General features: G+C 72.3%; 204 protein-coding genes, 4 pseudogenes and 1 riboswitch (1 of these 209 cut by a window edge). Of the genes and pseudogenes, 113 read left to right on the top strand and 95 right to left on the bottom strand.

The window, feature by feature from the left end; genetic code table 11:
• Positions 1-56 precede the first annotated feature (56 nt).
• Together ACIPPS_RS27975 and ACIPPS_RS27970 are read left to right on the top strand one after the other, a co-directional pair.
• Entirely contained in the window at positions 57-599 is a 543-nt protein-coding gene (locus ACIPPS_RS27975; protein WP_401437443.1) for a heme-binding protein, read from the top strand.
• A 96-nt stretch (positions 600-695) separates the two neighbouring features.
• Positions 696-2123 carry a M1 family metallopeptidase gene (locus tag ACIPPS_RS27970; protein WP_401437440.1) on the top strand — a complete coding sequence of 476 codons (1428 nt, stop codon included), beginning with the start codon at positions 696-698 and terminating at the stop codon, positions 2121-2123.
• 311 nt (positions 2124-2434) lie between these two features.
• Here the strand turns inward: ACIPPS_RS27970 and ACIPPS_RS27965 are convergent, their stop codons facing one another.
• Positions 2435-3010, bottom strand: a complete 576-nt coding sequence (locus tag ACIPPS_RS27965; protein ID WP_361960491.1) for a TerD family protein — start codon at positions 3008-3010, stop codon at positions 2435-2437.
• A gap of 162 nt (positions 3011-3172) precedes the next feature.
• Here ACIPPS_RS27965 and arfB point away from each other — a divergent pair, with 162 nt between their 5' ends.
• On the top strand, positions 3173-3601 hold the full coding sequence (gene arfB, locus ACIPPS_RS27960) for an alternative ribosome rescue aminoacyl-tRNA hydrolase ArfB (protein ID WP_401437436.1): 429 nt from the start codon (positions 3173-3175) through the stop codon (positions 3599-3601).
• Between the two features lie 63 nt (positions 3602-3664).
• Here arfB and ACIPPS_RS27955 read toward each other — a convergent pair whose 3' ends face one another.
• Positions 3665-4231, bottom strand: coding sequence for a flavin reductase family protein (locus ACIPPS_RS27955; protein WP_401437433.1), 567 nt, complete (start codon positions 4229-4231; stop codon positions 3665-3667).
• A 317-nt stretch (positions 4232-4548) separates the two neighbouring features.
• Between ACIPPS_RS27955 and cdgB the strand changes: the two genes are divergently transcribed.
• Both cdgB and ACIPPS_RS27945 read left to right on the top strand, forming a co-directional pair.
• Complete coding sequence (cdgB, locus tag ACIPPS_RS27950; protein WP_401437430.1) at positions 4549-6171, top strand: diguanylate cyclase CdgB; 1623 nt, start codon at positions 4549-4551, stop codon at positions 6169-6171.
• A 108-nt stretch (positions 6172-6279) separates the two neighbouring features.
• Positions 6280-7275 (top strand): CBM35 domain-containing protein, encoded by a 996-nt coding sequence (locus tag ACIPPS_RS27945; RefSeq protein ID WP_401437427.1) that lies wholly within the window; start codon positions 6280-6282, stop codon positions 7273-7275.
• Positions 7276-7338: 63 nt separating this feature from the next.
• Here the strand turns inward: ACIPPS_RS27945 and ACIPPS_RS27940 are convergent, their stop codons facing one another.
• From ACIPPS_RS27940 to ACIPPS_RS27920, 5 genes are all read right to left on the bottom strand, one after another.
• Positions 7339-9144 (bottom strand): glycosyltransferase, encoded by a 1806-nt coding sequence (locus ACIPPS_RS27940; RefSeq protein ID WP_401437425.1) that lies wholly within the window; start codon positions 9142-9144, stop codon positions 7339-7341.
• 68 nt (positions 9145-9212) lie between these two features.
• Positions 9213-10358 (bottom strand): hypothetical protein, encoded by a 1146-nt coding sequence (locus tag ACIPPS_RS27935; RefSeq protein WP_401437422.1) that lies wholly within the window; start codon positions 10356-10358, stop codon positions 9213-9215.
• A 126-nt stretch (positions 10359-10484) separates the two neighbouring features.
• Positions 10485-11411: a 1-phosphofructokinase family hexose kinase gene (locus ACIPPS_RS27930; RefSeq protein ID WP_401437419.1), complete on the bottom strand. Its 927-nt coding sequence runs from the start codon at positions 11409-11411 to the stop codon at positions 10485-10487.
• Positions 11412-11560: 149 nt separating this feature from the next.
• Positions 11561-12706 (bottom strand): N-acetylglucosamine-6-phosphate deacetylase, encoded by a 1146-nt coding sequence (gene nagA / locus ACIPPS_RS27925; RefSeq protein WP_401437416.1) that lies wholly within the window; start codon positions 12704-12706, stop codon positions 11561-11563.
• Positions 12706-13644: an ROK family protein gene (locus tag ACIPPS_RS27920; RefSeq protein WP_401437414.1), complete on the bottom strand. Its 939-nt coding sequence runs from the start codon at positions 13642-13644 to the stop codon at positions 12706-12708. Before ACIPPS_RS27920 ends, nagA begins: the two co-directional genes overlap by 1 nt.
• Positions 13645-13861: 217 nt before the next feature.
• Between ACIPPS_RS27920 and ACIPPS_RS27915 the strand changes: the two genes are divergently transcribed.
• The 3 genes from ACIPPS_RS27915 to otsB are packed head-to-tail and all read left to right on the top strand — an operon-like array spanning position 13862 to position 16257.
• The gene (locus tag ACIPPS_RS27915; RefSeq protein ID WP_401437411.1) at positions 13862-15133 is read left to right on the top strand and encodes an ABC transporter substrate-binding protein; all 1272 of its coding nucleotides are present in this window, start codon (positions 13862-13864) and stop codon (positions 15131-15133) included.
• 12 nt (positions 15134-15145) lie between these two features.
• Positions 15146-15388, top strand: coding sequence for a DUF3263 domain-containing protein (locus ACIPPS_RS27910; RefSeq protein ID WP_401437408.1), 243 nt, complete (start codon positions 15146-15148; stop codon positions 15386-15388).
• A gap of 23 nt (positions 15389-15411) precedes the next feature.
• Positions 15412-16257 carry a trehalose-phosphatase gene (otsB, locus tag ACIPPS_RS27905; protein ID WP_401437406.1) on the top strand — a complete coding sequence of 282 codons (846 nt, stop codon included), beginning with the start codon at positions 15412-15414 and terminating at the stop codon, positions 16255-16257.
• Positions 16258-16329: 72 nt separating this feature from the next.
• Here the strand turns inward: otsB and ACIPPS_RS27900 are convergent, their stop codons facing one another.
• From ACIPPS_RS27900 to ACIPPS_RS27890, 3 genes are all read right to left on the bottom strand, one after another.
• Entirely contained in the window at positions 16330-17781 is a 1452-nt protein-coding gene (locus ACIPPS_RS27900) for a trehalose-6-phosphate synthase (protein WP_401437403.1), read from the bottom strand.
• A 65-nt stretch (positions 17782-17846) separates the two neighbouring features.
• Entirely contained in the window at positions 17847-19784 is a 1938-nt protein-coding gene (locus ACIPPS_RS27895; protein ID WP_401437400.1) for a hypothetical protein, read from the bottom strand.
• A 38-nt stretch (positions 19785-19822) separates the two neighbouring features.
• Entirely contained in the window at positions 19823-20764 is a 942-nt protein-coding gene (locus tag ACIPPS_RS27890) for a glucosyl-3-phosphoglycerate synthase (protein ID WP_401437744.1), read from the bottom strand.
• A gap of 121 nt (positions 20765-20885) precedes the next feature.
• Positions 20886-21037: riboswitch (SAM riboswitch) on the top strand.
• Positions 21038-21054: 17 nt separating this feature from the next.
• Here ACIPPS_RS27890 and thrC point away from each other — a divergent pair.
• The 7 genes from thrC (at position 21055) to ACIPPS_RS27855 (ending at position 27747) form a co-directional block, all read left to right on the top strand.
• Positions 21055-22350 carry a threonine synthase gene (gene thrC / locus ACIPPS_RS27885; protein WP_401437397.1) on the top strand — a complete coding sequence of 432 codons (1296 nt, stop codon included), beginning with the start codon at positions 21055-21057 and terminating at the stop codon, positions 22348-22350.
• 28 nt (positions 22351-22378) lie between these two features.
• Entirely contained in the window at positions 22379-22657 is a 279-nt protein-coding gene (locus ACIPPS_RS27880) for a MoaD/ThiS family protein (protein WP_401437394.1), read from the top strand.
• Positions 22658-23179: 522 nt separating this feature from the next.
• Entirely contained in the window at positions 23180-23383 is a 204-nt protein-coding gene (locus ACIPPS_RS27875; protein WP_005315736.1) for a cold-shock protein, read from the top strand.
• A gap of 374 nt (positions 23384-23757) precedes the next feature.
• Complete coding sequence (gene groL / locus ACIPPS_RS27870) at positions 23758-25386, top strand: chaperonin GroEL (protein WP_401437392.1); 1629 nt, start codon at positions 23758-23760, stop codon at positions 25384-25386.
• 212 nt (positions 25387-25598) lie between these two features.
• Positions 25599-26066, top strand: coding sequence for an SRPBCC family protein (locus ACIPPS_RS27865; protein ID WP_401437389.1), 468 nt, complete (start codon positions 25599-25601; stop codon positions 26064-26066).
• The gene (locus ACIPPS_RS27860) at positions 26063-26632 is read left to right on the top strand and encodes a GNAT family N-acetyltransferase (RefSeq protein WP_401437386.1); all 570 of its coding nucleotides are present in this window, start codon (positions 26063-26065) and stop codon (positions 26630-26632) included. The genes ACIPPS_RS27865 and ACIPPS_RS27860 overlap by 4 nt, the downstream gene beginning before the upstream one ends.
• 134 nt (positions 26633-26766) lie before the next feature.
• Positions 26767-27747 (top strand): hypothetical protein, encoded by a 981-nt coding sequence (locus ACIPPS_RS27855; RefSeq protein WP_401437383.1) that lies wholly within the window; start codon positions 26767-26769, stop codon positions 27745-27747.
• A gap of 86 nt (positions 27748-27833) precedes the next feature.
• Here ACIPPS_RS27855 and ACIPPS_RS27850 read toward each other — a convergent pair whose 3' ends face one another.
• Entirely contained in the window at positions 27834-28661 is an 828-nt protein-coding gene (locus ACIPPS_RS27850; protein WP_401437381.1) for an AraC family transcriptional regulator, read from the bottom strand.
• A 49-nt stretch (positions 28662-28710) separates the two neighbouring features.
• Here ACIPPS_RS27850 and ACIPPS_RS27845 point away from each other — a divergent pair, with 49 nt between their 5' ends.
• On the top strand, positions 28711-29199 hold the full coding sequence (locus ACIPPS_RS27845; protein WP_401437378.1) for a DUF2000 family protein: 489 nt from the start codon (positions 28711-28713) through the stop codon (positions 29197-29199).
• Here ACIPPS_RS27845 and ACIPPS_RS27840 read toward each other — a convergent pair.
• Positions 29196-30215 (bottom strand): GlxA family transcriptional regulator, encoded by a 1020-nt coding sequence (locus ACIPPS_RS27840; protein WP_401437376.1) that lies wholly within the window; start codon positions 30213-30215, stop codon positions 29196-29198. The two genes, ACIPPS_RS27845 and ACIPPS_RS27840, sit on opposite strands and share 4 nt — an antisense overlap.
• A gap of 103 nt (positions 30216-30318) precedes the next feature.
• Between ACIPPS_RS27840 and ACIPPS_RS27835 the strand changes: the two genes are divergently transcribed.
• Positions 30319-30924, top strand: coding sequence for an isochorismatase family protein (locus ACIPPS_RS27835; RefSeq protein WP_401437373.1), 606 nt, complete (start codon positions 30319-30321; stop codon positions 30922-30924).
• A 19-nt stretch (positions 30925-30943) separates the two neighbouring features.
• Here the strand turns inward: ACIPPS_RS27835 and ACIPPS_RS27830 are convergent, their stop codons facing one another.
• The 6 genes from ACIPPS_RS27830 to ACIPPS_RS27805 form a co-directional block, all read right to left on the bottom strand.
• The gene (locus ACIPPS_RS27830) at positions 30944-31774 is read right to left on the bottom strand and encodes a hypothetical protein (protein WP_401437371.1); all 831 of its coding nucleotides are present in this window, start codon (positions 31772-31774) and stop codon (positions 30944-30946) included.
• A 332-nt stretch (positions 31775-32106) separates the two neighbouring features.
• Complete coding sequence (locus ACIPPS_RS27825; protein WP_401437369.1) at positions 32107-32523, bottom strand: RNHCP domain-containing protein; 417 nt, start codon at positions 32521-32523, stop codon at positions 32107-32109.
• Positions 32524-32549: 26 nt separating this feature from the next.
• Positions 32550-32912, bottom strand: a complete 363-nt coding sequence (locus ACIPPS_RS27820; RefSeq protein WP_401437366.1) for an RNHCP domain-containing protein — start codon at positions 32910-32912, stop codon at positions 32550-32552.
• Between the two features lie 450 nt (positions 32913-33362).
• Entirely contained in the window at positions 33363-33956 is a 594-nt protein-coding gene (locus tag ACIPPS_RS27815) for a hypothetical protein (RefSeq protein WP_401437364.1), read from the bottom strand.
• 444 nt (positions 33957-34400) lie between these two features.
• On the bottom strand, positions 34401-34670 hold the full coding sequence (locus ACIPPS_RS27810; RefSeq protein WP_401437362.1) for a DUF397 domain-containing protein: 270 nt from the start codon (positions 34668-34670) through the stop codon (positions 34401-34403).
• Positions 34651-35448: a DUF5753 domain-containing protein gene (locus ACIPPS_RS27805; protein ID WP_401437742.1), complete on the bottom strand. Its 798-nt coding sequence runs from the start codon at positions 35446-35448 to the stop codon at positions 34651-34653. The genes ACIPPS_RS27810 and ACIPPS_RS27805 overlap by 20 nt, the downstream gene beginning before the upstream one ends.
• 11 nt (positions 35449-35459) lie before the next feature.
• On the opposite strand from ACIPPS_RS27805, the gene ACIPPS_RS27800 reads away from it, so the two are divergent.
• Positions 35460-35675 (top strand): hypothetical protein, encoded by a 216-nt coding sequence (locus ACIPPS_RS27800; RefSeq protein WP_401437759.1) that lies wholly within the window; start codon positions 35460-35462, stop codon positions 35673-35675.
• 90 nt (positions 35676-35765) lie between these two features.
• On the top strand, positions 35766-37250 hold the full coding sequence (locus ACIPPS_RS27795; RefSeq protein ID WP_401437360.1) for an alpha/beta hydrolase: 1485 nt from the start codon (positions 35766-35768) through the stop codon (positions 37248-37250).
• An 86-nt stretch (positions 37251-37336) separates the two neighbouring features.
• On the opposite strand, the gene ACIPPS_RS27790 is transcribed toward ACIPPS_RS27795, so the two are convergent.
• Complete coding sequence (locus ACIPPS_RS27790; protein WP_401437357.1) at positions 37337-40510, bottom strand: hypothetical protein; 3174 nt, start codon at positions 40508-40510, stop codon at positions 37337-37339.
• Between the two features lie 614 nt (positions 40511-41124).
• Between ACIPPS_RS27790 and ACIPPS_RS27785 the strand changes: the two genes are divergently transcribed.
• Entirely contained in the window at positions 41125-48912 is a 7788-nt protein-coding gene (locus tag ACIPPS_RS27785; protein ID WP_401437740.1) for a ricin-type beta-trefoil lectin domain protein, read from the top strand.
• Between the two features lie 56 nt (positions 48913-48968).
• Positions 48969-49427, top strand: coding sequence for an SUKH-4 family immunity protein (locus tag ACIPPS_RS27780; RefSeq protein ID WP_401437354.1), 459 nt, complete (start codon positions 48969-48971; stop codon positions 49425-49427).
• Positions 49428-49641: 214 nt separating this feature from the next.
• Here ACIPPS_RS27780 and ACIPPS_RS27775 read toward each other — a convergent pair whose 3' ends face one another.
• The 5 genes from ACIPPS_RS27775 to ACIPPS_RS27755 all read right to left on the bottom strand — a co-directional run bounded on the left by ACIPPS_RS27775 (position 49642) and on the right by ACIPPS_RS27755 (position 54222).
• Entirely contained in the window at positions 49642-50910 is a 1269-nt protein-coding gene (locus ACIPPS_RS27775) for a tyrosine-type recombinase/integrase (protein ID WP_401437352.1), read from the bottom strand.
• Positions 50910-51092, bottom strand: a complete 183-nt coding sequence (locus ACIPPS_RS27770) for a helix-turn-helix domain-containing protein (protein WP_376628963.1) — start codon at positions 51090-51092, stop codon at positions 50910-50912. The genes ACIPPS_RS27775 and ACIPPS_RS27770 overlap by 1 nt, the downstream gene beginning before the upstream one ends.
• Entirely contained in the window at positions 51085-52431 is a 1347-nt protein-coding gene (locus ACIPPS_RS27765) for a replication initiator (protein ID WP_401437349.1), read from the bottom strand. Before ACIPPS_RS27765 ends, ACIPPS_RS27770 begins: the two co-directional genes overlap by 8 nt.
• A 136-nt stretch (positions 52432-52567) precedes the next feature.
• On the bottom strand, positions 52568-53896 hold the full coding sequence (locus ACIPPS_RS27760) for an FtsK/SpoIIIE domain-containing protein (RefSeq protein ID WP_401437347.1): 1329 nt from the start codon (positions 53894-53896) through the stop codon (positions 52568-52570).
• Positions 53896-54222, bottom strand: a complete 327-nt coding sequence (locus tag ACIPPS_RS27755) for a hypothetical protein (protein ID WP_401437737.1) — start codon at positions 54220-54222, stop codon at positions 53896-53898. The genes ACIPPS_RS27760 and ACIPPS_RS27755 overlap by 1 nt, the downstream gene beginning before the upstream one ends.
• A gap of 236 nt (positions 54223-54458) precedes the next feature.
• On the opposite strand from ACIPPS_RS27755, the gene ACIPPS_RS27750 reads away from it, so the two are divergent.
• On the top strand, positions 54459-55328 hold the full coding sequence (locus tag ACIPPS_RS27750) for a GntR family transcriptional regulator (protein WP_401437344.1): 870 nt from the start codon (positions 54459-54461) through the stop codon (positions 55326-55328).
• Positions 55329-55398: 70 nt separating this feature from the next.
• On the opposite strand, the gene ACIPPS_RS27745 is transcribed toward ACIPPS_RS27750, so the two are convergent.
• Positions 55399-56121 (bottom strand): GntR family transcriptional regulator, encoded by a 723-nt coding sequence (locus ACIPPS_RS27745; protein ID WP_401437341.1) that lies wholly within the window; start codon positions 56119-56121, stop codon positions 55399-55401.
• Between the two features lie 155 nt (positions 56122-56276).
• On the opposite strand from ACIPPS_RS27745, the gene ACIPPS_RS27740 reads away from it, so the two are divergent.
• Both ACIPPS_RS27740 and ACIPPS_RS27735 read left to right on the top strand, forming a co-directional pair.
• Positions 56277-56474 carry a hypothetical protein gene (locus tag ACIPPS_RS27740; RefSeq protein WP_401437338.1) on the top strand — a complete coding sequence of 66 codons (198 nt, stop codon included), beginning with the start codon at positions 56277-56279 and terminating at the stop codon, positions 56472-56474.
• 1339 nt (positions 56475-57813) lie between these two features.
• Complete coding sequence (locus ACIPPS_RS27735) at positions 57814-58386, top strand: suppressor of fused domain protein (protein WP_401437336.1); 573 nt, start codon at positions 57814-57816, stop codon at positions 58384-58386.
• A gap of 170 nt (positions 58387-58556) precedes the next feature.
• Here ACIPPS_RS27735 and ACIPPS_RS27730 read toward each other — a convergent pair whose 3' ends face one another.
• The 3 genes and pseudogenes from ACIPPS_RS27730 to ACIPPS_RS27720 form a co-directional block, all read right to left on the bottom strand.
• Positions 58557-59825, bottom strand: a complete 1269-nt coding sequence (locus tag ACIPPS_RS27730) for a tyrosine-type recombinase/integrase (RefSeq protein WP_401437334.1) — start codon at positions 59823-59825, stop codon at positions 58557-58559.
• Complete coding sequence (locus ACIPPS_RS27725) at positions 59822-60007, bottom strand: helix-turn-helix domain-containing protein (RefSeq protein ID WP_382542785.1); 186 nt, start codon at positions 60005-60007, stop codon at positions 59822-59824. Before ACIPPS_RS27725 ends, ACIPPS_RS27730 begins: the two co-directional genes overlap by 4 nt.
• A pseudogene (locus ACIPPS_RS27720) lies at positions 60000-60260 on the bottom strand (replication initiator); the annotation flags it as partial. The gene ACIPPS_RS27725 and the pseudogene ACIPPS_RS27720, both read right to left, overlap by 8 nt.
• A 73-nt stretch (positions 60261-60333) precedes the next feature.
• Here ACIPPS_RS27720 and ACIPPS_RS27715 point away from each other — a divergent pair.
• The 3 genes from ACIPPS_RS27715 (at position 60334) to ACIPPS_RS27705 (ending at position 62140) form a co-directional block, all read left to right on the top strand.
• Entirely contained in the window at positions 60334-60564 is a 231-nt protein-coding gene (locus ACIPPS_RS27715) for a hypothetical protein (RefSeq protein WP_401437331.1), read from the top strand.
• Between the two features lie 678 nt (positions 60565-61242).
• Positions 61243-61701, top strand: a complete 459-nt coding sequence (locus tag ACIPPS_RS27710; RefSeq protein WP_401437328.1) for a nucleic acid/nucleotide deaminase domain-containing protein — start codon at positions 61243-61245, stop codon at positions 61699-61701.
• A gap of 82 nt (positions 61702-61783) precedes the next feature.
• Positions 61784-62140 (top strand): hypothetical protein, encoded by a 357-nt coding sequence (locus tag ACIPPS_RS27705; RefSeq protein WP_401437325.1) that lies wholly within the window; start codon positions 61784-61786, stop codon positions 62138-62140.
• 93 nt (positions 62141-62233) lie between these two features.
• Here ACIPPS_RS27705 and ACIPPS_RS27700 read toward each other — a convergent pair whose 3' ends face one another.
• From ACIPPS_RS27700 to ACIPPS_RS27685, 4 genes are all read right to left on the bottom strand, one after another.
• Positions 62234-62524: a deoxyxylulose-5-phosphate synthase gene (locus tag ACIPPS_RS27700; RefSeq protein ID WP_401437322.1), complete on the bottom strand. Its 291-nt coding sequence runs from the start codon at positions 62522-62524 to the stop codon at positions 62234-62236.
• A gap of 497 nt (positions 62525-63021) precedes the next feature.
• A complete protein-coding gene (locus ACIPPS_RS27695; protein WP_401437319.1) occupies positions 63022-64515 on the bottom strand; it encodes a PTS transporter subunit EIIC in 1494 nt (497 codons plus the stop codon).
• 122 nt (positions 64516-64637) lie between these two features.
• Positions 64638-65558, bottom strand: coding sequence for an N-acetylmuramic acid 6-phosphate etherase (gene murQ / locus ACIPPS_RS27690; protein ID WP_401437316.1), 921 nt, complete (start codon positions 65556-65558; stop codon positions 64638-64640).
• Positions 65559-65620: 62 nt separating this feature from the next.
• The gene (locus ACIPPS_RS27685) at positions 65621-66469 is read right to left on the bottom strand and encodes a MurR/RpiR family transcriptional regulator (RefSeq protein ID WP_315894721.1); all 849 of its coding nucleotides are present in this window, start codon (positions 66467-66469) and stop codon (positions 65621-65623) included.
• A gap of 365 nt (positions 66470-66834) precedes the next feature.
• Between ACIPPS_RS27685 and ACIPPS_RS27680 the strand changes: the two genes are divergently transcribed.
• Together ACIPPS_RS27680 and ACIPPS_RS27675 are read left to right on the top strand one after the other, a co-directional pair.
• Positions 66835-67191 (top strand): hypothetical protein, encoded by a 357-nt coding sequence (locus ACIPPS_RS27680; RefSeq protein WP_401437313.1) that lies wholly within the window; start codon positions 66835-66837, stop codon positions 67189-67191.
• Positions 67188-67460: a DUF4031 domain-containing protein gene (locus ACIPPS_RS27675; RefSeq protein ID WP_401437310.1), complete on the top strand. Its 273-nt coding sequence runs from the start codon at positions 67188-67190 to the stop codon at positions 67458-67460. The genes ACIPPS_RS27680 and ACIPPS_RS27675 overlap by 4 nt, the downstream gene beginning before the upstream one ends.
• A gap of 85 nt (positions 67461-67545) precedes the next feature.
• Here the strand turns inward: ACIPPS_RS27675 and ACIPPS_RS27670 are convergent, their stop codons facing one another.
• From ACIPPS_RS27670 to ACIPPS_RS27660, 3 genes are all read right to left on the bottom strand, one after another.
• Positions 67546-68757 (bottom strand): Cmx/CmrA family chloramphenicol efflux MFS transporter, encoded by a 1212-nt coding sequence (locus ACIPPS_RS27670; protein ID WP_401437735.1) that lies wholly within the window; start codon positions 68755-68757, stop codon positions 67546-67548.
• Between the two features lie 285 nt (positions 68758-69042).
• Positions 69043-71238, bottom strand: a complete 2196-nt coding sequence (locus ACIPPS_RS27665) for an FG-GAP repeat domain-containing protein (protein ID WP_401437308.1) — start codon at positions 71236-71238, stop codon at positions 69043-69045.
• Positions 71239-71336: 98 nt separating this feature from the next.
• On the bottom strand, positions 71337-72014 hold the full coding sequence (locus ACIPPS_RS27660; protein ID WP_401437306.1) for a hypothetical protein: 678 nt from the start codon (positions 72012-72014) through the stop codon (positions 71337-71339).
• Between the two features lie 99 nt (positions 72015-72113).
• Between ACIPPS_RS27660 and ACIPPS_RS27655 the strand changes: the two genes are divergently transcribed.
• From ACIPPS_RS27655 to ACIPPS_RS27565, 19 genes are all read left to right on the top strand, one after another.
• Positions 72114-73550 (top strand): MFS transporter, encoded by a 1437-nt coding sequence (locus tag ACIPPS_RS27655; RefSeq protein WP_401437303.1) that lies wholly within the window; start codon positions 72114-72116, stop codon positions 73548-73550.
• An 84-nt stretch (positions 73551-73634) separates the two neighbouring features.
• Entirely contained in the window at positions 73635-74834 is a 1200-nt protein-coding gene (locus tag ACIPPS_RS27650) for a trans-sulfuration enzyme family protein (protein WP_401437300.1), read from the top strand.
• A gap of 174 nt (positions 74835-75008) precedes the next feature.
• Positions 75009-75524: a MaoC family dehydratase gene (locus ACIPPS_RS27645; protein ID WP_401437297.1), complete on the top strand. Its 516-nt coding sequence runs from the start codon at positions 75009-75011 to the stop codon at positions 75522-75524.
• A 50-nt stretch (positions 75525-75574) separates the two neighbouring features.
• Complete coding sequence (locus ACIPPS_RS27640; RefSeq protein WP_401437295.1) at positions 75575-76453, top strand: class I SAM-dependent methyltransferase; 879 nt, start codon at positions 75575-75577, stop codon at positions 76451-76453.
• A complete protein-coding gene (locus tag ACIPPS_RS27635; RefSeq protein ID WP_401437293.1) occupies positions 76450-77493 on the top strand; it encodes a methyltransferase domain-containing protein in 1044 nt (347 codons plus the stop codon). Before ACIPPS_RS27640 ends, ACIPPS_RS27635 begins: the two co-directional genes overlap by 4 nt.
• A gap of 47 nt (positions 77494-77540) precedes the next feature.
• Complete coding sequence (locus ACIPPS_RS27630) at positions 77541-78434, top strand: diiron oxygenase (protein WP_401437291.1); 894 nt, start codon at positions 77541-77543, stop codon at positions 78432-78434.
• Positions 78435-78478: 44 nt separating this feature from the next.
• Positions 78479-79339 carry a hypothetical protein gene (locus ACIPPS_RS27625; protein ID WP_401437288.1) on the top strand — a complete coding sequence of 287 codons (861 nt, stop codon included), beginning with the start codon at positions 78479-78481 and terminating at the stop codon, positions 79337-79339.
• A 1-nt stretch (position 79340) separates the two neighbouring features.
• Positions 79341-79775, top strand: a complete 435-nt coding sequence (acpS, locus tag ACIPPS_RS27620) for a holo-ACP synthase (protein WP_401437285.1) — start codon at positions 79341-79343, stop codon at positions 79773-79775.
• A 31-nt stretch (positions 79776-79806) separates the two neighbouring features.
• Positions 79807-80058, top strand: a complete 252-nt coding sequence (locus ACIPPS_RS27615; RefSeq protein ID WP_401437283.1) for a phosphopantetheine-binding protein — start codon at positions 79807-79809, stop codon at positions 80056-80058.
• Positions 80055-81221 (top strand): methionine adenosyltransferase, encoded by a 1167-nt coding sequence (gene metK / locus ACIPPS_RS27610; RefSeq protein ID WP_401437281.1) that lies wholly within the window; start codon positions 80055-80057, stop codon positions 81219-81221. Before ACIPPS_RS27615 ends, metK begins: the two co-directional genes overlap by 4 nt.
• Positions 81222-81223: 2 nt before the next feature.
• Positions 81224-82207, top strand: coding sequence for a carbohydrate kinase family protein (locus ACIPPS_RS27605; protein ID WP_401437278.1), 984 nt, complete (start codon positions 81224-81226; stop codon positions 82205-82207).
• Positions 82204-85806, top strand: coding sequence for a methionine synthase (gene metH / locus ACIPPS_RS27600; RefSeq protein ID WP_401437276.1), 3603 nt, complete (start codon positions 82204-82206; stop codon positions 85804-85806). Before ACIPPS_RS27605 ends, metH begins: the two co-directional genes overlap by 4 nt.
• A gap of 29 nt (positions 85807-85835) precedes the next feature.
• Positions 85836-87230 (top strand): adenosylhomocysteinase, encoded by a 1395-nt coding sequence (gene ahcY / locus ACIPPS_RS27595; RefSeq protein WP_401437274.1) that lies wholly within the window; start codon positions 85836-85838, stop codon positions 87228-87230.
• Positions 87230-87901, top strand: coding sequence for a maleylpyruvate isomerase family mycothiol-dependent enzyme (locus ACIPPS_RS27590; protein ID WP_401437271.1), 672 nt, complete (start codon positions 87230-87232; stop codon positions 87899-87901). Before ahcY ends, ACIPPS_RS27590 begins: the two co-directional genes overlap by 1 nt.
• Positions 87902-88015: 114 nt before the next feature.
• The gene (locus ACIPPS_RS27585; RefSeq protein WP_401437268.1) at positions 88016-88294 is read left to right on the top strand and encodes a hypothetical protein; all 279 of its coding nucleotides are present in this window, start codon (positions 88016-88018) and stop codon (positions 88292-88294) included.
• 239 nt (positions 88295-88533) lie between these two features.
• Positions 88534-88911, top strand: a complete 378-nt coding sequence (locus tag ACIPPS_RS27580) for a DUF2087 domain-containing protein (protein WP_401437265.1) — start codon at positions 88534-88536, stop codon at positions 88909-88911.
• Positions 88908-89537 (top strand): LysE family transporter, encoded by a 630-nt coding sequence (locus tag ACIPPS_RS27575; protein ID WP_401437262.1) that lies wholly within the window; start codon positions 88908-88910, stop codon positions 89535-89537. Before ACIPPS_RS27580 ends, ACIPPS_RS27575 begins: the two co-directional genes overlap by 4 nt.
• Positions 89538-89609: 72 nt before the next feature.
• Positions 89610-90305 carry a response regulator transcription factor gene (locus ACIPPS_RS27570; RefSeq protein ID WP_401437259.1) on the top strand — a complete coding sequence of 232 codons (696 nt, stop codon included), beginning with the start codon at positions 89610-89612 and terminating at the stop codon, positions 90303-90305.
• A complete protein-coding gene (locus tag ACIPPS_RS27565; RefSeq protein WP_401437256.1) occupies positions 90298-91389 on the top strand; it encodes a sensor histidine kinase in 1092 nt (363 codons plus the stop codon). Before ACIPPS_RS27570 ends, ACIPPS_RS27565 begins: the two co-directional genes overlap by 8 nt.
• On the opposite strand, the gene ACIPPS_RS27560 is transcribed toward ACIPPS_RS27565, so the two are convergent.
• The 3 genes from ACIPPS_RS27560 to ACIPPS_RS27550 all read right to left on the bottom strand — a co-directional run bounded on the left by ACIPPS_RS27560 (position 91364) and on the right by ACIPPS_RS27550 (position 93309).
• The gene (locus ACIPPS_RS27560) at positions 91364-91930 is read right to left on the bottom strand and encodes a VanZ family protein (protein ID WP_401437733.1); all 567 of its coding nucleotides are present in this window, start codon (positions 91928-91930) and stop codon (positions 91364-91366) included. The two genes, ACIPPS_RS27565 and ACIPPS_RS27560, sit on opposite strands and share 26 nt — an antisense overlap.
• 251 nt (positions 91931-92181) lie before the next feature.
• The gene (locus tag ACIPPS_RS27555; RefSeq protein ID WP_401437253.1) at positions 92182-92466 is read right to left on the bottom strand and encodes a hypothetical protein; all 285 of its coding nucleotides are present in this window, start codon (positions 92464-92466) and stop codon (positions 92182-92184) included.
• Positions 92467-92583: 117 nt separating this feature from the next.
• Positions 92584-93309 carry a PIG-L deacetylase family protein gene (locus ACIPPS_RS27550; RefSeq protein ID WP_401437250.1) on the bottom strand — a complete coding sequence of 242 codons (726 nt, stop codon included), beginning with the start codon at positions 93307-93309 and terminating at the stop codon, positions 92584-92586.
• Positions 93310-93439: 130 nt separating this feature from the next.
• Here ACIPPS_RS27550 and asnB point away from each other — a divergent pair, with 130 nt between their 5' ends.
• From asnB to ACIPPS_RS27520, 6 genes are all read left to right on the top strand, one after another.
• Positions 93440-95275, top strand: a complete 1836-nt coding sequence (gene asnB / locus ACIPPS_RS27545) for an asparagine synthase (glutamine-hydrolyzing) (protein WP_401437247.1) — start codon at positions 93440-93442, stop codon at positions 95273-95275.
• Between the two features lie 146 nt (positions 95276-95421).
• Positions 95422-96375 (top strand): PrpF domain-containing protein, encoded by a 954-nt coding sequence (locus ACIPPS_RS27540; RefSeq protein WP_401437245.1) that lies wholly within the window; start codon positions 95422-95424, stop codon positions 96373-96375.
• Positions 96376-96467: 92 nt separating this feature from the next.
• Positions 96468-97214 (top strand): SDR family oxidoreductase, encoded by a 747-nt coding sequence (locus tag ACIPPS_RS27535; RefSeq protein WP_401437242.1) that lies wholly within the window; start codon positions 96468-96470, stop codon positions 97212-97214.
• Between the two features lie 40 nt (positions 97215-97254).
• Complete coding sequence (locus ACIPPS_RS27530; protein WP_401437239.1) at positions 97255-98820, top strand: class I tRNA ligase family protein; 1566 nt, start codon at positions 97255-97257, stop codon at positions 98818-98820.
• A 224-nt stretch (positions 98821-99044) separates the two neighbouring features.
• Positions 99045-100334 carry a D-inositol-3-phosphate glycosyltransferase gene (mshA, locus tag ACIPPS_RS27525; protein WP_401437236.1) on the top strand — a complete coding sequence of 430 codons (1290 nt, stop codon included), beginning with the start codon at positions 99045-99047 and terminating at the stop codon, positions 100332-100334.
• 224 nt (positions 100335-100558) lie between these two features.
• On the top strand, positions 100559-100762 hold the full coding sequence (locus ACIPPS_RS27520; RefSeq protein WP_401437233.1) for a hypothetical protein: 204 nt from the start codon (positions 100559-100561) through the stop codon (positions 100760-100762).
• An 84-nt stretch (positions 100763-100846) separates the two neighbouring features.
• On the opposite strand, the gene ACIPPS_RS27515 is transcribed toward ACIPPS_RS27520, so the two are convergent.
• The 10 genes and pseudogenes from ACIPPS_RS27515 to ACIPPS_RS27470 form a co-directional block, all read right to left on the bottom strand.
• Positions 100847-101932 carry a LuxR C-terminal-related transcriptional regulator gene (locus ACIPPS_RS27515; RefSeq protein WP_401437230.1) on the bottom strand — a complete coding sequence of 362 codons (1086 nt, stop codon included), beginning with the start codon at positions 101930-101932 and terminating at the stop codon, positions 100847-100849.
• 111 nt (positions 101933-102043) lie between these two features.
• Positions 102044-103045, bottom strand: a complete 1002-nt coding sequence (locus ACIPPS_RS27510) for a LuxR C-terminal-related transcriptional regulator (protein ID WP_401437227.1) — start codon at positions 103043-103045, stop codon at positions 102044-102046.
• Positions 103046-103133: 88 nt separating this feature from the next.
• Positions 103134-103553 (bottom strand): Fur family transcriptional regulator, encoded by a 420-nt coding sequence (locus ACIPPS_RS27505; protein WP_401437224.1) that lies wholly within the window; start codon positions 103551-103553, stop codon positions 103134-103136.
• Positions 103554-103594: 41 nt separating this feature from the next.
• The gene (locus ACIPPS_RS27500; protein WP_401437221.1) at positions 103595-104467 is read right to left on the bottom strand and encodes an SAM-dependent methyltransferase; all 873 of its coding nucleotides are present in this window, start codon (positions 104465-104467) and stop codon (positions 103595-103597) included.
• Between the two features lie 171 nt (positions 104468-104638).
• Positions 104639-105133, bottom strand: a complete 495-nt coding sequence (locus tag ACIPPS_RS27495; RefSeq protein ID WP_401437218.1) for a GNAT family N-acetyltransferase — start codon at positions 105131-105133, stop codon at positions 104639-104641.
• 126 nt (positions 105134-105259) lie between these two features.
• Positions 105260-106171 carry a M56 family metallopeptidase gene (locus ACIPPS_RS27490; RefSeq protein ID WP_401437215.1) on the bottom strand — a complete coding sequence of 304 codons (912 nt, stop codon included), beginning with the start codon at positions 106169-106171 and terminating at the stop codon, positions 105260-105262.
• A gap of 212 nt (positions 106172-106383) precedes the next feature.
• Positions 106384-106740: pseudogene (locus ACIPPS_RS27485) on the bottom strand (BlaI/MecI/CopY family transcriptional regulator); the annotation flags it as partial.
• Positions 106741-107047: 307 nt separating this feature from the next.
• Positions 107048-107329, bottom strand: coding sequence for a metal-sensitive transcriptional regulator (locus ACIPPS_RS27480; protein ID WP_015035316.1), 282 nt, complete (start codon positions 107327-107329; stop codon positions 107048-107050).
• 13 nt (positions 107330-107342) lie between these two features.
• Positions 107343-109607: a heavy metal translocating P-type ATPase gene (locus ACIPPS_RS27475; protein ID WP_401437213.1), complete on the bottom strand. Its 2265-nt coding sequence runs from the start codon at positions 109605-109607 to the stop codon at positions 107343-107345.
• Positions 109608-109693: 86 nt separating this feature from the next.
• Positions 109694-109990 (bottom strand): heavy-metal-associated domain-containing protein, encoded by a 297-nt coding sequence (locus ACIPPS_RS27470; protein WP_401437210.1) that lies wholly within the window; start codon positions 109988-109990, stop codon positions 109694-109696.
• Positions 109991-110182: 192 nt separating this feature from the next.
• Between ACIPPS_RS27470 and ACIPPS_RS27465 the strand changes: the two genes are divergently transcribed.
• Together ACIPPS_RS27465 and ACIPPS_RS27460 are read left to right on the top strand one after the other, a co-directional pair.
• Positions 110183-111184 carry a hypothetical protein gene (locus ACIPPS_RS27465; RefSeq protein WP_401437207.1) on the top strand — a complete coding sequence of 334 codons (1002 nt, stop codon included), beginning with the start codon at positions 110183-110185 and terminating at the stop codon, positions 111182-111184.
• A 51-nt stretch (positions 111185-111235) separates the two neighbouring features.
• Complete coding sequence (locus tag ACIPPS_RS27460; RefSeq protein WP_401437205.1) at positions 111236-111925, top strand: copper homeostasis protein CutC; 690 nt, start codon at positions 111236-111238, stop codon at positions 111923-111925.
• 223 nt (positions 111926-112148) lie between these two features.
• On the opposite strand, the gene ACIPPS_RS27455 is transcribed toward ACIPPS_RS27460, so the two are convergent.
• Positions 112149-112916, bottom strand: a complete 768-nt coding sequence (locus ACIPPS_RS27455) for an SDR family NAD(P)-dependent oxidoreductase (RefSeq protein WP_401437203.1) — start codon at positions 112914-112916, stop codon at positions 112149-112151.
• Positions 112917-113005: 89 nt separating this feature from the next.
• Here ACIPPS_RS27455 and ACIPPS_RS27450 point away from each other — a divergent pair, with 89 nt between their 5' ends.
• Positions 113006-113869: an aminoglycoside phosphotransferase family protein gene (locus tag ACIPPS_RS27450; protein ID WP_401437200.1), complete on the top strand. Its 864-nt coding sequence runs from the start codon at positions 113006-113008 to the stop codon at positions 113867-113869.
• Between the two features lie 126 nt (positions 113870-113995).
• The gene (locus ACIPPS_RS27445) at positions 113996-114697 is read left to right on the top strand and encodes an esterase/lipase family protein (protein WP_401437198.1); all 702 of its coding nucleotides are present in this window, start codon (positions 113996-113998) and stop codon (positions 114695-114697) included.
• A gap of 1 nt (position 114698) precedes the next feature.
• Here ACIPPS_RS27445 and ACIPPS_RS27440 read toward each other — a convergent pair whose 3' ends face one another.
• Positions 114699-116717 carry a HelD family protein gene (locus tag ACIPPS_RS27440; protein ID WP_401437196.1) on the bottom strand — a complete coding sequence of 673 codons (2019 nt, stop codon included), beginning with the start codon at positions 116715-116717 and terminating at the stop codon, positions 114699-114701.
• Positions 116718-116972: 255 nt separating this feature from the next.
• Here ACIPPS_RS27440 and ACIPPS_RS27435 point away from each other — a divergent pair, with 255 nt between their 5' ends.
• A complete protein-coding gene (locus ACIPPS_RS27435) occupies positions 116973-117152 on the top strand; it encodes a hypothetical protein (RefSeq protein WP_401437193.1) in 180 nt (59 codons plus the stop codon).
• 13 nt (positions 117153-117165) lie between these two features.
• Here ACIPPS_RS27435 and ACIPPS_RS27430 read toward each other — a convergent pair whose 3' ends face one another.
• Positions 117166-118827, bottom strand: coding sequence for a DNA repair helicase XPB (locus ACIPPS_RS27430; protein WP_401437191.1), 1662 nt, complete (start codon positions 118825-118827; stop codon positions 117166-117168).
• Positions 118828-118914: 87 nt separating this feature from the next.
• On the bottom strand, positions 118915-121608 hold the full coding sequence (locus ACIPPS_RS27425; protein WP_401437188.1) for a helicase-associated domain-containing protein: 2694 nt from the start codon (positions 121606-121608) through the stop codon (positions 118915-118917).
• A gap of 62 nt (positions 121609-121670) precedes the next feature.
• Here ACIPPS_RS27425 and ACIPPS_RS27420 point away from each other — a divergent pair, with 62 nt between their 5' ends.
• Both ACIPPS_RS27420 and ACIPPS_RS27415 read left to right on the top strand, forming a co-directional pair.
• The gene (locus tag ACIPPS_RS27420) at positions 121671-122822 is read left to right on the top strand and encodes a hypothetical protein (RefSeq protein ID WP_401437186.1); all 1152 of its coding nucleotides are present in this window, start codon (positions 121671-121673) and stop codon (positions 122820-122822) included.
• A 205-nt stretch (positions 122823-123027) separates the two neighbouring features.
• The gene (locus ACIPPS_RS27415) at positions 123028-123654 is read left to right on the top strand and encodes an HAD family hydrolase (RefSeq protein WP_401437183.1); all 627 of its coding nucleotides are present in this window, start codon (positions 123028-123030) and stop codon (positions 123652-123654) included.
• Here the strand turns inward: ACIPPS_RS27415 and ACIPPS_RS27410 are convergent.
• Positions 123651-123920 carry a hypothetical protein gene (locus ACIPPS_RS27410; RefSeq protein ID WP_401437180.1) on the bottom strand — a complete coding sequence of 90 codons (270 nt, stop codon included), beginning with the start codon at positions 123918-123920 and terminating at the stop codon, positions 123651-123653. The two genes, ACIPPS_RS27415 and ACIPPS_RS27410, sit on opposite strands and share 4 nt — an antisense overlap.
• A 197-nt stretch (positions 123921-124117) precedes the next feature.
• Between ACIPPS_RS27410 and ACIPPS_RS27405 the strand changes: the two genes are divergently transcribed.
• The gene (locus tag ACIPPS_RS27405) at positions 124118-124501 is read left to right on the top strand and encodes a cold-shock protein (RefSeq protein ID WP_308354918.1); all 384 of its coding nucleotides are present in this window, start codon (positions 124118-124120) and stop codon (positions 124499-124501) included.
• A 6-nt stretch (positions 124502-124507) separates the two neighbouring features.
• Here ACIPPS_RS27405 and ACIPPS_RS27400 read toward each other — a convergent pair whose 3' ends face one another.
• The 4 genes from ACIPPS_RS27400 to ACIPPS_RS27385 form a co-directional block, all read right to left on the bottom strand.
• Entirely contained in the window at positions 124508-125362 is an 855-nt protein-coding gene (locus tag ACIPPS_RS27400) for a 1,4-dihydroxy-6-naphthoate synthase (protein WP_401437177.1), read from the bottom strand.
• On the bottom strand, positions 125359-126201 hold the full coding sequence (locus ACIPPS_RS27395) for a futalosine hydrolase (RefSeq protein WP_401437175.1): 843 nt from the start codon (positions 126199-126201) through the stop codon (positions 125359-125361). Before ACIPPS_RS27395 ends, ACIPPS_RS27400 begins: the two co-directional genes overlap by 4 nt.
• A 7-nt stretch (positions 126202-126208) precedes the next feature.
• The gene (locus ACIPPS_RS27390) at positions 126209-126688 is read right to left on the bottom strand and encodes a DUF2771 domain-containing protein (protein ID WP_401437172.1); all 480 of its coding nucleotides are present in this window, start codon (positions 126686-126688) and stop codon (positions 126209-126211) included.
• Positions 126689-126765: 77 nt separating this feature from the next.
• On the bottom strand, positions 126766-128160 hold the full coding sequence (locus ACIPPS_RS27385; RefSeq protein ID WP_401437170.1) for an MFS transporter: 1395 nt from the start codon (positions 128158-128160) through the stop codon (positions 126766-126768).
• Positions 128161-128462: 302 nt separating this feature from the next.
• Here ACIPPS_RS27385 and ACIPPS_RS27380 point away from each other — a divergent pair, with 302 nt between their 5' ends.
• Together ACIPPS_RS27380 and ACIPPS_RS27375 are read left to right on the top strand one after the other, a co-directional pair.
• A complete protein-coding gene (locus tag ACIPPS_RS27380) occupies positions 128463-129383 on the top strand; it encodes a DUF3027 domain-containing protein (RefSeq protein ID WP_401437168.1) in 921 nt (306 codons plus the stop codon).
• A 176-nt stretch (positions 129384-129559) separates the two neighbouring features.
• Positions 129560-132937, top strand: coding sequence for a sacsin N-terminal ATP-binding-like domain-containing protein (locus ACIPPS_RS27375; RefSeq protein ID WP_401437166.1), 3378 nt, complete (start codon positions 129560-129562; stop codon positions 132935-132937).
• A gap of 49 nt (positions 132938-132986) precedes the next feature.
• On the opposite strand, the gene ACIPPS_RS27370 is transcribed toward ACIPPS_RS27375, so the two are convergent.
• Together ACIPPS_RS27370 and ACIPPS_RS27365 are read right to left on the bottom strand one after the other, a co-directional pair.
• Entirely contained in the window at positions 132987-135395 is a 2409-nt protein-coding gene (locus ACIPPS_RS27370) for an HAD-IC family P-type ATPase (RefSeq protein WP_401437163.1), read from the bottom strand.
• Between the two features lie 235 nt (positions 135396-135630).
• On the bottom strand, positions 135631-135918 hold the full coding sequence (locus ACIPPS_RS27365; RefSeq protein WP_401437160.1) for a DUF2530 domain-containing protein: 288 nt from the start codon (positions 135916-135918) through the stop codon (positions 135631-135633).
• Positions 135919-136084: 166 nt separating this feature from the next.
• On the opposite strand from ACIPPS_RS27365, the gene ACIPPS_RS27360 reads away from it, so the two are divergent.
• The gene (locus ACIPPS_RS27360; RefSeq protein ID WP_401437157.1) at positions 136085-137533 is read left to right on the top strand and encodes an NCS2 family permease; all 1449 of its coding nucleotides are present in this window, start codon (positions 136085-136087) and stop codon (positions 137531-137533) included.
• 4 nt (positions 137534-137537) lie between these two features.
• Here the strand turns inward: ACIPPS_RS27360 and ACIPPS_RS27355 are convergent, their stop codons facing one another.
• Entirely contained in the window at positions 137538-137732 is a 195-nt protein-coding gene (locus tag ACIPPS_RS27355) for a ribbon-helix-helix protein, CopG family (RefSeq protein WP_401437154.1), read from the bottom strand.
• Positions 137733-137864: 132 nt separating this feature from the next.
• On the opposite strand from ACIPPS_RS27355, the gene ACIPPS_RS27350 reads away from it, so the two are divergent.
• Together ACIPPS_RS27350 and ACIPPS_RS27345 are read left to right on the top strand one after the other, a co-directional pair.
• Positions 137865-138308, top strand: a complete 444-nt coding sequence (locus ACIPPS_RS27350) for a MarR family winged helix-turn-helix transcriptional regulator (protein WP_401437152.1) — start codon at positions 137865-137867, stop codon at positions 138306-138308.
• Between the two features lie 27 nt (positions 138309-138335).
• Positions 138336-139673 (top strand): MFS transporter, encoded by a 1338-nt coding sequence (locus tag ACIPPS_RS27345; RefSeq protein ID WP_401437149.1) that lies wholly within the window; start codon positions 138336-138338, stop codon positions 139671-139673.
• Between the two features lie 104 nt (positions 139674-139777).
• Here ACIPPS_RS27345 and ACIPPS_RS27340 read toward each other — a convergent pair whose 3' ends face one another.
• Positions 139778-140284 carry a GNAT family N-acetyltransferase gene (locus tag ACIPPS_RS27340; RefSeq protein WP_401437147.1) on the bottom strand — a complete coding sequence of 169 codons (507 nt, stop codon included), beginning with the start codon at positions 140282-140284 and terminating at the stop codon, positions 139778-139780.
• Positions 140285-140317: 33 nt separating this feature from the next.
• Here ACIPPS_RS27340 and thpR point away from each other — a divergent pair, with 33 nt between their 5' ends.
• On the top strand, positions 140318-140899 hold the full coding sequence (gene thpR, locus ACIPPS_RS27335; RefSeq protein WP_401437144.1) for an RNA 2',3'-cyclic phosphodiesterase: 582 nt from the start codon (positions 140318-140320) through the stop codon (positions 140897-140899).
• Positions 140900-141099: 200 nt separating this feature from the next.
• Here thpR and ACIPPS_RS27330 read toward each other — a convergent pair whose 3' ends face one another.
• Together ACIPPS_RS27330 and ACIPPS_RS27325 are read right to left on the bottom strand one after the other, a co-directional pair.
• On the bottom strand, positions 141100-142089 hold the full coding sequence (locus tag ACIPPS_RS27330; RefSeq protein WP_401437142.1) for an aldo/keto reductase: 990 nt from the start codon (positions 142087-142089) through the stop codon (positions 141100-141102).
• 64 nt (positions 142090-142153) lie between these two features.
• A complete protein-coding gene (locus tag ACIPPS_RS27325) occupies positions 142154-142765 on the bottom strand; it encodes a MarR family winged helix-turn-helix transcriptional regulator (protein WP_401437731.1) in 612 nt (203 codons plus the stop codon).
• 26 nt (positions 142766-142791) lie between these two features.
• On the opposite strand from ACIPPS_RS27325, the gene ACIPPS_RS27320 reads away from it, so the two are divergent.
• The gene (locus tag ACIPPS_RS27320) at positions 142792-143262 is read left to right on the top strand and encodes a carboxymuconolactone decarboxylase family protein (RefSeq protein ID WP_401437139.1); all 471 of its coding nucleotides are present in this window, start codon (positions 142792-142794) and stop codon (positions 143260-143262) included.
• A gap of 46 nt (positions 143263-143308) precedes the next feature.
• On the opposite strand, the gene ACIPPS_RS27315 is transcribed toward ACIPPS_RS27320, so the two are convergent.
• The gene (locus tag ACIPPS_RS27315) at positions 143309-144016 is read right to left on the bottom strand and encodes a GDSL-type esterase/lipase family protein (RefSeq protein WP_401437137.1); all 708 of its coding nucleotides are present in this window, start codon (positions 144014-144016) and stop codon (positions 143309-143311) included.
• 116 nt (positions 144017-144132) lie between these two features.
• Between ACIPPS_RS27315 and ACIPPS_RS27310 the strand changes: the two genes are divergently transcribed.
• Together ACIPPS_RS27310 and ACIPPS_RS27305 are read left to right on the top strand one after the other, a co-directional pair.
• Positions 144133-145116 carry a WD40 repeat domain-containing protein gene (locus ACIPPS_RS27310; protein WP_401437134.1) on the top strand — a complete coding sequence of 328 codons (984 nt, stop codon included), beginning with the start codon at positions 144133-144135 and terminating at the stop codon, positions 145114-145116.
• 86 nt (positions 145117-145202) lie between these two features.
• Positions 145203-145568 carry a hypothetical protein gene (locus ACIPPS_RS27305; RefSeq protein WP_401437131.1) on the top strand — a complete coding sequence of 122 codons (366 nt, stop codon included), beginning with the start codon at positions 145203-145205 and terminating at the stop codon, positions 145566-145568.
• 114 nt (positions 145569-145682) lie between these two features.
• On the opposite strand, the gene serC is transcribed toward ACIPPS_RS27305, so the two are convergent.
• Positions 145683-146801, bottom strand: coding sequence for a phosphoserine transaminase (gene serC / locus ACIPPS_RS27300; protein ID WP_401437128.1), 1119 nt, complete (start codon positions 146799-146801; stop codon positions 145683-145685).
• 50 nt (positions 146802-146851) lie between these two features.
• Here serC and ACIPPS_RS27295 point away from each other — a divergent pair, with 50 nt between their 5' ends.
• A complete protein-coding gene (locus ACIPPS_RS27295; RefSeq protein WP_401437125.1) occupies positions 146852-149755 on the top strand; it encodes an FAD-binding and (Fe-S)-binding domain-containing protein in 2904 nt (967 codons plus the stop codon).
• A gap of 64 nt (positions 149756-149819) precedes the next feature.
• On the opposite strand, the pseudogene ACIPPS_RS27290 reads toward ACIPPS_RS27295, so the two are convergent.
• A pseudogene (locus tag ACIPPS_RS27290) lies at positions 149820-149978 on the bottom strand (helix-turn-helix domain-containing protein); the annotation flags it as partial.
• Positions 149979-150150: 172 nt separating this feature from the next.
• Here ACIPPS_RS27290 and ACIPPS_RS27285 point away from each other — a divergent pair.
• Entirely contained in the window at positions 150151-150720 is a 570-nt protein-coding gene (locus ACIPPS_RS27285) for an MBL fold metallo-hydrolase (RefSeq protein ID WP_401437122.1), read from the top strand.
• A 7-nt stretch (positions 150721-150727) separates the two neighbouring features.
• Here the strand turns inward: ACIPPS_RS27285 and ACIPPS_RS27280 are convergent, their stop codons facing one another.
• Both ACIPPS_RS27280 and ACIPPS_RS27275 read right to left on the bottom strand, forming a co-directional pair.
• Positions 150728-151606, bottom strand: a complete 879-nt coding sequence (locus tag ACIPPS_RS27280) for a hypothetical protein (RefSeq protein ID WP_401437119.1) — start codon at positions 151604-151606, stop codon at positions 150728-150730.
• Positions 151607-151768: 162 nt separating this feature from the next.
• Positions 151769-152644, bottom strand: coding sequence for a LysR family transcriptional regulator (locus ACIPPS_RS27275; RefSeq protein WP_401437116.1), 876 nt, complete (start codon positions 152642-152644; stop codon positions 151769-151771).
• Positions 152645-152810: 166 nt separating this feature from the next.
• On the opposite strand from ACIPPS_RS27275, the gene ACIPPS_RS27270 reads away from it, so the two are divergent.
• The 9 genes from ACIPPS_RS27270 to ACIPPS_RS27230 all read left to right on the top strand — a co-directional run bounded on the left by ACIPPS_RS27270 (position 152811) and on the right by ACIPPS_RS27230 (position 164193).
• Positions 152811-153737 (top strand): EamA family transporter, encoded by a 927-nt coding sequence (locus ACIPPS_RS27270; protein ID WP_401437729.1) that lies wholly within the window; start codon positions 152811-152813, stop codon positions 153735-153737.
• A 134-nt stretch (positions 153738-153871) separates the two neighbouring features.
• Complete coding sequence (locus ACIPPS_RS27265; protein ID WP_401437114.1) at positions 153872-154663, top strand: TIGR03084 family metal-binding protein; 792 nt, start codon at positions 153872-153874, stop codon at positions 154661-154663.
• A complete protein-coding gene (locus ACIPPS_RS27260; protein WP_401437111.1) occupies positions 154660-156417 on the top strand; it encodes an acyclic terpene utilization AtuA family protein in 1758 nt (585 codons plus the stop codon). The genes ACIPPS_RS27265 and ACIPPS_RS27260 overlap by 4 nt, the downstream gene beginning before the upstream one ends.
• Complete coding sequence (locus tag ACIPPS_RS27255; protein WP_401437108.1) at positions 156414-158012, top strand: acyl-CoA carboxylase subunit beta; 1599 nt, start codon at positions 156414-156416, stop codon at positions 158010-158012. The genes ACIPPS_RS27260 and ACIPPS_RS27255 overlap by 4 nt, the downstream gene beginning before the upstream one ends.
• 11 nt (positions 158013-158023) lie before the next feature.
• Positions 158024-160066 carry an acetyl/propionyl/methylcrotonyl-CoA carboxylase subunit alpha gene (locus ACIPPS_RS27250; RefSeq protein WP_401437105.1) on the top strand — a complete coding sequence of 681 codons (2043 nt, stop codon included), beginning with the start codon at positions 158024-158026 and terminating at the stop codon, positions 160064-160066.
• Positions 160063-161196: an acyl-CoA dehydrogenase family protein gene (locus ACIPPS_RS27245; protein WP_401437102.1), complete on the top strand. Its 1134-nt coding sequence runs from the start codon at positions 160063-160065 to the stop codon at positions 161194-161196. Before ACIPPS_RS27250 ends, ACIPPS_RS27245 begins: the two co-directional genes overlap by 4 nt.
• 79 nt (positions 161197-161275) lie before the next feature.
• Positions 161276-162847 carry a 4-coumarate--CoA ligase family protein gene (locus ACIPPS_RS27240; RefSeq protein WP_401437099.1) on the top strand — a complete coding sequence of 524 codons (1572 nt, stop codon included), beginning with the start codon at positions 161276-161278 and terminating at the stop codon, positions 162845-162847.
• A 27-nt stretch (positions 162848-162874) separates the two neighbouring features.
• On the top strand, positions 162875-163582 hold the full coding sequence (locus ACIPPS_RS27235; RefSeq protein WP_401437096.1) for an enoyl-CoA hydratase family protein: 708 nt from the start codon (positions 162875-162877) through the stop codon (positions 163580-163582).
• Positions 163570-164193, top strand: coding sequence for a TetR/AcrR family transcriptional regulator (locus ACIPPS_RS27230; RefSeq protein WP_401437093.1), 624 nt, complete (start codon positions 163570-163572; stop codon positions 164191-164193). Before ACIPPS_RS27235 ends, ACIPPS_RS27230 begins: the two co-directional genes overlap by 13 nt.
• Here ACIPPS_RS27230 and ACIPPS_RS27225 read toward each other — a convergent pair.
• Positions 164160-165815: an FAD-dependent monooxygenase gene (locus ACIPPS_RS27225; protein WP_401437090.1), complete on the bottom strand. Its 1656-nt coding sequence runs from the start codon at positions 165813-165815 to the stop codon at positions 164160-164162. The two genes, ACIPPS_RS27230 and ACIPPS_RS27225, sit on opposite strands and share 34 nt — an antisense overlap.
• Before the next feature lie 279 nt (positions 165816-166094).
• Between ACIPPS_RS27225 and ACIPPS_RS27220 the strand changes: the two genes are divergently transcribed.
• Entirely contained in the window at positions 166095-167222 is a 1128-nt protein-coding gene (locus ACIPPS_RS27220; RefSeq protein ID WP_401437087.1) for an isopenicillin N synthase family dioxygenase, read from the top strand.
• 484 nt (positions 167223-167706) lie between these two features.
• Here the strand turns inward: ACIPPS_RS27220 and ACIPPS_RS27215 are convergent, their stop codons facing one another.
• On the bottom strand, positions 167707-168816 hold the full coding sequence (locus ACIPPS_RS27215; protein ID WP_401437084.1) for a citrate synthase 2: 1110 nt from the start codon (positions 168814-168816) through the stop codon (positions 167707-167709).
• 291 nt (positions 168817-169107) lie between these two features.
• Between ACIPPS_RS27215 and pdxH the strand changes: the two genes are divergently transcribed.
• On the top strand, positions 169108-169770 hold the full coding sequence (gene pdxH / locus ACIPPS_RS27210) for a pyridoxamine 5'-phosphate oxidase (protein ID WP_401437727.1): 663 nt from the start codon (positions 169108-169110) through the stop codon (positions 169768-169770).
• 74 nt (positions 169771-169844) lie between these two features.
• Here the strand turns inward: pdxH and ACIPPS_RS27205 are convergent, their stop codons facing one another.
• Positions 169845-170723: a winged helix-turn-helix transcriptional regulator gene (locus tag ACIPPS_RS27205; RefSeq protein ID WP_401437081.1), complete on the bottom strand. Its 879-nt coding sequence runs from the start codon at positions 170721-170723 to the stop codon at positions 169845-169847.
• A gap of 191 nt (positions 170724-170914) precedes the next feature.
• Between ACIPPS_RS27205 and ACIPPS_RS27200 the strand changes: the two genes are divergently transcribed.
• The 4 genes from ACIPPS_RS27200 (at position 170915) to ACIPPS_RS27185 (ending at position 175434) form a co-directional block, all read left to right on the top strand.
• Complete coding sequence (locus ACIPPS_RS27200) at positions 170915-171721, top strand: ABC transporter permease (protein WP_401437078.1); 807 nt, start codon at positions 170915-170917, stop codon at positions 171719-171721.
• A gap of 1 nt (position 171722) precedes the next feature.
• A complete protein-coding gene (locus ACIPPS_RS27195; protein ID WP_401437075.1) occupies positions 171723-172697 on the top strand; it encodes an ABC transporter ATP-binding protein in 975 nt (324 codons plus the stop codon).
• Complete coding sequence (locus tag ACIPPS_RS27190) at positions 172694-173611, top strand: ABC transporter permease (RefSeq protein ID WP_401437072.1); 918 nt, start codon at positions 172694-172696, stop codon at positions 173609-173611. The genes ACIPPS_RS27195 and ACIPPS_RS27190 overlap by 4 nt, the downstream gene beginning before the upstream one ends.
• A gap of 455 nt (positions 173612-174066) precedes the next feature.
• Positions 174067-175434: a PAS domain-containing protein gene (locus ACIPPS_RS27185; protein WP_401437069.1), complete on the top strand. Its 1368-nt coding sequence runs from the start codon at positions 174067-174069 to the stop codon at positions 175432-175434.
• 265 nt (positions 175435-175699) lie between these two features.
• Here the strand turns inward: ACIPPS_RS27185 and ACIPPS_RS27180 are convergent, their stop codons facing one another.
• Genes ACIPPS_RS27180 through ACIPPS_RS27165 form a run of 4 tightly spaced genes read right to left on the bottom strand, consistent with a single transcriptional unit; the run spans position 175700 to position 179212 of the window.
• On the bottom strand, positions 175700-176932 hold the full coding sequence (locus ACIPPS_RS27180; protein ID WP_401437066.1) for an ABC transporter permease: 1233 nt from the start codon (positions 176930-176932) through the stop codon (positions 175700-175702).
• Positions 176929-177618, bottom strand: a complete 690-nt coding sequence (locus tag ACIPPS_RS27175; RefSeq protein WP_401437063.1) for an ABC transporter ATP-binding protein — start codon at positions 177616-177618, stop codon at positions 176929-176931. Before ACIPPS_RS27175 ends, ACIPPS_RS27180 begins: the two co-directional genes overlap by 4 nt.
• Positions 177615-178679, bottom strand: coding sequence for an efflux RND transporter periplasmic adaptor subunit (locus tag ACIPPS_RS27170; RefSeq protein ID WP_401437060.1), 1065 nt, complete (start codon positions 178677-178679; stop codon positions 177615-177617). The genes ACIPPS_RS27175 and ACIPPS_RS27170 overlap by 4 nt, the downstream gene beginning before the upstream one ends.
• Positions 178676-179212 carry a hypothetical protein gene (locus ACIPPS_RS27165; protein WP_401437057.1) on the bottom strand — a complete coding sequence of 179 codons (537 nt, stop codon included), beginning with the start codon at positions 179210-179212 and terminating at the stop codon, positions 178676-178678. The genes ACIPPS_RS27170 and ACIPPS_RS27165 overlap by 4 nt, the downstream gene beginning before the upstream one ends.
• A gap of 88 nt (positions 179213-179300) precedes the next feature.
• On the opposite strand from ACIPPS_RS27165, the gene ACIPPS_RS27160 reads away from it, so the two are divergent.
• Both ACIPPS_RS27160 and ACIPPS_RS27155 read left to right on the top strand, forming a co-directional pair.
• Positions 179301-179960, top strand: a complete 660-nt coding sequence (locus ACIPPS_RS27160; RefSeq protein ID WP_401437055.1) for a response regulator transcription factor — start codon at positions 179301-179303, stop codon at positions 179958-179960.
• Between the two features lie 68 nt (positions 179961-180028).
• Positions 180029-181210, top strand: coding sequence for an ATP-binding protein (locus ACIPPS_RS27155; protein WP_401437725.1), 1182 nt, complete (start codon positions 180029-180031; stop codon positions 181208-181210).
• A 101-nt stretch (positions 181211-181311) separates the two neighbouring features.
• Here the strand turns inward: ACIPPS_RS27155 and ACIPPS_RS27150 are convergent, their stop codons facing one another.
• Positions 181312-182079, bottom strand: coding sequence for an SIS domain-containing protein (locus ACIPPS_RS27150; protein ID WP_401437052.1), 768 nt, complete (start codon positions 182077-182079; stop codon positions 181312-181314).
• Positions 182080-182239: 160 nt separating this feature from the next.
• Between ACIPPS_RS27150 and ACIPPS_RS27145 the strand changes: the two genes are divergently transcribed.
• Both ACIPPS_RS27145 and ACIPPS_RS27140 read left to right on the top strand, forming a co-directional pair.
• Positions 182240-182932: a metal-dependent transcriptional regulator gene (locus ACIPPS_RS27145; RefSeq protein WP_401437050.1), complete on the top strand. Its 693-nt coding sequence runs from the start codon at positions 182240-182242 to the stop codon at positions 182930-182932.
• A gap of 560 nt (positions 182933-183492) precedes the next feature.
• Complete coding sequence (locus tag ACIPPS_RS27140) at positions 183493-184353, top strand: alpha/beta fold hydrolase (RefSeq protein ID WP_401437047.1); 861 nt, start codon at positions 183493-183495, stop codon at positions 184351-184353.
• A gap of 126 nt (positions 184354-184479) precedes the next feature.
• On the opposite strand, the gene ACIPPS_RS27135 is transcribed toward ACIPPS_RS27140, so the two are convergent.
• Positions 184480-185751 carry a serine hydrolase domain-containing protein gene (locus ACIPPS_RS27135; RefSeq protein ID WP_401437044.1) on the bottom strand — a complete coding sequence of 424 codons (1272 nt, stop codon included), beginning with the start codon at positions 185749-185751 and terminating at the stop codon, positions 184480-184482.
• 270 nt (positions 185752-186021) lie between these two features.
• On the opposite strand from ACIPPS_RS27135, the gene ACIPPS_RS27130 reads away from it, so the two are divergent.
• Positions 186022-186549, top strand: coding sequence for an NUDIX hydrolase family protein (locus ACIPPS_RS27130; protein WP_401437723.1), 528 nt, complete (start codon positions 186022-186024; stop codon positions 186547-186549).
• Here the strand turns inward: ACIPPS_RS27130 and ACIPPS_RS27125 are convergent.
• Genes ACIPPS_RS27125 through ACIPPS_RS27115 form a run of 3 tightly spaced genes read right to left on the bottom strand, consistent with a single transcriptional unit; the run spans position 186546 to position 188623 of the window.
• Positions 186546-187517 (bottom strand): arginase family protein, encoded by a 972-nt coding sequence (locus ACIPPS_RS27125; protein WP_401437041.1) that lies wholly within the window; start codon positions 187515-187517, stop codon positions 186546-186548. The two genes, ACIPPS_RS27130 and ACIPPS_RS27125, sit on opposite strands and share 4 nt — an antisense overlap.
• Before the next feature lie 51 nt (positions 187518-187568).
• On the bottom strand, positions 187569-187808 hold the full coding sequence (locus tag ACIPPS_RS27120) for a DUF397 domain-containing protein (protein ID WP_401437038.1): 240 nt from the start codon (positions 187806-187808) through the stop codon (positions 187569-187571).
• The gene (locus ACIPPS_RS27115; protein WP_401437036.1) at positions 187805-188623 is read right to left on the bottom strand and encodes a helix-turn-helix domain-containing protein; all 819 of its coding nucleotides are present in this window, start codon (positions 188621-188623) and stop codon (positions 187805-187807) included. Before ACIPPS_RS27115 ends, ACIPPS_RS27120 begins: the two co-directional genes overlap by 4 nt.
• Before the next feature lie 81 nt (positions 188624-188704).
• Here ACIPPS_RS27115 and ACIPPS_RS27110 point away from each other — a divergent pair, with 81 nt between their 5' ends.
• From ACIPPS_RS27110 to ACIPPS_RS27095, 4 genes are all read left to right on the top strand, one after another.
• Positions 188705-189115: a hypothetical protein gene (locus tag ACIPPS_RS27110; RefSeq protein ID WP_401437034.1), complete on the top strand. Its 411-nt coding sequence runs from the start codon at positions 188705-188707 to the stop codon at positions 189113-189115.
• 157 nt (positions 189116-189272) lie between these two features.
• Positions 189273-190550: a hypothetical protein gene (locus tag ACIPPS_RS27105; RefSeq protein ID WP_401437031.1), complete on the top strand. Its 1278-nt coding sequence runs from the start codon at positions 189273-189275 to the stop codon at positions 190548-190550.
• Between the two features lie 17 nt (positions 190551-190567).
• The gene (locus ACIPPS_RS27100; RefSeq protein ID WP_401437029.1) at positions 190568-191086 is read left to right on the top strand and encodes a DUF6328 family protein; all 519 of its coding nucleotides are present in this window, start codon (positions 190568-190570) and stop codon (positions 191084-191086) included.
• Positions 191087-191117: 31 nt separating this feature from the next.
• Positions 191118-192308 (top strand): phosphatidylserine/phosphatidylglycerophosphate/cardiolipin synthase family protein, encoded by a 1191-nt coding sequence (locus tag ACIPPS_RS27095; protein WP_401437027.1) that lies wholly within the window; start codon positions 191118-191120, stop codon positions 192306-192308.
• Between the two features lie 111 nt (positions 192309-192419).
• Here ACIPPS_RS27095 and ACIPPS_RS27090 read toward each other — a convergent pair whose 3' ends face one another.
• From ACIPPS_RS27090 to ACIPPS_RS27075, 4 genes are all read right to left on the bottom strand, one after another.
• Positions 192420-192857: a subtilase-type protease inhibitor gene (locus ACIPPS_RS27090; protein ID WP_401437025.1), complete on the bottom strand. Its 438-nt coding sequence runs from the start codon at positions 192855-192857 to the stop codon at positions 192420-192422.
• Between the two features lie 341 nt (positions 192858-193198).
• On the bottom strand, positions 193199-194836 hold the full coding sequence (locus ACIPPS_RS27085) for a transporter (protein ID WP_401437022.1): 1638 nt from the start codon (positions 194834-194836) through the stop codon (positions 193199-193201).
• Positions 194833-195681, bottom strand: coding sequence for an ABC transporter ATP-binding protein (locus ACIPPS_RS27080; protein ID WP_401437020.1), 849 nt, complete (start codon positions 195679-195681; stop codon positions 194833-194835). The genes ACIPPS_RS27085 and ACIPPS_RS27080 overlap by 4 nt, the downstream gene beginning before the upstream one ends.
• A 61-nt stretch (positions 195682-195742) precedes the next feature.
• Complete coding sequence (locus ACIPPS_RS27075; RefSeq protein WP_401437018.1) at positions 195743-196420, bottom strand: bifunctional DNA primase/polymerase; 678 nt, start codon at positions 196418-196420, stop codon at positions 195743-195745.
• 283 nt (positions 196421-196703) lie between these two features.
• On the opposite strand from ACIPPS_RS27075, the gene ACIPPS_RS27070 reads away from it, so the two are divergent.
• Positions 196704-198086, top strand: a complete 1383-nt coding sequence (locus ACIPPS_RS27070; protein WP_401437015.1) for a transcriptional regulator — start codon at positions 196704-196706, stop codon at positions 198084-198086.
• A 49-nt stretch (positions 198087-198135) separates the two neighbouring features.
• Here ACIPPS_RS27070 and ACIPPS_RS27065 read toward each other — a convergent pair whose 3' ends face one another.
• A complete protein-coding gene (locus ACIPPS_RS27065; protein WP_401437720.1) occupies positions 198136-198858 on the bottom strand; it encodes a helix-turn-helix domain-containing protein in 723 nt (240 codons plus the stop codon).
• A 230-nt stretch (positions 198859-199088) separates the two neighbouring features.
• Here ACIPPS_RS27065 and ACIPPS_RS27060 point away from each other — a divergent pair, with 230 nt between their 5' ends.
• On the top strand, positions 199089-199760 hold the full coding sequence (locus ACIPPS_RS27060; protein ID WP_401437718.1) for a DUF4097 family beta strand repeat-containing protein: 672 nt from the start codon (positions 199089-199091) through the stop codon (positions 199758-199760).
• A 159-nt stretch (positions 199761-199919) separates the two neighbouring features.
• Positions 199920-201455 carry a hypothetical protein gene (locus tag ACIPPS_RS27055; protein ID WP_401437013.1) on the top strand — a complete coding sequence of 512 codons (1536 nt, stop codon included), beginning with the start codon at positions 199920-199922 and terminating at the stop codon, positions 201453-201455.
• Positions 201456-201514: 59 nt separating this feature from the next.
• Here the strand turns inward: ACIPPS_RS27055 and ACIPPS_RS27050 are convergent, their stop codons facing one another.
• Positions 201515-202879 (bottom strand): ABC transporter substrate-binding protein, encoded by a 1365-nt coding sequence (locus ACIPPS_RS27050; RefSeq protein WP_401437010.1) that lies wholly within the window; start codon positions 202877-202879, stop codon positions 201515-201517.
• A gap of 203 nt (positions 202880-203082) precedes the next feature.
• Between ACIPPS_RS27050 and ACIPPS_RS27045 the strand changes: the two genes are divergently transcribed.
• On the top strand, positions 203083-203529 hold the full coding sequence (locus ACIPPS_RS27045) for a hypothetical protein (protein ID WP_401437716.1): 447 nt from the start codon (positions 203083-203085) through the stop codon (positions 203527-203529).
• Between the two features lie 46 nt (positions 203530-203575).
• A complete protein-coding gene (gene purU / locus ACIPPS_RS27040) occupies positions 203576-204427 on the top strand; it encodes a formyltetrahydrofolate deformylase (RefSeq protein ID WP_401437008.1) in 852 nt (283 codons plus the stop codon).
• 65 nt (positions 204428-204492) lie between these two features.
• Here the strand turns inward: purU and ACIPPS_RS27035 are convergent.
• Positions 204493-205854, bottom strand: a pseudogene (locus ACIPPS_RS27035) (zf-HC2 domain-containing protein).
• A complete protein-coding gene (locus ACIPPS_RS27030) occupies positions 205851-206432 on the bottom strand; it encodes a sigma-70 family RNA polymerase sigma factor (RefSeq protein WP_401437005.1) in 582 nt (193 codons plus the stop codon). The pseudogene ACIPPS_RS27035 and the gene ACIPPS_RS27030 overlap by 4 nt, the downstream one beginning before the upstream one ends.
• A 219-nt stretch (positions 206433-206651) precedes the next feature.
• On the opposite strand from ACIPPS_RS27030, the gene ACIPPS_RS27025 reads away from it, so the two are divergent.
• Positions 206652-207026 carry an STAS domain-containing protein gene (locus ACIPPS_RS27025; protein WP_401437002.1) on the top strand — a complete coding sequence of 125 codons (375 nt, stop codon included), beginning with the start codon at positions 206652-206654 and terminating at the stop codon, positions 207024-207026.
• A gap of 76 nt (positions 207027-207102) precedes the next feature.
• Positions 207103-207615, top strand: coding sequence for an EF-hand domain-containing protein (locus ACIPPS_RS27020; protein ID WP_401437000.1), 513 nt, complete (start codon positions 207103-207105; stop codon positions 207613-207615).
• 69 nt (positions 207616-207684) lie between these two features.
• On the opposite strand, the gene ACIPPS_RS27015 is transcribed toward ACIPPS_RS27020, so the two are convergent.
• Complete coding sequence (locus ACIPPS_RS27015; protein WP_401436998.1) at positions 207685-209217, bottom strand: class I adenylate-forming enzyme family protein; 1533 nt, start codon at positions 209215-209217, stop codon at positions 207685-207687.
• Positions 209218-209366: 149 nt separating this feature from the next.
• Here ACIPPS_RS27015 and ACIPPS_RS27010 point away from each other — a divergent pair, with 149 nt between their 5' ends.
• From ACIPPS_RS27010 to ACIPPS_RS26995, 4 genes are all read left to right on the top strand, one after another.
• The gene (locus tag ACIPPS_RS27010; protein WP_401436996.1) at positions 209367-210557 is read left to right on the top strand and encodes an amidohydrolase family protein; all 1191 of its coding nucleotides are present in this window, start codon (positions 209367-209369) and stop codon (positions 210555-210557) included.
• A complete protein-coding gene (locus tag ACIPPS_RS27005) occupies positions 210557-211690 on the top strand; it encodes an acyl-CoA dehydrogenase family protein (RefSeq protein ID WP_401436994.1) in 1134 nt (377 codons plus the stop codon). The genes ACIPPS_RS27010 and ACIPPS_RS27005 overlap by 1 nt, the downstream gene beginning before the upstream one ends.
• A 17-nt stretch (positions 211691-211707) precedes the next feature.
• Positions 211708-212574: an acyl-CoA dehydrogenase family protein gene (locus tag ACIPPS_RS27000; RefSeq protein ID WP_401436992.1), complete on the top strand. Its 867-nt coding sequence runs from the start codon at positions 211708-211710 to the stop codon at positions 212572-212574.
• 401 nt (positions 212575-212975) lie between these two features.
• Positions 212976-213554: an ATP-binding protein gene (locus ACIPPS_RS26995; RefSeq protein ID WP_401436989.1), complete on the top strand. Its 579-nt coding sequence runs from the start codon at positions 212976-212978 to the stop codon at positions 213552-213554.
• A 187-nt stretch (positions 213555-213741) separates the two neighbouring features.
• Here ACIPPS_RS26995 and ACIPPS_RS26990 read toward each other — a convergent pair whose 3' ends face one another.
• Positions 213742-214800 (bottom strand): cyclase family protein, encoded by a 1059-nt coding sequence (locus ACIPPS_RS26990; protein ID WP_401436987.1) that lies wholly within the window; start codon positions 214798-214800, stop codon positions 213742-213744.
• Between the two features lie 102 nt (positions 214801-214902).
• Between ACIPPS_RS26990 and ACIPPS_RS26985 the strand changes: the two genes are divergently transcribed.
• Together ACIPPS_RS26985 and ACIPPS_RS26980 are read left to right on the top strand one after the other, a co-directional pair.
• Positions 214903-215817, top strand: a complete 915-nt coding sequence (locus ACIPPS_RS26985) for an SDR family oxidoreductase (RefSeq protein ID WP_401436984.1) — start codon at positions 214903-214905, stop codon at positions 215815-215817.
• A 130-nt stretch (positions 215818-215947) separates the two neighbouring features.
• Complete coding sequence (locus tag ACIPPS_RS26980) at positions 215948-217003, top strand: Zn-dependent alcohol dehydrogenase (protein ID WP_401436982.1); 1056 nt, start codon at positions 215948-215950, stop codon at positions 217001-217003.
• Between the two features lie 54 nt (positions 217004-217057).
• Here ACIPPS_RS26980 and ACIPPS_RS26975 read toward each other — a convergent pair whose 3' ends face one another.
• Positions 217058-218026, bottom strand: coding sequence for a GlxA family transcriptional regulator (locus ACIPPS_RS26975; protein ID WP_401436979.1), 969 nt, complete (start codon positions 218024-218026; stop codon positions 217058-217060).
• A 149-nt stretch (positions 218027-218175) separates the two neighbouring features.
• Between ACIPPS_RS26975 and ACIPPS_RS26970 the strand changes: the two genes are divergently transcribed.
• The gene (locus ACIPPS_RS26970; protein ID WP_401437714.1) at positions 218176-219393 is read left to right on the top strand and encodes an MFS transporter; all 1218 of its coding nucleotides are present in this window, start codon (positions 218176-218178) and stop codon (positions 219391-219393) included.
• Positions 219394-219521: 128 nt separating this feature from the next.
• Positions 219522-220817 (top strand): MFS transporter, encoded by a 1296-nt coding sequence (locus tag ACIPPS_RS26965; protein ID WP_401436976.1) that lies wholly within the window; start codon positions 219522-219524, stop codon positions 220815-220817.
• A 27-nt stretch (positions 220818-220844) separates the two neighbouring features.
• Here the strand turns inward: ACIPPS_RS26965 and ACIPPS_RS26960 are convergent, their stop codons facing one another.
• The 4 genes from ACIPPS_RS26960 to ACIPPS_RS26945 form a co-directional block, all read right to left on the bottom strand.
• A complete protein-coding gene (locus ACIPPS_RS26960) occupies positions 220845-221438 on the bottom strand; it encodes a flavin reductase family protein (RefSeq protein ID WP_401437712.1) in 594 nt (197 codons plus the stop codon).
• A gap of 108 nt (positions 221439-221546) precedes the next feature.
• On the bottom strand, positions 221547-222305 hold the full coding sequence (locus tag ACIPPS_RS26955; RefSeq protein WP_401437710.1) for an enoyl-CoA hydratase/isomerase family protein: 759 nt from the start codon (positions 222303-222305) through the stop codon (positions 221547-221549).
• Between the two features lie 74 nt (positions 222306-222379).
• Positions 222380-224611 (bottom strand): acetate--CoA ligase family protein, encoded by a 2232-nt coding sequence (locus ACIPPS_RS26950; RefSeq protein ID WP_401436973.1) that lies wholly within the window; start codon positions 224609-224611, stop codon positions 222380-222382.
• 341 nt (positions 224612-224952) lie between these two features.
• Positions 224953-226107: a flavin-containing monooxygenase gene (locus tag ACIPPS_RS26945; RefSeq protein WP_401436970.1), complete on the bottom strand. Its 1155-nt coding sequence runs from the start codon at positions 226105-226107 to the stop codon at positions 224953-224955.
• 193 nt (positions 226108-226300) lie between these two features.
• Here ACIPPS_RS26945 and ACIPPS_RS26940 point away from each other — a divergent pair, with 193 nt between their 5' ends.
• On the top strand, positions 226301-226464 hold the 5' end (the start) of the coding sequence (locus tag ACIPPS_RS26940; RefSeq protein ID WP_401436968.1) for a DoxX family membrane protein. 289 nt of this gene lie beyond the right edge of the window; 164 of the gene's 453 nt are visible here — the first part of the coding sequence; its start codon is at positions 226301-226303; its stop codon lies off the right edge, out of view.

Here is a 226464-nt window from a genome sequence, read left to right as displayed (position 1 = left end):
CTGCCCCCGCCCGAATACGCCCCGCCCCCACCACGCCCCGCTTCAAGGAGCCCGCCATGAACAAGAAGATCGTCTTCGGTGCCGCCACCGCCGCCGTCCTCGCCGCCGGTACCTTCGGCGCCGTCTCCGCGAACGCCTCCGCCCCGGCCGCCGCGCCCGCCGCCGCCGTCAAGGCCGACGCGTCGAACAAGAACCTCCAGCAGACCACGCACCTCACCGTCGAGGCCGCCACCAAGGCCGCCAGGGCCACCCTGGACGCCGCCGAGGACGAGAACCAGCGGGTCTCGGTCGCCGTCGTCGACCGCAACGGCAACACCATCGTCACCCTCCGCGGCGACGGCGCCGGCCCGCAGTCCTACGAGTCGGCCGAGCGCAAGGCGTACACCGCCGTCTCCTGGAACGCCCCGACCTCCGAGCTGGCCAAGCGCCTCGCCCAGGCCCCGAACCTGAAGGACATCCCCGGCACGCTCTTCCTCGCCGGTGGCGCCCCGGTGACCGTCAAGGGCGCCCCGGTCGCCGGTATCGGTGTCGCCGGTGCCCCGAGCGGCGACCTGGACGAGAAGTTCGCGCAGGCGGGCGTGGCGGCGCTCAACAAGTAGGCCCGCCGCCGCCGCACCAGCTCCCGCAGCCACCAGAGGTGCCGCCCGGACCCCGTCGGGCGGCACCTTTGCCGTACCCCCGCCTAAGATCGAACGGTGGACGTACGCAGCCGAAGCGCCCTGGCGGCAGCCCTCGCGACGCTGCTCGTGCTCGCCGGGTGCGCCGGTGCCGGCACGGACGGCGGGAGCGGGAGCGGCGGCCTGGACATCGGCGGGGTGCACGGCACGCCCGGCGCGGCCGGGCTGCGCGACCCGTACTTCCCCAAGCTCGGCAACGGCGGCTACGACGTCAGTGCCTACGCGCTCGACCTCCGCTACGACCCGAAGCGCGGCCGGCTCGACGCCACCGCCATGATCACGGCCCGCGCGACCCAGGACCTCAGCGCCTTCAACCTCGACCTCGCCGGTCTCACCGTCGACTCCGCCTCCGTCGACGACACCCCGGCCGCCGTCAACCGCGCCGGGAACGAGCTGACGCTCCGGCCCCGCGAGGACATCGACAAGGGCGAGGTCTTCCGTACGAAGATCACGTACTCCGGGGTGCCGAAGGCCATCACCGACGCGGACGGTTCGCGGGAGGGCTGGCTGCGGACGGCGGACGGCGCGCTCGCGCTGGGCCAGCCGGCCGGCTCGATGACCTGGTTCCCCGGCAACCACCACCCCGCCGACAAGGCGACGTACGACATCACGCTCACCGTCCCGGCCGGGACGCAGGGCGTCTCCAACGGTGTCCGGACCTCCGAGCGGACCGCGAACGGCCGGACCACGACCGTCTGGCACGTCGCCGAGCCGATGGCGAGCTACCTCGCGACCGTGGGGATCGGCCGCTACGAGACGAAGGTGTCGGCGACGCCGTCCGGTCTGCCCGTCCTGACGGCCGCCGACTCGACCGTCGCCGCGAAGAGCGCGCGACTGCTGGAACGTGTCCCCGAGCTCGTCGCCTGGCAGGAGAAGAACTTCGGCCCCTATCCCTTCTCCGCCACCGGCGCGGTCGTGGAGCGGGCCGGCGACGCGGGCTACGCGCTGGAGACCCAGACCCGGCCGGTCCTCCCGCTGGACGCGTTCACGCCGGAGATCCTCGCGCACGAGCTGGCCCACCAGTGGTTCGGCAACTCGGTCACGCCCGAGACCTGGCAGGACATCTGGCTGAGCGAGGGCTTCGCGGTCTACGCGGAGTGGCTGTACGCGGAGGACTTCGAGGACTTCCCCGCGCGCCGCAGCTTCGAGGCGGCGTTCGCCGTCGACGCCAACTGGGCCTTCCCGCCCGCCGAACCGCCCTCGGCGGAGAACCTCTTTGACCCGCCCGTGTACCAGCGGGGCGCGATGGTGGTCCACAAGATCCGGGAGCGGGTCGGCGACGAGACGTTCTCCGAGATCCTGGCCGGCTGGCCGGCTGCCCACCGCCACGGCAACGCCTCCACCGCCGACTTCACCGCCTATGTCGAGGACGTGGCGGGTGAGGACCTGGACGACGTGTGGGACGTGTGGTTGTACGGGGACGAGCGGCCGACGCGGCCGGACTAGCGTCCGCTGCCGACGGCCCGGGCCGGCCGTGCCGGGTGACCGGTCGTCAGGAACGGGAGAGCCCCGGCACGACGAACGTGCCGGGGCCCACCTGATGGTCCGTACGGCCGTTGATCGTCCGCACGTCCGCACGTCCGCACGTCCGCACGTCCGCACGTCCGCACGTCCGCACGTCCGCACGTCCGCACGTCCGCACGTCCGCACGTCCGCACTTCCGCACGTCCGCACTTCCGTACATCCGCACTTCCGTACGTCCGCACGTCCGCACGTCCGTTGATCGTCCGAACGCCGTGCGTCCGTCGGTCAGGCCGTCAGAGGTTGACGCCGAAGTCGCGGGCGATGCCCTCCAGGCCGGAGGCGTAGCCCTGGCCGACCGCGCGGAACTTCCACTCCGCGCCGTTGCGGTACAGCTCGCCGAAGACCATCGCGGTCTCGACGGCGGCGTCCTCGGAGAGGTCGTAGCGGGCGATCTCGGCGCCGCCGGCCTGGTTGATGATGCGGATGTAGGCGTTCCGCACCTGGCCGAAGTTCTGCGAGCGGTTGACCGCGTCGTAGATGGAGACCGGGAAGACGATCTTGTCGACGTTCGGCGGGAGCGCCGCGAGGTTGACGTTGATCTGCTCGTCGTCGCCACCGCCCTCGCCGGTGCGGTTGTCGCCGGTGTGGACGATGGTCTGGTCCGGGGTCGCCTTGTTGTTGAAGAAGACGAAGTGCGCGTCGGAAGCGACCTTGCCCGCGCCGTCGACGCCGATGGCGGACGCGTCGAGGTCGAAGTCGGTGCCGGTGGTGGTACGGACGTCCCAGCCGAGGCCCACGGTGACGGCGGTCAGGCCCGGTGCCTCCTTGGTCAGGGAGACGTTGCCGCCCTTGGACAGGCTTACAGCCATGGGAAGTCCCTTTCTTCGTGCCTTCGTGATGTCGCGATGTCGTGCGTCGTCACCCGGGATAACGCGGACGGTGCCCCGCCGGTTCCAGGGGGCCGATCCATGGTGCGAAACCCGTGCGAAAACAGGATGACGCGCGGGAGCCCGTCCGGGGAACATGGACGTATGTCCGGTCCCTATCTCATCCGTGGCTCCGTCTCGCTTCCCGAGGCCGAGCTCCTGTGGCGTTTCTCGCGGTCGTCGGGGCCGGGCGGGCAGCACGTCAACACCAGCGACTCGCAGGTGGAACTCCGCTTCGACCTGGCGTCGACGGACGCGCTGCCCGAGGTCTGGAAGGCGCGCGCGCTCGAACGGCTGGCCTCGCGGCTGGTGGGCGGGGTGGTGACGGTCCGCGCGTCGGAGCACCGCTCGCAGTGGCGCAACCGCGAGACGGCGGCGGTGCGGCTGGCCGCACTGCTCGCGGAGGCGACGGCTCCACCGCCGAAGGCGCGACGGGCGACGAAGATCCCCCGGGGGATCAACGAGCGGCGGCTGCGGGTGAAGAAGCAGCGCTCGGAGACCAAGCGGGGCAGGCAGGGCCGCGGCTGGTCCTGACGGCCGGCTCCGCGGGTGCGGCTGGACCCGGACCGGGCCCCTCGCTCCCCGTCGGTCCGGGCGTCACGACAAGCGGCGGTACTTGCCCCGGAAGTACGTCAGAGGGGTGTCCTCCGTCGCCGACGGGACCGTGGCCGTCAGGACGCGGGCCACCACCAGGGTGTGGTCGCCCGCCACCACCCGGTTCTCCGTGCGGCATTCGAGCGTCGCCAGCGCGCCCGTCAGCAGCGGTGCGCCGCTCTCGCCGCCCCGGGTGTACGGGACGTCCGCGAAGAGCAGGCGGTCGCTCACCCGGCCCTTCATCGCGAAGCGGCCCGCGATGTGGCGCTGCTGCTCGGAGAGGACCGAGACCGCCCACACCGGGACCTCCGCGAGCAGGTCGTCCATCCGGGAGCCGTTGCGCAGGCTCACCAGGACCAGCGGCGGGTCCAGGGAGACCGACATGAACGCGGTCGCCGTCATCCCGACGTCCTCGCCGCGCGGGCCGTCGTCCGGGTCGTGTGCCGTCACCAGGACCACGCCCGCCGCGAGGCGGGACATCGCCGCCCGGAACTCGTCGTTGCTCACCCCCTCAGCATGAGGGATCGCCAGATCCGAGGTGGGGGGCGGGGAAGGCGTCGTCGTCAGCACGTTCCGCACGCTAGTCCCGGGCCCCACCCCGTCACATCGGGCCCCGGGACCAGGTCGAGCACCCCCGCCGGTCCTAGGACCACCGGCCCCCGGGGCCTTGACGAGGTGTTCACTTCGCGTTCAGGGGGACGACAGGAGGCCGTCACCGGCACCTGTGCACCCTTTCTCCCCCTTGTGACTTGAGTCACAGAGCGCAGTATTTGTTGACCCTGTGTACCGGGTGCACAGCTCGCTGTGATTCAGTGGCGGAGACAATGCAGCACGAGAGCCGATGAGAACCCCTGGAGTTGCTGTCGAGGTCTCGGGGAGAGCGAGCGATGGAGACCGAGTCGGAGCCGTACGTCCGTCTTGCGACCCTGCGGCAGCTGCATCAGGTCGTGGCCGACCTCAATACAGCCCGCAGTCTGGCGGACACCCTGCAGACCGTGGCCGACGGCATCGTCGCCGGTCTCAACTACGAGCTGGCCTGCGTCAACCTCGTCCGCCCCGACGGTGACCTCGTCGTCGCCGCCTTCGCCGGCAGCTCCGCCGCCGAAGCCCTGATCACCGGCCGCGTCGGCTCCCGCGCCTCCTGGGAACGCCGGCTGTCCATGGGCGTCGCCTGGGGCGAGCTGCGGTTCATCCCGCACACCGAGGGCTGGGTCCTCATCGAGGACGACGTCCCGCAGTGGCACACCGACGGCCCCGCCCCCCGCTTCGAGGACGAGTGGCACCCCCACGACCGCCTCTACGCCCCGATGTACGCCTCCGGCTCCGCCCGCGAGCTGCTCGGCGTGATCTCCGTCGACCGGCCGCGCAACGGCCGGCACCCCGGCCCCTGGGGTCAGGAAGCGCTCCAGATGTACGCCTCCCAGTCGGCGATCGCCATCAGCAACGCCCGACTCCGTGCGAACATGCAGCGCGCCCTCGTCCGCCTGGAACGCGAGCAGCAGGCCCTGCGCGCCAGCGAAGAGTCGTTCCGGCAGGCCTTCGAGTACGCCCCCTCCGGCATGGCCATCGCCGAGATGGGCGGCGACCAGCACGGCCGGCTGCTGCGCACCAACGACGCCCTCTGCCGCCTCCTCGGCCGACCCGCCTCCGTGATGCGCCGCTACTCCTTCGCCGACCTGGTCCACCCCGAGGACATAGGGACCCTGCTGCGCACCTCCGCCGAGGGCGGCCGCGCCGAACTGCGCCTCGGCCGCCGCGACGGCACGTACCTCTGGGTCTCCCTCCGTAACTCCGTCGTCGCCGACACCGCCGACGGGCCCCGCTTCCTCCTCACCCACGTCGAGGACATCGAGGAGCGCAAGCGCCACGAGCTGCAGCTCGCCCACCGCGCCTCGCACGACGCACTCACCGGCCTGCCCAACAGCGCCGAGCTCCGCTCCCGGCTCAGCGCCCGGATCTGCGAGCGGCCGCACGCCACGCCGGAAGCCGACTACGACACCCCGTACGGCCACGAGCACGGCTTCGGTTTCGACGCCGGGCCCGGCGCCGGCGGGCCGTACGACCACCACGTCCACAGCGTGGCCCCGGCCGGCGGTGACGTCGACGACGGTACGAAGGGGCTCGCGGTCCTCTTCTGCGACCTGGACGGCTTCAAGTCCATCAACGACCGCTTCGGGCACCACACCGGTGACGCCGTCCTCATCGAGGTCGCCCGGCGGCTCACCACCGGCGTGCGCGACGGGGACACCGTCGCCCGGCTCGGTGGTGACGAATTCGTCGTCCTCGCCGACGGCCTCGGCGCCGCCGACGCCGCCGACCTGGCCGTACGGCTGCGCAACGCGATCATTCCGCCGATCAGGGTCGACGGGCGGGCGGTCCGGGTCGGGGCCAGTTTCGGCATCGGCTGGGCCGAGTGCGGGATGAGCGTCGAAGAGGTCCTGAACTCCGCCGACCAGCGGATGTACATCGAGAAGCGGTCCCGGGCCAAGGTCCACCGCCGCGCCGGATAGAGGCGCGCGGGCCGCTCGTCTGTCAAGGTCCGGACCGCCGGGTTCCCCGTTCGGGGTAGGCTCGGCCGGTCGGCGACGGCTGGCGAGCATGGATAGGAGTGACCAGGGATGGCTGCCGGTAACGACGGCGCGAACACGCCCGAGGACGACGATCCGTTCGGCTACCTGTACGCGGACGGCCAGGCGGCAGGCGCCCAGCCGCCGGGTCAGGCCGGTGGCTACGGCTACCCCGGACCGGCCGCGCAGCCGGGTGTGCCCCGGACCTCGTACAACCAGGTCAGAACGGTCGGCGAGCGCCAGTACGGCGGTCAGCAGAGTTACGGCCAGGGTGCGCAGGGCGCCCCCGGTGGCTACCCGCCGCCCGGGCAGGTCCCGCACCAGCCCGCGTACGGCCAGCCGCACCCGCAGTACGCCGCGCCTGAGACGTACCCCGGTGGTTCGCAGACCCGGCAGTCGCCGATCCCGCACCAGCGCGGAGGCGGCGGCGGTCGCGGACCGAACACCAAGGGGCTGCTGATCGGCGCGATCGCGGTCGTCGTGGTCGTCGTGATCGGAATCACGGCCGCCGTGATCACCAACACGGGCGACGACAGCGACGGCGGCCAGGCCGGCGGCAAGCCGACCGGCGGCGTCAGCCAGTCCCAGGAGACCCCGTCCGACGCGCCCAGCGACCAGCCCTCCCAGGCCCCGCTGCCGCAGCAGGACGCGGCGACCCTCAAGCTGGGCGGCTCGGCCGCGCTCGCCAAGGACATCAAGGGCGCGGAGGGTGCCGACGGCGCGTACGTCACCAACTTCAACGCGATCGGTTCGTCCGTCACCTGGGAGACCGAGGTGCCGTCGGCCGGCGCGTACAAGATGTCGGTGCGCTACGCGATCCCGGCCAAGGACGCCAACGCGACGGTGACCGTCAACGGCAAGGCCAACACCAACCCGATGAACCTGAAGAACTTCATCGGCTCGTCGGACCCGAACCTGGAGAAGAACTGGCAGACCACCTGGTCACAGGTGACGCTCCAGGAGGGAAAGAACACGATCATGCTCTCCTGCGGGCAGGGGAACCAGTGTGACGTGATCTTCGACTGGGTGAAGATCAGCAACCTCTGAGGTCGTGACGCGCGCGGATCGGGCGCCGGGGTGGACGAGCTGTACGTCCACCCCGGCGCCCTTTCACATGCCGACCCCGTCCTTGCCGCGGGGAGTCGGCGGCTGCGGAGGCTGCGGCGGCTGCTGCTCGGGCCCGGACCGTCCCGGCCCGCCGCTTGCGGCACCGGGCCCCGGTGCCGGGGTGGCGCGCCGACCTGCGGCACCGGGCTGGTTGTGGGTGAAGCCCGCCTGCCAGGAGGGCGCCGGGCTCTCCGGCGCGGCGGGCCGAGGACCACCGCCGGGGGCGGGCTGGGCCTGCCCGTGCGTGAAGCCTGCCTGCCAGGCCGGGCGAGGCTTCTCGGGGGCCGGGGCGGCGGGGGCGGGGGCCTCCTGCGTGGGCGCCTGGGTGGCGGGGGCCGGGCTGGCGGGGGCCTCTTGCGTGGGCGCCGGGGTCGCGGGGGCCTCCCGCGCGGGGGACTGCGGCGCCGGGGGCTGCGGTGTCGGGGACTGCGGTGCCGGCGTCTCTGGCGCGGCGACCTGTGGTGCCGGGTTCTCCTGCCCCGGCCCCTGCCGCTGTTGTCCGATCACCGCCTGTGCCTGCGCCTGTAGGCCCTGGACCGGCGCCTCGGGCCTGAGGACCTGCCCGTTCGGCCCCTGGACCGTGCGGGCGGCGTCACGCTCCTGGGCGGTGACCATCATCTCGGGGCCGCGCTGGGGCAGGGGCGTCTGTTCCATGGTCGCCTGGACCAGGGCCTGCATGGCGTGGTCCCAGGAGTACTGCTGCAGCACTTCCCGCAGATAGAGGGCATCGGCCTGGCGCTGCGGGAGCTCCTGATGCAGCCGGTTGATCGCCTCCATCCACGCCGTGACTCGGTTTTTGCCGTCGGTCGGCTCGGGCACCACGCACCGCTGGCCGATCTCCGACGGCACTCGGTCGGTGTCCTGGAAGAACAGCGCGGCGCCGCTCTCTTCGTTGACCAGTACGGGGACACCATGGGCCAGTCCCTCCGCCGCCACCATGCCGAAACCCTCGTGTTTCGAGGGCATGATCACCGCGTGTGAGTTCCTGATCTCCTCGTTGAGCTCTTCGACGCTGCTCGTGCGGCCCTTGACCGTCGCGTTCCCACCACTGAGGCCTGCGAGTCTGGCCGTCGCATCAGCCATTTCCTCATCCTTGACACCGCGGATGGTGAGATTGACGGAAACGCCGGCCTGGTTCAGCAGGGCCACCGCCATCGCGGCGTCGTCCACGCCCTTGAGGGGGTCAGCGACCCGCCCCATGAGCAAGAGGTTCAGTCGTTCCGGTGCGGGTTCGTGCTGCACCGGATCGTAGATCCGGGTGCCTGGGATGACCTCATGGGAGTGTGGAACATGTGCACCTTCCGCGGAAAGCTGTCTGCTTGCTTCCGACAGAAGAGGTCCGACTCCGGCCACGACGTCCGCGCGCGCCATGGTTTCACGTTCGATCGCAGAGTCTTTGGCTGCCTTCTCCCTCGCCTCTTCGAGAGTTTTTCCCTTGAAGAACGGCAGCCTTTCGGGGCTCGTGTGCAGGAAGTGCACCATGCGCGCGTCCTGGTACCAGTTCGCCCGCAGTTCTGCGGCGGCCGGTCCCGAGAAGCGCGAGTGCCCGATGATGATGTCGTAGGGGCGGCTCGCCGGGTCTTCCAGGCCGTGTGCCGTGGGGTCCTGTCCGGCGAGATGTTCGATCCAGTCCCGCCCCTCCACGCCCGCCGGGGGCCGCGTCTTCACCTCCCTCTGTATGCCCTCGTGGTGGGGCATTTCAGGGTTTGCCGTGAACAAGGTGACGTTGTGCCGGCGGGCGAGAGCCTCGGCCATCTCCTGGTTGAAGACCTCGACGCCCCCCGCGCCTCTGCCGCTGTTGTCCGACACGACGAGAATGTTGTATCGACGATCAGTCATCGCTTCCCCCGTATTCCTCCATCACCGCTCGCCCTGCTCTAGAAGCCGAAGGTTTCCCGCAGTTCGCGGCCGATTCCCTCGTCGATGAATTCCGTCAGGTCGTAGGCGGAGAAGTGCATGATGCCGGATTCCGCACCCGGTTGGATCCTTGCGGCGTACTCGTCCAGGATCTCCGCCAGAATTCCCGCGCGAACGGCAGAGATAGCGACGTGATCCGGGTCCCCCTTCTCCCGGAAGATGCGGACCTCTCCGGGGTGCGGCGGCCTTGGCTTCCGTCCGAGTTCCGCACTGCGGGCGAAGAATTCAGCCCTGGCTCCGATCGGACTGGGAGTCGGTTGGCCCTCAGGCCATTGCACTCCTGCCGTCGTGTGCACGCTTGGGTCGATCAGCTCGTGCTGCTCCCGCCAGAACACCCTCGACCTCCCGGCCAGCAGCTCTCGAACGTCCTGCGCCGCCTTCACCGTGAGCGGGTTTACCGAGAAATCCGAGTTCTCCCGCATGTATTGCAGGGTGGGCATGTTCTCCGACGCGCGCGAGGCCGCCCGGAACAGTGCGTCGTACCGAGGCCGCAGGTCGTCCACGTCGGACGGGCGGTGGGACACCGACGCCACGGGGACCGTCCCGACCGGGTGCGGGGTCGGGGCGTGCGCGCCCATCGCGGCGCGCAGCTCGTCGGCCGCGACATGCGCCAGCCTGCTCAGTTCCGCCGTGTCCCCGGCGATCTTCAGCGCGGGCCGGCCCGGTGCCAGCCGGTTGACCATGTCGCCGAACGGGCCGGTCAGCGTCATCATGTGGCCCTCAGGGACGACCACCGCCCGCCCCGGCACCAGGTAGTCGTTCAGAAACGGCTCACGCCGGGTCTCCCACGGCCCCGGGTCCGCAGCCATCCGGGCTTCCCACTCCGCCACCGCCTCCGCGAAGGTGATCGGCCGGTCGACAGGTCCGGCCGCACGCCGGGAGATCAGATGACGCGTCGGATCCGAGGGCTCCCCCTCCTGCGGCGCGGGACCCTCGGAGGCGGACAGCGCCGCCTCCAACTCCCGCCAGGCAGCGCGGCGCTCCTCCGACCACCCGCCGCCCAGGCTGTCCAGTCGCCATACGCGGGTCCGCTGTACCCACATCATCCGCGACGCCGCCGAATAGATCATCTCGTACGCGTCGGCAAGTTCCAGTTGGCCGCTCATCCGGCTCTCCTTCACGATCGATCAGCTCGTCCACATCCTCCCATCGGGCATGTGGTCCGATCATCTGTGTAAAGAAGCCGCACCCCGCGGGAGTTCGCGTCGTCGCACCAGGGGGTGTGTCGGCGATCAGGCCGCTTCCGCCTGCTCCGTCACCGTCACCCGGGGGAGCAGTTCCTCGTACGTCGGGCGTTCGAACTCGCCCGCCACCGGGGAGAGGACCGTCGCCGCCGACAGGGCGACCGCTCGGGTCAGGCGGTCCGGCCAGGGGAGCTTTTCGACCAGGCCCGACAGGAGGCCCGCGACGGCCGAGTCGCCGGCGCCGGTCGGGTTGCCCTTGACCGCGGCCGGTGGGGTCGCGCGCCACAGGCCGTCCGGGGTGGCGGCCAGGATGCCGTCGGGGCCCAGCGAGGAGACGACCGCGTGCGCGCCCCGGCGGCGGGCGTCGCGGGTGGCGCGGTGCGGTTCGCGGGAGCCGGTGAGCTGGGCGAGTTCGTCGGCGTTGGGCTTGACGATGTCGGGGCGGGCCGCGATGCCGCGCCGCAGGGGTTCGCCGCTGGTGTCGAGGAGGACGGGGACGCCGGCGGAGCGGGCGAGCCGGATCAGCTCCGCGTAGGCGCCGACGTGGATGCCGGGCGGGAGGCTGCCGCAGAGCGCAACCGCCTCGGCGTCGGCGAGCAGCTCGGTACAGCGGTCGGTGAGGGCGGACCACTCGGCGGGGGTGATGACCGGGCCGCGCTCGTTGAGCTGGGTGGTGTCGCCGGTCGTGGAGTCGACGATCGCGACCGTACGGCGGGTGGTGCCGGCCGTCGGGACCAGCGCGTCGACGACGGCGCCGGGCGCCAGCTGGGCGCGGAGGATCTCGCCCGTCGACCCGCCCGCGAAGCCGGTGGCGACCGTCTCGTGGCCGAGGGCGGCGAGGACGCGGGCGACGTTGAGGCCCTTGCCGCCGGGGCGTTCGATGACCTGGGTGACGCGGTGGGAGGTGTGCGGGACGAGGGCGGGGACGCGGTAGGTGAGGTCGAGCGCCGTGTTGAGGGTGACCGTGAGAATCACCTGCCGTACCCCCGTACCTCGTGGAACGTTCGTGGAACAGCCGTAGTGCAACAGCCGTGGGTTGTGCGTGGAACGCGCCCCGATCATGCCAAACAGAAGGCGGTTGGCCCAGTCCCCGGGCCAACCGCCTCGCGTCGAAGAGGGCGATGTCACGCCAGGTGGGGTTCGACCACCCAGGTGCCCTTGCGCATCACGCCCTTGACGTCGAAGTCGGCGTCGAGCACGACCAGGTCGGCGTCTTTGCCGGGCTCCAGGGAGCCGACGCGGTCGTCGACGCCGAGCAGCCGGGCCGGGTTGGCGGAGATGGCCTGGACGATGTCCTCGACGGGCAGCTTGTCGATGGTCGCGGCCCGCTTGAACGCGCGGTCCAGGGTGAGGGTCGAGCCCGCGATGGAGCCGCCCTCGACGAGCCGCGCGACGCCCTCCTTGACCTCGACGGCCAGCGGTCCGAGCGCGTAGAGGCCGTCGCCGAAGCCGGCCGCGTCCATGGCGTCGGTGATGAAAGCGACGCGCCGGGGCCCCGCGTGATGGAACGCCAGCTCCAGTGCGGCCGGGTGCAGATGGGTGCCGTCGTTGATGAGCTCGACGGTGATCCGCTCGTCCTCCAGGAGCGCGGCGATCGGGCCGGGGGCGCGGTGGCCGATGGCGGGCATCGCGTTGTAGAGGTGGGTCGCCACGGTGGCGCCCGCGTCGATGGCCTCGACGGTCTGCTCGTACGTCGCGTCGGTGTGGCCGATCGCGGCGATCACGCCGTGCTCGGCGAGCAGGCGTACGGAGTCGATGCCGCCGGGGAGTTCGGTGGCGAGGGTGACCATCTTGGCCTGGCCTCTGGCCGCGTCGATCAGCTTGCGGACGTCGGCCGGGTCGGGGTCGCGCAGCAGCGTCTCGTCGTGCGCTCCCTTGCGGCAGGGGGCGATGAAGGGGCCCTCGAAGTGGATGCCCGCGATGTCGCCGTGCTCGGCGAGTTCGGAGAGCAGCCCGGCGCGGGTGCTGAGGAAGTCCATCTCGCCGGTGACGAAGGAGGCGACGACGGTGGTGGTGCCGTGCACCCGGTGGGTGTGGACGCCGGTGAGGATCTCCTCGACGGTGCCGGAGGTGAAGGAGGCCCCGCCGCCGCCGTGGTTGTGCATGTCGACGAAGCCGGGGACGACCCAGTGGCCCGTGAGGTCGAGCGTCGGCGCCTCCGCGGGCGCCGAGCCCGCGATCCGACCGCCGTCGACGATCACCCGTCCGTTCTCGACGACCCCGGTCGGCAGCACCACGCGGGCCCCGGCGAGAACTGTGGAAACGGCCATCAGGCGGATACCTCCGAGTCGAGGGCGAGAAGATCCCAGGCGAGGAGGCCCGCGCCCAGGCATCCGGCGGTGTCCCCGAGGGCCGCCGGTACGACGGCGGGCAGCTTCTGGAACGTGACGCGTTCCTCCACCGCGGCCCTCAGTGGTGTGAACAAGGTTTCCCCGGCCTCGGCGAGACCGCCACCGATGATGAGCGTGCGGGGGTCCAGCAGGGTGAGCGCGGTGACCAGGCCGTCGGCGAGCGCGTCGATGGCCGCCTGCCACACCCGCACGGCCCGTGGGTCGCCGGACTCGACCGCCTTGGCGCAGTCGGCGGCGTCCGCCTTCGGGTCGCCGGAGGCGGCGGCCCAGGCCTCGGAGACGGCGGCGGCGCCCGCGTACCGCTCCAGGCAGCCGCGCTGGCCGCAGCCGCACTCGGTGCCGCCGGGGCGGACGACGATGTGGCCGATCTCGCCGGCGTAGCCGTGGGCGCCGGCCTCGATGGTGCCGCCGATGCCGATGGCGCCGGCGATCCCGGTGCCCAGCGGCACGAAGAGGAAGCGGTCGGCGCCGTTGCCCGCGCCGATCCGGCCCTCGGCGAGGCCGCCGGTGCGGACGTCGTGGCCGAGGGCGACGGGGATGGCGCCGAGGCGCTCGCTGAGCAGGGTGCGCATGGGGACGTCGCGCCAGCCGAGGTTGGCGGAGTAGACGGCGATGCCGCGGTCGGCGTCGACGATGCCGGGCACGGCCACGCCGGCGGCCGCGGCGGGCTCTCCGTACCGTTCGAGGCCGTAGGCGCGCAGCTCGGCGGCGAAGTCGAGGATCGTGTCGACCACGGCGTCCGGGCCGCGCTCGCGCCCGGTGGCCCGCCGTGCCTCGTGGAGCAGGGTGCCGTCCGCCGCGACGAGGGCAGCCTTCATGCCGGTGCCGCCCACATCGAGGGCGATGACGTGTCTCACGGGAACAGTCTCGCCCGCGCATGGCCGACAGGTCTAGTCCACTGGCCGATATTGTTGCGCTGGGATACAAATTCGAAGGGTGAGCGGCGGGGCGCGCGGCGAGGGGATTCACAAGGTCTTCACCACGGATCGGGGATCTACCCAAGTGGTGTAGACCTTATGCTTCCTCTCCTGTGAAAATCACAGCTCAACGACGAGCAGAGGGTGGGGCGACGCTGTGCAGCGGCGATTCATTGGACTGACCGCGACGATCGCCGCGCTCGGACTGACCGCGGGTCTCTCAGGCTGCGGCCTCGGCGAGGCGGCCGCCGGCGACGTGACGCTCAGGCTCGTCGCGGCCGACTACGACCTGACCGGCGGCGACACCACCAAGACGTACTGGAACGACCTCACCGCCGCCTACGAGGCCGAGCACCCCGGCATCCAGGTCGAGGTCCAGGTCGAGTCCTGGAACGACGTCGACCGCAAGGTCGCCGAGATGGTCAAGGCCGGCCAGGCACCCGACATCGCCCAGATCGGCGCCTACGCCGACTACGCGGCGGCCGGGGCCCTCTACTCCGCGGACGAGCTGCTCTCCATCCCCGTGCAGGCCAACTTCCTCGCCCCGCTCGTCGAGGCCGGCGAGCACAAGCGCGCCCAGTACGGCCTGCCCTTCGCCGCCTCCACCCGGCTGCTCTTCTTCAACCAGGACCTCTTCGACCAGGCGGGCATAGCCAAGCCGCCGGCCACCTGGGACGAGCTGGCCGCGGCCGCGGAGAAGCTCAAGGACAACGACGTGAAGTACCCCTTCGCGCTGCCCCTGGGCCCCGAGGAGGCCCAGGCCGAGACCATGATGTGGCTGCTCAGCGGCGGCGACGGCTACACCGACGGCTCCGACCGCTACCGGATCGACTCCGAGCAGAACGTCAGGACCTTCGACTGGCTGAAGAAGAACCTGGTCCAGAAGGAGCTCACCGGACCGGTCGCCCCCGGCAAGCTCAACCGCAAGGACGCCTTCGCCGCCTTCTCGCGCGGCGAGGTCGGCATGCTCAACGGCCACCCCTCGCTGATGCAGGAGGCCCAGAAGAAGGGCGTCACGGTCGGCAAGGTCGCGCTGCCCGGCGCGGACGGCCAGTCCAAGGCCTCCATGGGCGTCGCCGACTGGATCATGGGCTTCAAGCAGAACGGCCACCGCAAGGAGATCGGCGACTTCCTCGACTTCGTCTTCAGCGACGAGAACGTGCTGAAGTTCGCCGGCGGCAACGACCTGCTGCCGCCGACGGTCTCCGCGTACACCCGGATGGAGAACGACGAGGAGCACAAGGACCTCCGCGAGTTCCTCACGGAGCTGCCGAACTCGCAGCTCCCGCCGGTCGGGAAGACGTCCTGGGCCCAGGTCAGCGACACCATCAAGCAGAACATCGGCAAGGCCGTCACCCCGGGCGCCAAGCCGTCCGACGTGCTGGGCGAGATCGCGCGCAAGGCGACGGCGGCCGAGAGCGCGGAGTAATAGGTTGTTCGTATGACCGACACGCGCGACTTCGAGCTCGGCGAACGGGAGCGGGCCGTCCTCGCTCTCGAACGCCGCTCCTGGCCCGGCCCCGGCGCCAAGGAGCGGGCCGTCCGCGAGCAGCTCGGCCTCTCCGCGACCCGCTACTACCAGCTCCTCAACGCCCTCCTCGACGACCCGCGCGCGCTGGCGCACGACCCGGTGACGGTGAACCGGCTGCGCAGGGTCCGTGCGGAGAAGGAGCAGCGCCGCTGAGGCCACGTCGGTAGGGTCGTCGTATGGTCAGCAGCCTTCCGCACCCGACCACGTCCGCAGGCCGCGACGGCCTGGCCGCGTTTCTCGCGCGGCCGGAGCAGGCCGTCGTCGCCCTCGACTTCGACGGGACGCTCGCCGAGATCGTCCCCGACCCCGAACAGGCCCGCGCGCACCCGGGGGCCGTTCCCGCGCTCTCCGCCCTCGCGCCCCGGATCGCATCGGTCGCGGTGGTGACCGGCCGCCCCGCGGGCGTGGCGGTCCGCTACGGCGGCTTCGCGGGCGTCCCCGGCCTGGAACACCTCGTCGTCCTCGGCCACTACGGCGCGGAGCGCTGGGACGCGGTGACCGGCACCGTGCGGGCCTCCGCCGTCCACCCGGGCGTGGCCACCGCCCGGGCCGAGCTGCCCGGCTTCCTCGACGCCGTCGGGGCCTGGCCGGGGACCTGGATCGAGGAGAAGGGCCGCGCCGTCGCGGTCCACACCCGCCGCTCGTCCGACCCCCAGGCGGCCTTCGAGGCCCTCAGGGACCCGCTCGCCGACCTCGCCGCCCGGCACGGCCTGGTCCTCGAACCCGGCCGCATGGTCCTCGAACTGCGCCCGCCCGGCATGGACAAGGGCGTGGCGCTCGCGGAGTACGTACGGGAGGTGGGCGCCGGGTCCGTCCTGTACGCGGGCGACGACCTGGGCGACCTGCCCGCCTTCGCGGCCGTGGAGAAACTCCGCTCGGACGGCACCCCGGGCCTGCTGGTGTGCAGCGGCTCGACGGAGGTCCAGGAGCTGACGGACCGCGCCGACCTGTCGGTACCCGGCCCGACGGGCGTGGTCCGCTTCCTGACGGACCTGGCGACGGCGGTGGGGGAACGGGCGTGAGCGGGGCCCGCGCGGTCTCGCCGCGCGGGGTTTCGCTACTCGGGCGCCGCGCGGTCTCGCCGCGCGGGGTCGCTACTCGGGCGCCGTCTCGCCGCGCACCGCGTTCAGCTGGTCCAGGAACCAGCGCTGCGGCGGCAGCGCCGTCGCGGCGGTGGCCAGGCGCTTCGAGCGGTCCGCGCGCTCGGCGGGGGGCATCGTCAGGGCGCGGTGGAGGGCGCGGGCGGTCTCCGAGACGTCGTACGCGTTGACCGTCAGGGCGTCCTCGCGCAGCTCCTCGTAGGCCCCCGCCCCCGTCGAGAGGACCAGGGCGCAGCCGGCCTCCGAGACCACCGGGATCTCCTTCGCCACCAGGTTCATCCCGTCACGGACCGGGTTGATCAGCGCCACGTCCGCCAGCCGGTACGCGGCGAGGGAGCGCGGGAAGTCGTCCTTCACGGAGAGGAGGACCGGCCGCCAGTCGTCCGTGCCGAACTCCCTGTTGATCTCCTCCGCCAGCTCCGCCACCGACGCCGTGTACGCGCGGTAGACCTCCAGGTCCTGGCGGGAGGGGTACGCCGAGGCCAGGTGGACGACCCGGCCCCGCCACTCCGGGCGCTCCTGGAGCAGCTCGCGGTAGGCCAGCAGGCCCCGCACGATGTTCTTCGACAGCTCCGTGCGGTCCACCCGCACGATCGTCATCCGGTCGCCGACCTCGGCCCGCAGCGCCGCCAGCCGGTCGTCGACCTCGGGGGTGTGGGCGAGCGAACGCAGATCGTCGCCGTCCACGCCCAGCGGATACACCTGGACGCGGGTGCGCCGCCGCTCGCCGCCCGCCCTGCGGTGGAGCACCCCGTGCCAGGGGTCACCGCTCGGCATGGAGCCGTCGGCCGTCCCGCCCGCGCTGTCGAGGTGCGCGCCGGCGATGAACGACGACCCCCACGCCCAGGTGTGGAAGCCCAGCTCGTCCGCGCCGAGCATCCCCCACAGCAGCTCCTCGCGGATGTCCTCCGGGAGCATCCGCATGGTCTCGGGTGACGCCCACGGCGTGTGCGTGAAGTGGCCGATCCGCAGGTCCGGGCGGAGCTCGCGCAGCATGCCCGGGACCAGCGCCAGGTGGTAGTCCTGCACGAGGACCGCCGCGCCCTCGTCCGCCCCGGCGGCCAGGGCCTCGGCGAAGGCCCGGTTGTAGCCGCGGTACGACTCCCAGCGGCGGCGGAAGTCGGCGTCGAAGACCGGCTCCCGCGGCACGTCCCACAGGTGGTGGTGGAGGAACCACAGCACCGAGTTCGCGATCCCGTTGTACGCGTCGGCGTACACCTCGGGGTCGATGTCCAGCATGCGCACGCCGGGCTCGGACACCCCGCGCCGGACCGCCTCGCGGTCACCGTCCCCGAGGGCCGCGCACACCCACACGCTGTCCTCGGAGGAGACAGCGCTCAGCCCCGAGACGAGACCGCCCCCGCCGCGCCGGGCACCGAGGGTGCCGTCGGCGGCGAGGGCGTACGAGACCGGACCCCGGTTGGACGCCACGAGCACAGAAGCCATGTGGCGAACCTAGCCCGAGACGTAAACGCTCAAACGTACGTATACGACTCTGGCGAATCCTCGCCTCAGGGCTCGCGACGTCCGCGCAGGGCCGCCTTCGCCACGAGACCGGTCGCGGCCAGCGCCAGGGCCAGTCCGCCGAGCAGCCAGAGCCGCTCACCGCTGGAGCCGGTCTCGGCCATCTCACCGCCGGGGCCGTGCGGGTTCGGGCGCGGCTGGTGGGTGAGGGCGGCGGGCGCGGGTACGAGCTCCGTCCCGGCCGGGGGATCGGCCGGGGGATCGGCCGGGGAGTCGGTCGGGGAGTCCGCCGGGGCAGGGGCCGGCTCCGGAGAGGACGGCGTGGCATCCACCGGGTCGCCGGGGTTCACCGGGCTCGCCGGATTCACCGCGCCCGTCGGCGTCGGCGTCGGTGTCGGCGTCGGGGTGGGTGTGGGTGTGGGTGTCGGCGTGGGCTTCGGGGGCGGTGGGGGCTTCGGACGGTCGACGGCCGCCGTCGCCGCGCAGGCCGGGTCGCCGCCGGACCTGCCGCAGTTCGAGCGGGGCGACTCGACCTCGACCCTGTTGACGAGCCTGCCGTCGCCGCGCGCCGCGTCGTGGGCCTTCACCGAGTACGTGACCGTCGCCGTCCGACCGGCCGGGATGTCACCGGTCCAGCCGATCCTCCCCCTGTCGTACGTCACCTTCCCCAGCGTCGCCTTCGCGTCGCCCCGGTAGTCGGCGTCGTCCAGGGCGCCGGCCAGGTCGTCGCCGAACCTGGCGTTCGGGTGGTCCAGCCGGCTGAGGTTCTTCGCCGTGATCGTGTACGTGACGGTGTCGCCCGGCTTCACCTTCCGGGGGTGCGCCGTCGCGGTGACCTCCAGGTCCGGCACCGGCACGGAGAAGGTGAGCCCGGAGGGCACGTACGTGTCCCCGCTCGTCGCGAACGTCAGCTCCGCCGACCGGGCGCCCACCGGAACGGCGCCGTCCGGGAGGTCGAAGGCCTTCGTGTCGATGGACAGGTTGTTGGTCAGCCGCGGCGCGAGGGCGCCGTCGTCCCCGCCGACGAAGAAGTTGTCGGCGTTGCCCGTGTGGGCCTCGGTGACGTTCCTGCCGTCGACCAGGAACCGGTCGCCGGGCGTGTTCCGGTCGCCCTCGTACGCCGTCACGCCCGCCCGCGCCCTGCCCGACGTCCGGTGGAAGCCGTCCACGGTGAGGGTGGTCGCGGGGGAGGTGGACCGCTGCAGGACGTGCCCGCCGTAGACGTACACGTGCCGGCGGTCCGGCGCGAACACCGGGTCGGGGCCGGGGAACTCGTGGACGACCGTCAGGGACCAGCCGGCCACACAGCCCTTGCCCTCGGGCGCCCAGATGTCGCCGACGGCGACCCGCGCGTCCGTGCCGGTCACCCCGGCGAAGGCGGCCGTGACGTCCGACTCGCCCGTGTAGTAGTGCGGGCCGTCGGTCTCCGGCGGGTCGGTCACCATGCTGTCGATCGAGACCGGCGTCGCGGCGCCCGCCCCCACCCTGATCCGCGGTGTGGTCGTGGCGTGGTCGCCCGGGGAGGGCGCGGCGTCGGCACCGGAGACGTCGCAGCGCTTCAGCTGCGCCCCGCCCGGCCCCTTGTACGTGCCGTCGCTGCCGCCCCAGTAGAGCCGGGCGTACGCGACCCTGGCGCCGACCGGGATCACGACGTGGCCGGTGCTGGAGCCGCGACCGCCGCCCATGGAGGCGGTGTCGAGGCGTCGCATGACGAAGGTGTTGTTGTCGTCCCTGCCCTGGCCTGCGGTCGCGGTGGCGCAGCGCACGGCCAGGTCGGCGGGGGCGGTCGGGCAGCCCATGACCGTGTTGCCGACGGTCGTGAAGTCGCCGTACAGCGACGCGTCGTAGCGCGCGCCGAAGGGCTCCACCACGTCCGCCGCGGCCGGCCCGGCAGCGGCGGCGGAGAGCGAGCCGAGGGAGCCGAGCGAGCCGACGGCAAGGCCGAGCGCCGCCAGCGACATGATCATTCGATTGGTGAACGGCATAAAAAGGGAATCTATGCAAAAAGTACAATCATTCGTCGTTACGCCACGCGGCGGTGCGTGTACTCCGCGATCTCGACCATCGGCGGCCGCTCCTCCGTGTCTACCGCGAACGTCCGCGGCGTGAAGCCCGCCTCGCTCCGCTCGAACTGGGTGAGCCGGGGCCGCACCAGATGCCCCCGCGAGAGCCGCAGCTGCGCCGTCCGGTAGATCGCCGCCGCCATCCGGCCGAGCGCCTGCCCGTCCTGGTGCCGGTGCTTGCGCACTCCGACGTCCACCTGCGCGAGGGCGTCCAGGCCGACCGTGTGCAGCGCGTCCACGAGGAGGCCCAGCTCCACTCCGTAACCGACCGGGAACGGCAGCCGTTCGAGCAGCGAGCGCCGCGCCGCGTACTCGCCGCCCAGCGGCTGCACGAAGCCGGCCAGCTGCGGCCAGTGCAGATTCAGCAGCGGCCGCGCCACCAGCTCCGTCACCCGACCGCCCTGGCCAGGGGTGTCGCCCAACGGGCGGTCGTACATCGCCTTGACCAGGTCCACGCCCGGGTCCGTGAGCAGCGGGCCGACGATCCCCGAGACGAAGTCCGCGGAGAAGTCCCGCAGGTCCGCGTCGACGAAGCACACGACGTCCCCCTCGGTCACCATCAGTGACCGCCACAGCACCTCGCCCTTGCCGGGCACGGCCGGTATCCGGGGCAGGATCGCGTCCCGCGCCACCACCCGCGCCCCGGCCGCCGCCGCCACCTCCGCCGTACGATCGGTGGAACCGGAGTCGATCACCACCAGGTCGTCGACCAGCGGGACGGCCTCGGTCATCAGCTCGCGCCGGATCACGCGGACGATCTCGCCGACCGTCGCCTCCTCGTTCAGCGCGGGCAGCACGACGCTGACCGACGTCCCGTGCTTCGCCGCCAGGATCCGGTCGAGCGGACGGTCTGCCACGGACCACGACCGCCGTCCGAGCCAGCGCTCCACTTCTTCCAGCAACGTGATCTCCATCTCGCGGTTCGGACGACCATCTCAACCGTCCATGCCTTCGGTTACAGTCTTGAACAACGCGAACGCCCGATGCATGTCGGGGTGCCGTCCGCGTTCCACAATCGAATACCGCTCATCCAGAGGGGCAGAGGGAAACGGCCCGTTGAAGCCCCGGCAACCCTCCAGTCGGTCTCGTCCGCGCCACGCGCGTCAGCGAGGCTCCCGGCTAGGGAAGGTGCCAAATCCGTCTCATGGCGACGTTCGTCATGGGAAAGATGAGGAGAAAGGGCCTCGCCTCCATGGCTGTACAGACTGTTTCCACCACCGAAGCCACCCAGACCGTCGACCTCGGTCCCGCTTCCGGCCTTTCCTGCCGGGAATGCGGTGAAGTCTTCGCACTCGGTCCGATCTTCGCCTGTGAGCTGTGTTTCGGCCCCCTCGAAGTCGCGTACGACCTGCCCACCGGTGACCCCGAGGCGCTGCGCAAGCAGATCGAGGCCGGCCCCGCCAACATCTGGCGCTACGCCCCGCTGCTGCCCGTCCCCGCCGACGTCGCCGAGAAGCCGAACCTGAACCCGGGCTGGACCAAGCTCGTCCAGGCCGACAACCTCGCCCGCGAGCTGGGCGTCGAGCCCGGCAAGCTCTTCGTCAAGGACGACTCCGGCAACCCGACGCACTCCTTCAAGGACCGCGTCGTCGCCCAGGCCCTGGAAGCCGCCCGCGCCTTCGGCTTCACCACGCTCTCCTGCTCCTCCACCGGCAACCTGGCCGGCGCCGTCGGCGCCGCGGCCGCCCGGGCCGGCTTCCGCTCCTGCGTGTTCATCCCGCACGACCTGGAGCAGGGCAAGGTCGTCATGGCCGCCGTCTACGGCGGCGAGCTCGTCGGCATCGAGGGCAACTACGACGACGTCAACCGCTTCTGCTCCGAGCTCATCGGCGACCCGCTGGGCGAGGGCTGGGGCTTCGTCAACGTCAACCTGCGGCCGTACTACGGCGAGGGTTCCAAGACGCTCGCGTACGAGATCTGCGAGCAGCTCGGCTGGGTCCTGCCCGACCAGCTGGTGATCCCGATCGCCTCCGGATCGCAGCTCACCAAGATCGACAAGGGCCTTCAGGAGCTCATCAAGCTGGGCCTCGTCGAGGACAAGCCGTACAAGATCTTCGGCGCCCAGGCCGAGGGCTGCTCGCCGGTGTCGGCGGCCTTCAAGGCCGGTCACGACGTCGTACGGCCCCAGAAGCCGAACACCATCGCCAAGTCGCTCGCCATCGGCAACCCGGCCGACGGCCCGTACGTCCTGGACATCGCGCGCCGCACGGGCGGCGCGGTGGAGGACGTGAACGACGAGCAGGTCGTCGAGGCGATCAAGGTCCTGGCCCGGACCGAGGGCATCTTCGCCGAGACGGCGGGCGGCGTGACGGTCGGCGTGACGAAGAAGCTGGTCGAGGCCGGCCTCATCGACCCGTCCCTCACCACGGTCGTGCTCAACACGGGCGACGGCCTCAAGACCCTGGACGCGGTGGCCGACACCTCGCAGGCGACCGCCACCATCCGCCCGAGCCTGGACGCGTTCCGCGACGCCGGCCTGGCCCACTGACCCACCTCGTCACGGAAGGCAGCACCACATGAGCGTCAAGGTCCGCATCCCCACCATCCTCCGCACCTACACGCGCGGCCAGGCCGAGGTTCCGGCGGAGGGCGCGACCCTCTCCGAGGTCATCGCCGACCTGGAGAAGAACCACGCCGGCATCGCCGCCCGCGTCCTGGACGACCAGGGCAAGCTGCGCCGCTTCGTGAACGTCTACGTCAACGACGACGACGTCCGGTTCGAGCAGGGCCTGGAGACGGCGACGCCGGACGGCGCGGGCGTCTCGATCATCCCCGCGGTCGCCGGCGGCTGCTGAGCACCTGCCGAGCGCTCCGCGGAGAGCGCTCGACCGCTCTCAGCGGAGAGCGGTCGAGCGCTGCCGAGTGCGGACGGCCGCGGCCGAGCGCCCGCCCGCGCGCTCGCTTGACGCGGAGTAACCGAATTACCCGGAGTAACCGAATTGCCCCCTCCCGCGAGGAAAGCGGAGGGGGCAATTCTGCATGGTTGAGCGGGGTAGAGTTGGGGAAGTCCCCCCGGCCTCACTCGCCGCTCCGTGCCAGGCGCATATGAGAATGCGTCCGCATGCGACAAGAAGCAGCCAAAGTGTGCGAACGATGTGTACCTTCTGCGCCCTTTGCCGGGCCCGACTTGCCCCGGAATTCAATCAATTCTCCGGAATTCTCCTTTACGCCGTGCCCAGAATTCTCGTCCGATTGACCTGTTGCAGAGGGCAGTTGGGCAGATACATTCAGCCGCGGTCGACGCGTTCCGGCGCAGGGTCTGACCCGGGTCCGCGAAGTGCGGTCCCGCGCAAGGGCCAGTAATAGGGGAGTTAGGCATGGCTCAGGGCACCGTCAAGTGGTTCAACGCGGAGAAGGGCTACGGCTTCATCGCGGTCGACGGTGGTGCGGATGTATTCGTCCACTACAGCGCGATCCAGATGGACGGTTACCGCACCCTCGAAGAGGGTCAGCGGGTCGAGTTCGAGATCTCGCAGGGCCAGAAGGGTCCGCAGGCGGACATGGTCAAGCTCGCCGTCTGAGCACGGCGCGATCGGCCACCACGTACGCACTCACGCGTTCTCACGCCGAGGGGTCCGCATCCTGACCAGGATGCGGACCCCTCGTGCGTGCGCGGGCGGGCGTGGGAGCGCGCGGGCGGGCGTGGGAGCGCGCGGGCGGGCGCGGGTGGGTGTGAGCGACAGGCTTCCGATCACCGAGAGGCGCTTGCACTCTCCTATGCCGAGTGCTAATCATTGGCGTTAGCACTCTGAAGGTGAGAGTGCTTACGAGGATCGGGCAGATGAGGCCCGCGGCCAGGTGGGGCAAGGAACCATCGGGCTCGCAGGCCGTCCGTCGCGGGCATCGGCGCGGTCCTGGAGCGTTATCCACCCCATGTCCGGGAGGACCACTTCACATGGCCAAGATCATCGCGTTCGACGAGGAGGCACGGCGCGGTCTCGAGCGCGGGATGAACCAGCTCGCCGACGCCGTCAAGGTCACCCTTGGCCCCAAGGGCCGGAACGTCGTCCTCGAGAAGAAGTGGGGCGCCCCCACGATCACCAACGATGGTGTGTCCATCGCCAAGGAGATCGAGCTCGAGGACCCGTACGAGAAGATCGGCGCCGAGCTGGTCAAGGAAGTCGCCAAGAAGACGGACGACGTCGCCGGTGACGGTACGACCACCGCGACCGTCCTCGCCCAGGCGCTCGTCCGCGAGGGCCTGCGCAACGTGGCGGCCGGCGCCAACCCGATGGCCCTCAAGCGCGGCATCGAGAAGGCCGTCGAGGCCGTCTCCGGCGCCCTGCTGGAGCAGGCGAAGGATGTCGAGACCAAGGAGCAGATCGCTTCCACGGCCTCCATCTCCGCCGCCGACACCCAGATCGGCGAGCTCATCGCCGAGGCGATGGACAAGGTCGGCAAGGAAGGCGTCATCACCGTCGAGGAGTCCCAGACCTTCGGTCTGGAGCTGGAGCTCACCGAGGGTATGCGCTTCGACAAGGGCTACATCTCGGCGTACTTCGCCACCGACATGGAGCGTATGGAGGCGTCCCTGGACGACCCGTACCTCCTGATCGTCAACTCCAAGATCTCCTCCGTGAAGGACCTGCTCCCGCTCCTGGAGAAGGTCATGCAGTCGGGCAAGCCCCTGCTGATCATCGCCGAGGACGTCGAGGGCGAGGCCCTGTCGACCCTGGTCGTCAACAAGATCCGCGGCACCTTCAAGTCCGTCGCGGTCAAGGCTCCGGGCTTCGGCGACCGCCGCAAGGCCATGCTGAACGACATCGCCATCCTCACGGGCGGCACGGTCATCTCCGAGGAGGTCGGCCTCAAGCTCGAGAACGCCGGCCTGGACCTGCTGGGCCGCGCCCGCAAGGTCGTCATCACCAAGGACGAGACCACGATCGTCGACGGTGCCGGTGACAGCGACCAGGTCGCCGGTCGCGTCAACCAGATCCGTGCCGAGATCGAGAACTCGGACAGCGACTACGACCGCGAGAAGCTGCAGGAGCGCCTGGCGAAGCTCGCCGGCGGTGTTGCGGTCATCAAGGCCGGTGCCGCGACCGAGGTCGAGCTCAAGGAGCGCAAGCACCGCATCGAGGACGCCGTTCGCAACGCGAAGGCGGCCGTCGAGGAGGGCATCGTCGCCGGTGGTGGCGTGGCCCTGCTCCAGGCCTCCAGCGTCTTCGAGAAGCTCGAGGCCGACCTGACCGGCGACGAGGCCACCGGTGCCGCGATCGTCAAGCTGGCCCTCGAGGCCCCGCTGAAGCAGATCGCCGTCAACGCCGGCCTCGAGGGTGGCGTCGTGGCGGAGAAGGTCCGCAACCTGCCCGTCGGCCACGGCCTGAACGCCGCGACCAACGAGTACGTCGACCTCATCGCCGAGGGCATCATCGACCCGGCGAAGGTGACGCGTTCCGCGCTGCAGAACGCGGCCTCCATCGCCGCGCTGTTCCTCACCACCGAGGCCGTCATCGCCGACAAGCCGGAGAAGGCCTCCGCGGCCGCTCCGGGCGGCATGCCGGGCGGTGACATGGACTTCTGATCCTCCGGGATCGGTAGTTCCCCGCAGTACGCGAAGCAGTACGCGGCGCGATACGCGACCGAGGGCGGCACCCCTGCTGGGGGTGCCGCCCTCGGGCGTTCGGGGTGATGCTGGTGGGGTGGGGGCCGCGAGGCGGCCCAGGGCCGTGCGGCCCACGGACGGCGGGAGCGATCCATGACCACGCTCCGGCCCATGGAAGGCGGGAGCGATCCATGGTCACGCTGCTGACGACACCGACCGACCGCGAACTGGTCATCACCCGCACCTTCGACGCGCCACCCGCCCGTCTCTGGGAGGCGTGGACCCGCCCCGAGCACGTGCGCCAGTGGTACGGCGTGGCCGCGATGCCCACGTCCGTCTGCGCCATCGACCTCAGGGTCGGCGGGGCGTGGCGCTGGGGCCAGACCGCGCCCGACGGCCGGGAGATCGTCTTCTCCGGCACGTACGAGGAGATCCTCGCCCATGAGCGCCTCGTCTACACCGAGGTCTTCGAGCTCATGCCCGGCCCGCCGGTCCACGTCACCCTCACCTTCGACGACACGCCGGACGGCGGCACGGCGCTCACGAGCACGTCGGTCTGGCCGTCGTCGGAGATCCGGGACCAGGCGCTGGCGACGGGCATGGAGGCCGGGGTCAAGGAGGAGTACGACCGCCTCGCGGCGTACCTGGAGCTGATGTGAGCCTGGTCGTGCCGCGGCTCGCCGCGGGATCGGGATCGGGATCGTACGAGCTGCGCGGGTGGGAGCGGGCGGATCTGCCGCTCGTGGAGGAGGCGTCGACCGACCCGTACATCCCGCTGGCCACCACGGTCCCGCCGGTGTACTCGGAGAGTGAGGGCGAGGCGTTCGTCCGGCGCCAGCAGGGCCGCGCGGAGACCGGCGCGGGCTACTCCTTCGTGGTCGTCCGCCGCCGCGACGCCCGTCCGGCGGGCATGATCGGCCTCTGGCTGCGCGACCTCCCGGAGGGCCGGGCGACGCTCGGCTACTGGATCGCCCCCTCCTGCCGGGGCGAGGGCGCGGCGGCGGCCGCGCTGACGGCGGTCAGCACCTGGGCCCTCGGCGAACTGGGCATCCCGCGCCTCCAGTTGCTCGTCGAACCCTGGAACGAGGCCTCGGCCAGGACGGCGGAGCGGGCCGGTTTCGTACGGGAGGGGCTGCTGGCGTCCTGGCAGGAAGTGGGCGGCGAACGCCGGGACATGGTGATGTACGGGCGGGTGCGGGCGGGGGGCGAGGGCGGGCCCGGGTAGGGGCGGGGCGGGACCCCGCAGGGGGCCGGGCGAGGGGACACGCGCGGGGTGGTGGGGCGGTGTCGCGGGGGCCATTGCGCGGGGCGAGGGGCGCGGGCACTCTGGGGGGAGCCTGAGCCGCAGGGGTGGAGCCGATGCGCCGCACCGATGTGCCGTACCTCATCAACCACACGAGACTGTCGGGCCATCAGGACGCCCCTGACCAGGTCGAGCGGATCGACGGGATGGTCCGCGTCCACGAGAACTTCCCCGTCTACCTCCTGACCAGGAGACACGAGGGGCCCTTCTTCTCCGTCAGCACCCCGCGGGCCCACGCCGCGACGGGCGCGCTCGTCCCGTGCACCCCGGAGGAGTGCCGCCGCTGGATCGACGCGGCCGTCTCGCACGTCGGGATCGTGGACGCCATCAGCGCCGAACTCCGCGCCGCGCACGCCCGGGTCGTCGCCGTCCCGTGGTGGCGGCCGCTGGCCGCGCGACGCGCGCTCGACGCCTGGGAGAAGACCCGTGAGCGGTACGAGCGGAAGCTCCGGGAGTCGATCGAGGCGTACGCGCCGGTCGGCGAGGAGATCCGCGCCCTGGTCAGGGCCGAGCAGGAGAAGGCGGCCGAGCGGGCGCGCGAGCAGGCCCGCCGGGAGGCGGAGGCGCGGGTACGGCGGGCGCGGCTCGCCGAGCGGCCGGTCTGGGGCTGCTACGTGGCGACGGAGGGCGGGGGCGAGGCCGACGGCGCCGCCGGCGGTGGCGGCAGCGACGGGGGCGGGGGCGGGCGGCAGGTGGTGCACGTCTTCCGGTACGACGTCGCCGGCGCCGAGGTGCCGCCGGGGGGAGCGGGGGACGGCCGCCGCTTCGATCTCGCGGGGCTGCGGCAGGCGATCCTGGAGCTGAACGTACGCACCGTCGTGTGGGACCGCGCCGCCCTGCGGAAGGCCCGGCGGGAGGCGGGCGTCGGCTTCCGGGAGTGGTGGCAGGAGCTGTTCCACGAGAGCTACCGCACCTTCACGGCGCCCCCGCCTCCGCCGCGCTCCCCGTCACGGTGGGGTGGCGGCGGTACGGGGACGAGCGGCTCGGGCGGCTACAGCGGCGGGCACGGCGGCTTCAGCTGTGCGGGTGGGTTCTGAGGGGGGCGGGGGCGTCAGCTGTGCGGGTGGGTTCTGAGGGGGGCGGCGGCGTCAGCTGTGCGGTGGGTTCTGAGGGGTCGGCGGCGTCAGCTGTGCGGGTGGGTTCTGAGGGGGCGACGGGCGTAGTGGCCGGGGGTGGTGCCCATGTGGCGCCGGAAGTGACGGGTCAGGTGCGACTGGTCGTAGAAGCCCGTCGCCGTGGCCACCTCGGCGAGGGGGCGGCCGTCGAGGAGGAGGCGGCGGGCCTCGCTGATGCGGCGGGACGTCACGTACTGGTGCGGCGCGATGCCGAAGGCCGTGGTGAAGGCGCGCACCAGGTGGGTGGGGTGGGCGTGGATGTGACCTGAAGCCTCGGCGAGGGTGACGCCGTCGCGCAGCCGGGCGTCGAGGAGCTCGCGCAGGGTGTGGGCGACACCGCCCGGCGCCGCCTTCGCGGGGGCCGGGTGGGTGGTGCCGAGGCGGGGGCGCAGGTGGGTGCGGAGGCGTTCGGCGATCAGCGCGAGGCGGCTCTCGGCCTCCAGCTCGTCGCCCGGGTGCGCCAGCGCCGCGTGCAGCTGGGCGACCCGCCCGCGCAGGAGGGGGTCGGCGAGGTCGGGCCCGTCCACGGCCGGTCCGATGAAGGTCTCGTCCAGTTGGCTCAGGTCCAGGTAGAGCACCCGCTTGCGGAAGCCGTGCGCGGTGGCGGGCGAGCCGTTGTGCGGGACCTGCGGCGGGAGCAGCGACACCGTGTCGTGCGGGGTGCCGTGCTCGCGACGGTCCAGGTCGTAGCGGACCGCGCCGTCGTCGACGATCAGCAGCGTCCAGGCGTCGTGGACGTGCATCGGGTACGCGTGCTCGGTGAAGTGGGCGTGGAAGACCTCGACGACCCCCGGGACGCCGGGGCGCCACGCGGACACCGACGGACGCGACACCATGCCAAGAACGTACAAGAAGGGGCGCGGGGGCGACGGGCAGTCTCAGAGCATGAACACCGAGACCCTCACCACCGGACCCGCCGAGGAGAACCCGGCCGCCGGGGCTCCGGCCGCCGAGAATCCGCCCGTACGCTTCGACACCAAGATCGCCGTGCTGCTGCGCGAGGACCTGGAGACCTGGCAGCGGCTGAACGTCACCGCGTTCCTGGTCAGCGGCCTCGGCAGCACGCTCCCCGAGGTGATCGGGGAGCCGTACGCCGACGCCGACGGCGTCCCGTACCTGCCGATGTTCCGGCAGCCGGTCCTCGTCTTCGAGGGGACGAAGGAGACGCTGACCGCCGCGCACGGCCGCGCCCTGTCCCGCTCGCTGCCGCGCGCCGTCTTCACCGCCGACCTGTTCGCCACCGGCAACGACCGCGACAACCGCGCGGCGGTACGGGCGGTCCCGACGGACGGGTTGGACGTGGTGGGCCTCGCCGTGTACGGACCGCGCAACGCGGTCGACAAGGTGCTCAAGGGGGCGCGGATGCACCCCTAGGGGGTGTCGGTACGGAAACGGCGGCGGTAGTCGGTGGGGGTGGTGTCGAGGCGGCGGCGGAAGGCTCGGATCAGGGTGTCGATCGTGCCGAAGCCGCAGGTCGACGCGATGCGTTCGAGCGTGTCGTCGGTCGTTTCGAGGGCCGCGCGGGCTCGTTCGACGCGGGCCGACTCGATGTAGACGCCCGGGGTGACGCCGAGTTCCTCCTTGAGGATCCGGGTGAGCTGACGGCTGCTGACGTGCGCGTACGCGGCGAGGTCGTCGACGGTGAGGGGTTCCGCGAGGTGGCGGGTGATGTGGTGGCGCAGGTCCTCGACGCGGCGGGTCGTGGAGACCGGTTCGAGGGGGACGCTGAACTGGCTCTGGCCGCTGGGACGCTTGAGGTACATGACGAGCTGGCGGGCGACGCGCAGCGCCACCGTCTCGCCGAAGTCCTCGGCGACGAGGGCCAGGGAGAGGTCCAGGCACGCGCTGATTCCGGCGCCGGTCCACACGTCGCCCTCGCGGATGAAGATCGGGTCGGCGTCGACCTCGACCAGCGGGTGCTCGGCGGCGAGTTGGCGCGCCGTCGACCAGTGGGTGGTGGCGCGCTTGCCGTCGAGCAGCCCGGCGGCGGCGAGGATGTGCGCCCCGACGCAGACGGAGGTGACGCGGCGGGTCCGCGCGGCGAGGGTACGGACCCGGTCGACGACCGCCGGGTCGGCGAGGGCGTGCACGCGGCGCTGCCCGTCCGCGTCGGTCTGGACCTCGACGGAGCCGGGGACGAGGAGGGTGCCGATGCGCCGGCCGGCGGCCTCGTCGAACGTGAGGTCCGGGAGGATCCGTACCCCGGCGGAGGTCGTGACGGGATCCATCGTCTCGGCGGCGAGCACGACGCGGTAGCCGGCGGCGTCCTCGGTCTCCCGGCGCAGGAGCGCGAAGACCTCGGGGGGACCGGTGACGTCGAGGAGGTCGACGCCGTCGAAGAGGACGATGACGACGAGGTGGTCCATCGGGCTGCTCGCTGACGCTGCCATGGGCTGATGTCCGTATCTGCAAGTTGGGTGACATTGCCGACGTGGAGTGGGCGGCCATAGCGTTTCAGACGTAGCGAGAAACGCCGAACGAGGGGTTACTTCCATGGGTACGACCGCGACCGCGTCCACGACACTGCGGGAGCTGAACGGCTTCGACGAGACGCCCGCGTCGCTCGCCGAGGCGACGCTGATCCTCGTCGACTACCAGAACACGTACACGCGCGGTGTGATGGAGCTGGACGGCTGGCAGCCCGCGCTCGACGCGGCCGCCGCGCTGCTCGCACGGGCCCGCGAGGCGGGGGTGACCGTGATCCACGTCGTCAACGACGGCGGTGAGGGCACGGCGTACGACATCCGGGTCGACATCGGCGCGATCCACCCGAGCGTCGCGCCGGTCGAGGGCGAGGCGGTGGTGGTGAAGGGGGTCCCGAACGCCTTCGTCGGCACCGACCTGGGCGAACTCGTCGACGCGGCCGGGCACAAGGACGTCGTCGTCGCCGGGTTCATGACCCACATGTGCGTGACGTTCACCGCCGAGGGCGCCTTCCTGCGCGGGAACCGCCCGACCGTGGTCGCCGACGCCTGCGCGACGCGCCCGTTGCGGACGGCGGTCGCCGAGGTCACCGCCGAACAGCTGCACCAGGGCGCGCTGGCGACGATCGGCGACCTGTACGGGGTGGTGGTCGCGTCGGGGGCGGAGTTGGAGTGAGGTGGGCCGAGCCCGGCCGTCATGTGTGCGTGCCTTCGCGGGCGGCCTCGCGGGCGCGGATCGCCGCCGCGTGGGCGCGGACTCGGGCGGCGGGGAGTACGGGGTGACGGCGGGCGGGTGCGGGTGCGGGGTCGTCGCCGTGGCACGGGCCGCACGCGCCCTCCCGGAGGTGGTCCGTGTAGGCCGGGGCGCCGCACTTGGCGCACTCCAGGAGGCGCAGGGGCGGTCGCTCGCGGCGGATCGGCTCCGGCGGGAGCTTCGTCGTCAGGCGCCTGCGGGCGAGGGCCGCGGGGTGGTGGACGGGGGTCGGGAGGCCGCTGGTGAGGGCGCGCGTGACGTGGTCCTCGGTGGCGTCCCGGGCGAACCACTCCTCGACCAGGGGCGCCAGGGCGTGGCATTCGGTGTGGGACAGGGACATCGCGGCGTCGGTTCGGCCGAGGGCGGCGAGCAGGATGTAGGCGCGGGAGCGGGTGGGTCGCTGCTTGGGGACGTCTCCGCGCTGGAAGGCGGACCACCAGGCGTCGTCACGGGCCGTACGGGTCCACCACGTACGGGTGATCCAGCGGCCGTCGAGGCACTCGCGGCCCCGGCGGAGATGGCCGGCCCGTGTGATGCGGGTGAGCGCAGTGCGCATCGCGCACTGGCCGTAGGGGAGGTGCTTGGCCAGCGTCTTCACGGAGATGTCGCTGCCGTCGGCGAGCCGGTCGATGTACGCGGCGATGGCGGCTTCGCGGGGCCTGAGATGCGCGAAGTCCGATCCCCCACGAGCCTGCTCGTACGGCGCGGAACGCTTCCCGTATCCGGGGTTGGCGAGGGGGTGGGGGGCAGCACTAAACTCGGCGTCAGCCATGGATCGAACTCTTCTCGATCGGGTTGGTGAGGCCCTCGCAGGTGTTGGTAGCACCTTGCGGGGGCCGTTCTATGTATGCGTTCACTCACCGTAGAGGCATATGACACTGCGTGGCAAGTCGCTCGCGGAGCGTCAACTGCGGGGGTGGGCGGGTGGGTTGAACCAGACCCGTACCCCTTCCGTAGAACAGCGCTCGAAGCTCGGAACTTGAGCTTCGGGCCTCTGAGGTGGCTGGCATGGGGTTCTCGCGGGCTTCTGGTGCGGCCGCCCTCGTTTCGAGTGTGGCGGCCTCCGGCGGTGCGTCAAGGGCGCCGCCGGCCGCCAGAGTGGGATCACAGGGTGAGCAGGGCGCGGCCGGCGTGCGTCGGGTCGGCGAGGGGTCTGAGGGCGAGGCGGAGCAGGGCGAGCGGGTTGTCGTCGCCGGCGATGCGGTTGGCGCTGAGTTCGTCGCACGAGACGCACTGGTGGATGATCATCCACTCGCCGTCCGGGCGGACGGACGTGCCCAGCGCCTCCATCCGCCCCCGGCAGTCCGCGTCGCGGTCACCGGGGATCTTCCGGTCGACGTGCAGGCTGGCCAGGCAGTTGGGGCAGTGGTTGCGATGTGCGGTGCCGGGTGCGTCCAGGGACACGTCGAGCCGACAGGACGTGCACCGGAAGTCGTTCGCCCGGTGTCCTCCTTGGGTGTGGAGGACGTCCTTGTGTCGCTGCGGACGGAGCCGCCGACGACTGCTCGTGTTGCGTGGCATGGTGGTGCTCCTTTCCTGTCGGGCGGTCAGAGGGTTCCGAACGCTTCGAGCGGGAAAGGTGGTTGGGCCAGCGGGCGGACGGCCATGCGCATCAAGATGAGCTGGTTGTCGTCCGCGCACACGGGGTTCGAGGTGAGCTCGTCGCAGCGTACGCAGCGGTGGATCACCCTCCAGTCGCCGGTGCGGAGCACGGCGACGGCGATCGGGGACATCCGGCCCTCGCAGTCGCTGGCGCCGCCCTCGATGTGGTCGAGGACGTGCCGGGAGTGCAGGCAGGACGGGCAGTGGTTGCGCGGCGCCCCGTCGGAGGCGTACGCGGACACGGTCAGCCCGCACCAGGCGCAGGTGAAGGTGTTGAGGCTGAAGGTATTGGTGGTGTTGCTGGACACCCGGGTGCTCCTTGCTGGAAGTCGATCAGGACAGCAAGAGCAGGCCGAGTGGCCTCGTCAGAAGGCAGCCCGAGAATGCCGCAGAACGGCAAACGGGCAGGTCATAGCACCGGAGGACACGTCCGGCAGCCACCCGGAGAAGCGGGCAGCGAAAGGCGGCGGACGGTTACGCGGTACGGCGAGGCGCACTCGGCGCGGGCCGGGGCATCAAACACTCTTTTCTAGGGCACACAGGCCCAGAACGAATCAGAACGACCTGTTGAGGCTAACAGGGCACCTCCTGGGAGCGTCAACGCATTATTCGCCGCCCGTGGACGGCGTGCGGTTCCCGGAATGGTGTGTGTCGCAGTAAGTGCAGCGGACTCGCGGTAACGCTCTGGATATTCCGGGCACGGAGTGCTGATTCGGCACCTGGGGGCGGAGTTGGGGGCAGTTGGGGACGTCTGGCGGCTAGCCCATCGTCAGGGTGCGCAGAGGCTTGCCGGTCTCGGGGTCGACGTCGATGAGATGGACCTGAGACTCGGTCGAGTCCCCGGTGACCAGGCGTATCTGGTTGGGGCCCGTCCAAGAGGCTTCGTGCAGGCCGTCGGTGAAGGCGTCGCCGTTGAAGTAACCCACCTTCCAGCGGCGCTGGGCCGGGCCCCAGCCCTCGTCGACGTAGACCCACCAGAGCGGGTCGATCATCGCCGACCCCTCCTCGATCACGAGGTGCCGGTCGGGTCGGCCGGGGGCCGTTCTGTCCGATGTCTCCGAAGGGATGGAAGCGAAGAGGAAGAAGGGGAACGCCGCGACAAGCGCGAGCCCGGCCGCGATGCCGGTGAGGATGCGGACGACCAGGCTGCGCACCCCGACGAACACGGCCGCCGTCAGCAGTCCCACGACCAGCACGCCGAACAGCAACGGGTGATGGAACAGCTTCGCCACCAGCACCAGACCGCCGTCCTGGCTGCACCACCAGCCGGCCAACTCGGCGAGCGAGACGAGTGCCGCCGCCAGCACGAGGCCGCGTGCGCGCTTCCGGGGATGCTGTGCCGTCGTCTCCACGGTGATCCTTGCTGATGGGCGGTCGGTTCACGTGAGTGTGGCGCACCCCCACCGGGCGGCTAACGGCGGGGCATGAATCCCGGCTCGACACCGACCGTCGGCCGCTGAGCCGGTGCCGTCACCGCCCCATTCCACTGCCGCGCACCCCGAGCCGGCCGGCACCGACTCTCCCGCCTCGGCTGCGAACCGAGCCCCCACCCACCGGGCGCGAGGGGCCCGTCCCACCGGAGCGATACCCGGCCCCCACCCCACCCGGCCCCCACCCCACCCGGCCCCCACCCCACCCGGGCCGCAGCCCGCCCTGCCGCCGGAGCGATGCCCGGCCTGCCCGCGTGGCCCCGCCAGAGGCTCGCGGGGGTGGTCAGCACCAGGGTCGGCGGAGACCAACCGGGGGCGCGCGCTCAGTATGCGCGTGCCGGTTGGCCCCCGACGCGCGTGCTTCGTTCAGTGCCGTTCTGCGACGCCCTCGATGAACCTGGCCCAGGCAGCCGTCCGAAACACGAGCTTCGGGCCGCCGGGGTTCTTGGAGTCACGGACGGGGACGACGCCGGGGTGGTCGTCGGAGACCTCCAGACAGTCGCCGCCGTCGCCACCGCTGTACGAGGACTTGCGCCAGGTGGCGACCTCGACGCAGTTTCCGCCGCTGCCGTCGCTGAAGCTGGATTTGAACCAGACCGCTGCACTCAGGTCGAACTCAGGACTGTTGATCTTCATGGGCGTAATCCTCCGCCACGGATTCGATCAGGGCCAGGGATTCACGAGGTGGTAGCGCGGCGGCCCCGAGCAGATCGTAGGTGAGTGTGTGGCGTGTGACCGTGGCCGGGTCGTCCTCCAGTTGACCTGTTCCATGGCCCTCCAGGTAGACCAGTGGCGGGGCGTCCTCGAAGGACATCAGCTTCAGCCCACCGCCCATCGACCCATACGCCCCCGCACCGAACGGCAGCACCTGCACGATCACCCGGTGCTTCCTCGCCAGGCCCACCACGTGCCGTAACGCCTCCGCCATCACCGCCGGGCCGCCCACCTCCTGTCTCAGTACCGCCTCGCCCAACACCACCCACAACAACGGCTTTGTTGGGTCGTCCAGCAGGCGGCCACGGTCCAGCCTTGCCGCGACCAATTCGTCGATCGTCTCGTCCAGGGCCGTCGGCTGGTACGCGCGGAAGACCTCCCTCGCGTACCCCGGTGTCTGCATCAGTCCCGGGATCAGCAGCGGAGCGAACTCCTTGATGGCCTCCGCCACCGCTTCCGCCTCCGCCGCCTCCGCGAAGTGGTCCGGATACTTCGACTTGTTCGCCGCGCGGCAGTTCCGGGCGAAGAACCCACCCGTCCCCAACACCTCGTCCAGTTGCGACGCGATCTCCGGTCGGATCCGTCTCGTACCCGCCTCCATCTGGCCGACGTACGAGCCGCTCGTTCCCCAGTCTTCTCCGTCCGGGCACTCGGTGTAGTCGAAACCGACACCGCCTTGCGGCTCGCGGCCGTCCTGAATGAGGTCCGCCGGTGAACGTCGGGGCGTACGTCGGGACGTACGTCGTGGACGCCCGTGACGGACGGATCGGGCTGGTCATGGGCTGCGTGGGGCCCTGGGTGCAGCTGAGGCCGCCCGGTGGCGGGCGGGAGTGGGACTGTCCGGCCGAGCTGCTCAGCCCCGCACCGCCCGGGGACGTGCTCCGGGCACGGGTGCGGGCGATCAACCGTGACGGGCGACTGCCCTGAAGTCCCCAGCTGACAGGTGGGGTTGACCCCACCTCCGGTCCGCCTGCCGGCCGGATGGGGCATGCGCGCCTGATCGAAGAGGCTGCACCCATGACGACTTACGGACGTACCAGCCTGGTTCTCGCCCTCTCGGCCGCCGCCGTCGCGGCCACCCTCACCGTGGCCCCCGGCGCCACCGCCTCGGCATCCGCGCTGCCCGGCGGCCTCTCCTGGAAGCCGTGCGGGCCCGCCGGCCTCGGCCAGGAGTGCGCCACGCTCTCCGTACCGCAGGACTACGCCAAGCCGGCCGGGCCGCAGCTCTCCCTGGCCGTCTCTCGGATCCGCAGCGAGCGGCCCGAAGCGCGGCGCGGGACGCTGGTCGTGATCCCGGGAGGGCCCGGAAGTTCCGGGGTGCAGCGGCTGTCGCAGAAGGGTGCGGCGCTGGGGGCGGAGCTGGGCGGGGCGTACGACCTCGTTGCCTTCGACCCGCGTGGGGTCGGCGGGAGTTCGACGGCGAACTGCGGGCTGGACCCGGAGGACCGGCGGATGGTGACCCTGCGGTCGTGGCCGGCCGCGGACGGGTCGATCGACGAGAACGTCGCGCGGTCCCGGCGAACCGCCGAAGCCTGCCTGGCCAACGGCGGTGAGCGGCTGCGCAGCTTCACCACGGCGAACCAGGCGCGGGACCTGGACCGGTTCCGGCAGGCGCTCGGGGAGGAGAAGCTCTCGGCGTGGGGGGTGTCGTACGGGACGTACGTAGGAGCGGTGTACGCGACGAAGTACCCGCACCGCACGGACCGTTGGGTCCTGGACAGCAGCGCCGACCCGAACCCGGAGCGGGTCGCGCGGGGCTGGCTGGCGGACATGGCGAAGGGTGCGGAGGACCGCTTCCCGGACTTCGCTAAGTGGGCGGCCGACCCGGCGCGAGCGGAGCTGCGCCTGGCCGAGCACCCCTCGGACGTACGCCCGTTGATACTCGACCTCGCGACCCGCCTGGACCACGAGCCGAAGGAGTCGACGACGCCGGGCGTCCCGCTGACGGGGAACATTCTCCGGCAGGCCCTGCAGAACGCCCTCTACTCCGACACCGCGTTCGCGTCCTTCGCGGAACTGGTCAGGTCGGCCCAGGACCCGAAGAGCATCCCCGTTCTCCCCGCACAGTCCTCCGCCGCGATGCCGGACTCGGACGCGGCGCTCAGCGTCGCCGTGATCTGCAACGACGTGAAGTGGCCCCGATCGGTCCGCGCGCACGAGCGCGCCGTCGCCGTCGACCGCGCCCGCCACCCGCTGACGGCGGGCATGCCGGTCAACATGACCCCCTGCTCCTTCTGGAAGTCCCCGGCCGAGAAGCCGACCCGGATCACCGACCGGGGCCCCTCCAACATCCTCATGATCCAGAGCCTCCGCGACCCGTCCACCCCGTACACGAGCGGCCTGAAGATGCGCGAGGCCCTGGGCGCCCGAGTCCGCCTGGTCACCGTCGGCCAGGGCGGCCACGGGATGTACCTGGGCAACGGCAACGCGTGCGGGAACGCGGCCGTGACGACGTTCCTGACGGCGGGGGAGCGGCCGGCGGGGGATGTGTACTGCGGCTAGGACGGTTCTCGGCAAACGGCGAGGCGCGCCCACCGGGATGGTGGGCGCGCCTCGCCGTCTGCCTGCGTCTCCAGCCGAACGCGTCTCTAGCCGAACGCCTTGACGTTCCGCCAGTCGACCCCGAGGACCGTCTCGACCGCGGCGTTGGTGTTCGTCGTGGACGGGTGGTAAATGTTCACGTTTCCGCTCGCCCCGACCCGGGTCCAGATGTCCGGGACCTGGTCGTTGTTGACATCGGGGATGCCCAGGGCGATCGAGACGTTGGTCCCCGTCCAGGCTACGCCGTACTGGACGTCACCCTGGCGGGACTTCGCCGAGGTCATCAGCGAGTTGAGGTCCACGCTGCCCGCGACGGCACCGGGCTTGCCGTGGCGGATGTACATGACGCCGGTGCTCACGTCGCGCCACAGCAGGTCGGGGGTCGAGTCCTTGTCGATGTCGGCGAGGTTGACGATGTCCCGGCTGGTCCAGCTTTCGCCGCTCATTCGAGTGGCCGTCTGGAACGTGGCCCCCGTGTAGCCGGACAGGGTCCAGAAGTCGGCGCCGGCACGCACGATCACGTCGGGCAGCTTGTCGCCGGTGATGTCGCCAACGGCCTTGAACTGGGTCCACGTCGACGGTGCGGGGGTGCCCGACGGTAGCCGGATGTCGATCCTGTCCTCGACATTGAAGGTGCCGTAGCCGTCGCCGGGGTAGAGCCAGAAGGTCCCGTTCGGGGCTACGGAGAAGAGGTCGGTGCTCCCGTCGCCGGGGTAGGAGTCCTGGTAGTGGGAGATCAGCGCTGCCTTGCCGGTGGCGGGGTCGTACCAGTAGCCGAGCGGTGGGTCCTCCGCCTTGAGCTTCTCCGGGTCGTCCGGGTCCTCCTTGAGCAGGTACGAACCGGGCATGCCCTGGTACAGCTCCCCGTCCGGGCCGCCGGAAAGAGACTCCAGCTGTCCGGCCGCGTTGATGATCAGGAGGTCGACGATGCCGTCGCCGCCGACGTCACCGGGGCCGTCGCCCGTGTCGCGGGGCCGGACGTAGAAGGAGTAGTCCGCTCGCGCGCTGAGATTGCCCGCAGGGTCCATGGCCCAGACCTGCAGCCCGTTCGGACCGGCGTGAGGAGGGGCCAGAGTGGGAACGGTGGCCTTGCCGCTGGTCGCGACGACGTCGGTGGAACCAACCCCCTCGAAGCTGTACCGGAACTTCGCGGCTCCTGTGGACTCGAAGGTGATGGCGCCCGTGCCACCGAACTTGACCTTGGCCCAGGTCTGGCCGTCCGGGGTGGCCTCCGGGAAGTCGGTGCTCGTCACGTCGGGGGCCGGGGGCCCGGTGGTGTCGATGGTGACTTGGCAGGACTTGTCGCCGAGGGGGAACCAGCTGGACCGGCCGGTCGGAGTTGCGGTGTCCTCCGCCTGGACGACCCAGGTGTACGTGGCTCCGTGTACCAGGTTGGGGACGATCACGGAGGCGGTGCCGTTGGAGTTGGTGGTCTGGACATAGTCCTTGTAGGGCTCCCCGACCTTCGTGACACGGAAGCGGAGCTGTTTGAGGTCCTTGTCGAGGTCTTTCGCGTTCGCCGTCAGGGTCATGCTCGACTTCGCGATGGTCCGGGAGGCTGGTGACTGCACGCACGCTCCACCGGGTGTACTGGTGCCGCCCGTCGGTTCCGACGGATTGCGGTTGTACTCAGCCTCGAACGCGGCGGAGGTCGCGCGGAACTTGCGCCAGGAGTGGGTGCTGCCCTCGTTGGTGGCGCGCAGGCCGAAGGTGAGGTTCGTCCATCCCGCGGTGGCGGCCTTCTGCGCGGCGGCCTTGACGTTGGTGTTGTTGAACGCCTCCCACCCATCCGCGCAGCCGTAGGTGTAGTTGCCGTGGGCGAAGGACTTCCCTTGCAGGTAGTCGGCCCAGGCCGGTTGGGCGTTCCATGTCGTGCCGGTGGAGATGGAGCCCGTGAGATAGAACTTGTACTCCATGGGATCGCACGACCAGGCGTGGTTGTTCAAAACCTTGAACGAGGCGGAATAGACCGTTGCGCCCGTGATCTTGGTGAATTCCATGCGCCAGAAGGAGCGGCCCAGGCCGCCGGTCAGGCTCTCGTACCCCACGCGGGCGTCCGAGGTGCCGGAGCTGAAGTTGGTGCCGTTGTGGAAGCTGGTGTTGGGGTAGGGACGGTAGGCGGTCGTCCAAGCCTGCCAGGCGGTGTTCATCGGCGGGTCGACGAACACGGGGAAGCGGGTCTTCTCGTCCGTGAACAGGCCTGTGGAGGCGGCCTGAAGTTGCAGGCGGGCGTCGCCTGTGCCTTCGCCGTCCAGCCTGACGGGCACCGGAGCCTGCTTGGCTCCGGGTTCGATGCCGCTCAGACCCGACAGCTTCAGCACGTCCGCGGAGGTGGCGACCGAGGTGCGGAGCGCGAAATCGGGGTTGCCGGGTTCGCGTCCGTTGGAGTCCCACGCGAACGGGGTGGGGAGATTCCCGATCTCCTTGCCCGACTTGTCCAGGATCTGCACGCGTGTGCCGGCCTCGACGTACTTGAACACGGCCGTGTCCGAACGCAGTCCGTACGTCACGTCCTTGAGCGCCGCCTGCTGTGCGGCCTCACGTGTCTTGACGATGAGCAGCTGGGCGAAGCCGCCCTCCTCGCGCGCGACCAGGAGCAGGTCGACGCCCGGGAGGACTTCGGGGTAGAGCGCGCGGGCTCCGTCGAGGACGGGCTCGGGCAGGGCGCCGGGCCAGGTGTACGCGACGGTGTGGCCGTCGATGTCCATCTCGGCGAGCACGGTGTCACCGGGCTGCGGCGCCCGGGCGTACGAGCGGTCGGCGCGGGAGGTCTCGGCGTCGCCGCTGGAGAACCGCACCGGAAGAGGCACGTTCACGGGCCGGACGCCGAGCCCGCGCGGAGCCTTCCCGGTCCGCTTGAGCGTGTTGTCGATGGGTGCCCAGTGGCCCTGGGCGTTCTTCGCCCGCTGCGGGAGGGCGTGGATCTGTGAGCGGAGCCGGCCGTTCGGCAGGGCCCAGGTCAGCTCGGTCGCGGTGGTCGCCGTCTCGACGAGCACCTGCTTCCCCGTGCGTCGCGCCTGGGCCATGGCGGCCTGCTCGTCGCGCAGGGGAGTCGAGGCGGGCTTCGCCTCGGTCCCTTGGTTCCGCTGGGCCGTTGGGGGCGCTTCGGGTTGCCACCAGGGCAACAGGGCAGCGGTGAGTGCGGCCAGAACGAGGCCGAGGGTGCAGGCCAGCCTGGTGCGCGTGCGCACGAAGGGGCTGAGCAGGCGGGGCGCGGTCACGGCGGTCTACTCCCGTAGGGACCAAGCGGAATGGGGACAGCACAGACAGCCCCGGACGGCGGACCGCGGGGCACAGGCGCGCAAACGATCACATGGCTTTCACGGTCTGTCCACAGATAAGGAAGTTGTGAAGTTGTGATGTTGTGACGGAGGTTGCGCGTTGAGTGACCATTTCTGCTTGCTGTGAGGCTTTTTGGTGACCCGGGAGGAGCAATATTTGGCAAATAGGGCAATCCGTCTAAAGGATCACCGGTGGTGGAATTCGCGCGGTTATAGGTGGTGGCGCAGCTCACGCGCCTTACGTTCCGTGGCTTTGCCTGATCTTGAATCGCGCGGCGTTCATGACAGAGGGTGCACACGCGTGCGCCTGGAGCAGGCGTGCGCCCTTTGGTGTTTCCGCACCTCATCGGTTTTTGTCTGGGTTGCCTCAGTGGGAGTCGGCGCGTATGCGTGCTTCAGGTCCGCTGTCATGGCTGGGGCGGGGACGCCCAGCCATGACAGAGTCACAACGACGACGTCGGCGGCTCGGCCGCACGGCGATCGTCCTTCTGTTGTCCTCGACCTTGTCGGTGACGAGCCTGAGCGCGCAGGCGTGGGCGGCACCGGGTCCCGGCATGAGCCGCGAGGAGGACGCGGCGCAGGTCAAGCTGCCCGAACTGCCCCCGGACGCGCCGCTCGACGGGGATGTCACGGCGCCGAAGGAACTGTCCACGGCCAAGGTCGATCCGGTCGAACCCTATGTTCCGACCGCCCTCACTCCCTGGCAGTCGGGCGCCGGTACGGCCGACCCGGCGACCGCACCTGCCGGAGAGTCGGTACCGGTCAGCAACGGCCTGCCCGTCGGGATCGGAGTCGCCGAAGGCACGCTGCCGACGGACGTGGACGGTCAGTGGAAGGTCGATCTGGCGCCCCAGTCGACGTCCCAGGAGGCCGGGCTGGCAGGTCTGGTCATGCAGATCACGCCGCCGGCGGACGCCGATCCGAACGGTGAGATCACGCTCAGCGTGGACACCGCCGGCTTCGAGGACCTCTACGGGCCCCGGGCATCCGAGCGCTTCGGCATCATGGTCGTGCCCGACTGCGTCTTCTCGGCGCCCACGACCGGCGACTGCGCGGACGGTGGCGGCGGTACGGAGCCGATGTCGGGCGGCGACGGCTCGGACTCGTTCGAGCAGCTGTCCAGTTCGGTGGAGACGGTGCCCGCGTCGGAGGCTCCGACCGGCAGCAGGGTCGCGAAGAACGCTCCGCAGCGTCAGATCGTCACCGGCACCGTGTCCGTGGGCAAGCTGATGGGCGGCGAGGCCGCCCCCGCACCCACCGGCGCCTCCGCCCCCACCGGTGCCTCCGTCCGCACCGCCGCGCTTCCCGTGGTCAGCGCCTCGGGCAGCTCCACCGTCGCCGTCGGTGACACCGGCGCCTCCCGGTCCGGCGACTTCACGGCCTCGCCGCTGCTGTCCTCCGGCTCCTGGTCGGCGGGCGCCTCGTCGGGCGCCTTCACGTACGCGTACCAGGTGCAGACCCCGGAGACGGCCGGCGGCCTGATGCCGAAGGTCGCCCTCTCGTACTCCTCGCAGTCCGTCGACGGCCGCACCTCGGGAACGAACAACCAGGCCTCGTGGATCGGTGACGGCTGGGACTACAACCCCGGCTCCATCACCCGTACGTACGCCGGATGCCGCCAGGACTCGAAGAAGCCCGGGTCCAACAACCCCACGCACCGCACCGCGGACCTCTGCTACGGCTCGGAGAACGCCACCCTCTCGCTCGGTGGCACGACCACCGAGCTGGTGTGGGACGCCACGAAGGAGAAGTGGTTCACCGCCAACGGTGACGGTTCCACGATCGAGCTGAAGAAGGACACCTCCCGGGACCCGCGCACCGGCGACGGGAACATCAAGGACCAGGACGGTGAGTACTGGGTCGTCACCACCAAGGACGGCACCAAGTACCACTTCGGCATGAACAAGCTGCCGGGCTGGACCGACGGCAAGGACTACACGAACTCCGTCCTCGCGGTTCCTGTGTACGGCAACCACCCGGGTGAGCCCTGCTACAAGGCCGGCGACTGGCCGAAGTCCGTCTGCGACCAGGCCTGGCGCTGGAACCTGGACTACGTCGAGGACGTCCACGGCAACGTCATGTCCCTGTGGTGGCAGCGCGACACGAACTACTACGCGCGCAACTTCCAGTGGAACACCCCGGTCCAGTACCACCGTGACGGCTACCTGTCGCACATCGACTACGGCCAGCGCAAGGACGGCATCTTCACCGCCGAGGCCCCGGCCAGGGTCACGTTCGCCGTCGACGAGCGGTGCAAGACCGAGGGATCCCTCACCTGCTCCGAGGCCAACTTCACCTCGAAGGACCCGGGTGCCTACCGGATCTGGTACGACACTCCGGCCGACCTGAACTGCCGTAAGGCCAAGCCCTGCTGGAACGCGGGCCCGACCTTCTGGTCCCGGAAGCGCCTGGCATCGATCACGACGGAGTCCCAGCGCCAGCAGGGCACGACCGCCCGCCAGGAAGTCGACGCCTACACGCTTCACCAGAACTTCCCCATCCACAGGACGGGTACCAACACCGCCCTGTGGCTGGAGTCGATCCAGCGCACCGGCTTCGGGCCGCAGGGAGACACCGGCGAGAAGACGCCGCTCAACGCGGTGCGTTTCGAGCACAACCCGGAGGACATGCCCAACCGCGTCAAGGACGACGCGGCCCCCGGCTTCTCCCGGCTCCGGATCTCGCGTGTCATCAACGAGTACGGCGGCGAGACCGTCGTCACCTACAAGAAGCCGGCCGGCGACTGCGCCACCGGCACCGGACTGCCCGGCAAGAACGACACGGCCGCGCTCAAGGCCAACAACCGGCTCTGCTACCCGGCGTTCTGGCACCCGGACCCCGAGGTCGAGGACATCGACTGGTTCCACAAGTACGTCGTCGACACCATCGAGGAACTTCCCAACGTCACCGACTCGTACGCGACCACGACGCAGTACGCGTACAAGAACCCCGGCTGGCGGCTCGCCGAGGCGGAGTTCACCAAGAAGTCGACGCGGACGTACTCCCAGTTCGCAGGGGTCGAGCAGACCACCACGATCACCGGCGTGGACCGGAACGTCACCGACAACGGTGAGGGTTCGGGGGACTCCCCGGCCACGAACAACCCCAAGACCAAGTCCGTGGTCCGCTACTTCCGCGGCATGGGCAGCACCATCCCGGTCAAGGACATCCACGGCCAGGAGATAGCCAAGGACGAGGAGCCCTTCGCCGGCCGTATCGCCGAGGAGCTCACCTACTCCGGCAGCGGCGACGCGGACACGGACTGGCTGACCCGCTCCATCACCGTTCCCGACGCCACCGAACTCGCCAAGCGAGACCGTGACGACGGCCTGAGCGACCTCAAGGCCTGGCGTGTCACCGAGCCCCGGACCCTGTCGTACACCAAGTCCTCCGGTACGGGTGACGACAAGCGCACCGAGCGGATCGTCGAGACGAAGACGATGTACGAGCCGACCTACGGCCTGCCCGCTCTGGTCGAGTTCCTGGGTGACACCGGCAAGACCGGTGACGAGAGCTGCTCGAAGCTCGAGTACGTGCACGAGATCGACAAGAACATCATCGGTCTCACCAAGCAGGCTCTGACCTCGCCCACTCTGTGCGGGAACGCCGACTTCGGCGATCTGAAGTCCCTGAGCGGCGGCACGCGCACGGCGTACGACGGTGCCGCCTACGGTGCGGCGCTCGCCGGCACCACGCGCGGCCTGGCCACCGAGTCCTGGTCGCTGAACGGCGAGGGCACCGGGTTCCAGACCAACGGCACGACCGGCTTCGACGGCATCGGCCGCGTCATCCGGAAGACCGACCCGGACCAGAAGTCCTCCACGATCACCTACGACCCGCCCACCGGCCAGGTCTTCAAGGTGACCGAGCGCAACTCCCTCGGTCACGAGCAGATCCAGGAGCTGGAGCCGGGCCGGTCCGTGGGCGTCAAGACCACGGACGTCAACGGCCGCGTCAGTCAGGCGGAGTACGACCCGCTGGGCCGGCTCTCCAAGGCGTGGGGGCCGGGCCGTACGCCGACGGCTGTGCCGGACTTCAGGGCCGTTTACACCATCCCCAAGGAGGAGCCCCACCCGGACGACCCGGATCACATGATCCGTAAGCCTCCGTACGTCACCACGTACGCACGCGGTCAGAAGGACCGGATCGAGACGTCCGTCACCATCTACGACGGCCTCGGCCGGGAGCGGCAGACGCAGGAGGAGGCGACCGGTGGTCGCGGTCACCTGATCACCGACACGCTGTACAACAGCGCGGGTGAGGTCTACCAGACCAACAACGCCTACCTCACGCACAAGGCCAAGCCGGGCGAGCTGTTCACCCCGGACGCCGACACGGCCGTCCCCAACACCACGAAGTACACGTACGACGGCCTGGGCCGTGTGGTGCAGGAGACCCCCTGGCTCAAGTACGAGGCGCCGGGGTCCGAGGGAGCCACGTCGAAGGCGTTCCCGGAGCGGGCGACCCGCTACGAGTACGGCCAGGACTGGTCGAAGGTCATCAACCCGCAGGGTGCGGCCTCGTACAGGATCTTCACCGACGCGCTGGGCCGCACGTCCCGCGTGGACACCTTCAACCCGGCGGCTCCCGGCGGGTTCACGTCGATGAAGTACGAGTACGACAGCCGCGGCCAGCTGGTGAAGGCGGTGAACGCCGCCGACGAGCGGCACACGTACTCCTGGACCTATGACCACCGCGGCCGGATGGACTCGTCCACCGACCCGAACTCGGGCACCAGCAGCACGAAGTACGACCACCGCGACCGGCCGGTGACCGTCACCAACGCACGCGGCAAGACCGTCTGGAACGGCTACGACGAGCTGTCCCGGCCGGTCCAGCAGAAGCTGGGCGGCTCCGACGGCACGCTCCTGTCGGAGTTCACGTACGACACGGTCGCGGGCGCCAAGGGCCTGCCGGCCACCGTCACCCGCTACACCGACGGACTGCCGTACAAGCAGCAGGTCAACGGCTACAACCAGGAGTACCAGCCGACCTCGACGACGCTGAGCCTGCCTCAGTCGATCGCCGACACCTGGGGTCTGCAGAGCTCGTACACGTACGGCTACCAGTACTCCGACACCGGACAGCTGGAAGAGGCCTCGCTCCCCGCGGTCGGCTCTCTCGCCGCCGAGAAGCTCGTCGTCCGCTACAACAAGGACGGCCTGCCGCTCTCGATCTCCGGCAAGGACTGGTACGGCTCGGAGACGGTCTACTCGCCGTACGGCCAGGTCATGCGCTCGACCCTGGGCGCGCAGCCGTACCGGGTGTGGACGCAGAACACCTTCGACGAGGCCAGCGGTGAGCTGAAGGACCAGTACGCCTACCGCGAGAACACCGGGGACACGTCCCTGGTCGGCGGCAACCTGGTCTCGCACCGCTCGTACACCTACGACCCGGCGGGCAACGTCACCGGGATCAAGGAGCACTCCACCGGGATCGACGAGCGCCAGTGCTTCTCGTACGACCCGCTGGGCCAGCTGAAGCAGGCGTGGACCGACAAGGGTGCGACTTCGTGTTCCGCCGGCCCGAAGAACACCGACGGCACGATCAACGCCGTCGCGGGCACGGACGGTTCCGGGTACTGGCAGGAGTACGAGTACGACCTGCTCGGCAACCGCACCAAGCTGACCGAGAAGGACCTCGGCGGCGTCACGGCCAAGGACGCCGAGACGACGTACACCTACGGCAAGGCGGACGGCAGCCAGCCGAGCACGCTGACCAAGGTGTCGAAGACGTACACGACGCCGGCCGGTGCCGCCGTGAAGGCGGAGGCCACGCGTCTGTACGAGGTGACCGGCGAGACCAAGACGGTCACCTCGATCGAGAACGGCGACAAGCAGGAGCTGTCCTGGACGCATGACGGTCAGATCGACCGGATCACGGGCCAGGGCAGCGGCGGCAAGACGCCGTACGTCGGGCTCGCGGACAAGTGCCTGGACCTCAGGTCCGGGCGCGCCGCGGCCGGGCAGGCCATCCAGCTGTACGTCTGCAACGCCTCGGGGGCGCAGAACTTCCGGTTCACCCCCAAGCCCGCTCCGAGGGAGGGGGCTCAGCCCGACCCGAACGTGGGCACCCTGTCGGTGCAGGAAACCTGGTGTGTCCGGCCGGTGGCGAACACGGCCGGCTCGGAGGTGCAGGTCCAGAAGTGTGACGGTCTGCCCGCGCAGGAGCTGCGCCGTAACGCGTCCGGACAGCTGACGCACGTCGCGTCCGGTCTGTGCCTGGCCGTCAAGGACGGGCTCAGCGCCAACAGCACGCCGGTCGTGCTCGCGACCTGCAGCGGCACCGCCGCGGCCCAGCTGTGGGCGGCGCAGAACGACACCCGTCACATCTACGGCCCCGATGGCGGTCGACTGCTGACCATCACGGGCAAGCAGGCCACGCTCCACCTGGGCGAGGCCGAGGTGATCGCCCAGCGCGGCGGGGTCCTCGTCAGCACTCAGCGCACCTACGCCGCCCCGGGTGGTGCGGTGGTGCGCGTCGCGTACGGCACCGGCGGGTCAAGGCTCCGCGCCGTGACGATGGACCACCAGGGAACTCCGTACGCGGAGGTCGGGCTCTTCGACAAGCAGCCGGTACTGATCCGCAAGCAGGACCCGTTCGGCAACAGCCGGGGCATCGACAAGGCGTCGGCCAGCATTGAGACGCACAAGGGTTTCCTGGGCAAGACCGAGGAATCGGCGTCCGGCTACACGCCGCTCGGCGCCCGTCTGTACGACCCGGTGGTCGGCCGCTTCCTGTCCGTCGACCCGGTGCTCGACCTGAACGACCCGCTGCAGTCCAACGGGTACGCGTACGCGCACAACAACCCGGTGACGCACTCTGATCCGACGGGGCTGGCGATCAGCCTGACGGCGTCGGAGCGGGCGGCGGCGTTGGCGGGCGCGGGCCTTTCGGCTGCTGAGGTCGCACAGGCCCAGGCGACGATGGGCAAGTCGCTGAGTTCGGTGATCCTGGCCGCTGCCTGGGCTGTCCTGAGCGAGTTCATCCCCTCGCTGGATGACGCCGTGGCCTGCTTCGGTGGTGACCTTTGGGGCTGTGGAAGCTTCATCTTCGACCTGATCCCGTGGTCGAAGGCTTTCAAGATTCCGGGCGTCATCAGGGCCATCGACCGCACGATCGGAGCGATCCAGGCCTTCAGGGCAGCGAAGAAGGCGGCTGAGATCGTCCTCAAGACCGCGAGGGCGGCCGAGGCGGCGGCGCTCAACGCCAAGAAGGCGGCGATCGAGAAGGCCAAGAAGGCCGCGCAAGCGGCCAAGAAGAAGCCGCCGGAGAAGGTCAACACCACAAGTAACAAGGCGGTCAACGAATCCAAGAAGACCGGTAACCCGGTCCAGAAGCAGGCCCAGGCCAAGGCGGCCCCGAAGTCCTCGTCCGCGGCCGGTTCCGGCAAGGGCAAGGGCGGCGGCGGAGGCGGCGGCAAGGTCAGCACGTCGAAGGCCGGCGGCAACTCGGGCGGCTCGTCCCGCAGCAACGGCGGCTCGTCCGGTGGCTCCTGCAAGACCGCGAGCAACAGCTTCGTGCCCGGCACGAACGTCCTGATGGCCGACGGCTCCACCAAGCCGATCGAGCAGGTCAAGACCGGCGACAAGGTCGTCGCGACCGACCCGAAGACGGGCGAGACCCGCATCGAGACAGTCACGGCGGAGATCAAGGGCCAGGGCCTCAAGCACCTGGTCAAGGTCACGATCGACGTCGACGGCGCGGCCGGCACCAAGACGGCCGACATCACCGCGACCGACGGCCACCCCTTCTGGGTCCCGGAACTGGGCAAGTGGCTCGACGCGACGGACCTGCAGCCGGGCCAGTGGCTCCAGACGAGCGCGGGCACGTGGGTCCAGATCGGCGCGGTCGAACGCTGGACGTCGCAGGACGCGACGGTCCATAACCTGACCGTTTCCGATGTCCACACGTACTATGTGCTGGCTGGGGCTACGCCGGTACTCGTTCACAACTGCGGAGACGTAGGACAACAAGTCGAGCACGGTTCGACTGAACTGAGTCGCGCTACGGTGTTTCAGCGACTGCTTGACAATAACCGAGGAAATTTGTACGGAGCGGCGAGACTCCGAAATGGAGACATCATCACGGCTCATTCTGATGATGCGGGTCACGCTGAAGAGTACCTTGTGCAAAAAGCAGGAGGCGGAAGCAACATTGCCGAAATGTATACCGAGTACGGAATGTGCCCAAGGTGTCAAGGGCCCGGCGGGAAGCGCGCTGTTCTTCCTTCGCTCCCTGCCGACGTGCAGTTGACCTATTCAATCCCGTTCGCGGATCCGGCTAGTAGGCCAGCGGCAAGGACTGCCCTGCGCGGGGTAATTAAATCGATCTTCGGATAAGAAAGGCCGTGATGTTTGTGGCACCGCACCTTGAGTTCTCTAAGTATCCTGACGGCGTGCCGTCAGTGGTGGCGCCTGAGGTGCGGCGCTTTTTGGAAGATCATGGGGTTCCGCGGGCTGTTCTCACTATCTTTCGCGCAGTTGACGGGCTGCTTGTTCCGTCATGTGCGGATCTCGGGTATAGCGTCAACGGCGTCACCATCGGCTATTCTCGTGAAGACGATGAAATCTGCATCGATTCAGACACCGGGCAGGTGCTTCTCTTGGCCTCATGGAGCCCGGCGGCACCTCTGGTTATAAATCGAGACATCGCCGCCTTTGTTGATTCCTTGGTCATGCTGAATGGAATGCTCCCGCTGTATGGGATCGATAGGGATCTGGATGTATCTGAAGCGGCAGCAGATCGGCTCCGCTTCGAACTCCAACGCCTTGATTCGACCTCCACGGAGGATCCGAACGGTTTCTGGAGTGCTTTCCTCGATGATGTGGCAGTCGGTGACTATCCGGGCAAGTGACCGTGTCCCTTCCCGTGGCGCAGGCTGGCGGCCAGTGGAGATATCGATAATCTTCCGGATGACTGGCCCGATGGAAGTTGAGAGGGTAAATAGTATCCGCAGTCGAAATATCTCGGCTTGATTCCCAAATCGCCATCGCGCCATGTGAAGAGGCCCCGCCGGATACATTCCGGTGGGGCCTCTCGGGCGTTTGACGGCAACGCTGACGGCAACGTCAGCGGACGACGGCTGCGTCGGGTGGGTCGTCGGGGTCGTTGTCCGTCGGGCTGAGTGCGTTGCCGAGGGCGTCGATCGCTTGCCGTTGGAGACGCAGGCGTACGTGGGCGTAGACGCCAGCGGTGACGCCGATGTGCGCGTGGCCCAGCAGTTCCTTGATCACGACAAGGTCGACGCCTTGTTCCAGGAGCAGGGTGGCGGTGGAGTGGCGGAGGTCGTGGAAGCGGATCCGTCGGAGTCCGGCCCGGTCGAGGAAGGTGCGGAAGCGGCGGGTGAGGTTGGCAGGGTCGAGAGGTCTGCCGGCCGGGGTGGTGAAGACGTGGCCGCCGTCGCTCCAGGCCGACCCAGCCGTTTCGCGCTCCCTGTCCTGCCGCTCCTTGCGCTTCTTGAGAGAGTGGATGCACTCGGTCGGGAGCGCGATACGGCGCTCGGACGCCCGGGTCTTGGTGGGCAGATGGGTGAGGCCGCCGGTGCGGGTGCGCTGGAGCGAGTGGCGGATGCTGGCTGTTCCGGCGTTGAGGTCGAGGTCTTCCCAGTGGAGGCCGAGGAGTTCCCCCTTGCGGAGTCCGGTGCGCAGCGCGAGTTCGTACAGCGAGTGGAGCCGGTCGGCGCGGGCCGCGTCGAGGAACCGGCGGGCTTCGGTCGCGGTGAGGGGCTGGAAGCGCCTGGGCCGGTTCGTAGTGGTCTTGACGTTCCGGGCGACGTTGCGGGGCAGCTCGTCCTCTCGGACGGCGTGTTCCAGTGCCGACTTGAGCACCGAGTGCACGTAGATCAGGGTCGATGGAGACAACTGCTTCTGGCAGCACTCGCCGATGGCGCAGCACGCCTGCCGTTCGGTGTCCAGGCCCTGGGTGCAGCACCGGCAGGTGGTGCGGAGCCGGTCGAGGAAGGTGCGGACGTCCTTGGCGGTGAGGCGCGCGATCTTCTTGGTGCCGAGGCCGGGGATGAGGTGCAGGCGGACGCATGCGGTGTAGCGGGTGTGGGTGTTCTCGCGGAGCCGGTGGACGGCGACGCTGCCGAGCCAGTAGGTCAGGTAGTCGCCGACGGTGCTGTCGGCGGTGGCGACGGGGAGACCGCGGTTGCTGTCGGCGATCTTCTCGGCGAGTTTGTCGGCGGCTTCTCTTCGTGTGCTGCCGTAGACGCGGACGCGTTTGCGGGTGCCGTCGGAGGCGAGGACGTAGCCTGCGGCTTCCCAACGGCCGTCTTTTCGCTGGTAGATGGTGCCCTCGCCGTTGGCGCGGGCCGTCTTGCGCTTGGGCGCGGTCATCAGGCGGCCTCTTCCAGGTGGCGCTGGACGTAGTCGTCCAGAGCGTGGGCGGGGATGCGGCGGGCCCGGCCGATCGTCAAGGAGGCCAGGCGGCGGGTGCGCAGGAGGTCGTAGAGGGCGGAGCGTCCGATCTTGAGGCGGGCCATGGCCTCCGGAACGGTGAGGAGTTCGTCATCACGCACCGGCCGTCACCGCCTTCTTGTGGGCCGGGCCACCGTTGATGAGTGCGGCGAGGCGTTCAAGATCGGGAGTGAGGCCGGTGCCGTCATAGGCCCAGTCGGCGATGACGAGGGTGGTCGGGGAGGGCGGAGGGGTGTGGCGGCGGTGCCAGGCGGCTCGGGCGGCCCGGAGGGCGCCGAGGGTGGTGGAGTAGGCGCGGGTTTTGGTGGAGAAGTGGCCGCGGAAGCCGAGCATGTGGGCCCACTTGCGCAGGTTCAGGTGCTTGAGGTCGTCGCGGGCGCCGAGGGTCCAGGCGGTGCGGATCATGCGGGCGGCGTGCTCGGGTACGGACTCGAACCAGAGGTCGGTGATCCTCTTCAGCCGGTGGTCGAGGGTGCCGGTGGCGGCTTCGGTGCCCTTGGTGGCGTACTTGGCGACGTATCCGGCGACCTTGCCCTCGGTGATGGTGGTCCCGCCCTGGAAGGCGGAGGACCGGATGATCCTGGTGTCGATCTGCTCGCCGAAGGCGAAGGAGCGGGCGCGGCCGTTGATTTCGGGCCCGTCGATGTGGGCACGGGTGGACGCGATCCGGATGGCGTCGGCGAGGAGTTCGGGGGTGGCCCAGGCGGGCGGCGGGGTGTAGGGGCCCGCGCGGCCGTCGAGACGGATCACGGCGTGAAAGTGGATCAACCCGCGCTGCTGGTACTCGGCGACCTTCGCGTACGAGACCCGAACGACCTTGTGCAGCAGGCGTTGCGGGACACCAGCTGCGGCGGCGATGGTGCGGCGCAGGTGGAGCATGAAGCGGGCCCACAGGGCCGGGGCGTGGGCGTTCCACAGCACCGCGCCGGTGTAGTCGTACCGCTCGGCGTCGAGCGGTGTGCCGAGGAGCGGGTCACCCTTGGCGTGAGTGCGTCCGCAACGGCAGCGGGCGGAGCCGCCCACGCGTCGCCCGTGCACGGGTCCGTACGACGGTGCGGTGAGAGTGGCGAAGACGCGGGGATGGGTGGCGACCTGTTCGAGGATGGTCTTGCCGCCGCGCAGGCCGGCGGCGATGAGGTGGTAGGTGTCCTGGCGGTAGAGCTCGGCGCAGGAGGGGCAGCGGGTGGTGCGGCGGTTGCCGCAGCGGACCAGGAGCTGTCCGGCGGGCAGTTCCTTGGACTTCAGTTCGCGCAGGATCTCGCCGGTGAAGGCGTCGATCTCGGTGCGCTGGCCTTCGAGCCGGATCGGCTGGGCGCACCCGCCGAGTGAGGACAGCTGCCGGACCAGGCCGAGCAGGTTCCGGTACCCGGTGAACGTGGGCAGCGCGGCCGTGGCGGTTTCGGGGCGGGGGATTGTGGTGGTGGGGTCGTGCGGTGGCATGCTGGCGGGACCTCTCTGCACTGCGGCACACACGTATGCCGTGGATGGATGGGAGGGAGGCCCCGGCAGGGGCGAGGGTTTGGCGACTACACGCCCTTGCCGGGGGTCACTGCGAAGCGGGACCAGGAGGCGGCGTTCACGCGGCCTTGTCCAGGTCGACGCGGTCGGGCAGTTCGCGGACCTTGAGCCCTTCGGCGCACATGAGGTCGTTGATCTGCCAGCAGGCTTCGGTGGGCAGGTAGACCGAGCGCAGCCGGACGGGGGTGCGCATGTCGCCGACGGAGGCGATGGAGACGCCCTGGGGCATGGTGCGGTCGGCGGCGGTGATGTCGAGTTCCCGGCCGTCGGGGAAGAGGTGCAGGAAGTCCTCGACGGTGTCGACGCGGTGGCAGATACGGGCGGACAGGTTGGTGCGTACGGCGGTGGTGAGCACGTCGGCGGAGGGCTTCTGGGTGAGCAGCCACAGCCGGATGCCGAACTTGGCGCCCTGGCTGGCGATGGCCAGCAGCTCGGCCTCGAAGCGTTCGCGGGCCTTGCGGTCAGGGTGGCGGGTGTAGTTCGCGACCTCGTCGATCACCACGAGCAGTAGCGGCAGCTCGGGGCTGAAGTCGGTGATGCGGTCGGTGCGGCCGGACCAGAACAGCCGCTCGCGGCGCTGCATCTCCTCACGCACCCAGCGCAGGATCTCGGTCGGCTCGTCGGGGTGGATGGCGTCGGAGACCTTGTAGGCGGTACGCCACCAGGACGCGACGGCGCCGAGGTTGGGGTCGATCACGATCAGCCGCACGTCCCGCATGAGCGAGGCGTAGGCGAGCATGGTGTTGACGGTGATCGACTTGCCGGAGCGGGTGACGCCGGCGACGAGGGCGTGCGCGGAGTACGCGAGGTTGAGCACGATGGGGGTGCCGTCCTCGTCCCAGCCGAGCAGTACGTCATCGGTGGAGACGAACTGCCCCGGTCGGCAGACCGGGGAGCCGTCCGGACCGAGGAGCGGCGAGCGGATCACCGCCTTCAACGGCTCACGCCGGAAGCCGCGCGCGACGATCACTCCGGGCTTGGGCTGACTGATGCGGATGCGCCGCATGCCCCAGGCGTCGCACAAGCCCTCGCTGGCGTCCTGCCAGGCGCTGAGCCCCACCTGCGGCAGGGCATCGGCAGTGACGGTGACGCCGAAGGCATCGGCGCGGGTGTGCAGGCGCGGCACCAGCGCGCGCGGCTTCGGTGATTGCTCCTGCGGGCCGTACTGCTGGAGCACGGTCGGGGTGGCGTCCTTGACGGCCAGGCCCAGCATCGGGGCGAGCCGCTTCCAACCCCAACGCATCAGCCGCGCCTGCCGCAGGCTGACCCGGGTCTCGGCATCGGCCCGGTACCAGCGGGCGAAGCAGTACCCGGCCCAGCCCGGCAGCCCGAGCGCGCCGAGGCCGGAGACGACCAGAAGCGCGAGCCCAAGGGAGTTCTCGGGCATCAGGCGCCTGCCTTGACGGTGATGGCGTCGGCGCGGACGGAGACGCCGTGCCGGTCCTTGCCGTTGATCTCGTTCTCCCAGGCCGAGGCGACAAGTCCGGTGAAAGCCACCGGCAGGCCGACCTTCAGACCCTTGCCGAGACCCGGCTCGGGGATCTTCACGGCGATCACTTCGGCGCGGCCGTTGAAGGCGAACATCACGTCCACCAGGTGCACGTGGGCGCCGGTGCCCCGGTCGATCGCGGGCTGCCGGCCCTCGCGGTCCTTGAACTGCGGGCGGGGCTCGGAGGCCAGGATCATCAGTGCCTGGGACTGGTCGATGGGCATGGTCTTCACGGCAGACCTCCAGGTAGAGGGGTGTGAGTCACCCGTGTGGGTGATCGTGTGCCGCAACCATACATTCATTCCATCCGAAGTCCATCCCTATTGAGTTCCATTCGTTTCCTGCGGTGGTCCATCCATCAGGCGGCTACCCTGAGCCCGTGAGGCGGCTGAGCTGGTGAAACACGACAGTCAGCGGGCGGCCTGCGGCGGATGGACTCGGACTCGGATCAGGGATGGACATGGCTGCTGCTGACGAAGCGCGTTTGACGTTCGAGCGCATCGCGGACGACCTGCGGCAGCAGATCCGGGACGGCGAACTGCGTCCAGGTCAGCTCCTGCCGACGCAGAGCCAGCTCATGCAGACCTACAAGGCGTCGAGCCTGACCGTGCAGAAGGCGATCCGGCTCTTGCGGAACGAGGGCTGGGTCATCGCCCGCCAGGGGCGCGGCACGTTCGTCACGCGCTCGGCCGACTTCGAGGACGCCTTCGAGAAGGTCGCCGGCGACCTCCAACAGCAGATCTACTCCGGGAGCCTGGCACCCGGCGCCAGGCTCCCGGCCCGCGAGGTCCTGGCGGAGCACTACGCGGTGCCACTCAACGTCGTCACCAACGCCATCGCCCTGCTGGCTGGCAACTTCCTCCTGCGCTACCCCGGCGAACTGCCCGGCGACGAGGTCTACGTACGCGACTGGGACGACCACGGCTTCGCCACCCAGCTCATCCACGGCCGCCTGGTCCGCAAGATCAGAGATGGATCACTGGCCAGAGGGGCCAGGGTCACCGTGGACGACGTGGTCGACACGATCGGCGGCGACCCGGAATCCGCAGACCAGGCACTGACCTTCCTCACTCTGGAGGGCAGGATGAAGAAGGCCCACCAGCGGAACGGGTCGATGGCGTACGTCGTCGTGGGAGGCGAGTTCGGCACAGAGGTGCCGGTCACGGTGCAGCCGCTGGACGAGCCGGACGAAGCGCCGACTGCCCCACGGAATGAGTTCCCGGCGGTGGCCGGAGTGGCGGATCTGACCTACAAGCTGGAACGCGCCCTGGAGCGGATCGAGGAGCTGGAGGAGCGCGTCGAACGTCTCGAAGGCCGCGCCGCCGACTGAGAGGGGCATGTGAACGACGGCGTCCCCGAAGGCCGCAGGTTGGCCTTAGGGGACGCTTCGCGTTGACCGGTCAGGGCTGGTACTCGTAGCCGATGGTGAACTGGGGCGGCAGACACCACTCCCCGTACTCGATGATTCCTTCCGCGTCCGACCAGCGGTGGGCGCCGGCCAGGATCGGGGAGCCGACCGGCAGCCCCAGTGCGCTCGCCTCTCGGGCGTCGGCGGGGCGGGCGTGCATGTCGTCTCGGGCGTGGGTGATCGTGCGCCCGGTGGCTTCCAGGACCCGGGCGGACAGTCCGTGATTGCGGCCCGGGGCGGTGTTCAGCAGGTCGGGTACGAGGGCGGCGAACGGGGCCGGGTACCAGGTCACGGCGAACACGGTCCTGGTCTTGCCCCGGCCGGCCAGCCACTCGCGCCGCACCACCTGATCTCCGGGCTCCAGGTCGAAGATCTCCGCCACGTACAGCGGCGGCGTGATCAGCTCGGCCGCCGTCACCCGGCTCGTCTCGCCCTCGGCCAGGAACGACTTCACCCGCTGGACACGGGCCAGCCGGTCCCGCGCCGACAGTGTCCAGCGAGGGTCGTCGGCGACGTAGGTACCGCGGGGGGTGGTGCGGATGAAGTTCTCCACCTGAAGGGCCTGCAAGGCCCGGGACACTGTGGCAGCTGCGGCCTGCCACTGGCCGGCGATCTCCCGGTTCGTCGGCAGCTTGGCGCCGGGCTCAAGCTCTCCCGACAGGATGCGCTCCCGGAAGTGATCCGCGATCTTCGTGAACGTCCTGGGACTGGGCATAAGGCGTGCCCCTCAGTTGAGTTGACGTGATGTCAGTGAGGCACACTAGTGCACTACGAACCGTAGCGGGAGTGCTTCGGCCACTCGAATACTGAACTAGAGCACCGACCTGTCAAGAGGTCAGCCATGTGACGTTCGAGAGGTGGCGATGTGCAGTGACGGAGCCGACCAGGTACTCGACCCCGCCAGTTGAACTCCCCTTGCGCCTGGAGCTGGAGCCGGTACCCGTTGAGGGCTGTGCGGGGTGCGCGGAGCTGGCCAACGTGCGCGACCGGGCCCGCGAGGTCGGTGACATGACCACCGTCAGCGACTGCAACGTCTACGTGCGACGCCACCCGGAGGGCCATCAGTGAGCCCCCGCGCTGTATACCGGCACGTCGTTCACACCATCCGTCACGCGCCCGAAGGCGGCATCACCTACGAGGCGTTCTGCACCGCTGCCAACTGCGAAGCCGAATCCGGACCCCACGCCGAGCAGGAAGCCGCACAGGACTGGGCACTCCGCCACACCGGAAGCACCGGTCACAACCTGTTCAGACGCGTCTTCACCGACCACGCCAAGGTCACCCGAGCCGAGTAGAACCACCACCGCCAGCCGGAACAGGACCCACAACCCGTGGGCCATCGCACCAGGCCAGCAGCCCAGCCGAACGCTCAACCGACAGCCAGGGCGTACCGCCGAAGCGGGATGCGTCCAAACTTTCTCTACGTCTTCAAGGCGACCCGCTGGCGCGGGTCGCGCGGCACGGCCGCCCACCCGGCCCGCTCTCGGCTCCGCCGCCGCGGGCCGGCCAGCGACCAGGCCGCGCAGAGACAGCGCAGCGTTGCGCCGGAAGCGAGGAGAAGCCGGACGCGCCGGGCCGGCGAGCGTCAGGCCAACGACGAGGCGACGGTGTGGAGTTGGCCGGGCGGAGGCCCGGAGGTGGGGGCGGTCGGCTCCGTGGGCTTTACCCACCTCCCCGGGCCGGGGCCCGCGTCGGGCAAGGCCAGGGGGCCACTCGTTCAAATTCCGGGCAGGATCACGACCTGCCCGAGTTGCCGGGCCAGCGTACGGCCCCCTGACCATGCCCGACCCCAACCCGGGCAGGACACCGGCCAAAGCCCACTCCACCGACCTCACGCGCGCAGCCGTCTGACGGCAACGCCGACGGCAACACAGGCGCACAGGAGGGGACTTCCACGCACATCCACGGACTGGCCGAATTGCGCTGACCTGCAAAAACACAGATGACGGCACCTCAGCCAGCACACGTACTATGTGCTGGCAGGCGCCACTCCGGTCCTCGTTCACAATTGCGGTGGCGCTCGGTTCGAAGTGGATTCCAGCGGGGTTGCGAGTGACCTGGAAAACCCGGTCACGGCCACAGTTCCGTACAGTCGGGCTACGCACTACGGCGGTTCTCAGACAAATGGCCCTGGCGGCCGTGCGGCGCGAGCGGCGGGTGAGGGACAGCCGTGCCCGGAGTGCGGCGCTACGATGACATCAGGAACCGCTCATGCCCCCGTTCCCGAGCATGATCCGCCGCTTGTTCTCCACTACTATCGCGGCGGCGGGTCGGAGATGACGAACGCGGAGCGAAGAGCCTACGCAAGGAATGACGGCATCAATGGGGCTGCATGTCAGGCCTGCCAGCGATCGCAGGGGGCCGAGATGGCGAAGGTCTCCAAGGCGATAAAGAGGAATCTGGAACTATGACCGAAGAAAGCGAACGATTGTCGGCCCTTGAGCGGCATGTTCGGGGATTCTGGGACGGCCATATTGTGGAATCTGCCCCCTGGGATCGCGGGCCGATCCTGGAGCGAGTTCCGCACTTCGCCACCTATCGGGTCTACCCCCAGCGTGCTGGTGAGGCCTGGGTCTACGTGACAGTCGGTTCCTCTGTGCATGGATCTACAGTCGGCGGAATCGAGTTCTTCGTAATGTCGCCCGTGGCTGCCGACGTTCACTCGGAAACGCTGGCAATGGTGAGTCACTATCACTCGTTCGAGGCTCATCAGTTGCACGTGGGATCGGTCATCAATATTGGCCGCCCCTGGATGCCCGATTCTCGCATGGATCACCTCCTGGTGAGTCTGCCGTATCCCTACGGGCCTGAACTTGAATGGGCTCCGACGGAAGCGGGTGGTGCGCGATTCCTGTGGCTGCTTCCGATCCACAAGAGCGAGGCTGATTTCATCAAGCGCGAAACTCTTGACGAGTTCGAATCCATGCTGGACGCGGAAGGCGTCAACGTATTGGATCCCGATAGAAGTCCGATTGCCTGAGAAAACCCTTGTCGTCTTACGGCTCGCATTGAGAGCCGTAAGGCGATCGGTTCCTTCCGGGCTGCTGCTAATCGCTACCCGTGGGATGCAGGAGACCGCTGTAGGGCCCCGCCAGAAATATGGTCTGGCGGGGCCCTACAGCGGGTTTGACGGCAACGCTGACGGCAACGTCAGCGGACGACGGCAGCGGCGGGCGGGCCGTCGGGCTCGTCGTCCTGGTCGCCGAGGGCGTGTCCCAACGCGTTGATGGCTTGGCGTTGGAGACGGAGCCTCACGTGGGCGTAGACGCCGGCGGTGACGCCGATGTGGGCGTGGCCGAGGAGTTCCTTGATGACGACGAGGTCGACGCCCTGTTCCAGGAGCAGGGTTGCGGTGGAGTGGCGGAGGTCGTGGAAGCGGATGCGGCGGAGTCCGGCCCGGTTGAGGAAGCTGCGGAAGCGGCGAGTGAGATTGGCAGGGTCGAGAGGCTGGCCAGTCGGCGTGGTGAATACGAGGCCGCTGTCTGTCCAGGCCGATCCTGCTGTCTCTCGCTCTTTGTCCTGGCGTTCCTGGTGCTTCTTGAGGGAGCGGAGGCATTCGGTGGGGAGTGCGATTCGGCGTTCGGACGCGCGGGTCTTGGTGGGCAGGTGTGTGAGGCCGCCGCTGCGGGTGCGCTGGAGCGAGCGCCGGACGCTGGCCGTTCCGGTGGTGAGGTCGAGTTCTTCCCAGTGGAGGCCGAGGAGTTCGCCCTTGCGGAGTCCGGTGCGGAGGGCGAGTTCGTAGAGCGCGTGGAGCCGGTCGGTGTGGGCGGCGTCGAGGAACTGGCGGGCCTCGGCCGCGGTAAGGGGCCGGAAGCGCCTGGGCTGGTGCCTGGTGGTCTTGACGTTCCGGGCGACGTTGCGCGGCAGCTCGTCTTCGCGGACGGCGTGTTCCAGTGCGGACTTGAGCACCGAGTGCACGTAGGTCACGGTCAAGGCGGACAGCCGTTTCTGGCAGCACTCGCCGACCGCGCAGCACCTCTTCCGCTCGGCGTCGAGTCCCTGGGTGCAGCACTGACAGGTGGTGCGGAGCCGGTCGAGGAAGGTGCGGACGTCCCTGGCGGTGAGCCTCGCGATCTTCTTGGCGCCGAGGCCGGGGATGAGGTGGAGGCGGACGCAGGCGGAGTAGCGCGTGTGGGTGTTCTCGCGAAGCCGGTGGACCGCGACACTGCCGAGCCAGTACGTCAGGTAGTCACCAAGGGTGCCGTCAGCGGTGGCGACGGGCAGGCCGCGGTTGCTGTCGGCGATCATCTCGGCGAGTTTGTCGGCGGCTTCCCTCCGCGTGCTGCCGTAGACGCGGACGCGTTTGCGGGTGCCGTTGGCGGCGAGGACGTAGCCTGCGGCTTCCCAGCGGCCGTCCTTGCGCTGGTAGATGGTGCCTTCGCCGCTGGCGCGGGCCTTCTTGCGCTTGGGGGCGGTCATCGGGCGGCCTCTTCCAGGTGGCGCTGGACGTAGTCAGCGAGGGCGTGGGCGGGGATGCGGCGGGTGCGGCCGATGGCCAGCGAGGCCAGGCGCCGGGTGCGCAGGAGGTCGTAGAGCGCGGAGCGACTGATCTTGAGGCGGGCCATTGCCTCGGGGACGGTGAGGAGTTCGTCGTCACGCACCGGCCGTCACCTCCTGCTCGCGCGCTGGGCCGCCACCGATGAGAACGGCGAGGCGTTCGAGGTCGGGGGTGAGGCCGGTGCCGTCGTAGGCCCAGTGGGCGAGGACGAGGGTGGTCGGTGAGGGCGGAGGGGTGTGGCGGCGTTGCCAGGCGGCTCGGGCGGCCCGGAGGGCGCCGAGGGTGGTGGAGTAGGTGCGGGTCTTGGTGGAGAAGTGGCCGCGGAAGCCGAGCATGTGGGCCCACTTGCGCAGGTGCTCGCGTGGTCGGCGACATGACCACCGTCAGTGACTGCAACGTCTACATGCGACGCCACCCCGAGGGCCACCAGTGACCCCCCGCGCCGTCTACCGGCGCATCACACACACCATCCGCCACGCACCCGAAGGTGGCATCACCTACGAGGCGTTCTGCACCGCGCCCGACTGCGGAGCCGAGTCCGGCCCGCGCGATGAACAGGAAGCCGCACAGGACTGGGCACTCCGCCACACCGGACGCACCGGCCACGACCTGTTCAGACGCGTCTTCACCGACCACGCCAAGGTCACCCGAGCCGAGTAGAACCACCACCGCCAGCCGGAACAGGACCCGCGACCCGCAGACATCACACCAGGCCAGCAGCCCAGCCGAACGCTCAACCGACAGCCAGGGCGTACCGCCGAAGCGGGATGCGTCCAAACTTTCTCTACGTCTTCAAGGCGACCCGCTGACGCGGGTCGCGCGCGGCACGGCCGCCCACCCGGCCCGCTCTCGGCTCCGCCACCGCGGGCCGGCCAGCGACCAGGCCGCGCAGAAACAGCGCAGCGTTGTGCCGGAAGCGCGGAGAAGGTGGGACGCGTCCGCACGACGAACGCGAGGCCGACGGCGAGGCAGCGGCAGGGAGTCGGCTGGTGCGTAGCTCGTGGGTGGGTCGGTCGGCTCCATGGGCTTTACCCACCTGTTCGGGCCGGGGCCCGCGTCGGGCAAGGCCAGGGGGCCACTCGTTCAAATTCCGGGCAGCTCCAAAGCCTGCCCGAGTTGCCGGCCAGCGTACGGCCCCCTGACCATGCCCGACCCCAACCCGAACAGGACACCGGCCAAAGCCCATTCCGCCGCCCTCACGTACGTTGCCGTCTGACGGCAACGCCGACGGCAACAGGGGCGCACAACACGGCACTTCCACGCACGCCCACGGACTGGCCGAATTCCGCTGACCTGCGAAAACGCAGATGACAGCACCTCAGCACGCACACGTACTATGTGGTGGCTGGCCATGCGCCTCTGCTCGTCCACAACTGTGGTGGGGAAGTTCCCTACAATAGTGACGAGCTGAGCAGTGCCGCGTATCAAGCACGGGTCGACGGTGGGTTCCCCGCTGGGCCCTATCTTGAGCGTCCTGGGCCGAACGTCGCAGTGGCGAGGGTCGAGGGACATGACGGGCTGATCGTAGGCTTCAGTCAGGGTGACGGATACCACTCCGAAGACCACATCATCGACCAGATCAAGGCCCTCCAGGCGAACGGGCACAACGTCGGGGGTATTACAGACCTCTATAGCGAGCGGCAGCCCTGCCCCGTGTGTGCAGGCAAGCTTCCCGCCTTCATGAGTCCGAATGCGCGGATTACCTGGTCCGTTCCATGGGGTAATAACGCGTTGATCAACTCAGTGGCGAACGACATGCTTGCAGGGATGATCCGCCGGGCAAGCGGAGGCAGGTGAGGGCTGGGGCTCGGGGCCGGATGATCGGTCCCGAGCCCCAGTCGTATGCGGACTCGCCGGGGCCGTGTCCTAGGATTTGCGTGTGAACGAAAATGCGCTCGAAATCAAAGTGGCGCGCGAGTTGCGTATCGCGGGCCTCTTCCCCTCGTCGTTCTCCGAGCCACGTCCTGGCGGCTTCGGACTTCAGTCGGAAGGTGCCAAAGTGGCAGTTGTGTGGGTTCCATCCGGCGTGCTGACAGAAGTGGCGTTCAAGAGGCTTGGCGCCGGAGACGTCGAACATCCCTCGGTTCTCCACATGGGCGTGGTGAAGCAGGCAATGGGGCATGCCATTGTTCAGATCCTCCGGTCTGCAGGTCTGAATGCCGGTATGAGCGCCGACGAGTTTTCGCCTGGGATCGTGGAGGTCACTGACCCGGCACCTCCGAGACCCGCTAGGTGACGCCGGTCGATCTGAATTTCATGCCGGTCTTTCGCCGCGCGTAGGGCGTGTGTCCTCGTTTGTTCGTATGGGGTTGAGGACTGGTGACGGGCGTCAGCGAGCGGGGCGCCGGGCCGCCAGCCAGGTGCGGGCCTCGCGGAGTTCGCGGGGGCGGTAACCCGGGCCGCCGCAGCAGCTCTTGTGGAAACCGACGCCCGCGTTCAGGAGCAGCGTGAGGGTCTGCCAGGCGGCCTTGTCACGGCGGGGCGGAGGGGCGAAAGCGGAACCGGCGTGGATCATCCGTCCCGCACACTGCGGACACCGCCGCTCACGCTCCTCGCCGTACGGCTGCTTGTACGAAGCGCGGCACGGCAGGCAGACGTAAGAGGTCTTGGCGTGTCCCATGGGGGCAGCGTAGGGCTGTGGGGGCCGGGGCTGCCACGGAGTTGATTCGGTCGATCAGGAGCGCGGCCGCAGCCAGTCACGCGCGGTGGCCAGAGTCACCTCGATGTGGTCGCTCCATGAGAAGACGTCCGGCCACGACAGGTAGCCGTCCTGTGTGAAGGCCAAGACCTCCCCGGGGTTCTCGCCGGCCTCGGTGGTGAGGGCGCTTCGGCCGCGATGACGGTGCCGGAGGGGTGGGCGCGGGCTCGGCCTGGCTCGTGTCGAGGTCGAAGTAGGCGGTACCGCGCCCGCATGTGCAGCGAGCTCGCACGCTCAGATACGGAACCTGCCTTCGGAGCGCGGCATGGACCGGACTGTCCGAGTGCAGGACTGCCGCAAGCACCTCGGCTACGCCGGCAGGCAGGCTCTCTGCCATCTCGGCACCGTATGCGACCAGCGGCGGAGGGCCGCCCCCGGTTTCGTGCCGGGGGCGGCCCTCCGCGTTGTACTGCTGTCGCTCAGACCTTCAGTGCCTGCGGTTCCGGGGTCGTCGTCGGGGGCGTAGCCCCGCCCGCCGCCACCGGGACCTCGACCGGGTCCGTGTTCACGTTGTGTTCTTCCAGGAGGCGGGGGCTGAAGCCCCAGAGGTACGTCGCCGCGAAGCCCATCACGTAGCCGACCAGCAGGCCGCCCGCGTAGATCGCGATCGTTTCGCCCAGGCCCTTGTTGCCGTCCAGGAGCGGGAAGAGGGCCCAGCCCGAGGGGCCGATGGCCGTGGAGCCGACCTTGTCGCCCAGCATGTTGAAGAGGCCGACGAAGCCGCCGCCGAACGCGCCGCCGACGCAAGCCGTGATGAACGGGCGGCCCAGCGGGAGCGAGACGCCGTAGATCAGGGGCTCGCCCACGCCCAGGAAGCCCGCCGGGAGCGCGGACTTGATCGTGCGGCGGATGGAGCCGTTGCGCGGGAGCTTGACGTAGACCGCCATCGCCGCGCCGACCTGGCCCGCGCCCGCCATCGCCAGGATCGGCAGCAGGACCGTGAAGCCCTGCTGCTCGATGAGCGTGGTGTGGATCGGGATCAGCGCCTGGTGCAGACCCAGCATGACCAGCGGGAGGAACAGGCCGCCCAGGACCAGGCCCGCGCCCGCACCGGCGTTCGCCAGGAGCCAGGTGGCGAACTCGCCGATCGCGGTCGAGATCTCACCGGCCACGAACATCAGGCCGAAGATCGTGACCAGGCCGGAGACCAGGACCGTGAGGGTGGGCGTCACCAGGACGTCCAGGGCCTCCGGCACCCAGCGGCGGCACCACTTCTCGACGTACACGGCCAGCACCGCCGCGCCTAGCGCGCCGAGGACGCCGCCCTGACCCGGAGACAGGGTCTGGCCGAACGCGTCGATCTTCGCCACGCCCGGGAAGACGATGATCGCCGCCACCGCACCGCCCAGGATCGGCGTACCGCCGAACTCCTTCGCCGTGTTGAAGCCGACGAACACCGCGATCAGCGCCATGAAGCCGCTCGCCATCGCCGCCAGGGCGGGGGTGACGGCCGGCAGCCAGCCCAGGTTGATCAGCAGGCCGTTGAGGCCCGCGATGATGCCGCAGCCGATGAGGGCGGGGATCAGCGGGACGAAGATGTTCGCGATCCGGCGGAGGAAGAGCTTGAACGGGGTCTGGTTCTTCGCCTTCTGCGCCGCCCTGAGCGCCGCCCCCGCCGCCGCCAGGTCGTCCGCTGCCGCCGCCGGCTTCGGAGCCGCCGCCACCAGCGCCTCGAACTCCGGCGTCACGCGGGCGACCGTGCCCGGGCCGAGCACGATCTGGTACGTGTCGTCCTCCACCACGCCCATCACCGACGGCAGCGCCCGCAGGGCGTCGTCCTGGACGAGGGAGCGGTCCCGCAGAGCCAGCCGGAGCCGGGTCATGCAGTGGGCCACGGAGGCGATGTTCTCGGCGCCACCGACGAGGGGGAGGATCGCGGCGGCGATGGCGCGGTTCTTGTCGTCTGTGCTCATGTGCGGGGGCCTTGCTGTGCGGGGGTGGGGAGGGGAGGGGAAGGGAGGGAGGCGTCGGGGGTCAGGCGGCGCGGAGGTGGGGAGGGGCGGTGCAGGGGGTCGGGCGGTGGGGAGGGGAGGAGTCAGGGGGTCAGGGCGGCGCGGAGGTGGCCGCGCGAGTCCCGGAGCCGCTGGTCGGCGGTCTTGGCATCGATGTCGGCCAGGATCATCAGGATCGCGGTCTTCACCTCGCCGTCGGCCTCGGCGAGCGCCGACTCGATCTGCTCGTCCGGCGCTCCGGTGGCGAGGGAGACGATCCGGCGCGAACGGGCCTGGAGCTTGTCGTTGGAGGCGCGGACGTCGACCATCAGGTTCCCGTACGTCTTGCCCAGCCGGATCATCGTGATCGTCGAGATCATGTTGAGGACCAGCTTCTGGGCCGTGCCCGCCTTCAAGCGCGTGGAGCCGGTGAGGAGTTCGGGGCCGGTGACGACCTCGATGCCGTGCTCGGCCGCCGCCGCGAGACCGCTGTCCGCGTTGCAGGACAGGCCGATCGTCAACGCGCCTCGCGCGCGGGCGTGTTCGACGGCGCCGATGGCGTACGGAGTGCGGCCCGAGGCGGAGATCCCCACCACCGTGTCGTTCGGGGTGAGGCCGAGCTCGTCGAGGTCGGCTGCGGCGAGTTCGCGCGAGTCCTCCGCGCCCTCCACCGCCTTCACCATCGCCGACGGGCCGCCCGCGATCAGGCCGACGACCTCCGAGGGGTCGGTGTTGAAGGTGGGCGGGCATTCGCTGGCGTCGAGGACGCCGAGCCGGCCGGCGGTGCCCGCGCCCGCGTAGATCAGCCGGCCGCCGCGCGCCATGCGGTCGGCGGTGGCGTCGATGGCGGCGGCGATGAGGGGCAGCTGCGCGGCGACGGCGGCGGGGACGGTCTGGTCCTCGGCGTTCATCGTGCGGGCGATGTCGAGCGTCGGGAGCTGGTCGATCTCCGCGAGCTCGGGTCGGAACGCCTCGGTGGTGAGGGTGGCCAGTTGGGCGCGGAGTTCGGAGTACGTAGCAGACACGTGCGGCTCTTTCGGGGCTCTGGTCAGCGGGTTGCGGGTGCGGGTGCGGGTGCGGGGCGGGGTCAGCGGGTGCGGGGGGCGTGGCGGTGGGCGAGGGCTTCGTACGAGGCCGCGAGGGCAGGGGCCGCCGTCTCGTACGTACGTTGGGTGACGCAGGTGAACAGGCAGTCCACGACCAGGAGTTGGCTGGTACGGGACGACATGGCCGCGGGGCGCAGTTCGCTCTCGCGGGCGGTGGAGGTGGTGAGGATGTGGTCGGCGTACTGCGTCACCGGCCCGTCCGGGCGGCCCGTGATCGCCACCGTGGTCGCGCCGTGGTCGAAGGCGACACGGAGGGGCTCTATGACGTCGCCCGTCGAGCCGGAGTGGGTGATGGCGATGGCGACGTCACCCGAGCGGAGCTGCACGGCGTTGGTGACGGCGAGGTGCGGGTCGCTGTGCGCGTGCGCGAGGAGGCCGATGCGCAGCAGCTTCTGCCCGAGGTCCTGGGCGACGAGGCCGGAGGCGCCGACGCCGTAGATGTCGATACGGCGGGCGCCGGCGAGCGCGGCCACGGCGGCGCCGAGCTGGACGGTGTCCAGGCCGGCGGCGGTGTCGGCGAGCGTCTGCTGCTCGTCGTACGCGAGCTTGGCGACGACGTCCGCGATCGGGTCGTCCACGGCGATGTCGGCGGTGACGGCGGGCGCGCGGCCGGACTGCTGCTGGGCGGCGAGGCCGGCGAGGGCGAGCCGCAGGTCGCGGTAGCCGGGGTAGCCGAGGAGACGGGCGGTGCGGACGACGGTCGCCTCGCTGGTGCCGGTGAGTTCGGCGAGGCCGGTGACGGTGAGGGCGGCGCAGCCGGCCGGGTCCCCGGCGACGGCCTCGGCGACGCGCTGCATGGACCGCGTCATGGACGGCGCGAGGGTCCGCACCTTGGCGGCGAGGGCGGCGGGGGCGGGGGGCGCGGGGTGTGCGGAGTGTGCGGGGTGTGCGGTGTCGGTGGGGCCGTGGGCCGGGGACGCGGGCGCGGCGGCGGGCGCCGACGGGGCGGAGGGTTGCGCGGACGCGGCGGAGGGCTGCGCGGCAGGTGCGGACGCGGCGGAGGGCGGCGCGGAGGACGGGGCCCCGGGCGCGGGCACCTGGCCGCTGAAACTTTCCTTCACGTCATTGGTCACACCTGAAAGATATTTTCGGCAGGGGGGACCGTCAAGACCCCGAGAGTCCCCTTCGGTCCCGGGTCGGTCCCGGATGCGGGCGGGACCTTCGCCCCTGAGGCTTGACGGGTGACAATGACTCCATGGACGACATCGACCCGCTGGAGCAGGCGCTCCATGCCGCCCGCGCCCTGGTCCTCGCCGATCTGGCGGCGCGCGACGTGGCCGCCGCCGAGGTCGTGTCACTGGTCGAGGACTCCGTCACGCACCGGCGCTGGTGGGTCGAGCAGTGGCCCGAGGGCATCACGTACGTCGCCGGTCTCGTCGCCCAGGACGTCCAGGACGCCCTTCTGGAGCGGTACGGCCGCTGGCCCCTCTGCCCGGTCTGCGCCACGGGCGACCCGCACGCCCTGGACGTCGAACCCGAGCTGGGCCCGGACCCGCACTGGGTCTGCGGCAAGGCGGGCGTGGTCGTCGCCCCCGTGGGCGGCCTGAGGTGACCCTCTACATCGACCCGCCCACCTGGCCGGGCCACGGCCGCATGTGGTCGCACCTGGTCAGCGACGTCTCGCACGACGAGCTCCACGCCTTCGCCGCGAAGATCGGCGCCCCGCCCCGGGCCTTCGAGCGCGACCACTACGACATCCCGTCCGACCTCTACGCGCGGGCGGTGGCGGCGGGCGCGGTGGAGATCGGCTCGAAGGAACTCGTACGGCTGATCACGGAAGCGGGGCTACGGAGGCCGAAGGGGCGCCCGGCACCGATGTGACCCCTTGGCGCCGTGGCCGACCTGCGCGGTGACGTCCTCGCGGGACGGCAGAGACGTCTCCGCGCCGACCGGTGCTTGTGACGTCCTAGCGCGACGTCAGAGACGTCTCCGCAGCCGTCGGGGACGCCACGGACCCCGCCACCACCCGGGAGCGGGAGTTGTGGAGGCGCAGGGAGAGGGCCACCGTCGCCAGTGCCACCACCGCCATCGCCGCGCCCGCCCACGCCGTCGAGGCGAAGCCGAGGCCGGCGTCGATGGTGGTGCCGCCCAGCCAGGGGCCTGCCGTGTTGCCCAGGTTGAAGGCGGCGGTCGTGGTCGCGCCCGCCAGGGTGGGGGCGGCGCCCGCGACGTTGAACATGCGGGCGTTGAGGGCCGGGGCCGTGTAGAAGGCCGAGACGCCCAGGAGGAAGGAGAGGGCGATCACGGCGACCGGGTTCGAGGCGAAGAGGGCCAGGGCCACCAGGAAGAGCGTCGAGGCCGTGATGCCGCTCAGCAGGACACCGAAGAGGTGGGCGTCCGCGACGCGGCCGCCGATCGTCGTGCCGATCAGGGCGCCGATGCCGAAGAGGCCGAGGATCGCGGAGACCCAGCGCGTGTCGATGCCGGCCACGTCCGTGATGACCGGCGCCAGGTACGAGAAGGCGCAGAAGACGCCGCCCGCCGCGAGCGCCGTGATCACGATCGAGAGCAGCACCTGGCGGTCGCCGTAGATCGCCAGCTCCCGCTTCAGGCGCGGCCTCGTCTCCGGGACCGGGATGTGGGGGATGCGGGTGATCACGCCGACGAGCGCGATCGCGGAGGCCGCGCCCACCGCCCAGAACGCCGCCCGCCAGCCCAGGTGCTCGCCCAGGAACGCGCCCGCCGGGACGCCGAGGACGTTGGCTATGGAAAGGCCGCCGATCATGACCGCCATCGCCCGCGCCCGTGACGACACCGGGACCATCGCGATGGCGACGGCCGCCCCGACCGCCCAGAAGCCCGCGCACGCGAGGGCGCTCAGGACGCGGGAGGCGAAGAGCACCGCGTAGTTCGGTGCCAGTGCCCCGGCCACCTGGCCCAGGCCGAAGACCGTGATCAGGGCGATCAGAGTCGTCTTGCGCGGCAGGCGGAGGGTCGCGACCGCGAGCAGCGGGGCGCCGATCACCATGCCGATCGCGAAGGCCGAGATCAGCAGGCCCGCGCGGGGGATCGAGACGTTCATGTCCTCCGCGATGGGCGGCAGGAGCCCGGAGAGCATGAACTCGCTCGTGCCCAGTGCGAAGACGGAGAGGCCGAGGATGTAGACGGCCAGGGGCATGCGGGCGGGGGTGCGGGTGCGGGAAGGGCGCTCGGCGGAGGTTGACGGCATGACATGCGTCAACCTGGGGTTTGTGCCTGTCATTCCCACGGGTGGGAACGTCTTGTCATGTGGACGCCGGTCCCGCCGCGCGGATGCCAGGCCCGACGGTGCGGTCCAGGCTTCGACGGTGCGGTCCAGGCTGCGACGGTGCGGGCGAGGCCCCGGAGGTGCGGGGCCGGCCAGGCCCCCGCCGCCGTCGACGCCGGTCCCGCCGCCGTGGCTGCGGGACCGGCGTGGGGTGCGTCAGAGGACGTGGTGGCCCGCGTCACTCACGTACGGCAGGGAGGTGCTCTGCTTGGCGCGCATCGGGGCGCGCCAGTCGCCGGTGCCCCCGTAGAGGTACTGCGACGTGGGGGTGAGGGCGATCAGGTCCGGGCGGCCGTCGCGGTCGCCGTCGCCGATGGAGACGAGGTGCTGGTACGCGCCCCAGCCCGCGCCGACCTTCGTCCGCGCGGTGAACGTGCCGTCGCCCTTGCCCAGGTACAGCCAGAGCACCCCGGCCTTGTCCCGGGCGAGCAGGTCGCCGCCGGGGCCGCCCGCGAGGTCACCGACGGCGACCAGGTCGTTGTAGATCCCCCAACCGTTGCCGATCTTCGTCCGCGCGGCGAAGGGGGCCGTGGCGGAACCGGTGCCCTTGTACAGCCAGAGCGCGCCGGCCGTGTCGGTGGCGAGCAGGTCGGGGCGCCCGTCCCCGGTCAGGTCGCTGCCGGCCGCGATCTTGTCGTAGACCTGCCAGCCGGCGCCGACCTTCACCCGGCCGGCGAAGCCGCCCAGGCCGTTGCCCTGGTAGAGCCAGAGCACTCCGGCCTTGTCGCGGGCGACCAGGTCGCCGACGGCCGAGCCGCCGAGGTTCCCCGTCGCCTCGATCCGGTCGTAGATGTTCCAGCCCGCGCCGATCAGCCGCCGCGACTGGGCCGTGAGCTGGCCGAAGTCCTTGTAGTAGGCGGTGTCACTCGTCCAGAGGCGGCCGGCGGCGTCGCGGGAGAGGACGTCCGCGCTGCCGTTGTCGTCGAAGTCGTGCGGCGCGGTCCTGCGGACGACCTTGAAGGTGCCGGAGGCGGAGGTGGCCGGGCCGATGCCGTTGCTCGGCGCGGCCGTCATCTCCCAGGTGTAGTCGCCGTTGTAGGCGCTCGTGAAGTCGGCGCCGAGGGTGCCGTCCCAGGTGAACGTCACGTCGGGGGAGGTCGGGTAGCGCACGGAGAACTCGCGGGCCAGCCCGGTCCGGACGTGGCGCAGGGTGACGTCGACGTCCACGCTGTGCCGGGAGAGCCGCCAGGTGAAGCTCGCCTTTCCGGCGTTCTGGTCGAGGTCGACGGTGGCCGGGACGTCGTTGGCGCCGATGACGACGTGGGTGGGCTCACCGGTGGTCGCGACCAGGGCGACGACGGGAGCCGCGCCGTTCGCGCCGGGCGTGAGCTTGTACAGGCCCTCGCCCTGGGCGACGGAGCCACCGCGCACGTACAGGGCGTCGGGGGCCGCGGCGGACGACGTCAGGTGGTCGAGGAGCCTGACCTTCGCGCCGGTGGCCGGGTCGTGGGCGGTGAGGGCGTACAGCGGGCTGACGTCGCCGTGGGAGATTCCGCCTGCCTCCCCGTACACCACCCAGCCGCCGACCAGACCGATCTGGAGGTCGCTCGTCCAGGCCGTGTCGATCGGGATCACCTGGACCTTGTCCGTGGCCCGGTCCAGGAGGAACACCGTGGGGAGCCCGGTCTCGTCGCCCTCGGTCCAGGCGACGTGCGTCTCGGAGACGGCGATGTCGCCGCCCGCCGAGCCCTGCGGGCGGTCGTGGATCTCGTCGACGGCGCCGGTGGCGAGGTCGAGCAGGCCCCACTTCTTCGCCGTGCCGTCGTCGAACGTGACGAGCGCGTCCTCGGGGGTGCCCGGGGCGACCGCGACGGCGCTCGCGCCGGCCGGGAGGCCGGTCACGGTCAGGGTGCCGCCCTCCTTCTCGTGCCGGTGCTCGCGCAGGGTGCCGTCCGTGGACGTCGTGAAGACCGCGTTCGCCGCCGATCCGGCGTAGAGGCGGCCGGAGATGCCGCCGACGGGGACGTCGAGCGACGACATGGTGGACAGGTTCCGCAGCGTGATCTGGTAGTTCATCGGGAAGACCAGGTAGTCCGTGGTCCGCGACGACCGGATGTAGGTGTGGAACCCGTAGCCGGTGCCGGTCCCGCTCGTGAACGACCGGACCCCCGTGGTGAGGCTGCCGTCGACCCGGGTGGTGAAGTGCGAGAGCCCGGCGTCGAGCACCTTCGCGCTCTTCGGGAACGGGATGGGCTCGGCGTCGGCCTTCGCGGCGACGGCCGACCCGGCCGCACCGTCCGCCGCCGGGGCGGCCTGCGCCGGGACCGTCAGCGCGCCCGCGCCGATCGTGACGGCGAGGACGGTGGTGGCGGCGGCCAGAAGCCGACGCCGGGTGGAGCGAGCGTGGGGCACGTTCGGGTCTCCCTCAGATGCATCAGGCGCACCATGCGCCACACCGAAAGGGACTCACGAACGGGCGAAAGGTTGTACGGGAATGGGGGCTTTTCTCGTCACGCCCCCAGCCCCGCCAGCTCCCCCTCCAGGTTTCGGCGTGCCCGGCTCTCCCAGGCCGCCGCTCCGTACGGCGTGCGGAAGAGGCGGGGGAGGGAGAGGAGTTGGCGGAGGACTGCCGCGCGGCCCTGGCGGAAGGCGTCGTCCGGGACGAAGTCGTACTCCGCGCGGACCGCGCGGACGTACCCCCCGTACGTATCCTCGTCCGTCGCCAGGATCGCCAGGTCCGCGTCGCACAGGAGCTCGCCGTTGATGTCGCCCTCCGCCGGGTCGTGCGTCACCGTGAGGCGGACCAGGCGGGCCACCTCCGCGACCTCGTGGGCGGTCAGGCCGGCCTCCGCCAGGGCCTTCTCGGCCAGGGCCGCCGAGCGTTCCTCGTTCTCGGAGCGGTCCGGGCGGTAGACCGCGTCGTGGAACCAGGCCGCCAGCCTGACCAGCTCCAACTCCCCGCCCTCGCCGCCCTGGTCGGTCAGTTCGTCGATCCGGTCCAGGACCGCCCGCAGGTGGTCGACCGTGTGGTAGCGGCGTTGCGGCTCCGACCAGCGGGCCAGCAGATTCCGGCCGAACGGCTCCGGGTCGGGGTGGTGGGTGCCCCCGCGGCCCGAGCGGGCGGTCAGCAGGGTCGCCGTCCAGCGGGCGAGGAGTGCGGTGTGTGCGGGGTCCACGTCTGCGGTCATGCGGCGCATCATCTCACCCTTACATACCCCCCATGGGTATGCTACGGTGCTCCGCGAAGGTACCCCCTAGGGGTATGCGTCGAGCGAAGGAGCAGGGCAATGTCAACCGTCAACCCCCGGCGCTGGTGGGCACTTGTCGTGCTCGCCGCCGCCCAGTTCATGGTCATCATGGACACCTCGATCATCGGCGTCGCGCTGCCCGAGATGCAGAAGGACCTGGGCTTCTCGCAGAGCGAGCTCCAGTGGATCTTCAATGCGTACGTCATCGTCTTCGGCGGTCTGCTGCTGCTCGGCGGGCGTCTCTCCGACCTCGTCGGAGCCCGCAAGATCTTCGTCACCGGCTGGGCGGTGATGATCGCCGGATCGGTCCTCGCCGCCGCCGCGCAGACCGCCTGGGTCGAGATCGCCGGTCGCGCCGTCCAGGGCGTCGGCGGCGCGCTCATCGCGCCCTCCGCCATGACCCTGCTGATGATGCTCTTCATGCACGACCCGAAGGAGCTCGGCAAGGCGATGGCGCTCTACGGCGCCGCCGCACCCGCCGGCGGAACCGCCGGTGTCTTCCTCGGTGGTGTCTTCACCGAGTGGATGAGCTGGCAGTGGGTCTTCATCATCTACATCCCGATCGGCCTGGCCACCCTCGCCGCCACCAAGCTCCTCCCGGACGTCCAGTCCCGCCGCGGCTCCGTCGACGTCCTCGGCGCCGTCGCCGTCACCGCCGGTCTCGCGCTCGCCGTCTTCGCCGTCGTCCGCGCCCCCGAGGTCGGCTGGGGCTCCACCGGCACCGTCCTCCAGCTCGTCGGAGCCGCCGCTCTCCTCGTGCTGTTCCTCGTGATCCAGAAGTCCGTCCGCGAGCCGCTCATGCCGCTCAGCGTGTGGCGCGTCCCGCGCCTCGGCTCCGCCAACCTGGCGATGACGCTGCTCGGCGCCGCGTGGATCCCGATGTGGTACTTCCTCAACCTCTACCTCCAGCAGGTCCTCGGCTACGGCGCCTTCGCCTCCGGCGCGGCCCTGCTGCCGATGACCGTCCTGCTGATGATCTTCATGACGGCCATCACCGCCCGCCTGATGGGCCGTTACGGTGCCAAGCCGCTGATCGGCGGCGGTCTGCTGGTCCTCGCGGCCGGGCTCGTCTGGCTGGCGGCCGTCCCGCCGACCGGCACCTTCCTCGTCGACGTCCTGCCCGCCTCGCTGGTGGCCGCGCTCGGCATGTCCCTCGCCTACATCCCGGCCATGATCGCCGCGATGTCCGGCGCCCCCCAGGAGCAGGCCGGTCTCGCCTCCGGCATCGTCAACACCACCTACAACGTCGGCTCCGCCCTCGGTCTCGCCGCGCTGACCGCCGTCGCCATGTCCCAGGGCGCCGACCGGATCGGTGACCTCCCCGCCCTCACGGACGGCTTCTCCGCCGCCTTCGTCGGCGCCGCGGTCATCGCCGCCGTCGGCGGCGTGATCACCCTCCTCGTCATGAAGAGCGACAAGGCGCTCGCCGCCGGCGCGCAGGAGTCCGCGCCGCAGGGCGACAAGGTCTCCGCCTGACCCGTCGTCACCTCCTCACCCCAGGGGCCGTCCGATCTCATCGGGCGGCCCCTGCGACATGCGTCCCGTACGGAAGGACCCGCCATGCACCGTCTGAGCACCCGCGCCGTCCACGTCGTCAACGAACCTCCCCCGAACGGCAGTCGACCGCTGTCCGTGCCGCTCGTCCAGTCCTCCGCCTTCGCCTTCGACTCCGCCGACGCGCTCGCCGAGGCCATGGCCGGTCCCGACGGGCGGTACGTCTACAGCAGGCGCGGCAACCCGACCGTACGGGCCCTGGAGCAGACCCTCGCCGGGCTCGAAGGCGGGGCCGGGGCGCTCGCCTTCGCCTCCGGGATGGGCGCCGTCAGCGGGGTCCTCCTCGCCCTCCTGCGCCCCGGCGACCGCGTCCTCGCCCAGCGCTGCCTGTACGGCGGGACGTACGCGGTCCTCTCCGACCTCGCCGCGCGGTACGGGATCGAGGTCACGTACGTCGACGGTGTCGACGCCCGCGCCATCGAGGTCGCCGCCGCCGAGGGGCCCCTTCCCCGGCTCCTCGTCCTGGAGACCATCGCCAACCCCACCGGCCTCGTCCCCGACCTGCCCGCCCTGCTGTCGGCCGCCCGCCGCCTCGGGATCACCTCCGTCGTGGACAACTCGCTCGCCTCGCCCGTCCTGTGCCGGCCCCTGGAGCTCGGTGCCGACGTCGTCGTGCACTCCACCACCAAGTACCTCTCCGGCCACTCCGACGTCCTCGGCGGCGCCGCCGTCTTCGCCGACGACGCGCTGCGCCGCGCGATCTGGCCCCGGGTCGTCGAACTGGGCGCCTGCGCCGACCCGTTCGCCGCCTGGCTGACCCTGCGCGGGATCCAGACCCTCCCGCTGCGGATGCGCGAGACCTGCGCCAACGCGGCCGTCCTCGCCGAGCGGTTCGCCGCCCGCCCCGACGTCACGGCCGTCCATTACCCGTGGCTCCCGGGCCACCCCTCGTACGCCACCGCGCGCACGGTGCTGTCCGGGGGCGGCGGGCTGCTCTCGGTCGAGCTGGCCGGCGGCCGGGAGGCGGGCCGGGCCTTCATCGAGGGCGTACGGGTCGCCCGGCTCGCGCTCTCCCTCGGCGGGGTCGAGAGCCTCGTCGCCCACCCCGCGTCCACGTCCCACCGCGAGCTGGACGCCCGGGCGTTGGCGGCGGCCGGGATAGCGCCGGGGCTGGTGCGGCTCTCCGTCGGTATCGAGGACGTCGAGGACCTGTGGGCCGACTTCGAGGCCGCCCTGAGCCAGGCCGCCCTGAGCCAGGCCGGGTGAGCCAGGCCGCCCTGAGCCAGGCCGGGTGAGCCAGGCCGGGTGAGCCAGGCCGGGTGAGAGACGTCGGGGAAGAGGCCGCGGCGAAGGCTTCTTTTGGGTTGACAAAATAAACGGACCGTTCGTAGATTGGGTGTCGCCAGGGAACGATCACTCCTAGGTCAAGGGGGGCGCGCCATGCGCTACTTCGAGGACTTCCGGCCCGGCGACGTCCACGAGCTGGGCACCGTCACCGTCACGACGGAGGAGGTGCTGGAGTTCGGCCGCCGCTTCGACCCGCAGCCCTTCCACACGGACGAGGAGCTGGCCGCGCGCTCGTCGTTCGGCGGGCTGATCGCGAGCGGCTTCCACACCCAGGCGCTCTTCATGCGGCGCTACGTGGACGGACTGCTCGCCTACAGCGCCTGCCTGGGCTCGCCCGGCATCGACGAGGTCCGCTATCTCCGGCCCGTCCGCCCCGGCGACCTGCTCACCGCCCGCGTGGAGATCCTTGGCTCCACCCCGTCGCCGTTCAACCCCGCCACCGGCACCGTCAAGCCGCGGTGCTCGCTCGTGGCCGCCGACGGGACGGCCGTGTTCAGCATGATCCTGCACAGCATCTTCCGGCGCCGTCCCGCCGGTACCGAGGCCGAGCGTCAGTCGTCGATGCCCGCGGCCGAGGACCCCGTCGCCTGTGCACGGGTCATGGCCTGAACACGGCCGTCCGCACCTCTCCCACCCACTCCTGTGAAGGGGGACCTCCTGTGGAGGCCGTATCCCGCACCGCCCAGTGGACCGCCGCAGCGCGTGCCCTGGAGACCGAGCGCGAGGACCGGCTCTTCGCCGATCCCTACGCGCGCACCGTCGCCGACCGGATCGGCTTCGAGCTGCTGGAGCGCTACGCAGGCGCCGGCACCGTGCCGTTCCTCGCCATCCGCACCACCTACCTCGACCGGGCCGTCGTCCAGGCGGTCGAGGAGGGCTCCATCCGCCAGGTCGTCCTCCTCGCCGCCGGCATGGACACCCGCTTCTTCCGGCTGCCCTGGCCCGACGGCGTCACCGTCTACGAGCTCGACCGCCCGGCCCTCCTCGACGCCAAGGCGGCCATGCTCGCCGACGAGCCGCCGCCGGCCGGCCGTACCCGCGTCACCGTCCCCGTCGACCTGACCCAGGACTGGACCGGCCCCCTGAAGGAGGCGGGCTGGAAGAGCGAAGAGCCCGTCCTGTGGGTGGTCGAGGGCCTGCTGTTCTTCCTGCCCGAACAGGCCGTACGGACCCTCGTCTCGACGCTCTCCGCGCACGCCGCGCCCGGCTCCGTGCTGCTCGGCGACGTCATCTCGCGGGCCGCCCTGGACAACCCGCTCTCCCGGCCGTTCCTCGACGCCCTGAAGGAGGACGGCAACCCGTGGCTCTTCGGCACCGAGGAGCCCGAGGCGCTGCTCGCCGACTGCGGCTGGGACGTACGGGAGGTCAGGCAGCCCGGTGAGGAGGGCGCCGACTTCGGCCGCTGGCCCTACCAGGTCCCGCCGCGCTCCATGGCGCGCGTGCCGCGGTCCTTCCTCTTCACCTGCGACCTGCCCGCCTCCGACGGCTCCGACGGCTCCGACGCCTCCGACGGCTTCGACGGGGAGACCGCCGCATGAGCGCCCACGCCTTCCACCAGCAGGTCATCACCGACGCGGGCGCCGCCGTGCGCGGTCTGACCGTCGCCATCGGCGAGCGCCTCGGCCTCTACAAGGCCCTCGCCGCGCACGGCCCGCTCTCCGCCGCCGAACTCGCCGGGAGGACCGGCACCGACCCCCGCTACATCGAGGAGTGGCTGCACGCCCAGCTCTCCGCCGGGTACGTCGAACGCCACCCGAGCGCCGGCACGTACACGCTCCCCGCCGACCACGTCGCCGTCCTCGCCGACCCGCGGGCGGTCACCTTCGCCGCCGGGTTCTTCACCGCGCTCAAGGCGCTGTACGCCACCGAGGACCTGCTCGTCGACGCGTACCGCACCGGCGACGGAGTGGGCTGGGCCGAGCACGATCCGGCCCTCGACACCGGCATGGGCTCCTTCTTCCAGCCGACGTACGAGCACAAGCTCGTCCCCGACTGGCTGCCGGCGCTGCACGGGGTCACCGCGAAGCTCGCGGCCGGCGGGACCGTCGCCGACGTGGGCTGCGGGGTCGGCCACACCACGCTCCTCGTCGCGAAGGCGTTCCCGAAGGCCACCGTCCACGGCTTCGACTACTCCGAGGAGGCCGTCTCCATCGCCCGGCAACTCGCCGAGGAGGCCGGCCTCTCCGACCGGGTCGTCTTCGAGGTGGCCTCCGCCGACGACTACCCGGGCTCCGGCTACGACCTGGTGACCTTCTTCAACGCCCTGCACGACATGGGCGACCCGGTCGCCGCCGCCCAGCACGTCCACAAGTCGCTGGACCCGGACGGCACCTGGATGCTCGTCGAGTCCAACGTCTCGCCCGCCGACATCGACACCCGTACCCCCGCCGCGCGGATGTTCATGGCCCTGTCCGCCGTGATGTGCCTGCCCGTGGCCGTCGCCCAGCGCGGCCCGCACGCGCTCGGCAACCACTCCGGCGAGTCGGCCTTCCGCGCCATCGCCGAGGAGGCGGGCTTCACCCGCTGGCGGCGCGCCACGGAGACCCCGGTCAACGCGGTCTACGAGGTCCGTCCGTGACGCCGGACACGGTTTCGCGTCCCGACGACAGTCATCGAGGAGTTCTCATGGGCGTCAGCGCCCCTCTGCCGGTCACCGACCGGTTCCTGGAGGTCCTGGAGCGGCTCAGCTCCCGGTCCGTCGAGGAGTACTACAACCCCTACCAGCAGTTCGACTGGCCGGACCAGCTGGAGGAGAGGCAGCTCTGGATGACACCCGAGCTGCTCACCGTCCACGGCACCCCGTACTACGACGAGCTCGGCGAGGAGACGATCCAGAAGCTGTCGAAGTGGGAGTCGGTCAACTTCTACAGCCTGAACGTGCACGGCATCCGCGAGCTGCTCATCGAGGTCGTCGGCCGGATCCACATGCCCGGATTCGAGGTGCCCTCGGACTTCTTCCACCACTTCATCGGTGAGGAGAACGAGCACATGTGGTTCTTCGCCGAGTTCTGCCGCCGCTACGGCAACAAGATCTACGGCTCCACCGCCATGCGCGCCGACTCCGCATGGGAGCCCGAGGTCGAGAACTTCCTCGTCTTCGCCCGCATCCTGTTCTTCGAGGAGCTGGTCGACCACTACAACATGCGGATGGCGCAGGACACCTCCCTCTGCCACACCATCCGCGAGGTCAACCGCATCCACCACCAGGACGAGTCCCGCCACATCGCCTTCGGCCGCGAACTCGTCTCGCTGCTCTTCGCCCGGATGCGCGAGGCGGTCCCCGCCGCGCGGGTCGCGGAGGTCGAGTCGTACCTCAAGCGGTACGTCGTCTACAGCGTCAACTCCCTCTACAACCCGCACGTCTACCGCGACGCCGGCATCGCCGACCCGCTGGCCCTGCGCAACGCGCTGGTCGCCGACGAGCGCCGCCGGCCGTACGAGCGCAAGGCCATCCGCAAGCCGCTCGCCTTCTTCCTGAAGACCGGGATCTTCTCCGACGACACCCTGCCCGCCGTCTGAGCGAGCGCCCCGAGCGACACCCTCACCCGAGAGGTGCACCGACCATGACCGTGACGACCCCCGTGAGCGCCGGGGCGACCAGGGGACTCCCCTCCCTCGGCCCCGAGGCGACCGCCCTGCTGCGGCTCCTCGACGAGACCTTCGAGAGCTGGGGGGTGGCCGCGGGCGCCCGCCCGATGACCATGCCCCCGCTCCTGCCGGTCGCCGACCTGGCCCGGCTCGACTACTACGACAACTTCCCCCACCAGGCCGTCGTCGCCGCCCCGCTCGACCTGGCGCGCCGAGAGACCTCCGCCCTCTGCCGTGACACCGGCTGCTTCCCGTGCGACGCGCTCGAACCGGCCGCGCTCGGGCTGCCCTCGGCGTCCTGTTACGCCGTCTACCTCGACCACGAGGGCCGGCGGGTCGCCGACGACACCCTGGTGACCATCTGTTCCTGGTGTTTCCGCAAGGAGACGCATTACGAGGGCATGCGGCGCCAGCTCGGCTTCCGCATGCGCGAGGTCGTCGCCATCGGCACGCGCGAGCACGCCGAGGGCCATCTGTGCGCGTTCACCGAGCGGATCCAGTCCTTCGCGGCGGCGCTCGACCTGCCGCTGCGCAAGGAGGCCGCCTGCGACCCGTTCTTCGACAAGGGCGGCTCCAAGGCGGTGCTCCAGCGCCTCACCCCGGTGAAGCACGAGTTCCTCTACGAGGACCTGGCGATCGCCTCCGTCAACACGCACCGCAACTTCTTCGGCGACCGGTGCTCCATCACCCTGGAGTCCGGCGGCTCCGCCTTCACCAGCTGCGTCGCCTTCGGCCTCGAACGCTGGCTGTCCGCCCTGACCCGCCGCCACGGCGACTGGGCCACGGCGACCCGGGCCGTGGTGGAGGCACGGACCGCGGTCGGGCCGGTGAGCTGACGTGCCGGCCCGCCCCGTCGCCCCGCCGGCGGGCGGCCTGGTCCTGCCGAGCCTGGGGATGGACATCGTCTCCGTCACCCGTGTCCGCCGCCTGCTCGCCGACTACGGCGAGACGTTCTTCGAGCGGATGCTCACCCCCGGCGAACTCGCCGACTGCCGTACCTCCACCGGACTCGACGTGCTGTCCCTGTGCGGCCGGATCGCGGCCAAGGAGGCCGCCTTCAAGACCCTGCGGGTCCGGGGCAGGTTCCTGCCCTGGACGGACATCGTCGTCCGGCGCTCCGAAGGCGGCTGGCCGCTGGTGGAGCTGCACCGGAGCGCGGCCGAGATGGCCGCCGCGTCCGGCATCACCGAGATCACCGTCTCCATCAGCCACGACGTGGACTACGCGGTGGCGGTCGCCGCCCCGATCGTCGCCGCGCCCCTGCCGACATAGCCCCCCCCACAGACACATGAGGAGAAGAACCATGGCCGACGGCCTGCAGCAGGTGAAGAACTGGATCCTGGACCGGCACCCCGAGCGGTCCGACATCGCCGACGACCTCGACCTGATCGAGAACCGGCTGATCGACTCGCTGTCCTTCGTCGAGTTCGTCTTCCTGCTGGAGCAGCAGTGCGGGAAGGCGATCCAGATGGAGACCCTGGAGGTCGACTCCATCCGAACCCTCGCCGCGATCCAGCGGCACTTCTTCGGGGCGCAGCTGGAGGTCGAGGCATGAGCAGCCGCCGTCTGTTCACCTCGGAGTCGGTGACCGAGGGGCACCCCGACAAGATCGCCGACCGGATCAGCGACACCATCCTCGACGCGCTCCTCGCCGCCGACCCGGACTCCCGGGTCGCGGTGGAGACCCTGCTCACCACGGGTCTCGTGCACATCGCGGGCGAGGTGACCACCACCGCGTACGCGCCGATCGCGCAGCTGGTGCGCGAGGCGATCCTCGACATCGGCTACGACTCGTCGATGAAGGGCTTCGACGGCGCCTCCTGCGGGGTGTCGGTCTCCATCGGCGCGCAGTCGCCGGACATCGCGCAGGGCGTGGACACCGGCGGCGCCGGCGACCAGGGCCTGATGTTCGGGTACGCCTGCGACGACACGGCCGAGCTGATGCCGCTGCCGATCGCCCTCGCGCACCGGCTCGCGCGCCGGCTGACGGCGGTCCGCAAGGACGGGACCGTGCCGTACCTGCGCCCGGACGGCAAGACGCAGGTCACCATCGAGTACGACGGGGACCGCCCGGTCCGGCTCGACACCGTCGTCGTCTCCTCCCAGCACGCGGCCGACATCAGCGTGGAGGGGCTGCTGACCCCGGACATCAGGGAGTTCGTCGTCGAGGCCGAGCTGAAGGCGCTCGCCGAGGAGGGCGTCAACCTGGAGTGCGACGGCTACCGGCTGCTGGTGAACCCGACCGGCCGGTTCGAGGTCGGCGGCCCGATGGGCGACGCGGGGCTCACCGGCCGCAAGATCATCATCGACACGTACGGCGGGACGGCCCGGCACGGCGGCGGCGCCTTCTCCGGCAAGGACCCGTCGAAGGTGGACCGCTCGGCGGCGTACGCGATGCGCTGGGTCGCCAAGAACGTCGTCGCGGCCGGTCTCGCGCGCCGCTGCGAGGTGCAGGTCGCGTACGCGATCGGCACGGCGGAGCCGGTCGGCCTCTTCGTGGAGACCTTCGGTACGGGCGCGCTGTCCGACGAGGCGATCCAGGCGGCGATCACGACCGTCTTCGACCTGCGGCCGGCCGCGATCATCCGCGACCTGGACCTGAAGCGCCCGATCTACGCCACCACCTCGGCGTACGGCCACTTCGGCCGCGAGCTCCCGGACTTCACCTGGGAGCGGACGGACCGGGTGGACGCGCTGAAGAAGGCCGCGGGGGTGTAGGGATGCGGATCGCTGTCACGGGATCCATCGCCACCGACCATCTGATGACCTTCCCCGGCTGGTTCAGCGAGCAGCTGCTCGCCGACCGGCTGGACCGGGTCTCCCTGTCGTTCCTCGCCGACAACCTGGAGGTCAGACGCGGCGGAGTGGCAGCGAACATCGCTTTCGGGCTCGGTGTCCTGGGGCTCCGCCCGGTCCTGGTGGGCGCGGTCGGCGCCGACTTCGAGCCGTACCGGGTCTGGCTGAAGGACCACGGGGTGGACACCGACTCGGTGCGGGTCAGCTCCTCGCTGCACACCGCCCGGTTCGTCTGTACCACCGACCGGGCGCAGAACCAGATCGCCACCTTCTACGCCGGAGCGATGGCCGAGGCCCGTGAGATCGATCTGCGGGAGGTCGTCGCCCGGACCGGGCGTCTGGAGCTCGTCCTGGTCTCCCCGGACGACCCCGAGGCGATGCTCCGGCACACCCGCGCCTGCCGCGAGCTCGGGATCCCGTTCGCCGCCGACCCCTCGCAGCAGCTGGCGCGGCTCGGCCGGGACGAGGTGCGGGAGCTGGTGGACGGCGCGCGATGGCTGTTCGGCAACGCGTACGAGACGGCGCTGCTCGGCGAGAAGTCGGGCTGGTCGCGGGCGGAGATCCTGCGCCGGGTGGGCGCCTGGGTCACCACGGACGGCGCGTCCGGGGTCCGCATCGCCCGCGAGGGCGGCGAGACGCTGGCCGTACCGGCGGTGGAGGTGCCGGGCGTGGTCGACCCGACCGGGGTCGGCGACGCCTTCCGCGCCGGGTTCCTCGCCGGCACGGCCTGGGGCGTGCCGGAGCGGTGCGCGGCCCAGCTGGGTTGCGCGGTCGCGGCGACCGTCCTCGACTACGTGGGGACGCAGGAGTACCGGCTGCACCGGGAGTCGCTCCTGGACCGCGTCCGGACGACGTACGGGCTCGGCTGCACCGCCGAACTCCTCGTGCATCTGAGGGGGTTGTCGTGACGGCGCCGGTACGGCCCGCCCTGCGCGAGGAGTTCGCCCGCCGGGTCGTCGTCGCCGACGGCGCGATGGGCACCATGCTCCAGGCCGCCGACCCCACGATGGACGACTTCACGGGCCTGGAGGGCTGCAACGAGGTCCTGAACGTGACCCGGCCGGACATCGTCGCGGCCGTGCACGACGCGTACTTCGCGGTGGGCGTGGACTGCGTGGAGACCAACACCTTCGGGGCGAACCTGGCCGCGCTCGCCGAGTACGGCGTCGAGGAGCGGGTCTACGAACTGTCCGAGGCCGGCGCCAGGATCGCCCGTGCCGCCGCCGACCGCCACACCGCCGCCGACGGCCGGCCCCGCTGGGTCCTCGGCTCCATGGGCCCGGGGACCAAGCTGCCGACCCTCGGCCACACCACGTACGAGCCGCTGCGGGAGGCGTACCGGCAGAACGCCGAGGGGCTGATCAGGGGCGGCGCCGACGCCCTGCTGATCGAGACCTCGCAGGACCTCCTCCAGGCGAAGGCGGCCGTCGTCGGCGCCCGCCGGGCCCTGGAGTGGTGCGGGCTCGACCTGCCGCTGATCGTGCAGGTCACGGTGGAGACCACCGGGACCATGCTGCTCGGCTCGGAGATCGGGGCGGCGCTGACCGCCCTGGAGCCGCTCGGCATTGACATGATCGGCCTGAACTGCGCCACCGGACCGGCCGAGATGACCGAGCACCTGCGCCATCTGGCGCGGCACGCGGGCATCCCCCTCTCCGTGATGCCGAACGCGGGCCTGCCGGTGCTCACCTCCGACGGCGCCCACTATCCGCTGTCGGCCGCCGAACTGGCCGACGCGCAGGTACGGTTCGTCCGCGAGTACGGCGCCGTGCTCGTCGGCGGCTGCTGCGGTACGACCCCGGAGCACCTGCGCGCGATCGTGGAGCGGGTCGGCGGCACGGCCGTCGCGGACCGGGCCCCGGTCGCCGACCCGGGCGCCTCCTCCCTCTACGCCCATGTCCCCTTCCGGCAGGACACCGCGTACCTGGCGATCGGGGAGCGGACCAACGCCAACGGTTCGAAGAAGTTCCGCGAGGCGATGCTGGCGGGCCGCTGGGACGACTGCGTCGAGATGGCCCGCGAGCAGGTCCGCGAGGGCGCGCACCTGCTCGACCTGTGCGTCGACTACGTGGGCCGGGACGGCGTCGCCGACATGGCCGAGCTGGCGGGCCGCTTCGCCACCGCCTCCACCCTGCCGATCGTGCTCGACTCCACCGAGGTGGCGGTGTTGCGCGCCGGCCTGGAGAAGCTCGGCGGGCGGGCCGTCGTCAACTCGGTCAACTACGAGGACGGCGACGGGCCCCGGTCCCGGTTCGCGCAGGTCACCGCCCTCGCCAAGGAGCACGGCGCGGCGCTGATGGCGCTGACGATCGACGAGGAGGGACAGGCGAGGACGGTCGAGGCGAAGGTCGCGATCGCCGAGCGGATCATCACGGACCTCACCGAGAACTGGGGGTTCAGGGAGTCGGACCTGCTGATCGACTGTCTCACCTTCACGATCTGCACCGGCCAGGAGGAGTCCCGGCGCGACGGCGTCCACACGATCGAGGCGATCCGCGAGCTCAAGCGCCGCCACCCGGAGGTCCAGACGACGCTGGGCCTGTCCAACATCTCCTTCGGCCTCAACCCGGCCGCGCGGATCGTCCTGAACTCGGTCTTCCTCGACGAGTGCGTGAAGGCGGGCCTGGACTCGGCGATCGTGCACGCCTCGAAGATCCTGCCGATCGCCCGGCTTGAGCCCGAGCAGGTCGAGGTCGCGCTCGACCTGATCCACGACCGGCGCCGGGAGGGGTACGACCCGCTGCAACGGCTCCTGGAGCTCTTCGAGGGCGCGACGGCGACGTCCCTGAAGGCCGGCAAGGCCGAGGAGCTGCTCGCGCTGCCGCTGGAGGAACGGTTGCGGCGCCGGATCGTGGACGGTGAGAAGAACGGTCTGGAGGCGGACCTGGACGCGGCGCTGGCCGGCCGGCCCGCCCTGGAGATCGTCAACGAGGTGCTGCTGGACGGCATGAAGACGGTCGGCGAGCTGTTCGGCTCGGGACAGATGCAGCTGCCGTTCGTGCTCCAGTCCGCCGAGGTCATGAAGACCGCGGTGGCCTACCTGGAGCCGCACATGGAACGGTCCGGCGCCGAGGGCAAGGGCACCATCGTGCTCGCCACCGTGCGCGGGGACGTCCACGACATCGGCAAGAACCTGGTCGACATCATCCTGTCCAACAACGGCTACGACGTGGTGAACCTCGGCATCAAACAGCCGGTCTCCGCGATCCTGGACGCCGCCGAGGAGCACCGGGCCGACGTCATCGGCATGTCGGGTCTGCTGGTGAAGTCCACGGTCATCATGAAGGAGAACCTGGAGGAGCTGAACGGCCGGGGGCTCGCCCCGACGTTCCCCGTGATCCTCGGTGGCGCCGCGCTGACCAGGGCGTACGTCGAGCAGGACCTGCACGAGCTGTACGAGGGTGAGGTGCGTTACGCCCGGGACGCCTTCGAGGGCCTGCGGCTGATGGACGCGCTGATGGCGGTGAAGAGGGGCGTGCCGGGGGCCGTACTGCCGGAGCTGAAGCAGCGGCGGGTGCCGAAGCGGCCCACGCCGCCGACGGAGGTACGGGAGCCCGGGGTGCGCGAGTCCGGCGTACGGGAGCCCGGGGTGCGCGAGTCCGGCGTACGGGAGCCCGGGGCGCGCGAGTCCGGCGTACAGGAGCCCGGGGTGCGCGAGTCCGGCGTACAGGGGCCCGGGGTGCGCGAGCCCGAGCCGGTCGGCCGCTCGGACGTGGCCGCCGACAACCCCGTACCGGAGCCGCCGTTCCTCGGCACCCGGGTCGTCACGGGCATCCCGCTCGCCGACTACGCGCCCTGGCTGGACGAGTCCGCCCTGTTCAAGGGCCAGTGGGGGCTCAAGGACGCCGGGACGATCGCGTCGGAGGGCCGGCCGCGGCTGGACCGCTGGCTGGACCGGGCCGCGCGCGAGGGCCTCGCCGAAGCGGCCGTGGTGTACGGCTTCTTCCCCTGTGTGTCCAAGGGCGACGACCTGATCGTCCTGGACGAGGACGGAGGCGAGCGGACCCGCTTCTCCTTCCCCCGCCAACAGCGGGGCCGCCGCCTCTGTCTGGCCGACTTCTTCCGCGCCGAGGACTCCGGGGAGGTGGACGTGGTGGCCCTCCAGGTCGTCACGGTCGGCTCGCGGATCGGCGCGGAGACGGCCCGGCTCTTCGCCGCGGACCGGTACCGCGACTACCTCGAACTGCACGGCCTGTCCGTGCAGTTGGCCGAGGCGCTGGCCGAACACTGGCACGCGCGGGTGCGGGCCGAGTGGGGCATCGGCGGTACGGACCCGGCCTCCATGGCCGGCATGTTCCGTACGGAGTACCAGGGCTGCCGCTACTCCCTCGGCTATCCCGCCTGCCCCGACCTGGAGGACCGGGCGAAGATCGCCGAGCTGCTGCGTCCCGAGCGGATCGGGGTCGAGCTGTCGGAGGAGTACCAGCTGCACCCGGAGCAGTCGACGGACGCCTTCGTGGTGCACCACCCGGAGGCGAGTTACTTCAACGCGGGCGGTAGGCGTTGACCACATTGCGATCCCAAGGAGCGTTGCCCATGCCTGACTTCAAGGTCGCCGACCTGTCGTTGGCGGAGTTCGGCCGCAAGGAGATCACGCTGGCCGAGCACGAGATGCCGGGTCTGATGTCGATCCGCCGGGAGTTCGCGGCCGCGCGGCCGCTGGCCGGCGCGCGGATCACGGGCTCGCTGCACATGACCGTGCAGACGGCCGTCCTGATCGAGACGCTGGTGGCGCTCGGCGCCCAGGTGCGCTGGGTGTCCTGCAACATCTACTCGACCCAGGACCACGCGGCCGCGGCGGTCGCGGCGGCCGGGATCCCGGTCTTCGCCTGGAAGGGCGAGACGCTCCAGGAGTACTGGTGGTGCACGGAACAGGCCCTGACCTGGCCGGACGCCGCAGGACCGAACATGATCCTGGACGACGGCGGCGACGCCACGCTCCTCGTCCACAAGGGTGTGGAGTACCAGAAGGCGGGCGAGGTGCCGGACCCGTCGACGGCCGACAACGACGAACTGCGGGTCGTCCTGGAGCTGTTGCGGAACACCACGCTGGACTGGACGGCGCTCGCGGCCGGGATCCGCGGGGTGACGGAGGAGACGACGACCGGCGTGCACCGCCTGTACGAGATGCACCGCGCGGGCGCGCTCCTCTTCCCGGCGATCAACGTGAACGACGCCGTGACGAAGTCGAAGTTCGACAACAAGTACGGCTGCCGGCACTCCCTGATCGACGGCATCAACCGCGCCACCGACGTGCTGATTGGCGGCAAGACCGCCGTCGTCTGCGGCTACGGCGACGTCGGCAAGGGCTGCGCCGAGTCCCTGCGCGGCCAGGGCGCGCGGGTGATCGTGACCGAGATCGACCCGATCTGCGCGCTCCAGGCGGCGATGGACGGCTACCAGGTCACGACCCTCGACGAGGTCGTCGAGACGGCCGACATCTTCGTCACGACCACCGGCAACAAGGACGTCGTGATGGCGTCCGACATCGCCCGCATGAAGCACCAGGCCATCGTCGGCAACATCGGTCACTTCGACAACGAGATCGACATGGCGGGGCTCGCCCGGATCCCGGGGATCGTGAAGGACGAGGTCAAGCCGCAGGTCCACACGTGGACCTTCCCGGACGGCAAGGTCGTCATCGTGCTGTCGGAGGGCCGGCTGCTGAACCTGGGCAACGCGACCGGCCACCCCTCCTTCGTGATGTCGAACTCCTTCGCGGACCAGACCCTGGCCCAGATCGAGCTCTTCACCAAGCCGGAGCAGTACCCGACCGACGTCTACGTGCTCCCCAAGCACCTGGACGAGAAGGTCGCGCGGCTCCACCTGGACGCCCTCGGCGTGCGGCTGACCGCGCTGCGCCCCGAGCAGGCGTCGTACATCGGGGTGCCGGTGGAGGGCCCGTACAAGTCCGACCACTACCGCTACTGATGGGCGCCGCCGACGTGCGTGACCCCTGGCTCCCGGACCGGCTGCTGCGGACCGAGCGGGACGCGCTGATGCCGCTGCTGCGCCGGACGCCGGAGGAACGGTTCGCCGTGCGGACCGCCTGCCCGGGCTGGACGGTCCGGCAGGTGCTCGCGCACTGCGCGGCGGCCCTCGTCCGGATCGTCGAGGGCCGTCTGGAGGAGGGCGTCTTCCTGCCGGAGGCCAACGCGGCCGACGTCGCCGAGCGGGAGCCGTGGCCGCTCGGCAGGGTCCTCGATGAACTGGAGCGCGGCTTCTCGGAGGCGGGAGCGGTGATCGCGGCGACCGACGACGGCACGCTGGACGCCGTCGCGCTGGGGGAGTGGGTGCACGCCGGTGACGTACGGGAGGCGTTCCGTGAGCCCGGCGCGTACGGCGGGTCGGCCTCCCTGGCCCTCGCCCTTCCGCTGCTGGCCACCGCGAGCCGCCGCCGGGAGACCCCGGCGCTCGTCGCGGCCCTGCCGGAGCGCGCGGAGCCGCTCACGCTCGGCGCCCCGGCCGACGGGAGTCGGCCGCCGGCCCGCTACCGGGGGGACGCGGCGACGCTCGTACGGATCTACTCCGGCCGCCCGCTGGTCGGCACGCGCTACGAACTGACGGGCGCGACGGAGCAGGAACTGCTCATCTACCGCTGACGGCGCCCGGCGATAGCCCTTTCGGGTTCGTCGCCGTGCGGGGCCCGGGGGGTGCTGCTCGACTGAGGAGCACCGAGGAGCACCCCCATCCCCGCACAGACCGGGAGCACCCGCATGAGCGTCATCGTCACCGTCGAGATTCCGGGCGGCACGCAGGAGCAGTACGAGCAGGTCCACGCGCAGCTCGACGCGGCGCCGTGGTGGCCGCCGGAGGGGTTCATCGCCCACGCGGCGGGCCCGGACGGCAGCGGCGGGTGGCGGGTCGTGGACTTCTGGGAATCGCGGGAGGCGTTCGTGGCCTTCTCGGAGAAGGCGATGCCGATCTTCCAGTCGGCGGGCCTGCCGACGGCCATCCCGAAGGTGCAGGACGCGGTGCGGGTCATGACGCGGTAGGGGCGCGGGCGGCCCGGTCCATGTCCGGGGCGCGGGCGGCCCGGTCTGCCTCCCGGGTCGGGCGGCAGGCGCGGGCGGCCCGGTCTGCCTCCCGGGTGGGGTGGCCTGGCCCGCGTACCGCGGCGGGCGTTTCGGGCGCGATCCCGAGGCGGGCGTTCCGGTGCGCGTCCGCGGCCGGGCGGGCGCGGCGGGCGAAAATGCGTTGCCCGGTCGGGAGGCGGGGCGACACGCTTCAGCGCATGACTTCCCCTTCCCCGAGCCCCGCGAGCCCCGCGAGCCCCGCGAGCGACCCGAGCCACCCGACGGCCGCACGGCCCTCCGTGGCCGACCTGTTCTCCGCCGACGGGCGCCTCAAGGCGATCCCGCGCCGGGCCGCGCGGCGGGCGCAACTCCTCGCGCACCTCGCCGCGACCCTCTTCGAGCCGTCCCGCTCCTACAGCGAGCGCGAGGTCAACGAGGCGCTGCGAGGCGTCCACGAGGACTTCCCGGCCCTGCGCCGCTATCTGGTGACCGGCGGCGAACTCTCCCGTACGAAGGACGGCTCCGCCTACCGCCGCACCGGCGCGCGCCGACAGCAGCCCGGCTCCCCCGGAGGCGCGATCCCGTCCGTCGCGTGAGCGGCGCGGTGGTGGCCGGCCTGCTGGCCGGCTACGGCATCGCGATCCCGGTCGGCGCGGTGGGCGCCTACCTGGTGGCGGTCACGGCCCGCACGGGCTGGCGTACGGGGGTGGGCGCGGCGCTCGGCGTCGCGACGGCGGACGGGGTGTACGCCCTCGTGGCGGTCCTCGGCGGCTCGGCGCTCGTCCCGCTGCTCGCCCCGGTGACGACCCCGCTGCGCCGGGTCTCCGCGGTGGTCCTGCTGGCCCTGGCGGCGCACGCGGCGTGGACGGCGGTACGGGCGTACCGGGCCCGTGCGCGGGCGTCCCGTGACGCGGACGCCGGGCGCACCCTCACCCCGCTCCGGGCGTACGGCACGTTCCTCGGCATCACGATCCTGAACCCGATGACCGTGATCTACTTCGCCGCCCTGATCCTGGCGACCGGCCCGGACGGCCCGACGACCGCCCTGGACCGTACGGCCTTCGTCACGGCGGCCCTGGTCGCCTCCGCCAGCTGGCAGCTCCTGCTGGCCTCCGGAGGCGCGCTCCTCGGCCGGGCGCTGACCGGCCCGCGGGGGCGGCTCGCGACGGCGCTGGTGTCGAGCGCGCTCATCGCGGGCCTGGCGGTCCACCTGGTGAGCTGACCGGCCCCGGCCTCCCCGCCCGCGCGGTTTTCGATACGCCGACGATAGGCGGCGGCTCGTAGCATGCGGTGCATGCGTGTGCTGATCGTCGAGGATGAACCCTTCATGGCGGAAGCCATCCGCGACGGCCTGCGCCTGGAAGCGATCGCGGCGGACATCGCCGGGGACGGCGACACCGCTCTGGAGCTGCTGCGCGTCAACGCGTACGACATCGCCGTCCTGGACCGGGACGTTCCCGGCCCCACCGGTGACGAGATCGCCCGCCGCATCGTCGCCTCCGGCGGCGGGACGCCGATCCTCATGCTCACCGCCGCCGACCGGCTGGAGGACAAGGCCTCCGGGTTCGAGCTCGGCGCCGACGACTATCTCACCAAGCCGTTCGAGCTGCGCGAGCTCGTCCTGCGGATCAGGGCGCTCGACCGCAGGCGCGCCCACAGCAGGCCGCCGGTGTGGGAGATCGCGGGTCTGCGTCTCGATCCGTTCCGCCGCGAGGTCCACCGGGACGGCCGCTACGTGGCGCTCACCCGGAAACAGTTCGCCGTGCTCGAGGTCCTCGTCGCCGCCGACGGCGGTGTCGTCAGCGCCGAAGAACTGCTGGAACGGGCGTGGGACGAGAACGCCGACCCGTTCAGCAACGCCGTACGCATCACCGTCTCGGCGCTGCGCAAGCGGCTGGGTGAACCCTGGGTCATCGCCACCGTGGCCGGCGTCGGCTACCGCATCGACACCCAGCCGGTGGCCGGTCAGGGGGGAGGGGAGCGTGGTTAGGCGGCCCGGACCGAGCGTCCGCCTCCGGCTGACCCTCAGCTACGCCGGGTTCCTCATGCTCGCCGGCGGCCTGCTGCTCGCCGCCGTCTGGGTCTTCCTCCTGCGGTACGTCCCCGAGCAGGCGCTCCTCGTCTCCAGCGACGCCTCCATGGAAGGGGTCTTCCCCGTCCGGTCCAACCTCCTGCGCGTCTTCGCCCCGAGGGCCGCCGTGGTCATGGCGCTCCTGCTGGTGTTCGGGCTCGTGGGCGGGTGGCTTCTCGCCGGCCGCATGCTCGCGCCCCTCGCCCACCTCACGGACGCCACCCGCAAGGCCACGAACGGCTCGCTCTCCCACCGGATCCGGTTGCCGGGCCGCAACGACGAGTTCCGCGAACTCGCCGACGCCTTCGACACGATGCTCGCGCGGCTGGAAGCGCACGTCGCCGAACAGCAGCGCTTCGCGGCCAACGCCTCGCACGAGTTGCGCACCCCGCTCGCGATCTCGAAGACCCTCCTGGACGTGGCCCGCAGCGATCCGCACCACGACACGGGCGCGGTCATCGAGCGCCTCCACGCCGTCAACGCCCGGGCGATCGACCTCACCGAGGCGCTCCTCCTGCTCCACCGCGCCGGCCGGCGGACCTTCACCCGGAAGCCCGTCGACCTGTCCCTCCTGGCGGAGGAGGCCACCGAGACCCTGCTCCCCCTCGCCGAGAAGCACGGCGTCACCGTCGAGACCTCCGGCGACATCGCGCCCACGCTGGGCTCGCCGGCGCTCCTGCTCCAGCTGACCACGAACCTGGTGCACAACGCGATCGTCCACAACCTGCCCGAACGGGGCGGCGTGTGGGTGCGCACCGACGTCCGCGCCGACACCGTGGTGCTCACGGTCGAGAACACCGGCGAGCGGCTCGCCCCGGAGCTGGTCGCGACCCTCACCGAACCCTTCCGGCGCGGCACCGATCGCATCCACGCCGATCACGCGGGCGTGGGTCTCGGCCTGGCGATCGTCACCACCATCGCCCAGGCCCACGACGGGACCCTCACCCTGACCCCGCGCCCGGCCGGGGGCCTGTGCGTCACCGTGGAGCTCGGGCGCCGCTGACCGGAGCGCGCCACCAGCGGCGCGACGCCAGCGCGGCGAGGCCGGCGCCGCCGGCGTTGAGCAGGACGTCGTCCACCGAGGACACCCGGTGCAGCGGCAGGACGTACTGCGCGGTCTCGACCAGGACGGAGCAGGCCGCCGCGAGGGCCAGGACCCGCGGTACGGAGGCGAGCGCGGCGTACCGGATCGGGCCGAAGAACCCCAGCGCCGCGAAGACCAGCAGGTTGCCGACGACCTGGCTCGCCGACATCGACAGCAGGTCCCGCAGCGGGACCAGGCTCACGGCGCCGGCCTCGCCGCCCGCCAGCATGATGATCCAGACCCATGGCACCGTCCCGTGGACGACGCCGACCTCGGCAAGCGACAGCCGCCCCGCCGACGTGACGCCCGCGCCGCGCCGACGGCGCGCCAGGGCCCACACCGCCAGCGCCGACAACGGCAGCGCGGCCACCGTGAGGAACGCGACGCCGTTGACCGTGCCGAAGAAGACGAACCACCCCGGCTGACGCAGCGGCATGGACAGGATCCGTACCACCGCCATGCCCGGCCCGAACGCGACGAGCGCCGCCGCACCGAGCACCGCCAGACCGGCGAGCACGATCCCGCGCGTACGGCGGGACGGGACGGGGGCGGAGCCCGGAGCGGGGGCGGTGACGGGAGCGGAGCCGGGGGCAGGGGCCGCCGGAGATGCGGTGGGTGGAGATGCGCTGTGGTCCATGTCGCCATGGAAGCCGCAGGGCTGTTGCCGTGGCGTATGCGGATTCCGATACGCCCGCGATACACCGGCTCCGGTCAGCGCCCCGGCGAGCGCGACGCCACGACGAGCGCGACGGCGACCGTGACGGCTCCGGCCGCCATGACCCCGCGCCGGGAGCGCCAGGACATGACCGACCAGCACGACTGGGCGGACAGCAGGGACCCGACGCACAGCCAGGACCCGACGGAGGCGAGGGACCCGGCCGATCCGATGGAGCCGACGGAGAGCGCCGACCCGACGGATCCGATGGACAGGACCGACCCCACGGAGCCGATGGAGAGCACGGAGTCCTTCGACCAGAGGGAGAGTGCGGCAGCCATGCTCCGATCGTAGGCGCCGGACCGGCCGGAGCCCCGGAGCCGGGGCGGCGCGCGTGAGTTCCTAGGGGGTGTCCTGTGGATCATGCCGGGCTCGCGGCCTGATCCACAGGACACCCCCTAGTCGATCCGGACGATCTGGAAGGCCTCCGCCATCCGGCCGGGCGGCAGGCCGCCCGCCGCCGCGTGTTCGGCCAGCCAGGTGCGGAGCAGGCCCGCCAGGTCGTCGAAGTGGGCCGTCTGGGAGGTGTGGATGCGTAGCGCCTCCACCTTGCGGTCGAAGACCGTGGTGACGTCCACGTACTGATTGGGCGTCGGTCCCGTCATCAGCCACAGCTCGTGGACGGTCCACGGCTCCAGGCCCTCCTCCTTGAGCAGCGAGGGGTGGGCGAAGGGGTTGCGCGCCTCCGGGTAGATCGCGCGGAGGCCCGCGTCGCCGACCGCCCGGTGGTCGGGGTGCAGGTCCGCCGCGCGGGCCCAGTTGATCTCGGGGGAGGGGATGATCGCCCGTTGCGGGCGCACCTCGCGGATGACCCGGCACAGGTCGCGGCGGAGCTCCACGCTCGGTTCCACGAAGCTGTCGGGGTAGCCGAGGAAGCGGACGTCCGCGACGCCGCTGAGCTTGGCGGAGTGGACCTGTTCGGCGCGGCGCAGATCCGCCATCGCCTGCCGTGGCAGCCGTGCGTCGTAACCGCCCGCGTCGCCGTCCGTGACGATGCAGTACGTGACGCGGGTGCCGCGCTCGATCCACCGCATGACCGTGCCGCTGACGCAGAACTCGATGTCGTCCGGGTGCGCGGCCACCACCAGCAGGGACTCGGGGGGTGTGCGGTTGAAGTCCTCCATGGGGTCAGCGTGTTGGTGCGGCGGGGGGCGTCGCAAGGCCACGCCGTGGCGTGAACTGGACATGGCACTTACGCGCCATTCAAAAAGTTGGTACGTTCAAATCAGTGGGTGTGACAGGGATGCAAGGGACGTGGACGATCCGGAGGCGACCGTCATGTGCAGGATTTTCGGCAACCTCACCGCCGGCGCGGCGGCCTGGGCGGAGCGGCCCGACGCGGCCGAGCTCGCGGCGGTCTCCGCACGTCAGCGGCACGGCGGCCCCGACGAACACCAGGTGCTCAGCGGCTCCGGCTGGTCCCTCGGCTGCGACCGGCTGGCGGTCACCGACCCCTGCGGCGGACAGCAGCCGTACCGGCTCGCGCACCTGCCCGGCATCCTCGCCGTCCTCAACGGCGAGATCTACAACCACACCGAGCTGCGCCTGCGCCTCGCCGCCCGGGGCCACCGCTTCCCCGACCGGTGCGACGGCACGGTGCTGCCCGCGCTCTACGCCGCGTACGGCCCGGCCTTCGCCGAGCACCTGGAGGGCATGTTCGCCGTCGCCGTCCTCGACCTGCGGCCCGGCCGCACCCAACTCGTCCTCGCCGTCGACGACATGGGCATGAAGCCCGTCCACTGGCACCACGACCCCGAGGACGGCTCCACGCGCTTCGCCTCCGAGATCCCCGCGCTGCTCGCCTTCGAGGGCGTGCGGATCGCCCCGCGCGAGGACTCCCTCGACACGGTCCTCGCCACCCGCACCTCCTTCTCCTCCCGTACGGCCCTCGACGGCATCGAGGTCCTCCCGCCGGGCGCCACCGCCGTCGTCAGGCCCGGCCGCCCCCCGCTGATCCGCCGCCGCGCCCCGCACCGGGCCTCCACGGCGGCCGGGGCCGACACACAGGACGTGCTGCGTCGCGAGGTGCGCCGGCTGGCCGAGTCCGAGCTGCCGGTGTGCGCGATCACCAGCGGCGGCCTCGACTCCGGGCTCGTCACCGCACTCGCCGCCGAGTACGCCCGCGAGACGGACGCGCCGCCGCTGCACACCTTCCACCTCACCTACCGCGGCCGCTGGCCAGACTCCGAGGTCGCGCACGCCCGCTCCGTGGCCCGCCGGGCGCGCACGGTCCACCACGAAGTCGCCGTCGACCCGGCCGAGTTCGGCTCGCTGCTGACCCGCACGGTGCGGCACCTCGGGCAGCCCAACGCCGACCCGATCGCCCTGTCGACGTACGCCCTCTTCCGGGCCGTACGGGAGGCCGGCTTCACGGTCGCGCTCGCCGGGGACGGCGCGGACGAGCTGTTCGGCGGGTACGCGCGGATGCGGGCCGCGACGGACGCGCCCGGGGACGACTGGGTGGGGACGTACGTCGACGCGCTCTCGGCGGCGCCCCGGCTGCTGCGCGAGCACCTGTACACCCCCGCGTACCGCGCCTACATCGCCGAACAGGGCTCGGCCGCCGACCGGATCGAGCAGGAGCTGCGCGCGAGCGGCCCCGACCGGACGACGGCCCTCACCGCCTTCGAGACGCGCTGGCGGCTGCCCGCGTACCACCTGCGGCGCGTGGACCACCTGTCGATGGCCTGGGCGGTCGAGACCCGGCTGCCGTTCTGCCAGCCGGGGGTCGTCGCGCACGCCCGCGCCCTGCCGCCCGGGGCGCTGCGCGGCAAGCGGGCGCTGTACGCGGCGGGGCGCGAGCTCCTGCCACCGTCGGTGCTCGCACGGCCCAAGCAGCCGTTCACGCTGCCGATCGCGGCGATGCTGACCCCGGGCAGCCCGCTCCTCGACACGGTCCGCGAACTCCTCTCGCCGGCCCGCCTGGTCCTCGGCGGCAAGCTCCGCGCCGACCGTGTGCGGGGGCTCCTCACCCGCCAGCTGGACCGCCCCAACCAGCGGGACGCCCAGGCCCTGTGGGCCCTCGCCGTCCACGAACTGTGGACGGACGTGGTCCAGGGCATGCGCATCCCGGTGGGCTGCGCGGCGTGAAGACGCCACGCCCACGCCGACCCGGTCCGGGACCCGGTTCCGGTCCGCGACCCGGTGCCGGTCCGGGACCCGGTTCCGGTCCGCGACCCGGTGCCGGTCCGGGGCCCGGTCCGGGCCCCCGCGCCCGGCTCGTCGAGGGCGTCGTCGTGCGGGCCGAGGACGCGCCCGGGCCGACGCTCGTCGTCGCCGTCGAGCGCCTCCCACCGGGCGCGATGGCGCTCGCCGGGGAGCTGGCCGCCCTGCGCGCGGCCCTCGCCCGCACCCCGTACGCCCGTCTGAACAAGATCGCGCTGTACGGAGCGTCGCACCGCCCCGACAGCGACCTCGACTACCGCTTCGTCCAGGCCCTCCCGGGCGGCGCCTTCGACTTCCGCACCGGCTGCGGCCACTCCCTCCTCGCCTGCGTGGTGGCCGCCGCCCGCCCCGGCCCGGTCACCGTCCACGCGCTGACGACCGGCGACCGCGTCCGCTGCACACCCCAGGACCCGGGCGGGGCGCACGGCCGCCCCGCCCGCCACACCCTCCACTTCCTCCGCGCCCCGACCGCCCCCGGCACCCTCCCCACCGGCCACCCCGTCGACGTCCTCGGCTCGGTGCCCGTCTCCCTCGTCCGGTACGGGAACCCGTACGTCTTCGTGGACGCCCGGCACCTCGGCGTACCGAACGCCCCCGCGCTCCTGCGCGCCGGGGACGACGTCCGGCGCGTCCTGCTCGCGCTGCGCGCCCACGCCGCCCGCCTCCTCGGCCACGACGACGGCTCCGCGCTGCCCAAGATCGCCGCGTTCAGCGCCCAGGGCGGCGAGGTCGCCGTCCGTGCCCTCACCGTCGGCGGCTGGCACCCCCACCTCGCGCTCACCGGCGCCGCCGCCCTCGCCGCCGCCGGGGCGCTGCCCGGGACCGTCGTGCCGGACCTCGCCGGACGACCGGTCCGCGTCCCCGGCGGGCGGACCGTCAATGTCACCGCCGAGGCCGGTCACGTCGCCGTCCGGCACAAGCGCGCCACCGTGCTCGACCGGCTCGAACTGCCCTGGCGTCTGCCGGCCGATCCGCCCGCCGATCCGCCCGCCGACCCGCCCTGGCGTATCCACGCAACGGCGTGAACGCGCACCCCTCTCACCGGACTTCCGACGCCTTTCCTCTGCCACGCTGAATTCCGACCGGAAACCGGTATCCATGGGGAGAGCGGACCAGAATGAAATTCGAGAACCTGCGTGTCGTCGTGACCGGAGCCTCCCGCTATTTCGGCCGCGCCCTCGCCGTCGGATTCGCCCACCTCGGCGCCGAGGTCTACGTCTCGGCCCGCACGGTCGAAGCCGCCGAGCGCACCCGTACGGAAGTCATGGGCTCCGCCCGCGACCGCATCCACGCCTTCGGCTGCGACCTCAGCAGGCCCGCCGAGATCCGCGCGTTCGCCGCCCAGGTCGGCGAGCGCACCGACCGCGTCGACCTGCTCGTCAACAACGGCGCCCGCTGGCTCGACGCCATGGACCTGGAGGCGGCCAGCGACGAGAAGATAGTCGAGACGATCGAGTCGACGGCGGGCGGCACCGTCCTGATGGTCAAACACTTCCTGCCGCTGCTCCGCGGCTCGCACCGCCCCGACATCGTCAACATGGTGGCCGTCCGGGACGCCGAGGGTGCCTCCGCCGCCGCCGGCGGAGCCCACGAGGCCTTCTGGGCGGCGAAGAGCGCGCAGGCGGGCTTCGCCGACATCCTCGCGCGCCGGCTGCGCCCCTCCGGCGTCCGGGTCTTCTCCCTCTTCCCGCCCGACTTCTCCACCGCCGACCCGAGGTTCGCGGAATGGGAGGGAGCGCGCACGGCCGACGGCACGGGACCCGACGAGAAACTCACCACCCAGGCCCTTTTCGAATGCGTCGTCTACGCCGTCGAACAGCCGCGTGACTGTTTCATCCGCTCCTTCCATTTCGAACCTCGCTGACATCGCGAAGCTCACCGCACCACAGCGTCAAGGAGGTCCCATGAGCACCCCTGTCTGGATCACCGCGACCCCTCCGGCCACCCACGGCGAACTGCACATCGGTCATCTCGCGGGGCCGTACGTCGCCGCCGACGTCCTCACCCGCTTCCTGCGCGCCGAGGGCGAGCCCGTCCGGTTCACCACCGGCACCGCCGACCACGCCAGCTCCGTCGAGGTCCGGGCGCTGCGTCACCACCGCAAGCCCGAGGAGGTCGCCGAGGGCTACCGCTCCGCGATCACCGCCGACTGGCTGCGCTCCGGCGTGGAGTTCGACCACATCGTGCGCCCGCGCCGCGACCGGGGGTACGCCCGCTGGGTGCAGGACCTCTTCAGCCGGCTGTACGCGCAGGGCGTCATCGCGCCCCGCACCCGTCTGCTGCCCTACTGCGAGCCGTGCGAACGCTGGCTGTACGGCGCCCACGTCACCGGCACCTGCCCGCACTGCGGCGCGGCCAGCGGCGGCGGCATGTGCCACGAGTGCGCCCGCCCCAACGACGGCGGCGACCTGATCGCGCCTCGCTGTTCGCTCTGCGAGACCCCCGCCCTGCCGCGTCGCTGCCGCCGGCTCTACGTGCCCCTCGAACCGTTCCGCGAGTCGCTCGCCGAGTACTGGGCCACCGCCGGCCTGCCGCCCCGGCTCGCCGCGCTGTGCGAGTCGCTGGTGGAGGACGGGCTGCCGGACATCGCCGTCGGCCACCCGGCCGAGTGGGGGATCCAGGTGCCCGTCGAGGGCTACCCCGACCACCGGATCGACGGCTGCTTCGAGGCCGCGGCGATGCACCTCTTCGGCTACGACCCCAAGGGCCCGCTGCCCCGCCGCGCCATCCACTTCTGCGGCTTCGGGCACGCCTTCCGCCACGCGGTGCTGCTGCCGGTGCTGCTCCTGGCCCAGGACATCAAGCTGCCGCAGGACTTCTGCGTGAACGAGTCGTACGTCGTCGAGGAGGGCGTCCAGGAGGGCAACGTCTGGGCGCTCGACCTGCTCACCGAGTACGGCTCCGACACCCTGCGCCGGCACGTCCTCCAGGCCCGCCCGCTGGGCCGCCGTACGGTCTTCCACCGGGACCGGCTCGCCGCGGCCCGCCGCGAGCTGGACGAGAGCTGGAACAGCTGGTTGGCGCGGCTCTTCACCGCCGTACGCGAGGAGTGCGCCGGTCTCACCCCGCAGGCGCTGCCCGGCGGCACCGGTTGGGAGGTCCTGGAACGGCGGCTGCACCGGGGCGTCGAGGACCTGCGCGAGGCGTACGGCCCCGATGCCTTCGACCCGCGCCGCGCGGTGGCGGTCCTCGACGAGATGGTCCGCTCGGTCGCCGACTTCGGCCACGTCAACGCGCACGAGCGCTGCCGCCCCACCACCGCCTGCCGCCACCTTCCGGCGCTGGCCGCGCAGTTGGCCGTCGCCGCCGCGCTCTGCGCGTGGGCGCGGCCGGTGATGCCGGAGGGCGCCGACCGGCTGGCCGCCGCGCTCAAGACCGAGCCGGGGCGCGCGATCGACGCGACCGCGCTCACCCCGCCCGCACCGGGCACGCGCCTCGCCCCACCGTCGGGCCCGGTCTTCGGCTTCTGACCCCGCGACCGGGCCACCCCCGCGACCGGGGGCCACCCCCGAGACCGGGCGCCCGAGACCGGGCCCCCCCCCGCGACCGGGCCCCCGCGACCGGGCGCCCCCGCCCCACCCGAAGAGCCCCCCCAGCGCCCCCCACCTCAGCGCCGCCCCCACCCATCCCTGCCGCGTGGACCGTGCGCGCGCGACGCGCGGGGGCACGTGGCCCGCCCTCACAGGAGCCCCACGTGTCCCTGCGCGTCGCCATGCTCAGCGTCCACACCTCCCCGCTGCACCAGCCCGGCACCGGGGACGCCGGCGGCATGAACGTCTACATGGTCGAACTCTCCCGGGCCCTCGCCGAACAGGGCGCCGAGGTCGATCTGTTCACCCGCTGCCGGGGCGAGCGCCGGCCCCCACTGGTCGAGCTCGCCCCGGGCGTCCGGGTCCGCCATCTGCCCGCGGGGCCGCGGCGGGCGCTGCCCAAGGAGGCCATGCCCGGGCTCGTCCTGCCGTTCTCGCTGGCCCTGCTCAAGGAGAGCGCACGCTACGACCTGGTCCACTCCCACTACTGGCTCTCCGGGCAGGCCGGCCGGATCGCCTCGGCGGGCTGGCGGATACCCCTGGTCCACACCGCGCACACCCTGGCCCGGGTGAAGAACGCGGCGCTCGCGGCCGGCGACACCCCCGAGCCCGAGCTCCGGATCCGGGGCGAGCACCAGGTGGTGGACTCCGCCGACCGGCTGATCGCCAACACGGCCGACGAGGCGGCGGCCCTGACGTCGCTGTACGGGGCGGCGGGGCCGCGTACGCAGGTCGTACGGCCCGGGGTCGACCTGCGGACCTTCGGGCCCGGTGAGGGCGGTCGGGCAGCCGCCCGGTCCCGGCTCGGGCTGCCCGCCGACGCCTTCGTCCCCCTCTACGCCGGCCGCATCCAGCCCCTGAAGGGCCCCGACGTGCTCGTACGGGCCGTGGCGGAGCTGCTGTTCCTCGCCCCCGAGCTGCGCCGCAGACTGCTGGTCCCGGTGGTGGGGGGCCACTCGGGGGCGACCCGGGAGGGTACGGTCCGGCGGCTCGCGCGGGAGCTCGGGGTCGAGGACGTGCTGCGGCCCTGCCCGCCCGTACCGCAGGAGCTGCTCGCCGACTGGTACCGGGCGGCCGACGTGCTCGTGGTGCCCTCGCGCAGCGAGTCCTTCGGGCTGGTCGCCCTGGAGGCGCAGGCGTGCGGGACGCCGGTGCTCGCGGCGGCCGTCGGCGGGCTGCCGACGGCGGTGTGGGACGGGGTGACGGGGCTGCTCGTCCGGGGTCACGATCCGGTGGAGTACGCCCGCCGGCTGCGGTGGCTCGCCGCGCATCCGCGGGTGCGGACGACGATGGGAGAGGCGGCGGTCGCGCACGCCCGGGGGATGAGCTGGCGTGCGTCCGCCGCGCGGACGGTCGAGGTGTACGAGGCGGTGGTGGGGCAGGGGCGGCGGCACGCCCCTGCCCCGGCGGCCACTCTCTCCTGGAGGAACGAGAAGGCCGTCGTACGAGTCTAGCATTTCTTTTGGTCGAACCAAAAGTGCGGGAAGCTCCGGATTCGCCAATTCCGATAAGAGGCAGGCGGTTTGGCGCTTTGACGCATCTACGCCATGGCAGATCCACGCATGGAGAAACTATGGATCCGTTTCCCGGGCCGGGCCAATATGGAGATGTCTTCAGGGAACGCCCGGCGGCACGGGCCCCCGAAGGCGGAATTCACTTTCCAACTCCTGGAGGAAACATGTCTGCTGCGCGTATCCCCGGTATTCGGAAGACCGTCCGCCAGTTCGCCGTCGCGATCGCGGCGTGTACGGCCGTCGCCGGCGGCGCGGCGCTGGTCGCGGCCCCCGACGACACCGCGCCCACCGCCCCGAGCGCGGTGGCCGACGGCCAGGACAACGGCTGGCCCGTCCCGCCGCCGTCCCCGGCCCCGACCGTCGACTGAACCACCGCCGGGAGCAATTCGTACCGGGGAGTCGAATCGGGCCCCGTAATCGCGCGCAGCGATTGCGGGGCCCGACCCGCGCCGTCAGTCCAGCCAGCCGAGCTGAACCGCGCGGGCTCCCGCCTCGAATCGGCTCGACGCCCCCAATTCCTGCATGAGTTCGGAGATCATCCGGCTCACCGTCCGCAGCGACACCCCGAGAGTGCGGGCGATCTTCTCGTCCTTCATCCCCGAGGCGAGCATCTGCAGCGCCGCCCGCTGCTGCTCCGAGAGCCCGTCGCCGCCCCGCTCCGGCGCCACGTCGTTGCCGTAGGGGGTGGCCGTGTGCCAGCAGTGCTCGTACAGGCTCAGATACGGCCGGACCAGGGCGCTGCCCCTGGCCAGGATCGCGCCCTCGCCCGGGTCCTCCGGCCGGATGGGCACCAGGGCGAACTGCCGGTCGGCGATGATGAGGTTCAGCGGCACGGACGGCGCGAGCCGTATCTCCACCCCCAGCTCCGCGCGCCGGCCGAGGAACTCCGCCATCTCCGGCAGCGCCGCCTCCTGCCGCCCGTAGATGGCGCGGACCCGCACGCCGTTGCCGATCTGCCGGCGGTCACGGTCGAGCATCCGCTCCGGGTTCTGCCGTCCGGGGGTCCCGGGGTGCAGGGAGGCCGAACTCTCCTGCATCACATCGGTGATGTCCTCGATGGCCTGCTGGATGCGGCGGTAGTCGGTCAGCGCCTCGACCTGCGCCTCGGCCCGGGTCAGCGCGTCCGCCCGCAGGAAGGTGCCGGCCAGTGTCTCCAGCGTGCTGTACGCCCGATCGGCCTCGGCCAGGTGCTCGCGCAGCCGCTCCCGCTCCCGTTCCAGGAGGCGCAGCAGCGCGATCTCGGGATCGATGGCGGCGACGGCGTCGGTGTCGGAGCGCCAGCTGCCGTCCTGGACGGCGGTGACGGTGGCGTGCGCGGCGCCGGTCGGCACGATCAGGCCCAGCGAGACGAGGGCGTCACGACATCGCTCGTACTCCTCGGGCGCGAGACGTAAGTGCGCGTACGCCTCGCCGAAGCTGGACACCCCGCGCCTGCGCAGCTCCTGATAGAGGGTCAGGACGGGATCGGACTCGGACCCCGGCTCGTCGGTTCTGCCGTGCCCGCCGCCGTCAGCGCCGCCGCCCACGTCCGTGACCATGGCGAAGTGACCCCCCTCGTCGTCCGATCCGCCGCCCCGTCTCACCTTGTCACAGGGCTCGGGGACGATCCCAGATGCCGTCCGAGGATTCCGGTGTTCGTGCGCGGGGCGTCACGCCTCGCCCTCGCCGTCGAGCAGCCCCATCCGGGCCGCCTTCACCCCGGCCTCGAAGCGGCTGGCCGCGCCCAGTTCGTGCATGACCTCGGAGAGCAGCCGGCTGACCGTACGCAGCGACACCCCCAGGTTCTTCGCGATCTGCTCGTCCTTGATGCCGGAGGCCAGCATCCGCAGGGCGGCCCGCTGCTGGTCGGAGAGGCCGTCACCGCCGCGCTCCGGCTTGTCCGCGTCTCCGTAACGGCCGGCCGTCTGCCAGCAGTACGCGTAGAGGGCGAGGTACGAGCGCACCAGGCCGGGGCCGCGCGCCAGGATGGTCGCGGAGTCCGGGTCGTGCGGATCGGTGGGCAGCAGGGCGAAGTTCTCGTCGGCGAGCACCATGTTCATCGGCACGACGGGGGAGAGCCGCAGCTCCACGCCGAGCGCGGCCCGCTCCTCCAGGTGCTGCGCCATGTCCGGTACGGAGCTGACGCGGCGGCTGTACATGGCGTGGACACGCACCCCGCGGTCGGTCAGGGCGCGGTCGCGGATCAGTTCGGCGGCCATGTCCTCACGGCGTACCGATCCGGTGTGCATGGAGTGCACGGAGACACGGACGGCGTCGGTGAGCGCGGCCAGTTCCTGGCGTACGCGCGCGAGGTCGGCGACGACCTCGACGTCGACCTCGGAGCGGGGGAGCGCACCGGCGCGCAGGAACGGTCCTGCCAGTGTGGCGAGGGTGGTCTGGGCACGGCTGGTCTCGGCGAGCCGGTGCTCCAGCCGGTCGCGCTCACGCTGGAGGAGCCGGACGAGGGCGACGTCGGGTTCGACGACGGTCTGCGCGGGTTCGATCAGGCCGAGGGTGGCGAGCTCGGCGCGGCAGCGCAGCCGGTCGTCGGCGGAGAGCCCGAGGCCGTCCGCCACGTCGTCGAATGCGGAGGCGGGCCGGGCACGGAGTTCGAGGTAGACCGCGAGAGCCTGTTCGCTTCCCGTGCGCGTCCCGGTGGCGTGTCTGGACACTGAGCAGCAGACTCCCCTCGGACCCGTACGGGTCCCGTTGAATCGCCCCGCCAGACCCTGCCACACAATCGAACGCCACGCACGGTGTTCAGGCGGCTGCGCAGTCGGGGCACAGCCCCTTGAAGACGATCTCGGCGTCGCTCGTCCGCCAGCCGGGCAGGGCGCCGCGCGGCGGCTTGGGGGCGGGGGCGTCCACGTTCTCGACGCGGCCGCAGCGGACGCAGAGGGCGTGCTGGTGCGGGGCCCCCGACACCTCGAAGACGGCGGGGAGCCCGGGGCGGTCGAACTTGGTGACCAGGCCGGTATCCTGGAAGTGCCGCAGCATCTCGTACACCGCCTGGCTGGTGAGCGTGCCCAGCCGCTCGCGGGCGGTGGCGGCGATCGCCTCCACGTCGAGGTGGCCGGCGGAGGCGAGCACCGTGAGCACCTCGAGACGGGGGCCGGTGACCCGCAGGCCGACGTCGCGCAGGCGCTGGATCACCGCCTCGCGGTCCGAGAGTTCTTCCACGACTGCCATCTTCTCCGCCCGCCACGGTCGATCTGGTCGGCTCAAACTTTTGCGGGCATCGTACCTCTTGTCTCCCCGGCACGGCAGATGAGGAGCACGCTCTCGGTCCGCTCGTCGATACGGTGCCGGCGGCGCCCCTCGATGTGCAGGCCCGCGGAGCGCAGCTCGGCCGCGAGGCGCTCGGGGTCGACGATCCACTTGTCGGTGGTGAGCACGGCGCGCTCGGTGGAGAGCTTGCCGGCCCTGGCGGCGTAGTAGGTGATCCGCTCGCTCATCGTGGCCAGGTCGAAGACCTGCCGGGCGACGACCCACTCGTCGATCCCGTCGAACCGGGGGACCTGGAAGGCCCAGGTGCGCCGGGGCTCGGCGACGAGGCCCGGGCGCAGGTGGGAGGTGTAGTCCAGGGCGAGGGCGCCGCCGGTGTCCAGGTGGGTGGCGATCTCGCGCAGGAGGGCGGGCCGCGCGCGCGGCGGTACGGCGGAGACCATGGCGCCGGCCAGGAGGGTCAGCCGGTAGCTGCGGTGCAGGCGGAGTTCGGTGAGGTCGGCGCGGGTGGTGACGAGGAGCCCGGCGACCTGGGGGCCGATGCGTCGCGCCCAGGCGTCGATCCGGGCCAGGGCGGCGGGGTCCCGGTCGACGGCCTCCACGGCGAAGCCGTGCCGGGCGAACGGCACGGCGAGCCGGCCGGCGCCGGCTCCGAGGTCGAGGACGGGGCCGCGGCCGCTGGTGGCGCGGGCGAGGCCGAGGTAGCGGACGATGTCGGCGCTGTGGGGCCCGAGGAGGGCGTCGCACAGCCAGACGGCGTCCTCGCCCCAGGGGGCGACGGACTCCAGACCGGGCAGCGCGTCGGCCGGGGCGTCGTCGTACCGGGACGGCAGGACCGGCGCGAGCGCGGCGCCGCTCGGTGTGTGCATCGCTCCTCCAGGGGCTCGCTCGGTCCATGCCGTCCGCCGCGGGCCCCGTACCGCCGGGTACCCACGTGACCCCTCCATGGTGCCGAGCCCCCTGCCCCCGCTCCACCCCTCACGACGGCGTGAACACGCGATGGCGTTCATCTGCCACGGGGGCCCGGGGCGGCCCGGGAGTTACAGTTCGCGTCCCAGACGGGTGGGCGTCAGAGGGGCGGCCGTCAGGGGCGTGAAGCCCTGGTCCTCGTAGAAGGGGAGCGACGGGTCCCGGTCGGCCGGGAGCGTCACGCGTTGCGCCACCGCCCCGAACCCCCGCATCCGCTCCGTCGCCGCCCCCAGCAGCGCCGACCCGACGCCCCGCCGCCGCGACGGCTCCGCCACGCACAGCGCGTACAACTCGCCCTCGCCCGGCACCGGGACCCCGCCCGCCGCCGCGCCCACGATGGTGCCGTCCTCGCCGGTGGCCACGAGCCAGCCCAGCCACCCGGGCGCGCCTCCCGGAATTTCTATTTCCGCGCGGATACGGGGAAGTGCGCATTGGGTGGAGACAAGACGGTGCACCGGGATTTCCCCGAGGATTTCGTGGTAACTGCCCCGAATGGCATCCGCCAGCAGCCTGGATATCGTCGCCGCGTCGGCGGCCGCCGCCGCCCGCACGTCAGCCAGCTGCATTGGTTCGTACCCTTCGACGTGCCGAGCCCCAGCGTCAACATACCCACACTAGCCGGGAATTCAGGGGTGCGTGACCGATGTGAAATCTACGAATTCACTTAGTAATGGGCCGCTGAAACGAGTCGCTTATCCGGGTACGGAACAACACGCGACGATCAACGGAGCCATCGCCCCGGCCGCCGTGGAGATCGCGAGCATGCCCCGCAGCACGGGATGTCCCGCGCCGTACGGAGTGAGAATGCGCCGCATCCGCAGCGCCGCCGACGGCCCGCCCGCCGCGAACGCCTCGCGCGGCGCCTGTCCCGCCGCGAGGGCGTACAGCGCCGTCGCCAGCGCGTCGCGCGAACAGCGGCGCAACGCCCGGTCGTCGGCGGCCATTTCGAGCAGCAGCGGTACGGCGGAGCCCCCGTACCGGGCGAGGGGCAGCCGCGGGAACACCGTCGCGAAGGCCTCCGCCGCCGCGACGAGCAGGTGGTGCCGGCCCGCGATGTGCGCGCGTTCGTGGGCGAGCGCCGCCGCCAACTGGGGCGCGGTCAGGGTGTCCAGGGCGCCGGAGGAGACGACGACACGGCGCGAGCGGCCGGGCAGGCAGTAGACCGCGGGGCGCGCGTGGTCGAGCACGGTCGCCCGCAGGGCGGGGTCGTACCGCCCGACGAGCCGCAGGACGCCGGCGTGCCGCATCCGGGTGCGGCGGGCCCGCAGCAACTCCCGTACGAAACCGGCCGCGGGCAGCGCGAGGACGGCGAGGGCGAGGCCGAACGCCACGTACTGGCGGCCCGTCAGGTCGAGCAGCGTGGCGGGGGCCGGGAGGTCGAGCGTGACGAACCTGTCCGTCAGCCGGTGGCTGCTGTCCCCGTCCAGGACGAGCTGCGCGGGCAGGAGCGCGGCGGAACCGGCGAACAGGGCCCCGACCACCGCCCATACGGCGAGCCCGAGGCGCGGCACCTGCTGCGCCCAGCGCGCCCGGACGAGGAGCCAGGGGATCAGGACACCGGAGACGAGCGCGAGTCCGAGCGGCAGCAGGACGTGATGACTCACGCGCCACCGCCGGTCAGGCCGTCGCCGCCGACGCCGTCGCCGGTCAGGCCACCGTCGGTCAGGCCACCGTCGGTCAGGCCACCGTCGGTCACGCCACCGTCGGTCAGGCCACCTTCGCCCGGGCCGCCTTCGCCCGGGCGGCCTTCGCCCGGGCCGCCTTCGGTCGCGTCGGCGCCCGGGGCGCCGCCCGCGGTCCCGGTGACGCCGTCACCTCCCCCGCGCGCCGTCCGCAGGGCCGCGTCCAGGGCCTGGATGTCCTCGGGGGAGATGGTCTCGACGAAGCGGAGCAGTGCGGCCGGGCGGTCGGCGCTGTCGCCGAGGGCGTCCTGCATCAGGGCCGCGGTGTACTCCTCGCGGCTGCGGACCGGTTCGTACAGCCACGCCCGGCCCGCCTTCTCGCGGCGGAGCCAGCCCTTGCGGTGGAGTATGTCCGCCACCGTCATCACCGTCGTGTAGGCGACCCGGCGCCCCAGATTGATGTCGTCGACGATCTCGCGGACCGTGGCGGGCCGCTGCCAGGCCCACAGCCGGTCCATGATCTCCGCCTCCAGCTCTCCCAGCCTGCGCACGCGCGTCCCCTCCCCCTACGGGCGGCCCATCGTACGGGCCGCCCAACCAGCGCAGACATACCCCCGACGACGCCCCTGCGAGCGCCGATGCCTAGGGGGTGTCTTGTGGATCATGCCGGGCCCGCGACGCCTGGCACGCACTCCCCCGTAGCCCTGCGGGCACGGGAGGTGCCCCCACCGCGTCGACTCCCTCCTCCGCCTTGCGGTCGCACGCACCAGACGCCGCTCCCTGATCCGGCCTGATCCGGCCTGATCCGGCCTGATCCGGCCTGATCCGGCCTGATCCGGCCTGATCCACAAGACACCCCTACGTCCTGATCAGTCGGGCGATGGCCTTGGACGCCTCACCCACCTTCACCTTCGCCTGGTCCCCGCCCTGGGCGATCGCCTCGGTGACGCAGCAGCTGAGGTGTTCGTCCAGGAGGGCCACGGCGCAGGACTGGAGCGCCGCGTTGATGGCGGAGACCTGGGTCAGGACGTCGATGCAGTACACGTCCTCGTCCACCATCCGCTGCACCCCCCTGACCTGGCCCTCGATGCGCCTGAGGCGTCTGATGATGTCTTCCTTGTGCTGTCCGTACCCGGCCATGGAAGGCTCCTCGTCATGGGGTGGCGGCCTGGAAGCCGCGCAGGCGCAGGCTGTTGCCGACCACGAAGACCGAGGAGAAGGCCATCGCGGCGCCCGCGATCATCGGGTTGAGCAGACCGGCCGCGGCGAGCGGCAGGGCGGCCACGTTGTAGGCGAAGGCCCAGAACAGGTTGGAGCGGATCGTCCCGAGGGTGCGCCGGGAGAGCCGGATCGCGTCGGCCGCGGCCCGCAGGTCCCCCCGTACCAGCGTCAGGTCGCCGGCCTCGATCGCGGCGTCCGTGCCGGTGCCCATCGCCAGGCCCAGGTCGGCCTGGGCGAGCGCGGCGGCGTCGTTGACGCCGTCGCCGACCATGGCGACCGAACGCCCCTCGTCCTGAAGTCGCTTGACCACGTCGACCTTGTCCTGCGGCATGACCTCGGCGATGACCTCGTCGATGCCGACCTCGGCGGCGACGGCCTCCGCGACCGCCGTGTTGTCGCCGGTGAGCAGGATCGGGGTCAGCCCCAGGCCGCGCAGCCGGCGAATGGCCTCGGCGCTGGTCTCCTTGACCGCGTCGGCGACCTCCAGGACCGCGCGGGCCTCGCCGTCCCAGGCGACCACGATCGCGGTCTTGCCGGTCTTCTCCGCCGCGTCCTTGGCGGACTTCAGCGAACCGGGCAGCTCCATCGCCCACTCGGCGAGCAGCTTCTCCCGCCCGACGAGGACCGCGTGGCCCTCGACGACGCCCTGGACGCCGAGCCCGGGGAGGTTGGCGAAGTCCTCGGGGGTGGGGAGCGTACCGACCTTGGCGGCGGCGCCGGTGGCGACGGCCTGCGCGATGGGGTGCTCCGAGGAGTGCTCCAGGGCGCCCGCGAGCCGCAGCACGTCCGACTCGTCCACGCCCGCCGCGGTGTGCACCGTGATGAGGGTCATCCGGCCCGTGGTGACCGTGCCGGTCTTGTCCAGGACGATCGTGTCGACCTTGCGGGTCGTCTCCAGCACCTCCGGACCCTTGATCAGGATGCCCAGCTGCGCGCCGCGGCCGGTGCCGACCATGAGCGCGGTCGGGGTCGCGAGGCCGAGGGCGCAGGGGCAGGCGATGATCAGTACGGCGACGGCGGCGGTGAACGCGGCCGTCAGACCCGCGCCGGTGCCCAGCCAGAAGCCGAGGGTGCCGAGCGCGAGTGCGATGACCACGGGCACGAAGACGGCCGAGATCCGGTCGGCGAGCCGCTGGGCGGCCGCCTTGCCGTTCTGGGCGTCCTCCACCAGCTTGGCCATCCGGGCCAGTTGGGTGTCGGCGCCGACGCGGGTGGCCTCGACGACGAGCCGGCCGCCGGCGTTCAGGGTGGCGCCGGTGACCGAGTCGCCGACGCCGACCTCGACCGGTACGGACTCGCCGGTGAGCATGGAGGCGTCGACGGCGGAGGAGCCCTCGACGACGGTGCCGTCGGTGGCGATCTTCTCGCCGGGGCGCACCAGGAAGCGGTCTCCGACCTGGAGGTCGGCGGTCGGCACGGTCTCCTCGCGGCCGCCGCGCAGGACGGTGACCTCCTTCGCGCCCAGCTGCATCAGCGCCTTGAGCGCCGCGCCCGCCTTGCGCTTGGAGCGGGCCTCGAAGTAGCGGCCGGCCAGGATGAAGGCGGTGACGCCGGCGGCGGCCTCCAGGTAGATGTTCCCGGCGCCGTCGGTGCGGGCGATGGTGAACTCGAAGGGGTGCGTCATCCCCGGCGTACCGGCCGTACCGAAGAACAGCGCCCACAGGGACCACAGGAACGCGGCGATCGTGCCGACCGAGATCAGGGTGTCCATGGTCGCGGCGCCATGCCTGGCGTTGGTCCAGGCGGCCTTGTGGAAGGGCCAGGCGGCGTAGACGACGACCGGTGCGGCGAGCGTGAGGCTGAGCCACTGCCAGTACTCGATCTGGAGCGCCGGGACCATCGCCATCGCGATGACGGGGACGGCGAGCGCGACGGCGGTGACGAGGCGCTGCTTGAGGGGGCGGAGCTCCTCGTCGGCCTTCTCGTCGTCGGTGGGGCCGTCCTCGCCGCCGGTCTGCGCCTTCGGGGGTGTCGGCTCCTGCGCGGTGTAACCGGTGGCCTCGACGGTGGCGATCAGCTCCTGGACGGAGATGTCGGCGTCGAAGGTGACCTTCGCCTTCTCGGTGGCGTAGTTGACGGTGGCCTCGACCCCGTCCATGCGGTTGAGCTTCTTCTCGATCCGGGCGGCGCACGAGGCGCAGGTCATGCCGCCGATGGCGAGCTCGACCTGGGCGGCGCCTGGGGTGGTGGTGGTCATTTCCTGCTCCTCGTACAGCGGGGGCGGGGGCCGGGGCCCATGTGCGGACGGGCCCCGGCGGCCGGGTCGTGGCGTGGGCCGAGCGGTCAGGCGCGGCCGGTGAGCTCGTAGCCGGCGTCGTCGACGGCGGCGGAGATCGCGGTGTCGTCGGGCGCTCCGCCGGTGGTCACGGTCACCAGGCCGCCGGCGACGTCGACGTCGACGTCGATGACGCCGTCGAGCGCGGAGACGGAGGTGGTGATCGCGGTCTTGCAGTGCCCACAGGTCATGCCGGACACGGCGTAGACGGTGGTGGTGCTGTCGGCGACGGCCGTGGCGGTGGCCGTGGTGGCCTCGCCGGCGTTGGTGGAGCAGCTGCCGTCGGGAGTACAGCAGGAAGACATGGGTTCCTCCTCGGTGATGCGGCTGGGTTCGAACTGACGGATACCCTGTGGGGGTATCCGTTCTGTCCCATGTATACCCCCCAGCGGTATTCGACGCAAGGGTGGATCCGGCTTGACTTGATACCCCCCAGGGGTATGGTGAAATGCATCGGAGCATCGCAGGATCACTCACGTACGTACGGGAGAGCAGCCATGAACACCGGAGTGAAGATCACCGCCTTCGCCGCCGCGATCGCCGCGACCTTCGGGACCGCGTACGGCGTCGGCGTGGGCGTGGGGCCCGTGGACGAACCGGCGAAGGCGGGGCACGGCGAGCACGCGCAGGCGACCCCGACGGAGCCGGCCGCCGCAGGCGACGGTCATGACGGGCACGCCCAGCCGGCGGCGAACGCCCCCGCGGCCGGGGGGCTCCAGGTCTCCGAAGGGGGCTACACGCTGGCCCTGGAGACGCCGACGCCCGCGCGGGGACGGAGCGTCCTGACGTTCTCGGTCAAGGACGCGGGCGGCCGGAAGGTCACCGCGTACACCACCGAGCACGGCAAGGAGCTGCACTTCATCGTGGCCTCGCGCGACCTCACGGTCTACCGCCACCTGCACCCGGTGCGCGCGGCCGACGGCACCTGGTCGACGCCGGTCGACCTGCCCGCCGCGGGCGGTTACAAGGCCTTCGCCGACTTCAAGCCGGCGGGGAAGAACGCGAAGGGTGTGACGCTGGGCGCCGACCTCGCCGTACCCGGCGCGTACGCCCCGAAGCCGCTGCCGGCCGCCGCGCCGACCGCGACCGTCGAGGACGGCTACGAGGTCCGGCTCGCCGGCGCCCTCGCCCCGGGCCGGGCGGGCGAGCTGAAGCTCACGGTCACCAAGGGCGGCAGGCCCGTCACGGACCTGGAGCCGTACCTCGGGGCGTACGGTCACCTCGTCGCCCTGCGCGGCGGCGACCTCGCCTACCTCCACGTCCACCCCAACGAGGGCGGCCCCGGCCCGGACGTCTCCTTCACGGCGACGGCGCCGAGCGCGGGGACGTACCGGCTGTTCCTCGACTTCCAGCACGGCGGGAAGGTGCGGACGGCGGCCTTCACGGTGCAGGCGGGTCCGGCGCAGGCGACCACGCCTGCGGACGGGGCGTCGGGCGGGGCGTCGGAAGGTGTGTCGGATGACGCGGCGCACGATGCGGGAGGGCACGCGCACGGCTAGGGTGGTCATTGGACTAGACCTGTAGCCGTCATTCATGGAGGAATGGGCTCGATGAGCAACCGTGCAGTCCTTGAGGTGATCGCCCTCGACGAGGAGGACGCGGTCGCCGCCCAGGCCGGTGGGGCGGACCGCCTCGAGCTGGTCACCGACATGGCGGCGGACGGGCTGACCCCCTCGCGGACCGGCTTCGCCGCGATCCGCGCCGCCGTGGACATTCCGCTGCGCGTGATGCTCAGGCTGACGGACGGCTTCGCGGCGGGCGACATCGACGCCCTGGTGGCGCGGGCGTCGGAGCTGCGGGAGGCGGGTGCGGACGCGTTCGTGCTCGGCTTCCTGACGCCGGACGGGGACGCGGACCTGGTGGCGGTGGAGCGGCTGATCGCCGTCCTGGACGGCTGCCGGTGGACCTTCCACCGGGCGATCGACCGCGCGGCGGACCGCGACGCGGTGCGCAAGCAGCTCGCGGACCTGCCGGGCCTCGACACCTACCTGACGGCGGGCGCCCCGACCGGCGTCGACGACGGCCTCGCCGTCCTCGCGGCGGAGTCCTCCCGCTCGGGCGAGCCGGGCTACGAGCCGCAGATCCTGGTCGGCGGCGGCCTCCGCCTCGACCACCTCCCCGAACTCCGCGCGGCGGGCCTGAACGCCTTCCACATCGGCGGCGCGGCCCGCCCGAACGGCTGGACGTCCCCGGTCGACCCGTCAGCGGTCCGCGTGTGGCGCGAGGCCCTGGACGGGTGACCCCTGGCCCTGGGGCCTGCCCGTTGCGTGGTGCGGGCGCTCGGGGCGGGCGAGGTGCTCGGGGCGGAGGAGCCGCCGAGCGCGCCGTCCTTGTGTCACCCCTCACGCCTTGCGGGCCGATTGCCGCCGACCCGTCGTGCCCGCCCGTCCCGCCCTGCGGGACGACTGCCCTGCCCGCAACGGGCGTGGGGTGTCCGGGAGTTAGGGCACGGCGGACGGGTCGTCAGCGGCCGCCTGCCACGCGCAGGATCGTGCCCGTCGTGTACGACGCGTCCGCCGACAGAAGCCACGCCACCGCCCCCGCGATCTCGGACGGCCGCCCCGCGCGCCCCAGCGGAATCGTCGCCGCCGCCTTCGCCGGCCGGTCCGGGTCGCCCATCGTCGCGTGCATGTCGGTCTCGATGATGCCCGGGGCCACCGCGTTGACCCGGATGCCGTCCGGCCCCAGCTCCTTGGAGAGGCCCACGGTCAGCGCGTCCGTCGCCGCCTTCGTCGCCGCGTAGTGGACGTAGTCCCCGGGGCTGCCGAGCGTCGCGGCGGCCGACGACACGTTCACGATCGCCCCGCCACCTCGGGCGGCCATGTCGCGCGCCGCGCGCCGGCAACACAGCAGGTAGCCGAGCAGGTTGACCTCCACGACCCGGCGCAGGTCCTCCGTCGTGGCGTCCGCGAGCCGCCCCAGCGGGCCGGTCACGCCCGCGTTGTTCACCAGGCCCGTCACCGGGCCGAGTGCGGACTCGGCGGTGTCGAAGAGCCGCTCCACGTCCGCCTCGACCGACGTGTCCACCCGAACGGCCACGCACCGCGCCCCCGCCGCCCGGACCGCCGCCGCCGTCGCCTCGGCGGCTGCCGCGTCGCGCACGTACCCGAGCACCAGATCGTGCCCCTCCCCGGCCAGCCGTACACAGGTCGCCGCGCCGATGCCCCGGCTCCCGCCCGTGACGACGGTCGTACGTGCCGTACGTGCCGTACGTGTCGTACGTGAGGCCATGCTGTTCCACCCTTCTCGTGGTCGCGCCGCCCCCACCGTAGGGCGATAACGGTTCGCCGCCCCGGCCGGCCGCTGGCTACCCTCCCGCCATGGTCGACCTCGTACGCCGCCTGATCGCCGCCCAGTTCCCGCAGTGGGCGGCGCTGCCCGTCACCCCCGTACGGTCGGCCGGTACGGACAACGACATGTACCGGCTCGGAGAGCACCTCGCCGTCCGGCTGCCCAAGTCCGCCGGGAACGCCGGGTCCCTCGCCAGGGAGCAGCGGTGGCTGCCGCACCTCGCCCCGCACCTGCCGCTGCCCGTACCGGTGCCGGTGGCGCACGGCGTGCCCGGGGAGGGGTTCGGTCTGCCCTGGTCGGTGTACGACTGGCTCGACGGAGCCAACGCCTACGACGAGCCGATCACCGACCCCGCCGACCTCGCCGACGCCGCCGTCGTGCTGGGCCGATTCGGCGCGGCCCTGCGCCGCGTGGACGCGAGCGGCGGACCGACGTCGTTCCGGGGCGGCCCTGTCACCGCCTGGGCGGACGGCGCCATGGAGGGCGCGATCCGGGACCTCGGCGCCGACGGCGTGCTCGACGCGGACCGCGTGAGCCGGGCCTGGGAGGCGGTGCTGCGGCTGCCGCGGTGGGACGGCCCGCCCCGGTGGGTCCACGGTGACCTGCTGCCCGGCAACCTGCTGGTCCGCGGTGGCCGGCTGAGCGCCGTCATCGACTTCGGCGCGGTCGGCACGGGCGACCCCGCCTGCGACATGATGGCCGCCTGGACCCTCCTGACCGCCGAGACCCGCCCGCTCTTCCGCGAGGCGGCGGAGGTCGACGTCGCGACCTGGGCGCGAGGGCGCGGCTGGGCGCTGTGCTGGGGCGTGGTGACCGAGCGGGAGTACGCCGGTGTCAACCCGGCCCTGGCCGCCGTGGCCCGCCGCTCGTGGACCGAGGCGCTGACGGGGTAGGGGCCGCGCCGGCGGGCAGGGGCCGGGCGCCCGGAAGTTTCGTTCGCGCGGGGCTGTTCTTCCCCGCCCACGAGCCTCACCATGCTCCTGACTACTCGTGCGTAACACCTTGTAGGGGGAAGCGTGTTGAGGCTCATCCGTGTGCGGTTCGCCGTGTTGCTCGCGCTCGTGCTGTCCCTGATCGCGGTCCAGTTCGCGGTCCAGGCTCCCGCCGGCGCGGCCGTGTCCGCCGCCCGTACGCCCGTCGTCCTCGTCCACGGCTACAACGCCGACCCCGGTGTCTGGGGCGGCCTGCGCGAGGACCTCAGGGCGGACGGCTACACCGACGCCGAGCTCTTCTCCTTCGGGTACGACACCCACCGCTCCGTCAACGAGGCCGTCGCCGGTGAACTCGCCGCGTACGTCGAGGACGTCAAGCGGCGGACCGGGGCGAGCCGGGTCGACCTCGTCGCGCACTCCTTCGGCAGCCTCGTCACACGCTGGTACGTGAAGTTCGACGCCGCAGGTCAGTCGTCCGTGGCCCACTGGGTCTCGCTCGCCGGGCCCAACCACGGCACGAGCACCGCGTGGGCCTGCGCCCTGTGGGACCAGGCCTGCCGGGACATGACCCCGGGCTCGTACGTGCAGAAGAGGCTCGCGGAGGGCGACGAGACCCCGGGAGCCGTCCGGTACGCCACCTGGTGGTCGAACTGCGACGAGGTCATCAACCCCGACGACAGCGTCCCGCTGACCGGCGCCACCAACAACGCGGCCGGCTGCCTCGACCACAACGCGCTGCTCGGTGACGACGGCGTGTCCCAGGGGGTCAGGGCCTTCCTGCGGTCCTGAGCTACGCGTCCAACTGCTCCGGGAGCGGCGAGGAGTGAATGACCGTCAGCCCCGACACCGCACGCGTCAGCGCCACGTACAGCCGCCGCAGCCCCGTCCGCTCGTCCGGTTCGCCGTCCACGACGGCGGCCGGGTCGTCCAGGACCACGTAGTCGTACTCCAGGCCCTTGGCGAGCGAGGCAGGGACGAGGGTCAGCCGGGACTCGGCCGTCGTCTCCTCGCCGGGCTGGAGGTAGGCGTGACCCGCCGCGGTCAGCGCCTCGGCGAGCGGTGCGATCCGGGCGTCGGCGGCGATCAGGCCGACGGAGCCCTCGTGCCCCAGGGCCTCCGCGCAGGCGGCGACGACCGCCGCGTCCAGCTCCGCCGGTGCGTGGTGGCGGATCGACAGCGAGCCCGGGTTCTCCCGGACCGACTCGACGGCCGCGAGCCCCGGCGACATGTGCGGCAGCAGCCGGGAGGCGTACGCGATGACCTCGCGCGGTACACGGAAACCGGCGGTCAGCTCCTCCACCACGGCGTCCGGCTTGCCCAGGTGGTCCAGCGCCTGCGCCCAACTCGCGGTCGCCCACGGGGTGGTGCCCTGCGCCAGGTCGCCGAGGATCGTCGCCGAACCCGTCGTGCAGCGGCGCCCGACGGCCCGGTACTGCATCGGGGAGAGGTCCTGCGCCTCGTCCAGGACGACGTGCCCGAGCGAGTGCGTGCGCTCCACCAGGTCCTTCGTCTCGTCGATCAGGACCGCGTCCGCCGCCGACCACTTCGCGGACTTCACCGACCGCGCGGGCCTGGTCCACAGCAGCAGCTTCTGCTCGTCGCCGGAGAGGATCCCCGCCGCGTGCTCGGCGAGGAAGTCGGCGTCGCTCAGCAGCCGCAGGACCAGCTTCGCCGGATCGACCGGCGGCCAGAGCGCCTTGACCACCGCCTTCACGGCGGTGTTGCGGGCGACCGCGTCCTGCACCCGGTCGTCGGGCGCCTCGCCCGCCTGCTCCATGCGGACCAGGACGGTGTGCGCGATGCGCTGCGGCAGCGCGTCGCGGGCGGCGCCGTAACGGATGTCGCGGTCGAGCAGCTCGCGGACGATCTCCTCCAGCTCGTACGCGGGGACGCGCCAGCGGCGCGAGCCGCGCACGACGACCAGCGGCTCGGTCGGCAGCGTGACGTGCGAGCGCACCGCCCGCCGCAGCACCTCCGCCATCCTCGCGTCGCCCTTGACGACGGCCGTCGCCGCCTCGTCGGCGCCCCGGACCTCGACATGCGCGACGAGGTCGTCGACGGTCGCCTGCCGCACCTCCAACTCGCCGAGGGCGGGCAGGACCTGCTCGATGTAGTGGAGGAAGGAGCGGTTCGGCCCGATGACGAGGGTGCCGGTGCGGGCGAGCCGCTCCCGGTGCGCGTAGAGCAGATACGCGACCCGGTGCAGGCCGACGGCGGTCTTTCCGGTGCCGGGACCGCCCTGCACGCAGACGCTGCCGGCCAGCCCGGACCGGACGATCTCGTCCTGCTCGGGCTGGATGGTGGCGACGATGTCCCGCATCGGCCCGACGCGCGGCCGCTCGATCTCGGCCTGGAGCAGCCGGCTGGTCCGCTCCAGCTCGGCGGGGTCGGAGAGGTGCTCGTCCTCGTACGCGGTGAGGTCACCGCCCGTGTAACCGAACCGCCGCCGCAGCCCCACGTCCTGCGGGTCCTTCTTCGACGCGCGGTAGAAGGGCTGGGAGACGGGCGCGCGCCAGTCGATGACCATGGGGTCGCCGTGGGCGTCGTGGACGTGCCGGCGGCCGATGTAGAACCGCTGCCCCTCCTGCGTGGAGTGCAGATAGTCGAGCCGCCCGAAGAAGAGGGGCGTGTGGGACAGATCGGCGAGCGCCTTGATCCGCTCCTCGATCTGGCGGCCGAGGACGGCGGCGTTGACCCAGTTCGCGGTGACGTCCTTGATGTCGAGCGCCTCGACGTCCTCGCGCATCGCGCGCAGCGCTCCACGCGAGTCGGCGAGATGGGCGCGCTCGTGCGCGAGCGGGTCGGACATGGCGGTGCCTCCGGGTGGGCGTGCGGTCACGTGCGCGCGTGCTGCGCGGGAAAGGGCGGCCGCCGGTTTCCGACCGGGCGGCGGCGCGCTCCACGGGGGAGGCGGGGAAGTCGGAGATTGTAACGTCGGTGAGGAGAGGGGCGCGAGCGATTAAAACGGGGGAGACCCCGTAGGGGACGGGCTCCACCCTGAGGGGGACGAGAGGTCCACCCGCAGCCTGATGTGTTCGGAATGTCCGAATTGCATGATGGAGGCATGACCACAGCGACCTTCACCCCGGCCCGTACGATTCCCCGCTCCCACCGCCTCGGCCTCGCCCTTCGCGCGATACGCGCCTACGGCTCGGCGGCCGCCGAGGTCGTCGTCCTCGGCCGGTACGCCGAGGAGGCGGGGGTGCGCGACCCCCGCCCCCGCCACCAGGGCCACCCGGACTGAAAGCTACGTGGGGCTACTGGCCCGTCTGCCCACCGTCGCCCGCCATCAGCTCGTCGGCGTCGACGATCCGGTACGCGTACCCCTGCTCGGCCAGGAACCGCTGGCGGTGGGCCGCGAAGTCCTGGTCGATCGTGTCGCGCGCGACGACCGAGTAGAAGTGGGCCTGGTGCCCGTCCGCCTTCGGCCGCAGCACGCGCCCGAGGCGCTGCGCCTCCTCCTGCCGCGACCCGAACGTGCCGGAGACCTGGATGGCGACCGTCGCCTCGGGCAGGTCGATGGAGAAGTTGGCGACCTTCGAGACGACGAGGACGCTGATCTCCCCGTTCCGGAACGCGTCGAAGAGCTTCTCGCGCTGCGCGTTCGACGTCTCGCCCTTGATGACCGGCGCGTCCAGATGCTCGCCGAGCTCGTCGAGCTGGTCGATGTACTGGCCGATGACGAGGATCTGCTGCCCGGCGAACTTCCGCACGAGCGCCTCGGTGACCTTCCGCTTCGTGGCCGTCGTGGCGCAGAAGCGGTACTTCTCCTCCTGCTCGGCGGTCGCGTACGCGAGCCGCTCCGCGTCGGTGAGGTTGACCCGCACCTCGACGCAGTCGGCCGGCGCGATGTACCCCTGCGCCTCGATCTCCTTCCACGGCGCGTCGAACCGCTTGGGCCCGATGAGCGAGAAGACGTCGGACTCACGCCCGTCCTCGCGCACGAGGGTCGCGGTCAGTCCGAGCCGGCGCCGGGCCTGGAGGTCGGCGGTGAACTTGAAGACGGGCGCGGGGAGCAGATGCACCTCGTCGTAGACGATGAGGCCCCAGTCGCGGGAGTCGAAGAGCTCCAGGTGGGGATAGATCCCCTTCCGCTTGGTCGTCAGCACCTGGTAGGTGGCGATGGTGACCGGGCGGATCTCCTTCTTCGTACCGGAGTACTCGCCGATCTCGTCCTCGGTGAGCGAGGTCCGCTTCACCAGCTCGTGCTTCCACTGCCGGGCGGAGACGGTGTTGGTCACCAGGATGAGCGTGGTGGCCTTGGCCTGGGCCATCGCCCCGGCGCCGACCAGCGTCTTTCCGGCGCCACAGGGCAGCACGACGACACCGGAGCCACCGTGCCAGAAGCCCTCGACGGCCTGCTTCTGGTACGGCCGCAGCGCCCAGCCGTCCTCGGCGAGCTCGATGGCGTGCGCCTCGCCGTCGACGTAACCGGCGAGGTCCTCGGCGGGCCAGCCCAGCTTGAGCAGGGTCTGCTTGATCTGCCCGCGCTCGGAGGGGTGCACGGCGACGGTGTCCTGGTCGATCCGGGCGCCGACCAGCGGCTGCACCTTCTTCGACCGGAGGATCTCCTCCAGGACGGGCCGGTCGGTGCTGGTCAGCACGAGCCCGTGGGTGGGGTGCTTGGACAGCGTGAGCCGCCCGTACCGCGCCATGGTCTCGGCGACGTCCACGAGCAGCGCGTGCGGCACGGGGTACCGCGAGAACTCCACGAGCGCGTCGACGACCTGCTCGGCGTCGTGCCCGGCGGCCCGGGCGTTCCAGAGCCCGAGCGGCGTGACCCGGTACGTGTGGATGTGCTCGGGCGCCCGCTCCAGCTCCGCGAACGGCGCGATGGCCCGCCGGCAGGCCTCGGCCTGCTCGTGGTCGACCTCCAGGAGGAGCGTCTTGTCGCTCTGGACGATGAGTGGTCCGTTCACGTACGTACATCCCTTCGCACGGGCCAAACATCCAGTGTGCCTGACAGCCCGCCGATGCAGGTGGGGGCCGCCTCATCACCGGACGGGCTAGACCTGGTCGTCCGCCAGTTCCGCGACGCCCGTGATGCGGTGCAGGGGGTACGTGCGGACCTCGTCCGCCGTGTGGTCGTAGCCCGTGACGAAGCCGCCCTCGACGCGTACGGGGGCGATCACGCGCTGGCTGGCCGCGCCCTCCGCGTTGACGTAGCCGATCCACACCGCCGAGCCGGTCATCGCGGCGGCCTGGACCGTGGCGAGGGTCTCGGCGGAGGAGGTGCGGGGGAGCGCGCCGGCGGCGCGGGCCGGGGTCTGCGCGCTGTCCGGGCGTTCCTTGCGGACCGCCGTCGAGGCCAGGTCGCCCGCCCGGATCGCCCGGACCGCCGCACCGAGCAGGGTGGTGTCCGGTGCGGGCGGGCCGTCGGGGACGGGCGCGGGCGCGGTGCGGGCGCCCGTGCGGTAGGCGTCGGCGCGGGTGACCAGGACGTCGCCCGCGGCGGACTCGGCGGCCGGGGCGTACCCCATCGACCGCAGCCCGTCGAGGAGCGCCGCCGGGTCCGTCTGCGCGGCCAGCACGGTCGGCGCGAGGCGGCGCAGCCGCAGCGACGCGGACCGCTTGTCGGCCAGGATCTCGCCGAGGACCGCGTCGTCGTCGCAGCGCACGTACGCGGACGCGGCGCCGATCCGCAGGTGCCCGTGTCTGCGCGCCACGTCGTCGATGAGGTACGAGAGCGGCTGCGGCACCGGCGTACGGGAGTGGGCGGTCAGGAAGTCGTGCAGGTCGGAGGCGCTGCGCCCGGCGTCGAGCGCGCGCCGCACCGAGCCCGGCGTGAACCGGTAGACGGTCGCGCCGCCCTTGGACTCCACGTCCGCGAGCACGGAGAGCATGTCGGCGAGCGGCCGCCGCAGCGGGCCGGGCGCGACGGCGGTGAGGTCGGCCTGGAGCAGGACGTGGTCGACGGCCTCCGGCAGCAGCGGCGCGAGCAGGGTCGCGGCCCGCGAGGCGGCCACCGACAGCTCGACCCCGTGCTCCGCGACCGGCTCCGGGGCCGCCTCCGCGAGCGGCAGGTTGAGCAGCGCCCGGGCGGGCGAGGCGAGGGCCCCGCGCCCGGTGACGCCGAGCATCTCGGCCTCGCCGAGGGTCCACAGGGCGAGCCGGGAGCGCAGGTCGCTCGGGCCCGGAGCGGGCGCGGCGCCGTACGCGGGGGAGGCGTGGCCGATGCCGGTCCCGGCGCTGCCGACACCGACACGGGAGCCCGCACCCGTGCCGGTGCCGTACGTCGTCGCCGAGCCGGCCGCCCCGGTCCCCGCGCCCGTGCCCGGCGCCCCCGGTCTGGGCCCCTGCGTCCCGCCCCGCAGCGGGCGCTCCCACCGGAGCCGGGCGAGCAGCGCCTCCGGGTCCGCCGCCGCCCCCGGCGCCAGCGTCGCCTGCAGCGTCAGCACCCGGCGCCGTACCTCCGGCGCCGCTCCCCGGTCGAGGTCCGGGCCGAGGACCGACAGCGTGCGGCCCTTCGCGTCCTGGCCGCCGATCAGGCCCGACGTCCGCGTCCCCAGGAGCCAGGCCGTGGCCAGCCGGGCCCAGCGCTCGGCGGGCGGCAGGTCGAGCCAGTCGTCGTACGCGGGCGTCGGCGCGTACCGCTCGTCCGCCTCGCCGTCGGAGGCCAGCAGCCCGGCACCGTAGGCGAGCTCCAGCCAGAACGCGGCGACCGCCTCGGACACGTCCAGTGCGACGGCGGTCCGCTTCAGGTCCCGTACGGACATCCCGCCCGCGCGGAGCACGGCCGGACCGCCCTGGTCCCAGCTCTTCAGCAGCTCCTCGACCGTCGCGAGCGCCGCGTACGCCTGGCCGGCGGCCGCGTTGTCCACAACCTGGGGACGGTACTCGCGCAGCACGGTCAGCTCGGGCGCGCGCGGCTCCGGCGCCCGGTGCGCCCGGCCGCCGCGCAGATGCAACGCCGCCTCCCGGGGCAGGACGACCGTGCGGGTCGAGGAGGGCAGCAGCAGACCGCGGTCGCGCAGCCACTGGACCGGCGGCGCGGGATTCGCCGTCACCTCGCCGTACGGCGGACCCCACACCAGCCGGTCGAGCACGGCGAGCGCGTCCGGCGGCGCCGTGTCGAGCAGCGCGCCCATCCGGTCCCGGTCGGTGAACAGCTCCGTGAGGGCGGCCACCGCCGAGACCGGGTCGTGCGTCGCGGGCAGCCCCGCGGCGGCGATGATCTCCTGGATCCGGCCCGGTGACATACCGGCCGTCGACTCGGCCACGGTCGGCCCGAGACCGGTCGGGGACGGGTGCTGCGGCGAGGGCGCGAGCAGCTCGCGCGCGGTCCGTACGAGCCGCAGCCGGTCGTCCTCGCCCCAGACCAGGGCCTGTTCGCGCAGCGCCTCCACCGCACCGGGCAGCGCCGCCTCGATGCCCGGGTCGCCGTCGTCGCCGGTCAGGAGACCGAGGAGGACGCTGTACGGGGCGGGGTCCGGGGCGACCGCGAGCGCCTCGGCGGTCTGGAGGGCGAACCGGTCGAGTCGTTCGAGCGCGCGCACCACGGAGCCGCGGGTGCCGGCCCGGGTGGCGAGCTGGGTCAGGTCGTTGGGCACGGGGGAGAGCAGGTCCGGGCGCGCGCGCAGCAGCGCGGCGAGCCCCTCGTCGCCCCGCGCGCGCAGCGCCTCCGCCAGCGTGCGCGGCGCGGCGGCGGCGTCAGTTCCTTCGGGCACGTACGCCTCCCGATCGAGCTCACCGATCCCCATCCGGACCACGTTAGCCCCTGCGCGGGCGCTAACGTCGGGGCGTACCGGCCGTGGAGGGGACTGTGGGGATCGAGAGCGACCAGTTGGTCTTCGACTATCTGAGCCGCGTGGGCGATCTGGCCCAGCAGCGACAGCTGCCGTCGGGGGACCGGATGAGACTCGTGTCGTCGCTCAGGGGCGAGATCGACCGCCGGCGCGCCACGTTCGGCCGGGAGAGCCCGGCGGCGATACGGGGCATGCTCGACGAACTCGGCTCACCGGACGAGGTCGTGGACCGGGCGACGGGTACGGCTCCGGTACCGGAATCGGCGCCGGGCGCGGCGGGCGGGCCCAGCGGGTCCGGCGGCCCGGGCGGGCCTGGCGTTCCGCGCGACGCGGGCGCCGCGCCGGGGGGCCCGGGCGATCCGCGCGCGCCCGGCGGCCCGGGCGGGCGGAAGGGGGCGGGGGCCCGGACGGTGCGGGACGCCACCGGGGCCCCGGACGTGCCGGGGCAGCGGCGCGGTGGCCGGCTGTGGAGGAAGGCCCCGGTCCCCAAGCCCCGTACCCCGGCTCCGGTGACCGGGCCGACGCCGCCGCACCTGGCGGGGACGGACGAGGTCGGCGCGGCGGACACGGTCTCGGACTGGTGGCGGCTGGACGACGCGGTCGACGAGCCGCTGCCGGGGGACGACCTGGTGCCCGGGTTCCGCGGCGGGGTGGAGATCCCGGAGCTGCTGCGGCCGCCGGTGCGGGAGGACGAGGAGGCCGAGGAGGCCGAGGGGGACGGCCCGGACGCGGAGGGCGCGCCCGGGGAGGGAGCCGCTCGGAGGCCGCTGTGGCGACGGGTCCTGCGCCGGGGCGGCGGCGAACCGGCCGCGGTGGAGGGCGGCTTCCGGCTGGGCAGCCCGGTCCTCGTGCTGGCCGCGCTCCTGCTCGTCGGCGGCGCGATCTTCAGCTCCCTGCTCGCCCTGGCCCTGGGCTGGCTCCTCGCCTACGCCTCACGCCGCCTGTCCCGTACGGAGGCCCAGTGGGCGGTCGTCGTCCTCCCGGCCCTGGCCGCCACCGCGGGCGTCGTCTGGATCTGGGGCCGCGTGCAGGGCCGCTGGGGCGAGCCGGTCGCGGCGGGCGGCGAAGCCATGGGCGCGGCGATCTCCGAGGCGTGGCCCTGGGCGCTCAAGGGCGCGGCCCTGGCCTCGGCCGCCTTCCTCCTCTGGCGCGCCCGCCGCGCCCGGTAGGGCGAGTCCCGGGCGGGACGGCCGACGTCAGGACGTCCGCCGGACCGTCAGATCCCCGGTCCCCTGCTTCCCCTGACAGCCCGTGGCCCGGTCGGGGGCGGCCCGGGCGGGACGGCGGGCGGCCCCGGGGGCGCCCCGTGGCCGTCCGTGACGGGGAGCGGCGGTCGTCGCACCGGCGGCGGCCCGATTCGAACATGTGGGCACAATGTCCTCCATGGCTACCCCTGGCATCCCCACGGTCGGCTTCGACCTCGACATGACCCTGATCGACTCCCGCCCCGGCATCAAGGCCACCTACCTGGCCTTCTCCGCGCAGGTCGGCGTGGCCATCGACGCCGACCTGGCGGTCTCCCGGCTCGGGCCGCCGCTGGAGCACGAGCTCGCGCACTGGTTCCCGACGGCGGAGATCGCCGACCGGGTCACCCAGTACCGCGCGCTCTACCCGACGTACGCGATCGAGCCCTCGCTCGCGCTGCCCGGCGCCAGGGATGCGATTCAGGCCGTTCGCGAGGCGGGCGGCCGGGCGATCGTCGTGACCGCCAAGAACGAGCCGCACGCCAAGCTGCACCTCTCCCACCTCGGCATCGACCCCGACGCCGTGATCGGCGGCCTGTGGGCCGAGGGCAAGGCGGAGGCCCTGCGCGCGTACGGCGCGGGGGTGTACGTCGGCGACCACACCGGCGACGTGCGCGGCGCCGCGCACGCGGGCGCCCTGTCGGTGGCCGTGGCGACCGGACCGTGCGACGAGAACGAGCTGCGCGCGGCCGGCGCGGACGTCGTGCTCAGCGACCTGACGGAGTTCCGTGCCTGGTGGGAGGCGTACCGGAGCTAGTCGCCGCCGACGGCGACCGCCTTCGCCTGGCGGCGCTGGGCGGCGATCGAGCGCAGCACGCCGGCGCCGGCGACGAGGAATCCGACGCCCATCAGCATGCACACCGCGTACGCGACCGGCGGGAAGGGGTCGGTGCCGAGGAACAGCGGCGCGACCGTGACCAGGGTGGCCACCGCACCGATGAGGAAGACAATCGCACCGGCGCGGACGAGACCGTCACCCGGAGCGCTCTCGTCCGACCTGGCCGAAGGGGTTTCACTACGCATTCGGCCAGGGTAGTTCCCTGGCGCTAGGAACAAACCGGCGACGTCTTGTCACCAGCCCGAAGCCCATTAGCCTTGGTGCCTCGGGGGTCCCGTCCTGCTCGAAGCCGAGAGCCGGGGGAGGACCGGGCGACCCGCTGCATTGATCTCCAGAGCCGGATTCCCGGCGCATTCCATCGAGTACGAGGACGAGGACAGACGTGCCTACCGGCAAGGTCAAATGGTTCAACAGCGAGAAGGGCTTCGGCTTTCTCTCCCGGGACGACGGCGGCGACGTCTTCGTCCACTCGTCGGTGCTCCCTGCCGGAGTCGACGCCCTCAAGCCGGGGCAGCGTGTGGAGTTCGGGGTGGTCGCGGGCCAGCGCGGTGACCAGGCCCTTTCCGTGACGGTCCTCGACCCGACCCCGTCCGTCGCCGCGGCGCAGCGCCGTAAGCCCGACGAACTGGCGTCCATCGTGCAGGACCTGACGACGCTCCTGGAGAACATCACGCCGATGCTGGAGCGGGGCCGCTACCCCGACAAGGCGCAGGGCGCGAAGATCGCCGGCCTGCTGCGGGCGGTCGCGGACCAGCTCGACGTGTGAACCCCCTCAGGGGAACGACAGCGCGTCCGGGCCGAGGGGCGGTACGAGCCCCTCGGCCGCCGCGCGCGTGAGCAGTCCGCGCACGGCCGCGTAACCGGCCTCGCCGAGATCGGCCGTGAACTCGTTGACGTAGAGGCCGATGTGCTGATCGGCCACCTTCGGGTCCATCTCCTGCGCGTGCTCCCGTACGTACGGCCGGGAGAGCTCCGGGTCGTCCCAGGCCATCCGTACCGACGTACGCGCCGCGTCGGCGAGGCCCCGCAGCACGTCCGGGCCGAGCGAACGGCGGGCGATGATCGCGCCGAGCGGGATCGGGAGGCCGGTGGTGTCCTCCCAGTGGGCGCCCATGTCGGCGAGGGCGTGCAGACCGTACGTCTGGTAGGTGAACCGGGCCTCGTGGATGACGAGCCCCGCGTCGACCTTCCCGTCGCGCACGGCGGGCATGATCTCGTGGAACGGCATGACGACGACGTTCCCGACGTCACCGGGGACGACGTCGGCGGCCCAGAGCCGGAAGAGCAGATACGCGGTGGAGCGCTCGCTGGGCACGGCGACGGTCCGGCCTGAGAGGTCGATCCCCGGCTCCCGGGTGAGCACCAGCGGGCCGCAGCCGCGCCCCAGCGCGCCGCCGCAGGGCAGCAGCGCGTACTCGTCGAGGACCCAGGGCAGGACGGCGTACGAGACCTTCAGGACGTCGTACGCGGCGCTGCCGCTCGCGGCCCAGCCGTTGGTGAGGTCGATGTCGGCGAACGTCACGTCGAGCCGTGGCGCGCCGGGGACCCGGCCGTGGGCCCAGGCGTCGAAGACGAAGGTGTCGTTCGGGCAGGGCGAGTACGCGATCTTCAGCGTCTTGGACGTCATGGGGTGGGCTCCACGAGGACGGAGTGGCTGAGCGGCTGGAACGCGGACCCCAGGGCCTCCAGGGCCTCGCCGACGCGCCAGGCGGCGCGGTCGCGGGGACCGACGGCGTTGGAGACCGCCCGGATCTCGACCACGGGCACGCCGTGGGCGGCGGCGGCCTCGGCGACGCCGAAGCCCTCCATCGCCTCGGCGGCGGCGCGGGGGTGGAGCGCGGCCAGCTCGGCGGCGCGCTCGGCGGTGCCGGTCACGGTGGAGACGGTGAGGACCGGGGCGACGACGTGGCGTCGCTCTCCGAGGGCCTCGGAGACGCGCCGGACCAGGTCTTCGTCCACGAGGTGGGCGGACCGCCCGAAGCCGAGCTCCTCGACGGCCAGGTAGCCGTCGGGCGTCCGGGCGCCGAGGTCGGCGCAGACGATCGCGTCGGAGACGACGACGGTGCCGATCGGGGCGTGCGGCGGGAAGCCGCCGGCGATCCCGGCGGAGACGACGAGGCCGTAGGCCTCGGGTCCGGTCGCCCGGGCGAGCGCGGTGGCGGTGGCGACGGCGGCCGAGGCGGGCCCGACACCCCCGACGAGGACGTCGACGACGGCGCCGGCGCCGGCGCACCGGTGGCGACGCAGCACGTGCCCACCGGGGAGCGGGACCTCGACGGGACCGCCGGTTCCGGGGGGACCGCTCGGGCTGTCGGGACCGCTCGGGCTGTCGGGACCGCTCGGGCTGTCCGGACCGGCCGCGCTGTCCGGACCGGCCGCGCTGTCCGGACCGCCGGAAGGGAGGCCGCGGGCGACGGAGTCCGCCTCCGCCGCCACGGCCGTCACGATCAGGGTCCGGAAGGTCACCGGAGGATCAGGATTCCTTCTTCAGCTCGAAGTGCCAGATGCCGGTCAGCTTCTTGCCGTCGTTCTCGACGATGGTGACCTGGGCCTGGTCGGTCGTCTCACCGGTCTGGGAGGCGAAGAAGGCGCTGGCCGGGATGGTCCGGTACGTCTTCTTGTACGGCTCCGGCTCGGCGTTCTGGCCGCCGAGGAAGATGGTCCAGCCCTTCTCGGCGATCTCGGGGTCGACGCCGAAGCGGATCTTGTCGTCCGCGGCGACCGTGATGGTCTTCTCGGCCTTCCTGTTGAGGCACTGCTGGATCTGCGACTCCTTGATGGCGTCGCCGTTGTTGTAGCAGGCGGCCTCGGAGTGGACCGAGTCGGTCCCGACCGTCAGGGTCGCGAGCGGAGTCGGCTTGTCGCAGGCGGAGAGTACGAGGAGCCCGGCGGAGACGGCCCCGAGGGCGACGGCGGCCCGGCGGCGCGAGCCGGTGAAGAACGCAACGGTCATGGCCCGAAGGCTATCGGGCGTACCGAACTCCGCCACGCGGGGGTGCGGCGCGCCGCGTTTTCCGGTGCCCCGGGGCGTCACGCGTCGGTGGTCGCCCTCCGGCGGGTCTCCGCGCGCGCCGCGCCCACCAGACCCCGTACCGCGAGCAGCGCGCCCAGGCCCAGGATGCACGCGGCGACCGACATCCCCATCGAGCCGCTCAGCGGCAGCGAGATGCCGATCGCACCGCCCACCACCCACGCCATCTGCAGCAGCGTCTCCGAACGGGCGAACGCCGACGTCCGCACCACCTCCGGCACGTCCCGCTGGATCAGCGCGTCCAGCGACAGCTTCGACAGGGCCTGCGTCAGGCCCGCCACCGCGCCCAGCACCGCCACCATCAGCCCGCCGAAGAACACCGCCGCGAGCACCGCCGCACCGCACACCGTCGTGATCATCGTGGCGATGATCACCTCCGGCGCGTGGCCACGCTCCTTCAGGAGCGAGCCGACCGCCGTCCCGCACGCGTTCCCCACCCCCGCCGCCACCGCGACCATCGCCAGCGACACCGCCGCGCTCTGCCCCGACAGCGGGTGCTCGCGCAGCAGGAACGCCAGGAAGAAGATCAGGAACCCGGACAGCATCCGCTGCGCCGCGTTCGCCTGGAGCCCGTGCAGCACCGAGGGCCCCACCGTCCGCAGGGACGGTTTCTTCTCGCCGTGGGTCAGCAGGTGCGCCCGCCGTTCGCCCTTCGCCGAGTCGACCTTGTGCGGCATCCGGAACGCCCAGTACCCGCCCAGCAGGAACAGCGCGCACGCCCCGTACAGCGGATACGGCGGCCCGATCTGCTGGAGCCCCGCCCCGATCGGGGCGGCGATCCCGGTCGCGAGCAGACCCGCGAGGGTGACCCGCGAGTTCGCCTTGACCAGGGAGAAGCCCGGTGGGAGCAGCCGGGGCACGACGGCGCTGCGGACCACTCCGTACGCCTTCGACGCCACCAGCACGCCCAGCGCCGCCGGATAGAGCTCCAGGCCGCCCGTGGCCACCGCCCCCGACATGGTGATCGCGAGGACGGCGCGGGTCCACATGGCCGCCGCCATCGCCGCCCGCCGCCCGTGCGGCAGGCGGTCCAGGAGCGGGCCGACCACCGGGGCCAGCAGGGTGAACGGGAGCATCGTGATGCCGAGGTACAGCGCCACCCGGCCGCGGGCCTCGTCCGTCGGTACGGAGAAGAAGACCGTGGACGCCAGCGCGACCGTGATCATGACGTCGCCGGCCCCGTTCACGGCGTGCAGCTCGATCAGCTTGCCCAGGCCCGACTCGCCCGCGCCGTGCGCGTGCGTCGCCTTGCGGATCCCCCTGGCCGTGCCGGTGAACGGCAGATGCAGGGCGCGCCCCACCGCCCGGCCCGCTCGGCGGAGCGGCCCGGCAAGATCGTGGGATCGTGCGGACGACCGTGCGGCTGCCACTCCGTCATAGTGCCCCACGCTCATGACTTGTGAACCGTGGCACGGCGGGCCGACGGTCCACGATCCGGGCCACTTGGGGCGGGCAGGTGGGCGGCGGGCGGCGGAGGGGGTAGCGTGCGTAGCGCGCCACCGGCGGAAGATCTCGGCCGCGCGCCTCTTCGGCATCCCGCAGAATGGATGACGATAGGTGTGCCCGAGAGACGCGAGACATGTCGGGTGCGGACGTCGATGCGGCCCCCTGGTCCGCTCCGCCCGCCGCCCGGGGCTTTCGCTCCCGCTCCTCGGCCGGCGCACCCGTGAGACGGCGTAGGAGAGAAGCGAGACCTGTGAGTGCTGCGACGACGCGAAGCCGTACCCCGCGTACCCCGCGTACCCCCGACCGCCTGTGCGCCGAGGCGGTAGACCTGGCGAGGTCGGCCGCCGAGGAGGCTGCCGCACCCGGAATCGTCGGGGCCCATGTGGACGCCGTCGCCGACGGCGACCGGGTCGTCACGCACTTCTTCGAGTCGAAGGAGCCCGGCTACCGCGGCTGGCGCTGGGCCGTGACGGTGACCCGCGCCTCCCGGGCCAAGAACGTCACCCTTGACGAAACCGTCCTGCTGCCGGGCTCCGACGCCCTCCTGGCCCCCGAGTGGGTGCCGTGGAGCGAGCGGCTGCGGCCCGGCGACATGGGCCCGGGGGACCTGCTGCCCACGGAGCAGGACGACCTGCGGCTCGAACCGGGGTACACCGGCGAGGACGCGCCGCCGCCGAACTCCGCGGTCTCCGAGGAGATGGCGGAGCACCTGGACGTCGAGGACGCCGAGATCGTCTCCCGTACGCCGTCCCGGGGCTCGATCGCCTCGGTCGCCGAGGACCTCGGCATGCGCCGCGCGCGCGTGCTGTCGCGGTACGGGCTGCACGTGGCGGCGGACCGCTGGGACGAGGCGTTCGGGGCGAAGACCCCGATGGCGCAGGCCGCGCCCGCCTCGTGCGACTCCTGCGCCTTCCTGGTGCCGCTGGCGGGGTCGCTGAAGCAGGCGTTCGGTGTCTGCGCGAACGAGTTCTCGCCGGCGGACGGGCGCGTCGTGTCGCTCTCGTACGGCTGCGGCGGCCACTCCGAGGCCGCGATCATGCCGAAGCCGCCGCGTCCGGCGCCGCCCGTCCTCGACTCGATGGGCGCGGACGCGTTCCCGCTGCGCCCAGCGAAGGACTCGGGCTCCACGACGGAACCGGACGGCACCTCGGAAGACCTGGGCCACTCCTAGGGGGTGTCCTGCCCCGCCCCCGGGGAGCGGGGTCCGCCCCGCTCCGTCGTGGGCGGTCGTTCCGCTCGGGGGAAGGGCCCTGGGGGAGGCCCCCACGCGGGTAGGGCAGGGTGGGGGGCGGGGGCGCGGTACCTTCGGGCCCCGGCATCATCCCGCCCCGCAGAGTGGAGTCAGACGTGAGCGTCAGCGTCAGGACGTCGACCGACGGAGCCGATCCCTTCGGCACCGCCCGGCTGCGGAGGGGCGTACTCGATGCCTGGGGCGCCGGGCCCGCCCGGTTCCGGGAGGACGCCAACGCCGAGGAGGATCTCGCCCTCGGCGGCTACCGCGACCGCCTCGTCGTCGAGCTCGCCCAGAACGCCGCCGACGCCGCCCACCGCGCCGGCGTCACCGGACGGCTCCGGCTCACGCTCCACGAGGCCGGCCCCGACGCACCCGCCGTCCTCGCCGCCGCCAACACCGGCGCCCCGCTCGACGCGACCGGCGTCGAGTCGCTCTCCACCCTCCGCGCCTCCGCCAAGCGCGAGCAGGTCCAAGGCGCCGTCGGCCGCTTCGGCGTCGGCTTCGCCGCCGTCCTCGCCGTCTCCGACGAGCCCGCCGTCCTCGGCCGGCACGGCGGCGTCCGCTGGTCCCTCGCCGAGGCCCGCGAGCTGGCCGCCGAGGCCGCCCGGCACAGCCCCGGCCTCGGGGACGAGCTGCGCCGCCGCGACGGCCACGTCCCGCTGCTGCGCCTCCCGCTGCCCGCCGAGGGCACCGCCCCCGAGGGCTACGACACCGTCGTCGTCCTCCCGCTCCGCGACTCCGCCGCCGTCGACCTCGCCGAGCGGCTCCTCGCCTCCATCGACGACGCCCTGCTGCTCACCCTCCCGGGCCTCGCCGAGATCGTCGTCGACACCCCCGGCGGCGCCCGGACGCTGCGCCGCTCCGAGGAGGACGGCTACGTCCACATCGCCGACTCCACGACCGGCACCCACCGCTGGCGGACCGTCACCCACGGCGGCCCCCTCGACCCCGCGCTCCTGAAGGACCGGCCGGTCGAGGAGCGGCTGCGCCCGCACTGGTCGGTGACCTGGGCCGCGCCCGTGGACGGCGAGGGCGCCCCGCTGTCCCCCCGTACCGCCCCCGTCGTGCACGCCCCCACCCCCACGGACGAACCGCTCGGCCTGCCCGCCCTCCTCATCGCCTCCCTCCCCCTGGACACCGCCCGGCGCCACCCCGCGCCCGGCCCGCTCACCGACTTCCTGGTCGAGCGCGCGGCCGACGCGTACGCCGAGCTGCTCGCGGACTGGCAGCCGGTGACCGTCGCCACGATCGACCTCGTGCCCGGGCCGCTCGGCAAGGGCGCCCTCGACGGGGCGTTGCGCGCGGCGATCCTCCAGCGGCTGCCGCGCGTCGCGTTCCTGGCGCCGGAGGCCCCCTCGGAGGACGTACCGGCGCTACGGGCCGTGGAGGCGGAGGTCCTGGAGGGCGCGGGCCACGAGACCGTCGCCGTCCTCGCGGAGGTCTTCCCGACCCTGCTGCCCGCAGGGCTCGAACGGCGGGTGGAGCTGCGCACGCTCGGTGTCGGCCGGGTACCGCTGACCGAGGCCATCGACCGGCTCGCGGGGGTGGACCGCGCGCCGTCGTGGTGGTGGCGGCTGTACGACTCGCTGGCGGGCGTGGACCCGGACCGCCTGACGGGCCTCCCGGTCCCGCTGGCGTCCCCGGACGGCCGTGACACCGACGAGGCCCGTGGGGCCCGCGACGCGGACGAGCCCCGCGACGCGGACGAGTCCCGCGAGGCCGACGGTGACGCCCGCGCGGACCGCGAGGCCGGCGAGTCCGGCCGTGACGCCGGCGCGGACCGTGACGCCGACGCCGACGCCGACGCCGACGCCGACGCGGACCGCGAGACCGACCATCACGCCCGCGAAGCCGACCGTGACGCCCGTGAGGACCGCGAGGCGCGTGACGCGGCCTCCGCACCCACGCGTACCACCATCGGCCCCCGCCACGTCCTCCTCCCGCAGGACCGCACCCCCGCCGACCTCACCCGCCTCGGGCTCAAGGTCGCCCACCCGGAAGCCGCCCACCCCCTCCTGGAGAAGCTGGGCGCGCTCCCGGCCACGCCCCGTGCCGTGCTCACGACGCCGCAGGTCCGGGCGGCGGTCGCCGGGTCGCTCGACGCGGGCGAGATCTGGGACGAGGACGCGGACGCGCTGGACGCCGACGAGCTGGTCGAGACGGTTCTCGCGCTCGTACGGGACGCGGAGCTGGAGCCCGGCGACGAGCCGTGGCTCGGCGCGCTCGCCCTCCCCGACGAGGACGGGGAGCTGGCGCCCGCCGGTGACCTGGTCCTGCCCGGAAGCGACTTCGCCGCCGTGATGCGCGAGGACGAACTCGCCCTCTGCGACGCCGAACTGGCTGAGCGCTGGGGCGAACAGCCCCTCGCCGCCTGCGGGGTGCTCGCCGGGTTCGCCCTGGTCCGGGCCACCGACCTGGTCCTCGACCCGGACGAGATGGAGCCCCGCGCCGGGGACTTCGCCGAGCCGGACGACGCCGGACTGCTCGACGCCGTCGACGTCTGGTGCGAGGACGTCCTCGACCGCCTCCCGGACGCGCCGGTGCCGCCGGTGGCGACCGAGATCGTCGCCGTACGGGACCTGGACCTGGTCGACGACGACGCCTGGCCGCAGGCGCTCGCCCTGCTCGCCCGGCCGCCGCTGCGGGACGCGCTGACCCAGCCCGTGCGGGTCCTGATGCCGGACGGCACGACCGAGACCGTACGGTCGTACACCGCCTGGTGGCTGCGCGACCACCCCGTCCTCGACGGCCGCCGCCCCGCCGGCCTGCGGGCGGCCGGCACGGACCCGCTGCTCATCGGCCTGTACGACGCCGCCGACGCGACCGGCTTCGAGGACGAGCAGGTCCTGCGGGCCCTGGGCGTCCGCACCTCGGTGGCCGCCCTCCTGGACGAGCCGGGCGGCGCGGCCGAACTGCTGGGCCGCCTGGCCGACCCGGACCGTGAGGTGACGGGCGCCCAGCTGCACGCCCTGTACACGGCCCTGGCCGACCTGGACCCGGACCAGGTCACCCTCCCCGACGAGCTGCGCGCGGTCGTCGACGGCGAACTCGTCGTCGTGGACGCCGCCGAGGCCCTGGTCGCCGACGCCCCCGACCTCCTCCCGCTCACGGGCGGGCTCCCGCTCCTCCCGGTCGCCCCGTCCCGCGCGGCCGACCTGGCGGAGCTGTTCCAGGTCCGGCGGCTGAGCGAGTCCGTGGCGGCGGAGGTGACGACGGTCGGCGAGGAACACGACGTCCCGCCCTCGGTCCACGCCCTCCTCGGCCCCGCGACCCCGCAGTCGTACGTCGAGCACGACGAACTCCGCGCGGCGGGCGTCGAACTGGACTGGCGCCGCACGCCCGACGGCACGATCCACGCCGCCACCCTGGAGGGCGTCGCCGCCGGCCTCGCCTGGGCGGCGGATCAATGGCCCCGCCGCTTCGAGGTCGCCGCCCTCCTGGAAGACCCCTCCCGCACCGCGGAGTTGGCCCGCGACAGGTGGTTCGACTAGGAACCGTCCGGCGCCGGGAAGGGCCTGCCGGCCTTCGGCCCGGCCCGCCTCACGCGGGGAAGCGGTGGTCCACCCAGCGGAAGCCCAGCTCGACCAGGGCCGCGCCCGCCGCCGCGATCGCGACCGCCGTCCACGGCATCGTCACGCCCACCAGCTTCAGCGCGAAGAAGTCCTGGAGCCAGGGGACGACCAGCACCAGGAGGAAGGCGCCGCCCATGGTGGCCACCAGGGCGATGCGCCACCAGGTGTAGGGGCGGGCGACGATCGCCAGGACCCACATGGAGACCAGGAAGAGGGTCAGCGTGGCCGCGCTCGTCTCGGCGTCCAGGGCGCCCGGGCCGCTGTAGTACGAGCGGGCCACGAGGTACGTGGCGAAGGTGGCCGCCGCCGCGACGATGCCGCCGGGGATCGCGTACCGCATCACCCGCTTCACGAAGTGCGGCTTCGCGCGCTCCTTGTTGGGCGCCAGCGCCAGGAAGAAGGCCGGGACGCCGATCGTGAGCGTCGACAGCAGGGTCAGGTGCCGGGGCAGGAACGGGTACTCGACCTGGCTGCAGACCACCAGGATCGCGAGGAGGACCGAGTAGACCGTCTTCGTCAGGAAGAGGGTCGCCACCCGGGTGATGTTGCCGATCACCCGGCGGCCCTCCGCGACCACCGACGGCAGCGTCGCGAAGGAGTTGTTCAGCAGGACGATCTGGGCGACCGCCCGGGTCGCCTCCGAGCCCGAGCCCATGGAGACGCCGATGTCCGCGTCCTTGAGCGCGAGGACGTCGTTGACGCCGTCGCCGGTCATGGCGACCGTGTGCCCGCGGGACTGCAGCGCGCCCACCATGTCCCGCTTCTGCTGCGGGCTGACCCGGCCGAAGACGGTGTGGCGGTCGAGCTCGGCGGCCATCTCCGCCCGGTCGGTCGGCAGCCGGCGGGCGTCGATCGTGTGCTCGGCGCCGGGCAGGCCGAGCTTCCCCGCGACGGCCCCCACCGACACCGCGTTGTCGCCGGAGATGACCTTGGCGGCGACGTTCTGGTCGGCGAAGTAGGCGAGGGTGTCGGCGGCGTCCGGCCGCAGCCGCTGCTCCAGGACGACGAGGGCGGCTGGGCGCGCGTCGTCGGCGACCTCGGGGGAGTCCAGCTCCCGCGTGGTGCGGGCCAGCAGCAGGACGCGGAGCCCCTGCTCGTTGAGGTGGTCGATCTCGGCGAGGACCGGGTCGCCGGTCCTCAGGAGCACGTCGGGCGCGCCGAGCAGCCAGGAGGAGGTGTCGCCGTCGCCCTCGCCGAAGGCCGCGCCGCTGTACTTGCGGGCGGAGGAGAAGGGCAGCGCCTCGGTGCAGCGCCAGCCCTCCGCGTCCGGGTAGGCGTCGATGATGGCCTGGAGGGAGGCGTTGGGGCGCGGGTCGGACGCGCCGAGGGCGCCGAGGACCTTCCGTACGTACGTCTCGTCGCTGCCGTTCAGCGGGCGCAGCTCCGTGACGTCCATGCCGCCCTCGGTGAGCGTGCCCGTCTTGTCGAGGCAGACGACGTCGACGCGTGCCAGGCCCTCGATGGCCGGCAGCTCCTGCACGAGGCACTGTTTGCGGCCGAGCCGGATCACCCCGATCGCGAAGGCGACGGAGGTGAGCAGGACGAGCCCTTCCGGGATCATCGGGACGATGCCGCCGACGGTCCGGGCGACGGAGTCCTTGAAGTTGGAGTCCTTCACGACGAGCTGGCTGATGACGAGCCCGGTCGCGGTCGGGACCATCATCCACGTCACGTACTTGAGGATCGTGGAGATGCCGGAGCGCAGCTCGGAGTGGACGAGCGTGAAGCGGGAGGCCTCCTCGGCCAGCTGGGCGGCGTACGCCTCCCGGCCGACCTTGGTGGCGGTGAAGGCGCCGCCGCCCGCGACCACGAACGAGCCCGACATCATCGGGTCGCCCGGCTTCTTGACGACCGGGTCGGCCTCGCCGGTGAGCAGCGACTCGTCGATCTCCAGGCTGTCGACCTCGGCCACCTCGCCGTCGACGACGACCTTGTCGCCGGGGCCGAGTTCGATGAGGTCGCCGAGGACGATCTCGGAGGTGGAGACCTCCGTGGCGACTCCGTCCCGGCGGACCGTCGGTTTCGCCTCGCCGATGACGGCGAGCCCGTCGAGGGTCTTCTTGGCGCGGAGTTCCTGGATGATGCCGATGCCGGTGTTGGCGATGATCACGAAGCCGAAGAGGCTGTCCTGGATCGGCGCGACGAAGAGCATGATCACCCAGAGCACGCCGATGATGGCGTTGAAGCGGGTGAAGACGTTGCCGCGGACGATGTCGGCGGTGGAGCGGGAGCTGCGGACGGGGACGTCGTTGACCTCGCCGCGCGCGACGCGTTCGGCGACCTCGGCGGAGGTCAGCCCGGCGGTCCGGTGCACGACGGGTGGTTCGTCCGCGGGCTGCTCGCTGCCGTCGGTGTCGATCTTCGCCCGCTGAGTCATGGTTTCGACGTTACGACCGGAAGCGACCGTTCACCCGCCGAGAAGGGCGAACATCAGACCGCGGGAGGACCGGAATCGTCCCGCGGTACTACGAGCTCCGCGGCGCCTCGCGGGAGGAGCGGAATCGTCCCGCGGTACTACGAGTTCCGCGGCGCCTCGCGGGAGGACCGGGATCGCCCCGCGGTACTACGAGCTCCGCGGCGCCTCGCGGGAGGAGCGGGATCGCCCCGCCGTACTACGAGCCCTGCGGCGCCTCGCGCCCGTCCGCCTCGCGCCCGTCCGCCTCCGCGCGCTTGATCGCGGCGTCTCGCTTGCGTACGTACCAGATGCCGATCAGTCCGAGACCGGCTCCGGCGAGGCACGTCCACACCCACCACGTCAGGTCGCGGTCGTCGAACCAGCCGTAGAAGGGGACCTGGACGAGGAACAGGACGAACCAGAGGATCGTGCCGCCGATGATGGTGGCGACGACGGGCCCCTCCAGGGGCTCGGGTGCCTCGTGCTTGGGGGTCCACTTCGCCATGCGGTCAGTCTAGGCGGCCGTCGCCTCACGCCCCCGGGGCGGCCTGGCCGCGCCGGTCTACGCGCGGAGATGGACGCTCCCTCGTTCATGTGTTCATACTGAAACGGTTTGCCTATGGCGGGTTTCCTTCGTATGAACCGCCAATTACCACCCCACGAGGAACCCCATGAGCACCCCGGCCCCTGCCACGGCCATGCCCCCCTCACCCGAGGGCGGTGCGCCGACCTCCGGTCTCGACCGCTACTTCAAGATCTCCCAGCGCGGCTCCACCGTCGCCCGTGAGGTCCGCGGTGGATTCGCCACCTTCTTCGCGATGGCCTACATCATCGTGCTGAACCCGATCATCCTCGGCAGCGCCAAGGACATGTACGGGCACCAGCTCGACAGCGGCCAGCTGGTCACCGCGACCGTGCTCACCGCGGCCTTCTCGACGCTCCTCATGGGCGTCATCGGCAACGTGCCCATCGCCCTCGCGGCCGGCCTCGGCGTCAACACGGTCGTCGCCCTCCAGCTCGCGCCCCGGATGTCCTGGCCGGACGCCATGGGCATGGTCGTGCTCGCCGGCATCGTCGTGATGCTGCTGGTCGCCACCGGCCTGCGCGAGCGCGTGATGAACGCGGTCCCGGTCGGCCTGCGCAAGGGCATCGCGATCGGCATCGGCCTCTTCATCATGCTCATCGGCCTCGTCGACTCGGGCTTCGTCTCCCGTATCCCCGACGCCGCGCACACCACCGTCCCGCTCCAGCTCGGCGCCGACGGCCACCTCGACGGCTGGCCGGTCCTCGTCTTCGTGCTCGGCGCGCTGCTCACCCTCGCGCTGATCATCCGCAAGGTGCCCGGCGCCATCCTCATCTCCATCGTCGTCATGACGATCGTGGCGATGGTGATCAACGCCGTGGCGGAGGTCCCGTCCTGGGGCCTGACCACCCCGACCTGGCCCGGCAACCCGGTGGCCTCGCCGGACTTCGGCCTGGTCGGTCAGGTGAGCCTGTTCGGCGGGTTCGGGAAGGTCGGGATGCTGACCGGCATCCTCTTCGTCTTCACCGTGCTGCTGTCCTGCTTCTTCGACGCGATGGGCACCATCCTCGGTGTCGGCGACGAGGCGAAGCTGATGGACAAGGACGGCAACTTCCCCGGCATCAACAAGGTCCTGCTGGTGGACGGCCTGGCGGTCGCGTCCGGCGGCGCGACCTCGTCCTCCGCGACCACGTGCTTCGTGGAGTCCACGGCGGGCGTCGGCGAGGGCGCCCGTACCGGCCTGGCCTCGGTTGTCACCGGCGCGCTCTTCTCGGTGGCGCTGTTCCTCACGCCGCTCGCCACGATGGTCCCGTCCCAGGCGGCGACGCCCGCGCTGCTCGCGGTCGGCTTCCTGATCCTGGCCGGTTCGGTCAGGGACATCGACTGGAGCGACTTCACCATCGCCGTGCCGGCGTTCCTCGCCATGGTGATGATGCCGTTCACGTACTCGATCACGAACGGCATCGGCATCGGCTTCATCGCGTTCAGCGTGCTGCGGCTCGCGGCGGGCCGGGGCCGCGAGGTCCCGGTGGCGATGTACGTCGTGTCGGCGGTCTTCGTCTTCTACTACGCGATGCCGGCTCTCGGCCTCACGTGACCCTTCAGGTGACGGGCTTCGTCAGCCCGTAGAACTTCTCTGTCTCGTCGACGGCCGACTGGAACCGTTCGTCGAAGTCATCGCGGATGAGCGTCCGGACCACATAGTCCTGGACGCTCATTCCGCGTTTGGCGGCATGTCCTTTGAGACGGTCGAGCAGCTCACCGTCGATGCGCAGGCTGAGCACGGTCGATCCCATGCCCGTCAGGGTCGCGGCACGGACGGGCCCGATGTGTCACTTTCCGGATTCATCTCACTCGTTCGGGTGACAGATTCGGTCGCCCTCGTTCCGAATGGTATTTAGAGCGTCTAATGAGTTACCCTAACAACCATGCCTGACCTGTCCCACGGCACCGCCGACGACGCCGCCGCCGTGAACGCGCTCCGATCCGCCGTCATGCGACTGAGCCGCCGACTGAAGCACCAGCGCGTCGACGAGTCGCTGAGCCCGACGGAGATGTCGGTGCTCGGCACGCTCGCGCTCTGCGGCTCGGCCACCCCCGGTGAGCTGGCCCGCAAGGAGCACGTCCAGCCGCCGTCGATGACCCGCATCGTCGCGCTGCTCGAAGCCAAGGGACTGGTCCGGCTGGAGCCTCACCCCGACGACCGCAGGCAGAAGGTCGTCAGCCAGACCGAGCGGGCCGAAGCCATGCTCGAAGAGTCCCGCCGCAAGCGGAACGCCTGGCTGGCCACCCTCGCCGACGGCCTGGACGAGGACGAATGGGCCAAGCTGCGCGCCGCCGCCCCCGTCCTGGAGAAGCTCGCCCACCTCTAGACCCCGACGCCGAGGAGGCGACGCACTTTGAGTACGGGACCCGGAGCAGACTCCGCACCCGTCCACAAACCCGATACCCACACCCGGGGGCGGGGGGAAACCTTCTCCTCACTCCGCATACGTAACTACCGGCTGTTCTTCACCGGTGCCATCGTCTCCAACACCGGCACCTGGATGGCCCGCATCACCCAGGACTGGCTGGTCCTGAGCCTCACCGGCTCCGCCGCCGCCGTCGGCATCACCACGGCGCTGCAGTTCCTCCCGATGCTGCTGTTCGGCCTGTACGGCGGTGTCCTCGCCGACCGCTACCCGAAACGGCAGATCCTGCTGATCAGCCAGGCCGCGCTCGGCCTCTGCGGACTCGCGCTCGCCGTCCTGACCCTCTCCGGCCACGTCCAGGTCTGGCACGTCTACCTGGTCGCGTTCCTGCTCGGCATGGTCACGGTCGTCGACAACCCGGCACGGCAGTCCTTCGTGTCCGAGATGGTCGGCCCCGACCAGCTGCGCAACGCCGTCTCGCTGAACTCCGCCAACTTCCAGTCCGCCCGGCTCGTCGGCCCCGCCGTCGCCGGTCTGCTGATCGCCACCGTCGGCAGCGGCTGGTCCTTCCTGCTCAACGGCCTGTTCTTCCTCGCCCCGCTCACCGGCCTGCTGCTGATGCGCCCCGCCGAGTTCCACAAGGTGGAGCGCGCACCGCGCGGCAAGGGCCAGCTGCGCGAGGGGCTGCGGTACGTCGCCGGGCGGCCGGACCTGATCTGGCCGATCGTCCTCGTCGGCTTCGTCGGCACGTTCGGCTTCAACTTCCCGATCTGGCTCACCGCGTTCTCCGGGGAGATCTTCCACGTGGGCGCGGGGACGTACGGCTTCCTGAACACCCTCATGGCGGCCGGCTCGCTCGCGGGCGCGCTCCTGGCGGCGCGGCGCGGCTCCACGCGGCTGCGGATGCTGGTGGTCGCGGCCGTCGTCTTCGGGGTGCTGGAGATCGCGGCGGCGCTGTCGCCGACGTTCTGGCTCTTCGCGCTGCTGCTCGTGCCGATCGGAATGGTCGGCCTCACGGTCAACATCACCGCCAACTCGGCCGTCCAGCTGGCGACCGACCCGGCGATGCGAGGCCGGGTCATGAGCCTCTACATGATGGTCTTCGCGGGCGGCACCCCGATCGGCGCGCCGCTCCTCGGCTGGATCACGGACACGTACGGCCCACGGGTCGGCTTCGCGACGGGCGGCCTGGTCTCCCTCGTGGCGGCCGGCGCGATCGGCCTGGTCCTGGCGCGGGTGGGCGGCCTGAAGATGGCCGTGGGCTGGCACCACGGCCACCCCCAGGTCCGCTTCGTCCCCCGGGAGAGGCTGGCGACGGCGGCGTAGCGCGCGGGGGCGGGGTGGAGTGCCGCCGCCGCGCTTCCGCATCACCGGGGGCGCCGGCGCCATCCCCGGCGTCCTGCCCGGCGCCCCGCCCCGTCCTCTTCCTCTCACACCCGCTGTTCCAGGACCTGGCCCGGCCAGTCGCCGACCGTGAAGGACTCGGTCCTGGTGAACCCCTGGCGTTCGTAGTACTCCACCAGGCGCCCCTCGCTGCCCGCGAAGCAGTCCACCCGCAGCAGCGAGAGCCCCTGGCGGCGGGTCTCCCGCACGGCGTGCGCGAGCAGCGCGGCGCCCACGCCGCGGCCGTGGAAGCGCTCGTCGGTCGCCAGGATGTGGACGTACACCTCGGGCTCGTCCGCCGGCGCGACGTACGACGCCGGGTGCGGGGTCAGCGTCAGGGTGCCCGCCGGTACGCCGTCGACCTCCGCGATCCACGGGGTGCCCTCGCCCACGATCCGCTCGACCAGGGCCACCGCCTTGGGGCGCGCGGACCAGGGCTCGGTGCCCCACTGGTCGGCGATGCCCTTGCCGTTCAGCCACACGACGGCGCTGTCGAGCAGCGCGAGTATCGCGGGGACGTCCTCCGCCCCGCCCTTCCTGAGGGTGATCTCCATCCGGCCGACACTAGCCGCTGCCAGACTCGTCCCATGAGGCTTTTCGCGGCCGTGCTGCCGCCCCGGGAGCAGCTGACCGAACTCGCCGGAGTCGTCGACCGCCTGGCCCACCTGCCCGGCGCCGACGCCCTGCGCTGGACCTCCCGGCCCGGCTGGCACTTCACGCTCGCGTTCATGGGCGAGGTGGACGACGAGCTGCTCCCCGAACTCAGGACGCGGCTCGCCCGCGCCGCCCATCGCACGGACCCCTTCGGCCTGCGTCTGCACGGCGGCGGCCACTTCGGCCGGGCGGTGCTGTGGACGGGGGCCGCGGGGGACCTCGACGCGATGCGGCTGCTCGCCGAACGCGCCGACGCCGCCGCCCGCCGCGCGGGGATCCCGATGGACGAGCACCGCCGCTACCAGGCCCACCTCACGGTCGCCCGCTCGCGCGACGGCCTCGACCTGCACCCCTTCGTCGACGCGCTGACCCCTTTCGAGGGCGCCCGCTGGCAGGTCTCCGAACTGTCCCTCGTCCGCAGCAACCTCCCGTCGAGCGGCGTCCCGGGCGAACAGCCCCGCTACGAGACGGTCGACGCCTGGCCCCTGGGCGGGGCGGTGCGGGCGCCGGGTTAACCTCGGTGTGTGGACCCGAAGACCCGTAACCGGATCATGGCCGGTGTGCTTGTGCTGATGTTCGCGATCGTCGCCGTCTCGTCGGTGCTCGGCCAGTAGCCCGGCCGAGCACCCGACGACGGCCTGCCGCGGGCGCCTCGCGCGCCCCCGGTATGCCTGCCCGGGTGGTGGCCCGGGGTGCCGCCACGGTTGGCCGCCGCCTACCAGGCGAAGGCCTCCGGTGACGGGCCCGGGCCCGGGAAGATCTCGTCCAGGGCGGTCAGCAGCTCCTCCGAGAGCTCCAGCTCGACCGCCCGCAGCGCGCCCTCCAGCTGCTCCGCGGTGCGCGGGCCGACGATGGGGCCGGTGACCTGGGGCCGGGTGAGCAGCCAGGCGAGGCCCACCTCGCCCGGCGCGAGGCCGTGCTTCTCCAGCAGGTCCTCGTACGCCTGGATCCTGCCGCGCGCGGCCGGATCGGCGAGGACGTCGGCGGCCCGCCCGCTCGCGCGCCGGCCACCCTCCTCCTGCTTCTTGAGGACGCCGCCGAGCAGCCCGCCGTGCAGCGGGGACCAGGGGATGACGCCGAGGCCGTACTCCTGCGCGGCCGGGAGCACCTCCATCTCGGCGCGCCGCTCGAACAGGTTGTACAGGCACTGCTCGCTGACGAGGCCGACCATGCCGCGCCGGGCGGCGGCCTCGTTGGCCTGGGCGATCTTGTAGCCGGGGAAGTTCGACGACGCCGCGTACAGGATCTTGCCCTGCTGGATCAGGACGTCGATCGCCTGCCAGATCTCCTCGAAGGGGGTCGAGCGGTCGATGTGGTGGAACTGGTAGACGTCGATGTGGTCGGTGCCGAGCCGCTTGAGCGAGGCGTCGACGGCGCGACGGATGTTCAGGGCCGAGAGCTTGTCCTCGTTGGGCCAGGTGTCGGCCTCGCGGGACATGGAGCCGTAGACCTTCGTCGCGAGGACCGTCTTCTCCCGGCGGCCGCCGCCCTGGGCGAACCAGCTGCCGATGATCTCCTCGGTGCGGCCCTTGTTCTCACCCCAGCCGTAGACGTTGGCGGTGTCGACGAAGTTGACGCCGGCCGCGAGCGCGGCGTCCATGATCGCGTGGCTGTCGGCCTCGTCCGTCTGCGGGCCGAAGTTCATCGTGCCGAGGACGAGTCGGCTGACCTTGAGTCCGGTGCGTCCGAGCTGCGTGTACTTCATGGTTCCCCAGCCAAGCCCTTGGAGCGCGCTCCAGGCAAGGGGGTGCCCGGGAACGCCTGGGGGTTCACGTGCCGCCGAGCCAACTGGTGGCGTCGAGGCGGTACGTGGTCTCGGGCGGGACGACCTGGCGCAGGGCGGTCTCCATGTCCCGTACGCGCGCGGCGCCCAGGGACGCCGTCCACTCGGCGCGCAGCTCGTCGAAGATCGCGGCCGAGCGGGCGAGGGCGTCGAGGCCGTGCGGGGTGAGCCGGACCAGCTTGCGGCGGGCGTCGGCGGGGTCGTCGGCGCGTTCGGCGTAGCCGACGGCGAGGAGGCGGTCGACGGTCTTGCCGGCGGCCTGCTTGGAGACGCCGAGGTGGCGGCCGATGTCGCTGGCGGTCGCGCCCCGGGGGCCGCCGGCGGCGATGGCCTGGAGGGCGAAGCCGTGCGCGGGGCGCAGCTCGGGATGGCCCTGGCGGGCGAGTTCGGCGTGGAGCCGGTCGATGAGGGTGCGGAAGCCGGCGAAGAGGAGGAGCGGGAGCTCGAAGCCGGGCACGGAGGGCGTCGAGGCGTCCGAAGGTGCGGAGGGCGCGGGGGGTGCGGAGGGCGTCGAGGGTGCGGGTGCGTCAAACCCCTTGCCGTTATCGACAACCTGGTTTACGTTTCTCGCCTCGGCATGGTCAACCATGTTGTCGATTCTACCGCCCTCTCCCTGGAGCCGCCTTGTTCGTCGATCACACCGTAGAGACCGCCCCCGCCGCCTCCCGCCGCTCCATGGAGCGCGTCGCCGGCGCCTGGGGTCGGCTCCCGCAGGCCGTGGCCCGCATGGCCGAGTCCCCGCACGCGCTGGACGGTTTCCTCAAGCTGAGCGCGATGTTCGAGGACACGACGCTCGACGCGCACTCCCGCGAGACGGTCATCCTCACCGTCGCCGTACGGAACCAGTGCCATCTCTGCATCCAGCTGCACGAGACGAAGCTCGCCGCGCTCGGCCCGGCACCCGACCCCGAACGCCTGGAGGGCGTACGGCGGTTCACGCACCAGGTCCTCGCCGCTGCCGGAGCTGTGAGCGACGAGGACCTGGAGGGGTTCCTCGCTTTCGGTTACACCCGACGCAACGCCCTGGAGGTCGTCCTCGGCATCGGTGCCTACACCTTGTCCACCCTGGCGAACCGGCTGACGCGTTCCGCGTGAGCGTCACAGCTGGACGAGGCCGACGAGGGCCAGGACCGAGCCGCCCTCACCCGGAAGCGCGTGCCGGGGTCGCGCGGTCTTCGTAGGGTGCGCCGAGCCCCCACGCCTGGTGCATCGCCGAGGCGAAGGCGGCCGCCAGCTTGTGCTCGCCGGACGGGCCGGGGTGCGTGCCGTCGTACGTGTCCGTGTCGAGGTCGTACGACTCCGGTGCCGTCGCGAGCAGCAGGGGCGACGTGGCCGTGTCCAGGTCGGCGACTGCCTTCGCGAGCAGCTCGTTGAAGCGCTCGCACTCGGCGGCGAAGGGCGCGTCGTAGCCGGCGCGGACGTTCGGGATGACCGGCATGACGACGACCCTGACGCGCGGGTTGGCGGTGCGGGCGGCCGCGACGAAGGCGCGGACGTTCTCCGCCGTCTGCGAGCTGTTGGTGTAGAAACCGAGGTCGATCAGGCCGAGGGAGACGAGCAGGACGTCCGCCCCGGTCGCGGTCACGGTCTCGCCGATCAGCGGCGCCATGTGCAGCCACCCCTCGCCCCAGCCCGCCAGGTGACGGCGCGCGGGCGCGGGGAAGTCCGGGTCGGCGTAGGCGTGCGAGCGGGGCGCGTCGGCGCCGGAGTCGTACAGCTCGCAGCGCGGGCCGACTATCTCGTACCGCCCGGGCAGCGCGGCCTCGAGGTGCTGCCACATCCGGTAGCGCCAGGTGTGGTCGCCGGCCTGTCCGATGGTGCAGCTGTCGCCGACGAACATGAAACGCATGGCCACATCATCCCGGAGCGTGAGCACGGCCTGCGACGTGATCCCGGCCACCCCCGGTCACCTTCGCCGGTCGGCGGCCTCCGCGCGGCGGCCGGGCGCATGGCAGGCTGGAGGGCATGCGATCTCTCCTGGGCGCCGTCGGTGCCGCGACCCTGGTCCTGGCCCTGGCGGCCGCCCCCGCCGCGGCCGACGACGGGGCGGACCAGGACTTCACGATCAAGGACCCCCGGATCACGGAGTCCAGCGGCCTCGCCGCCAGCCGGGCCCACCCGGGCGTCTACTGGACGCACAACGACCAGGACGCGCCGCTGATCTACGGCATCGACTCCCGGACCGGCGAGACCGTCGCCACGCTCACCATGAAGGGCGTCGGCACGCCCCGCGACATGGAGGCCGTCTCCGTCGGCCCGGACGGCGACATCTACGTCGGCGACATCGGCGACAACAAGGACGGCACCTGGGACCACGTCTGGATCTACCGCTTTCCCGAGCCCGAACAGCTCAGGAACCAGACGGTCACGGCGAGGCAGTACGACGTGAAGTACGCCGACGGGCCGCGCAACGCCGAGGCGCTGATGGTCCATCCGAAGACCGGCCGGGTCTACATCGCCAGCAAGAACGAGAACACCGGCGGACTCTACGCGGGCCCGGAGCGGCTCTCGACCTCCGGTACGAACGTCTTCCGGCGCGTCGACGACGTGCCGTGGGTGACCGACGGCGCGTTCTCGCCCGACGGCGAACGGCTGCTGCTGCGCGGCTACTTCAGCGCCAAGGAGTACGCCTGGCAGGACGGCCGCCTCGGCGACGAGGGCCGGAGCGTGGGCGCGCCCTTCCAGGGGCAGGCGGAGTCGGTGACGTACACGACGGACGGCTCGGCGCTGATGTTCGGCTCGGAGGGCTCGAACAGCGGGGTCGTCCGGGTGGACCGGCCCGAGGGTGACCGCCCCACGGAGAAGGCCCCCGGCGCGGAGCCGTCGAAGGCGGGGACGGGCGCGGCCGCCACCCCGGAGGAGCGGGGGAACTTCACCCTCGGCGTGATCGTCCTCGGCACCGCGACCGCGCTGGTCATCGGTGCCAAGCGCCTCCTGCGCCGCCGCTGAACAGCGGGTCTCCCCTCGCGTCGACCGGGCGCGCAACCGGGACGAGACTGGAAGGAGAACCGGGAACGACGAGGCGTGGAGGAACCATGACGGGATTCACGCGCGAGGACACCCCTGTCGCCATGGAAGGCGGTGGGCTGGACTTCCGGATGCGGGAGGCCGGAGGGGACATGAGCGTCGCCTTCATCCACCTTCCCCAGGGCACCGACATGGCACCGGCGCTCAAGGGCCTCGAGGGCGATCTGTGCCAGTGCCCCCACTGGGGGTACCTGCTCAAGGGCCGGATCAGGATTCGGACCGCGTCGGGCGAGGAGATCTACGAGGCCGGCCAGGCCTACTACTGGGGGCCCGGCCACGCGCCGGAGGCCCTGGAGGACGTCGACGTCGTGGAGTTCTCGCCGACGGCCGAGTTCACCGCGGTGATCGACCACGTCAAGGCGCGGGTGGGCTGAGACGGACACGGCCGTGAGGGCGCGGGTGGGCTGAGACGGGCACGGCGAAGGGCCCGGCATCAACCATGTCCGATGCCGGGCCCCGCGTACGTACGAGAGCGGTGGAAGCCGCGGTTACAGCTTCTCGATCACGTAGTCGACGCACGCCGTCAGCGCGCGCACGTCCGCCGGATCGATCGCCGGGAACATCGCGATCCGCAGCTGGTTGCGGCCCAGCTTGCGGTACGGCTCGGTGTCCACGATGCCGTTGGCGCGCAGCACCTTGGCGACGGCCGCCGCGTCGATGTCGTCGGAGAAGTCGATCGTGCCGATGACCTGCGAGCGCTTGGCCGGGTCGGTGACGAACGGCGTCGCGTACTTGGACTCCTGCGCCCAGGTGTACAGCGCCTGCGAGGACTCCTTCGTCCGGGCCACGGCCCAGTCGAGCCCGCCCTGGCCGTTGATCCACTTCAGCTGCTCGTTGAGCAGGAAGAGGGTGCCCAGCGCGGGGGTGTTGTACGTCTGGTTCTTCAGCGAGTTGTCGATCGCCGTCGGCAGGGAGAAGAACTCCGGGATGTGCCGGCCCGACGCGTGGACGCGGGCCGCCCGCTCCAGGGCGGCGGGGGAGAAGGCCGCCAGCCACAGGCCGCCGTCGGCGGCGAAGGACTTCTGCGGGGCGAAGTAGTAGACGTCCGACTCGGTGATGTCGACCGGGAGGCCGCCCGCGCCGGAGGTCGCGTCGACCAGCACCAGCGCGCCCTCGTCGGCGCCCGCGACCCGCTTGATCGGGGCCGCGACACCCGTGGAGGTCTCGTTGTGCGTGTACGCGTACACGTCGACGCCTGCCTCGGCCACCGGCTCCGGGTGGGTGCCCGGGTCGGAGGAGATCACGGTCGGCTCGGCCAGCCAGGGGGCCAGCTTCGCGGCCTTCGCGAACTTGGAGGAGAACTCGCCGAAGGTGAGGTGCTGCGACTTCGACTCGATGAGCCCGTGGGTCGCGATGTCCCAGAAGGCGGTGGAGCCGCCGTTGCCCAGGATCACCTCGTAGCCCTCGGGCAGCGAGAAGAGGTCGCGCACGCCGGCCCGTACCTCGCCGACCAGGTTCTTGACCGGAGCCTGGCGGTGGGACGTGCCGAGCAGGGAGGTGCCGGTGGCGGCCAGGGCGTCCAGCGCCTCCGTACGCACCTTGGAGGGGCCCGCGCCGAAACGGCCGTCGGCGGGCTTGATGTCAGCGGGAATCTGGATCTCAGCCACGAGGCGGAGCGTATCGGGTCGGAACGCACCCGGCTGACGATGTCCGCCGGATGAGACGCCAGGTGAGACATCCTGGCCCTGTGCGAAAACACGACGAGCGGTCCGATCTTGAGGCGGCGCTGCGCGCGGCCGTGGCGGGAGACGTCGACTTCGGTGCCACGGCGAGAGCCCTGACGACGATGGACGCGTCCAACTACCGCCGGGTGCCGGTGGGCGTGGTGGCGCCCCGGGACGCCGCCGACGTGACGGCGGCGCTCGCGGTCTGCCGGGCGCGGGGGGTACCGGTCGTGGCGCGGGGCGGCGGTACGTCGATCGCGGGGCAGGCGACCGGCACGGGCGTGGTGCTCGACTTCACCCGCCACATGCGCTCCGTGGTGTCCTTCGACCACGAGGCGCGGACGGCGGTCGTGCAGCCGGGGCTGGTCCTGGACCGGCTGCGGGACGCGGTGCGCCCGTACGGGCTGACCTTCGGGCCCGACCCGTCCACGCACAGCCGCTGCACGGTGGGCGGCATGATCGGCAACAACGCGTGCGGCGCGCACTCGGTGGCGTGGGGCACGACGGCGGACAACGTGCTCGGGCTCGACGTCGACACCTACCAAGGGACGTCGCTGACCCTCGGCCGGGAGTGGCGGGGGGCGCCGGCCGGGCTGCGGGAGCTGGTGGAGGGGAACCTGGCGCTGCTGCGCACCGGCTACCCGGAGGGGCTGCCGCGCCGGATCTCGGGGTACGCCCTGGACGCGCTGCTGCCGGAGCGGGGCGAGGACGTGGCCCGGCTGCTCTGCGGGAGCGAGGGGACGCTGGGGATCGTGACGGAGGCGACCGTACGGCTGGTCCCCCTGCCGGCGGCGCCGGTCCTGGTGGTCCTCGGGTACGCGGACGAGACCGCGGCGGCGGACGCGGCGGCGGGGCTGCTGCCGCTGGGGCCGCTGACGGTGGAGGGGATGGCGGCGGACCTGGTGCGGGGCGTCCCGGGGCTGCCGCGCGGGGGTGCGTGGCTGTTCGTGGAGGTGGACGGGGAGGGCCCGGCGCGGGAGCTGGTGCGGGCGGCGGACGCGCTGGACGCCTCGGTCGTGGTCGACGCGGCGGACCAGCGGACCCTGTGGCGGATCAGGGAGGACGCGGCGGGCACGGCGACGCGGATGCCGGACGGCGTGGAGGCGTGGCCGGGGTGGGAGGACTGCGCGGTGCCGCCGGCGCGGCTGGGTGCGTACCTGCGGGAGTTCCGCGCGCTGTTGACGGAGCACGGTCTGCGGGGGAGCCCGTACGGGCACTTCGGGGACGGCTGCATCCACGTCCGTATCGACTTCGATCTGTACTCGGCGGCGGGGGTGGGCCGGTTCCGGGAGTTCTCGGAGGCGGCGGCGGAGCTGGTGGTGGCGCACGGGGGCTCCCTGTCGGGGGAGCACGGGGACGGCCGGGCGCGGGCGGAGCTGCTGCCGCGGATGTACGGCGCGGAGCTGGTGGGCCTGTTCGGCGCGGTGAAGGACGTGTGGGACCCGGCGGGCGGGCTGAACCCCGGCACGCTGGTGCGGCCGGGGCGGCTGGACGAGGGGCTGCGCTTCACGAACCTGCCGGTGGAGGCGCGGGAGGTCGCGCGCTGTGTCGGGGTGGCGAAGTGCCGGGTGGCCGGGCCGACGTCGGGGCCGGGGGTGATGTGCCCTTCGTACCGGGCGACGGGGGAGGAGCGGCACTCGACGCGCGGCCGGGCGCGGCTGCTGCACGAGATGGCGCTCGGTGAGGTGATCACCGACGGCTGGCGCTCGGAGGAGGTGCGGGAGGCGCTCGACCTGTGTCTGTCGTGCAAGGGGTGCCGGAGCGACTGTCCGGTGGGCGTGGACATGGCCGCGTACAAGGCGCGTTTCCTGGACCGGCACTACGCGGGGCGGCGGCGTCCGTGGTCGCACGTGACGATGGGCCGGCTGCCCGAGTGGCTGCGGCTGTTCGGCCCGGCGCTGAACCTGGCGCGGATGGTCCCGTCCCGGCTGGCGGCCCGGCTGGCGGGGGTCGCTCCGGAGCGCGAGCTGCCGATGGTGGCCTCGCGGACGTTCGTCTCCTGGTTCGGTACGCGGCTGGAGACGGCGTCGGACGTGTGGCTGTGGCCGGACACCTTCACCAACCACCTGGCGCCGGGGGTGGGCCGGTCGGCGGTGCGGGTGCTGGAGGCCGCGGGGGTACGGGTGGGGCTGCCGCCGGGGCGGGTGTGCTGCGGGCTCACGTACGTGTCGACGGGGCAGCTGGACCGGGCGCGGTCGGTGATGCGGTCGACGCTGGACGTCCTGGAAGCGGCGCCGGACCATCCGGTGGTGGTCCTGGAGCCGTCGTGCGCGGCGACGCTGCGGACCGACGTGCCGGAGCTGCTGCCGGACGATCCCAGAGCGGCCCGTCTGGCGTCCTCGGTCCGCACCTTCGCGGAGGCCCTGGAGGAGTTCGCGCCGGACTGGACCCCGCCGCGCCTCGACCATCCGGTGGCCGGCCAGACCCACTGTCACCAGCACGCGGTCCTGGGCGACGCGGCCGACCGCCGGCTGCGCGAACGCGCGGGCCTGACGGGCGCCTTGAGCGGCGGCTGCTGCGGGCTGGCGGGCAACTTCGGCTTCGAACCGGGCCACTACGAGGTCTCGGTCGCCTGCGCGGAGGACCAGCTCCTGCCGTCCCTCCGGGCGGCCGACGAGACCGCCGTGCTCCTGGCGGACGGCTTCTCCTGCCGCACCCAGATCGCCCACCTCGCGGGCCACGAGGCCCGGCACATGGCGGAGGTCCTGGCGGAGGCGCTGGTGGCCAGGGAGGCCGCGGCTGGGGAGGGCGTGGCTGGAGGGGGCGTGGCTGGGGAGACCGTGGCCGGGGAGGGGGGTGCTGGGAAGGCGCGGGCTGGAGGGGGCGTGGCCGGGGAGAGCGCGGCTGGGGAGACCGTGGCCGGGGCGGGGGAGGGCGTGGCCGGGGAGGCCGACTGAACGTGCGGCGGTAGGTGCGGGGCGGGACGCCCCGGCGGCGGACGAACTGCTCGCGCAGGACGGCGGCGCTGCCGTAGCCGACGAGCCGGGCGATCTCCTCGACCGGGAGGTCGGTGGTCTCCAGGAGCTCCTCCGCCCGGCCGAGCCGCAGGCCGAGGAGCCAGGCGTGCGGAGTGGTCCCGGTCGCGGCGGCGAAGCGGCGGGCGAAGGAGCGGCGGCTCATCAGGGCGCGGCGGGCCAAGTCGGCGACGGGCAGCGGTTCGTGGAGGTGGGCGCGGGCATGGGCGAGGACGTCGCCGAGGCGTTCGTCCTCGCCGTCCTCGGGAACGGGGGCGGTGACGTACTGGGCCTGGCCGCCGTCACGGTGCGGCGGCAGGACGAGGTCGCGGGCGAGCGTGTTCGCGGCGGCGGCGCCGTACTCGCGGCGCAGCAGGTGCAGGCAGAGGTCGGTCGCCGCCACCGTCTCGTACGTCGCCGACGGCGACCGGCGCGTGATCGTCGACCCCGGGATGGTGGCGAGCCGCGAGCGCATCCTCGGTCCGCTGGCCGAACTGGGCCTGGGACCGGACGACATCACCGACGTCGTGCTCAGCCACCACCACCCCGACAACACCATGAACGTGGGTCTGTTCGGCCGGGCGCGGGTCCACGACCACAAGGCGGAGTACGTCGACGACCAGTGGACCGACCGGGACGCGGAGGGGTACGAACTCACGCCGTCGCTGCGGCTGATCCGTACGCCGGGTCACAGCCCGGAGGACATCACGCTCCTCGCCGGTACGGTGGACGGCGTGGTCGCCTTCGTCGGCGACCTGTGGTGGCGCCCGGACGGCCCGGTGGAGGACCCGGTCTCCCCGGACCACGCCACGCACCGCACCTCGCGCGTACGCGTCCTGGCGGCGCCAGATGTGATCGTCCCGGGCCACGGGGCCCCGTTCCGGGCGGGCGAGGGGGCTCCGCTGTAGGGGCCGCTCACGCCTCCGGTGCGAACAGCTCCTCGACGCGCTCGGCGGTGACGGCGCGGTCCAGCCACCGGTCGAGCGTCTCGGTCTCGGTGCATTCGAGGATGCGCTGGGCGGTGGCTTCGGGAACGTCGACGCCCCGCGCGGTGAGCACGCGCAGGACGGACTTGGCTTCGCCTTCGGCCTTGCCCTTGAGATACGTCGTCTCGATGAGGGTGCCTCGGCCCGGGAAGTACGTGCCTACCGCCATCAGATTCCTCCAGATGTCCGCGGCCGGGGTGTCTCCCAGGCCGATTTCCAGCAGCTCCGAGTAGTAAGCGAGGGATCCCCGGTCGGCTGTGCCCAGGGCCTGGGCCAGTGCCTCCAGTATGGCCGGGGCCTCCGGGTGCCTGCCATGGGTCATGGCGGAGAAGGCGGCCATCGCGAGGTCCCGCTTGGTCTCGGCCGCGTTGGTGATCACGGGGACGTTGTCGGGGCCGAGGACGAGCGGGTGGACGCGCACGGCGGTCCACCCGCCGTAGCCGGTGGTGAAGGGGCCGGCGGCCCATGTCGCCGTCGTGCGGTCCTGGCAGACGACCAGAAGGAGGACGGGAAGGCCGAACTTGGCCCTTAGATAGCCGAGGTAGTACGTCCAGCTCGAACCCTTGTCGGGGTCGCGGCGTCCCTGTGCCTCGATGGCGAGCAGGAAGCCGCCGCCGTCGGGCGGCTCGACGCGCAGGACGCTGTCCACGCGCCGCTCCAGGGGCCGGATCTCGGTGGTGTCGGGGGTGAGAACGTCGACCGTCGCCTTGGCGGGCAGCGGCAGCCCCAGGATCTGGAAGACCGGGGCCAGTAACTCCGGCCGGTCCTGGAAGATCCGGTGGGAGGTCTCGTGGGTTGAAGTGACCATGGAGGGAACGTAGGGCGGGCCCGTCGGCATGCAAGTGCTCTTGGCATATGACCACTCGTGTGAGTGACCGGCTCCTCCCCGCCGACCGCCTCACCCGCCCCGGCCGCCTCACCCGCCCCGGCCGCCTCACCCGCCCCGGCCGCCTCACCCGCCCCGACCGCCTCACCCGCCCCGCGCGACCTTCCGGGCCAGGGTCGCCAGGAGGGGGGTCGCCGGATGGGGGGAGGCGTCGCGCCAGGCCAGGAGGACCTGGACCTGGGGGGCGTCGGGGAGGGGGCGGTAGGTGACGCCCGGGTGGGGGTGCATGGCCGCGGTGGAGGCCGAGGAGACGCCGACGCCGCGGCCCGCCGCGATCGCGGTGAGCCAGTCGTCGGTGTTGCCGACCGTGAGGGTCGTCGCCGGGCGCCGGGCGGCGGGCCAGAGGGACGGGGTCGTCGTGCCCGAGACCGTGTTGAGGACGATCGTCTCGCTCGCGAGGTCCGCCAGGGTCAGCGACGTACGGGACGCCAGCACGCTGTCCGTCGCCACGGCGGCCACCCGGTCCTCCGTGGCGAGCTCCTCCGTCGCCAGGCCCGGCGCGTCCACCGGCCCCCGCAGCAGCGCCGCGTCCACCTCGCCCCGGACCAGGCCCGCCGTGCGGTCGTCGATGCGGAGGAGTTCGAGCGGTGTCTCGGGGTGCTCGCGCTGCCAGCGCCGTAGCAGCGGGGTGGTGTACGGGCCGAACGCCGACCACGCGTGTCCCAGTCGCAGCGGGCGGTGGCGCAGTCGCGTCGGGTCCAGGGCCGCGTCGAAGGCCGCGACCGCCGCCGCCGCGCGGTCGTGGAAGGCGCGGCCCTCGGCCGTGAGCGCGAGGTGGTGCGTGGAGCGGTCCACGAGCCGGACGCCGAGGTGCTTCTCCAGCGCGGCGAGCGTGCGGGAGACGGCGGGCTGGGTGAGGTGGAGCCGGGCGGCGGCCCGGGTCACGTTCCCCTCCTCCGCGATGGCGAGGAAGCAGCGGAGATGGCGGAGCTCGATGCCCGAGCGACTTCCATGAGTCATGCGTCCGGAGCATAACCGCAGCCCAATCGGCATTTCACGCGCCGCGCGCAGCCGCCTAACGTGGGTTTCGGAGCCCTCTTGACGGGTCCACTATTCTGGACTCGTAAGTGCAATCTGATGAACCATCCAGTAGGGGAGTGAACCGGTGGACAGTCCGGTCAAGGACATCGCCGGCACCGGCGTACCGGCCACCGCGGCCACCGCCTCGGCGCCCTCCGCCCGGGGTGCCCGCCTGGGGCCGGTCGCGCTCGTGCTGGCCGCCGGGGTCTCCGTGCAGTTCGGGTCCGCCGTGGCCGTGACGCTCATGCCGCGCGCGGGTGCGCTGGGCGTCGTCACGCTGCGGCTGGTCCTCGCCGCCGCCGTCCTGCTGATCGTCTGCCGCCCGAAGGTCCGCGGCTACGGCCGCGCCGACTGGGGCACCGTCGTGGCGTTCGGTACGGCCATGGCCGGGATGAACATCTTCATCTACCAGGCCGTCCAGCGGATCCCGCTCGGCGCCGCGGTGACGCTGGAGGTCCTCGGGCCGCTGCTCCTCTCCGTCATCGCCTCGCGCCGCCTCGCCAACCTCGTCTGGGCCGGGCTCGCCCTCGGCGGCGTCCTCCTGCTCAGCGGGCTGCTCGGCGGCGGCGGCTTCGACCGGCTCGACCCGGTCGGCACCGGCTTCGCCCTCGCGGCGGGCGCGATGTGGGCGACGTACATCGTCTTCAGCGCCCGCACCGGCCGGCGCTTCCCGCAGGCGGACGGGCTCGCGCTCGCGATGGCCTTCGGCGCCGTCCTGAGCCTGCCCTTCGGCATCGTCGAGGCGGGCGGCAGACTCCTCGTCCCCTCGACGATCGCCCTCGGCCTCGCGGTCGCCCTGATGTCCTCCGTCCTCCCCTACACCCTCGAACTCCTCGCCCTGCGCCGCCTCCCCGCGCCCACCTTCGCCATCCTGATGAGCCTCGAACCGGCCATCGCCGCGACGGCCGGCTTCCTCGTCCTGAGCCAGGGCCTCTCCCTCGTCGACGCGCTGGCCATCGCACTGGTCATCGCCGCGAGCATGGGCGCCGTCCGCACCCAGGGGAAACACACCCCGGCCGTCCTGGACGCCTAGGACGCGGTCCGGCGTGCGCCCCCGCTGACGCGGGGCGGAGTTTTTCCGCCCCGCTACAAGCAAGCACGCTTGATTGTTTCTTGCGCCGCTGCCATGCTCCTCGGCACACGCCCGTGTCCCGAGGGGAGCGCACCGTGTCCGACCCCGTCGTCGTACTCGCCGATCTACGCGGTGAGAGCGAGGAAGTCGATCTGCTCGTACGCGAGTTGAGCGACCAGAAGTGGGCCGTGCCCACCCCCGCGCCCGGCTGGACCATCGCCCATCAGGTCGCCCACCTCGCCTGGACCGACCGCGCCGCGCTCCTCGCCGTCACCGACGCCGAGGGGTTCGGCGCCGAGGCCGAGAAGGCCCTCGCCGCGCCCGAGTCGTTCGTCGACGACGGCGCCGCCGAGGGCGCCGCGCTGTCACCCCCCGAACTCCTCGGGCGGTGGCGCGTCGGCCGCGAGCGGCTGTGGACGGCCCTGCGCGCCGCCCCGCCCGGCGCCCGTTTCCCCTGGTACGGGCCGCCCATGAGCGCCATGTCGATGGCGACCGCCCGTCTCATGGAGACCTGGGCCCACGGGCAGGACATCGCCGACGCCCTCGGGATCGTCCGCCCGCCCACCGCCCGGCTCCGCCACGTCGCCTGGATCGGCGTCCGCGCCCGCGACTACGCCTATCTCGTACGGGGGATCACCCCGCCCGCCGAGCCCTTCCGGATCGAACTGGCCGGGCCGGACGGGGACGCGTGGGCCTTCGGGCCCGAGGACGCCACCCAGCGGATCACCGGCCCCGCCCTCGACTTCTGCCTCCTCGTCACCCAGCGCGTCCACCGCGACGACACCGCCCTGGAGGCGACCGGCGAGGCGGCGGCGCACTGGCTCACCATCGCCCAGGCCTTCGCCGGGCCGCCCGGAGCGGGCCGCGCGCCCGAGGAGCGGCCGTGATCCTCCGTATCGGCAACGCCTCCGGCTTCTACGGCGACCGCTTCGACGCCGTCCGCGAGATGCTCACCGGAGGCGCAGGCGCAGGCGGAGGCGCAGGCGGAGGCGCAGGCGCAGGCGCAGGCGCAGGCGGACCGGCAGAAGGCGCGTCCCTCGACGTCCTCACCGGTGACTACCTCGCCGAACTCACCATGCTCATCCTCGGCCGCGACCTCCTGAAGGACCCCGGCGGCGGTTACGCCAAGACCTTCCTGCGGCAGATGGAGGACGGCCTCGGCCTCGCCCACGAGCGGGGCGTGCGGATCGTCACCAACGCCGGGGGTCTCCACCCCGCCGGCCTCGCCGAGGCCCTCGACCGGCTCGCCGGGCGGCTCGGGCTGCCCACCCGCGTCGGGTACGTCGAAGGCGACCGGCTCCCCGCCGAGGACGGGGTCCTCACCGCCAACGCCTACCTCGGCGGCGCCGGCATCGCCGCCTGCCTCAGCGCCGGCGCCGACGTCGTCGTCACCGGACGCGTCACCGACGCCGCCCTCGTCACCGGCCCGGCGCAGTGGCGTTTCGGCTGGGGGCCGGAGGAGTACGACAGGCTGGCGGGCGCGGTCGTCGCCGGGCACGTCCTGGAGTGCGGCACCCAGGCCACCGGCGGCAACTACGCCTTCTTCGCCCGCCACGACCCGGCCGCCCTGCGCCGCCCCGGCTTCCCGATCGCCGAACTCCACGCCGACGGCACCGCCGTCATCACCAAACACCCCGGCACCGGCGGCCTCGTCGACGTCGGCACCGTCACCGCCCAGCTCCTGTACGAGACGAACGGCGCCCGCTACGCCGGGCCCGACGCGACCGCCCGGCTCGACACCGTACGGCTCACCCAGGAGGGCCCCGACCGGGTGCGGATCGACGGCGTACGGGGCGAGGCGCCGCCGCCCACCCTCAAGGCGGGGCTCACCCGGATCGGCGGCCACCGCAACGAGGTCGTCTTCGTCCTCACCGGCCTCGACGTCGAGGCCAAGGCCCAGCTCGTCAAGGACCAGGTCGAGGACGCCTTCGCGCGCTCCGGCTCCCGTCCCGCCGACGTCCGTTGGGAGCTGGCCCGCACCGACCACCCGGACGCCGACACCGAGGAGGCCGCGAGCGCGCTGCTCCGGCTCGTCGTCCGCGACCCCGCCCCCGAACCCGTCGGCCGCGCCCTCAGCGGCGCCGCGATCGAACTGGCCCTCGCGAGCTACCCCGGCTTCCACGTCACCGCCCCACCCGGCAGGGGAGCCCCTTACGGGGTCTTCGAGGCGATCCACGTCCCCGCCGCCACCGTCCCCCACACGGCCGTCCTGCCCGACGGGAGCCGCGTCGACCTCGCCCCGCCCATCCGCACCCGCGCGCTGGAGCCGGTCGCCGAGCCGCCGCTGCCCGAGCCCCTGGAGGACGGGCCCACGCGCCGGGTGCCCCTCGGGCTCGTCGCCGGGGCGCGCAGCGGCGACAAGGGCGGCGACGCGAACATCGGCGTCTGGGTGGGCACGGACGAGGCGTGGCGCTGGCTCGTCCACACCCTCACCGTGGACCACCTCCGTCACCTCCTGCCGGAGACGAAGGACATGGGTGTCGTGCGGCACGTCCTGCCGAACCTGCGCGCGGTGAACTTCGTCGTCACCGGGATCCTCGGCGAGGGCGTCGCCTCCCAGGCCCGCTTCGACCCCCAGGCCAAGGCCCTCGGCGAGTGGCTCCGCGCCCGCGAACTCGACGTACCGGAGGAACTGCTGTGACCGTCCTCGCCTCCGCCCTCGACACGGGCGGACCCGACTACGCGGCCCACCGCGCCGCCATGCTCGACAAGCTCGCCGCCCTCGACGCCGAGCACGCCAAGGCGCTCGCGGGCGGCGGTGAGAAGTACGTCCAACGGCACCGCGGACGCGGCAAGATGCTCGCCCGCGAACGGATCGAGCTGCTCCTGGACCCCGACACGCACTTCCTGGAGCTCTCCCCGCTCGCCGCGTACGGCAGCGACTACCCGGTCGGGGCGTCGATGGTGACCGGTATCGGTGTCGTCGAGGGTGTCGAGTGCGTGGTCACCGCCAGCGACCCGACCGTGCGCGGCGGCGCCTCCAACCCGTGGACGCTGAAGAAGGCCCTGCGCGCCAACGAGATCGCGTACGCCAACCGGCTCCCGGTCATCTCCCTCGTGGAGTCCGGCGGCGCGGACCTGCCCTCCCAGAAGGAGATCTTCATCCCCGGCGGGGCGCTCTTCCGCGACCTGACCCGGCTCTCGGCGGCCGGCATCCCCACCGTCGCGGTCGTCTTCGGCAACTCCACGGCCGGCGGGGCGTACGTCCCGGGCATGTCCGACCACACCGTGATGATCAAGGAGCGCTCGAAGGTCTTCCTCGGCGGTCCGCCGCTGGTGAAGATGGCGACCGGCGAGGAGAGCGACGACGAGTCGCTCGGCGGCGCGGAGATGCACGCCCGGACGTCGGGGCTCGCCGACCACTACGCCGTGGACGAGGCCGACGCGATCCGTCAGGCCCGCCGGATCGTCGCCCGTCTCAACCACCGCAAGGCGCACGCCGATCCGGCCCCCGCGCAGCCCCCGACGTACGACCAGGACGAGTTGCTCGGGATCGTGCCGGGGGACCTGAAGACGCCGTTCGACCCGCGCGAGGTGATCGCCCGGATCGTCGACGGCTCGGACTTCGACGAGTTCAAGCCGCTGTACGGGACGAGCCTGGTGACCGGCTGGGCGGAGCTGCACGGCTATCCGGTGGGGATTCTGGCGAACGCCCAGGGCGTGCTCTTCGGCGCGGAGTCCCAGAAGGCTGCGCAGTTCATCCAGTTGGCGAACCAGCGCGACATCCCGCTGGTCTTCCTGCACAACACCACCGGCTACATGGTCGGCAAGGAGTACGAGCAGGGCGGCATCATCAAGCACGGCGCGATGATGATCAACGCGGTGTCGAACAGCCGGGTGCCGCACCTGAGCGTGCTGATGGGCGCGAGCTACGGCGCCGGGCACTACGGCATGTGCGGCCGGGCCTACGACCCGCGCTTCCTCTTCGCCTGGCCGAGCGCCAAGTCGGCCGTCATGGGCCCCCAGCAGCTCGCGGGCGTGCTCTCCATCGTGGCGCGCGCGAGCGCGGCGGCGAAGGGGCAGCCGTACGACGACGAGGCGGACGCCGGGCTGCGCGCGATGGTCGAGGCGCAGATCGAGTCGGAGTCGCTGCCGATGTTCCTGTCGGGACGGCTGTACGACGACGGCGTCATCGACCCCCGCGACACCCGCACGGTCCTCGGGCTGTGCCTGTCCGCGATCCACACGGCACCGGTCGAGGGCGCGCGCGGCGGCTTCGGCGTCTTCCGAATGTGAGGCAGGAACCCATGATCCGTTCAGTCCTCGTCCGGACGGTCCTCGTCGCCAACCGGGGCGAGATCGCCTGTCGGGTGTTCCGTACGTGCCGGGAGCTGGGCATCGGGACGGTCGCGGTCCACTCGGACGCCGACGCCTCGGCCCTGCACGTCCGGCAGGCGGACGCGGCGGTACGGCTGCCGGGGGCGGCGCCCTCGGAGACGTACCTGCGCGGCGACCTGATCGTGAAGGCGGCGCTCGCGGCGGGCGCGGACGCGGTGCACCCGGGGTACGGCTTCCTGTCGGAGAACGCGGAGTTCGCGCGGGCCGTGCTCGACGCGGGGCTGGTGTGGATCGGGCCGCCGCCGGAGGCGATCGAGGCGATGGCCTCGAAGACCCGGGCGAAGGAGCTCCTCGGCATCGCCCCGCTGGCGGCCGCCGACGTCGCAGAGGCGGACCTGCCGGTGCTGGTGAAGGCGGCGGCGGGCGGTGGTGGGCGGGGCATGCGGATCGTCCGTGAGCTCGGCGCGCTGGAGGCGGAGCTGAAGGCCGCCTCGGCGGAGGCGGCGAGCGCGTTCGGGGACGGGGAGGTGTTCGTCGAGCCGTACGTGGAGAACGGCCGCCATGTCGAGGTCCAGATCCTGGCCGACGGGCACGGCACGGTCTGGGCGCTCGGCACCCGCGACTGCTCGCTCCAGCGCCGGCACCAGAAGGTGATCGAGGAGTCCCCGGCGCCGGGGCTCGCGCGGAGCCTGGTGGAGTCCTTGTACGCCCGGTCGGTCGCCGCCGCGCGGGCGGTCGGGTACGTGGGCGCGGGGACGGTGGAGTTCCTTGTCGCGGACGGCCGGGCGCACTTCCTGGAGATGAACACGCGGCTCCAGGTGGAGCACCCGGTCACGGAGGAGGTCCACGGCGTGGACCTCGTGGCCCTCCAGATCGCGGTGGCGGAGGGCCGGGCGCTGCCGCCCGAACCGCCTCTCGCGGGCGGCCACGCGATCGAGGCCCGCCTCTACGCCGAGGACCCGGCCTCGGGGTGGACGCCCCAGGCGGGCACCTTGCACGCGCTGGAGTTCCGCCCCGGGCCTCGTGTCGACACCGGCTACGCCTCCGGCGACACCGGCCCCGGGCCTCGTGTCGACACCGGCCGCGTTTTCGGCGACACCGCCCCCGGGCCCCGTGTCGACACCGGCCGCACCTCCGGCGACACCGGCCCCGGGCCCCGTGTCGACACCGGCTACGCCTCCGGCGACACCATCGGCGTCCACTACGACTCCATGCTCGCCAAGGTCGTCGTCCACGCCCCCACCCGCGCCGCGGCCGTGCGCAAGCTCGCGCACACGCTGGAGGGCGCCAGGATCCACGGGCCCGTCACCAACCGGGGCCTGCTCGTCGCCTCCCTGCTCCACCCCGACTTCCAGGACCCGGCCCGTGTCGACACCGGGTTCTACGAGCGGAACCTCGACGCCCTCACCCAGGCGCCGTCCGGCGAGGCGTACGCCGCCGTCGCCGCCGCGCTCGCGGACGCCGTCGCCCGTCAGGGGCGGTTCGGGGGCGGGTGGCGGAACGTGGCCTCGCAGGACCAGGTCGTGGCCTACGGCGACCACGAGGTCCGGTACCGGCCCACCCGTGACGGCGGGTTCACCGTCACCGCCCCCGAAGGCGTCCGTGTCGTCTCCGCCGACCCCGACCGCGTACGGCTCGAAGTGGACGGTGTGGTCCGGGGCTTCGACGTCGCCCGGTACGCCGACGTCGTGTACGTCGGGCCCCACCGGCTCACCCGCCGCCCCCGCTTCCCCGACGCCGCCGAGCAGCGCGAGCCCGGTTCGCTGCTCGCGCCCATGCCCGGCACCGTCGTCCGGGTCGCGGACGGGCTCGCGGTCGGTGCCCAGGTCACCGCCGGGCAGCCGCTCCTCTGGCTGGAGGCCATGAAGATGGAGCACCGCGTCATCGCTCCCGCCTCCGGCACGCTCACCGCGCTCCACGCCGCCCCCGGCCGCCAGGTCGAGGTCGGTGCCCTGCTCGCCGTCGTACAGCAGTCCGTACAGACCGATGCACAGGAGGAAAAGACCCCATGAGCAGCGTCATCGAGTCCCCGGAACACACCGCCCTGCGCTCCGCCGTCGCCTCCCTCGGCCACCGTCACGGCCCCGACTTCGACCGGGCCACGCTCTGGGCCGAGGCAGGGAAGCTCGGCTACCTCGGGGTGAACCTCCCCGAGGAGTACGGCGGCGGGGGCGGCGGCATCGCCGAACTCTCCATCGTCCTGGAGGAGGCGGGCGCGGCCGGCGCGCCCCTGCTGATGATGATCGTCTCACCGGCCATCTGCGGCACGGTGATCGCCCGGTTCGGCACGGAGGACCAGAAGCGGGAGTGGCTGCCGGGCCTCGCCGACGGCAGCCGCACCATGGCCTTCGGCATCACCGAGCCCGACGCCGGCTCCAACTCCCACCGCATCACCACCACGGCCACCCGCACCGAGGACGGCTGGGTCCTCAACGGCCGCAAGATCTTCGTCTCCGGTGTCGACATCGCCGACGCGACCCTCATCGTCGGCCGCACCTCCGACGCCCGCACCGGCAACCTCAAGCCCTGTCTCTTCATCGTGGACCGGGACGCCCCCGGCTTCGGCCGCCGGGCCATCGACATGGAACTCGCGGCCCAGGAGAAGCAGTTCGAGCTGACGCTCGACGACGTCCACCTCCCCGCCGACGCCCTCGTCGGCGACGAGGACGCGGGGCTGCTCCAGCTCTTCGCCGGTCTCAACCCCGAGCGGATCATGACCGCCGCCTTCGCGATCGGCATGGGCCGGTACGCGCTCGGCAAGGCCGTCGCCTACGCCAAGGAGCGCCAGGTCTGGAAGTCCCCGATCGGCGCCCACCAGGCCATCGCGCACCCGCTCGCGCAGGCCCACATCGAGCTGGAGCTGGCCCGGCTGATGATGCAGAAGGCCGCCCACCTGTACGACGCCGGTGACGACATCGGCGCGGGCGAGGCCGCCAACATGGCCAAGTACGCGGCCGGCGAGGCGTGCGTCAAGGCCGTCGACCAGGCGGTGCACACCCTGGGCGGCAACGGCCTCACCCGGGAGTTCGGCCTCGCGCGGCTCATCACCGCCTCCCGGGTGGCCCGTATCGCGCCCGTCAGCCGGGAAATGATCCTCAACTACGTGTCGCACCAGTCCCTGGGTCTCCCCAAGTCGTACTGAGCCGGTCCATCCTGTCGCCACGTCCCGCGCCACCGTCCCGCCGACGTCCCGAGCCACCTCCGACAGCCAAGGGGCACGCATGGTGTTTCACAGCGAGTACGCGGATGTTCCGGCCCTCTCCCTCCCCATCCACGAGGCCGTCCTCGGCCGGGCCGCCGAGTTCGGTGACGCCCCGGCCCTGATCGACGGCGCGGGCGGGGGACCGACCCTCACCTACGCCCAGGTCGACGCCTTCCACCGGCGGGTCGCCGCCGGTCTGGCCGAGGCGGGGGTCCGCAAGGGCGACGTCCTCGCCCTGCACAGCCCCAACACCGTCCTGTACCCGGTGGCGTTCTACGCGGCCACCCGGGCCGGTGCGTCCGTCACCACCGTCCATCCGCTCTCCACACCGGAGGAGTTCGCCAAGCAGCTCCAGGACTCCTCCGCGCGCTGGATCGTCACCGTCTCGCCCCTGCTGCCCGCCGCCCGTCGCGCCGCCGAACTGGCGGGCGGCATACGCGAGATCTTCGTCTGCGACACGGCCGACGACTGCCGTTCCCTCCAGTCCTTCCTCGGCTCCACCGCCCCCGAACCGGACGTGGCGATCGACCCCGACGAGGACGTCGCCGCCCTCCCGTACTCCTCCGGCACCACCGGGGTCCCCAAGGGCGTGATGCTCACCCACACGTCGATCGCCACCAACCTCGCGCAGCTCGATCCGCTCATCCCGATGGGCCCGGGCGACCGCATCCTGGCGATCCTTCCCTTCTTCCACATCTACGGGCTCACGGCCCTGATGAACGCCCCGCTGCGGCACGGCGCCACCGTCGTCGTCCTGCCCCGCTTCGAGCTCGACACCTTCCTGGCCGCCATCCAGGACCACCGCATCAACGGCCTGTACGTCGCCCCGCCGATCGTCCTCGCGCTGGCCAAGCACCCGGCGGTCGCCGACTACGACCTGTCCTCCCTGGAGTACATCGTCAGCGCCGCCGCCCCGCTCGACGCCTCCCTCGCCGAGGCCTGCTCGGCCCGGCTCGAACTGCCGCCGGTCCGGCAGGCGTACGGGATGACGGAGCTCTCCCCGGGCACGCACGTCGTGCCCCTCGCCGCCCCGAACCCGCCGCCCGGGACCGTCGGAAAGCTGCTGCCCTCCACCGAGATGCGCATCCTGTCCCTCGACGACCCGTCGCAGGACGCCGGGCCCGGCGCGGAGGGCGAGGTCGCCATCCGGGGTCCGCAGGTCATGAAGGGGTACCTCGGCCGCCCCGACGCCACCGCCGCGATGATCGACGCCGACGGCTGGGTGCACACCGGCGACATCGGCCGCGTCGACGAGAACGGCTGGCTGTTCGTCGTCGACCGGGTCAAGGAGCTCATCAAGTACAAGGGCTTCCAGGTCGCCCCGGCCGAGCTGGAGGCCCTGCTGCTCACCCACGACGGCATAGCGGACGCGGCCGTCGTCGGCGTGCGGGACGAGGACGGCAACGAGATCCCGAAGGCGTACGTCGTCCGGCAGGCGGGCGCGGCCGATCTGAGCGCCGAGGACGTGAGGGCGTACGTGGCGGGGAAGGTCTCCCCGTACAAGAAGATCAGGCGCGTGGAGTTCGTCGACGGCGTGCCGCGCGCCGCGTCGGGGAAGATCCTGCGGCGCGAACTGAGGGACCGAGAGTGAAGGTGGACCTGTGATGAAGGTGGACCGTTGAAGCTCGACCGGGGCATCGCCACGCTCACGCTGGACGCCCCGGAGAACCGCAACGCCCTCTCGGCGGCGCTGGTCGCCGAGCTGACGGCGGCGCTCGGTGAGTGCGGGCGGGACCCGGCGGTACGGGCGGTGGTGCTCACCCACACCGGCTCGACGTTCAGCGCGGGCGCCGACCTGAAGGCGCCGCCGAGCCCGTACGCGTTCGTGGATCTGCTCCGGCGGATCGTGGAGCTGCCGAAGCCGGTCGTGGCGGTCGTCGACGGCCACGTCCGGGCCGGCGGTCTCGGGCTGCTGGGCGCCTGCGACATCGTGGTGGCCTCCGCGGACTCCGACTTCGCGCTGACCGAGGCGCGGATCGGGGTCGCGCCCGCCGTCGTCTCGCTGACGCTGCTGCCGAAGCTGGAGCCGAGGGCGGCGGCGCGGTACTACGTGACGGGGGAGCGGTTCGGGACGGCGCAGGCGCTCGCGATGGGGTTGGTGACCGCGGCCGCGGAGGAGCTCGACGCCGTCCTGGAAGGGCTGCGCAAGGGCTCCCCGCAGGGGCTGGCCGAGTCGAAGCGGCTGGTCACGGCTAGAGTCCTGGAAACCTTCGAGCGCGACGCGGAGGACCTGGTGCAGAGGTCGGCCTCGCTCTTCGCCTCCCCTCAGGCGCGTGAAGGGATGACGGCCTTCCTCGAACGACGGGACCCCGAATGGCGGTTGTGACCGGCCCCCGGCAGGGCCCCCAGCAGGACAGGAGCCGCGCCACCCGGCAGCGGCTCCTGGAGGCGGCGGTGGCCTGCCTGGCCGAACATGGCTGGGCGGGCTCCACCGTCGCGGTGGTCGCCGAGCGCGCGGGGGTCTCGCGGGGCGCGGCGCAGCACCACTTCCCCACCCGCGAGGACCTCTTCACGGCGGCCGTCGAGTACGTCGCCGAGGAACGCTCCCAGGCCCTGCGCGGTCTCCCGGCCCGCGACCGCCGCGAGGCCGTCGCCGCGCTGGTCGACCTCTTCACCGGGCCGCTCTTCCGCGCCGCCCTCCACCTCTGGGTGGCGGCCGCCCACGAGCCCCAGCTGCACGCGCGCGTCACGGAGTTGGAGGCCCGCGTCGGCCGCGAGTCGCACCGCATGGCGGTGACCCTGCTGGCGGCGGACGAGTCCGTCCCCGGGGTACGGGAGACGGTGCAGGGCTTCCTGGACATGGCCCGGGGCCTGGGCCTGGCGACCCTGCTGACGGACGACGGGGCCCGCCGCGAGCGGGTGGTGGCCCAGTGGTCCGTCCTCCTGGACGAGGCGCTGGGCGTTCAGGGCACGGGTACGGAGAGCGCCGCGAGGTAGCCGGTGAGCGCCGCCGCCGTGCCGGCGAGCGGGAAGCGGGCGCCGAGCTGCCCGTCGGGGCGGACCAGGAAACCGGTCGGGCCGTCGGGCCGGTAGAGCCGGGCGAACTCCCCGGCCGCGTCCCGGTATCCGGGCAGGCCGTCCGGCAGGTGGTCGGCCTCGCGCGCGAGCAGGGCGACCGTCGTCAGGCCGTCGCCGTCGCTGCCCGCCGCCGTGGCGACCACCGCGCCGCCCTCCGCCGCCCTGGCGAGGTCGGCGGCCTGGTCCGCGTAGAGCACCAGGACGTGTCCGGTGCGGCCGCGCAACACGTCGAGCAGGCGCAGCGGATAGGTGGCGAGGGGGAGGGTCAGGCCGGTGCAGTCCGGCGCCCGGTCGCCGGGCTGCGGCGCGTCCTCGGGACCGTACGGGCCGCCCGCCAGCGGTCCGCCCCGGTAGCTGACGAGGAGCTGGGCCTCGCGCACCATCAGGGCCCGCGGGTCGCCGGGGTCGGCGGTCATGCCCTGGGTCGAGTGCCGGACGGTCCGGCCCACGACCTCCTCGCCGACCGGGCGGCGCTCCGCGTCGTAACTGCCGAGCAGCGCGGGCCCGGCCTGGCCGCGGACGACGAGCGCGAGCTTCCAGGCCAGGTTGCAGGCGTCCTGGATCCCGGTGTTCATGCCCTGGGCGCCGGTGGGCGGATGGATGTGGGCGGCGTCCCCCGCGACGAAGACCCGGCCCTCGCCGTACCGGTCGACGATCCGGTGGCTGATCCGGAACACGGACGACCAGCGCAGGTCGGAGACGCGGGTGGGCACCGGTGAGAGCCGGTCGACCGCGGCCTGGATGTGCGCGAGCTCGGGCGCCCGGCCGCCCTCGACGCCGTGCGCGACGCCGTCCCCGGGCGCCGCGTCCTCGCCCCGCGTCGAGAGCTCCGGCGGGACCGACATCGACAGCCGGTAGCGGCTCCTGCCCGGGAGCGGGACGCCGACCAGGACCTCGTCGCCCGAGCCGCCCTCGGCGCGCCGCGTGGAGCGCAGGCCGTAGCCGTACGGCAGGTCCCAGCCGACCTCGACGTCGCCGAGCAGGTACTCCGCCGGGAACGCCCCGCCCTCGTAGCTGAGCCCGAGCCCCTTGCGGACGGTGCTGTGCGCGCCGTCGCAGCCGACCAGATAGCCGACGCGCAACTCCTCCTCCACGCCTGAGGCCGTCCGCAGCCGGGCCGTCACCCCGTCCGCGTCCTGCGCGAAGGACAGCAGCTCCGTGCCGCGCTCGATGACCGTGCCGAGGCCGGCGAGGTACGCCTCCAGGAGCTGTTCGGTCGTGTACTGGGGCAGCGCGGCGAAGCCGTACGGCACCTCCGGCGGCAGGGTCAGGTCGATCCGGTCCTGCTGCCGCCCGTCGACGTACGTCAGCTGGCCGCGCAGCGGGACCGCCGCCTCCAGGACGGTGCGGGCGAGCCCCATCCGGTCCCAGATCTCCAGGGTGCGCGGCTGGATCCCGACGGCCTTGGCGTACAGCAGCCGGGCCGGCAGCCGGTCGACGAGCCGGCACCGCACCCCCTGCCTGCGGAGCTCGGCGGCCGCGCTCAGCCCCACGGGCCCGGCGCCCACGATCAGCACATCGGTCGTACGGCTTTCTGCCACGGGTGCCTCCTCGTGCACGCGGCGGGCGGGCCCCTGGAGCGGTCGCGTGTCCATGGTCACCCGGCGGCGTGACGGGCGCCACATACGTCCCGCGCGCCCCGCAGTACGCTGGTCCCATGCTGTCGCTCGTACGCCGTCGCCACGTGGACTTCGTCCGCGTCACGAGCATGGGCTGTCGGCGCTCCGCCTGACCTCGAAGCCCCTCTTCTTCAGGCACCCGCGCCCCCGCCCCACCCCGGCGGCGAGCCCGGGACCCCGTACACCCCGCGGACGCACACCATGACGCAGAACGCGCACACCCAGCCGTACACCTCGCAGCCGGACGACTCCCGGCCGGACGACGCCCGGCCGTACACCTCGCGGCCGAGCAGTGAGCGGCCCTACGCCTCCCAGCTGCCGATCGTGGACCTCTCCGCCGCCGACCGCGGCCCCCAGGCGCGCCGGCTGCTCCACGCCCAGCTGCACTCCGCCGCCCACGACGTGGGCTTCTTCCAGCTCGTCGGGCACGGCGTCACCGAGGCCGAGACGACGGCCCTGACCTCCGCGACGAAGGCATTCTTCGCCCTCCCCGATGCCGACCGGCTGGCGATCGACACCACCAACTCACCGCACTTCCGCGGCTACACCCGCATCGGCGACGAACGCACCGCCGGCTCCCGCGACTGGCGCGACCAGCTCGACATCGGCGCCGAGCGCCCCGCGCGCGTGCCCGGCCCGGCCGAGGCCCCCTACTGGTGGCTCCAGGGGCTCAACCAGTGGCCCGCCGCCCTGCCCGAGCTGCGCCTCGCCGCGCTCACCTGGGTCGAGCGGCTCAGCGGCGTCGCCGAGCGGCTGCTGCACGAGCTGCTCGCCTCCATCGGCGCGCCCGCCGGCTTCTACGACGACGTCTTCGGCGACCGGGCCCACCCGCACCTGAAGCTGGTGCGCTATCCGGGGAGCGCGGGCGACGGCGCCGACCAGGGCGTCGGCGCCCACAAGGACTACGGCTTCCTGACGCTGCTCCTCCAGGACCAGGTCGGCGGCCTTCAGGTCGAGCGGGAGGACGGCCTCTTCCACGACGTGCCGCCGCTGCCGGGCGCGTTCGTCGTCAACCTCGGCGAGCTGCTCGAAGTGGCGACCAACGGCTATCTGCTCGCCACGAACCACCGGGTGGTCTCGCCGCCCGGAGCGACGGAACGATTCTCCGTCCCGTTCTTCTACAACCCGCGGCTCGACGCCCGGATCGCCCCGCTGGCCTTCCCGTACGCCTCGACGGCGCCCGGCGTCACGGCCGACCCGGCGAACCCGCTCTTCGCCGAGTACGGCCGCAACGAACTGAAGGGCAAGCTGCGCGCCCACCCGCTGGCCGCGGCCCGCCACCACGCGGACCTGCTGCTCGCGGAGGCACGCCCGCTCACGGCCGCCTGAGCGGGCCGGACGCGGTCGGCCCGCGCCCGGCCAGGCCGCGTCCGGCCCGCGTCGGGGTCAGGCCGCGTCCGGGCCAGGTCGCGTCCGGGCCGCGTCGGGGTCAGGTCGCGTCCGGGCCGCGTCGGGGTCAGGCCGCGTCCGGTCCGCGTCGGGGTCAGGCCGCGTCCGGCCCAGGTCGCGTCCGGTCCGCGTCGGGGTCAGGCCGCGTCCGGCCCAGGTCGCGTCCGGCCCGCGTCGGGGTCAGGCCGCGTCCGGCCCAGGTCGCGTCCGGCCCGCGTCGGGGTCAGGCCGCGTCCGGTCCGCGTCGGGGTCAGGCCGCGTCCGGCCCAGGTCGCGTCCGGGCCGCGTCGGGGGCAGGCCGCGTCCGGCCCGCTGCCCGGCGCCCGCGTCCGGCCCGCTGCCCGCGTCCGGCCCGCCGCCCGCGTCCGGCTCAGCCCGCGCCCCGCCCGCGTCCGGCTCAGCCCGCGCCCCGCCCGCGTCCGGCTCAGCCCGCGTACGACGCCAGGTCGGCGTAGCCCGCGATCTCGTGCGGGTCGCGCTGGCCCGGGCCGGTGTAGCGGGCGCTCGGCCGCACGAGGCGGCCCGTGCGCTTCTGCTCCAGGATGTGCGCCGACCAGCCGGCCGTACGGGCGCAGCTGAACATCGACGTGAACATGTGGGCCGGGACCTCGGCGAAGTCCAGCACGATCGCCGCCCAGAACTCGACGTTCGTCGCGAGGACGCGATCGGGGCGGCGGTTGTGCAGCTCCTCCAGGGCGGCCTTCTCCAGCGCCTCCGCGACCTCGAAGCGCGGCGCGGCGAGCTCGCGCGCGGTACGGCGCAGGACGCGGGCGCGCGGGTCCTCGGCGCGGTAGACGCGGTGGCCGAAGCCCATCAGCCGCTCGCCCTGGTCCAGGGCCTTCTTCACGTACGCCGTGGCGTCGCCGGTCCGCTCGATCTCCTCGATCATGCCGAGCACGCGGGACGGGGCGCCGCCGTGCAGCGGTCCGGACATGGCGCCCACCGCGCCGGACAGCGCGGCGGCCACGTCGGCGCCGGTGGAGGCGATGACGCGGGCGGTGAACGTGGAGGCGTTCATGCCGTGCTCGGCGGCCGAGGTCCAGTACGCGTCGACGGCCTTGACGTGCTTCGGGTCGGGCTCGCCGCGCCAGCGGATCATGAACCGCTCGACGACCGACTCCGCCTTGTCGATCTCGCTCTGCGGCACCATCGGCAGGCCCTGGCCGCGCGCCGACTGGGCGACGTAGGACAGCGCCATGACGGCGGCGCGGGCGAGGTCGTCGCGGGCCTGCTCGGCGTCGATGTCGAGGAGCGGTTTGAGGCCCCAGACCGGGGCGAGCATGGCGAGCGCGGACTGCACGTCGACGCGGATGTCACCGGAGTGGACCGGGATCGGGAAGGGCTCGGCAGGCGGCAGACCGGGGTCGAACGCGCCGTCGACCAGGAGACCCCAGACGTTGCCGAACGAGACATGACCGACCAGGTCCTCGATGTCGACACCGCGGTACCGAAGAGCGCCCCCCTCCTTGTCGGGTTCGGCGATCTCCGTCTCGAACGCGACGACTCCTTCGAGTCCGGGTACGAAGTCGGACATCAGGCGGCTCCTCTATCGATGATCAATCATCCGGTGCTGGCGGACCTGTCGGTCGGACGGACCTGTCGGTCGGTGCGGGGGACCTGTTGGCCGGACGGCGACAGTCGAAGCAACTGTCGAAGCAACAGTCATCCAGCCCAAGAGTCTGTACGGTTCCGCTGATGCGGGGAAGCGTGACATCCGGCACACTGCGCCGATCCGGCGACGAAGGATTAGCGGCCCGCGATGCCGGGCAGACTGCGCCTCTGCGGCAGGATGACCCCTGTGACCGACGCCCTCGATCCCGCCGACATGCGCGAGCAGTACCGCACCACGGAGCTGTCTGTGGCCGACCTCGCCCCCGAACCGATCGCACAGTTCACACGCTGGTTCAAGGACGTCGCGAACAGCCCGGCGATCCACGAGCCGAACGCGATGGTCGTCTCGACGGCGACGCCCGACGGCCGGCCGTCCTCCCGCACGGTGCTCCTGAAGCACTACGACGAGGCGGGTTTCGTCTTCTACACGAACTACGCCTCCCGCAAGGGCGGGGAGCTGGCGGCCAATCCGCACATCTCGCTGCTCTTCCCCTGGCATCCGCTGGCCCGCCAGGTCATCGTCACGGGCCGGGCGTCCCGCACCGGCCGCGACGAGACCGTCGCGTACTTCCGCACCCGGCCGCACGGCTCCCAGCTGGGTGCCTGGGCCAGCCACCAGTCCTCGGTGATCGAGTCCCGCGACGAGCTGCTCGCCCGTTACGCGGAGCTGGCGGCGCGCTATCCGGCGGACGAGCAGGTGCCGGTGCCGCCGGAGTGGGGCGGCTTCCGGGTCGTCCCGGACACCGTGGAGTTCTGGCAGGGCCACGAGAACCGGCTGCACGACCGGCTGCGGTACGTCCGCGCCGAGGACGGCGGCGCGGGTGACGGCGCCCCGGACGGCGCGGGCGCGTGGCGGGTGGAGCGGCTCTCACCCTGACGGGTCACCCCCGCGCGCCCTGACGGGTCACCCCCGCGCGCCCTGACGGGTCACCGCCGAGCGCCCTGACGGGATCACCCCGAGAGCTTCGACGCCTCGCTCAGCGCCGTCTCGACGGCGTGCGGGATGTCGGTGACCGGGAACTGCGCGTGCCGCACGGTCCGCTCCCGGTCCAGGACCAGCACCGCGCGCTTGAGCCGGAGCGCCTGACCGGCGCGGAAGGTCGGCAGCCGGAGCGCCGCCGCGAGCCGGGCGTCCATGTCGGAGAGGAGCGGGAACGGGATCTCCTCGGCGGCGGCGAACGCGCGCTGTTCGTCGGGGCGCTGGGTCGAGACGCCGTGGACGGCGATCCCGGCGGCCGTGAACGTGTCGTACGCGTCCTGGAAGAGCCGGTTCTCCAGCGTGCAGCCGACGGCGCCGGGGATGTCGTCCCAGCCCGTCGGCAGCGGGCTCGGCCGCCCGGTCGCCGGATAGCAGAAGAGCACGGTGGCGGCGGCGTCCGGGTCCACCGGGTCCCGCTCGTCGCCGGTGTGCGCCGGCAGGGTCAGGCGGGGCAGCCGGGTGCCGGGCAGTTCCTGGACGCGCAGGGCCTCGGCGCTGTGCTCGTCGGCGGAGCCGGTCAGGCTCCCGTCGCCGAGCAGCCAGCGGTCGGACCAGTCCTGGAGGGCGACCAGGACGGGGAGCAGGGCGCGCCCGGCCGTGCTGAGCCGGTACTCGTGGCGCACCGGCCCCTGCTGGTACGGCACACGGTCCAGCACACCGCTGTCGACGAGGTGGCCGAGGCGCTCGGTGAGGACCTTGCGGGAGATGCCGAGCTCGGCCTGGAGCTCGTCGAAGCGGTGCCGTCCGCGCGCGGTCTCGCGGACGAGCAGCAGACTCCACCAGTCGCCGACGACGGCGGCGCCCTGCGCGATGGCGCAGGCGGCGTCGCGCTCGGGCACGGCTCGGACCATGCGCTCCTCCTTCGGATGCGGACGTGGTGCGTGGTGCGTGGTGCTGCGTGGTGCGTGGTGATGCGTCGGTCCATCTTGCGGCACCGGGTGAGTTCCCGATAGAAACTCAGGGTAAGTTCCGTAAAGAGACTCACTCGCGCGTGCCGTGACCGACGGCCGACGATCCGTGGCTCTCGGGGAGGGGAACCCGCATGTCCACAGCCTGGGCGACCGCCTGGCGCACCTGGCTCACGACCCGTCGCGCCTATCCATGGACGTACGCCGTCGGCACCGTCCTGCCCGCGGCGCTCGCCATCGGGCTCGCGTATCTCGGCTACCACGCCATCGGCGGCGGGGCGGTCGCCGAGGACTTCGGCGAGGGCAGCGGCACCACCGCCTACCTCGCGTACGTCGTCGTCGGCGCGACCGCCTTCCAGTTCACCGTCCGGCTCATCCTCTGGTCCGCGAAGGCGCTGATCACCGAGCAGCGGCAGGGCACCCTCGGCGCGCTCCTGGTCGCCCCCGCCCGGCGCTTCCCCTACCTCGCCGGGTTCACCGCCTTCGCCGTCCTCAGCAGCCTGGTCGAGTTCCTCGCCCTCGGTGTCGTGGTCGCCCTGCTCGGCATCTCCGTCCCCGTGTCCTCCGTCGCCGGCCTGCTGCTCGGCGCCCTCGCGCTCGTCGTCGCCGTCTTCGCGCTGTCGGCCGGACTCGGCGGGCTGATGATCGCCGCCGGGGAGGCGCACATCTCGCAGAACACCGTCTTCATCGTCCTCGGCCTGGTCGGCGGCTTCACCTTCCCCCGCGCGTATCTGCCGGAACCGGTCCGGTGGTTCGCCGAACTGCTGCCCACCACCGCCGCCACGGACGTCCTGCACGCCTCGACCACGGGCGGCGCGGGTTCGCTGTCGGAGCTGCTCCCGCGCCTGGCGGTGAGCGGGCTGCTGAGCGCCGCGTACCTGGTCCTGGGCCTGACCTACCTGCCGCGGGCCGAGGCCCGCGCCGTAGAACGGAGTTACTGACATGACGGGCATCCAGGTCCGGTCCCTGCGCAAGGACTTCCCCGTACGGACCAAGGGGATCTTCGGGGCCAAGGAGGTCAAGCGGGCGGTCGACGGCCTCGACCTCGACATACCGCGGGGCAGGATCACCGGTCTGCTCGGCCTCAACGGCGCGGGCAAGACCACCACCATCAAGGTCCTCGCCACCCTGCTGCGCCCCACCTCCGGCTCGGTCGCCGTCGACGGCCTCGACACCGTCGCGGGCGCCCGCGAGGTGCGCCGCCGCATCAACCTCATCGCGGGCGGCGAGCGCATGGTCTACACCCGGATGACGGGCCGCGAGAACCTCTGGTACTTCGGCCAGCTCTACGACGTCCCGAAGCGCGAACTGCGCACCCGTATCGACGATCTGCTGAGCCTGGTCGGGCTGACCGGCGCGGCCGACACGATGGTCGAGCGGTACTCGCGCGGCATGACCCAGCGCCTGGCCATCGCCCGGGGCCTGGTCAACCGTCCCTCCTACCTCCTCCTCGACGAGCCCACCCTCGGCCTGGACGCCCCGATCGCCCGCGACCTGCGCCGCGTCGTGGCCCGGCTCGCGGAGGAGGGTACGGGCGTCCTCCTCACCTCCCACTACCTGGCCGAGGTCGAGGAGCTGTGCGGCCATGTGTACGTGATCTCCGCGGGGCGCCACCTCGCCGAGGGCAGCCCGGCCGAACTGAAGGCGGCCACCGGCAGCCACCGTACGATCCGCCTGACGGTGACCAACCCGGGCGAGGCGACGGCGGGCGTCGCGGCGAGCTTCGGCGCGACCCGACAACCCCTCCCCGGAGGAGGCGAGTTGCTCACCCTCCGTCATCCGGACGACGTGGCGGGCCCGCTGGCGGCCGCGATCGTCGGCGCGGGCGGCTCGATCGGCGGCCTGGAGATCGCGGAGGCGAGCCTGGAGGACGCGATCCTGGCGCTCGCGGAGACGGGCGAGGAGGCCTACGCATGAGCCCCACCCCGCACACCGAACGCCCCCGCGAACCGTCCGCCACCCCGCACACCGAACGCCCCCGCGAACCGTCCGCCACCCCGCACCGCGCACTGCGCCACGCGCTCCGGGTCTTCGCGGCGGAGACCCTGAAGCAGCACCGCCGCCTCTTCGGTCAGCCGATGGTCGTCTTCTCGATGCTGGTGTGGCCGGTGCTCCAACTGGCCACCACCTACTACACGCTGCGCCCGGTCGCCACGGCCTCCCCGGCCGCCGCGAACTGGCCGCTCGCCGCCGACCCAGAGCGTCTCCTCGCGTTCCTGGCCACCGGAACGCTCGCGTACGCCTTCTTCTTCTCGCTCGTCCAGAGCGCCTGGCACTTCTCCTTCGAGCGCGCCACCGGCACCCTGGAGCTCCTCTTCCTCTCCCCGGCCGGCCGCCTCACGCTCATGGTCGCCAACGGCGCGGGAGCCCTCCTCCAGAACGCCTGGCTGCTGACCTGCTTCACCGTCGCCGCGCTCACCGGCTTCGGGACGCTGTCGGTGTCGGCCTGGTGGATGTACGGGATCGTCCTGCTGGCCCTGCTGATCCCGGCGGTCGCCTGGGGCGCGTTCCTCAACAGCCTGCTGGTCTTCTCGCGCGACTCGGGGTTCCTCTACACGATCCTGGACGAGCCGCTCTGGTTCGTCTCGGGCGTCCGCCTCCCGCACTTCGCCCTGCCGACGGCGGTCCAGCTGGTCGGCGCGGTCTTCCCGCTCACCGGCAGTCTGATCGCGGTCCGCGGCGCCCTCCTGGAGCACCGCCCGCTCGGCGAGCTCGCCCCCACGCTCCTCGGCCTGGCGGCGCTGAGCGCCGTCCTGATCGCCGCCGCGGCGGTGATCCTCCGCGTGGGCGAGGCCCGGTCCCAGCGCACGGGCAAGCTCTCCCTGGCCTAGCGAATCCCCCCGGAGAATCGCCCGGGGCCCCACCCCGGGCCCCACCGGCCCCCGGAGAACGCAGACGACCCGTGGGCCTTGGTCCCGTCCGCTCGAGTTCGGACGAGAGCCGGCCGGACTTACCGGCGGCCCACGGGTCGGGTGACTGCTTGGGTATCGGCAGAAGGCCTGCCGAGGTGCACAGAGTGCGACGGCAGGCCTTAGCCCGCAGTCACCTCACGAGTCCGAAAAGAAACCATGTTTTCGGATCACCTCCTTTCAGCGTGTACCCACAGCCTAGGAACCCTTCCGCGAAGCCTCAAGCGATTTATCGCGGCGACCTGACGCCGTCCGCTCGTTCGTTTCCGGGACGCAACGTTTTCATGGAACCGGGTGTGTTCTGCGTCACGTTCGAGTTGAATGATCCGAGGCGTGCGGATGCACGCGCGTACACCGTCCTGCAGGGGGTTGCCGGGATGAGTGCTGCCAGGGGTGGGACCACGTCTGTGCCAGGGGATGATCTGCTCGCCGCGCTCCTCGACGGGATGGACGCGGCGCTCTGCGCCTTCGACGCCGACGGGAACGTCACGCACTGGAACAAGGAGGCCGAGCGGATACTCGGCTGGTCGGCCGCGGAGGCCGTCGGCCGGCGCGGGTTCGAGGGGTGGGCGGCGCGGCCCGCCGACGCCGCGAAGGCGCTCGCCCGCCTGATGGCCGCGATGGAGGCGCCGGGCCGGCTGGTGCACGAGTTCGCGCTGGTACGGAAGGACGGCGGCCGCGTGCTCGTGCGGACGCAGTCCGCCGGGGTGCGCGGCGCGGACGGCGGGCCCGCCGGGGTGTACTGCGCCTTCAGCGAGGTGCACGCCCAGATCGACCTGGAGCGATCGATCGCGCTGAGCGAGGCGCTCTTCGAGGACGCGGCCTGGGGGGTGGTCCTCGTCGACGTGGACCTGCGCCCGGCCGTCGTCAACGGGTACGCGGCCCGCGTCATGGGCGCCGGGCGGACCACGCTGCTCGGGCGGCCGCTCGGAGAGGTCGTCGCGCAGGGGGTGGAGGACCTGGAGTCCGCCCTGGAGCACGTGCTCGCGGAGGGCGCGCCGAAGGCTCCGGCCGAGGTGTGGGTGACGTTGAGGACACCGGACGGCGAGCGGCGCCGGTGCTGGCGCAGCGGGTTCGTCCGGCTGTCGTCGCCGCTCGCGGAGGAACCGGTGCCACTCGGCGTGGGCTGGCTGTTCCAGGACGTGACGGAGGAGCGGCTGGCCGAGCAGGAGGCGGACCGGCTGCGCTTCCGGTACAGCCAGCTGCACCGGGCCGGGGCGGTCGCCGCCGAGTGCGAGGACCCGAGGGAGGCGGCGACGGTCCTCCTCGACTTCGCCCTCGCGGGCTTCGCCGACCACGCGCTCGTCGACGTCACGGCCGGCGAGCGCCGGCTCGTGCGGGTGGCGTCGACACCGGCGGGTGAGCCGGGCCCGGTGGTGCCGGTCGCGGGCGGGGGCATCCCGCTGCGCTACCCCTCGGGCCACCCGGTCGTCCAGGCCCTGTCCCGCAGGGGCCCGGTGCGGGCGTCGGCGACCGCCGCCGGCGGCTCGCAGGCCGCCGAGGACTGGGCGACGGAGCGACTCTGGCCGCGCGCCGCGGTCCACGCGCTCTGCCTGCCCCTGCGCAGCCGGGGGAGGACGGTGGGGGCGGTGACGTTCCTCCGGTCGGCCTCCCGCACGCCCTTCGAGCGCCCGGACGCGGTCTTCGCGGAGGCCGTGGCGGGACGGGTCGCGGCCTCGCTGGACCTGGCGGGCATGTGCGCGGGAGGCGACCCGGCACGCGACGGAGCCACCGGCCCGTCCTGAGGACGCGGGCCCGTCCTGGGGACACGCGCCCGTCCTGAGGACGCCGGCCCGTCCTGAGGACTCGCGCCCGTCCTGAGGACGCCGCTCGACCGTGGTGACGGGAGCGGGGGCGAAGAGGCTGCTACGCGGGGCGGGGGCGGGGCGCTCGCATGCACCCCGCCCCCGCCCCTTCTCCCCCGACGCCCTCCCGGCGCGGCACCTGTCCCTGCGCGGCCCCGCCCCGCCTTGCTCGGCGCGCCGACGCCCGCCCCCGCCCCCCGCGCCCCTACGCCTGGAGCGCAAGCGTCGGGGACAGCCTCGACGCCCTCACAGCCGGGTAGAGCCCCGCCACCGTCCCGATCACGAGTGTGGCGCCGAAGCCGCCGCCCACCGCCCAGGGCGGCACCACCCACGGCAGCCCGCCGGTGTACGCGTACACGCCCGTCGCCGCCCCGCCGAGCGCCACGCCCGCCAGGCCGCCGAGGCCCGACAGCATCAGGGACTCCGTCACGAACTGGATCCTGATCTGCCCCCTGGTCGCACCCAGGGAGCGGCGCAGACCGATCTCGTGGCGGCGTTCCAGGACCGAGATGATCATGGTGTTGGCGACGCCGACACCGCCCACGAGCAGGGCGATCCCGCCGAGCCCGAGCAGCAGGGTAGAGAAGGCCCCCTCGGTCGCCGCCTTCGCCTGGAGCGCCGCCGACGGGTCGCCGACCGACACGTTCTGCGGGTTCTCCGGGTCGATCGTCGGGGCGAGCAGCTCCTGGACGGTCCGTACGGACGCGTCGGTGGACCGCTCGTACACCGCCGTCGGATGCCCGTCGAAGCCGAGCAGCTTCTGCGCGCCCTCCCAGCCGACCAGCGCCGAGCGCTCGATCTCGGGCGCGAGCGGCAGCGGGTCGAGGATGCCGACGACGGTGAAGTACCGGTCGTCGATCCAGACCTGCCGCCCGGGCTCGGTGATGCCGAGCCGCTCGGCCGCGACATGGCCCAGGACCACGGACGGGTACCGGCCGTTGGCGGCGTTCAGCCAGGTGCCGGAGGCGGTTCCGCCGCGCAGGACGGCGAGCAGCCGTTCCGTGGCGGCCTTGACGGCGATCCCGCCCGTCTCGCCCTCGGGGATCTTCTCGGAGCGCCGGACCGTGCGGTCGAGGTCGGCGGTCGCGCCGGCCTCCTCGACGCCGTCGATCCGGCCGACCATGCCGACGGCGTCCTTGGGCAGCTTGACCTGCTGACCGCTGAACATCCCCTCGCCCGGCTTGGCGACCAGCATGTTCGTGCCGAGGGCGTCCAGCTGCCGCATCAACTGGGCCTGGCTGGAAGCCGATATGCCGACGACCGCGATCATGGTGGCGATCCCGATCGCGATGCCCAGCGCCGAGAGCACCACCCGCACGGGCCGACTGCGCAGCCCGGCCGAACCGACGTGGAGCACGTCCCGCGGCCCGAGCCGCGCGGCCTTCAACCCTCGCCGCGGTCCGAGCCGCGCGGCCTTCAATCCGCGTCGCCCCCTCACGCCGCGACCTTCCCACGCGCCGTGTCCGCCACGATCCGTCCGTCGCGGATCCGGACCTGGCGTGGCAGCCGGCCGGCGATCTCCGTGTCGTGGGTGATGACGGCGATCGTCGCGCCCTGCTCGTTCAGCGCGTGCAGCAGGTCCATGACCGCCTCCCCGGACGCCGAGTCCAGCGCGCCCGTCGGCTCGTCGGCGAGCAGCAGGTCGGGTTCGCCCACCACCGCGCGGGCGATGGCGACCCGCTGCTTCTGCCCGCCCGACAGCTCGTGCGGCCGGTGCCTCATCCGGTCGGCGAGCCCGACACGGGCGAGGGCGTCCGCGGCCATGGCGCGCCGCCGCGCCCGGGGGAGCCCCGAGTACAGCAGCCCCTCGGCGACGTTCTCCAGCGCGCCCACCCCGGGCACCAGATGGAAGGCCTGGAAGACGAAGCCGATGTGGCGCGAGCGCAGCGCGGACAGCCGGCGGTCCGTCAGCGCGGCCACGTCGTGGCCCGCGATCTCCACCGTCCCGTCGCTGGGCCGGTCCAGGGTGCCGACGATGTGCAGCAGGGTGGACTTGCCGGACCCGGACGGGCCGACGATGCCGAGCAGTTCGCCCGCGCCGACCGTGAGGTCCACGCCGTCGAGGGCCCGGACGCCGCCCGCGTACTCCTTGGTGACCCCGCGGAGCCTGACGACCGTGGTCATACGGACGGCACCCCGACCTTCATGCCCTCGCGCACGCCGTCGCCGCTGATCTCCACCCGGCCCTGGCCGAACATCCCGAGCTCGACCTCGACGTCCCGGGTCCGGCCGTTCTCCACGACCTGGACGCCGAAGCCGCCGCCGGGCAGCGCGAGCAGCGCGTTGACGGGTACGGACAGCACGTCGTTCCTCGTCTCCCCGGCGAGGTCGACGGTGACCGGGGACTGGTCGACGCCCGTGACCTTGCCCGGCACGTCGAAGGAGACCGTGATGTCGATCTTCGGGGTCCGGTCCTGCGGGTCGTCGCCCGACGAGGCCGTCCTCCCGACCGACGACACCTTGCCCGGTGCCGTGGTGCCGTCCGGCAGCTGGACGGTGACCCGGGTCCCCGTCTTCGCCGAACCGGCGTCCGAGACCGGCACCTTGAACCGTACGACCCGCTCCGAGCCGGTCACCGTGAGCACCGGCCGCCCCGGCCCCACCTGGTCGCCGGTGGCCGCGCCCGCCTCCTTGACGCGGACGGCGCTGCCGGCGAACGCGACGGCGTCGGGGCCGACCGTGCCCGTCTGCTTCTGGTCGTGGGACTTCTGCCAGCGCTTGACGGCGGCGGCGGTCTTGGCGGTGTACTCCTCGTCCACCGTGAAGCCGACGTAGCCGAGGGCGGCGAGGTTCTCCTCCAGCTGCCGGACGTCCTTGCCCTCGTCGCCGGTCCTCAGGGTCCGGTACATCGGCTCGGCGCCGTACATCAGCCGGACGGGCCTGCCGTCGACCTCGTACAGCGGCTCGTCGCGCTCGACGGTGGAGCCGGCCGACGCGATCCGGGTGAGGATCCCGGTCGGCCCCCCGTTGATCTTCCGCTCGCCGAGGTGGCCGAGCGTGCCGTCCTGCTGGGAGCTGTCGCTCAGGTCGCCCCGGGTGATCGGGGCCGTCGCGGGCGGCGGCCCCGCGTCCGCCACGGCCTCCCGCCCGCCCTTGTCGGGGGCGGCGAGCGCGGTCACCGCCACGGCCCCGCCCGCGACGACGGCAATCGTCGCGAGGGCGGCCACCAGCTTGCGGCGGCTCATCGCGTCACGCTCTCGCAGGCCTTGTTCGCCTTGTCGAACTTCTTGGCGTCCTCGCCCTGCGGCATCGGCCGCGCCGCCGTCATCCCGCCGCCGCCGAAGGTCGGGTCGGGCATGTCGAAGCCGTTCTTCCGCATGCACTGGGCGTACTTGATCATCTTGTCCTTGTCGGCCTGGGTCATCTCCTTGCCCATGCCGGCGCCGCCCTTGCCCTGACAGGCCTTGAACGCCTTCTCCATCTTCTCCTTCGACATGCCGTCGCCGCCGATGGTCAGCCCCACGCCCTCCTCGCCCGGCTTGGGCTCCGGCACGTCGAGGCCCTGCTCGCGCAGGCACGTGCGGTGCTCCAGGGCCTGATCGGCCTTCTTGCCCTCGTCGCTGACGGTCCGGCCCGCCCCCTTGTCGTCACCGCCGGAGGAACAGGCGGTGACGGTCAGGAGGCAGAGGGCGGCCAGCGAGGCCGCGGCGGCCAGCTGGAAGGTCTCGCGGGGACGTCGGGTGGGGGTGCTCGGGCTCGTGCTCGTGGTCGTCGTCATGGGCGGCAGCGTGCGCGTACGAGGTGTTTCGTTTCTCTCAGCGGATCGGTTTACAAAGACGAAAGGCCTGGTCCGATAGACAGGAGCCATGCGCGTACTGGTGGTGGAGGACGAGGCGTTTCTCGCCGAGATGATCGCCGAGGGGCTGCGCCGCGACGCGCTCGCCGTGGACGTCGCGGCCGACGGCCTGGAGGCCCTGCGCAAGCTCCGGTTCGGGGAGTACGACGTGATGGTCCTCGACCGCGACCTGCCCGGGATCCACGGCGACGACGTCTGCCGCCGGGTCGTCGAGCAGCGGCTGATGACCCGGGTCCTGATGCTGACGGCGGCCGGGACGGTACGGGACCGGGTCGAGGGCCTCGGCCTCGGCGCCGACGACTACCTGGCCAAGCCCTTCGCCTACGACGAGCTGCTCGCCCGGGTCCTCGCCCTGGGCCGCCGCGCCCGCCCCGCGCTGCCGCCGGTCCTCGAACGCGCCGGGATCGTCCTGGACACCGCCCGCCGCCAGGCCAGCCGCGAGGGACGGCATCTGCACCTGTCCCGCAAGGAGTTCGCGGTGCTGGAGGCGCTGCTGCGCGCCGAGGGCGCGGTCGTGAGCGGTGAGGACCTGATCGAGCAGGTGTGGGAGGAGCACACCAGCTACCGCACCAACGCCGTACGGGTCACCCTGAGCAAGCTCCGCGCCAAGCTCGGCGAGCCGCCGGTCGTGGAGACGGTGTCCGGCGCGGGCTACCGGATCGTGTCATGAGGGCGGCGGACCTGCGGACCGCGGCCGTCATGAGGGCCGCGGACCTGCGGACCGCGGTACGCACCGCCATGGCCGGCGAACGGGCCCGCCTGACGGCCCTCTACGGCGGGCTCCTGCTCCTCGCGGGCGCGCTGCTCACCGGAGTGGTGTACCTCCTGGTGAAGGAGGGGCTGTACTCGTCGATCAGCGTCGCCATGACGACGGCCGTGCCCGCCCAGCGCCTCGAACTGCCCTCCGCCACGCCCAGCCCGCTGTGGCAGGAGGCCGTGCCCGCGAGCCCGGGCCCCATGCCGCCGGGCGTGACGCAGGGGATGGCGGTCACCCGGACGCTGAGCGACGCGGCCGAGAGCGCCGCCCTGGAGCGGCTCCTCACCGTCTCCCTGCTCGTCCTCGCCGCGTACGCCGTCCTCTCCGTCGTGCTCGCCTGGTGGATGGCGGGCCGGGTGCTCCGCCCGGTCGCCGTGATCACGGAGACCGCCCGCCGACTCTCCGGGGAGAACCTGCACGAGAGGATCGCCATGGGCGGGCCGCCGGGGGAGCTGAAGCGGCTGGCGGACACCTTCGACGGGATGCTCGGCAGGATGGAGCGGCTGGTGTCGGCGCAGCAGCGGTTCGCGGCCAACGCGGCACACGAGCTGCGCACGCCGGTCGCCGTGCAGCGGGCGGCGGCCGAGATCGGGCTCGCGGGGGACCCGGGTCCCGAGCGGGTCGCCCGGATCCGGGAGAAGCTGATCGAGGTCGCCGACTCCAGCGAACGGACCATCGAGGGGCTGCTGTTGCTCGCCTCCTGCGAGCAGGGGCTGCTGGAGCGCCGGCCGGTGGCGGTCCACGAGGTCGCCGCCCGCGCGGCGGAGGCGCTGGCGGCCGAGGCGGCCGAGCGCGGGATCACCGTCTCGGTGGACACCCGGCCGCTGGCGGTCTTCGGCGACGCGGTCCTCCTGGACCGGATGGCGCACAACCTGGTCGCGAACGCGGTGCGGCACAACGTCCCGGGCGGGCGGGTGGCGGTCCGTACGGGCCCCGGGGGCATCGAGGTGTCGAACACCGGGCCCGTGGTCCCGGCCGACACCGTGCCGCTGCTCTTCGAGCCCTTCCGCCGCCTCTCCGCCCGCACCCGGGCCCCGGGCGAGGGGGTGGGCCTGGGCCTGTCGATCGTCGACTCCATCGCCCGGGCCCACGAGGCGACGGCGACGGCGACGGCCAACGCCCAGGGCGGCGGCCTGACGGTCCGGGTGCGGTTTCGGCCATGAGGCCGAGGCGCGCGGCCGTACGGGCCCGGGCGCGGGCCCGGTCACCCGACTCCGTACGGGCTGCCCCGGCGCGGGTCCGGTCACCCGACTCCGTACCGGACTCAGTGCCGGAAGAAGATCCGGTCGCCGTACTCCGTCATCACGCGGCCGTTCCACTCGTGCCCGCCGTCGACGTTCCCCGAGCGCAGCAGCGGCGGCTCGATGCCCAGGCGGACCAGCTCCTCCGCCGCCGCGGCCATCGTGGCCTGCATCAGGGCGCTGGTGACGACCGTGGAGGCCGGTGCGAACGGCGCCTCGATGCCCTCGTGGGTCAGCTCGGCGTCGCCGATCGCGATCCGCGAGTCGAGGACGATGTCGCAGTGGTCCTTCAGGTACGTCCCCGAGACGTGCCGGGACTTCGTCTCCGTCGCGTACGCCACGGAGGTGACCCCGATCACCGTCAGGCCGAGGGCGCGCGCGTTCATCGCCATCTCGACGGGCAGGGCGTTGCGGCCGGAGAGGGAGATGATGATCAGGACGTCGCCCGCCTTGGCGGGCGAGGAGTCGAGCACCGCGCCCGCGAGGCCGTCCACCCGCTCCAGGGCCGAGCCGAGCGTCGCCGGCATGACGTCGACGCCGACGACCCCGGGGACGGCCAGCAGGTTCATCAGGGCCAGCCCGCCCGCCCGGTAGACGACGTCCTGGGCGGCCAGCGAGGAGTGGCCCGCGCCGAAGGCGAAGAGCCGGCCGCCCGCGGCGACCGTCTCGGCGATCGCGGTCCCGGCGGCGGCGATCTCCGCGGAGTCCTCATCGCGGACCTGCTGGAGCAGGCCGATCGCGGCATCGAAGAACTGCCCTGCCAGCTTGGACTCGCGCGCGCTGTCGCCCATTGCGGAAGCTCCTTGTCGTCGTGTCGCGGATCACCGTGCGGTCTGGACCATTGCTCTGTCAATACCGTCTTTGCCCGGCGTTTCCCCCGCGCGGCACGGTTGTCGGTGGGATGCGTCAGAATTGGTGCAGGGCCAGCGCACGACTCATCGAGGGGCACGTATGTCCGGACTGATCGACACCACGGAGATGTATCTCCGCACCATCCTCGAACTGGAAGAGGAAGGTGTGGTCCCCATGCGCGCCCGGATCGCGGAGCGGCTCGATCAGAGCGGCCCCACGGTCAGCCAGACGGTGGCTCGAATGGAGCGGGACGGTCTGGTGGCCGTCGCCAGCGACCGGCATCTGGAGCTGACGGACGAGGGCCGGCGTCTCGCGACGCGCGTGATGCGCAAGCACCGCCTCGCGGAGTGCCTCCTCGTCGACGTGATCGGTCTGGAGTGGGAGCAGGTCCACGCCGAGGCCTGTCGCTGGGAGCACGTGATGAGCGAGGCCGTGGAGCGGCGCGTTCTGGAGCTGCTGCGGCACCCGACGGAGTCGCCGTACGGCAACCCCATCCCGGGCCTGGAGGAGCTGGGCGAGAAGGCCGAGGCGGAGGCCTTCCTGGACGACTCCATGGTCTCGCTCGCCGACCTGGACGCGGGCGCGGACGGCAAGACGGTGATCGTGCGCCGGATCGGCGAGCCGATCCAGACGGACGCCCAGCTGATGTACACGCTGCGTCGGGCGGGCGTGCAGCCCGGTTCCGTGGTGAGCGTGACGGAGTCGGCGGGCGGCATCCTGGTCGGCAGCAGCGGCGAGGCGGCCGAGCTGGACTCCGAGGTCGCGGCCCACGTCTTCGTCGCGAAGCGCTAGCGACGACCGCGCGCCCGGCATCGGGCGCGCGGCACCCCGGACGCGCGCGCTTACGGCGCCGATCGTGGGGTCTCCACATGCGCCGATCGCGTCTCCCCGTGCGCCGTTTCCGGCGCCGGGCGTGCGGCCGGATGCCCCGTTCCGGGGCCGAGTGCGCCCCCGAAACGCGCCCCCAGCCCGTTTTACGGCGGAATCGCCACGCCCGCGCCCCTCGGCGTGCCACGCTGGGTTCGGTTCGTCGGGCCGGGGAGGGGTGGGGGCGATGGAGTCGTCGGGGGCGGGGCGTCGACAAACGGAGAACCCCGGCGCCCATTGGCGCCGGGGCCTGTCCTCCCCTGTGCTGACCCGGAGCCCCGAGCTCCCAGGGTCATTCCCCTCGGACCGTTTTCCCCGAGCGGTCCGCCTCCCGCTGAAGATCTCCCCTCGGCGGCGCGCGTCAATCCTTGAGCGCGGTCACTCGAACGAGGGGTGTTACGTGGCAGAACCCCATTTTCGAATATGGGTTCGATAGTCTGGCGGGGCTCGACACGCTCGATGGGAAAGAGGGGGTGCCAGGGAACATGGTGCGACGTCTCGACGTCACCGGGACCGCCGGCGTACGCCTGGCTGCCTGGGAGTTCACGGAAGAGCGGACAGCGCCGGCCGGGACGGCCGGGTCCGGGGTCTTACTGCTGCACGGCCTGATGGGGAGCGCCTCGCACTGGGCCCCCACCGCCCGCTGGCTGGCCGAGCGCCATCGGGTCGTCGCCCTGGACCAGCGCGGTCACGGCCGCAGCGAGAAGCCGCCGGCCGGCCCCTTCACCCGCGAGGCGTACGTCGCGGACGCGGCGGCCGCCGTCGAGCAGTTGGGCCTCGGCCCGGTCACCCTGGTCGGCCACTCCATGGGAGCGCTCACCGCCTGGCAGCTCGCGGCCGAACATCCGGACCTGGTCCGGGCCCTGGTCATCTGCGACATGCGGGCGTCGGCCCTCGGGGCGGCCTCGCAGCGGGAGTGGCAGGACTGGTTCCGCCGCTGGCCGGTGCCGTTCACCTCGCTCGACGGCGTGCGCCAGTGGTTCGGCGAGGACGACCCCTGGGTCGAGCGGCCGAATCCGGCGCGGGGCGACTTCTTCGCCGAGGTGATGACCGAGCGCGCCGACGGCTGGCATCCGCTCTTCGATCCGGCGCAGATGCTGACCTCACGCGAGACCTGGGTCCACGACGCCCACTGGGACTCGCTCGCCCAGGTCCGCTGCCCCACGCTCGTGGTCCGCGGCCTGGACGGCGAGCTGGGCCGCGCCGAGGCCCAGGAGATGGTCCGCGTCCTCCCACGCGGGGCGTACGCGGAGATCCCGGACGCCGGCCACCTCCTGCACTACGACCACCCGGACGCCTGGCGCACGGCGATCGAGCCGTTCCTGGAAGGTGTCCTCACCTCGTAGGGCGAGGCGCACCTCCCAGGACACGTCCGGCGCGTGCGCCAGGTCGTCACCTCAGGGCGACGGTCACCTCAGGGCGACGGTCACCTCACGGCGAATGACACGGCGCCGGTCACCTCAGGGCGACCGTCACCTCATGGCGATCTGGTCCGCGGCGCGCGTAGGGGCCGCCTCGCGCGGCGGGACGGGCCGGTCGTAGACGTTGTCCGGCGTCACGATCTCGGTGACGGCCCGGCCGACCAGCGAACTCGGCTCCTGGCCCTGGGTGGTGATGTCGGTGTTGAGCATCAGCACCATCGTGGCCTTCAGCCTGGGCAGGTAGACGGTCGCCGTCTCGTACCCCGGGATGGACCCGTTGTGCCCGATCCAGCCGCCGGTCTCGAAGATGCCGAGGCCGTAGCTGGTGCCGGGGATGCCGGTCGGCAGCATCTTCAGGCGCTGCGCCTGGGTCTCCGGGGTGAGCAGCTCACCGGTGGCGACGATCTTCGCCCAGCGCCGCAGGTCCGCCAGGTCCGAGATCATCGCCCCGGCCGCCCACGCCCAGCTCGGGTTCCAGTTCGTGGCGTCGGCGACCTCGCCGGTCAGCGTCTGGTTGGTGTAGCCGCGCGGGTGCGGATCGGGGAACTCCGGGCCGTCCGGCAGGAACGTGTGGTGCAGCTTCGCCGGGCGGAGCACCCGCTTCTCCAGGAAGTCGACGAGCCGGTGCCCGCTGACCTTCTCGACCACCAGGCCGAGCAGGATCAGATTGGTGTTGGAGTACTGGAACTGCGTCCCGGGCTCGGCGGTGTTCGGGTGCTTGTAGCCGTACGCCAGCACCTCGTGCGGGGTGAAGTAGCGGCTCGGGTCGCTCAGCAGGTCGTGCTGGAAGTCGGCGTCGTCCGTGTACGGGAAGAGGCCGCTGCGCATCTCGGCGAGCTGGCGGAGCGTGATGTTCCAGCCGTTGGGGACCCCGGCGATGTACTTCGCGATCGGGTCGTCGAGGCCGATCTTCCCGTCGTCGACGAGCTTCAGGAGCGCGGTGACCGTGAAGGTCTTGGTCTCGCTGCCGATGCGCAGGAAGAGGTCGGTGGTCATCGGGCGGCCGGTGGCCTTGTCGGCGACACCGGTCGCGCGGACGTACTGACCCTTGCCGGGGATCCACACCCCGGCGATGAGGCCGGGGATCCCGGCCTGGACCCGGACGTCCTCGATGGCCTTGTCCAGGCGGGCGGTCAGCTCGGGCCCGAAGCCGTCGGGCGGGCAGTCCTCCGCGCCGTGGTCGACGGGGGCGGCACGGTCGGCGAGGGCGGCGGGGGGTGCGGGAACGGCCGACGCGGGGGCGGTGGCCACCGGGGCGAGGACGGACGCCACGAGCAGTGCCGCGGCGAACAGTCGGCGTCGAGGGGCGAGGTTACGGCGCATGGGGTGCGTCTCTTCCAGTTCAGGCTGCGCGAATCAGGATCCGGAACGACAACCTGACCCCCGAGCCCCCGCCCGCACCCCCACCGCGGCCCGCGGCCCCGGTGAGTCCACTCGTTCGGTCCCGGCGGACCCGGCCGGATCATCATCCGATTCCCGTCGACACGAGGGCCGACGCGGCCACGAAGCCGCCGCCGGACGGCCACTCGGGTGGTGCTCCGCGCATTCCGGGACGGAATCGCGCCCGGAAAGTATGATCAAGCGATGGCAGACATGACCGAAACCACGCCCGGATGGCTGACCACGGACGAGCTGGACAGTGCTCGGGCGCGGATGCCGATCCTGTACGTCGAGGCCGTCCCCGTGCGCGTGGACGACAGCGGTGAAGTGATCAGCATCGGACTGCTGCTGCGCATCGGGTCGGACGGAACGATCAGCCGCACGCTGGTGTCGGGCCGCGTCATGCACCACGAGCGGGTCCGTGACGCGCTGCTGCGGCACCTGGAGAAGGACCTCGGACCGGTGGCCCTGCCGCGCGTCCCGTCCTCCCTCCAGCCCTTCACGATCGCCGAGTACTTCCCCACCGCCGGCGTCACGCCGTACCACGACCCGCGCCAGCACGCCGTGGCCCTCGCGTACGTCGTGCCGGTGTCGGGCGACTGCCGGCCCCGGCAGGACGCCCTGGACCTGGTCTGGTTCAGCCCCCAGGAAGCCGCGTCCCCGGCCGTCCAGAACGAGATGCCGGGCGGTCAGGGCCTGCTGCTCAAGCAGGCATTGGCGTACGTCGGCCACACGTACTAGGAGGGCTCGCCACCACCGGGCCCGCCGCCAGGGGGCTCCCCGCCAAGGGGCTCCCCGCCGACGGGGCGGGTGGACTCCTGGACCGCCAGGGCCTGCCGCAGGCACGCGGCCAGGCGGGCCGCGATCGTGCCGTCCGGGTCGAGCCGGGGGTTGAAGATGGTGACGTCGAGGCCGACGGCCCGGTCGTCGGCCAGCGCCGTGCCGAGGACGTCCGTCAGCTCCGACCAGCTCAGACCGCCGGGCTGGCGGTAGTCGACGGCAGGCATGACCGCGTCGTCCAGGACGTCCACGTCCAGGTGCACCCAGAACCCGCCCGCCCCGCCGCCGGTGAGCCGCTCGACCGCCCCACGCGCGGTCGCCACGACACCGGCGGCCCGGACGTCCTCCAGATCGAGCGCGTACAGCTTCGGCGGCAGCGGCTGCATTCCGGCGGCGACGGATTCGGCCGCGTCCCGGAACCCGAACACGACGACGTCCTCGTCCCCGACCAACGGCCTCCGGCCCTCGATCTCCGTGAGCTGCCGGGGACCACGTCCCGTGACGAGCGCGAGCTCCATCGACGCCGCCTCCCCGGCAGGCTCGGAAGCGGGCTGGTAGAAGTCCGTGTGCCCGTCCAGGAACAGCAGCCCGTAACGCCCCCGGCGGCGCAGCGCGAGCAGGTTCCCCAGCAGGATGCTGCAGTCCCCGCCCAGGACGAGCGGGAACCGCCCCTGGTCGAGGACCGCGCCCACGGCGTCGGCCAGCATGACGGAGTACCGCGCGATGCCGTCCGGGTTCAGTACCCCGGTCGCCGCGTCCCGCCGGGGGTCGTACGCGGGCGGCTCCACCCTGCCCGCCCGTACGACCCCGGGAAGCCCGTCCGCCAGCCCCGCCTTCAGCAACGCCTCGGGCAGCTCCTGCACCCCGGACGGCCGCAGACCGAGCACGGACGGCGCCTCGACGATCGACACCTCACGGGACGTGCGCATACGTCCATGGTGACCCGGGTGCGCACGGTTCGCCCGCGCCCGGGGACCGGGTCAGCCGCCGAGCCCCGCGACGAACACGGCCCAGGAGCCGGGGGCGACGGCGAGGGAGGGGAGCGAGGTGTCCTTGGAGTCCCGGACGTGCACGGTGTCCGGGCAGGCGGCGACCTCGACGCAGTTGCCGCCCTGGTCGCCGCTGTAGGACGACTTGGTCCAGGAGACGGCCACCTCGACGCAGTTGCCGCCCTGGTCGCTGCTGTAGCTGCTCTTGAACCAGTTGAGGTCGGTGCTCATAGCTCTCGTGCCACCTGTTCGATGAGTCGTGCGGAATCCTCCGGCGTGAAGGCCTGTGCCCGCAGCATGCTGTAGCGAGCGAAGGTGTCTCCCACGTCCGGCTCTTCGCTCAGAAAGTACCTGCCGCCCTGCCCTTCGACATAGACCAGTCGGTTCTCGCGCTTCCTGGTCTCCAGGAGGACGAATGGCCCGTTGAGCCCGGCATGGGCCTCCCGGTCGTCCGGCATGACCTGGACGCTGACGTTCCGCAGCTCCGCGCACTCCCGTACGTACAACAGGCACTTCCGGAGCACGTCCTTGCCGCCGAGGGGCTTGGTGAGCGCGGCCCTCTCCAGGACGAAGGTGACCAACGGCGAAGGCGTGCGGAAGAACAGCTTCTGGCGTTCCATGCGGGCCGTCACGCTCGGTTCGATCTCCTCCTCGTCCATGGCCGGGACGGCGCTCTCGAAGACGGCCCGCGCGTAGTCCGGGGTCTGGAGCAGCCCGGGGACGAGATGACTCTCGTACGTATGGATGCCCGCCGCCTTCAACTCCTCCTCCAAGTAGTCCTCGAACCACGCCGCGATTCCGCTCGCCGTCACCTCCTCGGCGACCTCCAGTAGTGCACCTTGTGCACCCAGCCACGCGTCCGCGATCGCGACGAAGTTGCCCTTCGCCTTTCGCTGCCCCCGCTCGATCATCGCCACCTGGGACTTGGAATATCCGGTCTCCTTGCCCAACGCTTCCTGCGACGCCTTCGCCCGCAACCGGTAGAAGCGCAGGAGCCTGCCGAACGCCTTCGCTGCGCCCGGACCCCCCGTGTTCCCCTTGTTCACACCGACCTCCTGGAGTGCACAGTCCGCCACAAACAGCCTGTGGCGCTGGTCACAGTAGAGCGAGGCCGGAAAGCTGGTGTCATGAATTCGCGCAAGTCACTTGACAGGGTGCCTTCTTGGGTCCCCGCCACCGGTCACGCCCTCCGGCACGCGGGCGTGCACTTCGACGCCGTACGCATCGGCGGGTTCCTCGGGGAGGACGTCGCGTACCGGCTCATGGAGTTCACGGACTTCCAGGCCGGGCCGATCGTCCGGGAGGCGACCGGTGAGCGGAACCTGTACTTCCTGCTGCCTCCGCAGACCGCCGCCACCCACGCCTGGCCGGCCCCGGTGCGCGCGCTGAGCCGGAACGGTCGCAGCGAGGCGTTCGTCGGCATCCCGGCGCTCGACGGGCTGACGTGGCCGCTGGACTGGCGTTCCCGGCCCACGGACGAGGAGCCCTTCGTGGAGCCGGGCCTCCTGCACCTGATGGTCACCCGTGCCATGGAGTGACAGCCGTTCGTACAAAGGGACTTGTTGTACCGAGGGGACGCCCGTGCCGTATGGTGACTGCGTCATTACGCTCTGTCAGTAAATGGGCGGTCCCCGGGGTGCGCCAACACTCCCGAGGACCTTCACCCCCAGTGGATAACACAGGAGTCCACCAGAAATGCTTCGGCATGCTATCGCGCCCCTGCGGCGCTACACCCAGGCGTCCCACGACATCGTGCGCCACCCCTGTCTGACCAGCGACGCGAAGCTTCTCGTCACCTACGTCCAGGGCCTCACCGACGCCGCGTGCGCCAAGTCCCTCGGCGAGCTCGCCGCCGACCTGGGCCTGAAGCCCCGGGCGTACCAGAAGGCGAAGCAGTGCCTGGCGGCGGCGGGCTACTACCACGAGTGGAAGTGGCAGACCGAGCGCGGGCGTTGGGTCACCGAGCAGCTCCTCGCGAACGTCATCCTCACGCGTGAGGAGGCGGAAGCCGCCCGGGCTGACGGGTCGCCGAGTCCCGGTGATCCGACGGTCGGTGGTTCGAGGTCTCGGAGGGTCGGTCGCTCAGAACCGGTAGAAGAAGACCGGGAGAAGAACCTTCCCCACCCACCCCCCGAAGAGCCGGCGCGCGACGCCGAACGGGAGGCGACCCCGTGCGCAGCCCCGGAACCCGACGAGACCGTCGCACCCAAGACCGTCGCACCCGAGACCGTCCCCGACGCTCAACCCGGAACCACCCCCGACGCCCGGCCCGAGGCCGCCCCCGACGTCGCCCCCGAGGCCGTCCCCGACGCTCAACCCGGAACCACCCCCGACGCCCGGCCCGAGGCCGTCCCCGACGCCGCCCCCGAGGCCGTCCCCGAGGCCCCACCCGCTCTCGCCCCCGAGGCCCCACCCGCCCTCGCCTCCGACGCCCCACCCGCCGTCGCGCCCGAAGTCGCCGCCGCCGAACGGCTGCTGCTGTCGCTGCGCCGTTCGCACCCGGTCCTGTCGCTCGGCGTGCGGGAGGCCAGGGGGCTGGCCGAGGCGGCGGCGGAATGGTTCAGGCGGGGGCTCTCCGCCGCCGAGCTGCGGCAGGCGCTGACCACCGGGCTGCCGCGTGAGGGCATCCGCTCGGCCGTGGGCTTCCTGCGCCACCGACTCGTGGTGAAACTGCCCGCGCCGCTGCCCCCGGAGCCTCCGGCGCCCGTGACCGCCGCCCCGGCGGCCCTCGTCATCTGCGACGGCCCGGGTGACGACCACGTGTTCCGCCCCGTCGCCGACGAGACCCGCTGCCGCCGCTGCCGTACGCACGAGGCGCAACTCCAGGCGGAGGCACGGGACCGAGCCCGCCAAGCACCGTCCCACGGGCCCCACCAGCCCCCGAGCCGCCCACCCCGCGCTCCCTGGCGCACCCTGGTCGAGGAGGCGGCGGCCGCCGCGCCGTCGGACGGAGGGCGTGTACCGCCGTCATGACAGGGCATCCGGGCGTCATGGATATGACAGCTACGGAGGCCCCCGAGGCCGAAGGACACGGAGACAGACGGCGGGAGACCCAGGCCGAGCGGGCGGACCGCCGCTGGCAGGAACTCATCCAGGAGATACGCGTCGCCCAGACGGGCGTGCAGATCATGCTGGGCTTCCTGCTCACGGTCGTGTTCACCCCGCACTTCCAGGCGATGGGGGCGACCGACAAGGCGATCTACATCGTCACGGTGGTCCTCGGCTCCCTGGCCACCGGCGCGCTGATCGGTCCGGTGGCCTTCCACCGCATCATCTCCGGTCAGCGCATCAAGCCCCAGGCCGTGGTGTGGGCCTCCCGGCTCACCTTCACCGGACTCGTACTGCTCCTCGCCACCCTGGCGTCGGCCCTCTTCCTGGTCCTGCGCGTCGCCACCCATGACGGGTACGTGCCCTGGCTCGTCTCCGGCGTCTGCGTCTGGTACCTGCTCTGCTGGTTCGTCCTGCCCTTCTGGGCGCGGGTCCGCTACGCCGCCGGCTCCGACGACTGACCGTGCCGCTTCTCGGCCTGAAGGGGCTCGTATGACTCTCGTGGAACAGCAGCACCACAGACCCACGCCTGCCGGAGTCCAGCGCCTGCGCAGGCGGTTGGAACGGCTCATCGGCGTCGCGGCGACCGAAGGGAACGAACTCGTCGCCCTGCGCAACGGGGACGAGATCTTCCCGGCGATGATCGAGGCCATCAAGGACGCCGAGCACACCATCGACATGATGACCTTCGTCTACTGGCGGGGGCAGGTCGCCCGGGACTTCGCCGCGGCCCTGGCCGACCGTGCGCGGGCCGGTGTGCGGGTCCGCCTGCTCCTGGACGGCTTCGGGGCCAAGAGGATCGAGCCGGCCCTCCTGGACGAGATGGACGCGGCCGGTGTGCAGGTGGCCTGGTTCCGCAAGCCGCTCTGGCTCTCCCCGCTCAAGCAGAACCACCGCTGCCACCGCAAGGCGCTGATCGTCGACGAGAGCACGGCGTTCACCGGCGGCGTCGGCATCGCCGAGGAGTGGTGCGGCGACGCCCGTGGCCCCGGCGAGTGGCGGGACACCCATGTGCGGGTCAGGGGCCCGGCCGTCGACGGCATCGCCGCGGCCTTCGCCCAGAACTGGGCCGAGTGCCACGACGAGCTGTACGACGACCGCGACCGCTTCACCTCGCACGAACAGCCCGGCGGCAGCATCGTGCAGGTCGTGCGCGGTTCGGCGAGCTTCGGATGGCAGGACATGCAGACCCTGATCCGGGTCATGCTCACCTCCGCCGAGCACCGGTTCCGCCTCGCCACCGCGTACTTCGCGCCGGACACGTACTTCGTCGACCTGCTGTGCGCGACCGCGCGGCGGGGCGTCGCCGTGGAGATCCTGCTGCCCGGCCCCCACACCGACCAGCGGGCGTGCCGACTCGCCGGGCAGCACCACTACGCGCGGCTGCTGGCGGCGGGTGTGACGATCCACCAGTTCCAGCCGACGATGATGCACGCCAAGGTCATGACGGTCGACGGGGTGGCCGCGTTGATCGGCTCGACCAACTTCAACCGCCGGTCCATGAGCCACGACGAGGAGGTCATGCTCGCCGTGCTCGACGAGGACTTCACCGCGGGCCTGGACCAGGACTTCGACGCCGACCTGCGGCGCAGCAGCCCCGTCGACCCCAGGCGGTGGCGGCGCCGGGCGGTGCTCCAGCGTGTGGCCGAGACCGCCGTCCTGCCGATCCGCCGCTACCTCTAGGCGACGGCCCGCCCCCTTCGCCGCTCGGAAGCGGGCGGGGAGCGGGCCGGAAGCGGGCCGGGAGCCGGCCGGTGAGAGCCGCCGACTGCTCTCACCGGCCGTCGCTCCGCGTCAGAACGCGAAGACCGTGCTCCGCGACATCCCGACGTTCATCTCGCACGTGTTGCCGTACGTGGCCGACCACGCGACCCGCTTGCCCTGCCAGACGCCCTCGCCGGTGACCGTGACCGGGTCCCAGATGTGCGTACACGGGGTGGTGTTGTCCAGCCGGGTCAGCTGGCCGAAGTCGCCGTCGACAGCGCTCAGCTCCTCGCAGGCCGGGCCGGCCGCCGGGTGGGTGCCGCCGGGCGTGGGTGCGCAGCTGAGGGTCACCGCCCGGTCGATCTGCGCCGCCGTCGCGGACTCGCCCTTGGCGACGGCCAGCACGAGCGCCGACGGCGGGTACAGACCCGTGGGCTCGGCCTGCGCCGGCGTCGCGGCGACGCCGACGAGGGCGAGGCCGGTGGCGAGAGCGGTGGTGAGGGCGGTGTCACGGATCAGGTGACGCATGAGGGTTTCCCTTCGAAACGGGTGCGAGTGATTGCGCGCCGGAGTCTTGCCGACGCGGAGGGTGATCGCACATCCGTCGCCGCTTTCCGGTCACGACCGAACGTTCGGCCTGTTGGGAAGGGGTGCACGGCGCCGACGCAAGCGCTTCCCGTGGTGGTGGTCCAACCTCGAACGACCGCTTGACCTGCGAGAACGGAAAATTGGTTCGAGGGGGGAGGGTGCGCGCGGGGCCCCGTTCGACCGGAAGCCCGTGCCAGGAGCGAAAAGCCGCACCACTCCTGACAGCGGTGCGGGCGGCCGGACCGACTGGCCCGACCGCCCGCACCCGCCGTGTTCCCGCGCTACCCCTTGCTGACCGCCGCCAGGATCTCCGGCAGCCGCCGGGCCGTCCGGGGCGCCGCAAACCGCAGGCCGCCCCACAGCGCCAGCGCGCCGTACAGGGTGCCGAGCGGGAGCAGGATCCACAGCAGGGAGTGCCCGTCCGCGACGTGGAGGTAGACCGCCGCGCCGATCACCGGGGCGCACAGCACCGCCGCCGCGAGCATGCCGCCGAGGATCGAGATCCACGCCAGGCCGCCCTGCCCCGGGGCCACGTTCTTGTACGCGTTGTCCTGCGGGATCGAGTACGGGTAGAGCGCCGTGGTCACCGTACCCACCCCCAGCATCGCGCCCAGCAACGCGAAGGCCACGCCCAGCGCGTCCGGCAGCGACGACCACTCACCGGAGACCAGCGCCGTGCCGGTCGTCACCAGGAGCGTGAACGGGACGGTGATCAGCAGCAGCGTCAGCGCCCGCGCCCGCAGTTCGGCGTAGGCGTCCGCCGGCGTGGAGATCGTCTGCGCGACCATCCAGAACGCCGACGTGTCCTGCCCGAACTGGTTGTACATCAGCATGCCGAGCATCCCCGAGGCGAAACAGGCCCAGTAGACCGAGCCCGCGCCCTGGAGCGCGTTGACGATCGGCACGATCGCGCCGATCGCCAGCGAGGTGACCCAGCTCGCCTTCGTCTTCGGGTCGCGCCAGATGTAGCGCAGGCTGCGCTCCATCACCGTCCCCGTACGCCCGCCCGGCAGCAGCCGCCCCAGCAGTCCCGTGGACGCCCTGCCGCTGCCGGAGTCCGGGGCCGCGCCGATCGTCGAGCCGTCCGGCGCCGTCATCAGCTTCACCAGGCTCCGCTGCCACCAGTACAGCAGCGCACCGAGGGCGAGCACCGTGAGCAGCAACTGGCCCGCCGCGCGGGCGTAGTCGCCCGTGCTCGCCGACTCCACCGCAGCGACCGCCGAAGCCGGCGGCAGCCAGCCGATGACCGCCGTGACCGGTTCGAGCGTCGACAGGCCCCCGGAGCGGCTGAGCCGCTGCGCGCCGAAGTTGACCACCTGGAACCCGACCGCGATCACCAGACCGCTCAGCACCGCCAGGTCACGGCCCTTGCGCGAGGTCAGCAGCCGTACGTTGGCGGCGGCCACGGCCCGCGACAGCGCCACGCACACCAGGACCACCAGCGGCACGGCGAGGACCGCCACCACGACACCGCCCGCGCCGCGCGCGAGCGCGAGCGCCGCGCCCAGGCCGACGAGCAGGGTGAAGCCGGGTCCCGTGCCCACCAGCGAGGCCACCAGCAGCGCCCGCACCAGCGGCCGGGGGCGCAGCGGCAGCATCACGAGCCGCGACGGGTCGAGCGTCTCGTCGCCGCTCGGTACGAACAGCGGCATCACGGCCCACGACAGCGCGAGGACGGCCGTCAGCAGGATCGCGATCGAGTCGGCGTCGGCGTATTCCCGCAGCAGGACGAAGCCGAGCAGCATCAGGGCTCCGAAGAGCGCGGAGATCACGATCGACGTCACATAGACGGCGGTCCGCCCGCTCGACTGCCGCAGCCCGTTGCGCAGCAGCGACAGCTTGAGCCGTACGAAGACGGTCGTCAGCGAGTCGGGCGCGGCGGCCGTGGTCGAGGTGCCGGGTACGGCGGCCGTGGTCATCGGGCCGTCCCCCCGCCGAGCCAGTCCAGCGAGTCCCCGGCCGCCGCCCGCCCGTTCGCGCCCACCAGCTCCAGGAACGCGGCCTGCAGCGACGGCGCGTCGCCCCGGACGGCCGCGAGCGGGCCCTGTGCGCGGATCTGACCGGCGGCCATCACCGCGACCCAGTCGCACAGGCTCTCCACCAGCTCCATGACGTGGCTGGAGAAGACGACGGTCGCGCCCGAGGTGGTGTACCGCTCCAGGACGCCCCGGATCGTCTGCGCCGAGACCGGGTCGACGCCCTCGAACGGCTCGTCGAGGAAGAGGACTTCCGGGTTGTGCAGCAGGGCCGCGGCGAGGCCGATCTTCTTGCGCATACCCGTCGAGTAGTCCACGACCAGCTTGTTCTGCGCGCCCGCCAGGTCCAGCACGTCGAGCAGCTGCGCGGCCCGCTTGTCGACCTCCGCACCGGGCAGCCCCCGCAGCCGCCCGGTGTACGCGAGGAGTTCGCGGCCCGACAGCCGCTCGAAGAGCCGCAGGCCCTCGGGCAGGATCCCGATCCGGGCCTTCACCTCGGCCACCGACTCCGGGTCGCGCCACACGTCGTGCCCGGCGACGAGCACCCGCCCCGCGTCCGGCCGGAGCAGGCCGGTGATCATCGAGAGGGTGGTGGTCTTGCCGGCGCCGTTCGGCCCGACGAGACCGATGAATCTGCCCGCAGGCAGGACCAGATCGACGCCGTTCACGGCGATCTGCTGCCCGAAGCGCTTCCACAGCCCTTCGACGCGAACGGCGGGCACCGCGCCCGGTTCCCCGGGTGCGCTGCCCGCCTCTTCGTTGGTTCCGTCAGTTGCCTGGTCAGGCATGGTGCGTCAGCCCCTTGGTCGTCCCCGTACTGCGTACGGGGACACCCTAAGGGGCCCTCTCTCAGGCGCGGCGGGCCCGTTCCGCGGCGGCTTCCCGCCCGCACGCGTACGCCAGGGCGCTGAGCAGCTCCTCGGCGTCGGGCAGCCAGCGGTTGGCGGCGGTGGGGCGCCGGGCCCACTGCACCGCGCCGTGCCCGCCGACCCGGGTGGGCGGCGCCGCCACGTAGAACCCCTCGCCGCGCGTGGTCAGGTCGATGGAGGCGGGGGCCCAGCCCAGCTTCCGTACGAGATCGGGGACCTTGGCCGCGGCGCCCGGCAGGACGAAGAAGTACATCCGGCGGTCCGGCGTACAGGTCACCGGACCGAGCGTGAGCTCCATGCGCTCCATCCGGGCCAGCGCCAGGAAGCCCGCCGACTCCGGCACCTCGATCGCGTCGAAGGTACGGCCGGTCGGCAGCAGGATCGACGCCTTGGGCTGCTTCGACCACATGCGCCGCGCCCCGACGGCGCTGCCGGTCGCCTGGGTCGACCAGTCGGGCCTGGCCGGGTGCGCGCCGGGCATGACGCACGCCTCCGCGCCGCAGGAGCACCGCTCCCGGCCCTCGACCGCCTCCAGCCAGGTCCCGGGGAACACGTCCCAGTGCCGCTCTTCCGCGTACCGCACGGCGCTGTCCAGCAGCTGCTCGCCTCGCTGCTTGGGGATCTGTGCGGCTTCCGTGACTCCGATGGTCTCATCCACGGTGAACTCAACTCCCGCCGTCACCTGGGGTTACGGGCGGTGGGGCGCGTGGTGTGGAGCATCGATCCTGCACGACGGGGCGCATGGGTGCACGGACGGGGGCGCGCGTGGGGCCGGGGAGCGGGGGTGGGGTAGCCAGAGGTGGGGGGTGTCGGCCGTGCCCCGCACCGGGGTTGCCTCGTGGCCGATGCGTCCGGTTTCGCGTGTTCACATCGGCATTGACCGGATATCCGCCGGGCAGTGATCAGTTCTCATCGATCACTCACGGCCTCAGGGGGTAGTCATGTCAGCCAGGCCACTCGTCGCCCGTCAGCCGAACGAACGGCTGCAGGCGCTCATTCAGGAGGCCGCGTGTTCCAACGCGGGCCTCGCCCGCAGGGTCAACATGGTCGGGTCCGAGCGCGGTCTCGATCTGCGGTACGACAAGACGTCGGTGGCGCGCTGGCTGCGCGGGCAGCAGCCGCGCGGCCGGGCGCCGGGCATCATCGCGGAGGCGCTGGGACGGAAGTTGGGACGCACGGTCACGATCGACGAGATCGGGATGGCGAACGGCAAGAACCTGGCGGCGGGCGTGGGGCTGCAGTTCGCGCCGACGGTGCTCGGCGCGATCGAGCAGGTCTGCGAGCTGTGGCGCAGTGACGTGGGGCGTCGGGACTTCCTCTCCGGTTCCACGGTGGCGGCCTCCGCGCTGGTGGAGCCGAGCCGGGACTGGCTGATCACGGGCGCGGACGCGCACGTGGCCCGGTCGGCGGGGGCGCGGGTCGGGGTCTCGGACGTGGAGGCGGTCCGGGCGATGACGGCGGCGCTGGTCGATCTGGACCGGCGGTTCGGCAGCGGGCACGTGCGACCGGTGGTGGTGCACTATCTGAACAGCGTGGTGGCGGGGCTGCTTTCGGGTTCGTACCGGGAGGCGGTCGGCCGGCAGCTGTTCGCGGCGGTCGCGAGGCTCACGGAGCTGGCCGGGTACATGGCGGTGGACACCGGGCAGCCGGGGCTCGCCCAGCGGTACTACATCCAGGCGCTGCGGCTCGCGCAGGCGGCGGGGGACCGGGCGTACGGCGGCTATGTGCTGGCCGCGTCGATGAGTCATCTGGCCGCCGAGCTCGGCAACCCGCGGGAGATCGCGCAGTTGGCGCGGGCGGCGCAGGAGGGCGCGCGGGGCCGGGTGACGCCGAGGGCGGAGGCGATGTTCTTCGCGGCGGAGGCCCGGGGCCACGCGCTGCTCGGGGACGCGCACTCCTTCGGCGCGGTCGCGGGGCGGGCGGTACGCGCGTTGGAGCGGGCGGATCCGGAGGCGGGGGACGACCCGTCGTGGATCGCGCACTTCGACCACGCGTACCTGGCCGACGAACTGGCCCACTGCCACCGGGACCTGGGGCAGGCGCAGGAGGCGGCGCGGGCGGCCGAGGAGTCGCTGGAGGGCCACCCCGAGACGCGGGCCCGGCGGCGGGCGATCGGGTTGGTGCTGCTCGCCTCCGCGCAGGTGCAGCGGCGCGAGGTCGAGCAGGCCTGCCACACGGGCACGCGGGCGCTCGAACTCCTCACGACGCTGCGCTCGTCGCGGGGCGCGGAGTACCTGGACGACCTGAAGGACCGTCTGGAGCCGTTCGCGGGGGAGCCGGCGGTCCGGGAGTTCGAGGCGAGGCTCACGCTCCACGCCGCGTGAGCGGCGTGAGCGGTGATCCGAAGGATCCGGCCGGTCCGGACGAAAGGCCCTAGGGGGTGTCCTCGGGCTTGGTGGAGAGGACCTCGCGGGCCTGGACCGCGGCGCGGGCGATGCTCTCGCCGACGAAGTCCATGAAGCGCGCGATGCTCTCCAGGCGGGCGGCGGCGGGGGTGTCGGCTCCGAGGATGCCGACGCCCTGCCGGGCGGTCTCGGCGAACTGGGTGTTGGCCCGGGCGGCGGCGACCATCGACTGGTACCAGACGTCGGCGTCGACGGCGTAGCGCTCGCGTCGGCGGTCGTCGCGCTCCCGGCGGACGAGTCCCTGGCTCTCGAGGAACGTGATCGCCTTGGAGATGGACGCCGGGCTGACCTGGAGGCGCTGGACGAGCTCGGCCGCGGTGAGGCTGCCGGAGTCGGTGGTGAAGAGGCAGGTCAGCACGCCGGACATCATCTTGGGCAGGCCCTGCTGCATGAGGAGGGTGGTGAACTGCTCCTCGTACGCCCGCACGGCCTCGGCGTCGCGTCCGTAGGGCTGCGGGGGCGCGGCCGCGCCCCGGGGGCTGGCGGGCCTGCGCCGGTGGGCGCGGTGCTCGGTGGCGCGGTGGGCCAGGTCGGCGCGGTAGGAGCTGGGGCCGCCGTTGCGCATGACCTCGCGGGTGACCGTCGAGGTCGGACGGTCCAGGCGCCTGGCGATCTCCGCGTAGGCGAGGCCGTCGGCCAGTCCCAGCGCGATCTGCTGGCGTTCCTGCTGGGTGAGCCTGCCTCCCGGCATCGCGATCTCCTTCGTCTTTTCCGTCGCTGTCGTCAGCATAGCGTTCATCTCTCATCCAATGCAACGGTGGAAGCCCTTGATGTTGCGTTAGAAGTCTACTCGTTGCAATGAAATTGCTGCTCTGGGCTGCGTAAATGCACTTTGTGTGCAACGAACTTGTTGCGAGAACTGTGAACACAACGTAGCGTTTGTGTTGTCGGAAACGAGAAACGCACACCAAGGAGAGCATGATGCAGACGTTCGCCACCACCGCCCCGATCGCCGCCGTCCTCGACATCACCGCGGGCCGCGTCCAGGTCATCGCCGCCGACCGGGCCGACGCCACGGTCGAGGTCCGCCCCGCGAACGCCTCCAAGGGGCGCGACGTGAAGGCCGCCGAGGGGACCACCGTCGAGTACGCGGACGGTGTCCTGCGGGTCACCACCCCGCCGGCGAAGAACCAGCTCCTCGGCAACACCGGCTCCGTCGAGGTGACCCTCCAGCTGCCCGCCGGCTCCCGGGTCGAGGCGAAGTCCGCCGCCGCCGAGTTCCGGGGCGTCGGGCGCCTCGGTGAGGTGGTCTTCGACGGCGCGCACGGCGAGATCAAGGTCGACGAGGCCGCGAGCCTGCGCCTCACCGCCCTCGGCGGTGACGTCGTGGTCGGCCGCCTGGGCGGCTCGGCCGAGATCAGCACACTCCAGGGCGACATCCGGATCGCCGAGGCCATGGGCGGCACCGTCGTCCTGAGCACCCAGGCGGGGAACGTGTCGGTGGACGCCGCACGCGGCGCCTCCGCCTCGCTGGACGCCGGCACCACCCTCGGCCGGATCCACAACTCCCTCAAGAACGCCGACGGCGGCGCCGCCCGCCTGGTCATCCACGCGACGACCGTCCACGGCGACATCACCGCCCGCAGCCTCTGAACAGCTGGGGCCTTCGGGCCCTGGAGCTAAGGGAGTTGACGGTGAGACCGGTACGGGTTCGTTGTGGACCTGTTACCGGTCTCACACGCGTGTGCACGGCGCCGGACGCACCCGGTAGCGTGAGCCGACGATTCCGTAGGTCCATCAGTAGGAGTCCCGGTGACGCAGAGCGGACAGGGTCCGGAGCCGCACTATCCGGCGGTACGGCCCACGCACGAAGGTGTCGTGCTGCCCGCGGAGGGCGGCGTGGAGACCGGCCAGGGCGCGACCCCGGCCGGCGGCCTGCCGTGGGGCGGAGCCTGGGGCCCCGGTGGGGGACCGCAGGGACAGCAGCCGCCGCAGCAGCCCGCGCAGCCGCTGCCCCCGGCCCAGCCGCTCCCGCCGGAGGCCGTACCGGGCGGGGCCTCCGACATGCAGGCGACGCAGTTCATCGCGCCGGTCCCGCCGCAGGGCGGGCCCCCCGCCGGGGGCCCGGGGCCGATGCCAGGACCGATGCCGGGCGCGATGCCCGGGGCGCACGGCGGGATACCCTCCGCCACCCCGCCGCCGGGCGGCTACGGCTACCCGGCCACCGCCCAGCCGCACACACAGCCCGGCTACGGCTACCCCCCGGCGGCGCCCGCCCAGCCCGGCTACGGCTACCCGCAGGCCGGACCCGGGTCCGCGCACCCCGGCGCCGGCGACATGCAGGCGACCCAGCACATCCCGCCCGTCGCCTCCCAGGGCGGCGGCCCGGACACCCAGTTCCTCGGCACCGGCCCCCTCGGGCGGCCGCAGCAGCCGGCCGGTGCGTCCGACGCGACCCAGTACATCGCCCCCGTACCGGCGCAGACGTCCGGCGAGCGGCAGCCGCCCGCGGAGTTCGACAACCTCTTCCGCAGCGACGCGACGCAGCACCTGCCGCAGCAGCCGCAGCACTCCACCCACCAGCCGCAGACGCCCCAGCAGTTCCAGCAGGCGCCGTACACCCCGCCGCAGCAGCAGTTCCAGCAGCAGCCGCCCGTGCCGCCCGCCTTCCAGGGCGCGTACCAGGACGACTACGACGACGAGCCCGCGCCGCGCCGCAAGTCGCCCGTCGCCCTGATCGCCGCCGTCGTCGTCGGCTGCGCGGTCGTCGGCCTCGGCGCCGGCGCCCTGCTCAGCGGCGGGGACGAGAAGAAGGACAAGGGCCCCGGCGAGACGGTGGCCGCCGGCACCGGCACCCCGTCGACCGCGCCGAGCGAGAAGCCGGCCGACCCCGCCGAGCCGCAGGCGCAGGCGCTCGACAAGCTGCTCGCGGACAGCAACGACAGCCGCGACGCGGTGATCCGTTCGGTCGAGTCCATCAAGCAGTGCAAGAACCTCGACCAGGCCGCCACCGACCTGCGCGGCGCCGCCGGACAGCGGCGCGCCCTGGTGACCCGGCTGCAGGGCCTGACCGTCGACAAGCTCCCGGACAACGCGGCCCTGAACACCGCCCTCACCAAGGCCTGGCAGGCGTCGGCGTCCGCCGACGACCACTACGCGGCCTGGGCGGACCAGGTCAAGGGCAACGACAAGCTGTGCAAGGGGGGCAAGGCCCGGAGCACCACGCACACCGTCGAGGCGGGCAAGAAGAGCTCCGACGCCACGATCGCCAAGCGCGAGGCGGCGTCGCTGTGGAACCCCACCGCGGAGAAGTACGGCCTGTCCAAGCGCACCCCCACCCAGCTGTAGGCCGGCGGGTCCGGGCGGGCCGCGGGGGCGCTGGCGGGCGGCCCCCGGCCGCGGGCGCGTCAGGGGGCGCTGAGGACGGTCTCGCCGACGTCGACGAACCCGGGCTTCTGCGCCACGAGCTGACCCTTGCGGACCACCTGGAACGTCACCTCGTGGTTGACGATCCGGGGGAAGCGGGGCGCGCCGAGCATGTCCTCGTACCGCCAGCGCAGCGCCGGGGTGAGGCCGCCGGTGTCGATCCGGACCCCCTGGTCCAGGGCGTGCGCGACGGCCCCCGCCGTGATCGAGTCGGTGTCGAGCGACTCGATCACCTTCTTCAGGACGGTGTACGCGATCCAGGTCGTCTGGACGCCCGCGTCCGTCGGGTCGACCCGGTTGTCGACGAACGCGTGCTCCTTGATGACCTTGCGCATCGGCGCCCAGCGCTCGTCGTTGGCCTCCGGGTACCAGCCGGTGACGTACGCGCCCTCGAAGGGGCTGTGCGCGCCGCCGGTGCGGTCGATGACGGGCTGGCTGACGCTGCCGAGCACGGAGGAGATCCGTACGCTCTCCGCGTCCTCGCCGCCCCCGGAGCCGTCGCCGGAGCCGTCGCCGGAGCCGCCCCCGGAGCCGTCGTCGGAGCTGTCGTCGTCCGAGCCGCCGCCGGAGCCGTCGCCCGTGGCGTCCTCGTCCGCCGGGAGGCGGCGGAAGGAGTCGAAGAAGGTCTGGGTGCGCTCCCCGAGCACGGCGGCGACGCAGCCGTCGTCGGCGCCGGCCCTGGTGCGGGCGCGCTCGGCCTGCGCGGTGTACTCGGCGGCGTCCTCGACGGCCGGGATGTCGGTGGCGCCGTCGTGGCTGCTCTTGCGCAGCCCGGAGTTGAGGAGGTCGGGCAGCTTGTCACCGGCGAGGGTGTCGGGCCGGACGAGGGAGACCTTCCGGCAGGACTCGGCGAGCTGCATGCCGTGACCTGCCATCAGCGAGGCGAGTCCGCCGTTCACCGGGTAGGACAGCGGGCTGGTGAACTCGTCCTCGGAGATGCCGTAGCCGCCGATGTACGGGATCTCGGCCGCCTCCAGGGGCGCCATGAAGGCGCGCCCGTTCTGGCTGTACGAGCCGACGACGGCGACGACCTTCTCGCGGACGGCGCGGCGGGCGCAGGCGGCGGCACCGGAGGAGGTGTTCTGCTCGTTGCAGGTGAGGATCTTGAGTTCGTGGCCGTCGATGCCGCCGGAGGCGTTCACCCAGCGGGCGAAGGCCTGGGCCATGGCGGGCATGCCGGGCTGGTTGGTGGCGCGGGTCCCGTCGGGTGCCCAGGTCATGACGGTGACGGGCTCCCTGGATCCCCCCGTGGTCCCAGGAATCACGCCGCAGCCGGTGAGCAAGGACGCCCCGGCCGCTGCCGTCGTGACGTACGCGAGGAGTGAGGTCAGTCGCCTACCGGTCATGGACACGCACAATTCCGCCCCACGGGTAACGCAGAAGTGTGCATGGTTCAACGAGGGGTGACGTCACGGTGAATTCCCGGGGGCCGCGGCCAAGCGGGGAGGGATGGTCCGCCGATCTTGACGGGGGAACGTACGATCGAACGGTGTCCAGTCCAGTCTCAGGTTCGGTGAACTCTTCCCGTCGCGGCCGTCGCTCCTCCACCATGGGCGGCATGCCGCTCAACGACTTGCCGTGGTGGCGCTGGCGCAGCAACGTGCGCTCGGCGCTGCACATGCTCTCCGACCCCGGGTTCCACGAGACCACCTGGCTGGCCGGCCAGGAGGGGTACGGCGACGTCACCGACGCCGTCTACCGCCTGGTCGAGGACACGTGGCTGGACAACTGGTCCGCCGAGAAGTACGTCGGGACGATCTTCCGCGACTCGGGCGAGGCCGCGCTGGTGGACGTCGCCGTGCTGCGGGTGCTGCGGATCATGCACCAGGTGGGGCCGGACGCGCCGTTCTCGGCGTACATGGAGCACCACGGGTGGCCGGAGGCCGTGCGCGCGGCCCGCGAGGCCCACGTACGGATGGCGTCCTCGGACGGTGAGGACCCGGACACGCCCCCGCGCTCCCTGGACGTGCTGCGGATCATGACGGGGTCCGTCTGACGGACGGAGGCGGTACCCAGGTGGCCGGATATGAAAGGCTACGGGGATGACCGACCAGTACGTCCTCACGCTTTCCTGCCCGGACAAACAGGGCATCGTGCACGCCGTGTCGAGCTACCTCTTCATCACGGGTTGCAACATCGAGGACAGCCAGCAGTTCAAGGACCGGGACACCGGCCTCTTCTTCATGCGGGTCCACTTCTCGGCGGAGGAGCCGGTGACCGTGGAGAAGCTCCGCGCGAGCTTCACGGCGGTGGGCGACTCGTTCGCGATGGACTGGCACATCAACCGGGCCGACGAGCGGATGCGCGTCGTGCTGATGGTGTCGAAGTTCGGCCACTGCCTGAACGACCTGCTCTTCCGCTCGCGCATCGGGGCGCTGCCGGTGGAGATCGTCGCGGTCGTCTCGAACCACACGGACTTCGCTGAGCTGGTCGGCTCGTACGGCATCCCCTTCCGCCACATTCCGGTCACGAAGGACAACAAGGCGGAGGCGGAGGCGGAGCTGCTCGCGCTGGTGCGCGAGGAGAACGTCGAACTGGTCGTGCTCGCCCGCTACATGCAGGTCCTCTCGGACGACCTGTGCAAGCAGCTGTCGGGCCGGATCATCAACATCCACCACTCCTTCCTGCCGAGCTTCAAGGGCGCGAAGCCCTACCACCAGGCGCACGCGCGCGGCGTGAAGCTGATCGGCGCGACGGCCCACTACGTGACGGCCGACCTCGACGAGGGCCCGATCATCGAGCAGGAGGTCGAGCGGGTGGGCCACGAGGTCACCCCGGACCAGCTGGTGGCGGTCGGCCGCGACGTGGAGTGCCAGGCGCTGGCCCGCGCGGTGAAGTGGCACGCGGAACGCCGCATCCTCCTGAACGGCCGCCGCACGGTCGTCTTCGCGTAGCGGACCGCTGCGGCGCGGGCGGTCCGCTGCCGCGCGGGCGGTCCGCGGAGCGCGGGCGCCTCGCGCTACAGCCGGCTCAGACCGGCCGCCGCGAAGAGGACGTCCCGGATGGCCTCCCGGTCGCCGTCCTGGCCCACCGCGGCCTCCTCCGGCGGGACATGGCCCGCCACGAGCTGGCAGAACTCGACGCCGTCCATCGCCACCTGGGCCACCGCGTGGTCCGGGGAGCCTATGGCCGCGGGGGAGTCCAGGGCGATGTACCAGTGGCCGCCGCCCGAGCCCTCGACCTCCAGATGGAGCGAGCGGCCCGGGGCGCCCGCCGCCACCAGCTGGCGGGCCGGGGACGCCAGGCCCGCGCGCCGTCAGCCGGCCAGCGCCGCCGGAAGCAGCCGCGCCGCCAGGTCGATCATGTCGTGCAGGTGCGCCCCGCTCGGCGGCTCGTACGGGTACGCCACCGCGTTCGCGATGTCGTCCGCGTGCACCCAGCACTCGAACGCCCGCTCAAGCAGCGAGTCCCGCATCGGCAGCGCGAAGTCGCCGTACGTCACCGTCAGATCCGCCACGCCCCGCCCGGCGAACGACACCGTGCGGATCAGCGTGTGGCTCTGCTCCCGCCACGGCTCCCGTACCCCGCGCGTCGGCGGGTGGTACGAGCCCCGCCAGTAGGCCTCCGTACGCTCCGTCGGCACGACCTCCGTGGACGTCGGCCCCAGCGGGTCGTCCAGGCCGAGCGCCGTCGACACCAGGCCGTCCACCGTCAGCAGATGACCGATCACCCCGGCCACCGTCGTCTTGCGCGTGACCGGCCGCTCGCCCTCGAACCACTTCAGCCGGACCGGCGCGTGCCACTCCGACTCGCCGATGTCCCGCAGCAGCGCGTCGAGCCGTGCCGTCTCCGCGTCGTACGGAGTCGCCCAGCCGGGCACCGGGATCCTGGCCGGGCGCCTGCCCAGGCAGTTCTCCAGGACCCGGGAGCGCAGCAGCGGGTCCAGATCCAGGTCCCGCTCGGAGTGCAGCAGCCCGACCGCGTCCCGCAGCCGCAGCGCCTCGTCCGCACACGGCGCGCACTCGGTCAGATGGTCCTCGACCGCCTGGGTCTCCTCCGGCGAGCACGCCGAGAGCGCCCACGCGCCGAGCAGCGATTTCAGGACACTGTGCGTCGGGGGCACGGGTGGTGCGGGGGGCGCGGGCGGCGGCGGTGGCGCGGGCGACGGTGCGGGCGGCGGTGCCGACGGCGGGAGGCCCTCCACCGGCTCGACCACCGGCGTCACCGTCTCCACCGGCGTCACCGGCTCAACCGCCGGCGTCACCGGCTCGACCGGCTCGATCCGTGCCGTCAGGTCCGCGTGGTCGTCCGCCGCCGCCCGCTGGCCAGGTATCCGTGGAGCGCGCGCCACGCCGTCGGGCGTGTCGTCCGGGCCGTTCACAGCGAGCGTCCGTACCCGGGCGGCGAGGACCCCTCCAGCGGGCGCGTGTTCGCCGTCGACAGCAGCTGCAGTCCGAGCCGCAGCCGGCGCCGTGCCTCGTCCTCCGTCACGCCGAGGTCCGCCGCCGTCTGGCGGTAGTCGCGGCGCTGGAAGTACGCCAGTTCCAGGGCCGCCCGCAGCGGCGCCGGCATCGACGTCACGATGTAGTCGGCGCGGGCCGCGACCGAGGCCCGGCGCACCTTCTGCTCCAGCTCCTCCGCCGAACCCTCCCCGGTCTCCGCGTACGCCGTCGCCTCCGTCTGGCGCAGCCGGTACACGGCCTGGCGCTGGGTCAGCTTGGCCACCCACGAGCGCATGTTGCCCTGCTTCGGGTCGTAGGCGTCGGGGTTCTCCCAGATGTAGCCGAAGACCTCGCGGGTGACCTGGTCGGCGGCGTCGTCGTCGTCGAGGACCCGGTGCGCGAGGCTGTGCACCAGCGAGGCGAACCGGTCGTACAGCTCGCCGAGCGCGGCGGCCTCACCGCGCGCCAGCCGCTGCTGCATCCTGCGGTCCCAGCGCGGTGGTGTGTCCTTCGCCATGCGTCGACCTCCCGACCCGAGTTCACCCTCCAAAGTAATGGGCCGCCCGACAGCGCACTCCCCTTTGCGGCAAGTACGCCCCCCGGGCGGGGCCGGATGGTAAGGAAAGCGTCATCCACGATCCGGAGGGTTTCGAGTCGCGGCCCCTGGGAAGCGGGTGGGGATGGGAACGACTGCCTCCGCTTGAAGCCACCGCTTCCTCCCGAAGGGCGCGCACGCGTGAACCTCCACGTCGACGAAGAAGAGCAGGGCTCCTGGACCGTGCTGCGGATCAGCGGGGAGCTGGATCTGCTGACCTCGCCGCTGGTCAGGAGACGTGTCCACGACGCGGTCGCGGGCGGTCGCCACGACGTCGTCCTCGACCTCTCGGAGGTGCTGTTCTGCGACTCCAGCGGCGTGGGCGTGCTGATCGCCTCGCGTCGGTTGATGCGCTCCTGCCAGGGCCGGCTGCACGTCGTCCTGCCCGAGCGCGGCTCGGAGGACGCCTCGCACGTCAACCGGGTGCTGGCCGCGCTGGGAGTGCGCCGCCTGTTCGACGTGTACGGGGACGTGGCGGACGCGGTCGACGACGAGGCGCTCCCGCTCTCCGCGTAGCGATGCCCGCGTGGCGTGTCCTCCGGTCGCCCGTCCCTCTCTGCACGGCGGCCCGGATCGTCGTACCCTCCCTGGAATGGAGCCCATGGAACCCGAGCAGGACCCCGGACAGCTCTACGAGCACCGGATCGCCCGCCGTTTCGCCGCCTTCGACCAGGACGGCGACGGGACGATCTCGCGCGACGACTTCACGACGGCGGCCAAACGGCTGCTCCGGGAGTTCGACGTCTCGTTCCGCTCCGACCGGGGCCAGGCGTTGTGCGACGGCGCCGAGGCGTTCTGGCAGGGCATGGCGGGGATCGCCGACGTCGACGGGGACCAGAAGGTCAGCCGCGAGGAGTTCCTCGGCGGCGCCGTGAAGCGGCTGCACGACCACCCCGAGCGGTTCGCCGAGATCGCCCGGCCCTTCCTGCACGCCGTCCTCGCCATCGCCAGGACCCCCGCCGAGGTGGAGCGCGGTCTGCTGGCCCTCGGCATCCCGCCGGTGCCGGCCGCGCTGAGCGCCCGTACGCTCCCGACCGTGGCCTCCGGCTCCGTCGACGAGCAGGCGGCGGTGGACGCGTTCGCGCACTACTTCATGACGGAGTAGCCGGGCTCGACGACCGGTGACCGGGCCCATCGACCGGTGACCGGGCCCATCGACCCGTGACCGGGCTGTTCAGCCGGTGGCCGGGCCCGGGCCCGCTCCGTAGCGCTCCCTCAGCTTGTACTTGAGCACCTTCCGCAGCGTCTCGTTACGAGGCAGGGCCTCCACCACCTCCAGCTGCTCCGGCAGCTTGTGGACCGAGAGGCCCTGCGCGCGCAGGAACGCCGTGACGCCCGCCAGGGTCAGCGGCTCCGCGCCCGGAGGCTGCTCGATCACCGCGCAGACCCGTTCCCCCCGGTCGGGGTCCGGCAGGCCGACCACGGCCGCGTCGCCGACCCCCGGGTGCTCGTGCAGCAGGTCCTCGATCTCCTTGGCGGAGATGTTCTCGCCCTTGCGGATGATGATGTCCTTGATCCGCCCGGTCAGGACGAGATGCCCGCTCGCGGTGACGTGCCCCACGTCGCCGGTGATCAGGAAGCCGTCCTCGTCGAAGGCGGCGGCGCTCTGCGCCGGGTCCAGATAGCCCTGGCAGACGGCCTCGCCGCGCAGCCTGACCTCGCCGTCGTCCGCGATGCGTATCTCCATCCCGGCCGGCGGCCGCCCCTCCGTGGTCGCCAGGTTCTCCGGGGTGTCGTCCGGTGAGCCCATGGTGATCATCGGGACCTCGGTCATGCCGTACCCGTGGGTGAGCTGGCACCCCATCTCCCGTACGACCGCGTGGTAGACCTCCGGCGGCTTCGGCGCCCCGCCGCCGGCGAGCAGCCGCAGGCTCGGCAGGAGCTTCTCGCCGGGCGGGAGTTTGCGCTGCTCGGCGAGGAACATCGCGTAGAAGGCCGTCGACCCGCCGGCCACGGTCACCCCGTGCCTGCGGTACTCCGCCAGCGCCTCGGGAAGCGCGAACTGTTCGAACATCACCGCGGGGAATCCGTAGAGCAGCAGCATCACCGTGTAGTCCGGTCCGGCGATGTGGGCGTACGGGAACGCCATCGAACCGACGTCGTCCTCGGTCAGGTGCAGCGCGTGCGCGAGGCAGGAGCCGCCCGCGATGAGGGAGCGGTCGGTGTGCAGGACGCCCTTGGGGTCGGAGGTCGTGCCGGAGGTCCAGTAGATCCACCGGACGTCCTGGCCGGAGGCGGGCGGCGGCGGCAGGACGGCCGGGTCGCCGTCGGGCAGTGACGCGGGGCCGTACGCCTCGAAGACCCCGCGCGCGCCGAGCCGGTGCGCCAGGTCCGTGTGGTCGAAGCCGCGCCACACGCCCGGCACGGCGAAGTACTCGGCCTTCGACTCGCGCAGCGCGAAGCCGACCTCGCGGTCCCGGTAGAACGGGATGACCGGGGTCTGCACGGCGCCCAGGCGGGCGAGGGCGAAGGAGAGGACCGCGGTCTCGATCCGGGTGGGCAGCTGCCAGGCCACCACCGTGCCGGGCCGCACGCCCATCCCGTACAGCCCGGCGGCGCACCGCTCGGCGCGGTCCCGCAGCTCGCCGAAGGTGAGGGAACGGTCCTGCTGGAGGAGGACCGGCCGGTCGGGGGTGAGGGCGGCGCGGCGCTCGACCAGCTCCCAGAGAGTGCGGGAGGCGCCCAGGGTGTGTGCGGTCTCGGTCACGACGATCCCCTCCGCCGCCAGAGCTGACGACTAGTCAGATTGTCTGGAGAGCGTAGAGGTCCGCTCCTTGTCGGTCCAGGGGTGCGGGGCTAGCCTGAGAGCGATCGGTATCTGACGGGCCATCAGAAATGGGAGAGGGTCTCAGTCTCATGACGGAACTTCCACGGATCATCAGCGTCGACGACCACGTGATCGAACCGGCCCACCTCTTCGACACCTGGCTGCCGGTCAAGTACCGCGACCGCGGACCCCAGCCGCTGACCGCCGGGATCGGCGAGCTGGCGTACGTCGGCGGCAAGTACCAGATCACGATGGACCCCGACGGGCCGCCGACCGACTGGTGGATCTACGAGGACCTGAAGTTCCCGTACAAGCGCAACATCGCCGCCGTCGGCTTCGAACGGGACGACATGACCCTGGAGGGCATCACCCGCGAGGAGATGCGGCGCGGCTGCTGGGACCCGGTCGCCCGGCTCAAGGACATGGACCTCAACCACGTCGAGGCGAGCCTCTGCTTCCCGACCTTCCCCCGCTTCTGCGGCCAGACCTTCGCCGAGGCCAAGGACAAGGAGGTCGCCCTCGCCTGCGTCCGCGCCTACAACGACTGGATGGTCGAGGAGTGGTGCGGCGACAGCGGCGGCCGGCTCATCCCGCTCTGCGTCATCCCGCTCTGGGACATCGACCTGGCGGTCGCCGAGATCCGCCGGAACGCCGCGAGAGGCGTCAAGGCCGTCACCTTCTCCGAGATCCCGACCTACCTCGGGCTCCCCTCGATCCACTCCGGCTACTGGGACCCGTTCTTCGCGGTCTGCCAGGAGACCGGAACGGTCGTCAACATGCACATCGGCTCCAGCAGCCAGATGCCCGCCGCCTCCCCGGACGCCCCGCCCGCCGTGCAGGCGTCGCTCAGCTTCAACAACGCGATGGCCTCGATGATGGACTTCCTCTTCTCCGGGGTCCTGGTGAAGTTCCCCCGGCTGAAGCTCGCCTACAGCGAGGGCCAGATGGGCTGGATCCCGTACGCCCTCGAACGCGCCGACGACGTGTGGGAGGAGCACCGCGCCTGGGGCGGAGTGCGCGACCTGATCCCCGAACCGCCGTCGACGTACTACTACCGGCAGATGTTCTGCTGCTTCTTCCGCGACAAGCACGGCATCGCCTCGCTGGACGTCGTCGGCCGCGACAACGCCACCTTCGAGACCGACTACCCGCACGTCGACTCGACCTTCCCGCACACCAAGGAGGTCGCCCTCGACCACGTCCGGGGACTCGACGACGAGACGGTCTACAAGCTGATGCGCGGCAACGCCATCCGCATGCTGGACCTCGGAATCGTCTGATGGACCTCGCGGACGGCGCGGCGGAGGAGGCGTACCGGGCGCGGCTGCGGGAGTGGCTCGCCGGCGTCCTGCCGACGCTGCCGCCGAAGCCCGATCCGCTGGACTGGCCCGGGCGGCGCGCTTACGACTGCGGCTGGCAGCGGCGGCTGCACGACGCCGGGTACGCGGACGTGCACTGGGACGCCCCGCCGACCCAGCGGCTGATCTTCCTGGAGGAGACCGAGCGCGCCGGCGCGCCGTACGTCGGCGCCAACTTCGTCGGGCTGCTGCACGCGGGGCCGACGATCGCCGCCGAGGGGACGGCCGAGCAACGGGAGCGCTGGCTGGGGCCGGTGCTGCGCGGCGACGAGGTGTGGTGCCAGGGTTTCAGCGAGCCGGACGCGGGCTCCGACCTGGCCTCGCTGCGGACGCGGGCGGTACGGGACGGGGACGCCTACGTCGTCTCCGGCTCGAAGATCTGGACCTCGCACGCGGAGGTCGCCGACTGGTGCGAGCTGCTGGTGCGGACGGACGCCGGCGGACCCAAGCACCGGGGGATCACCTGGCTCGCGATGTCCATGGACACGCCCGGGATCACCGTACGGCCGCTGCGGACGCTCGCCGGGTCGACGGAGTTCGCCGAGATGTTCCTCGACGAGGTCCGGGTGCCGGTCGGCAACCGGGTGGGGGACGAGAACGACGGCTGGCGCGTGACGATGGTGACCCTGTCCTTCGAGCGCGGTACGGCGTTCGTGGGCGAGGTCGTCGCCTGCCGGCGCGTGCTGGGCGAACTCGCGGGAGCGGCCCGGAAGAACGGCACCTGGGACGACACGGGTGTGCGGCGGCGCCTGGGACGGCTGAGCGCGGAGTTCCGCGCGCTGTGGCGGCTGACCCAGTGGAACGTCAGCGAGGCGGAGGCGACCGGCGGGGTGCCCGGGATCGGGGGCTCGGTCTTCAAGCTCCGCTACTCGCACGCGCGCCAGGAGCTCTACGACACGGCGGCGGACGTGCTGGGGCCGGACGCGCTGGACCTGGACCGGGACTGGACCGTGGACCGGCTCTCCTCGCTGTCGTACACGATCGCGGCGGGGACCAGCCAGATCCAGCGCGACATCGTCGCCGAGCGCATTCTCGGCCTGCCGAAGGGGCGGTGAGGGGTGGTGGTGAACTCGTGGACTTCCGGCTGACGGACGACCAGAAGGCGCTGAGGACGGGCGTACGGGAGCTGCTGGAGGGGCGCTTCGGACGGGAGGCGCTGCGGGCGGCGGTCGAGGGCGCCGGGCTCGACCGGGGGCTGTGGCGGGAGCTGGGGGCCGCCGGGTTCTTCGCGCTCCGGCTGCCGGAGGCCGAGGGCGGCGTGGGGCTCGGACTGCCCGAGGCGGTGCTCGTCTTCGAGGAGGCGGGGCGGGTGTTGCTGCCGGGGCCCTTGATCGCCACGCATCTGGCGGCGGGCGCGGTGGAGGGGGCCGCGGAGGGGGAGGCGGTGGTGACGGCCGTCGACGGGGCGTTGGTCGAGTGGCTGGACGCGGCGGACGTGGTCCTGGGGGACGCGACCGGCGCCGTGCCCGTGCGGTCGGTGGACCCCCTGACCCCCGTGCACCGGCTGCCGGGGCGCGGCGGAGCCGGCGGGACGGGCTCCGTCGCCGCCCTCCTGACCGCTGCCGAGCAGCTCGGGAGCGCGGGGCGGACGACCGAGGCGGCGGTCTCGTACGCCCGTACCCGGGAGCAGTTCGGGCAGGCGATCGGCGCGTTCCAGGCGGTCAAGCACCTGTGCGCGGAGATGCTCGTACGGACGGAGGTCGCCCGGGCGGCCGTGTACGGTGCCGCCGTCACCGGGGACCCCGTCGAGATCGCCGGGGCCAAGCTGCTCGCCGACGAGGCCGCGGTGGCGTGCGCGCGGGACTGTCTCCAGGTGCACGGCGGCATGGGGTTCACCTGGGAGGCCGACGTGCACCTTCACCTCAAACGGGCCTGGGTGCGGGCCGAGCGCGGACCGGCGAAGGCGCGCGCGGAGGAGGCCGAGGCGGCCGCGCTGTAGCCGCCCGGTGCGCGGGCGCTCACGCAGCGTCGATATCGGGTTGTGTCCTTCGGGCGGGCCGTCACGGCCCGGAGTCGGGGTCCCGCTCCGGTACCCTCCGTGGGATGCGAGTGGTTGTGAGCCCGGACCGTCCCGGTGTCGCCGAAGCGGTGACCCCGGATCGGACGGTGCCCGCCGCTGATACCCCGTGGAGGCGCTGGACGGCCTCCTGTTCGACTCCCCGCAGCGTGCGTCGCACAGTATGGACCATGCGTACTCCTTCGCGCTGGAATATGCCCGAAGCGCTTGTTGCGGTGACTGTACGTCAACCATGCTGTCTCACAAGGGAATCACGGTCCGTGAGGACGTCGATGGCTGTGAGGCGCGAGGCGATGTGTCCGCCGGTTCGGATGGTGTGAGCGGTGCAGGTGCTTCAGGTTCAGTTGGAGGTCGGGCCGGACCCGGCGGAGGTGGGGCGGGCCCGGCGATGGGCGCGTTCGAGGCTCGCCGGATCGGGCATAGGCGATGACGAGCCGCTGGCCGAGACGCTGGTGCTGCTCATCTCCGAGCTCGTGACCAACGCGGTGGTGCACACGGGCTGTCCGGCCGTGCTGCGCATGCTGTTCGGCGCGGGCTGTCCGGAGGCCGGGACGGTACGGGTGGAGGTCGCCGACTCCAGCGACCGGCCGCCGCGGCCCCGGCACGCGCACGGCGACGACACCAACGGGCGCGGGCTCGAGCTGGTGGACGGCCTGGCGGACCGGTGGGGATGGCAGCGCGAGGGTGCGGGCAAGAGCATCTGGTGCGAGGTCGACCGGGGGGCGCCGATGACGCCTCCGGCGCCGGCGGCGGGCCCGGCGGCGCTGACCTCCACGGTCGGCTCGGTCGCCGGCTCCGCGGGCTCGGTGGGCTCCGCAGGCTCCGCGGGCTCGGTGGGCGCGGCGGCTTCGGCGGCTTCGGGGGCTTCGGCGGCGAGCTCCGGTACATCGGTGCACTGTTGACGGTTCGTGGGGATTTGTTCACCCTGGGGTGAGCGATTCGTCGCGAGGGGACGACGAGGGCGTGCGCGGACGTCGCGCTGCCCTCGACGAGTGCGGGTCGTGGCCGGGTGGCGGTGGCGGTCGTGCCGTGCTCGGGGCGCGCGCGAGCGCGCCGCCACCCGCCGTAGGGCCGTGAGTCGGCGTCGTTTCAGAGAATCGCCACCGGCGCCACCGGTGTGCCCGTGCCGCCGACGAAGGGCTCGGGCATCGCGGAGAGCAGGAACGCGTACTGCTCGCGTTGTGCACAGGCTGTGGACAGACTTTCCAGATTCCAGTTCTGCCCTTGGAGCATGCCCATCTCGACCAGGTCGAGGGCGTGCACGGGTAGCCAGAGGTTCTCGATCTCGGGCGGGAAGATCTCGAAGGTGAGCGTGTCGTTGGCGACGGCGGCGACGTCATGGGCGTGGAACCACTCGGGCGTACGGATGGAGAGGCCGGGGGAGGGGAACGCGTAGCCGTGCCTGTCGCCGGCCAGGTACTGCCGGACCTGGCCGGTCCGTACGAGGACGATGTCGCCGGCCCGGACGGTGACCCGGCCGAATTCGGCCGCCTCGTCGAGGTCTTCGGGGGTGACGGCGTGGTCGCCGGGCAGCCGGTCGAGGCCCTTGGCGGCGGCGACGTCGAGGAGGACGCCCCGGCCGGCGATGTGGCGGGCGGTGTGGATGCCGCTGTACGCGGAGCGGCCGTGCGGGGTGATCGTGGCGGCGGGGCGGCCGTTGTAGATCTTGCCGGAGTGCGAGACGTGGGTGAGGGCGTCCCAGTGGGTGCCGGCCTGGAGGCCGAAGGTCACGGCGTCGTCGCTGGTGGCGACCGTACCCGGGCCGAAGAGCTCCTGGTTGATCTGGACCATGACGTGGAGCGGGTTGACCCGGCCGGGGATCATCCCGGTCTGCACGCCGTCCTGCCGGAGGTCGAGCGCGAGGGGGACGCGGTGGCCGGAGCGGACGGTGGCGACGGCCTCGCGTACGGCGTCGTCGGTGATCAGGTTGAGCGTCCCGATCTCGTCGTCCCGGCCCCAGCGGCCCCAGTTGTTGACGCGCTTGGCGATGTCGTGGAACTCGGCGGGGAGTTGCGGGGGCCGGGAGGCGGAGTCGGGCACGGGGTCGGACGCGGGGTCGGACGCGGGGTCGGAGGCGGGCTCGGACGCGGGGAGGCGTTCGGGGGTGGACGCGTGGTCCGAGGCATGGTCTGAGGCGGTATCTGACATCGGGGGCTCCGCGGGTCTTGTTCTCCGGTATCTGACGGGTCGTAGAATCCAGCTGACGAACGAATCTAACGGACCGTCAGAAAATGCGGGAAGGGGCCGGGCGTGGGGAACTTCTTGGCAGGCAAGGTCGTGGCGGTGACGGGGGCGGGGCGCGGCATCGGGCGCGCGGTGGCCCTCGCCTGCGCGGCGGAGGGGGCCAAGGTCGTCGTCAACGACTACGGAGTCTCCATCGAGGGCGGCGAGCCGACGTCCGAGGTCGCGCTGGCGGTGGTGAAGGAGATCGAGGCGGCGGGGGGTTCGGCGGTCGCGGTCGCCGACGACATCTCGACGATGGCGGGCGGGCAGCGGATCGTCGACGTCGCGCTGGCGGAGTACGGGCGGATCGACGGGGTCGTGTGCGTGGCGGGGATCCTGCGCGAACGGATGCTCTTCAACATGTCCGAGGAGGAGTGGGACCCGGTCGTCGCGACGCACCTGAAGGGGACGTTCACGGTCTTCCGGGCGGCGTCGGCGGTGATGCGCAAGCAGGGCGGCGGGACGCTGATCGGCTTCACGAGCGGCAACCACCAGGGGTCCGTGGCGCAGGCGAACTACTCGGCGGCGAAGGGCGGGATCATCTCGCTGGTGCGGTCGGCGGCGCTGGGGCTGCACAAGTACGGCGTGACGGCGAACGCGGTGGCGCCGGTCGCGCGGACGCGGATGTCGGCCAACGTCCCGATGGAGCTGAAGGAGATCGGGGAGCCCGAGGACGTGGCGGCGCTGGTCGTCTACCTGCTGTCGGACCGCGCGCGGGAGGAACGCATCACGGGCCAGGTCTACACGATCGCGGGTCCGAAGATCGCGGTCTGGGCCCAGCCGAGGGAGCTGCGGGCGGGCTACGCGGAGTCGGGCGCGTGGACGCCGGAACGGATCGCGGACTTCCTGCCGGGGACGGTCGGGGTGGACCCGATGCCGATGCTGGCGCTGCTGGAGGAGATGGCGAGGGCGGCGGCGCAGGGCTCCCGCCCGAACGGGTAGGACGGCACGCTCACGAGGCGGGGCAAGGGGCTCGGGGTCCGCACCGGCGGGGGTTCGGGGCCCGCACCGGCAGAGGTTCGGAAAGGGGGCGGGGAGGTTCCCCGGTCCCGTGACAGGGGAGGCGTACGTCATGAGAGGTGTCGTCTACGACGGCAAGCAGGTCCAGGTCGTGCACGACCTGGAGGTCCGCGAACCCGGCCCCGGTGACGTGCTCGTGCGCGTCGCCGCCGCTGGGCTCTGCCACAGCGATCTCGCCGTCATCGACGGCACGATCCCCTTCCCCGCCCCCGTCGTCCTCGGACACGAGGGCGCCGGGGTCGTCGAGGCCGTCGGGCCCGGCGTCACCCATGTCGTCCCCGGCGACCACGTGGCCCTCTCCACGCTCGCCAACTGCGGCGCCTGCGCCGACTGCGACCGCGGCCGCCCCACCATGTGCCGTAAGGCCATCGGCATGCCCAAGCGGCCGTTCTCCCGTACCGGCACGGGCGAGCCGCTCTACCAGTTCGCCGCCAACTCCTCCTTCGCCGAGAAGACCGTCGTCAAGGCCGTCCAGGCCGTGAAGATCCCCTCGGACATCCCGCTCACCTCCGCCGCCCTCATGGGCTGCGGCGTCCTCACCGGCGTCGGCGCCGTCCTCAACCGGGCCGGGGTCGACCGCGGCGAGACCGTCGTCGTGATCGGCACCGGTGGCGTCGGACTCAACGTCCTCCAGGGCGCCCGGATCGCCGGCGCGCTCACGATCGTGGCCGTCGACACCAACCCCGCCAAGGAGGAGACCGCCCGCCGTTTCGGCGCCACGCACTTCCTCGACTCCACGGCGGCCGTCCGGGACATCCTCCCCACCGGCGCGGACCACGTCTTCGAGTGCGTCGGGCACGTGGGCCTCGTCCGGCAGGCGGTCGACCTCCTCGACCGGCACGGGCAGGCGATCCTCCTCGGCATGACCGCACCCACCGCCGAGGCGAGCTTCCCGCCCGCCGCGATGTTCCTCGACAAGTCCATCCTCGGCTGCCGCTACGGCTCCTCCCGCCCGCAGAAGGACATCGCCCTCTACGCCGACCTCTACCGCGAGGGCCGCCTCCTGCTCGACGAACTCGTCACCGCCACGTACCCCGTGGAGGAGTTCGCCCGGGCGACGCGGGACGCCGAGCAGGGCAAGGTCGCGCGGGGCGTGCTGACGTTCTAGGGGGCGTCCTGTGGACCACGCCGGGCTCGCGCGCCTGGGTCCAGCCGCCGGCTTCTAGCCCGCCGCCGCGCGGAACGTCCGCCGGTACGTCGTCGGTGTCACGCCGATCGCCGACTGGAGGTGCGACCGCAGCGACTGAGGCGTGCCGAAGCCCGCGTCGCGAGCAACCTGGTCGACCGGCAGGTCCGTGGACTCCAGGAGGTGGCGGGCCCGTTCGACCCGCTGCTGGGTCAGCCACTGGCCGGGGCTGACGCCGACCTCGTCCCGGAAGCGGCGGGTGAACGTCCGTACGCTCATGGCCTCCCGTACCGCGAGGTCCCGCAGCTGGATCGGCTCGTGCAGATGCGCCAGCGCCCAGGCCCGCGCCGTCGTCGTCCCCGCCGTCCCCGCCTCCGGCACCGGCCGCTCGATGTACTGGGCCTGCCCGCCGTCCCGATGCGGCGGTACGACGGTCATGCGGGCCACGTCGTTGGCGACGGCGCTGCCGTGGTCCCGGCGCACGATGTGCAGACACAGATCGATCCCGGCCGCGACGCCCGCCGAGGTCAGCACGTCCCCGTCGTCGACGAAGAGGACGTCCGCGTCGACGCGCACCTTCGGGAAGATCCGCTGGAAGTGCGCGGCCGAGGCCCAGTGCGTGGTGGCGCGACGCCCGTCGAGGTGGCCGGCGGCGGCCAGCACGTACGAGCCGGTGCAGATGGAGACGAGCCGCGTGCCGGGCCGGATGCGCGCGAGCGCCGCCGCGAGCTCGTCCGTCAGCCGGCCCTCGTCGTGCACCGGGCCCAGTTCGTACGAGGCCGGCACCACGACCGTGTCCGCCGTGGCGAGTGCCTCCGGGCCGTGCTCCACCTGGATCGCGAAGTCGGCGTCCGTCCTGACCGGCCCCGCGACCGGGGCGCAGGTCACGATCTCGTACAGCGGCCGTCCGTCGGCGGCCTTGGCGCGGCCGAAGATCCGGTGGGGAATGCCCAGCTCGAAGGGGAGGAGGCCGGGCAGGGCCAGGACGGCGACGCGGTGCGGCACGTAAAACCCCTTGGTGGTCCAGACCACTTCTGCTAGAAGTCGGATCCGTGACGGACAAGCAGACGGACAGCCCGGCCGGCGGCCGCAGGGACAGACCGACGACCACGCAGGCGCAGTACCCCTCCTACAAGTCCCCGGGCCGGGACCTCATTCCCGGCACGCTGCCGGTCGAGGCCCCCGCCCTCTGGAACCGCGACTTCCGGCTCTTCTTCGTGGCCCGGGCGGCCGCCGTCTTCGGCGAGGGCATGGTGCCCGTCGCCCTCGCGGCCGGCCTGCTCGGCGCCGGGTACCCGGGCTCCTCCGTCGGCTACGCACTCGGCGCCTGGATCGGGCCCTTCGCCCTCTTCGTCATCGTCGGCGGGGTCCTCGCGGACCGGTTCACGGCCCGCCGGATGATGGTCCTCGCCGATCTGATCCGGCTGCCCGGCGCGGCCGTGCTCGCCGTCGCCTTCGCCGTCGGCAGCCCGCCCCTCTGGGCGGTGTACGCCCTCAGCGCCCTCAGCGGCATCGGCGCCGCGCTCTTCCAGCCGGGCGTCGCGTCCACGATCCCGCGCATCGCCCCCGACGTGCAGCGCGCCAACGCGGTCCTGCGCGTCGTCGAGTCGCTGATGACGATGGCGGGACCGGCCGTCGCGGGCGTCCTCGTCGCGCTCACCGGTGGCGCGGGCGCCGTCTACGGGCTCAACGGCGCGACCTTCGCCGTCAGCGCGCTCTGCCTCACCCTGATGCGGCTGCCCGCCCGGCCCGCCGACTCGGTCCGGCGCGGCTCGCTGCGCGCCGAGATGGTCGTCGGCTGGCGGGAGTTCACGGCGCGGAGCTGGCTGTGGGGCGTGATCGCGATCTGGACGGTGTACGGACTCACGGTCGCCGGGCCGATGGTGCCGCTGACCGCGACCCTGGTGACCGGCGACCACGGCTCGGCCACGTACGGCTGGCTGATGGCCGTCGCGGGCGCGGGCAACGCGGCCGGCGGGCTGCTCGCCCTGCGGCTGCGGCCCCGCCGCCCGCTCGCGGCGGGCGCGGTCGCCCTCCTCGGGCTGCCGGTGAACCTCGTCCTGCTGGGCGTCGGCGCGCCCGTGGCGCTGCTCGGGCTCGGGCAGTTCCTGGGCGGCGCGGCCTTCGCGTTCTGGTTGGTCATGTGGTCGACCTCGGTCCAGACGCACGTGCCGCAGGACGCGCTGAACCGGATGCACGCCTACGAAGTGGCCGGCTCGCTCCTGATGATGGCGGCGGGCCGGGCGCTCGCGGGCCCGGTGGCGGAGGCGGTCGGCACGGAGGAGGTGCTGCTGGCGGGTGCCGTCATCGCGGTCCTCGTGGTCGGGGCGCTGCTCGCGGTCCGGCCGATCAGGGGACTGCCGCGGGCGTGAGCGGGGACGCGGAAGGGCGCCTGAGCGGGGTCGCGGAAGGGCGCCTGTCAGGAGCGTGTCCCGATCCTTGCGAAAGCTGTCATTCGGGCCAATGGTGGGGAGGGCGCCGGGCCAGCAAGCTGTGTGACGTGACCCAGACAACCGAGAGGCAGGCGCCGCCCCTCTCTCCCCGCACGCCCCGCGTCCACCGCGCATGGTCCGTCGCCGTCGTCACCTTCGTGACGATCATCGGGGCGGCTGCCTTCGCCTCGCTGCCGACGCTGCTGATCGAGCCACTGCACGGTGAGTTCGACTGGTCGCGCGGCTCGATCGGCTTCGCGGTGTCGGTGAACCTCGCGCTGTACGGACTGACGGCGCCGTTCGCCGCCGCGCTGATGGACCGGTTCGGCATCCGTAAGGTCGTCGCGGTCGCGCTGAGCGTGATCGCGCTCGGCTCGGTGCTGACGGTGTGGATGACGCAGCCGTGGCAACTCGTCCTGTACTGGGGCGTCCTCGTCGGTCTCGGCAGCGGCTCGATGGCGCTGGCGTTCGCGGCGACGGTGACGAACCGGTGGTTCGTGGCCCGGCGCGGGCTGGTGACCGGCATCCTGACGGCGGCGGGCGCGTCGGGCCAGCTGGTCTTCCTGCCGCTGCTCTCCTGGCTGGTCGAGAACGAGGGCTGGCGCCCGGCGGCGGTGACCGTCGCGCTCGCGGCGCTCGCGGTCGTCCCCTTCGTGTGGCTGCTGCTGCGGGACCACCCGGCGGACGTGGACCTCGCCCCGTACGGCGGTGAGTTCGTCCCGAAGCCGGCCCCGGTCACGGGCGCGGCGCGGCGCGCGGTGACGGTGCTGTTCAAGGCGGCCCGCACGGGCCCCTTCTGGCTCCTGGCGGGCACCTTCGCGATCTGCGGGGCGTCGACGAACGGCCTGGTGAGGACCCACTTCGTACCGGCCGCCCACGACCACGGGATGCCGATCACGGCGGCGGCCGGGCTGCTCGCGGTGATCGGGGTCTTCGACGTGGTCGGCACGATCGCGTCGGGTTGGTTCACGGACCGCTTCGAGGCGCGCCGCCTGCTGGCGGTCTACTACGCGCTGCGCGGGGTGTCCCTGCTCTTCCTGCCGATGCTGCTCGCGCCGACGGTCCACCCACCGATGATCTTCTTCATCGTCTTCTACGGCCTGGACTGGGTGGCCACCGTCCCGCCGACGATCGCCCTGTGCCGCGAGCACTACGGCGAGGACAGCGCGATCGTCTTCGGCTGGGTCCTCGCCTCCCACCAGGTCGGCGCGGCCGCCGTGGCCTTCGCGGGCGGCGTGGCCCGCGACGTCTTCGGCTCGTACGACGTCGTCTGGTACGCCTCGGGCGCCCTCTGCGCGGCGGCAGCCCTCATGGCCCTGATCATCCGCCGCCGCGAACCGGCAGCCCTGGCCGCGGCCGCCTAGGTGTATCAACCCTACGGGTCGATACACCTAGCCGCTGAAGCGCCCGAAGCGGCCGCGGTGGAAGAGGAGGGGCTCGATCTCGTCCTCGGTGGGGGTGCCCAGGGCCTCCACGCGGCCCACCACGATCAGGTGGTCGCCGCCCGTGTGGACGGTGGTGATCGTGCAGTCGATCCAGGCCGGGGCGCCGGTCAGCCGGGGGGAGCCCGTGGCCGGGGCCGGGTCGTACGGGACGCCCGCGAACTTGTCCGTGCCGCTCCGCGCGAAGCCCAGGCACAGCTCCCGCTGGTCCGCGCCCAGGACGTTCACGCAGAACGCGCCGGCCCGGGCGAGCCGGGGCCAGGTCGTCGACGTGCGGGCGACCATGAAGGCGACCAGGGGCGGGTCCAGGGAGAGCGAGGCGAACGACTGGCAGGCGAAGCCGGTCGGCCCGTCCGGGTCGAGGGCCGTCACGACGGTGACCCCGCTCGCGAAGTGCCCGAGCACGCGCCGGAACTCGGCCGGGTCGACGGCCGGCCGCTCGTCCTCGCCCACCGCCCGCAGCCGGGGCCGGGGCCGGTGAAGCGATTCGGCAGCCGTCGGCGAGCCGGCGGACCTGAGGTATCGGACGGCGGTGGCCGCCATCCCAGCGTGTCCCATCACATCTCCCATTAGAGCTGACGGCTCGTCAGATCGGAACCCCGGATGCGGCCCGAACCGGAAACGCGACCGCCACCCGCACCTCGAAGGGCCTCAGCGACCCTCGTACCGGGGTGTCCGGCGTTCCACGAAGCTCGCGACGCCCTCGTTCGCGTCCCGCGTCGTCATGTTGATCTCCTGTGCCGCCGCCTCCGCGGTGAAGGCGGCGGTACGGTCCGTGTCCAGCGAGGCGTTCACCAGCTGCTTGGTCAGGGTGAGCGCCCGCGTCGGGCCCTGGGCCAGGCGCTCCGCCCACTCCCGCGCCGTCTTCTCCAGCTCCTCCGCCGGCACCACCCGGTTCACCAGGCCCAGCTCCCGGGCCTCGGCGGCCGTCACCGCGTCGCCGAAGAACATCAGCTCCTTCGCCCGCTGCGGCCCGATCAGCCTCGGCAACAGATACGCCCCGCCTCCGTCCGGCACCAGGCCCCGTCGTACGAACACCTCGATGAACGTCGCCGGTTCCGCCGCGAGCACCAGGTCGCACGCGAACGCCAGATGCGCCCCGATCCCGGCCGCCGTCCCGTTCACCGCGGCGATCACCGGCTTCTCGCAGTCCAGTACGGCTCCGATGAACCGCTGCGCGCCCTGCCGGATCGTCCGCGCCACGTCCCCCGGCACCCTCCCCCCGCCTCCGGCCGGGGGGTCCCCCCTCTCGCTTCGCCCGCCCGACGACGGCCCGCCCCGCAGATCCGCCCCCGCGCAGAAGCCCCGCCCGGTCGCCGTCAACACCACCGCCCGTACGGCCGGGTCACCGGACGCCTCGCCGAGCAGCGCGATGATCCGCTCCCGCTGGTCCCAGGTGACCGCGTTCATCGCCTCGGGCCGGTTGAGCGTGATCCACGAGACGCCGTTCCCGACCTCGTGCAGCAGGTCTTCCACCAGGGCTCCTATCGGCACACCGCGAGCGCGTCGAGCGCCACCGCGCCCTGCCCCCGAGGCAGCACCATCAGCGGGTTGATGTCCAGTTCGGCCAGGTCGCCGTCCAGCTCCAGGGCCATCCGCTGCACCCGCAGCACGACCTCCACCAGCGCGTCCACGTCCGCCGGCGGAGCCCCCCGTACGCCCCTCAGCAGAGCCTGCCCGCGCAGTTCGCCCAGCATGTCCCTGGCCTGGCCCTCGCCGAACGGCGGCACGCGCACCGCCGCGTCGTTCAGGACCTCCACCAGGACGCCCCCGAGCCCCACGGTGACCGTCGGCCCGAAGAGCGGGTCGCGGGTCACGCCCACCACCATCTCGACGCCCCGGCCCACCATCTGGCAGACCAGGATCCCGTCGAGGTCCACGCCCTCGTACCGCGCGATGTCGGTGAGCTCCCGGTACGCGTCCCTCACCTGGCTCGCCGAGGTCAACCCCACCTTCACCAGGCCCAGTTCGGTCTTGTGCGCCAGCTGCGCGCCCGAGGCCTTCATCACCACCGGATAGCCGACCAGCCCGGCCGCCCGGACCGCCGCCGCCGCGCTCGTCACCAGCTGCTCGCGCGGCACCCGGATCCCGTACGCCCGCAGCAGCTGCTTCGCCGCGTGCTCGCTGAGCTGCCGGCCGGGCCGCATCAACGCCTGCGCCTTGCGGAAGGAGGGCGAGGGGGTGCGCGGGGCCTCGTCGAAGGGGGAGCGGTAGGCGGTGGTGAAGCGGTGGTGGTCGAGGTAGGCCTTCACGGCCCCGATGCAGTTGGAGAACGTACGGAAGGTGGCGACGCGCGAGGAACCCAGCAGGGTCTCCCGGTAGGCCGCCTCCGTCCCGACCGGCGACCCCCACACCACGCACACCAGCTTGTCCGTGGCCTCCGCGGCCTCCACCAGATCCTGCGCGAGCCTGTCGCTCATGGGCGGGAACGGGCCCGTGATCGGGCAGATCAGCACCCCGACGGACGGATCGGCGAGGATCGCGTCGATGATCTTCCGGCCGCGCCAGTCGCCCACCGGGTGGCCGCCGTTGTCGACCGGGTTGGCGACGTTCAGGTACGGCGGTATCCACGCGTGCAGCTCGTCCTGCTTGGCCTGCGAGAGCGTCGGCAGGCTCAGCCCGGCCGCCGTGGCGAGGTCGGAGAAGTGCGCGCCGGTCCCGCCGGAGATCGAGTACACGACGACCCCCTCCGCGACCGGCTTGCGCGCCCGGGCCAGCAGGGCCGAGGTGTCCTGGAGCTGGTCGAGCCCGTCGACCCGGATCACCCCGTACTGGCGCATGGCCGCGTCCACGACCTGGTCCGCGCCGGTCAGCTTCCCCGTGTGCGAGGCGGCCATCCGCGCCCCGGTCTCGGTCCGCCCCACCTTCACCGCGACGACGGGCACGCCCTCGCGGGCGGCGCGGTCGGCGGCGAGGAGGAAGGAGCGGCCGTCCTTGAGGCCCTCGACGTAACAGGCGATGGCCCCGACCTCGGGGCGGGTCGCGAAGTACGAGATGAAGTCGGCGGTCTCCAGGTCGGCCTCGTTGCCGGTCGGCGCCCAGTGGGAGAGCCGTACCCCCAGCTCCTGGAGGGTGTGGACGGGCCGACCCTGGTGGCCGGACTGGGTGATGAGCGCGATGGCGGGCCCGTCGAGGTCGTCGCGGAAGCGCTCGAAGGCGTTGAGGTTGGTGTTCGGGCCGAGGAGACGGACACCGGAGCGGCGTACGGCGTCGGCGAGCCGTTCCTGCGCGGCTGCCCCTTCGTCCCCGGTCTCGGCGAACCCGGAGGCGAAGGCGACGGCGAACCGCACCTTGGCCTCGGCGAGTTCCTCGATCACGGGGAGCGGATCGGCGACGAGCAGGACGGCGAGGTCGACGGGGTCGGCGAGCGCGCCGACGGAGGGCACGCAGTCGATGCCGAAGACGGTCGTACGGGTCGGGTGCACGGGCACGAGCCGGGCGCCGACCCGCTCGGCCCAGGCGATCAGCTGCCGCGTGATCCCGGTGTTCGGCCGCCCCTCGGCGTCGGAGGCCCCGACGACGGCGACGGACCCGGGCCGGAAGAACCGGTCGAGGTCCGGCACGGGCGCGTGCAGCGGTCGCCCGCTGACGTCCGTGTCGCCCGCCACGGCGGTGACGCCGTGCACGACGGCGGTGGCCGGCCCGGGGTGCTCGCCGCAGGCGACCACGCGGGCGCGGAGATCGGTGGTGAAGGTGCCGTGAGTCGATCCGAGCATCGTTCCGCTCCACCCTTCCGCCCATGGTGCATTACCTGACGCCCAGTCAGATTACAGAACTGACGGCAAGTCAGGAATGGCCCCGACGCGACCGATCTCACCGAACCCGGAGGGGCGGGAGCTCCTCCGCGCCGCCACGCCTTCGGCCCGAACCCCTGGGCCCCGGACCCCGAGCCCCAGCGCCGGCCCGGCACCGGGCCGCGCCCCGAGCCCCCCGCCCGGCCCCAGGGCCGCCCGGCGCCGGGCCGCGCCCCGAACCCCCCGCCCGGCCCCAGGGCCGGCCCGGCGCCGGGCCGCGCCGCGAGCCCCCGCCCCGAGGCCCCGCCCCGAACCCCCGCCCCCTACCTACCGGACGATCTCCCGATCGCCCGCGCGATCCGTTCCGCGTCCCGGGCCATCTCGCGGAACATCCCGCTGATCGGGTTGGTGAACCCCGTGAAGTACAGCCCCGGCGCCTCGCGCGGGGTCCGCGCGCCGTGTGTCGTCGGGCGGCCGCGCTCGTCCAGGACGCCCAGGTGGCCCAGGAGCGGTTCCAGGCCCCGCCGGTAGCCCGTCGCCGCGATCACCGCGTCCGGGCCGATCGCCGAGCCGTCCGCGAGGACGACCTTGTCGCCGTCGAAGGACGCGACCGCGCCCACGATCTCCACCGTGCCCGCCCGCACGGCGTCGATCAGGCCCACGTCCTGCACCGGGATCGCCCCCTCGCGCACCCGCGAGTACAGCCCCGTGTCCGGGCGGGGCAGCCCGTGCGCCGAGAGGTCCGGTACGGCGACCCGGGCCATCAGCCCGCCCGCCTTGTCCACGAGCCGTACCGGCAGCCGCCGCACCAGGATGCCCGTGCGCTGCGCCGGCCACCCGGCCGTCGAGCGGCGCACGATGTGCGGCACCGTGCGCACCGCGAGCCGTACCCGCGCCGCGCCGCCCTCGACGAGGTCGACCGCGATCTCGGCGCCCGTGTTCCCGGCGCCGACGACGAGGACGTCGCGCCCGGCGTACGGGGCCGGGTCGCGGTACGCGCTCGCGTGCGCGATCTCGCCGCCGTACGTCTCCAGGCCCGGCCACTCCGGCAGGCGCGGGGTGTGGTTGTAGCCGGTCGCGACGACCACGGCCCGCCCGGTCAGCCGCCGGCCGCCCGTCGCGTGCAGCAGCCAGTCGTCTCCTGCCCGCTCGACGCGGGTCACCTCGACGCCGGTCACGATCTCCAGCTCGTGCACCTCGGCGTACTTCTCCAGGTACCGCACCACGTCCGCGCGGGCGACCCAGCGCCCGAAGGAGCGGGGTATCGCGAGACCGGGGAGCGCGGAGAGCCGGCGGGTGGTGTGCAGTCGCAGCCGGTCGTAGTGGGAGCGCCAGGAGGCGCCCACGGCCTCGGACTTCTCCAGGACGACGGCCCGGACGCCCTTCGCGCGCAGCGAGGCGGCGACGGCGAGCCCGCCGGGCCCGCCCCCGATCACGTACACCGGGTGATCGGTTCTGGAATGGGGGGTGTTGACCATGACTGCTCAGCGTAACGAGCTGCTCACTTGTTGGGTCTCGGTCAAGAGGGGGTTCGGTTGCGAATCGGTCACGCATGGGTGGGATGCGTGGGGGCCTGCGGGGGTCTTGCGCAGGCGGCGCGGAATCCGCTGAACTGGCGCAGTAAACTGACGTACCGTCAGATCGTATCTCCGGGAGGGGCAGGTATCGCCGATGCAGACCGTCTGGCTGACCGGCGCCGAATGGCTCGCCGTCCTCCGCATCGGCCTCGGCCTGTGGTGGCTGGAGAGCTGGCGCCACAAGGACAAGAAGGGCTGGTTCGAGCGCGGCACCGGCATCGCGTGGGCGGCGGACGTCGCCGGCAGGCACCGGTGGCC

It is taken from the genome of Streptomyces sp. NPDC090127 (assembly GCF_044746945.1).
GTDB lineage: Bacteria > Actinomycetota > Actinomycetes > Streptomycetales > Streptomycetaceae > Streptomyces.
Note: the sequence above shows the minus strand (reverse complement) of the source record. Positions and strands in the feature narration are given on the sequence as shown.

Excerpts from the sequence above, each read along its gene's own strand:
- ACIPPS_RS27975 (WP_401437443.1), top strand. The coding sequence starts at position 57 with ATGAACAAGAAGATCGTCTTCGGTGCCGCCACCGCCGCCGTCCTCGCC.
- ACIPPS_RS27965 (WP_361960491.1), bottom strand. The coding sequence starts at position 3,010 with ATGGCTGTAAGCCTGTCCAAGGGCGGCAACGTCTCCCTGACCAAGGAG.
- arfB (WP_401437436.1), top strand. The coding sequence starts at position 3,173 with ATGTCCGGTCCCTATCTCATCCGTGGCTCCGTCTCGCTTCCCGAGGCC.
- cdgB (WP_401437430.1), top strand. The coding sequence starts at position 4,549 with ATGGAGACCGAGTCGGAGCCGTACGTCCGTCTTGCGACCCTGCGGCAG.
- ACIPPS_RS27945 (WP_401437427.1), top strand. The coding sequence starts at position 6,280 with ATGGCTGCCGGTAACGACGGCGCGAACACGCCCGAGGACGACGATCCG.
- ACIPPS_RS27935 (WP_401437422.1), bottom strand. The coding sequence starts at position 10,358 with ATGAGCGGCCAACTGGAACTTGCCGACGCGTACGAGATGATCTATTCG.
- nagA (WP_401437416.1), bottom strand. The coding sequence starts at position 12,706 with ATGGCCGTTTCCACAGTTCTCGCCGGGGCCCGCGTGGTGCTGCCGACC.
- ACIPPS_RS27910 (WP_401437408.1), top strand. The coding sequence starts at position 15,146 with ATGACCGACACGCGCGACTTCGAGCTCGGCGAACGGGAGCGGGCCGTC.
- otsB (WP_401437406.1), top strand. The coding sequence starts at position 15,412 with ATGGTCAGCAGCCTTCCGCACCCGACCACGTCCGCAGGCCGCGACGGC.
- ACIPPS_RS27900 (WP_401437403.1), bottom strand. The coding sequence starts at position 17,781 with ATGGCTTCTGTGCTCGTGGCGTCCAACCGGGGTCCGGTCTCGTACGCC.
- ACIPPS_RS27895 (WP_401437400.1), bottom strand. The coding sequence starts at position 19,784 with ATGCCGTTCACCAATCGAATGATCATGTCGCTGGCGGCGCTCGGCCTT.
- thrC (WP_401437397.1), top strand. The coding sequence starts at position 21,055 with ATGGCTGTACAGACTGTTTCCACCACCGAAGCCACCCAGACCGTCGAC.
- ACIPPS_RS27880 (WP_401437394.1), top strand. The coding sequence starts at position 22,379 with ATGAGCGTCAAGGTCCGCATCCCCACCATCCTCCGCACCTACACGCGC.
- ACIPPS_RS27875 (WP_005315736.1), top strand. The coding sequence starts at position 23,180 with ATGGCTCAGGGCACCGTCAAGTGGTTCAACGCGGAGAAGGGCTACGGC.
- groL (WP_401437392.1), top strand. The coding sequence starts at position 23,758 with ATGGCCAAGATCATCGCGTTCGACGAGGAGGCACGGCGCGGTCTCGAG.
- ACIPPS_RS27865 (WP_401437389.1), top strand. The coding sequence starts at position 25,599 with ATGGTCACGCTGCTGACGACACCGACCGACCGCGAACTGGTCATCACC.
- ACIPPS_RS27855 (WP_401437383.1), top strand. The coding sequence starts at position 26,767 with ATGCGCCGCACCGATGTGCCGTACCTCATCAACCACACGAGACTGTCG.
- ACIPPS_RS27850 (WP_401437381.1), bottom strand. The coding sequence starts at position 28,661 with ATGGTGTCGCGTCCGTCGGTGTCCGCGTGGCGCCCCGGCGTCCCGGGG.
- ACIPPS_RS27845 (WP_401437378.1), top strand. The coding sequence starts at position 28,711 with ATGAACACCGAGACCCTCACCACCGGACCCGCCGAGGAGAACCCGGCC.
- ACIPPS_RS27840 (WP_401437376.1), bottom strand. The coding sequence starts at position 30,215 with ATGGCAGCGTCAGCGAGCAGCCCGATGGACCACCTCGTCGTCATCGTC.
- ACIPPS_RS27835 (WP_401437373.1), top strand. The coding sequence starts at position 30,319 with ATGGGTACGACCGCGACCGCGTCCACGACACTGCGGGAGCTGAACGGC.
- ACIPPS_RS27830 (WP_401437371.1), bottom strand. The coding sequence starts at position 31,774 with ATGGCTGACGCCGAGTTTAGTGCTGCCCCCCACCCCCTCGCCAACCCC.
- ACIPPS_RS27825 (WP_401437369.1), bottom strand. The coding sequence starts at position 32,523 with ATGCCACGCAACACGAGCAGTCGTCGGCGGCTCCGTCCGCAGCGACAC.
- ACIPPS_RS27810 (WP_401437362.1), bottom strand. The coding sequence starts at position 34,670 with ATGAAGATCAACAGTCCTGAGTTCGACCTGAGTGCAGCGGTCTGGTTC.
- ACIPPS_RS27795 (WP_401437360.1), top strand. The coding sequence starts at position 35,766 with ATGACGACTTACGGACGTACCAGCCTGGTTCTCGCCCTCTCGGCCGCC.
- ACIPPS_RS27785 (WP_401437740.1), top strand. The coding sequence starts at position 41,125 with ATGAGCCGCGAGGAGGACGCGGCGCAGGTCAAGCTGCCCGAACTGCCC.
- ACIPPS_RS27775 (WP_401437352.1), bottom strand. The coding sequence starts at position 50,910 with ATGACCGCGCCCAAGCGCAAGACGGCCCGCGCCAACGGCGAGGGCACC.
- ACIPPS_RS27765 (WP_401437349.1), bottom strand. The coding sequence starts at position 52,431 with ATGCCACCGCACGACCCCACCACCACAATCCCCCGCCCCGAAACCGCC.
- ACIPPS_RS27760 (WP_401437347.1), bottom strand. The coding sequence starts at position 53,896 with ATGCCCGAGAACTCCCTTGGGCTCGCGCTTCTGGTCGTCTCCGGCCTC.
- ACIPPS_RS27755 (WP_401437737.1), bottom strand. The coding sequence starts at position 54,222 with ATGCCCATCGACCAGTCCCAGGCACTGATGATCCTGGCCTCCGAGCCC.
- ACIPPS_RS27750 (WP_401437344.1), top strand. The coding sequence starts at position 54,459 with ATGGCTGCTGCTGACGAAGCGCGTTTGACGTTCGAGCGCATCGCGGAC.
- ACIPPS_RS27745 (WP_401437341.1), bottom strand. The coding sequence starts at position 56,121 with ATGCCCAGTCCCAGGACGTTCACGAAGATCGCGGATCACTTCCGGGAG.
- ACIPPS_RS27735 (WP_401437336.1), top strand. The coding sequence starts at position 57,814 with ATGACCGAAGAAAGCGAACGATTGTCGGCCCTTGAGCGGCATGTTCGG.
- ACIPPS_RS27730 (WP_401437334.1), bottom strand. The coding sequence starts at position 59,825 with ATGACCGCCCCCAAGCGCAAGAAGGCCCGCGCCAGCGGCGAAGGCACC.
- ACIPPS_RS27700 (WP_401437322.1), bottom strand. The coding sequence starts at position 62,524 with ATGGGACACGCCAAGACCTCTTACGTCTGCCTGCCGTGCCGCGCTTCG.
- ACIPPS_RS27695 (WP_401437319.1), bottom strand. The coding sequence starts at position 64,515 with ATGAGCACAGACGACAAGAACCGCGCCATCGCCGCCGCGATCCTCCCC.
- ACIPPS_RS27680 (WP_401437313.1), top strand. The coding sequence starts at position 66,835 with ATGGACGACATCGACCCGCTGGAGCAGGCGCTCCATGCCGCCCGCGCC.
- ACIPPS_RS27670 (WP_401437735.1), bottom strand. The coding sequence starts at position 68,757 with ATGCCCCTGGCCGTCTACATCCTCGGCCTCTCCGTCTTCGCACTGGGC.
- ACIPPS_RS27660 (WP_401437306.1), bottom strand. The coding sequence starts at position 72,014 with ATGACCGCAGACGTGGACCCCGCACACACCGCACTCCTCGCCCGCTGG.
- ACIPPS_RS27655 (WP_401437303.1), top strand. The coding sequence starts at position 72,114 with ATGTCAACCGTCAACCCCCGGCGCTGGTGGGCACTTGTCGTGCTCGCC.
- ACIPPS_RS27650 (WP_401437300.1), top strand. The coding sequence starts at position 73,635 with ATGCACCGTCTGAGCACCCGCGCCGTCCACGTCGTCAACGAACCTCCC.
- ACIPPS_RS27645 (WP_401437297.1), top strand. The coding sequence starts at position 75,009 with ATGCGCTACTTCGAGGACTTCCGGCCCGGCGACGTCCACGAGCTGGGC.
- ACIPPS_RS27635 (WP_401437293.1), top strand. The coding sequence starts at position 76,450 with ATGAGCGCCCACGCCTTCCACCAGCAGGTCATCACCGACGCGGGCGCC.
- ACIPPS_RS27630 (WP_401437291.1), top strand. The coding sequence starts at position 77,541 with ATGGGCGTCAGCGCCCCTCTGCCGGTCACCGACCGGTTCCTGGAGGTC.
- ACIPPS_RS27625 (WP_401437288.1), top strand. The coding sequence starts at position 78,479 with ATGACCGTGACGACCCCCGTGAGCGCCGGGGCGACCAGGGGACTCCCC.
- ACIPPS_RS27615 (WP_401437283.1), top strand. The coding sequence starts at position 79,807 with ATGGCCGACGGCCTGCAGCAGGTGAAGAACTGGATCCTGGACCGGCAC.
- metK (WP_401437281.1), top strand. The coding sequence starts at position 80,055 with ATGAGCAGCCGCCGTCTGTTCACCTCGGAGTCGGTGACCGAGGGGCAC.
- ACIPPS_RS27605 (WP_401437278.1), top strand. The coding sequence starts at position 81,224 with ATGCGGATCGCTGTCACGGGATCCATCGCCACCGACCATCTGATGACC.
- ahcY (WP_401437274.1), top strand. The coding sequence starts at position 85,836 with ATGCCTGACTTCAAGGTCGCCGACCTGTCGTTGGCGGAGTTCGGCCGC.
- ACIPPS_RS27590 (WP_401437271.1), top strand. The coding sequence starts at position 87,230 with ATGGGCGCCGCCGACGTGCGTGACCCCTGGCTCCCGGACCGGCTGCTG.
- ACIPPS_RS27585 (WP_401437268.1), top strand. The coding sequence starts at position 88,016 with ATGAGCGTCATCGTCACCGTCGAGATTCCGGGCGGCACGCAGGAGCAG.
- ACIPPS_RS27580 (WP_401437265.1), top strand. The coding sequence starts at position 88,534 with ATGACTTCCCCTTCCCCGAGCCCCGCGAGCCCCGCGAGCCCCGCGAGC.
- ACIPPS_RS27570 (WP_401437259.1), top strand. The coding sequence starts at position 89,610 with ATGCGTGTGCTGATCGTCGAGGATGAACCCTTCATGGCGGAAGCCATC.
- ACIPPS_RS27560 (WP_401437733.1), bottom strand. The coding sequence starts at position 91,930 with ATGGCGGTGGTACGGATCCTGTCCATGCCGCTGCGTCAGCCGGGGTGG.
- ACIPPS_RS27555 (WP_401437253.1), bottom strand. The coding sequence starts at position 92,466 with ATGGCTGCCGCACTCTCCCTCTGGTCGAAGGACTCCGTGCTCTCCATC.
- ACIPPS_RS27550 (WP_401437250.1), bottom strand. The coding sequence starts at position 93,309 with ATGGAGGACTTCAACCGCACACCCCCCGAGTCCCTGCTGGTGGTGGCC.
- ACIPPS_RS27535 (WP_401437242.1), top strand. The coding sequence starts at position 96,468 with ATGAAATTCGAGAACCTGCGTGTCGTCGTGACCGGAGCCTCCCGCTAT.
- ACIPPS_RS27530 (WP_401437239.1), top strand. The coding sequence starts at position 97,255 with ATGAGCACCCCTGTCTGGATCACCGCGACCCCTCCGGCCACCCACGGC.
- ACIPPS_RS27520 (WP_401437233.1), top strand. The coding sequence starts at position 100,559 with ATGTCTGCTGCGCGTATCCCCGGTATTCGGAAGACCGTCCGCCAGTTC.
- ACIPPS_RS27515 (WP_401437230.1), bottom strand. The coding sequence starts at position 101,932 with ATGGTCACGGACGTGGGCGGCGGCGCTGACGGCGGCGGGCACGGCAGA.
- ACIPPS_RS27500 (WP_401437221.1), bottom strand. The coding sequence starts at position 104,467 with ATGCACACACCGAGCGGCGCCGCGCTCGCGCCGGTCCTGCCGTCCCGG.
- ACIPPS_RS27495 (WP_401437218.1), bottom strand. The coding sequence starts at position 105,133 with ATGCAGCTGGCTGACGTGCGGGCGGCGGCGGCCGCCGACGCGGCGACG.
- ACIPPS_RS27480 (WP_015035316.1), bottom strand. The coding sequence starts at position 107,329 with ATGGCCGGGTACGGACAGCACAAGGAAGACATCATCAGACGCCTCAGG.
- ACIPPS_RS27475 (WP_401437213.1), bottom strand. The coding sequence starts at position 109,607 with ATGACCACCACCACCCCAGGCGCCGCCCAGGTCGAGCTCGCCATCGGC.
- ACIPPS_RS27470 (WP_401437210.1), bottom strand. The coding sequence starts at position 109,990 with ATGTCTTCCTGCTGTACTCCCGACGGCAGCTGCTCCACCAACGCCGGC.
- ACIPPS_RS27465 (WP_401437207.1), top strand. The coding sequence starts at position 110,183 with ATGAACACCGGAGTGAAGATCACCGCCTTCGCCGCCGCGATCGCCGCG.
- ACIPPS_RS27460 (WP_401437205.1), top strand. The coding sequence starts at position 111,236 with ATGAGCAACCGTGCAGTCCTTGAGGTGATCGCCCTCGACGAGGAGGAC.
- ACIPPS_RS27455 (WP_401437203.1), bottom strand. The coding sequence starts at position 112,916 with ATGGCCTCACGTACGACACGTACGGCACGTACGGCACGTACGACCGTC.
- ACIPPS_RS27450 (WP_401437200.1), top strand. The coding sequence starts at position 113,006 with ATGGTCGACCTCGTACGCCGCCTGATCGCCGCCCAGTTCCCGCAGTGG.
- ACIPPS_RS27440 (WP_401437196.1), bottom strand. The coding sequence starts at position 116,717 with ATGTCCGACCCGCTCGCGCACGAGCGCGCCCATCTCGCCGACTCGCGT.
- ACIPPS_RS27435 (WP_401437193.1), top strand. The coding sequence starts at position 116,973 with ATGACCACAGCGACCTTCACCCCGGCCCGTACGATTCCCCGCTCCCAC.
- ACIPPS_RS27425 (WP_401437188.1), bottom strand. The coding sequence starts at position 121,608 with ATGGGGATCGGTGAGCTCGATCGGGAGGCGTACGTGCCCGAAGGAACT.
- ACIPPS_RS27415 (WP_401437183.1), top strand. The coding sequence starts at position 123,028 with ATGTCCTCCATGGCTACCCCTGGCATCCCCACGGTCGGCTTCGACCTC.
- ACIPPS_RS27410 (WP_401437180.1), bottom strand. The coding sequence starts at position 123,920 with ATGCGTAGTGAAACCCCTTCGGCCAGGTCGGACGAGAGCGCTCCGGGT.
- ACIPPS_RS27400 (WP_401437177.1), bottom strand. The coding sequence starts at position 125,362 with ATGACGTCCAAGACGCTGAAGATCGCGTACTCGCCCTGCCCGAACGAC.
- ACIPPS_RS27390 (WP_401437172.1), bottom strand. The coding sequence starts at position 126,688 with ATGACCGTTGCGTTCTTCACCGGCTCGCGCCGCCGGGCCGCCGTCGCC.
- ACIPPS_RS27385 (WP_401437170.1), bottom strand. The coding sequence starts at position 128,160 with ATGAGCGTGGGGCACTATGACGGAGTGGCAGCCGCACGGTCGTCCGCA.
- ACIPPS_RS27370 (WP_401437163.1), bottom strand. The coding sequence starts at position 135,395 with ATGACTCAGCGGGCGAAGATCGACACCGACGGCAGCGAGCAGCCCGCG.
- ACIPPS_RS27365 (WP_401437160.1), bottom strand. The coding sequence starts at position 135,918 with ATGGCGAAGTGGACCCCCAAGCACGAGGCACCCGAGCCCCTGGAGGGG.
- ACIPPS_RS27360 (WP_401437157.1), top strand. The coding sequence starts at position 136,085 with ATGAGCACCCCGGCCCCTGCCACGGCCATGCCCCCCTCACCCGAGGGC.
- ACIPPS_RS27355 (WP_401437154.1), bottom strand. The coding sequence starts at position 137,732 with ATGGGATCGACCGTGCTCAGCCTGCGCATCGACGGTGAGCTGCTCGAC.
- ACIPPS_RS27350 (WP_401437152.1), top strand. The coding sequence starts at position 137,865 with ATGCCTGACCTGTCCCACGGCACCGCCGACGACGCCGCCGCCGTGAAC.
- ACIPPS_RS27340 (WP_401437147.1), bottom strand. The coding sequence starts at position 140,284 with ATGGAGATCACCCTCAGGAAGGGCGGGGCGGAGGACGTCCCCGCGATA.
- thpR (WP_401437144.1), top strand. The coding sequence starts at position 140,318 with ATGAGGCTTTTCGCGGCCGTGCTGCCGCCCCGGGAGCAGCTGACCGAA.
- ACIPPS_RS27330 (WP_401437142.1), bottom strand. The coding sequence starts at position 142,089 with ATGAAGTACACGCAGCTCGGACGCACCGGACTCAAGGTCAGCCGACTC.
- ACIPPS_RS27315 (WP_401437137.1), bottom strand. The coding sequence starts at position 144,016 with ATGCGTTTCATGTTCGTCGGCGACAGCTGCACCATCGGACAGGCCGGC.
- ACIPPS_RS27310 (WP_401437134.1), top strand. The coding sequence starts at position 144,133 with ATGCGATCTCTCCTGGGCGCCGTCGGTGCCGCGACCCTGGTCCTGGCC.
- ACIPPS_RS27305 (WP_401437131.1), top strand. The coding sequence starts at position 145,203 with ATGACGGGATTCACGCGCGAGGACACCCCTGTCGCCATGGAAGGCGGT.
- ACIPPS_RS27295 (WP_401437125.1), top strand. The coding sequence starts at position 146,852 with ATGAGACGCCAGGTGAGACATCCTGGCCCTGTGCGAAAACACGACGAG.
- ACIPPS_RS27280 (WP_401437119.1), bottom strand. The coding sequence starts at position 151,606 with ATGGTCACTTCAACCCACGAGACCTCCCACCGGATCTTCCAGGACCGG.
- ACIPPS_RS27275 (WP_401437116.1), bottom strand. The coding sequence starts at position 152,644 with ATGACTCATGGAAGTCGCTCGGGCATCGAGCTCCGCCATCTCCGCTGC.
- ACIPPS_RS27250 (WP_401437105.1), top strand. The coding sequence starts at position 158,024 with ATGATCCGTTCAGTCCTCGTCCGGACGGTCCTCGTCGCCAACCGGGGC.
- ACIPPS_RS27245 (WP_401437102.1), top strand. The coding sequence starts at position 160,063 with ATGAGCAGCGTCATCGAGTCCCCGGAACACACCGCCCTGCGCTCCGCC.
- ACIPPS_RS27240 (WP_401437099.1), top strand. The coding sequence starts at position 161,276 with ATGGTGTTTCACAGCGAGTACGCGGATGTTCCGGCCCTCTCCCTCCCC.
- ACIPPS_RS27230 (WP_401437093.1), top strand. The coding sequence starts at position 163,570 with ATGGCGGTTGTGACCGGCCCCCGGCAGGGCCCCCAGCAGGACAGGAGC.
- ACIPPS_RS27220 (WP_401437087.1), top strand. The coding sequence starts at position 166,095 with ATGACGCAGAACGCGCACACCCAGCCGTACACCTCGCAGCCGGACGAC.
- ACIPPS_RS27215 (WP_401437084.1), bottom strand. The coding sequence starts at position 168,816 with ATGTCCGACTTCGTACCCGGACTCGAAGGAGTCGTCGCGTTCGAGACG.
- pdxH (WP_401437727.1), top strand. The coding sequence starts at position 169,108 with ATGCGCGAGCAGTACCGCACCACGGAGCTGTCTGTGGCCGACCTCGCC.
- ACIPPS_RS27205 (WP_401437081.1), bottom strand. The coding sequence starts at position 170,723 with ATGGTCCGAGCCGTGCCCGAGCGCGACGCCGCCTGCGCCATCGCGCAG.
- ACIPPS_RS27200 (WP_401437078.1), top strand. The coding sequence starts at position 170,915 with ATGTCCACAGCCTGGGCGACCGCCTGGCGCACCTGGCTCACGACCCGT.
- ACIPPS_RS27195 (WP_401437075.1), top strand. The coding sequence starts at position 171,723 with ATGACGGGCATCCAGGTCCGGTCCCTGCGCAAGGACTTCCCCGTACGG.
- ACIPPS_RS27190 (WP_401437072.1), top strand. The coding sequence starts at position 172,694 with ATGAGCCCCACCCCGCACACCGAACGCCCCCGCGAACCGTCCGCCACC.
- ACIPPS_RS27185 (WP_401437069.1), top strand. The coding sequence starts at position 174,067 with ATGAGTGCTGCCAGGGGTGGGACCACGTCTGTGCCAGGGGATGATCTG.
- ACIPPS_RS27175 (WP_401437063.1), bottom strand. The coding sequence starts at position 177,618 with ATGACCACGGTCGTCAGGCTCCGCGGGGTCACCAAGGAGTACGCGGGC.
- ACIPPS_RS27170 (WP_401437060.1), bottom strand. The coding sequence starts at position 178,679 with ATGAGCCGCCGCAAGCTGGTGGCCGCCCTCGCGACGATTGCCGTCGTC.
- ACIPPS_RS27165 (WP_401437057.1), bottom strand. The coding sequence starts at position 179,212 with ATGACGACGACCACGAGCACGAGCCCGAGCACCCCCACCCGACGTCCC.
- ACIPPS_RS27160 (WP_401437055.1), top strand. The coding sequence starts at position 179,301 with ATGCGCGTACTGGTGGTGGAGGACGAGGCGTTTCTCGCCGAGATGATC.
- ACIPPS_RS27155 (WP_401437725.1), top strand. The coding sequence starts at position 180,029 with ATGGCCGGCGAACGGGCCCGCCTGACGGCCCTCTACGGCGGGCTCCTG.
- ACIPPS_RS27150 (WP_401437052.1), bottom strand. The coding sequence starts at position 182,079 with ATGGGCGACAGCGCGCGCGAGTCCAAGCTGGCAGGGCAGTTCTTCGAT.
- ACIPPS_RS27145 (WP_401437050.1), top strand. The coding sequence starts at position 182,240 with ATGTCCGGACTGATCGACACCACGGAGATGTATCTCCGCACCATCCTC.
- ACIPPS_RS27140 (WP_401437047.1), top strand. The coding sequence starts at position 183,493 with ATGGTGCGACGTCTCGACGTCACCGGGACCGCCGGCGTACGCCTGGCT.
- ACIPPS_RS27135 (WP_401437044.1), bottom strand. The coding sequence starts at position 185,751 with ATGCGCCGTAACCTCGCCCCTCGACGCCGACTGTTCGCCGCGGCACTG.
- ACIPPS_RS27130 (WP_401437723.1), top strand. The coding sequence starts at position 186,022 with ATGACCGAAACCACGCCCGGATGGCTGACCACGGACGAGCTGGACAGT.
- ACIPPS_RS27125 (WP_401437041.1), bottom strand. The coding sequence starts at position 187,517 with ATGCGCACGTCCCGTGAGGTGTCGATCGTCGAGGCGCCGTCCGTGCTC.
- ACIPPS_RS27120 (WP_401437038.1), bottom strand. The coding sequence starts at position 187,808 with ATGAGCACCGACCTCAACTGGTTCAAGAGCAGCTACAGCAGCGACCAG.
- ACIPPS_RS27110 (WP_401437034.1), top strand. The coding sequence starts at position 188,705 with ATGAATTCGCGCAAGTCACTTGACAGGGTGCCTTCTTGGGTCCCCGCC.
- ACIPPS_RS27105 (WP_401437031.1), top strand. The coding sequence starts at position 189,273 with ATGCTTCGGCATGCTATCGCGCCCCTGCGGCGCTACACCCAGGCGTCC.
- ACIPPS_RS27100 (WP_401437029.1), top strand. The coding sequence starts at position 190,568 with ATGGATATGACAGCTACGGAGGCCCCCGAGGCCGAAGGACACGGAGAC.
- ACIPPS_RS27095 (WP_401437027.1), top strand. The coding sequence starts at position 191,118 with ATGACTCTCGTGGAACAGCAGCACCACAGACCCACGCCTGCCGGAGTC.
- ACIPPS_RS27090 (WP_401437025.1), bottom strand. The coding sequence starts at position 192,857 with ATGCGTCACCTGATCCGTGACACCGCCCTCACCACCGCTCTCGCCACC.
- ACIPPS_RS27085 (WP_401437022.1), bottom strand. The coding sequence starts at position 194,836 with ATGACCACGGCCGCCGTACCCGGCACCTCGACCACGGCCGCCGCGCCC.
- ACIPPS_RS27080 (WP_401437020.1), bottom strand. The coding sequence starts at position 195,681 with ATGCCTGACCAGGCAACTGACGGAACCAACGAAGAGGCGGGCAGCGCA.
- ACIPPS_RS27070 (WP_401437015.1), top strand. The coding sequence starts at position 196,704 with ATGTCAGCCAGGCCACTCGTCGCCCGTCAGCCGAACGAACGGCTGCAG.
- ACIPPS_RS27065 (WP_401437720.1), bottom strand. The coding sequence starts at position 198,858 with ATGCCGGGAGGCAGGCTCACCCAGCAGGAACGCCAGCAGATCGCGCTG.
- ACIPPS_RS27060 (WP_401437718.1), top strand. The coding sequence starts at position 199,089 with ATGCAGACGTTCGCCACCACCGCCCCGATCGCCGCCGTCCTCGACATC.
- ACIPPS_RS27050 (WP_401437010.1), bottom strand. The coding sequence starts at position 202,879 with ATGACCGGTAGGCGACTGACCTCACTCCTCGCGTACGTCACGACGGCA.
- ACIPPS_RS27045 (WP_401437716.1), top strand. The coding sequence starts at position 203,083 with ATGGGCGGCATGCCGCTCAACGACTTGCCGTGGTGGCGCTGGCGCAGC.
- purU (WP_401437008.1), top strand. The coding sequence starts at position 203,576 with ATGACCGACCAGTACGTCCTCACGCTTTCCTGCCCGGACAAACAGGGC.
- ACIPPS_RS27030 (WP_401437005.1), bottom strand. The coding sequence starts at position 206,432 with ATGGCGAAGGACACACCACCGCGCTGGGACCGCAGGATGCAGCAGCGG.
- ACIPPS_RS27020 (WP_401437000.1), top strand. The coding sequence starts at position 207,103 with ATGGAGCCCATGGAACCCGAGCAGGACCCCGGACAGCTCTACGAGCAC.
- ACIPPS_RS27010 (WP_401436996.1), top strand. The coding sequence starts at position 209,367 with ATGACGGAACTTCCACGGATCATCAGCGTCGACGACCACGTGATCGAA.
- ACIPPS_RS27005 (WP_401436994.1), top strand. The coding sequence starts at position 210,557 with ATGGACCTCGCGGACGGCGCGGCGGAGGAGGCGTACCGGGCGCGGCTG.
- ACIPPS_RS26990 (WP_401436987.1), bottom strand. The coding sequence starts at position 214,800 with ATGTCAGATACCGCCTCAGACCATGCCTCGGACCACGCGTCCACCCCC.
- ACIPPS_RS26980 (WP_401436982.1), top strand. The coding sequence starts at position 215,948 with ATGAGAGGTGTCGTCTACGACGGCAAGCAGGTCCAGGTCGTGCACGAC.
- ACIPPS_RS26960 (WP_401437712.1), bottom strand. The coding sequence starts at position 221,438 with ATGGCGGCCACCGCCGTCCGATACCTCAGGTCCGCCGGCTCGCCGACG.
- ACIPPS_RS26955 (WP_401437710.1), bottom strand. The coding sequence starts at position 222,305 with ATGAACGCGGTCACCTGGGACCAGCGGGAGCGGATCATCGCGCTGCTC.
- ACIPPS_RS26950 (WP_401436973.1), bottom strand. The coding sequence starts at position 224,611 with ATGCTCGGATCGACTCACGGCACCTTCACCACCGATCTCCGCGCCCGC.
- ACIPPS_RS26945 (WP_401436970.1), bottom strand. The coding sequence starts at position 226,107 with ATGGTCAACACCCCCCATTCCAGAACCGATCACCCGGTGTACGTGATC.